We start from the raw sequence: 230,686 nt of genomic DNA, 5'->3' as shown, positions 1-230,686 counted from the left end.
AACAGACAAAATCACTGTCAAACGATGCAGCACAAGGTCAATCCCGCGCGCTTTCTGTTTTCCAAACAATTGCTCCGCACCGCCGGAAATCGCGCCAGAAAGCCCTGAGCTTTTCCCAGACTGCAGCAAAACAACCGCAATAAGCGCAATTGCTACAATCACGAGCAGTACAATAAGCACTGTATGTAACATATTTTTACCTCCATCAAAGACGAACCTATAGATGAGTGAATTATATCATACTTTCTGCACACGCGCAAAAAAGCCCGGCGGCCGCCGGGCTTTCGTTTGTTCTTATTTTTTCAAGTTGTAGAATGTGTCGTTGCCAAGGTATTGAGCAAGTTCACCCAGGTTGTCTTCAATGCGAAGAAGCTGGTTGTATTTTGCTACGCGATCCGTACGTGACGGTGCACCTGTTTTAATTTGGCCAGCGTTTGTTGCAACTGCGATATCAGCAATTGTTGCATCTTCTGTTTCACCAGAACGGTGAGAGATAACCGCTGTATAGCCAGCGCGTTTTGCCATTTCGATTGCATCAAACGTTTCAGTTAATGTACCGATTTGGTTTACTTTGATTAGAATAGAGTTACCTACGCCGTTTTTAATACCTTCAGAAAGCTTTTTCGTGTTTGTAACGAACAAGTCATCACCAACAAGCTGTACACGATCACCAAGGCGCTCAGTAAGCAATTTGTGGCCTTCCCAGTCGTTTTCATCCAAACCATCTTCGATTGAAACGATTGGGTATTTGTTTGCCATTTCTTCGTACCAGTCAACCATTTCTGCAGATGTTTTCACAACGCCTTCGCCAGAAAGGTGGTATTTGCCGTCTTCTTTGTTGTAGAACTCAGAAGAAGCAGCGTCCATTGCCAATTTAACTTCTTCGCCTGGTTTGTAGCCAGCACGTTCGATTGCTTCGATAATTGTTTGAAGAGCTTCTTCGTTTGAACCAAGGTTTGGCGCGAAACCACCTTCGTCACCAACTGCTGTGTTCAAGCCTTTTTCATGAAGAACCGCTTTTAGGTTATGGAAAATTTCTGCTCCCGTGCGAAGCGCTTCTTTAAATGTAGGCGCGCCAACAGGCATGATCATGAATTCCTGGATATCAACGTTGTTATCCGCATGCTCGCCGCCGTTTACGATATTCATCATTGGAACAGGAAGCTGCTTGCCGTTTACGCCGCCAAGGTATTCATAAAGGTATACACCATGGTAGTCAGCTGCTGCATGTGCAACGGCCATAGATACACCAAGGATTGCGTTTGCGCCTAGCTTGCCTTTGTTTTCTGTGCCATCAAGCTCGATCATCGCTTTGTCGATACCGATTTGATCTGTAACAACGTAGCTTCCTACGATTTCTGGAGCGATCACTTCGTTTACGTTTTTAACAGCCTGCTCAACACCTTTGCCAAGGTAGCGGCCTTTGTCGCCATCACGAAGTTCTACTGCTTCGTATTCACCTGTTGATGCACCAGATGGAACAAGTGCGCGGCCAAATGCGCCGGACTCTGTGTATACTTCTACTTCGATTGTTGGGTTTCCACGTGAATCAAGTACTTCGCGTGCATATACGTCTGTAATTACTGGCATTGTTTATTCTCTCCCTTAATGGTTAATTAATGTTTTTCCAGTCATTTCAACTGGCTGTTCTACATTTAATAGATCAAGCATCGTTGGCGCCAAATCGCCGAGGATTCCTTCATCGCGCAGTGTGATGCCTTCTTTTGTGACAATAACCGGAACCGGGTTCGTTGTGTGAGCCGTCATTGGATTGCCTTCTACGGTTACGACTTCATCAGCGTTACCGTGATCAGCGGTAATAATCGCTGTGCCGCCTTTTGCCAGGATCAAGTCTACAACCCGTCCCAGGCACTCATCTACTACTTCAACTGCTTTAATCGTCGGTTCTAAAAGTCCTGAGTGGCCAACCATGTCTGGATTTGCAAAGTTCAGGATGATCGCATCCTGTTTGTCGCCTTCGATTTCGGCTAGTAACGCGTCCGTTACTTCATATGCGCTCATCTCTGGCTGCAAATCGTATGTTGCCACTTTCGGTGAGTTTACCAAGATTCGTTTTTCACCAGGGAATTCCCCTTCACGGCCGCCGCTCATAAAGAACGTAACGTGCGGGTATTTTTCCGTTTCCGCAATGCGAAGCTGGCGAAGATTGTTGTTGGCTAATACTTCCCCGACAGTATTTGATAAATCTGTTTTGTTATACGCGATAACGCCTTTAACTGTTTCCGAATATGGTGTCATGCAGACGAAGAACAAGTCTTTAGGACGGAATTCGCCACGATCGAATCCCATAAAGTCTTCGTTTGTAAACACATTCGCTAACTGAATCGCCCGGTCAGGACGGAAGTTAAAGAAAATTACGGCGTCGTTATCTTGAACTTTCGCAATTGGCTTACCGTTTTTACCGGTGATGACAGCCGGTACAAAAAATTCATCGACAACGTCCGCTGCGTAAGAGGCTTCAAGTGCTTCAAGCGGATCATCAAACTTTGGTGCATCGTTTTGCGCAATTGCATCATATGCTTTTTGAACACGATCCCAGCGGTTATCGCGGTCCATTGCATAATAGCGTCCAGAAATTGTCGCAAACTGTCCAACACCAAGCTCATCCATTTTCGCTTGTACATCTTCAATGTAGCCTTTTGCTGTTTTAGGTCCAACATCGCGGCCGTCCAGAAAAGCGTGAACATACACTTTTTCAAGACCCTGCCGTTTTGCAAACTCAAGCAGCGCTTTTAAATGATCAATATGGCTATGTACGCCACCATCAGACAGAAGCCCAAACAAATGAAGAGCTGTTCCGTTTTTCTTCGCATGCTCAGCTGCTTTTACGAACTGCTCATTTTCAAAGAATTCCCCTTCACGAATCGCGATGTTAATTCTTGTTAAGCTTTGGTATACAATCCGCCCAGCACCAATATTCATATGACCTACTTCCGAGTTGCCCATTTGGCCCTCTGGAAGACCTACTGCTTCTCCGCTTGCTGTCAACTGTGCATGAGGGAATTGGTTCCAGTAGCGGTCAAAATTCGGCTTATTGGCCTGCGCGACCGCATTACCGCTCGTTTCAGCCCGGCAGGCGAACCCGTCGAGAATAATGAGCGCAACCGGTCCTTTAGCCATTGTTTACAGCCTCCAAAAGAGCAAGGTATGATGCCGCATCCAAGCTTGCGCCGCCGACAAGTGCGCCGTCGATATCCGGCTGTGCCATATATTCTGCAATGTTTTCAGGTTTTACACTGCCGCCGTATTGGATACGGACAGAATCAGCTGCTTTGTCTGAATAAAGGCTGCGAACTGTTTCACGGATTTCTGCACACACTTCGTTTGCATCGTTTGATGAAGACGATTTGCCTGTACCGATTGCCCAGATTGGCTCATAAGCAATAACAGAGCTGCTTACTTGCTCTTCTGATAAGCCTTCAAGTGCTGCTTTAATTTGACCTGAAACAAATGCATTTGTTTCGCCTGCTTCACGCTGTTCAAGCGTTTCACCGCAGCAAATGATTGGTGTCATGCCATGGTTAAAGATCGCTTTTGCTTTTTTATTTACAGACTCGTCTGTTTCGTTGAACATTTCACGGCGCTCTGAATGGCCGATGATCACATATTCAACTCCAAGGTCCGCAAGTGCTTTCGGGCTGATTTCACCTGTAAAGGCTCCGTTGTCTTCAAAATGAGCGTTTTGTGCACTGATTTTCACATCTGTTCCTTTTACCGCTTCAACAAGCTGTCCAAGGAACAAAGCAGGCGCACCAATTACGCTGTCCACTTGTTCTGATGATGGTACTTTTCCTTTTACATCGTTTGCGAACTCAATTGCTTCGCTAAGCGTTTTATTCATTTTCCAGTTTCCTGCAATGATCGGTCTACGCATGAATAAATCTCCCTTCTGCTGCTTCGAAATTACTTATCGTCAAGCGCTGTAACGCCTGGAAGTTCTTTACCTTCCATAAACTCAAGGCTCGCGCCGCCGCCTGTTGAAATGTGGCTCATTTTGTCCGCAAGGTCGAATTTTTCAACCGCTGCTGCTGAATCGCCGCCGCCAATAACAGAATACGCATCAGAATCAGCGAGTGCTTGTGCCACACCTCTTGTTCCTTTTGCAAACTTATCAAGTTCAAATACACCCATTGGGCCGTTCCAAATGACAAGTTTTGAGTTTTTAATGGTTTCTGCATACAATTCAATCGTTTTTGGTCCGATATCAAGTGCTTCCCAGTCAGCTGGAATTTGATCGATTGGTACAATTTTTGTGTTTGCATGCTCACCAAAATCATCTGCTACAGTAACATCAACCGGCATCAAGAATTTCACGCCTTTTTCTTCGGCTTTTTTCATAAATTCTTTTGCCAGATCCATTTTGTCTTCTTCTAAAAGAGATTTTCCGATTTCATGGCCAAGAGCTTTTACGAATGTATACGCAAGACCGCCGCCAATGATCAAGTTATCTACTCTATCAAGCAGGTGATCAATCACACCGATTTTGTCTCTTACTTTCGCTCCGCCGACGATCGCTGTAAACGGACGATCTGGCTCAGACAATGCTTTTCCAAGCACATCCAATTCTTTTTGCATCAAGAAGCCGGAAGCAGATGGAAGAAGATGAGCAATTCCCTCTGTAGAAGCATGAGCACGGTGAGCCGCACCAAACGCGTCATTTACATAGATGTCTGCAAGCGAAGCAAATTCTTTTGCCAGCTCTGGATCATTCTTTTCTTCGCCCGGATAGAAACGAACGTTTTCAAGAAGAAGAATGTCGCCTTCTTTCATGCCAGAAATCGCTTCTTTCACACTGTCGCCGTAAGCTTCATCCACTTTGGCGATTTGTTTGCCTGTAAGCTCAGCCAAGCGGCGTCCAGCTTCTGTCAGGCGCATCTCTTCGTTTACTTCTCCTTTTGGACGGCCAAGGTGGCTTGCCAGAAGGACGATGGCTCCCTGTTCAGACAAATACTCAATTGTCGGAATCGCGGCACGGATACGTGTATCATCCGTAATTTTGCCATCTTTCATCGGAACGTTGAAGTCAACGCGGCAAAAAACGCGTTTACCTTTCAAGTCCAAATCTTTAATTGTCTTTTTGTTCATCAAGAAGACCTCCCAGTGTAATTGAAAAGCGAAAGCTAAGCGTGCAGCATTCCGCCGACATCGTTCGACGCTGCTTTAGCAGCGGAACAGATAACGGCTTACACACAAAAAAAGGGAGCGGGGATTGTATCCCGCTCCCCGTTTCACCTTTTCATTATAGATGGTGAACTGTTGATTTCCAAGTTATAGCTTAAAAAATCAGTGTGTTTTAATTAAAGACCTTTTGCAGCGATGTATTGAGCAAGGTCAACAACGCGGTTTGAGTAGCCGTTCTCGTTATCGTACCAAGAAAGAACTTTTACCATGTTGCCTTCCATAACCATCGTTGAAAGAGCATCGATTGTTGAAGAAGCTGGTGAGCCATTGTAATCAGATGATACAAGTGGAAGCTCAGTGTAAGCAAGAATACCTTTAAGGTCGCCTTCAGCAGCTGCTTTTAGCGCTTCGTTTACTTCTTCAGCTGTTACATCCTGCTTCAATTCTGCTACAAGGTCAACTACAGAAACGTTTGGTGTTGGAACGCGCATAGCCATACCGTTTAGTTTGCCTTTCAATTCAGGAAGCACAAGAGAAACGGCTTTCGCTGCACCTGTAGAAGTTGGGATCATGTTTTCTGCTGCTGCACGCGCACGACGGTAGTCAGAGTGTGGCAGGTCAAGAATTTGCTGGTCATTTGTGTAAGAGTGAACTGTTGTCATCATACCGCGTACGATACCGAATTTTTCGTTCAATACTTTTGCAAATGGAGCCAAGCAGTTTGTTGTACAAGATGCATTTGAAATAACTTGGTGGTTCGCTGCATCGTATTTATCTTCGTTAACACCCATAACAATTGTGATATCTTCATCAGATGCCGGAGCAGAGATGATGACTTTTTTCGCGCCGCCTTCAAGGTGTTTCGCTGCGTCTGCACGTTTTGTGAAACGGCCAGTTGATTCAACAACTACTTCCGCACCGTTAGCTGCCCAAGGAATTTGTGCTGGATCGCGTTCAGCTGTTACTTTTACGCGCTCGCCGTTTACAACGATTGTATCGCCGTCAACTGTTACATCCGCGTCAAGTGTGCCGTGAACTGTATCGTATTTTAAAAGGTGTGCAAGCATATTTGCATCTGTAAGGTCGTTGATTGCTACAACATCAACTTCCGGATTTTTAAGTGCTGCGCGGAATACGTTACGTCCAATACGTCCAAAACCATTAATACCAATTTTTACTGCCATGAGTGATTTCCTCCTCGAAATTGTTTATCAAACCGCCAGTTCAAATGAGAACTGCCGGATGTTCGCGTTAAGATAGGTCTTCAAGCAATTCTCTTGCGGCTGCTTCGTCTGTCACTAAAATATCGAGCTTTGGTGATCCGTTTAAATATGAACGAATCGCTTTGCCTTTTGATGCGCCGCCTGCCGCCGCAATTACGACTTTGGCATGCTGCAGATCATCCAGTTTCAAACCGATTGTTGATAGCTTCTGAATCACTTCGCCTTCTTTGTTGAAATAGTAGCCAAATGCCTCTGCTACTGCTTCATTTTGTTCCAGCATCGCAAGTTCCGCTTCTGGTGTTTTGCGGCGCTTTGCCATCGAAATTGCATTCCCGACGCCATGGAGAACAATGTCTGCAGACTGGATCATGCTGACTGCTTCTTTGATCGCCGGCTCCTGAAGAAGAGATTCGCGCACGTCAGGGCTGATTCGCTCTGGCGCGTACAACACACGGTGTGACCCGTTTGTATTCTGTGCCATTAATGCAGCGATCGTGTTGGCTTCATTGCGGACATCATCCCCAATACCGCCCCGCGCCGGCACAAATAACACTTGTTTCCCTTCTGCAAAATCCGGTTTCATCGTTCTTGCTGCTTCCGCCATTGTCGAGCCGCCTGTTACAGCGATGATAGTTTTACCGCTGAGCCTGCTCTTTATGCGGCTTACGCACGCCTCACCGATTGCTTTTTTCACGAATGCCGATTCATCACAATTGCCAGGCACAATAACAGCTTCCGATAAATTGTAGCGGGCCTTCAGCTCTTCGGCCATTGAATCAATGCCTTTAAGCTCGAGCATCAGCTCTTCCAGCTCCCTCACCACATCCATACCCGTTTCTGTTAATTTCATGCCTGATGCACTGAAATCGAGCAGTCCGCGCTCTTTTAAAAACTCCGCTTCGCTTCTTACAACACGTTCCGTCATGCTTAGTGACTGGGCAAGCGTACGTCTGCCAGCTGTCCCGGCAATTCGAACCGCCTGCAAAAGACGATAGCGTTTTTGCATAATGTCAAGCAGGTCCGGTACGAGCTGCTGTTGAATATTTAAGATCGGTTTCATATCCCGCGCTCCTCTTCGGTCTTTGGGTTCTCTTTCGTCCCAGTTGAAACTTTTAATGTCCCACCCCGGCGAAAAAAATTTTTCCCTGCTTACAAATCCATTGTAGCAGGGCATTATTTAAAAATCAACGAAAAGAGCTCGTTATTTTTTTAAATTATTCGTTAACTCTTCCTTTCAGTTGTGTTAAGAGAGAGAGGCGTTCCACGTGGCCATAAGCCATAAGCTCTCCCCCCATTTCAACAACCGGAATCATTAATCCGTATTTTTCTGTCCATTCATCTTTTGTATCAATGTTTCGTTCAAGCATCTCTATATTCAATTCCTGCGCGATGGGGACGACGACTTTTTTAGCGTCGTCACACAAATGGCAGCCTGGTCTTGTATAAAAATAAATCGTCATATGATCACTCTTATTCATATCTTTTGCGCTTTGCTGAAGATGGTATATTTAATTGTTCTCTGTATTTGGCGACTGTTCTTCTTGAAACAGCCATCCCTTCTTTTAAAAGCGCAGAACAAATAGCCTGGTCAGACAGCGGCTTTCTCTTGTCTTCCGCTGAGACGAGCGCTTGAATACGTATTTTCACCTGGTTGGAAGAGGCTGTTTCGCCTTCTTCTGAGGAGGCAGCCATACCGGATGGGAAAAAGGTTTTTAATTCGTATGTGCCAAACGGAGTCTGCATGTACTTCCCCCGTACGGTCCGGCTTACGGTTGATTCATGAATGTTCAGCTCTTCAGCAATGTCTTTCATCGTAAGCGGCTGCAGAGAGCCCGGTCCGTCAAAGAAAAAACGGCGCTGCTTTTCTACAATTTTAAGTCCTACCCGCTGTATGGTCTGCTGTCTTTGCTCAAGGCTTCTCATAAGCCACTGATAGTCTTTTTCTTTTTCTTTTATAAACCGCTTCACTTCTTTGTCCGCGTGTGAAGCCAATTCATTAAAATATTCTTTTTCAAAAATAACTTTCGGTAAGTCGTCATCATAAAGATGGACTTCTATGGTCTCTCCGCTAACGGTTACCGCTACATCAGGCTGAACATAGCAGGAAGACCCGTTTCCGAAAGAAGCACCCGGCTTTGGATTTAACGTTCGAATAAAATCAGCCGCCTGCTGAATGTCCTTTAGTTCAACACCAAGCTTTTTGGCGAGCGGCTTCCATGTTTTATTGGCAAACTCGATAAAATGACTGCGAAGAATCGTCTCCGCTAAAAAAGGTGCATCCAGGCGCCGTTCCACCTGCAGAAGAAGACATTCCTGCAAACTGCCGGCTCCAATTCCTGCCGGCTCCATCCACTTGATCATATCGAGTACCAATTGGACTTCGTCTTTGTTCTCCCCCATCAAGACGGCTGCTTCCTTGCTATCAATTGTCATATAGCCGTTTTCGTCCATGTTATCTAATAAAAAACGAAGAATCCGTTTTTGTTTATCCGTTAATTCTTTCAACTGAAATTGAGCCTGCACATAATCCGTGATGGTATAAGAAGAATCCGCAATGTGCTCGATCCAGTTTTTATCATCTGCCGCTTTTGCTCCTGACTGGGCACGCTCTTTTTTATGAAGCGCTTTCAATGAAGGCGTTTCTAATTGAATAAACGGGTTCTCGACGGCCTTTGTTTCCAAAAACGCTGCCAGCTCCTGCGCTGAATATTGAAGCAATGTAATGGCCTGCGTTAATTCCTGCGTCATGGCCAGCTTCATCGTCTGCTGCTGCCAGAGTCCCGGCTTCATTTGCATGTTCATCCCATCTCCCCCTTACCGCTATTATACAGATTAGCGGCATGAAAAAAAAGACCCGCTGCAGCAGGTCTTTTGAAATTCCTTATTTTTCTTCTTTGTTTGTAACTTCATTACGTGTAACGATATGGTCTACAAGGCCATATTCTTTCGCACGATCCGCTGTCATAAAGTTATCCCGGTCTGTATCGCGTGCAATGACTTCAAGCGGCTGGCCAGTGCGCTCTGACAGGATGCCGTTTAATTTCTCACGAAGGAATAGAATACGCTTCGCTGCAATTTCAATTTCTGTTGCCTGGCCCTGTGCTCCGCCAAGCGGCTGGTGAATCATGACTTCACTGTTCGGAAGAGCGTAACGCTTGCCTGGTGTACCTGCAGCAAGAAGGAAAGCCCCCATGGAAGCAGCCATACCGATACAGATCGTCTGTACATTCGGTTTAATAAACTGCATTGTATCGTAGATCGCCATACCAGCTGTGATACTGCCGCCCGGGCTGTTGATGTAGATAGAAATATCTTTTTCTGGGTTTTCCGCTTCAAGGAACAAAAGCTGAGCTACGATTGAGTTTGCCACATTATCATCAATGCCGCTTCCAAGCATAATAATGCGGTCTTTCAACAAACGAGAATAAATGTCATACGCGCGTTCACCGCGGTTTGTTTGTTCAATAACTGTAGGAATTAAATTCATATTGTGGTTCCTCCTTTGGATAATAGCTTTATTGTTTAACCATCATACAATCCAAGGTCAGTGAAGGTCAAACATTATGCTTTTGTTTATGTACGTTTTCTTCTTTTCCCTTTCAAAATCCTGCTAAACGAAATTGTTTTTCTTTCCGCAAATATTTTTTCGAATTTCTATTGCATTTATTCAAACCTTACTCTATAATCTTAAATTGTACTGTAATTCACATGTCCTCGTGGTGCAACGGATAGCACGCAAGCCTCCGAAGCTTGAAATGCAGGTTCGATTCCTGCCGAGGACGTCCCAAAAACCAGCGGCTTATTCTTTAAGCTGCTGGTTTTTTATTTTTCTTTTTCACCTATGACAGAGTTAAGATGTGAGCAGCCTGACCCGTCATCCGCTCTTTTGGCATATCAATCACCCTTCTGTAATGCAGCTTCTGTCTATTGTGCAAAAAAAGCGCCCTGCCGAATTGGCAGGGCGCTTTCTTACATCCATTCTTCCCGTTCGATGAGTGAAGCCATTTTTTCAACCGCTTCCTCGCTGTCGCGGCCTTCTGCGCTGATTGTCACTTCTTCTCCGGTGTTCAAAGCAATGCTCATGATCCCCATAATGCTTTTCGCATTATATTTTCTTCCGTCTTTCTCAAGAAAAATTTCCGAATGAAAGCGAGCTGCTTCCTGTACAAAAAGAGCAGCCGGTCTTGCCTGTAAACCAGATTTTAATTGTACATGTACTGTTTTTTCTGCCATGTTGCCACATCCTTTTTATTTCTCGGCTGCCGCCATTTCACCGGCCCGGATCTTATCTGCTATTTCGTCAATTTTGCGCAGACGGTGGTTAATGCCTGATTTGCTGATTGCTGCGCCTGATACCATTTCTCCAAGCTCTTTTAATGTTACATCTTGATGAAGAACCCGCAGCTCTGCAATTTCACGCAGCCGGTCCGGCAAAATACCGAGACCGACCGTTTGATCAATAAACTTTATATTTTCGACCTGGCGCAAAGCCGCCCCGATCGTTTTGTTCAAATTCGCTGTTTCACAGTTTACAAGACGGTTGACGGAGTTTCTCATGTCACGGACAATCCGCACGTCTTCAAACCGCATGAGCGCGCTGTGCGCTCCTACAATACTAAAGAAATCAGAAATTTTTTCTGCTTCTTTTAAATACGTAATAAATCCTTTTTTTCGTTCGAGCGTTTTCGCATTCAAGCTAAATTCATTCATTAAAGTGCATAACGCTTCATTATGCTCCTGATATAAAGAAAAAATCTCCAAATGGTAAGACGAGGTTTCCGGATTGTTGACCGAGCCCCCCGCTAAAAAAGCGCCGCGCAGATACGCACGCTGGCAGCAATTTTTTTCCGTTATCCGTGAAGCAATATGATGAATAAACGAAAAGCCGTCTTCGATAATGCCCAAGTCGTCTAATATAACCTGTGCATCTTCCTTTAACCGCACAATATAGACATTATTTTTCTTTAACCGCATTTTTTTGCGGACCAGCAATTCAACCGCCGCGTCATAATTTCGTTTAATTAATACATAAATGCGCCGGGCAATGGCCGCATTTTCCGTTTGAATGTTTACAACAAGCTGCCGGTTTGAAAACGACAGGGAGCCATTCATCCGGATCAGGGCAGATAGCTCTGCTTTCGCGCAGCATCCGCTTGTTTCAATCGTCGTTAACTCTTTTTTTGTTTCTGATGCAAAAGACACCACCATCCACTCCTCTCTTGATACCCGCTTACCGTTTTGGGATGAGGCGCACAAGTATTTCAGCGACTTTGGCTGTATCATGGCGGATTGTAGAATTCTCGAATGTCAGAATGTCATCAAAAATGGCATCCAGCCCGAGCCCCCGCAGCCTTTCCACGTCATACACAACCGGTTTCGCCATTTCTTCTTTGTACAGTTCCTGTATGTCTGCCGGAACGGGTTCCTTATTTACTAAAATCGTGTCCATCGCCGAGCAGTTCAAGTGATCATAGATCGCTTGAACATGATCTGATGCTGTAAAATCAAGGGTTTCCCCTGCCTGTGTCATTAAATTGCAGATATACACTTTTTTTGCCTTTGAAGCACAAACTTCTTCCCCTATTCCAGGCACAAGCAAATTCGGCAGAATACTTGTATATAAACTGCCTGGACCGAGAATAATCATATCTGCTTCCCGAATAGAACGGATCGTTTCTGGAAGCGGCTCAATGTGCTCCGGTGTTAAAAACACCCGGCGGATTTTTTTGCCAGAATAGGGGATTTTAGATTCACCGGACACAACCGTCCCGTCTTCCATCTCCGCATGAAGTACAACGCTTTGATTGGCAGCCGGAAGCACTTTTCCCCGAACATTGAGCACCCGGCTCATTTCCTGAATCGCATGCCCGAAATCGCCTGTAATCGAAGAAAGTGCGGCAATCATTAAATTGCCAAGGGCGTGCCCTGACAATTCATTGTTTGTTGTAAACCGATGCTGAAACAAAGACTCTACGAGCGGCTCTACATCGGAAAGCGCCGCCAGCACATTGCGAATATCACCAGGCGGCGGAATGTTTAGTTCGGACCGGAGCCTTCCAGAACTGCCCCCGTCATCTGCTACAGTGACAATGGCGGTAAGGTCAATCGGATGGCGCTTAAGCCCCCGAAGCAGGACTGAAAGACCGGTCCCCCCGCCGACTATGACAACTTTCGGCTGCCGGGACGTCATGCTTTTGGGGCCTTTCGCTTGTCAATGTCACGGTGTGTCACGCGTGTTTTGTACCCGTCTGAAAAATGATTGGCCAAATACTCCGCCAAAGCGACAGACCGGTGCTGTCCGCCAGTACAGCCAATGGCAATCACCAGCTGTGATTTGCCTTCCATTTTATAATGCGGCAGCATAAAGGTCAGCAAATCGGTCACTTTTTCTAAAAACTTCTGTGTGTCATTCCATTTCATCACATATTCAGCCACGTCTGTTTCAAGTCCTGTTCGTGGACGCATGTGCTCAATATAGTGCGGATTCGGCAAAAAACGAACATCAAAAACAAGATCCGCGTCAATCGGAAGGCCATGCTTAAAGCCGAATGACATAACATTTACCGTAAAAGACGCCTGTTTATTTGGTGAAAACTCTCTCATAATATTTTCACGCAAATCCTTTGGCTTCATTTGAGATGTATTTAAAATCATATTTGCACGGCCGCGCAGGTCGTTTAACAGCTCACGCTCCTGATGAATGCCGTCAAGCGGGCGATCATCACGCGACAGAGGATGCGTACGGCGTGTTTCTTTATACCGGCGCACCAATACTTCATCTTCTGCATCTAAAAATAACACTCTTGGTGCCGTGTTTAATGTTTCTGCCGCTTCATCAAGAGCGGTTTGTAGGTGGTCAAAAAATTCACGACCGCGCATGTCCATAACGATGGCTACTTTTTTTAGCTTTTGCCCCGAATCTTTCATCAACGTTAAAAACGGCTGCAGGAGTGTTGGCGGCAAATTGTCCATACAATAAAAGCCAAGATCCTCAAAGCTTTGAACGGCCACCGTTTTACCAGCTCCAGACATTCCTGTAATAATTACAAGCTGTACATCATTCGCCATTGTTAGTCCCCTCTCTTCCATCAGCTTGGGTCCAGTCGATACGAGATCAACTCAAAATCAGGTGTATATGTAAAGGCTCCATAAAGCAGGCCGGTCCCATGCACCATATATTCAAGCAGATGGCGATCTCCTTCTGCCATCGGCAGTTCTTTTAATTCTTCAACCGGCTTCCAGTGCAAATCGCCTTCCCGCGTGTGAGTCAGCGGACTGCCATCGGCCTGGTCTGCAAAAAAAGTGAACATCATCCATTCATCCATCACTTTTTCGCCATCTTTAATAATAAATGTGAAAATTCCTTTTACATTCGGGTTTCGCAAATATAAACCTGTTTCCTCCCGATACTCTCGAATCACTGCATCCCGTACGGATTCACCAGGCTCCATTTTGCCTCCTGGCGCCACCCACCAATTACGGCGGGGCTTTTGCATTAATAAAACCTGCCCATCTCTCATCAATACACAATTTGTGACACGCTGCACAATAACACCCCCGTCAAACTGCCAACAGATATTTCCTTCATTATACGGTGACAGCCGAATAAGTGCAACGCTGCCGGGTGTTTTTCATAAGAAAAGCGAAAACGGCCGTTTAGCCCCGACAGGCATAAGACGACCTGTCGGAGTGGCGCTTTTTGCCACATAGACAGGTTGACTTATGACCCCGAGGGGCTGGCCGTTGCAGCTGGACAATGTTAGAGCATTATTTTATAAAGGATCAAAGGCTAAAAGCGCGACGTCCTGTCGCTACGCCTTTGTGATCCTGAATGCAATGGATCAAAAGCCAAAACCGCTGCGTCCTGTCGCAACGCCTTCGTGACCCTGAATGCAATGGATCAAAAGCTAAGGTCGTCGCGTCCTGCGACAACGCTTTTGTGACCCACTTCCTGTGGGCCTAAAAAAAGCGCCTGGTACTGAGTACCAGGCGCGTGTAAAAAAGCTGCAGGGGGCAGTTTGATTACATCTTTACTATACCACCCTTATATTTCAAAATGATGACGAGAACGTAAAGAAAAGGTTACGCTTTTACACCGAGTTCTTCTTTTAATTCTTCTACGAAATGCTGGGCTGCTTGGGCAGCGATACTTCCATCTCCTGTAGCTGTAACGATTTGACGAAGCATTTTTTCGCGTACGTCACCGGCTGCGTAAATGCCAGGAATTTTCGTTTCCATTTTCTCATTCGTTACAATGTAGCCTTCATCATTTGTGATGCCCAGGCTTTCAAATGGCTTTGTCAGCGGCACCATACCGATGTAAATAAATACACCATCTGCCGGGAATGGGCGCTCTTCACCCGTTTTAGTTGAAACAAGCGTTACGCTGCCGACTTTCCCATCTTTTTCGTTAATTTCTTTTACTGTGTGGCTCCAGACAAAGTCTACTTTTTCATTCGCAAAAGCGCGGTCCTGCAAAATCTTTTGTGCGCGCAGTTCATCGCGGCGGTGAACAATCGTTACTTTTTTCGCAAAGCGTGTTAAATAAACGCCTTCTTCAACGGCAGAGTCTCCGCCGCCCACAACAACAAGTTCTTTTTCTTTAAAGAACGCGCCGTCACATACTGCACAATATGACACACCGCGGCCGCCTAGTTCATTTTCACCCGGCACGCCGATTTTTTTATATTGTGCACCTGTTGTAATAATGATTGCACGTGCTTTATACTGCTTTGAACCTGCATTAACGGTTTTATATTCCTTGCCGTCTGTAATGGATTTAATATCGCCGTATGCGTATTCAGCACCGAATTTTTTCGCGTGATCAAACATTTTTGTTGAAAGCTCAGGCCCTAAAATATGGTCATAGCCTGGGTAGTTTTCTACTTCTTCCGTATTGGCCATTTGCCCGCCCGGTACACCGCGCTCGATCATGAGCGTAGAAAGGTTAGCCCGGGATGTATACACAGCTGCCGTCATCCCTGCAGGACCGGCACCGATAATAATGACATCATAAATTTTTTCTTCAGCTGTCATGGTTGATTCTCCTTTATGATCAAAATAAATACCCTTAAGTGTATAAGTAAGATGTTACTTTCATCGTACTGAAATTCCTTTATTCCGTCTATTATTCTGCTCAAAGCAGGTGTTCACGAATAAATTTAGCGTACTTTTGTACCGTTGAAACAGACACGCTATATTTTTCCCCCGCTTCCGATTGACTAAACGGTTCATTGCGCAGTTTGTGCCATACGTATTCTACTGCAGCGGCAAGACCGGCTGGCTTCGTCATCTTTGCTTTTTGATATTGCAGTTCCAGGAAAATAGAGAACCACATTAAGAACAATCCTGCTTCCTGTGAGCCAAGCGGCCGGAAATGACGGTATAAAACAAGAGCCGTTTCATGAGCAAGACGCGTATTCATTTCACTTAAAAGCATGTGATCGATCGGCATGCCAAGGATGTCCGCCAAATAAATTTTTTCGTATGGCTGCAGTGTTTCAATGTCACAAAACTTCGGATGCGTCATGATTTCCTTATGATCAGCCGCTAACGAAAGCAGGAAAATGCCGAATAATCGCTCTTCATCCCGTTTCCCATTTAAATAGCCGATAATCGCTTCCGGATCACGTTCTATTTCACTTTCTGCTCTTCCAGCTCCCCACGGCTCAAGTCCCTCTTTTTCCGGATTATCCTGCAATACTTTTTTCCAGGCCGAGCGTGCGGTTTGCGGATGGTCTGTGTGGTGGGCTGCATAGGAAAGCCAGTAGTAAAACCCGGCGTCTCCCTCAAACCCGCTTTTCTGGAGTTTTTTCAGCCAGCGGTAAGCCTCTTTATATCGTCCAATCAGGGCAAAGGTAGCACCGATTTTAAATTGCTGATCTGGGATAAGCGGCTGAATTTTCGCCAGCTGGTCTGCTAAATCGTTCAGTTGTTCCTGCTTTTTTTCGTAAAAGTAAAACACGATTTTATTACAGATGGCATGTAAGTTGCCCGGGTTGCGCTCAAGTACATCCTCAAGCACCCCGTATGCTTTTTCTGATTGTCCAAGATAAAAATAGGCCAGTGCAAGATTATTGTATGCTGCCCAGAAATCCGGGTACTTCTTAACTGTTTCTTCTAAGTGTTCCGCCGCTTTGGCAAAATGGCCGCTTTCAAGCAGGAACCGTGATTTTTCCTGCATTTCAATCATCTCATCCTGTTCGGATAAATCCTCGAACTCTTCTTCATGATCGAGCGTAATCAAATCGAGCAGGTCTTCCGCATCTTCTCGGTACTCCCCGTGCTCAGCTAAATCCAAATACATTTGTGCATGGCGAAAAGCTTCTTTAAACGAACCGAGGTGTGCATAATTGTTCGCAAGGAAATAATGACACTCCGTCATATGCGGATCCAAGTCATCCAGTACAAAATGAAGCAGGCCGTTTGATTGCTCATAATGCCCAAGCTCCGTTTCCACAATGGCGAGCTGACAAGCAATAATAGGTTCCAGCGGCTCAAGATCCATGGCACGCGAAAGGTATTTTTTTGCTTTCGGCAGCTCTCTTTTTTCAAGTGCCTTCATGCCTTTTATATAATAAAACTCTCCTGTCGGAAAAAATGAGACAACATTCTCTTTCTGTTTCCGACGCATTGAGTCATTTCCCATGAAAATCCTCCGTACGTTCTATATGATTAACTTATGTAGTATAGCATACGTACCAGCAGAAAAACAGATGAAAAGCCGGCCTAAAGGAGGCCGGCTTTTTTTATTCTTTGTCTTTCCCTTCGTGGCGGCGCGCTAGAACGGATAACACATCGTCCAAAGCTAAATCCTGCTCACGCAGCAGAACAAGCAGATGGTACAACAGATCGGCCGCTTCCCACTGAAGCTCTTCCTTGTCGCGATTTTTCGCGGCAATAATAACTTCTGCCGCTTCTTCGCCAACTTTTTTCAAAATCTTATCGACGCCTTTTTCAAACAAATACGTTGTATAAGCACCTTCCGGACGGTTTTGCTCACGGTCTGCAATAACCTGCTCCAGCTGCTGCAGAATTGAATATGGAAGTGACACATTGTCTTCTCCGTAAAAGGGTTCATCGAAGCAGCTTGTTGTGCCGCGGTGGCAGGCAGGACCAGCCGGCTCCACTTTTACAACGATCGCATCTTTATCGCAGTCAAACTGCATGGAAACGACTTTTTGTGTATGACCGCTTGTCGCTCCTTTATGCCAAAGCTCCTGGCGGGAACGGCTGTAAAACCACGTTTCGCCTGTTTCCATCGTTTTTTTTAGAGATTCCTCATTCATATAAGCAAGTGTTAATACTTCATACGTCGTCGCATCCTGTACAATAGCAGGCACGAGTCCTTTTTCATCAAACTTCACTTCGTCAATCATCTGACGTTCACCTCTGCATTTCGCAAAAATTGTTTGACCTCTCCAACGCCGGTTTCTTTATAGTGAAAAATAGAAGCGGCAAGCGCTGCATCAGCCTTCGCTTCTGTAAACACATCCAAAAAGTGCTCTGCGCCCCCAGCACCACCTGACGCAATCACCGGAACCGAGACTGCATCACCAACTGCTTTTGTCAGGGCAATATCAAAGCCTTGCTTGCTCCCGTCTTCGTCCATGCTTGTCAGCAAAATTTCCCCTGCACCGCGCTCGACCGCTTCTTTTGCCCAGTCAATGACGGTCCGCTCAGTTGGCGTACGTCCGCCGTGTGTATACACGCGCCACGTTCCAATTGATTCATCATATTTTGCATCAATGGCAATCACGATACATTGGGAGCCAAAAAACGCGGCTCCTTCATTGATCAAATCCGGATTGTTTACAGCCGCTGTATTCAATGATACTTTATCTGCGCCTGCACGTAAAATGCGTTTCATATCTTCCAGCGCGTTAATGCCGCCGCCGACCGTAAAGGGAATCGCAAGCTCTGACGCAACAGCCTGCACCACATCCACCATCGTTTTACGCCCTTCTACCGATGCGGATATATCTAAAAACACAAGCTCGTCCGCTCCCTGCTCATCATAAACACGCGCCAATTCCACCGGGTCTCCTGCGTCACGCAGCTCTACAAATTGAATCCCCTTTACGACGCGCCCTTCTTTTACATCCAGGCAGGGGATGATACGTTTTGTCATCATTCGGCCTCTACCTCCAGCGCTTCTTTTACGGTGAAGCGGCCTGTATAAATGGATTTCCCGCAGATTGCACCAGAGAGTCCGTCTTCTTTCCATTTTGCGAGTGCGCGCAAATCGTCCAGTGACGAAACGCCGCCGGAAGCAATGACGCTTTTTCCTGTTTCCCGTGCAAGCTCCGCCGTTGCTTCTACGTTTGGTCCAGACAGCATGCCGTCGTTGGCGATATCCGTAAAAATAAACGTTTCGGCACCCGCTTCAGCAAATTCTTTAGCAAGGTCCACCGCTTTTACAGATGACGTTTCAAGCCAGCCGTGCGTGGCCACAAAGCCATTTTTTGCATCAAGGCCGATCGCAATTTTTTCCCCGTATGTACGAAGCCACTGTTTGACAAGCTCCGGCTCTTTTACAGCCAGGCTGCCGATGATCACCCGGTCTACACCATTGTCCAGATAATGCTTTACGTCTTCTTCCGTCCGGATGCCGCCGCCGATTTGCACCTTCGCATTCAGCTTTTGGGCTGCTTCAATCACAAATGTATCATTTACACGCTGGCCGTCTTTTGCTCCATCAAGATCAACCATGTGAATCCATTCGGCTCCCTGCTCTACAAAGGACTTCGCCATATCAAATGGCGAGTCCCCGTAAACTGTCTCCTGGTTATAGTCCCCCTGTACAAGGCGGACGCATTTGCCGCCGCGCATATCAATAGCCGGATAAATAGTAAAGCTCATAGCATGTCCTCCGATCGTTCCATCGCTTTTGCAAAGTTCGTCAGCAGCTGCATTCCCGTTTTACTGCTTTTTTCCGGGTGAAACTGCATACCTGACACGTTCTTCTGCCCGACAACAGCCGGTACCTGCACACCATAATCCGCGCTTGCCAGAAGTGCGTTTTTATCTACTCCGTCTGCATAGTACGAGTGAACGAAGTACACATAACCATCCTCAATGCCTTCAAGCACCGGTGCATCCTGTTGAAAATGAAGCTTGTTCCAGCCCATATGCGGCACTTTCAAGCGCTCGCCGTTCGCATCGCGGTCTGGAATATGGACAATCCGTCCCTTGAGCAGACCGAGTCCTTCAAACTGCCCATTTTCTTCGCTTTCTTCAAATAAAAGCTGCATACCGAGACAAATGCCAAGAAGCGGACGGCCGCTGTCCACATACTGATGAATAAACTGATCAAGATTCGTTTCACGAAGACGGGCCATCGCATCTTTGTACGCACCAACTCCAGGCAAGATAACGCCTTTTGTGTTGTTTAGCTCTTCTGGTGATTCACTAATCACATATGGGATGCCAATTCGCTCAAGTGCTTTCGATACGCTGAACAAATTGCCCATGCCATAATCGATAATTCCGATCATTTATAACATTCCCTTCGTTGACGGCACACCTTTTACGCGCGGGTCAATCGTGACTGCTTCATCGATCGCACGGGCCATCGCTTTAAATACCGCTTCAATCATATGGTGTGTATTTGTTCCGTAATGAATAATCACATGCAGGTTCATACGAGCTTCAAGCGCGAATTTCCATAAAAATTCGTGTACAAGCTCTGTATCAAAGGTGCCGACTTTTTGCGATGGAAAGTCAGCGCCCCGGATTTCAAAATGAGGACGGTTGCTTAAATCTACCACGACTTGTGCGAGGGTATCATCCATCGGCACGAAAAAGTTTCCGTACCGCTTAATGCCTTTTTTATCGCCCAGCGCTTCCTTCAGCGCCATGCCAAGCACGATACCGATATCTTCCGTTGTATGGTGGTCATCTACTTCCACATCGCCATCTGCTTTAACCGTTAAATCAAAATGGCCATGGCGTGTAAACAGATCCAGCATATGATCCATAAATGGCACACCTGTTTGAATATTTGATTTTCCTTCTCCGTCTATTTGGAATGCCAGGTCAATTTTCGTTTCGCCTGTGTAACGCTGCAGCTCTGCACTTCGATTCCCCATTTGCTCTCTCTCCTTTATTGGTTGCGCGCTTCAATAGCGCGGGCATGTGCTTCTAATCCTTCCAGTCGCGCAAACGCGGCAATTTTGGCTCCGTGTTTGTCGAATGCTTTCTTGCTGTACATAATGATGCTTGATTTTTTCATAAAGTCGTCTACATTAAGCGGACTTGAAAAGCGAGCTGTGCCATTTGTCGGAAGAACGTGGTTCGGACCGGCAAAGTAGTCGCCAACTGGCTCAGATGAGTACCGGCCTACAAAGATGGCCCCAGCGTGCTTAATGTCTTTCGTCAGCTCCAGCGCATTTTCTGTCATGATTTCCAAATGCTCCGGCGCGATTGCATTAATCGTTTCAATCGCTTCTTTCAATGTTGAAGCAAGGTAAATCGCTCCGTGCTCTTCAATAGAAGGCCGTGCAATGTCCTGCCGCGGCAATGCCGCAAGCTGCTGTTCGATTTGGTCTGCCACTTCTTTGGCAAGCGCCTCTGACGTCGTGACTAAAACAGCCGATGCACGCGTATCATGTTCGGCCTGTGACAGCATATCCGCTGCCACTTCTTTAGCGGAAGCTGTATCATCCGCGAGTACGGCAATTTCACTTGGCCCGGCAATCATATCGATGTCAACATCACCGAACACTTCCCGCTTCGCAAGCGCGACAAAAATATTGCCCGGTCCGGTAATTTTATCAACGGCCTGGATCGATTCCGTTCCGTACGCCAGAGCGGCTACTGCCTGAGCGCCGCCGACTTTAAAGATATCCTTTACACCGGCAATATCGGCTGCTACAAGAACACCTGCCGGCAGACGGCCGTCTGCCGACGGCGGCGATACCATCACAATCCGCTCCACGCCAGCTGTTTTAGCCGGCATCACATTCATCAGAACAGACGATGGATAAGCAGCTGTGCCGCCTGGTACGTATACGCCCACTGAGTCAAGCGGCGTCATTTTCTGCCCTAAAATCGAGCCGTCTTCATTTGTGTACAGCCACGTTTCTCTTTTTTGCTTTGCATGAAAAGCCGCGATATTCTCTGCTGCTTCACGGATAATTTTAATGATCTCATCATCCAGCTCAGCATAAGCGTCGTTAATTTCATCCTGCGTGACCTTTAAGCTGTACAGCTTCGCTCCATCGAACTTTTCTGTATAAGCCAACAGCGCGCGGTCGCCGTTTTCGCGAACGTCTTGAATAATATCGCGCACGATGCGCTGCTGTTCTTCTGTTCCCGCATCCACCGACCGTTTGATTGAAAGCCCCGGTGTTACCTGTTTAATCTGGATCATGTTACCGTACCGCCTTTTCTTCAATTGTATCCGTTAAGCGGTTAACAAGGTTCGAGATCTCTTCGTTTTTCATTCGGTAGCTGACTGGATTTACAATTAAACGGGATGTAATGTCAACAATCGTTTCGTACTCAACAAGCCCGTTTTCCCGCAGCGTCCGTCCAGTTGATACAATATCAACAATTCGGTCAGACAACCCGATTAAAGGCGCCAGTTCGATCGAACCGTTCAGCTTAATAATCTCTACCTGCTCGCCTTTTTCACGGAAGTAAGCAGAAGCCACGGTTGGATATTTTGTCGCAATTTTTGGCGCTACTTCATTGAGTGTTGTATCTGGAAGTCCTGCCACCGCCAGGTAGCATGGACTGATTTTTAAATCAAGCAATTCGTATACATCCCGCTCTTCTTCAAGCAGCCCGTCTTTTCCGGCAATACCGACGTCTGCTACCCCGTGTTCAACGTAGGTCGCTACATCCATCGGCTTTGCCAGGAAAAAGCGCATATTTTCTTCCGGCACTTCAATGATGAGCTTGCGCGATTCATCCAAGTCCGGCGGAAGCTTATAGCCTGCTTCCTGCATCAGCGCCGCCGCTTCTTCGAAGATCCGCCCTTTTGGCATCGCAATTGTTAGCATGGACATTACACGTTCCCCCCTGATGATTTTCCGACAAAAAACGTTACACTTTTGCACGAATCTGTGAATGAATCTACATCTTTTACCCCGGCCACGTCCTGAAGCAGCACGCATTCTCCTGCTGCGCGGCGCTTTTGTGCTTCCTCAATCGCTTCTACACGCCGGTCGTTACTGAACAGCACACAATGAACACCTGCTTCGTCTTCAAGCTGGCCAATGGCTTCAAGCAAAAAGTCAACGCGCAGGCCAAAACCTGTCGCACCGGCTGGATGACCAAATTTGCCAAGCAAATCGTCATATCGTCCGCCATTTCCGATGGGTGCTCCCACTCCGTCCGCATACACTTCAAACACAAGACCTGTGTAATAGCTCATGTGGCTGACGAGCGGCAAATCAAACGTTACATGTTCATCTACGCCGTATTCCTGCAGGCGGCCAAACACCATTCTGAGTTCATCAAGCGCTTCGGCACCTGCACTTCCCTCGATCAGCTTTGCCGCTTCGTCAAGACAGTCCATACCGCCTGACAAGTTCAAGAATTGCAGCAAACGCTGCTTATCAATAGATGAAAGCGGGAGGTTTTTGACATGCTCGCGGTAGCCAACATAGTTTTTCTCATATAGGAAGCGTCGCAGCTGTTCAGCCCGTTCTTCCGTGCCAAGAATTTGGCGAAATAGCTCGTCCGTAAACCGAATGTGCCCAAGAGACAATTGAAACTTCTCAAGACCTGTCTCCTTCATAACAGATACAAGCAGAGCAATGACTTCCGCATCGGCACTCATCGTTTCGTCGCCGATCATTTCAACTCCAATTTGTTCAAATTCTGCAGCCCGTCCACCTTCACGCTGCTGGGCGCGGTATACACTTGCGGAATAAGCAAGGCGCAGCGGCACACGCTCTTTTAATAATTTCGATGCTGCCACACGCGCAATGGGTGCCGTCATGTCGGGACGAAGCACAAGTGTATTGCCCTGCTGGTCAAGCAGCTTAAACAGCTGGCGATCCAAAATGGCTGATGCGTCTCCGACTGTCTCATAATATTCAAGCGCCGGCGTCTCAATAAAACGGTAGCCCCAGCTTCTCATAGCACCCTCAGCCGCTTCTTTTACTTTTCGTTTCGTTTCATAAATGTGCGGCAGCGTATCCCGCATTCCAACTGGCTTTTCAAACATTAACAGCTTCGACATCTTTATCACCCGATCATAGATATTTTTACTTTAGTTCGCTAATGTACTAAAGATATGTTAGTAGTAGTTTAACGGTTCTGACAATTTACGTCAAGCCCAAAAAACGAAGAGCAAACGCTCGCCGGCGGAAAGGATAGGACAGCCCGGATTTATGTCGCTTTTTGCCATATAGCTGAGCCAGTTTATCAATGATTGTGCCAATCCCCGGATCGGGATGACAGGTTAAACCGGAAACCAGGAAGGAAAAGAACGATATCATTTTAAACCTGCCCTTTTTGAGCACAAATAAACCGGGGGCTGCCCGGTTTATTCACCTGATATAGAAGAAGCTGCTATTGCACCAGCGGTGGAAGCAGCGATGACCGCCTGCTGGGATTGAATCATTGCTTGAACAGCCGCCGTTAATCCGGCAGACGATTGGATCATTTCCTGAGAAACAAACACGGCGGCCAGTATAACAGCCATATCTTTATTCCATTTTAATGCAGGGGATTTTTTTAATTCATGCACAGCCGGCACACATGTTTCTGCCCTTCCCGACAGCGTCATCATGCCAAGTGCTGGATAATGCATGCTTTTTACTTTTATCCCGCTTTGCTCAAGCTTTCGTTTCATCTGTAAGATGGCATCAGCGGTACTTTCTTGAAACAATCCATTCGCCACAAGTATATTGGCCAGGAATTGAAGGTCGTTCCCCCTCCAAAAGCCATGTTTATGAAAGAAATGATAATACAGTTCAGAGGCACCTGCGAGTTCCTGAATGCTTTCCGGCCGGCTGGCCATCATCGCAGCTGCTGGATAATCTTCATTTGATGTAAGTAAAATGTGATGTTTTTTCATTGTATGGTACATTTCTTTTATCCGCTCAGGCTGAACAGACGGCCCCATTAAAAAAGCGGCAATATACGTGTACGGAGAAGAGCGGAAACCAGCTGAACGAAGAATGTAATACTTTCTGTGCAGCTCGGCAATCCGCTCCTCTTCACTGCCGTCTTGAAGCATCAAGAGCCCTGCCATCGGAAAATGGATTGTTCGAAGGGGAGAAAACATCGATCCTGATTTTTTTATATTGGCTGAAAGTGCCTTGAACGCTTCCATGTCAATTGGCTGCTGTCGGGCGGCAAATTGGGCAGCGGTTAGGAGAACAAGCCGTTTATCAATCCATTTCCCTTCTTTTTTTCGCAGAATCGCTGTGTTTTCTTCCAATAGCTTTATGTTCATCCCTGCCACTCTCCTTTTCTTTTTTATACGATTTGTCGCCAAAATCGTTCCAAGAAACGGTTTTTCTGCCCTCCGCGTTACTGCCAAAAGCGGCTCTGTCCTGCCCGCATCGGTCAATTAGAAACAGCTGGCTATTTTACAGGACTAACCTCTGCTTTTTGGTGTCCAAATTCGTGCTATCATGTTGATGAAGCAAGTCTGCTGGACCCATTTTCCTTTTAACTGTTACAGAATGAACAGCCAAATTGTTTTTGTTTGGATGATACAGATTGATTTTGCAGCAGTGAAATAACTGGATAAAAGCGTCATTCAGACCGACCGAAGGAATACGGCTGCAGCCATGTTCTCCCGGCCGGCTTTTTGCTTTATTCTGTGTGAAACTATGTGAAACTGCTTGTAATCATGCATAAAGAGAAGGAACTTTTCTAGAAAGCAGCTTTTGTTAAAAAAGCAGCCCTTTGTCACTTCGGAGGTATATAAAAAAATGAAGTACATAAAAAAAGCGGGAATGTCCGATTTTTTATTCTTGTCCATCCTCGCTTTACCTTTCATGGCTGATCAGGCGGAAGCAACCACCGTCAATATCATTTAATATGGTGTACAGGCCGACGATAACCGGCTCGATACCGCGGCTATCCAAAAAGCCATCGATATTGTTTCCAAAACTGGCGGAACTGTTGATATTCCAGCCGGCACGTTTGATATTGCTGTTCACTCTTCTGGCAATGGCATTGTCATGAAAAGCAATGTGCAGCCGCGCAGAGAACAACATCATCCGATCCAATAAAGAAGGAGGCGCTTTTTTTAACAGTGCCCACGGTCATACATTGTATGGAAACAAAATCAGCTGTAACGGCGGACATCTTTCAAAACCGTATTTGAGCAGCGAAGTATTAATTCGCGGTGGAGAAAATAGTGTGATCAGCGCTAACGATATCTCCCAAAATGCCGAGCGGGGTGTTTATGCGCTGGATCACGTAAATGGGAACGAAACAATCCATAATACTATAACCGATAACGGACATATCGCTATTGAAACAAATGACGGTAACGGCCTTGTTATCAAAAACACTCATGTGTCCGGCACTCATGACGCAGTGATCATCCATAATTCATCTTCTTCTGTTGTTTCCAACAACGGAAGCTCTGTTTCATCCGTACCCCCGGCTGAAGAGCCGGTCCGGCTGCCGATTCGGCTTCTCCGAAAAAGAAAGAAATCGAGGAAAAATAGATCCACCTGATTCTCTCAGCCGCTTGAAAGAAGCGCTTGGGGAAAAGTCTCTTCCAGCATCTTTAAAAAGGGCGATCTTCATGTATCGATTTTTTTAAGCATTGTGCGGGCAGCGCAATGCTTTTTTACATTCATAATAAAAAACCTGCTTCAGCCCTTTGCTGAAGCAGGTTTAATAATCATTGGGTTCCCGCCCGCGAATGCGCCCGGCGGTACATCCTTATTCACCAGTGTCATGGCGGACACAATCGCGCCATCGCCAATTTCAATACCGGGCAAAATGGTGCAGTTGGCTCCAATCATGACGTTATCACCGATCACAACGGGGCCAATACGGTATTCAGTGGTTAAATATTCATGTGCCAAAATGGTGGTGTTATAGCCGATAATCGTGTTACGTCCTACCGTAATCTGTTCCGGAAACATAATATCCGGTACTACCTTATAAGCAAAAGCGGTTCCTGCTCCAATTTTCATACCGAGCAGACGCCGGTACAGTGCATTTTTCACGCGAACGAACGGAACAAAACGGCTCACTTCAATAACGGCTGTGTTTTTAAATGTTTTCCAGAACGAAACGGTTTGATAAATGTGAAAAAGCGGGTTTGCACCGCCTTTTAACGTGTACCGTTTCGTCCGTCTCATTTCTGGCTGGCTCCGACCTGGAGAATATCAAGCAAATCTGCCATCGATTCTAGCATGTAATCCGGGTCATACGTATTAAGGAAATCGCGCCCTTTCAGTGACCAGGCTACACCTGCCGTTTGAACACCCGCGTTCTTCCCGCCTTCAATATCGTGATAGTTATCGCCGACCATAATGGCTTCCTCCGGCTTCGAACCAAGAGCAGCCAATGCTTTTTGGACAGGCTCTGGATGCGGCTTCGCATGTTCAACATCATCAAGCCCGATGACCACATCGAAAAACGAATCAAGCTTTGTCAACTTCAAGCCTTTAAGGACCGTTTCGTGAATCTTCGTTGAAACAATCGCCATTTTATACCCGTTTTCATGCAATGTGCGGATGGTTTCATACACACCTTCAAATTCTGTTACGAGCGCATCATGTTTTTCATGGTTAAATGCGCGGTAGTGAGCGACCATTTCCATCGTCCGTTCCTTATCCAGTGCTTCAAACGTATCAATAAGCGGCGGTCCCATGAACGGGTATACATCTTCACGCTCGTATTGGTTTGGAAAATAATGATTTAACGTATGAAGAAATGATTGCACAATCAGTTCATTTGTGTTGATTAACGTTCCATCTAAATCAAACAGCAGTGTTGTAATATTTTTCATATATGAACAGCTTCCTTTCTTGTTGCCCGTCCCGGCTGCTTCCAAAGACGTGCGACAGCAATCGTTAACACAACAGCTGTGGTTACACGAATAAGGAAAAGCGGCCAAACTGGAATACCGAGTGGAATAAATATAAGTGTATCTTCAATCACCGCGTGGCAGGCGACGAGAAAAATAAAAGCCAGCGTTACATCACGCTTACTGACCCCATCTTCTTCGACCGCCTGTATCATGACTGCTGACCCCATTGCCAGGCCGATAAGCAGGCCGGATGCCAGCGTCATTGATGTGTTTTCCCGCATGCCAAGAAACCGTGTGACAGGAGCGACAGCTTTAGAAAATGCGTCAAGCCATTTTAAATCTTTGGCAATTTGAATGATGACCATAAGCGGAATGACAATCACAGCCAGCTGCAAAACGCCAAAAACGGCCCTTTGCAGGCCCAGCAGCACAATAGCTCCCCATGTGTCCGGCTGAACAGCCGCCTCAGGAACCATGCCGTATTGAGCAATCTCTCCGCCGCCCTGCCAGACGAGGTTGATGACGATACCGGCTGTTATCGCAAGCCCGATACGAACCGCTAGGATGATCCACATTTTCACGCCAACTTTAACAGCAACGGTCGATTCGATAAATAAATTATGGGAGAATGACAGCATCATCGCAAGAATAAACACTTCTTTCACAGTCAATTCCAGCGATAAAATCGCGCCAATCCCCGCATACAAATTGAGCGCATTCCCAATCACGAGCGGAATCGCTGCATCTCCAGATAAACCAAAAATCCCCATCAGAGGGCTGATTAAATGGATGATCCATGGCAGCACAGGCGTAAATTGCAAAATGGTGACAATGAGCGTAATTGGAAAAATCACTTTTCCCAGCTTCCACGTTGTCATACAGCCTGTCTGCAGCCCTTTGACAACTGTTTGTCTCACGATGCCATCTTCCCTTCATTCGTTTGATCTGCATAACGCGGCAGCGTATATCTTACGCGGCGGTATACAAGAAGAGCCGCTGCGATCACGATCAAGGACAAGGACAGCACTTGGGCAATCCGTAAAAATTCACCCGGCAGCATTAAACTGTCTGTACGCATTCCTTCAATAAAGAAGCGGCCGACCGAATACCAAATTACATAAAATAGGAACAGCTCGCCGCGTTTCGGGTTTACTCTGCGCAAGACAAGCAAAAGTACAAATCCGAGGATATTCCAAACGGATTCGTATAAGAAAGTAGGATGGTAATAAGCACCGTCAATATACATTTGATTGACAATAAAGTCTGGCAAATGAAGATTCTCTAAAAATGAGCGTGTGACTTCTCCGCCGTGTGCTTCCTGGTTCATAAAGTTTCCCCAGCGGCCGATCGCCTGCCCCAAAATAATAGAAGGCGCCGCAATATCCGCCAGTTTCCAAAAAGAAAGGCGGCGCTTTCTTGTAAATACAATCGCGGTAATAACCGATCCAATCAATGCCCCGTGAATGGCGATACCGCCGTTCCAAATTTGAATAATGGCTTCGGGATGCTGTGAATAGTAAGACCATTCAAACAGAACATAGTAAGCGCGTGCTGAAATAAGCGCGATTGGAATAGCCCAAATCAGCAAATCAGAAAACGTATCCTCGGGCAGGCCAAGCCTGTTTGCTTCTTTTGAAGCTAAATAAAAACCGAGGGCGATACCGATTCCGATAATAATGCCATACCAGTGTACTTGAAAATTGCCCAGTTCCAAGGCAATTGGATTTAACGGATACTCCAAAATGTTTTCACTCCTTACTGCTTATCATCGATTCCAGCATCATTAATTGCACCGGCCAGTTTATCTGTGAATTCCTGGGCTGCGTTCACACCCATCCGTTTTAAGCGGAAGTTCATGGCTGCCACTTCAATGATAACAGCCAGGTTTCGTCCAGGGCGGACCGGCAGGGTAATCTTTGTAATCTCCGAATCCAAAATAGGAAGTTTATCTTCTTCAATGCCAAGACGATCATATTGTTTGTCCGGGTCCCACAGCTCAAGGTTTACGTTCAATGTAATAATTTTATGTGAACGAACGGCTCCTGCCCCGAAAAGTGTCATAACGTTAATAATGCCCAGCCCGCGAATTTCCAGCAAATGCTCAATCAATTCTGGTGAATTGCCCACCAGACGCCCGATGTCTTCCTGGCGGATCTCTACACAGTCATCTGCCACAAGTCGATGGCCGCGCTTTACAAGCTCAAGCGCTGTCTCACTTTTCCCGACGCCGCTTTGTCCGGTAATCAATACGCCGATTCCATAAATATCAACAAGAACGCCATGAATAGCTGTTGTTGGTGCAAGCATGGACTCCAGGTAATTGGTCAACTGGCTTGCAAATTTAGTCGTGGTCATTTTCGAACGCATAACCGGCACTGAATAAGCCTCTGATGCTTCAATGAGTTCAACAGGTACACTTAAATTGCGCGAAACGATAATAGCAGGTGTTTCATAGTCACAAAGTTTATCCATCCGGTCTTTTTTTTCTTCAGGGTTAAGCCGCTGAAAAAAAGACAGCTCGGTCATACCGATCAGCTGTACACGTTCTGCCGGATAATAATCAAAAAATCCTGCTATCTCAAGACCCGGACGTGATAAGTCACTTAATTTAATAGGGCGATGAAGTCCTTCTTCACCACTAACAAGCTCTAAATCGAATTTCTCCAAAAGATCAACTGCACGCACTTTTGGCATCCTATTCCCTCCTCTTCACCAAAACGAATTGCCTTCATTGTACCATGTTTCTGATTAAAACAGACGTTTCGGTATCGATTTTCCCTGTTCTCCTGTACATAAAGAACGAAAGGAGTGATTCATGTGAAAATCGCCATTGATGCAGGGCATGGCCCGGCAACCCGAGGCAAACGATCGCCTGACGGAATGAAAGAATTCGAGTTTAATAGGGCAACCGCCTTGTTTCTCCGTGATGAGCTGCCAGCGGACACGTTGTTGGTTCATGATGATCAGATCGATCTTTCTCTCAGAGAACGGGTGCAGCGGGCAAATCAGGCTGGTGCTGATTTATACGTATCGATTCACGCAAACGCTTTTGGCACGGGCTGGACAGAACCAAATGGCATTGAAACCTACGTTTGTACGTCCCGGCCGCCCGAGTCCATGGCTATAGCACAAGCCGTACAGCGGGAGCTTGTTTTGGCAACAGGGCGGCGTGACCGCGGAGTAAAGACGGCTGATTTTTATGTACTGCGAAAAACCATAATGCCCGCTATTTTAATTGAAGCCGGATTTATGACCCATAAAACGGAAGCGTCCCTGCTGCAGAGGACGGATTACCGAAAAACGTGCGCAAGAGCGATTGCGTCAGCGATTCGGCTGACCTGTATGTAGCCAAAAAAAGCAGGAAGCCGCCGCTTCCTGCTTTTTTTATTTTCTTCTTAAAATGGTCGATTGCAAAATCATATTGACCAAAGCCATAATGATGGCGATCACAAGCGCGAGCCCGAAACTTTCAATTTCAAATGCGTAGCCCATAATGCTGTCTGTCATCAGAAGCGTAATAGCGTTAATGACAAATAAAAACAACCCAAGTGAAATCATCGTGATCGGCAATGTTAAGATCACAAGCACTGGCCGGACAATAAGATTTAACACGGATAATACCAGGCTGGCAATAACTGCATAGAGGAAACTATCCACATGCAGCCCTGGAAAATAGCCTGCCAATGCAACAAACAAAATGGCATTAATAAGCACGCCTGCTATCCAGCCCATTCTGAAAACTCCCTTGCTTCTTTAGTAATTAAATGCCATCCCCAAACGAATCCTCGTCCGAGCCTGGCGACGGTGTCTGGCGCAATGAAGACATCCGCAGTGTAATCGAGCCTGTTTTCGTTTCCGCATCAATCATGAGCTGACGGTCACCCATCACGTTTTCACTTTCAAACTTCAATGATTTTTGGATGCGCTCATCTTTTTCTGAAACATGGCCCATTCCAGTTTCCGGCAGCGTCAGCCGGCCTGCAGTTGTGCGAATCTCTCCTTTTACAGCAAGATCCTGTGGTACATAAAGTTCAATATTTCCCGTCATGGATTCAGCGCGGACCGCCTCGGCCTGATCTCTTTTCGCATCGTATAGCAGATTGCCATTAAACGTCTGCAAATCGGCAAACCGATAGGTTCCGACCATATGAATCGCACCGTTAAACGTATTAAGCTCTGCCCGTTCCCCTTCACAGTCAATCAGGCGGATCGGACCGTTCCCTGTTTCTGCTTCGATCACCGCAATATGGCTGTTTTTCAATTCTATTTTCCCGTTTCCGGAACGGACCTCAAGCTTCTCTGCTTCTACATCCCTCATATCAAATGCACCGTTAAATAGTTTTACCGAAACATCATCCAGTTCCTTTGAAGGAATAAAAAGCGTAATATCTGTTTTCATCAGCTTTAAGCCGACTGAAAGAGACAGTTTATCTTCGCGGGCATAAAAAATGCTGTTTTTCAAAAAGGACTGTTTTGCTTCTTCTTCTGTAGAAACGCCAAATACTTTCACATGGCATTCCGCTTTTACACCTTCGCCATCCCATGGACGGACTGTAACGGATCCATTCGCTGTCTCAAGCTTTAAACGGCGCGGCGTTACATTTTGCTCATGAAAAACATGTGTAAATTCAGTTCCTTTTCCGACAAACGGCATTTCTACATCTTTCAACCGTTTAACAGCTGACTGCATAAACTCGAATAACTTGTCTTTTGACTGAGTAACGGTTTCGGTTGTCGGGCGCTGGCCGGCCATTTTTTGACCGAACTTCTCTAGTTCTTCAAAAAGGCCGCCCAGGTTGAAGCCTTTCGAGCTCTCTTCCTCTTTTTCTGCAGAAGAACGCGTTTCTTTCTCGCTTGAGATGGCGCTGCCCTTCTCTAAGGCTTCAATCAATTTGACTGCTTCATCCGCTGAAATCACTCCGGATTCAACCATTTTTAATATGCGCAGTTTTTCTTCGCTCATCAATGTAAACCTCCCGTTTTTCGTTTCTATTCGTATATACGAACGCTCCATCAAAAGGTTTCATTTTATTCTGCTTTGACAGCCATACGCTCACGATCACGCTCTAAAATTTTCTTCAAATAGTGACCTGTATGTGATTCTTTCGTCGCGGCGATGTCTTCAGGCGTGCCGGATGCTACGATCGTTCCGCCTTTATCGCCTCCTTCAGGGCCAAGGTCAACAAGATAATCGGCCGCCTTAATCACATCAAGGTTGTGCTCAATGACCAGCACCGTATCACCATTATCAACGAGGCGCTGCAGCACTTGAAGAAGCCGGGCAATATCATCGGTATGCAGGCCGGTGGTCGGCTCATCCAAAATATAAAACGAGCGGCCGGTCGAGCGGCGGTGCAGCTCGGATGCCAATTTAACACGCTGCGCTTCCCCGCCGGACAAGGTAGTGGCCGGCTGTCCAAGCGTAATATAGCCGAGGCCGACATCTGCAATGGTTTGAAGCTTCCGGCTGATTTTCGGAATGTTTTCAAAGAACTCAAGCGCATCTTCAACGGTCATTTCAAGCACATCTGAGATGCTTTGGCCTTTGTATTTTACTTCAAGCGTTTCTCGGTTATACCGTTTGCCATGACATACTTCACACGGTACGTATACGTCCGGCAGAAAATGCATTTCAATTTTAATGATGCCGTCTCCCCGGCACGCTTCACAGCGGCCGCCTTTTACGTTAAAGCTGAAACGGCCTTTTTTGTAACCGCGTACCTTCGCTTCGTTTGTCTGTGCGAACACATCCCGAATGTCATCAAAAACACCCGTATAAGTGGCCGGGTTGGAGCGCGGCGTGCGGCCGATCGGCGACTGGTCAATATCAATGACTTTATCGAGCTGATCGATTCCTTTCACTTCTTTGTGGGCGCCTGGACGAGCTTTTGCCCGGTTCAGCTTTTGCGCCAGTGCTTTATAAAGGATCTCGTTAATGAGCGTACTTTTTCCAGAACCCGATACACCTGTTACAGCTGTAAATACGCCGAGCGGGAATTTCGCTTTTACATTTTTTAAATTGTTTTCTTTCGCACCAATGACTTCAACCCAGCGGCCATCCGGCTTACGCCGCTCTTCCGGAAGAGGGATGTATTTGTCGCCCGACAAATACTGGCCGGTGAGTGATTTTTCATTTTTCATTACTTCTTCCGGTGTGCCCGCCGCAATAACCGAACCACCGTGAACACCTGCGCCCGGACCGATATCGATCAAATAGTCGGCTGCAATCATAGTGTCTTCGTCATGCTCAACGACAATAAGGGTGTTGCCAATATCACGCATATTCTGCATGGTGCGAATCAAGCGGTCATTATCACGCTGATGAAGACCGATAGAAGGTTCGTCTAAAATGTACAGTACACCGGTCAGGCGTGAGCCAATTTGAGTGGCGAGCCGAATCCGCTGCGCTTCTCCACCGGAAAGTGTGCCGGCTGCACGGCTTAATGTTAAATAATCAAGGCCGACATCAATTAAAAATCCAAGCCGTTCGCAAATTTCCCGCAGCACAAGGCGGGCGATTTGCATTTCCTTTTCAGTCAGCTCAATATTTTTGAAAAAGTCAGCTGCTTCCTGAATGGAAAAAGCAGTCGTATCAGAAATAGTTAAGTCGTTAATTTTAACGGCCAGGCTTTCTTTTTTCAGCCGCTGCCCTTTACAAGTCGGGCACTTCGATTCACCCATATACTTTTCCATTTGTTCCCGGATATAATCCGAGCTTGTTTCTTTATAGCGGCGCTCTACATTGCTGAGTACACCTTCAAACACGATATGATTGTCCCGGATTTGCCCGAAGTCATTTTCATACCGAAAACGGATGCGGTCCTTTCCAGAACCATTCAAAAGTTTATCCTTATGCTCGTCTGGAAGGTCTTTCCACGCTGTATCCATATCAATCTTATAATGCGTACAAACCGCTTTTAAAAGCTGCGGATAATATTGAGAGCTGATCGGTTCCCATGGAGCAATCGCATTCTCGTTTAAAGACAGGTCTTTATCAGGAACCACTAAATCTGCATCTACTTTTTTCTTCATGCCAAGACCGTCACAGGATGGGCAGGCGCCGAATGGGCTGTTAAATGAAAACATACGTGGTTCCAGTTCCCCAACCGAAAACCCGCAATGCGGGCAGGCATGGTGCTCACTAAACAGCATTTCTTCTTTACCGATCACATCGACGATGACATTTCCTTCACCAAGGCGGAGAGCCGTTTCCATCGAATCTGCCAGACGCGCTTCTACACCTTCTTTTACGACGATCCGGTCAATAATAACTTCAATGGAATGCTTTTTGTTTTTTTCCAGTTCAATCTCTTCTTCTAAATCACGCATGTCTCCATTTACACGCACGCGGACATACCCTTGTCGTTTTATGTCTTCAAATACTTTCGCATGCGTGCCTTTACGGCCGGAGACAATCGGGGCGAGCACTTGAATTTTAGTTCGTTCCTCCAGCTCCATAACCCGGTCGACCATCTGGCCGATCGTCTGGGAAGTAATTTCAATACCATGGATCGGACAGATAGGCCGCCCAACCCGTGCATATAAAAGACGCAGGTAATCATAAATTTCTGTTACGGTTCCTACGGTCGAACGCGGATTGCGGCTCGTTGTTTTCTGATCGATGGAAATCGCCGGTGATAATCCCTCGATAGAGTCGACATCCGGTTTATCCATCTGCCCTAAAAACTGGCGGGCGTAGGCAGACAGTGATTCTACATAACGCCGCTGTCCTTCCGCATAAATGGTATCAAAGGCAAGCGATGATTTTCCTGATCCGGACAAGCCGGTTAATACGACCAGCTGGTCACGTGGAATGGTTATATCAATATTTTTTAGATTATGGGCACGTGCCCCTTTTACAGATATATGATCAATGGCCATGAGGGCACCTCTATTCTGATTTTAATTCAAACAATGCGTCACGAAGCTCGGCAGCACGCTCGAAATCGAGTGCTTTCGCTGCTTCTTTCATTTCCGCTTCTAAGCTCGCAATAAGTTTTTGTCTTTCCTGCTTTGAAATTTTTCGGCCGGTATTCTTTGAAGCGTATGTTTCGGTTTCCTCCGCTGCTTGTGTGGCACGTATCACATCGCGGATATCTTTTTGAATGGTCATTGGCGTAATGCCGTGCTTCTCATTGTACGCTTCTTGAATTTCACGGCGGCGTTTTGTTTCTTCGATCGCTTTTGTCATGGAATCTGTCATTTTATCAGCATACATAATGACTCTTCCTTCGGCATTACGCGCAGCCCGGCCAATGGTTTGAATAAGCGACCGTTCGGAGCGAAGGAACCCTTCTTTATCTGCATCGAGAATAGCCACTAGCGATACTTCCGGGATATCTAGTCCTTCCCGAAGCAAGTTGATTCCGACGAGAACATCATACTTGCCGAGGCGCAAATCGCGGATAATTTCAATTCGCTCAAGTGTTTTAATTTCCGAATGCAAATACTGCACTTTAATGCCGATTTCTTTCAAGTAATCCGTTAAGTCTTCCGACATTTTCTTTGTTAATGTTGTGATCAGTACGCGCTCGTCTTTTTCGATCCGTTCATTGATTTCGCCGAGCAGATCGTCAATCTGCCCTTCGATCGGCCGGACGTCAATGGTTGGGTCAAGCAGGCCAGTCGGGCGAATAATCTGCTGTGTCATTTCTGGCGTTTGCTCAAGCTCATATGGGCCTGGTGTTGCCGATACGTACACAATCTGGTTAATGTGCTCTTCAAATTCCGAAAAAGTAAGAGGCCGGTTATCCTTCGCGGATGGAAGGCGGAACCCATGGTCAACAAGCACCTGCTTGCGCGCCTGGTCGCCATTGTACATGCCGCGCACCTGCGGCAGCGTAACATGGGACTCATCAATGACCATTAAAAAGTCATCTGGAAAATAATCCAATAATGTATAAGGAGTTGAACCCGGCGGACGAAGTGTTAAATGGCGCGAATAGTTTTCAATTCCTGAGCAAAAGCCCATTTCGCGCATCATTTCCAGATCATAGCGGGTCCGCTGTTCTAAACGCTGCGCTTCTAAAAGCTTTTCCTCTGCCCGAAGCTCTGCCAGGCGCTCTTCCAGCTCCTGCTCAATGTTCCCGATGGCAATGTTCATTTTTTCTTCCCGCGTAACGAAGTGGCTGGCCGGGAAAATAGCGGCATGCTCGCGGTCACCCATAATTTCTCCGGTCAAAGCATCCACTTCGCGAATGCGGTCAATTTCATCTCCAAAAAATTCAACACGAATACACCGCTCGTCTCTTGAAGCCGGGAAAATTTCTACTACATCTCCACGAACCCGGAACGTTCCGCGCTTAAAATCAATGTCATTTCGTTCATATTGAATGTCAACAAGGCGCCTAAGCAAATCATTTCTCGGCACCTCCATGCCTGTGCGGAGCGAGATCACCATTTCTTTGTATTCTTCCGGTGAACCGAGGCCGTAAATGCACGACACAGACGCGATAACAATGACATCATCGCGTTCAAATAGGGCCGACGTTGCCGAGTGGCGCAGCTTATCAATTTCATCGTTAATACTGGCATCTTTTTCAATAAATGTATCCGTTTGCGGGACGTACGCCTCCGGCTGATAATAATCGTAGTAACTGACGAAGTATTCCACTGCGTTGTTTGGGAAAAATTCTTTAAACTCACTGTAAAGCTGGCCAGCAAGCGTTTTGTTATGGGCGATGACAAGCGTGGGCTTTTTCACTTCCTGAATCACATTTGAGACAGTAAATGTTTTCCCTGTACCTGTCGCGCCAAGCAGCGTTTGGTGTTTTTTGCCGCTGCGAATGCCTTCGACAAGTTCTACAATGGCTGCCGGCTGGTCGCCCTCTGGTTTATATTTAGAAACTAATTTAAATTCATGCGCCAACGCATTGTCCCCCTGTCTATATCCGTTCTTCTTTCTTTTATACTTCCCATTTTATCATGATCGAAACAAAAAAAGCCAACAAAAAGCACACACCTGTTCGGAATGCGTGTTTTTGCGGCGATAAAAAAACACCGAATCCATTTCGGTGTCAATTCAGCTTTACCTTCAGCCCTTTCATCATTCGGTTGGACAGCCAAAGGCCGGCTGTAATAGAAAAAGCGTCCATTACGATCAATTCCCACGTATGGGTATATCCTTTATAGGCAGATGCGGCAATCAGTGCGACTGTCAAAATAACGCCAAGAAACTGGTTGTATGTTACGCGTGAAAACAGTAAAACAAGCAAAGCCGGCATAAACATTGCCAGAATCAGCTTATCCACCATCATGCCCTCCTAAGTTTTTTCTTTTATCATACTGGATTTTTCTTTTTTCGGAAAGATTGGATTTTATTATGACCGGTTAATAATGCGCTCTGTTAAATCCCGAAGCTCACTGTGCGGCATAAATTTCTCAGCCAGCATATCCGGCATGATATGGTCGATAAAATACTGCACACAATGAAGATCTTGAAATTTTAAAATCGTGTTGAGCGCTTCTTCGTAAATTTCAAAGAAAAGCGGGTCTGGATTTCGTTTTAAAATTTCTCCATACGCTTCATACAGCAAATCCACTTTATCGGCTACTGACAAAATGCGTCCTTCAAGCGTGCTGTCTTTCCCTTCTTTTAAACGCCTAAAATAGGCTTCGTGGAACTCCGGCGGAAATTCCGCTTCAATAAAGCGGCGTGCCATTTTTTCTTCTACCTGCGAAAACAGCTCTTTTAATTCTGTTGTCGCATACTTTACCGGCGTTTTAATATCTCCGGTAAACAACTCTGCATAATCATGGTTGAGTGCTTTTTCATATAAAGACCGCCAGTCCACTGTTGCGCCTTTCATTTCCTCGACTGTGCCTAAAAATTGAGCAATTTTTGTAACCTTGAATGAATGAGCCGCCACATTATGGGTTTGAAATTTAAACTTCCCCGGCAGGCGGTATAAATGCTCAAGATCTGACAGTGTTTTAAAGTATGTATGTACCCCCATGACATCCACTCCTTTTCTAATGAAGAAACCTGTTCATTTTCTGTAAGGTATGATGACTATTGTAACGGCAAATAAACAGAAAAAAAAGAAAAATCCACTCTGTTATGGAACAACAGATGGATTTTTGTATTGAATCCGATTACATTCTCCGAAAAAGTTACTCTTCTACTTTACTTAAACAGCGTTCACATTCCGTATGGTACGACTCATGCTGCTCTGTTATCTGTGCCCCGCACTGGCAGCACTCTTTCCCTGGGATATTACGGTAAAATTCTAACGGCATCATGTTTATGTCCCCCTTCTGATTTTTGGTTGATGTGTTGCTGTACGTTTATTGTATTATAACAGATATAATAAGTCAACATGTGTTATATAATAAATTCGTTTTTGAGATAAAAAAACCGCCCTTCGAAAAGGGCGTTTAATCAGAAAACACAGAGTCATCCAGATATTCTTTTTCTTCGGGCGCAAACAGCAGGCCAAGCTCATGGTGTTCATTTTCATAAATAGAGCCTTGCGTAAATCGAACCTGCCCGTTTGTGCCAATCACTTCAAGCTTGCAATAAGCAGCATTTTTCTGCAGCGCTTTATAAAATTCTGTTTCTGTCCCTACCGGTATCCCGTTGACTTTTGTGATAATTTCACCAATCATCAGTCCCATCTTTCGAGCAGGTGCTCCCGGCAGAACACCCACTACCATGATTCCTTTCGGCTGGGTTGTAAAAAAGTACGGACGGTGCTTTTCATAGCTGAAATGACGGCGGGTAATCGCTATACGTGCAATAGCCGCAAATAAAACAGCGCCCGCGGACAGCTGCCATACCCAATAAGACCCTGCCGCAATAAGCAATGCCAGAGCACCGGCCCGAATAACACTTTTACCCGTCGCCTGTACGGCCAGCGCTGGAAGTGTACTGCGCACAGTCATCGAAAAGCCGACTAGAAACGGAAATAAGATCAGGTAGTAATGCTCGGCGCCAATCGGGATCACCGGCCACCAATCCGCAAATGATTCAAGCGGGCGGACTCCTGGAACCGGGAGAAATACTGGAACAAGCCAAAGGCGCCGCGCCAGATGAACCGCCGTTTTCTGTCCGCGCTTACTCATCTCCAGGCGCGGCGACGTTCCCTGATAACCGCGCTTATGAATAAGCACCCCTTCGGCTATTACCAGAAGTGCCGTGATAAGGGCTAGAATAGATAAAATGCTTTCTATTTTCAAAGGTTCATAGGAAATAAATGAATATCCCGCGTAATCGGCCAGAACAAATACAGCATAAGCGGCTGTTAAGGTCCAGGCAGGCGACAGCAGAAAAAAGCCGCCAATACTGAAGATAATAAACAGCGCTGCCATAAAGCTGAGCAGGTCAGCCGGTAAAGCCAGGCCAAGACCAAGAGAAATAATAGACAGCACGAGACCTACTGCCAGGCTCGATGGCAAAATAAACCGGATTTCTTGATATATATCATATACGCGTGTGCCGAAGTCCTTGCGTTCACGCGTGACGCGAAACATGCCGACTACAAAAGCCAGAACAAATGAAAAATAAAAGACAGGGTGAAGCAATAATCTTCCTGCAGCCGTAATAAGCTGCATGAGCCAGTCCAAAGCCATAAAAGTCCCTCCAGAGCGTTGCACAAAAGTCTTTCTCTCTATTATTGTATCAGAAAGCTTCTGCAATCGTTAACAGACTTATGGCGCTTTTTCATCAAGCTTCGCTGAGCGCCTTTTTAAACTGACCGATAATGTCTTCTGCTTCTTCAATACCAATTGAAATACGAACGGTTTTCTCAGAAACACCGACGGCTGCTTTTTCTTCTGCATTAAGTGAACGGTGGGAAGTGCCAAATGGCCATGAAACGGACGTTTCTACACCGGCAAGCGACGGAACAATCCCGATCCAGCCAAGTGAGCGGAAGAAAGCAAATTCGTCTGTATCTTTCGCCAGGTCAATCGTAACGATCGCTCCATTCCCCTGCTCAGATACGCCTTTTGGATAAAAAACTTTTTCTACTTTTGCATGAGTACGGAGCCAGTCTGCCACTTTCTCTGCATTGGCAGACTGGCGCTCCATCCGCAGGCCAAGCGTTTTGGCTCCTCGGCATGCGAGCCATGATTCAAACGGGCTTAAGTTCATGCCAATGTTCACAACACGGCTTCTCGCTGCTTGTATGTATTCTTCCTTTCCAACTACAACACCTGCTGACACGTCACTGTGTCCACCGATATATTTTGTCGCTGAGTGAACAACGAGATCCGCACCTAACTCGTAAGGCTTGATTAAAAACGGAGTGGCAAACGTATTATCTACCATTAAAACAAGTTCTTTTTTCTTGGCAAGAGCCGATACTTCTGCTATATTCTCAACACGCAAAAATGGGTTTGTAATTGATTCTGTATACAGCATAACCGTTTCCGGGCGTATGGCCGCTTCCACAGCTGACAAGTCTTCAAAATCTACAAACGAAGTTCCAATGCCCATACGCGACAGCTCTTCTTTCATCGTATAAAACGTGCCGCCGTATACATCCTGTGCTGCAACGATATGATCGCCGCTTTTGGCTACAGCCAGAACTGCAGCTGTAATCGCCCCAAGGCCGGATGACGCTGCTACTCCCTCTGGTGCTCCTTCAAGACGTGCTGTAATATTGGCCAGTTCATCTGCATTGGGATTGCCGACACGTGTATACAGATAAGGGGATTCCCCATTATAATAGCCTTCCATTTCTTCCAAACTGTTAAATGCAAACACAGATGTCTGGTAAATCGGTGTCACTTTGCTTTGAATATTTTTCGGCAGCTTTTCGCCATGTAATGCTTTTGTGTTAAAAGAATCCATTGTTGTCCACTCCTTTTCATCTGTCCATTATATTCCGAAAATTGCACAAAAACAATCCGCCCTAACATGAGCGGATTAGCGGATTAACTCTTTCATCATCGGTTCATCCATCGGACCCACGATTTTTTGAGATACCGTGCCTTCTTCATCGAGCACGTATGTAGTAGGGATTGTATACACATCATACTCCTCTGTCACTGCACCGCTTTCGTCGAGCAGCACAGGAAACGTGATATCGTATTGATGGGCAAAATCCTTCGCTTTAGACGCACTTTCTTCTATATTAACCGCTAGAATCTCAACATTGTCCGCCTTTTCCTCATAAAAGGCCTGCATGTGAGGCATTTCGTCTTTGCACGGCGGGCACCATGTTGCCCAGAAATTCAAAAACACTTTCTTCCCTTTGTAATCTGACAGCTTCACCTTTTCCCCATCTATTGTTTCCAAATGGAAATCTGGTGCTTTCTCTCCGATCGCAATACCGTTTTTATCGTTTGTCACGGCCATACCTTTTTCACCGATATCCGTTACGTCTTTACGATCTTCATACAACTGAAAGCTGGCCAGCCCTATTAAAAGAATCAGCAGTACGATGCCTAGCCATTTCTTGCGCATATGCGTCTCCTCCAGCAGGTTATGATGATTCCTCACTCCTTCCATCATATCATATGACCGCTTTCCTCCACTTATCTGCAAACAGTAGAAAAACAAAAAAAGCCGCTATAAAGCGGCTTTCCTTCATTAAAATCCCCAGCCAACATATGCTGCGCCCACGATAATAAGTAGAATAAACAATACGACTACAAGCGCGAATCCGCTGCCGTACCCGTTTTCTTTGTATTCGCCCATGTTTCTCCACCTCCCTGTCCGTTACACTTACAGCGTATGCACAAAGGAAGAAGCCGGAAGGGCAAGCCGCCTAGATAAAGAAAAAAGTGCTCGCCCCCTCCTGCTTTTGGGCAGGGAAGACAAGCACTTTTTCTTACAGGTCAATATATTGAGCCGGGTCAACAGCGTTTTCTTTACCTAATGTCCAAGGACCTTTATGAATTTCAAAATGAAGATGCTGTCCGTAAGAACGGCCTGTGTTACCCATGTAGCCAATCACCTGGCCTTTTGATACGCTGCCGCCTTGTACAACACGCTCAGACATATGAGCATAAACGGTCGTATATACTTGTCCATTAATAGAATGCGAGATAAAAACCGCATTTCCATACGAATCTGAATAATAAGAACGGCTCACTACACCATCTGCAGCGGCTACGATCGGCACACTTTCGCTGTTCGCAATATCTATGCCTTTATGATCGCCAAGTGAACGAATACCGAACCCTGATGTAAAGGTTCCCTCGGCCGGGCGCATAAACATGCCGCCTGTATCAGCTGGAGTAGCGTTTGAACGAGCCTCCTGCTTTGGCTCAGCTGCTGAAGCTGACTGCTGTTCTTGAGCAGCCGGGGCTGATGAAGAAGCAGAGGCCGCTTTTGAAGCAGCTGCTTTTGCTGCCGCAGCGGCAGCGGCTTCCTGCTTAGCTTTCTTTTTCGCCGCTTCTTCTGCTAAACGTTTCTGCTCAGCAATACGGGCTTGTTCCGCTTTGATGGCTGCTTGAATCGAAGCTTCCTGCGCGCTTAGCAGGCTTTGTTCTTCTTCAAGGCTGAGCTTTTGCTCATGCGCTTCATGCTCATCCGCGACAAGGCCTTTCATCACTTCATTTTTCGCTGCACGCTGTTTTTCCAGCTTAGCTTTCATTGTTTGCAAGTCTGCCAGCATATCTTCCAAGCTTGCAAGCTCTTCTTTTACTTTTTGTTCATTGGCCTCAAGCTGTTTTTTGTCCCGTTCCTGCTCCTGCAAAATCTCTTTATCTGCATTTACAAGCGCCGTAACGGCTGTTGCACGGCTGACAAAATCACTGAAGCTTTCTGCTCCAAGCAGTACTTCTATGTAGCTGGCCGATCCGCCGCTTTGCTGAATCGAGCGGGCGCGGTCTTCTAATACTTTTGTACGCTCGGCAATACGAATCTTTAACTCTTCGATTTCCGCTCTTAAGCGTTCAATTTCTGCTTTTGTATCGGCAATTTCCTGCTCTTTCGCCCGGATCTTTGACTCGGAATCTGTAATCGCCCCATCCAGCTTACGGATTTCCGCATTTACACTGTCCTGCTCCTGCTGAAGATTGGAAATGGCTTCCTCTTTTTTATTGATATTTTGTTCAAGACCGGATTTTTGTGACTGAATTTGCTGCTGGCGCTTTTGCAAATCAGATAAGCTTTCTGCTGAAGCGCCTCCCGTAAAACTGAATCCAATGGACGCTGCCACCGCAAGCGCCACGTACGATTTTCTTTTCAACGAATTGACCCCTCTCATCCCTGTATGCTTGTTTTATATTTTCAAAAATCGTCTGACAGAAAGGAAGCTGCCCCATATTCCGATAAACACAGCCATCACCAGCATGAGTGCTGTGACCGGCAGTACAAGTGGAAGATAGTCGATAAATTCTACCAGCTGCGCTGCAAGTTTTGCAGAAAGGGCCTGCTCCACATAATAGTATCCAACTGCAATCGCTGCGATCGGAAGAATAGAGCCAAGCAGTCCGATCCACAGTCCTTCTAACAGAAACGGCCAGCGGATAAACCAGTTTGTCGCTCCAACGAGTTTCATAATCTCAATTTCTTTCCGACGGGCAAAAATAGTAATTTTAATTGTATTGGAGATTAAAAACATCGCAGTAAACAGAAGGCCTGCTACGAGGACAGCCCCGACATTGCGCGCTGTTTTCATAAAGCTGAACAGGTTTTTCACTTCTTCTTCTCCATACACCGCTTTTTCTGTTTGGGCGAACTGCTCAATTTTCCGTGCCACGTCCGGTGTATCCTGCGGACGCGCTGTTTTCACAATATAAACGTCATACAGCGGATTGCTTTGTTCAAAGAGCGCATAATCATTGCCCATATCTTTAATCAAGTTTTGCAGTTCCTGCTCCTTGGACGAATATGCAATACTTTCAACTTCTGGCAGACTGCTAATCTGTTTCTTTAATTGCTCTTTTTCAGCTTCTGTCGTATCAAGCTTTATATGAACACGAACTTCTACATCATTTTCAATATCCGTTCCCGCTTTGTTTAAATTCAGCATAATCACTAGAAAAATGCCGGTTAACAAAAGCGTCACTGTGACCGCTGAAACAGCGGCAAACGTCATCCAGCCGTTCCGCCGGAGATTCTTAAAGCTTTCCCTGAAATGGCGGCGCAAGGTTCTAGGCTTCATACCCATAATCACCCCGCTGTTCATCACGGACAATCCGTCCGTTTTCAATCGCAATAACCCGGCGCCGAAGCGTATTGACGATATCTTTATTGTGCGTCGCCATCACGATCGTCGTGCCGCGTTCGTTAATTCTGTCAAAAAGGCGCATAATGTCCCAGGATGTGTCCGGATCAAGATTCCCGGTTGGCTCATCCGCGATAACCACCTTCGGATTGTTGACGATCGAACGGGCAACGGCCACCCGCTGCTGTTCCCCGCCGGACAATTCGGTCGGCAGCATGCGCGCTTTATGCTTCAGCCCGACCAAATCCAATACTTCCAGCACTCTCTTTCGGATTACTGCGGGTTCTTCTTCAATGACTTCAAGTGCAAAGGCCACATTTTCGTATACAGTGAGAAGCGGCAAAAGCTTAAAATCCTGAAAGACAACGCCGACTTTGCGGCGCAGCGCAGGCACCGACCGCCTCTTTAGGGTGGCGGTGTTCATCCCGCCGACCGTTACGATTCCGCCGGTCGGCTTTTCTTCACGATAGATTAATTTAATAAACGTCGATTTTCCGGCACCGCTCGGACCGACAATGTAAACAAATTCACCTTGCTTAATTGTGACGTCAACGCTTGACAGCGCTGTGACCCCATTTGGGTATTTTTTCGTCACGCCTTTCATGTCAATCATTTCATCACCTGGTTTCGTTAATTCGGGCGGCTTATATACCCGCTCCGCCTGTCCACAAAACATTATAGCACTGTTTGTTTTGTCACAATGAAAAGAATATGTTACAGATTCTTTTCATTTTGTAACATTTTTCGACACAAAAGCGCACTAAAAAAAGCGCTTATTGAATAAGCGCATTTGGTGTCTGAAAGATAATGGGATGGAATTGTGTATATTAAAAGACGGCCCCGGTTCTTTCAATTTTTACTTTTGTTTCCACTTTTATATCCATATCGGGATATACTTCTCCCCAGTCGAGCTTTTTAAAGGCGTCTGGATCTTTCGCTATAATTCTTCGTCCAATACCTAATGTGTCCGAATTGGCCTCCTGCATTTTTTGGACCGTTTGCTGAAACAGCTTTTCCGCTTCTTCTGTCAGCTGCTGGTTTAAGCTTTTCACCACCTTTTCTTTTTCTAAGTGATCCGGAGGATACTCGATTACCTGTACCTCCATATCTACAGACACGGTTGCCGTTGGGTTTCCATTTTTCGGCACATTCACTTTCAGCTTTGCTTTTGAATCTATAACCATGACCGAGATATCTTCCCCTCCCTCTACACGGAATGTAAGAGGCAGCTCCTGCTGTGCCTGATTTACCATGATTAAAAATGATGAGGTTTCTTTCGCTGTCAGCTCTCCGCTCATCGATCGCCCGTTAAATAGCGCGCTTCCATTTATCTCAGCTGCCCTCTGCTCTTCATTATAGGAAATAAGAGGAATCAAACCATCGCTTCCCTCGTCTAAAAGAAGGTTACAGGCCAGCTGCATATTTGTGACGGGAATAGCTGATTCCTGTTCAGCTGTTTCAATTAACTTAAAAAAATAATCGCTGTAAAGCGTCTGTCCCTTGAAATCCTTCTGAAAAAATTCATCCGCCCGCCCATCTACCACTAAAAGTTTGGCGTTTAAGGGGCTCACAGGGTTACGGAAGTAGGCATCCAGAAGAGAATATAAATCATTTTGCGCACTTTCTTTGCCGACCATTAATACACTTAATTTGGAGATGTCGAGTGCACCGTCAATGCCGCGGTCCATCTTATACGCCACGTCCCGAACCGTCTGCCCTTTTTCTGACATGATTAAGCTTTGCGCAGCCTGCATGGTCTGGCCTTCGGTTCCGCCCCCTCCACTGGTGGTCCCTTGATTTTCCTGGGGAATTTCGACCGTCAGCGTCAGATTGTTTTCTTCTTCCCTGTCGATGCCTACGCCAAATATTAAATTCAGATCTTTAATTGATTTTTGATCCCAGCATCCCGCTAAAAGCAGAGAAAGAGGAATGATGGTCCACCATTTTCTCATCCTGTACCCTCCCGTTTTCTTCTGATAATAGCCACAAGGAGTAAAAACAACGGAATAACAAATAGAAAAACAGTGGTAGCTGTTCCAATGATTCTGCCGAGGGTTTTGATGGCCTCTGCATTACTCGTATAAACAGCCAGCGGTACAATTAATGCGCCTAAAACGTAAATAGACTTCTTATGGTGCTTTGCATTCACGACTTTAGCGGCACCCATTCCTGCTACATATAGGTAGCTCATAAAAGTAGTAATAGAAACAACAGCCCAAAGAGAAAGAAAAATAAGATCCAGCCGTTCTACAATGCCGAGCTCAATCGATTTAATCATATACAGAACCGGCTCGGGTACATGTGTTAACTTGGTGGTACTAAAGTAGGCAAATGCACAAAGCGCCAGCAATGTATAAATAACCGTAACAACCAGGCTTGCTCCTGCAGCAGCCTGCCATTTTTTCTTGTTTTCCGCTTGCGTAAATGGAAAAAGCCAAAGCAGAACCTCAATGCCGTTTAAGGCAAAAAGAGCTTGCTGGGAGCCTGATAAAATGGCTTTGAAACCGGAAGAACCAATCGGAAACAAATAGTACACGTTTAAGTAATTCCACATTAAAAGAAAGACCAGGAGCACACCGATAAGCAAAAAAGACATCAATACGTGAAACCGTGCAATCACGCGCACATCTTCCTGAACCAAATAAATGGTCAGGGCTGTGATAATGACCGCAAAAACAACGGACGGTGTACGAGGAAATGCCCAGTCTGCTGTAATGGAAAGAAAAACTGCTAAGACTTGGCTGGCGACCATGAAAAAAAAGAGCGTATAAAGGGTGACAATAATGATACTAAAAACGCGGCCAATAAGGAGCGGCGAAAAATCAGCCAATGTCTTTTCAGGGAAACGACAAGCCAATAGCCATATCACAAAAATACCTATTTGTATGAAAAGACCGGCCAGCAAAACCGACAGCCAGCCATCTTTTCCGGCAGCTTGGTGAACTTCATATGGAAGAGTTAAGATTCCTACTCCTACCTGGGTTTGCAGCAGGAAAAAAAAGAGCTGCCAGGTCGAAATGCTCGCTCCTCTTTTCACTTTTCCACCCACTGTCTTCCTTTTTTCTGTCTTTTCAGCGTCTGCGGTTTGCTGTCATATGGCCGCTTTCCTAATTTCCACCACGTTTTCCTTATAAAAACATCCTTTAAATCCTTTACTCGAAGTGGCGCAAGCGGTGAAAAATACGGCATACCGAGAGAGGTCATCTTGCACAAATGAATTAAGAGGATCATAAGCGCAAACACAATACCGAAGAATCCAAACAGGGAGGCCGACATCATAAAAGGAAACCTGAGAAGGCGAATGGCTGTGTTCATTTCGATTGAAGGAACCACATAAGAAGAAATGGCGGTCAAGGCTACAATAATGATTGTAAAGTTCGAGACGAGCCCTGCACTTACGACCGCATCCCCTATCACAAGACCACCGACAATCCCGATTGTCTGTCCAATCGGCGTCGGCAGCCGAATCCCCGCTTCCCGGATTAATTCAATGGTCAGCTCCATAAACAGAGCTTCTATTAAAGCTGGATACGGGACCTGTTCCACGGAGCCCTTTAGCTGCAAAACTAAGTCCCTCGGCACGATTTCCGAGTGAAAGCTGACGACTGAGATATAGAAAGCCGGCAGAAGAATCGCAAAGAAAAAGGAAAACAAGCGGATCATTCGATAAAAAGAACCGGCAAGCGACCGTGACGTATAATCATCCGGCGATTGGTAAAAGGAAAAAAAGGAAACGGGCCCAATCAAGCAGGTTGGACCGCCGTTTATGAAAACGGCAATACGGCCTTCCAGCAAATTGCCCGCGACCCGGTCCGGCCTTTCCGTATTCAGCAGCTGCGGAAAAGGGGACAGCGTGGAATCTTCAATCAATTCTTCGATTTGTCCTGAATTGTAAATGAGCTCTGCATCAATGGCTTCCAGCCTTTTCTTCATTCTCTGGACAAGTTCTGGATTGGCAATGTCTTTCTCATACATAATCGCCAGTAAATGATTGGCTCTGTTGCCTATTTCCAGATATTCAACCACCAGCCCTTTACTTTCAATCCGTTTGCGGACCAAGAAAATATTAACTGAAATATCTTCAACAAAGCCGTCATGAGGACCGCGCACCACTTTTTCATTCATTGGCTCCTCAATGGCGCGCCCTGCATCTCTTTCTGTTCTGCAAAGCAGACAAGCTGGATTACCTTCTATAAATAGCAGGGTCTTCCCTCTTAATAACCCTTTTAATGCATCATTATGATCTGCCGCTTCTTCATACTCGATCACCGTTAAGGCCGCTTCCGGCTTTTTTGAACCATTTTCTTTTAATGGCTGAAGAACATGATTTTCAACTTTGACCGCTTCAACCATCGTTTCCATATAGATAACGATTCCCTGTACCTTACCGTAAGAAAATGTTCTTTGTTTTATATCACTTGATTCAGTCAGTGCTGTGATTGCGGCTGCATTTTCGGATGCTGATTTTCCAAATACACCGCCTTTATCCTGCCGCCAAAATGGCATAATGCCACGCCCCTTTTTTCAGTAGGATGAGGCAAAACCAGTATTTTATGCATAAAAAAGAACCAGCATATGCCGGTTCCGCATTTTAGTGTTATTTTTTTTCAGCCAGCCAGGCAGCCACTGCTTCCGCCTCTTCGCCTTCTACTACATTTTTCGGCATCTGCCCCTGTCCGTTTTCAATCACGTTTAAAATTTCTTCTTTGCTCATCTTCGCTCCAATATTGCTCAGCTCCGGCCCAAATGCGCCTTCAAGATTTTCGCCGTGGCAGCTTAAGCAGCTTTGCGTATACACTTCTTCACCGGCCGAAGCTGTTGTTTCACCTGTTCCTTCATCTGTGGACGGTGTTTGTTCTTCTGTTTCTTCGACCGCTGCATCTTCTCCGCCGCCGCATGCAGCCAGTGCCAGAGATGAGCCAAGCATCAATGTCAGCAGTGACTTTTTCCATTTCATTTGCTGTTCCCCCTTCTCTCGATAAAAACTCACCGTAAGTATACCAAACTCGGCAGCCTATGACGAAAAAGCAGGTTGCATTCCCGGCTTTTCATCAAGGCAAGCGTGTATATATACCGGGGTTTTCTTACAGTTACGTCATTGGAGGAACTTGAAGGCGGTCGTCAAACAAATCAACGGTCAGCTGACCAGTTGAATCCACTTGCCCAAGAAAAACGTTATCAACGGTTACTCCCTGCTTCTGGAGCTCTTCATGAAGCCATCCTCTATTTAACCGGAGAGCGGCAAGCGACTCGTCAAGAATACGGCCATCCATGATAACAGTCTGCGGTTCTTTTTCCGGACGGACCGAAAGTCCCAGCATCGCAGGTGTTAACGGCTGGTTTTCTTTTTTTAGCAAGACACTTAAATCCCCTGATGCTTCTAATACCGCAAACTCTACATCTGCGGCTTGAAACACATTTTTTTGCCGCAGAAGTTCGGAAAGCTCATCAATGGTGTACCGTTCTTTTCTTAAATTTTCTTCCAGTATTTTTCCTTCTTTAATAAAAACGACACCTTTTCCCTCCACAAAACTGCGGAACTTCCGGCTCTTCAATGAAATATAACCCGTTAAAAATGGAATCACGGTAAACACAGCAAGACCAACCACTCCGTGGACCACATCCCGTTCCAGCCCCATAATGACTTCCCCGCCAATACTTCCGATGGTGATACCTGCTACATATTCAAAGAAAGACAGCTGGGCCAGCTGCTTTTTCCCCAAAATTTTTGTGATAAGAAACAACACTACTGTAAACAGTACGGCGCGAAAGGTAACATCTAACCAATCCGGCATGGCTGTACCTCCTTTTTCGCCATTCTTAATACGTCTCTAACCGTTTTTGTATATCGTCTGCTGCTTCCCTGACAGCCAGGATCGCATCATACAGCTCCTCTTTGGAATCTTCCCGCTTTGACAGCATGATAAGTGTTGAAAGGCTTGACTGGATGCTTCTTAAGCTGGCCAGGCATTGATCCATTTCACTTGTTACTTTCATTCCCCTTCAGCCTCAATCGATACGGCGTGGGCAATACATGGAATGGACTCACCCTGCTGGTACGTAAGCGGCGATAAAAGGGCGCCGGTTGCCACAACGAGCATTCGGTTGATTTTTCCTTTTCTCATCTCGTTCAATAAATGGCCGTACGCGACTACAGCTGAACAGCCCGGGCCGCTGCCGCCTGAATAAACCGGCTGGCTTTCATTGTAAATCATAATGCCGCAGTCTTTATACTGCTCTTCCTTAACAGGCGTGCCATTTTTCTTGAATAAGTCCATGGAAACAGAATGGCCGATTCGGCCCAAATCACCGGTTACAATTAAGTCGTAATACGAAGGATCAACGCCGCGGTCCTTTAAATGCGCTTCAATGGTATCGACTGCGGCCGGAGCCATCGCACCGCCCATATTAAACGGATCGGTCAGGCCCATATCGATCACTTTGCCGATCGTTGCAGAAGTCACCCTCGGGCCGCTTCCTTCATTTCCTAAAAGTGCCGCTCCCGCTCCCGTTATGGTCCATTGAGACGTCGGCGGCTTTTGACCGCCATATTCCGTTGGATAGCGGAACTGTTTTTCAACAGCCGCATTATGGCTTGAAGCACCGGCGATCACATAATTCGCACCGCCTGCATTGATAATCATTGCGCCCAGCGCCAGTCCTTCCATCGAAGTGGCACAGGCGCTGAACAAGCCAAGATACGGTGCGCCAATCGACCGGCTCGCCAGGCTTGTCGGCGTGATCTGGTTAATTAAGTCGCCGCCTAAAATATATTGCACCTGCTCTTTATGGCGTCTTCCTTTTGCCAGTGCGGTTTCACACGCCTGCTCAAACAGGAGCCGGTGGGCTTTTTCATAAGAATCTTCCCCAAGCCATAAATCCTCGTGCAGCATGTCAAAATCATCCGCCAGTGGGCCTTTTCCTTCAAACGGACCGCCTATGGTTCCTGTTGCTACAATCACCGGTTTTTGGTCAAACACCCACGTGCGCTGCCCCATCTGCATCACAAACCACCCCATTGAATCAATAAAATTTTAATAGTGGCGACGATAAAAGCTGAAAACACCCCAAATAAAATAACCGATCCTGCCAGCTTAAACATATTGCCGCCGACCCCAAGCACAAATCCTTCTGAACGGTGCTCGATGGCAGCTGAAATCACCGCGTTGCCAAATCCGGTCAGCGGTACAGCAGAGCCGGCTCCCGCAAATTGAGCGATCCTGTCATAAACGCCAAACCCGGTCAGGAGCATGGCGATAAAAATCATCGTGCCGGCTGTCGGGTTCCCGGCTGTCTGCTCCGTAAAGTTAAAAAAGAAAATATAAAAGTATTGAATGGCCTGGCCGACTACACAAATAAGACCGCCGACTAAAAAAGCACGCAGGCAGTTTTGCGCAACCGGACGTTTTGCTTCCCGCTTTTTCTGCAGCTTTTGATACGCTGTCTGTTCTTGTGTTAAATTTTTTTGTTTTGCCATGTTGTCACGTCCTTCTCTGTTGCTGTCACATTTTTTTGCTTGAACATAGATAGCGTGACAAAAAAAAGCCATATTTATTCATCCAAGAAGTAACAGGACAAACGGAGAGAAAGTTGGGGCACGATATAGCTGTAAAGAAACGGAGGGGTGTAAATGTCAAAGTGGAGCCGGCTGCCGATGGCATGCCTCATCCTTTATTTTTTAAGCGCCATGCCTGTTTCCGCGGAACAGCGCGTTACGGAGGAAAGAGCAGCATATTACGAAAAAATGGAGCGGCAGACGCTGCTGCCGTGGTATTATTTAGCCGCTGTTGACCAATTCGAGCGGAATATTCAAGTAGTCCGCGATGACCTGCCTGACCGAACCGGCACAATCAGCATTCATTTTCCGCGCAGCACCTGGGCTGGACGGCTGAACCCGCTGAAAAAAACAACGACACCCGCTGTGATTTCTTTTTTTAGCGGCCGCGGGCTTGATGGCGATCAGGACGGAAAAGCCGATCCAAATGATCCAGATGATGTGTTGTTTACAATGGCGACCCTGTTAACGAAAAACGGCTATCTGGAATCGGATATTAAAAAAGCATTGAAGGATTATTATAAAAAAGACGCATCAGTGAAACAGATCATGACGATTGCCGCTTTGTACCGCCACTTCGATACAATTGAGCTGGATGGCCATGCTTTCCCTCTTCCTTTAGGGTATAACTACAGCTACCGCAGCACGTGGGGGGACAAACGCGGCTGGGGCGGGCGCCGGATGCATGAAGGAACTGATTTGTTTGCTTCTTATGGTGTCCCTGTGCGGGCTACCACATACGGGATCATTGAAATAAAAGGATGGAATGAATACGGCGGCTGGCGGGTCGGCATCCGAGATGTCCATAATGTGTACCATTATTTTGCCCATCTGTCCGGCTTTGAAAAAGGAATAAAAGAAGGCATGATTGTTAAACCAGGCACGGTTGTCGGTTACGTCGGCAGCTCCGGCTATGGTAAGCCAGGCACAGCCGGCAAGTTTCCGCCTCATCTTCATTACGGGATGTACAAATATAACGGCCGGATGGAATGGGCATTTGACCCGTACCCGTCTCTTTCCCACTGGGAACAGGCGGAAAAAGCTGAGAAAAAGTCGAATTAACAAAAAAACCACCGAACCGAATGGGTTCTGGTGGTTTGTTTCTTTTTACAGGCGGGAGCGAAGGTACGCATTAATAAATGCGTCTAGATCGCCATCCATAACCGCTTGGATGTTTCCTGTTTCCTCACTTGTCCGGTGGTCTTTTACCATGGAATACGGATGGAATACATACGAGCGAATCTGGCTTCCCCAGCCGATTTCTTTTTGTTCACCGCGGATTTCAGCAAGCTCTGCTTCCTGCTCCTCTAAGCGGCGCTGATACAATTTCCCTTTGAGCATTTTCATCGCATGCTCACGGTTTTTAATTTGCGAACGCTCTGTCTGGCACGTGACCACAACGCCTGTCGGGATGTGGGTAATCCGGACAGCGGAATCGGTTGTATTGATGTGCTGACCGCCGGCGCCGCTTGCCCGGTACGTATCGATTTTCAAATCTTCTGTCCGGATTTCGATTTCGATTTCTTCATTAAATTCCGGCATGACTTCACACGACACAAAAGAGGTGTGGCGGCGGCCTGATGAATCAAATGGTGAAATCCGCACAAGGCGGTGAACGCCTTTTTCCGCTTTTAAATAGCCGTAGGCGTTATGGCCTTTAATAAGCAGCGTTACACTTTTAACGCCAGCTTCATCGCCCGGCAGGTAATCAATTGTTTCCACTTTAAAGCCGCGCTTTTCTGCCCAGCGTGTGTACATCCGCAGCAGAAGTGATGCCCAGTCCTGTGACTCAGTTCCGCCGGCACCCGGGTGAAGCTCTAAAATGGCATTGTTTTTATCATGCTGTTCGCTCAGCAAAAGCTGAAGCTCAAAATTTTCAAGACGCGTTTGAAATTCTTTCGTTTCATTCGCAAGCTCTTCATGCAAATCCGCGTCGTTTTCTTCTTTTAGCAGCTCGTGGGTCATTTCAAGATTTTCCTGTGTTTCTACTAAATCTTTATATTCGTTCACAAGCTCTTTGAGCGCATTTGATTCGTTAATAACCGTCTGCGCGCCCTGCTGGTCGTTCCAGAAATCAGGGTCAAGCATGCGGTCTTCAAGCTCTGCCATTCGTGCCTCTTTGTTTTCTAAGTCAAAGAGACCCCCTGAAGTCCGCCAATTTCTCGGCTGAATTGTCAAGCGTGTTGCGAATTTCAAATAGTTCCATCTAGTCCACCTCTAAATAAATTTGATAAAAGAGCCTGGGTGCGGCTAAACCGCACCTTTTACTCTTGAAGTCCGTGACAGTTTTTATACTTTTTGCCGCTGCCGCATGGGCATAGCTCATTGCGTCCGATTTCCGGCGCTTTACGGAGCGGTTTTTTCTTCTTCGGTGCTTCTTCTTCTTTCGGATTAACCGCCTGGCCTTTTGCTACTTCCTGGCGCTCAAGGTTGCTGCGGATTTCCGCTTTCATGACATACTTGGCGGCTTCTTCGTTGATGGCAGCAATCATCTGCTCAAACATGGCAAAGCCTTCGTTTTGATACTCGCGAAGCGGATCAATCTGTCCGTAAGCACGCAGGTGAATCCCCTGCCGAAGCTGATCCATCGCATCAATATGATTGATCCATTTTGAATCGACGGCACGAAGCAGTACAACTTTTTCAAATTCACGCATTTGCTCGGCGCCAAGCTGTGCTTCACGCTCATTGTAGCGTTCCGTGACTTTGTCGGAAATAATGCGGCTGATTGTATCCAGGTCCTGGCCGCGAAGTTCATCCGCTGATACCGCTCCCTCTTCAAGCAGGTTCGCGTTTACCGTGTCGGCAATGCCTTCTGCGTCATACGGCTCGGCCGCTTCTTCATCGTTCGCATGTGCCGCAATCGTCGCCGCGATTGTTTTGGTCACCATTTCTTCTAAAATGCTGCGCAGGTTTTCTGCTTCGAGCACTTCGTCACGCTGCTTGTAAATGATTTCACGCTGCTGGCGTAATACATCATCATATTCAAGAAGACGTTTCCGTGCGTCAAAGTTATTGCCTTCTACGCGTTTTTGCGCAGATTCAACCGCCCGGGATACCATCTTGCTTTGAATAGGCTGAGTGTCGTCCATGCCAAGCTTGGCCATCATCGACTTCATGTTATCCGATCCGAAGCGGCGCATCAATTCATCTTCCATTGACAGATAAAACTGGGTGACACCCGGGTCGCCCTGACGGCCGGAGCGTCCGCGAAGCTGATTGTCAATCCGGCGTGATTCATGGCGCTCCGTTCCAATAACAGCCAGTCCGCCAAGCTCTTTGACGCCTTCACCGAGTTTGATATCGGTTCCGCGTCCAGCCATGTTAGTTGCAATCGTCACAGCACCCGGCTGTCCGGCATCCTGAATGATTTCTGCTTCCCGCTCGTGGTTTTTCGCATTCAGTACGTTGTGCGGAACGCCTCTTTTCGTTAAGTGGGCTGAAATAAGCTCAGATGTTTCGATCGCCACTGTCCCGACTAGAACCGGCTGTTTTTTCTGGTAGCGCTCATGGATATCTTCCACAACAGCCATAAATTTTCCGTTCATCGTTGCATAAATTAAATCGGCGCGGTCATCACGGGCAATTGGACGGTTTGTCGGAATTGCCACTACACGCATATTATAAATGTTGCGGAATTCTTCTTCCTCCGTGCGGGCCGTACCGGTCATACCGGAAAGCTTTTCATACATCCGGAAGAAGTTCTGGAACGTAATCGTCGCCATTGTCATGCTTTCATTTTGAATTTGAACGCCTTCTTTTGCTTCAATTGCTTGATGAAGCCCGTCGGAATAACGGCGCCCTTTCATTAAGCGGCCGGTAAACTGGTCAACGATGACCACTTCCCCGTCCTGCACAACGTAATCTACGTCGCGATGCATCGTCACACGCGCTTTTAACGCCTGTGTAATATGATGGTTTAAGCCGACATGCTTCAAGTCAAACAAGTTTTCAATGCCGAATGCTTTTTCCGCTTTCGTCATTCCTTCTTCGGTTAACAGCACGCTTTTCGTTTTAATATCAACCGTGAAGTCTTCTTCTTCTTTCAGCGTGCGGACGAATGAAAACGCATGGATATACAGCTGCGTTGATTTGGCTGCCTGTCCGGAAATGATAAGCGGCGTCCGCGCTTCATCGATTAAGATAGAGTCCACTTCATCGATAACCGCATAGTGAAGCGGGCGCTGTACTTTATGCTCTTTGTACAGCACCATATTGTCGCGCAGGTAGTCAAAGCCAAATTCGTTATTTGTTCCGTACGTAATGTCACACTCGTACGCTTCTTTTTTCTGCTCTTTCGACAAGCTGTTTAAATTCAAGCCGACTGTTAAGCCAAGAAACTCGTAAAGACGGCCCATTTCTTCCGCATCACGGGATGCCAGGTATTCATTGACGGTAATAACATGAACACCTTTGCCGGAAACCGCATTTAAATAAACCGGCATTGTTGCCGTCAGCGTTTTCCCTTCACCGGTTTTCATTTCAGAGATATTCCCCTCATGAAGGGCGGCTCCCCCCATGAGCTGAACACGGTACGGGTAAAGGCCAAGCACACGCTTCGCGGCTTCCCGTACAACGGCAAACGCTTCTACAAGCAGGTCATCAAGCGATTCGCCTTTTTGATAACGCTGTTTGAATTCTTCTGTTTTATCTTTTAATGCTGCATCAGAAAGCGCCGCTGTTTCATCCGCCAGCGCTTCCACTTTTACAGCTGTTTTTTCAAGTTTTTTTATTTCTTTTTTATTCGCATCAAACACTTTATTTAATAAACCCATTTTAAACGCTCCTTTTCAGGTTCAACAGGGCAAAACCTTCGCATTTTTCCTAGTTAATAGTACCACTTCTGAAGGTGAGCGTACACTCATATGGTTTATTTTTGCCCGCTTCCCGCTGCCTGCAATTTCTCTTCCAGTACAGCTTCCATTTCCTTCTGCCGTTTTGAAAGTGTTGCAGCAGAAATACCGTAGCGGCTTGCGATCGCTGCCTTTGATTCTTTCACATCAAGCAGTTCGTGCGCTTGAAGAAGAGCAATCATGGCAGCAGTAAAGACTTCCTTCTTCCGGACTGCCGGATCTTCCTTCGAGCAGTAGTAATTCCAAAGAAGCACGGCCATTTGAGCTACAGGCTGCCCATACTGTTCCTGTTCAAACGAAGCTTCCATATGCGCGGCTGTTTCCTTTTGCGCTTCTTTTGCCCACATCAATGTCGTCAGATCAACAGCGGCATGTCCTTTTTCGTACACCGCAAACAATGTATCCATTACACCGACAAAGTCATGTGTGAAAAAGTCCTGCGTATCTTCAAAAGCAGACTCATTAAACATATTGCGGACAGCAGCTGCCATCGCTTCTGCATGTGCTGCTTCAAAGTGGAAATCTGTCATAAAAAACGTATAATCAGATTCATGCGGCAGCAGTGCTCCTGTCACAAACGCGCCGACAAGATCAACACTTCGGAGTGCCCGTACAGAATAAACTTCATCTGTTAAAATATCACGCACTCGATATACAGGGCCGTCGCATGATTCGATCACTCCGGCCATAAAGCGGTAATCTACCCACGAAGAGACAATTTCCGCTGTGCGCTGACGTGAAATAGACGGTACACGACGTTTCACAAATTTCGTTAAAATCGTCTCGTTTTCTTTAATCGTCCGGGTTAAAATCGCCCAAATTTCAAACGTTACAAGAAACACCTGTTCATTTTGACGCAGTGTTTCATTTGACCGAAGCAGCGGCTGAAACTCTTTTTTCAGCATCGCTGAATGATTTTCCATTGCATAATCGATCAATTCACGCTGAATCGCACTCGCTTCTTCTACCAAAACCGGTACAATCGCCGCTCCTTCTCTTTTTCCGCAGCATTTTTTATATTTTCTTCCGCTGCCGCATAGGCACGGATCATTTCGTCCAATTGACATCTTCTTTTTTCCTCCTCGTGCAAAGTCACGCTCTTTATCATATCATGAATCGCACATACAAAAAAGAAGCCCGCGTATTCTGCGGACTTCTTAGGGTGCTCATACATGCTCGGCTGCTGGTATCTGCCGGCTCCGATGCTCCTGATCCGGATGGTCACTCGCTTTGTGCCTTAAAAGACAAGCAGTTACCAGCCGGCTTTCTTAATACATAAGAAAAAGATTAGTTGGTTTCAATTAAGCCATATTTGCCGTCACTTCGTTTGTACACAATGTTTGTGCCATCTGTTTCAGCATCTGTGTAAATAAAGAAGTTATGGCCCAGCAGATTCATTTGCAGAACCGCTTCTTCTGAATCCATCGGCTTCAAGTCAATTTGTTTTGTCCGGACAACCTGCAGATCGTCCTGCTCTTCTTCTACAGCCACGCTGTCAGCCTGCACCGCGAAATAATCCTGCGGCTCACCTTTTTCACGGAACTTGCGGTTTACTTTCGTTTTATGTTTGCGAATCTGGCGCTCTAGTTTATCTGTAATTAAATCAACTGCTGCATATAGATCCGGATTACGTTCCTCTGCGCGAAGAACGAGATTTTTCATCGGGATCGTCACTTCTACTTTTGCGTTTGTGTTATTGTACGTTTTTAAGTTCACGTGTACATTCGCATTAGGAGTTTCGGTGAAATAGCGCTCAAGCTTACTGATCTTTTTCTCTACATACTCACGAATAGCCGGAGTCACTTCAATATTTTCACCGCGAATGTTATAGTTCATCATGCTAGAACTCCTCCTTCAACTAATTGCTATACTTCTATATTCTTTATGTACCCTTTAGAATCCTCCTTAATCCACGAAAAAATTTGTCGAATTTTCAAAAAACTTTTATCAAGAAAAAATCCGGGCTTGAGTGGCACCGGATTAATTGCGTTTATCGTAAAATACACCATCTGTCTGCAGCGCTTCATACGGATTTGCATACTTGCTCATCGTCTTCTTTTTCACTTTTACTTCCTGTAAATCTTCTTTAACAGCCCGGCTCAGCTTTTGCAGGTGCTGTTCAATTTCCTGGTTCATTAAATGAATCTCGCGCCCAAGCTTTTGCTCTTCCTCCGTAAAAGGCGGCTGAATGTTTGGAAGAATGTCACCGCGCTGGTCCAGCAGCTCTTCAACATCTTGAATTTGACTGTCACGATCCTCATTTGCTGCCTCAAGCAGATCAAGCAGCCTTTTCGTCATTTTATGACAGTCATGAACCGGCGTCATTACACCCGGCCGCCCGCACCAACTTGCTGCATGCGGCGGTTTTCCTGGATAACTTGCTTCCACGCATCACGGAATTCGACGACAAATCCTTCTACTTCTTTTAGGATAGCCGGGTCGTTTTTGATATTCGCTTGGACAAGGCGTTCATTCATAAACTCGTAAAGGGCGAGCATGTTTCTTGCGAGCTCTGTATTCGTTTTAAGCGTAATACTCAATTCACGGATAATCGCCTGTGCTTTTTGTACGTTTATATTTTTTTGTTCAATATTGTTTTCCTTTATTGCACGTTCAGCTAAATGAATAAATTTCAAGCATCCATTGTATAGCATTAATGTTAATTCACCAGGGGATGCTGTATTAACTGAGTTATTCGCATAAGCCTGATGCGGATTATTGATTGCCACTAGAGGGTCACTCCTTTTTTATTAATAACTGCTAAACTGCTGCATCAAATAAGAAGATTGCGTATTTGCATTTTGAATCGCTTTTTCCATAGCCGTGAACTGCTTCCAGTACCGGTCTTCTACCTGGGTCAACCGGCCTTCAAACCGAGTAATGCTATCATCAACTGTTGTTAATTGTCGTCCCAAAGTAAACTGTTGATTACTTGACAGTGAGTTGCCTGCTCGATCTTTTAATTTATCCATTGTTTCATTAACTGTACTGTACAGGCGATGGATAATGCCTTTTTCACCAATGGAAGTTGCTTCGCCTCCACCACGGAATAAAGCTTCGACTGCGTCTGGATTATTATTAATGGCCTCTTTTAATTTTGACTCTGAAATCTCTAACTTTCCGCCCTCAAGATAATTTTTAGTTGTTGTGATGCCAATAGACGCCAGCTGATTGAAAAGCGGGTCTGTATCACTGTTTGATACCGGCTGTGAAAAGTTGCTTCGCATTGAAGAAAGAACTCCGCTTAAAATAGTGTCCCGTCTAAGCAGCCCGCTTTTTGCTTTTTCTTCCCATTGCTCTTGTTGCTTTTCACTTAATGATTCTCTCTGCTCATCAGTAAGAGGCGTATAGGTACGGTAGCGCTCTTCAGATGTCTTTTTGCTTATTTTGCCAATAAGCTCATTGTATTTGTCTACGAATGATTTAATGTTTTCAAAAACTGCATTTCCATCATTACTAATGGAAAGGGAAGCTGCTCCTTCAGCGCTAGTAAATTCTTTTTTTAGCGTGATATTTACTCCATTCATGTCAAACGTATTGGAAGAACGTTCTGTGGCAAGGCCATTAATAACAAATTTAGCATTCTCGCCGCCTGTTTCTGTCCCGCCTAAAAGCAACATTTTTGTAGCAAAATCACCAGTAACACTTATTTCTTTTCCTGTCGAATTAAAATTACCAGTTTCTGTGCGTGTTAACGACATTCCTCCCGTAAATGAGTCATAAAACATCGATACGCCAGCTTTTGATTTATTCACCATCTCGATTACTTGATCTAACGTATCTGTCGATTGAATAAGAAATTTTTCTTTTAAAGAAGTGTTGTTCAAGGAAGCTGATTCAATAGAAAAATCTGCATATTTCTTGGTTGACTCATTGGTAATATAGTTTGCGCTGACAGTATCAGTAGCCGCAATATTATTTTTAAATGAAAGAATGCCTTCACTTGAGATAGCTACTTCATTGTCCAGGAGGTCTGCTTGAGCTTTGTCAACTAATGTATAAGCTTTGCCGTTTACTTTAACAGTCATAGCTTCTCTCTCGGCAGTATTAATATTTACTCCTGTTGCTAGTGTTAAGCTAACTGTATTTGTTCCAGTTCCGACTAATGATTGACTTCCTACTCCACCTGTTTTCCAGGCAAAAGCTGATTTTTTATACTCAGCTGTTACGGTTTTCCCGTCTAAATCCGTAGGTGTGTCAAATTTCACAACACCGCTGGCCAAATTGACAGTTCCGATTTGTGTCCCTAAGCTGTCTTTTAAACTGTAATCTCCGTTAGCATCAGCGGTTCCCGGCTCAAGTTGGTAGACAGTTCCATCAACAGTCAGTTTGAAATCAGTTTCGGTCAGGTTTGTCTTTCCAAGCTGCCAAGTGGATGGCGCAGTTGCAAAAGTTTCTGTTTGAGTAGTTAATGCAACATCTTGGGTGAAATTTGCTTCTTGGCTTTCAAGTGTTTTAGTAGACTCCACTTTCCCAATAGATGAAACAGTCTGCCGTGCTGCTGTCGCTAGCTTATCAACCTGTGTAACTGAGTAAGAAGCTTGAGAAGCGGCACTAGATGCCGTGGCTGTTACTTTAGTGTCATCAGAAGATGTAACCGTCCGAGCACGATACTTGGTTGTTAATCTCATATTCGTTAATTCGGAGCGAAAATCAAGAAGCAGGGTATTCATTGCCCGGTAATCGTCCCGCTGCCATTCTAAAGTTTGCTTTTTCTGTTTTAATTTATCAAGCGGTATCCGCTCTGCTTTCATTAAGTCTTTAATAATCGACTCAGTGTCCATGCCACTGGCCATTCCGCCTACGCGAAGCACCATAATCTTGTCCTCCCTACGCTTTTTTATCGACAAACAAGCCGATAAATTGGGTCATTGCCGCATACATGTCCAATATTTTTTTCGATGGAATTTCTTTAATGATTTCACCTGAGTTGTTATCCACGATCACCGCGTAATATTCCTGCAGTTCATCATGGTATTCAAATTGAACGTGCGTCTGGGTTGGCTGTAAAAATGTGTTGACCTGATCCGCAAATTTTTGCAGCTCCTCCTCCCTTACCGGAGTGCTCGGCTCAGCCGCTTCTGCTGCAGGCTTCTGCTCTGCTTCCACTGCTTTTGTTTCATTTGCTTCAATTGGTTTGGCTGTTGCTGGTATTGTACTTTCGCCTATACGGTCAACCATCGTTTTGCCTCCTTCATGCACATTTTCTTTTCTTTATATCGGCGCATTCTATTTTTTGTTAAGAAAAATTTGGACAATTCGTCTGATTTTACAAAACATTGACATCTGTTGTACGCAAAAAAGCCTTCCTTCCCGGCATGTAGGGGAAGAAAGGCTTTTCCATTATGAAAATGTAACTGGCAGCGGCTTTAAGCGTGCTTCAATCTCTTCACGCTGCGGCTCTAAAAATGGCGGCAGTGCGAGCGATTCACCGAGGTGCTCCAACTCTTCATCTGTATCAAAGCCAGGGCCGTCGGTAGCCACTTCAAACAGGATACGGTTCGGTTCGCGGAAATAAAGAGATTTAAAGTAAAAGCGGTCCACAAATCCAGAATTGCCGATTCGCGCTTCACGAACACGCGCGATCCATTGACGCAGTTCTTCTTCATCCTCCACCCGAAAAGCAACATGGTGAACACCGCCGCGTCCTGGCCGTTCGGGCGCAAGATCGTTTCTCTCCTCTACATGCACTTCTGCTCCTGTGCCGCCTTCACCTGTTTCAAATACAATGACGTCCGGCTGTCCTTCTACAGGCGATGGATATCGTTTCACTTCGCGGAAACCCATCAGTTCAGTTAACGCAGCAGCAGTTGGTTCTGCAGTAGGCACAGTTAAATGAACCGGTCCGAGCCCAATAATTCCAACCTCAGTCGGCACCGGGCTTTTCTCCCACGGTATGCCGCCGGCGACACCCTCGTTTCCTTCATCCGACACAAGGAAAAACCGCTGTCCTTCGAAATCCTGGAAAGGGAGTGCTTTCCGGCCGCCTTGATCAATGATAGCTTGATGCTTAACACCAAATTCGTCAAACCGGATTTGCCAATAATCGAATGCTGCATCGTTCGGCACGCGGAGAGAAAGACCCGAAATAGAATTGTTTCCGTTCCGGTTCGGGGCGGCCATTGGAATTTCAAAAAACGTCAGCTCCGTCCCCGGGTTTCCTCTTTCATCGCCGTAAAACAAGTGATACATCGACGTTTCATCTTGATTGACCGTTTTCTTAATTAAACGCATCCCCAGTATTTCCGTATAGAACGTCACATTTCGGGCTGCATTCGCTGTAATAGCTGATACGTGATGAATACCTTTAAACTCGATTTTCATTCTCTCCTTTTTATGACTGAATTTTCTTCAGCAGCTCAAGCAGCTGTTTCTTTTCTTCTATAGAAAGCTTTCCGAATTGGTCCGCTTGAAATTGTTCCTGTGCCGGCAGCACTTCATCCAAGAGTGATCTGCCGGCTTCGGTCAGCGTAATATATTTTGTTTTCCATTCGCGCTCTCTTATGACCCAGCCTAGCTTTTCCATTTTCGAGAGCATATGCGTAACATTGCCTTTTGTGACCAGAAGCTTTTCCGCCAGATCCTGCTGGCAGATACGGCCGCTCGTCCTAATTTGAGCCAGTGCATCAAACTGCGCAGCGGAGAGTCCCCATTTTTTTAAATGCTGATTAGACTTGCGGATGCTTTCATTGTAAAAGCGTGACAGCCGAAACCAGGCCAGAATGCTGATCATCCGCTCCCGTTTCTGCATCCGTCTCACTTCCTCTCATTTGGTATAATCAATTTAATACTAAACTGATAATCGATCAAGAAAAAAGCTCACCTGTTACGAGTGAACTTTATTTAACGACCAAATAGAATAATTCAGCCCAAGCGCAAATGCGACCCAGGCCGCGTACGGTATCATGAGCGTACCCGCTACAGCGTCAGCCTGGTAAAATTCATAGGTGGTCCATGTAATGGCGCCGAGCATAAGGGCAATCTCCACAAAAGCAGTGCCGCGCAATCCCCACCGAAAAAATAAAAATGACCATAAAAAGTTCAGCCCGAGCTGAATGTTGTAAGGAAGCGCTGTTGTCGGTTTCCGGACGGATGCCCGGTATTTCGCAATGCCCATGGCTGTGTAAAGTCCGGTCCATACAACCGGGAATACCCAGCCCGGCGGTGAAAAGGACGGCTTTTTCAACTGCTGGTAATCTTCTCTCGTATTTCGATTGGCGACTGCACCTATAGTCGATCCGCCGACAACGGGCAGCAGGACACTGGCGGCCAATTTTTTTCCGTTTAACACGTTCATTGGCAAAACTCCTTTACTCAGTATACTTTTATTTTGCCGCTGCCCCTCTTTTTAAAACAAAAAAAAACACCGTCTAAGACGACGGTGCAAGACAAACCTCTTTATAATTACACATCTGGCAGCGCTGCTCATAAGAAGTCCGTGGGAAATCATCGAGTTCAGCCGGCTCGTTTGACAAAATATCAAGCTGATAGCGGCGCATCATGTGGACACTCTGCTTCATTTTCTCCAGCATGAGCGTAATATCCCCTTCACTGAGCGTGTATGATTTTTGCACGCCGGTCAGCACGTATTCATTGCGGATTTGAATATCTTCCACCCGTGCATCGTATTTTTGCATCAAATAATACGCATAAAGTGCCAGCTGGCTCCGGTCATCTTCCGCTTCTTTACCGGTTTTCCAATCGACAATCACCCATTTATCCGTTTCTAAGTCGCGGTATAACAAATCCATCACGACAAAAATTTTCACACCGTCAACGGTCATAAAGCGGAATTCCTCCGCCTGCTGAAATTGCATCGTCTGCGGGCGGCCGGTAATATCGCCAAAGGATTTACTCGCCAGAAAGTTCTGGAATACAATGGGCAAGCGGCGTCGGTATTCTTCTGCTTCCATCCGGTTCAGTTCGCCTTCATAATACATGTCGTACAGCATATGAAAGCGGGCAGGCTTTTGCAGCCACTGCTGCTTTCGGTCGCGGGAATCGAGGTACGCCTGGTTCAGCATCTTTCTTGCTTCCCCCACAAGCTCTGCTTCGGTCATGACGTAGCCATGGTTAAGAAACATACGGAGTGCTCGTTCTGCCAGTTCATGCACAATTTGTCCAAATGCAATCGGCACGTTTTTCAGCTTCTTCAGCCGGTATACGTGCCTGGCTGCTTCATCTGCATCATACAGCCAGCCGTTATGGCCGGCGTAATACTCATACGCATATTTCCGTGCGCACGTCATCAGCGTTTTATGCCGTGAAAATGACCAGGAGAATTCAGGAAACGCTTTGACCTCAAACATGATTCCGCCTCCGCATCTCTAAAAACGCTTTGATCATGCCATAGGTTACTTCTTCCGGCACCTGCTCTTTAATCGGCTTCAGCCGGTCCGCTCCTGCTTCTTCAACAGCCCGCTTAAGCACTTCATGATGATGAACCGGCACAAGCAGACCGAGATTCACATCAAGTCCTTCTTCCATGCACTGAATCAAATGATTTTCGACCGTTCCGACTGTCAGGTTTCGTTCCGCTGCAATCGCTTCGGCAGCCATTCCTTTTTGATGCAGCTGGAGTGTATCTAAATAGGAGTTAACCGATTTTTTCTTTGGAGCGGCTGCGGCGGACTCAGTGATCAAGTCTCTTTGCCGATCCGGGTTTTCTTCTGTGTACGCTTTGATTGCAGTTAAAAATGCAGCTCCGTATTTCGCCATTTTGCTTTCTCCGACGCCGCTGACAGAAAGAAAATCTTCTTCATCCATTGGCAGCTTGGCACACATATCGTGAAGTGTGTTATCCGAAAAAATAACAAATGGCGGTACGCCCGCTTCCTCCGCAATATTCTTACGAAGCGCACGGAGTACATCGAACAGCGGGTCGTCTGCGGCAATTTTTTTCGTTTGTACCGCTTCCTTGCGCATCACGGTCTCCCTGCCCAGCAAAACCTCCCGTCCCTGCTCGGTCACAAAAATGGTCGGAAACTGTTTTTGTTCGACGCCGATCAGCTCCTGCGAAATTAAAAACTCAATAAAGTTAGTTACATCCTTCACGCTTTGCTGCTTTAAAATACCGTAAGTAGACAAGCTGTCAAAACCGAACTCGATCAGTTTTTTATTGCGTGACCCTGTGAGCACCTGTGCTGTCATCGCCTTACCAAACCGCTGTCCCATCCGGATTACGCAGGAAAGCACCATTTGCGCTTCTTTTGTTACATCGACACTGCTGCGTGAATCGGTGCAGTTGCCGCAGCGGCCGCACGGCTTGGCACCTGGATCACCAAAATACGCCACAATAAATTGCTGCAGGCATTTTTCTGTATGGCAGTAATCCACCATGCCCTGCAGTTTTTCAAGCTCCTGCGGAATGCGGTCGCGTTCAAGCGCCTGGTCAATTAAAAAGCGCTGTGTCTGTACATCCTGCGACGAATAAAGCACAATACACTCACTGTCAAGGCCATCACGCCCTGCACGGCCGGCCTCCTGATAATAGCTTTCCATATTTTTAGGCAGCTGGTAATGAATGACGTAGCGGATGTTAGACTTATCAATCCCCATCCCAAATGCATTGGTGGCGACCATTACGGTTGCTTCATCTGCTAAAAACCGGTCCTGCTCCCGTGCCCGCTCCACATCGCTCATTCCGCCGTGATAACGGGCAACGGAAATGCCCGCCCGCTGCAGGCGTTCATGTAGCCCGTCGACCGTTTTCCGGGTCGCGGCATAAATAATGCCTGATTCCTTTTCGTTTTTCTTTAAATAGTCTTTTAAAAAGCTGTTCCGGTCTTGTCCTTGAACGACAGAAAATGATAGGTTCTTCCGTTCAAATCCGGTAATAACCGTATTTTCCTCTTCAATAGAAAGAAGACGGCAAATATCCTCGCGCACATGCGGCGTAGCCGTCGCAGTCAGCGCAAGCACAACAGGATTGTTTGGAAACAGCTCGGTCATCCGCTGAATATGGCGGTAGCTTGGCCGGAAATCATGCCCCCACTGCGAAATACAGTGCGCCTCGTCCACAGCGATCAGCGGTACCGTCAGCTCCTTTAAATCTTCAATAAACGAATACGATTCAAGCCGTTCCGGCGCTATATAAAGCAGCTTGTATTCTCCGTTTCGCGCCGCTTTGATGGTTTCATATATATCTGCACCCGTCATCGTGCTGTTAATATATGCCGCCGGGATTCCTGCCGCAAGCAGCGTATCAACTTGATCCTTCATTAAGGAAATAAGCGGCGAGACCACAATCGTTGTTCCTTCCAGGACAAGCGCCGGGATCTGATAACAGAGCGACTTCCCTCCGCCTGTCGGCATCACACAAATCGTATTTTCACCGCTTAATACGTTGGTTATTGCCTGCTCCTGGCCCGTCCGGAATGAATCATAGCCGAAATGCGACTGCAAAAAGCTGCGTGCCTCTTCCAGCATGCAAACACCTCTTTGTTTTTCTTTCATTTTAGCACATATGATCGAGAAACGAAGAAGCCTGTCCACTTTATTGTCACTTACCGACAATGAAGCGTTTACATTTTTAGTTTCTGTGAACATTGTTCCTGAAATCAAATCCGCATACACTAGTAACAAGATAACATTCCTTTTAGGAGGTGCTTTTCATGGAAGCGGTTACGAGAGATTTCTTTCTTTTTCTTTCTAAAAATAAAACATTAAATCATTTGGCACAAAACCGCGGCAGTAACTTTGCAGCCGGCAAAATCATTGGCGGGACGGACTTTGCCAGCTCTATCGCCTATATTAAAGAGTTAAACGAGCAGGGATTGTCGGTAACGGTTGACCACCTTGGTGAATTTGTTGATTCTCCACAGGTAGCAGCTGAGCGGACAGAAGAATGCATCGAAACGATTCGCATGATTCATAGAGAAGGACTTGATTCTCAAGTTTCATTGAAAATGACCTCACTCGGCCTTGATATTGATCGGGAGCTGGTTGTTGCGAACATGACCCGCATTTTAGATGAAGCAGAAAAACTCGATATCATGGTTACCATTGACATGGAAGATGTTACCCGCTGCGGGGCAACGCTTGAACTGTTCAAGCAGTTTAAGAAGCAATACAAAAATGTCAGTACCGTGCTACAGGCTTATTTATATCGGACTGAGCAGGATTTAAAAGAGCTCAGCCGCCTAAATCCTTTCCTCCGCCTCGTAAAAGGTGCTTATAAGGAAAGCCCGGAACATGCTTATCCGGACAAAGCAGATGTGGACACAAACTATATGAGACTGATCGAACAAAGCCTGCTGGCTGGCAATTACACAGCCATCGCTTCACATGACGAAAACATGATCGAATTTACAAAAGCGATGCAGCGCAAACACAAGATTCCGCTTGAACAGTTTGAATTTCAAATGCTGTACGGCATGCGCACTTCTTTGCAGCAGGAACTAGTGAAACAGGGCTACCGCGTCCGTGTTTACGTGCCATACGGCATGGACTGGTACGGCTATTTTATGAGACGGCTGGCGGAACGGCCGGCAAATATCGCCTTTGCTTTTAAAGGCATGACGAAAAAATAAATAATAAGGAGCGAACCTCATGATTCCATACAAACACGAACCTTTTACTGATTTTTCAAAAGAAACGAACCAGGCTGCATATAAAAAAGCATTGGATGCAGTAGAAAGCAGCCTCGGCGGCCATTATCCGCTCATTATTGGCGGTGAACGCATTACGACAGAAAATAAAATCGTCTCTTATAATCCGGCTGACAAGAATCAGGTGATCGGCTCCGTATCGAAAGCAGACCAGGCTCTTGCTGAAAAAGCGATGCAGGCAGCATCTGAAGCGTTCCAAACGTGGAAGAAAACGGCCCCGGAAATTCGTGCAGATGTTCTGTTTAAAGCAGCAGCAATCGTCCGCAGACGCCGCCACGAGTTCTCTGCCCTTTTAACAAAAGAAGCCGGCAAGCCTTGGCGCGAAGCGGATATTGATACCGCTGAAGCCATTGACTTTATGGAATACTACGGCCGGCAAATGATTGAGCTAAAAAACGGCGCGCCAGTGCTGAGCCGTCCGGGTGAATTTAACCGGTACAGCTATATTCCGCTTGGTGTCGGGATCGTCATCTCACCGTGGAACTTCCCGTTTGCCATTATGGCCGGCACAGCCGTTGCTTCCATCGTAACGGGCAACACGATTCTTTTAAAACCGGCCTCTACAACGCCTGTTGTAGCAGCTCGTTTTGTGGAAGTGCTGGAAGAAGCGGGCCTCCCGCCGGGTGTCGTGAACTTTGTACCGGGCAGCGGCGCGGAAGTCGGCGACTATCTTGTGGATCATCCACAAACCCGCTTTATTACTTTTACAGGTTCACGTGACGTTGGCCTGCGTATTTTTGAACGGGCGTCCAAAGTCGGCGAAGGCCAAAAATGGATGAAGCGCCTGATCGCTGAAATGGGCGGTAAAGATACGATTGTCGTAGATAAAGAAGCAGATCTTGATCTTGCTGCCCAGTCCATCGTCCAATCTGCATTCGGCTTTGCCGGACAAAAATGTTCAGCCTGCTCCCGTGCAGTCATTGTAGAAGACGTATATGATGAAGTGCTCGAAAAAGCGATTGCGCTGACAAATGACCTGACTGTCGGCAACCCCGTCGATAACCATTTTGTCGGACCAGTTATTGATCAATCGGCATATGACAAAATAATGAGTTATGTTAAAATTGGTGAAGAAGAAGGACGCATTGTGGCGGGTGGAAGCGGCGACAATGAAACAGGCTACTTTATTCAGCCAACGATTGTTGCTGATGTAGCGCCAAATGCCCGTTTGATGCAGGAAGAAATCTTTGGACCGGTCGTGGCGTTTGCGAAAGCGAAGGATTTCGATGAAGCACTCGAAATTGCGAACAACACCGATTACGGCTTAACGGGTGCGGTTATTACGAAAAACCGCTTTAACATGGAAAAAGCACGCGAAGAATTTCATGTTGGCAACTTGTACTTTAACCGCGGCTGTACAGGCGCGATTGTCGGTTACCAGCCATTTGGCGGCTTTAACATGTCCGGTACGGACTCAAAAGCCGGCGGCCCGGATTATCTCCAGCTTCACATGCAGGCAAAAACAACATCCGAAATGCTTTAAAAAGGAGGCTGTCTCTTAAGCTGCCACGCCAGCTTAAGAGACGCCTCTTGTTTAATAAAGAATCGTTTTCGACCCTTTCAGCGTGACCCAACTGAAAGGGATCATGATTCCCACTGCACGATGCCTTACTTTTTCTTCATGACTTATTTTGCATAGAAAGAAGGGATTTACGTGGTCGACACTTCGTTAATTGTCTCCATCGTTGTATACATGACCGGTATGCTTTTAATCGGCTGGTACGCATACAAACGAACATCGAATTTATCTGATTATATGCTCGGCGGACGCGGACTCGGCCCTGCGGTTACAGCCCTTTCGGCCGGCGCCTCCGACATGAGCGGCTGGCTGATGATGGGCCTGCCCGGTGCCATGTACGCGAGCGGCATCAGCGCTTCATGGATTGCGATCGGCTTAACGCTGGGCGCCTGGGCAAACTGGCTGTACGTAGCACCCCGCCTGCGTATGTACACGGAAATTGCGGAAGACTCCATTACCATTCCAGCATATCTTGAAAACCGGTTTCAAGACCGTTCAAAAGTGATTCGTCTCGTTTCCAGTTTTGTCATTATCGTCTTTTTCACATTTTACATTTCATCGGGCATGGTGTCCGGAGGCGTATTGTTCGAGACGACGTTCGGCCTTGATTATCATATCGGCCTGTGGATTGTTGCCGGTGTCGTTATTGCTTACACTTTGTTTGGCGGATTTTTAGCGGTAAGCTGGACTGACTTTGTACAGGGCATCATTATGGTGCTGGCACTTGTACTCGTTCCAATTGTAACGGTTATGCATGTCGGCGGGATTGGCCCTTCGATTGATACGGTCCGTTCGGTAGACCCGGCTCTTTTAAATATTTTTACCGGGACAAGCTTTATTGGCATTGTTTCTCTTTTTGCCTGGGGACTTGGCTACTTCGGCCAGCCGCATATTATCGTCCGCTTTATGGCGATTACATCGGTAAAAGAAATTAAAAAAGCACGCCGCATCGGCATGAGCTGGATGATATTCTCTGTTGTCGGCGCTATGGTAACCGGTTTTGTCGGCCTTGCTTATTACACAAACAACAATATGAAAATCGCTGATCCAGAAACGATCTTTATCGAACTGGGGAATATTTTGTTCCATCCGATCATTACCGGCTTCCTGATTTCTGCTATTTTGGCTGCCATTATGAGTACAATTTCATCGCAGCTGCTTGTTACATCAAGCTCGCTGACGGAAGATTTATATAAAACATTTTTCCGCCGCGACGCTTCGGATCGGGAGCTTGTATTCCTAGGACGCCTGGCTGTTTTAATTGTCTCAATCGTTGCCTTGATCCTGTCATGGGAACAAAACGCCACAATTTTGGCGCTCGTCGGCTACGCATGGGCAGGCTTTGGTTCTTCGTTCGGCCCAGCGATCCTGCTGAGCTTGTATTGGAAACGGATGACCCATTGGGGAGCGCTCGCCGGCATGATCGTCGGTGCCGTTACGGTTATCGTTTGGACGAAAACACCTTGGGCGGCTGACGTTTATGAAATGATCCCTGGTTTTGCCGCAAGCTTACTGGCGATTGTTGTCGTCAGCTTGCTGACGAAGCCGTCTGAAGGAACGGCTCAGCGCTTTGATGAATTTGAACGCACGTTAAACGAATCAAAATAAGGAGGATCCGTCATGGATTTAACCCAGCCGCTTGAAAAAATTCTCTCATTAACCGATTTAAACGAAATGACCGATGTGATCAGCGGTGTGCTGAAAAAACCGGTCGTGATTGAAGACGATCGATTTTCTCTTTTAGCGTACAGTTCCTATTACATTGAGCAGTTTGACCAGGCTAATCAGCAGACGATTTTTTCAAAAAGCTGGACCACCTCTATTTTGAAGACGTTTATGGATGAAGGCATTGTCGATCAACTGAAGTCGATGTGGGAACCTTTTCGCGTAAAGGAAATACAGGAAATCGGGCTGAATCAGCGCGTTGTGGTCAGCGCCCGTTTTAAAGAGCACATCCTCGGCTACATTTGGGTGCAGGAAACAGAACCTTCTTTAACGGAACAGGAGCTCACCTTTCTGCACGATGTTTCCTTTCATATCGGCAAGGTCCTCCACAAAAAAAATCAGCTGGCACGGCGGCGTGATGAACGGAAAAATGATTTTTTCCGCAAGCTTATTCATCAGTCCTACCAGACCGACAGCGAAATGAAATGGGAAGCGGCGCAATTAAATATTGCGCTGCCTTCTTCGTTTATTGTCACGGTTTTTTTGCTTGATTCGATCGAAGAAGAAACGATCGATGACCTGTATGAAACGATTGCCCTTTTTGCCAATACGCTGGACCAGCCGGCTCATGTATTCACCGATCACCTGCAAGTCACCGTGCTGCTCGGCGGACCGTCGGAAGAACTGCCAGCCAGTGCCCGTGTGCTCGTACGGACGGTAAGAAGCCAGTTTCAAGAGCATGGGCTTTATTCTGGCATTGGCAATGCGTACTCTTCCATGGCTATGCTCAGAAAAAGCTATCTTGAAGCGCTTGAAGTATGCCGGACAGCTGCTTTTCTGCATGACAGCAGCGAGATGGAACCTGAATACAGCCGCCTCGGCATTCTTCGTTATTTAGAGACGATCGCACAATATCACTTGAGCACTCATTATGTGAATGAAGATTTACTCAAGCTCCGTCAAAAAGATGCCGACGCCCACTCCGACCTGGTTCGGACGGTTGAAGTGTTCCTGCTGAACAACTGCCGGATCAAGCCGACAGCAGAGGAGCTCTTTATTCATACAAACACACTTAAATACCGGCTGAGGCAAATTGATGAGCTGACATCAATCAACTTCGATGACTTTCATACACGCTGCCAGCTCTATATCGATTTGCAGCTGATGAAGCGGGATCTCCGTTAATGCTATAATGAAGAAAAAAGGAGTGAACGCTGTGATTCGCGTTTTATTTGTTTGTCTCGGCAACATCTGCCGGTCACCGATGGCCGAAGCAATGTTCCGTAACCTTGTTCAAAAGAAAGGATTGAACGGACGTATTGAAGTGGATTCCGCTGCAACAAGCTCATGGCATATCGGGTCTCCTCCTCATAAAGGGACACTGGCCAAGCTAAAAGAATATAACATCTCTTCAGAAGGCCTTAGCGGCCGCCAGCTTGATGCAGCTGATTTTGAGAAATTTGACTATATCATTGGCATGGATGAAAGCAACATCACGAATATTCGTGACATGCTTGGCCAGCCGGATCATCCAAAAATCCTTCGCTTTCTGGATTTAACGGAGCATCAAAAAGACGTACCCGATCCGTACTACACAGGTGACTTTCAAGAAACGTATGACCTTGTACTGGACGGCTGTGCGGCGCTGCTCGAAAAAATCCGTGCCGATCATGCGCTTGGGTAAAAACCAAAAGACTGCCCCTGCGGCAGTCTTTTTTTACTGTTATAAAAAGTTACGTTGCTTTTAATCCTGCACGTTATTTTGGAAATTAATTACTCTCCTTTTAAGTATTTCTTTTCTATTAAAAAAATTCAAAATTTGCTTTGTTAAATTCATAGTATTCAGGTATGATTAAATATAAATTATACATATAAAAAGAGACTGGGAGGAACAAGCAATGAGAAAATGGACGTCAAAAGGATTATTAGGTGTAGGGCTGGCAGCCGTTCTTGCCTTTACATCTGCATGCAGCCAGGAAGAAGAAAGTGGCGGCGGAAGCGGGACCGAAAAGAAAACATTGGTGGTCGGAACAGACGCAGCCTACGCCCCTTTTACATATATGGATAAAGGAGAAATCGTCGGCTTTGATATTGATGTCGTAGATGCTGTGATGGAAGAAGCCGGCTACGAATATGAAATTAAAAACATGGGCTGGGACGGCCTTTTTGAAAGCACGCGCCAGAAGCAGCTTGATCTTGCCGTCTGCGCGATTACAATCAGCGATGACCGGAAAGAAACATTCGATTTTTCATCCCCTTACTATCAATCTACTCATATGATTATGACCAAAGAAGAAACGAAAGTAAACAGCGCGAATGACTTGAAGAATATGACGGTTGGCGTCCTGAACGCGTCAACAGGCCAGATCGCCGCTGAGAAAGTGATGGGCCAAAACAGCCCGAACTTAAAAAAATATGAAAGCGACGCTGTTTCCATTATGTCAATGAAAAACGGCGCGGTACAGGCATCTGTTGCCGATAATACAGTTGTCACAGAATATATGAAAAACAATCCGAATGAGAAGTACAATACATTGACAGACCCGGAAACATTCGGCTCTGAGTTTTACGGTTTCATGTTCCCGAAAGGAAGCGAAGTCGCGGATGACCTGGATGCAGCGCTGAAGACGATTATCGAAAACGGCACTTATGCTGAAATCTATGAAAAATGGATTGGCACAAAGCCGGACACAGACGTTTTACAAAAAGCAGCCCAGCAGGTAGCGGCATCATGAACCCAATTCAATCGATTTTAACAGAGTTCCCGGTGATCGTGCTCGACGGTGCGATGGCAACAGAGCTTGAGCGCCATGGCTGCCAGTTAAACGACAGCCTTTGGTCTGCCCGCATGTTAATGGAAACACCGGAACTCATTAAACAAGTGCATCTTGATTATTTCCGCGCTGGAGCAGACTGTGCCATTACCGCAAGCTACCAGGCGACCATTGATGGGTTTGCTCAGTACGGCCTTACTGCCGAAGAAACGATTAATGTCATACAGGCGTCCGTTCGCATTGCTGCCCAGGCGCGGGACGAATTTTGGCAGTCGCTTGATGACAAAACGAGCCGGCCGAAGCCGCTCGTTGCGGCGTCTGTCGGTCCTTATGGCGCATTTCTTGCAGACGGTTCCGAGTACCGGGGTGACTACAAGCTGACGCAGGAAGAATTGATTGAGTTTCACCGGCCGCGCATTCAAGCGCTGATCGAAGCAGGCGCCGACCTGCTTGCCTGTGAAACCATTCCGAATCTCACGGAAGCAAGCGCACTTGCACGCCTTCTGCAGGAAGAATTTCCGGAGACGTATGCATGGATCAGCTTCAGCGCCAAAGACGGGCAGCATATTAGCAGCGGTGAGCGAATCGCGGATTGCGCCGGGGAACTCGAATCTGTTTCTCAAATTGCAGCGATTGGTGTAAACTGCACCGCTCCGGAATTTATGCCGGAACTTATTGGCGAAATCAAACGTGCGTCATCCAAGCCCGTTATCGTGTATCCAAACCTTGGCGAAGTGTATGACGCTGAAACAAAAACATGGTCTGGTGCACCGGACATGGAAGCATACAGCCAGCATACACGCCACTGGCATGAATGTGGTGCCCAGCTCATCGGCGGATGCTGCCGTACGAAGCCGTCAGATATCGAAACGATTGCTCACTGGGTGAGAGCTTAATAAAAAAGCGTTCAAAGAAAAATTCTTTGAACGCTTTTTACATAAAGCTGATTTTATACCCGTCTTTCTGCCCCCATCAGCTTACGTGATAATTATACCACTTATCCTTTTTATTTACATATTATTAGTTAAAATTACTTGTTTATCCTTCGAATGTATCCCTGACTTCTTTTAAGTGGGGCGTTTCATTGACCGATACAACCGACAGCTTTTTACCGTCCCAGGCAATTCTTGTGATGGAGGTGTTGTCGATTTTGCCTTGCCCGGTGCCGGCCTGCCCGTCTGTCAGCTTATGAACGAGGGCATTGATGGCTCCACCGTGTGTAACGACGAGAGCAGGCGCCCCATTCGTTTCTTTTGAAATCATCATGAGTACCTTTACCATCCGCTCCTGCATGCCTTCTATCGATTCCATGCCATGTGTCATTGGAATGCCGAAATTATCCGCATAGTTCGGCACTTGCTCCAGGATATCAGTAAGCAGCTGTCCCTGAAGCTCTCCGTAAAATCGCTCCCTGAGCAGCCGGCTTGCGGTGATCGATTCAACCGGCATCCAGGCCGTCGCAAGCTTCGCAGTTTGAAAGGCGCGGTCCAAATCACTTGAAAACACATAATCAAACGAAATACCTTCCCGTTCAAAATAACCGCCGAGCGCGGCTGCCTGTTTTCTTCCTTCTGCACTCAGTCCAATGTCCATCTGCCCCTGCAGGCGTCCGAGCGCATTCCATTCTGATTCTCCATGGCGTACAATATACAGCATGCTTTTCACCTCTTTATACAACTTAAAATTACTCGATAACTTTCTATCCACCATTTTCAAACCTACAACTTGGACAAATACCGATACGCACCGCTGTCCACCCAAAAATCAATATTTCGGCTGGCGTACACAACCGCCTCTGATTCAGTCCCTTTTTGATAAAAATCTGGCAGGGAAGGCAGCGGTTTTTCTCCTTTTAAATACGGTACTGCATCAGGAAGCTCTACCAACGCTTTTCTCCAAAGGTGCTTTGCTTTTTCTGTTATGCCGTTTTTTAGAAGTTCAACTAGCGTGCGGTGATACCCTTCGCCAATAAAACCTCCTATATATTCATTGAGCAGCTTTTCCGCTTTTGCCCATTTTTCCAGCCTGATGTACAGTTCAATCAGAATATCGCGGTTTCCTTGATTATCGTTTGGGTTGAGCCGGATTAAATCTTCTAACTGATATACTGCTTCTGAAAACCGCTGATGCGCTTCTAAAAACATCGCATAGTTTTGCTTTGCCCGCATAAATGGACGTGTAGAGACGATGCCCCAAAAATGTCCTTCATTCTCTTTAAAAAAATCATCGCCAAGCTTTCGCTTTCCCGCTTCGATCGCTTGTATCAAGTAGAACTCCCATTGTTCTGTTTCTCCTGCAAATTCCGTAAAAATAGTATATGCATCCGCTGCATCGGGATCAAGCTCTAGTGCACGCCGTGCCATCTCCCTCCGTATCGGTCCTTCCGCTTCATAGGCGTCATACAGCATCATCTGTGCCCGCTGTTCATCTGTCTGCGGCTTAAACGGTTTATGAGCCGCCCTATTCATCACTTGTTGAACTTCTTCTATACTCTCCGCTCCCTGGTCCTCGATCTTCATTGTCATTTCCCAAAGCGCCCGCTCAGAAGCAAGCATCGGGGATGAGGTTTCCGGCGGCATGGTTTGGGCTGTTTCGTAAAGAAAATCGGCCAGCTCCTCGGTACGTACGGAAATACTATTGGCAGACGCGCCAAAGACCGCCGCCAGCTTTTTCTGGCTCCAATAAGGCACCCGTTCCATCTCAGCGGCAAACAAATAGTAAACCGCTGCCGCAAAGATACCCGTGTTCCTCGGCTTCGGATGGTTTTCTTTGCAAAATGCCCACCAAAACGCCGTTGCCTCTTCGATCGTCTCGGCATCTACTCCCTGCTCCTTCATAAAAGCAGTAAAACGCTCATGTACTTCCTGGTGGCGCGGGTCTTCCCACTCAATCCATTCCTCTTCCTGATACAATTCATTTACCATTTCAACATATTTCTCTTTTAAAAATGCCTGCGGTGATGAGTAAGGTGAGTGTTTGAACGCATTCTTGATTTGTTTCTCCCACACTGGCGAAAGACCTGGTTCCTGCGTGAAGGGAATCATTAAAAAGATCGCCTGCTGTTCATATGGAAGAATGATACCGTGAAGATAACAGCCAACTTCCAGCGTTTCTTCCCTTTCGGCAATGCGAACGCTTTGACTAGTGAGCACATCACGAACGATGATGGCTTCCTCCTCAATTTCCTCAATCGCGCCTGATACAAACTGTGCCTGGCCTTGCCAGGAGCGGACAATATTTCTTGTCCGTTCTCTCGGAATTTCTGCGGAAAACTCTTCAATAAAGTAATCCATAAGTGTCTTGCCATCCTTGTCCCTCTCTACGCATATCACCCAGTAGCGGTAAAAAATTTCACCCATTGTTTCAAGCTTGTTAAGATTAGGATATTGCTTTAGAAGCTCCTGGTATTCGCGCTCCAGCCGCATACCCGCCACTTCTTCCGTATAGGTCAGCATGGCCTTCTGTACGTCCCGCAGTTCCTCTGCCAGCAGATGTCCAATAGAAGACACAACTCCGTTTCTTCCACAGCACTTTTTAAACTTTTTCCCGCTTCCGCATGAACACGGATCATTCCGGCCTGTCATATGTATCCGTCCTTCCCTTTCGCTTTCTTTCATTATATCGAAGAAGCCTTGCAGGCAATAGCCAATAAAAAAAGGAGCTATGAAAAGCTCCTTTTCTTAATCAAATTGCAGCTTGTAATCGTCTGCTTTGATCATTTTTAGTTTTCTTGCAAACACATAAATCAAGGCGAGGTTCAATATGACCGGCAGCACTAGGAACAAGCTGAGCATAACCGATATATTTTTTGCCGACCAGCCGCCCTCCGCTAAGTGAATGTAGTTCAGCGGACCAACCAGGCCAGACAACCCAAAACCAGCACTGTATGGGGTTCCCTGCACGTTCAACATACCCGCCAGCGCACCCAGAACTGCTGCCGTAATCAGCATCGGCAGTCCAATTTTCGGCTTCATAAAAAAGTTGCGCATTTGAATTTTCGGTGAACCAAGCACATGTGCCAGCGCCGTTCCTAACGAATTTGCCCGGTAGCTCGCTATGGCAAAGCCGACCCCTGCCGCTACAACGCCAAGGTTTGCTGCACCTGAGCCAACCCCTGACAGCATAATGACAGTCGCGACACCCACGGTTGAAATAGGAGATAAAATAATCAAACAAAAAATAACTGCAATAATCGCTCCCATTAAAACTGGCTGCCATGTGGTAACGTTATCCACTGCTACACCCACTACGCCAGCTGACGACTTCACATACGGAAGGGTCATTAAACCAATTATACCTGGCACCAAAATACAAAGCGTTGGCATCAATAAAATCGAATACTCCTTTAACCGCCCGCCGATCCACTGTACGAACAGTACCGCTAAAGCTGCCGTCAATCCCGTATTGATCACAACCCCAATGCCATTTAAAGCAAACAATCCTTCGGCCGTCTGCTGCACCGACCCGCCACCGACCATCGCCGCAATGCCGACGCTTGCTGTTTGAATCGGTGTTAACTTAAACATCATCCCGACCATGACGCCAATTAAAATCGGCAATAAACTCATCGCGATCACCGTCATGTTCAACACGGACTGCAGCGCTGGCGCATGCGGGATCATCAGCTTTAAAATTTCTCCCAGCAGCGCATTTGGAATCAACGCTACCACAATCCCCATACTCATGCCCGTTAACAGCTTACTGAAAAAATCTTTCATTCTGCCAGTCTCCTTACTCTCGATGTTGTAAAAATTGTATACAATATTCTGGCAAAAATCAACAAAAATTTTTAATGCTTTACCGCATATAAGCGTTAAAGCGAGATAGTTTGATTTTTGAAGGAAAGGTAAAACTAAAAAGAAAAAGGAGACTATATGGATACCTTTTTATTCAGCTGTTTTGCCGCTGCTTATCTTATTCTTTTCTCTCTCGCCCTGCATCTATTTAAGAAAAGGCGCATAATAAGCGCAGCCCTTCTTCTGCCTGTTATTGCCGGGCTTGTTTATGACAATGGCATTATTGCCACCGGGCGCTTCATCGGTGAAGGTGCTGCACTAGAAACACTGAATGCTGCCCGGTTCTGGCTGCGTGCTCTGTTTACCCCGCTGCTTGTTTTGTATGCGTGGATGTCGTTAAAGCAAGCAGGTGTCACCTGGGCACACAGGGGCTGGTTTCGCCTAGTAGCAATCGCTTTGACTGTGGCCCTTGTTTTGCTTGAGTTATTCACAGAAGTGCGTGGTCTTTTACTCCAGCCAAGATGGGAATACGGGACATTAAGCTATACAAATGCCGAATCGTCGGGCGGTCCACCGCTTATGGTCTTAGTCGTTTCAATCGTACTGCTGGCTGATTCCGTTTTGGTATGGCGAAAGCAAAGGTGGGTGTGGTTCTTCATTGGTTCGCTTGTAATGATTGTGGGGAGTGCCGTACAGCTGCCTGTGGCAAGCGGAGCTGTGACAAACTTGTTTGAGCTGGTGCTCATTGTGTCACTTTTGGCAACAGCCTGGTTTCAAGGAAATGATCGAAGGGCCGAACCGCAGGCCAAATAAAAAGGTCCTGGCTGAGCCAGGACCTCACATATACTTATTTAATTTCAACGTTTTTGCTTCCAACGACAAGGTAGCCATTCAGCATGCCGCGGAATTCTGCTTTGGCTGTTCCAGGCTTCCAGGTAAACTCTTCCCTGTTAAACTTGAACTGTCCTTTTTTCGCCTGCTGCTCCAGTCCGTTCGTTCCGTTATTAGCAGAAACGCCGTTTAGTTGAGCGCTGCTAAGATCGAACCCGACTGGGTTGAATTCTTTTGGTACTGTTACCTGAACAGTGATCACCCCAGTATTTTGCTTGATTACACCTGGGTTTACATCGATAGAAGCCGGAATGTATACAACAATCGTTTTTTCAACCGTTGTGGTCCAGCCCGCTTCGTCTGTAACCGTCACGGATGCTGTATAAGTACCCGGCTGGCCTAGTGTAACGTCATCGCCATTTTTATATGTCTGGCCATTAAATGTTAACGTTTCAACAGAGACGCCGGATGTTGTATCCTCTGCTTTATAAGCTAAATCCAACGAAGCGCCAAGCGCATATTCTTCCGATAGATTCATAGAAACAACTGGAGCCGTTTTATCGATTTTCACTTCGATTGTGTTCGCTTCCTCTGCATTCCCGGCTTGGTCTGTCGTATAGAAAGAAACAGTTGTGATACCTTCTTTACTGATCGTGAAGCTTGTTCCTTCTTTATACGCTGATCCATCGATTGAGTAATATGTTTTGGCCGCACCGCTTGCATGGTCTGTTGCAGTTAAATGAATCACTACGTCTTCTTTAAGCCATTGACCTGAAGCATCAGATTGTGTAAGAGGTGCCGTTTTATCGACTTTTACTTCAATCGTCTGCACGGCTTCTTTATTGCCCGCTTTGTCTACAGAATAGAAAGAAACCTTATTCACTCCTTCTTTCTCTACCGTGAAAGATGTGCCTTCTGTGTACTCAGCACCATTAATAGAATAGAACGTTTGCGCGATGTCACTCGCTTCATCAGATGCTTCGAGTTTCACTGTTACATCTTCCTTGCTCCATGCCTCTGTTGCATCTGCCCGTGTTACCGGTGCTGTTTGATCAATTTTTACTTCAATTGTCTGAACAGCTTCTTTATTACCCGCTTTGTCTACAGAATAGAAGGAAACCTTATTCACTCCTTCTTTTTCTACAGTGAAAGATGTGCCCTCTGTGTAGTCCGCGCCGTTGATCGAGTAGAAGGTCTGCGCTATGCCGCTCGCTTCATCAGATGCTTCGAGCTTCACCGTCACATTTTCCTTGCTCCATGTGTTCGTTGCGTCTGCTTTTGTTACAGGTGCTGTTTGATCAACCTTCACTTCAATCATTTTTGCTTCTTCTTTATTTCTTGCTTTATCGACAGAGAAGTAAGAAATGCTGTGGATGCCCTCTTTTTCAACGATAACCGTCGCACCCTCTGTATAATCAGATCCATTAATAGAATAGAACGTTTGTGCAACGCCGCTTGCTTCATCAGTGGCTGCCAGTTTGACAGCCGCATTTTCTTTGCTCCAGCCTGCTGGCCCTTCCGCTTTTGTCACAGGAGGCGTTTGGTCAATCTTCACTTCAATCGTTTGGGCGGTTTCTTTGTTGCCCACTTTATCAACCGAGTAGAAAGAAACGTTATGCACGCCTTCTTCTTCAATCGTGAAAGACGTACCAGCTTTGTATTCCCTGCCGTCTACTGAATAGTAAGTACCGACGACGCCTGTTTCATTGTCCGTTGCGGACAACGCAACAGAAGCTTTTTGATTCGTCCAGCCCGCTGGTGCTTCCGCTTTCGTAACCGGTGCTTCCGTATCAACAATCAACTTTGCCAGTACAACGTTTGAGCGGTCAGATTCGCCAAACGAATTGCTGTAAGAGGTAACAAAGTATTCATGATTCGCGTATGACAGATTATTAACTGTGTAAGACAGGTTATTTACTTTTTCCGCTACCAATACTGGCTTTCCATTTACAAGCTCATAAATGTTATAGCCATTCGCATACGTAACAAAATCCCAAACAATGCGGGCACTTGTATCGCTTGTTAACGTAAGAGTTGCTTCCGGAGCTTGCATAACCGGATAAACAATTTTCTCCGTCACTTGCTCAGAAGGCGCCGATTCACCGAAGCGCGTGCTGTAAGCCGTGACTTCAAAAGAATGTGTATCTTCTGTTAGGTTATACACATTGTGTTTCAATGCTGTTCCTTTATAAACCAGCTTTCTCTCACCATCTGTGATTTGATATACGCGGTATTCATTAGCCCACGGAACAGTTTTCCAGTTTAACGTAATATTATTAACGTTAGAAATAGTCCCTGTTAGAGCAGGCGGCGCTACAGTCGGCCAAGTTAAATTAAAGTTAATCTTCGTTCCTTCTGGAGATTCACCAAACCGGGTGCTGACAGAATGGATTACATACTCGTAATCTCCTTCTGGCATATCCGTAAGCTTGAACGATGTAACTGTAGTGGTTTTCAGGAGAAAAAGCTCATTGTTAATACGTTGATAAACCTTATAGCTGTTTCCATAAAGAACCGTGTTCCACGTAAGGGTAATATCATTTCCGTTTGTAATCGTGTAACTTCCATTACCTGGTGCCTGCATCACCGGGTGCACAAGATCAAAGGAAAGGGTGCGGCTTTCTACTGACTCACCGAAACGGGTGCTGACTGCATCTACTTCATACGTATGCTTGCCAGCAGATACATTCGTCAGCACAGTATTTAAAGCTCCTCCAGTGTATTTCATTACTTTTTGGCCATTTACCAATTCATATACTTTATAGCTGTCCGCGTATTCCGCTGCAATCCAGTTTAATACTATGTCATTTCCATTTTGCACCTTGTAAGTAAAACTCTCCGGAGCCTGCATATCCGGGTAAACAACGTTAAACGTCACCTGGCTTGATTCTTTTGAAGCTCCAAAGCGCGTACTGAACGATTCTACCATGTAAGTGTGCTCACCGGCCGCTACATTGGTAAAAGTCGCATTCAAAGTTGTTCTTGTTGCTTTCAATACTTTTTGACCGTCTACAACTTCGTACACTTTGTAGCTGTTTGCGTGTTCCACCGCACTCCAGCTTAGTACGATATCGTTGCCATTTTGTACTTTATAAGCCAGGCCTTCTGGTGCCTTTACTTCTGGATATACAACCTTAAAGGATACCTGGCTGCCTTCTTGAGATTCTCCAAACCGGTCACTGCTGGCCCTCACTTCATATATATTTTCTCCTTCTAGCATGTACGTAAAGACCGTGGAAGTACTTGTCACCGTTCTCTTTAATACCGGATCGCTGTCTGTTAATTGATAAATTTTATAGCTTGTTGCATTAGGAACCGGATCCCATTTTAAAGTGATATCACTAACGTTTGCCGCGCTGTAGGCAAGGTTTTCCGGTGCCTGCAAGTTATACTCATTCATTACAAATGTTAAGGAACTGCCTTTTGTTGATTCGCCGAAACGCGTACTGACAGAATGAACAACATATGTGTGTTCACCAGCCGGTACATTTGTAAAGGTCGCATTTAAAGTGGTTCTTGTCGCCTTTAATACTTTTTGACCGTCTATGACTTCATACACTTTATAGCTATTCGCATAGTCCGTTGCATTCCAACTTAATACGACATCATTGCCGTTTTGAATTTTGTAGGAAAGTGCTTCTGGTGCCTCGATTTCTGGATAAATGATTTTAAAAGAAATATGGCTCCCTTCCGGTGACTCTCCAAATCGGTCACTGTAAGCACGAATCTCATAGAGATAATCTCCTTCCGGCATAGAGGCAAAAGAAACAGAAGTGCCTGTTACTGTTTTTTTCAATACCGCCTTACCGTCTACAATTTGATAGATGTTATAACCATTCGCATTTAAAACGGCATTCCATTTTAATGTAACATCATTTACATTCGCCGCACTGTATGTGGCATTTTCCGGCGCCTGCAGGCTATACTCATTCATTGTAACAGTCACAGTACTGCTTTTTGCTGATTCTCCAAAGCGTGTGCTGACCGTGTCCACCGCATACGTATGTTCACCAGCCGACACATTTTTAAGCGTGAAAGTTAGAGCTGTACCTGTGTATTTTAAAACTTTCTCGCCATTCACCACTTCATATATCTTGTAGCTATTCGCATAGTCTGCTGCATCCCAGCTCAGCACTACATCATTCACGTTTTGAATTTTATACGTAAAATTACCTGGCGCTTCGATAACTGGATGATTAAGTGTAAAAGAGATTTCTGCCCCATCAGCTGATTCCCCAAAAAGAGTGGAAACAGAGTGGACGACATACTTGTAATCACCGGCTGACATATTTGTATACGTATAAGACGAGCCTGTTACCGTGTTTTTCAGTACTTTGACTCCGTCAACCACCTGATAAATTTTATACCCGGTCGCATATTCTGCAGCGGTCCAGCTCAGTTTAATATCATTACCATTTACCACAGTATAAGCTGCATTCGTTGGAGCTTTCATCGTTTGCCCAGTTAGTGTAAAGGTCACCTGTGATCCTTCTGCCGACTCGCCGAATCGTGATGAATAGGCGTGAATTACATACGCGTACTCTCCTGATGGCATACTATTATACGTGACAGCAGGCGATGTAACAGTGCTTTTTAACGTTTTCTTGCCGTCCACTATTTGATATACTTTATACCCCGTTGCATACTCTGCTGCATCCCAAGACAAAGAAAATGAGGTATCTGATTTAATTGTTTCCTTTACATTGGCCGGTGCCTTTAATTCTGGATGAACGAGGCTTAAAGACAGGGTACTGCCTTCCGCTGACTCCCCAAACCGGCTTGAATAAGAATGAACCTCATACTTATACTCACCCTCTGGCTGATTTGCGTATGTAACTGCTGCTGCAGTTACTGTACTTTTTAATGTTTTTTGCCCTGAATCGTTAATCTGGTACACTTTATAATTCGCTGCATACGGCACAGCTTCCCAGCTTAGCACAATATCATTGCCGTTTTGCACGTCTGATGCGAAGTTTGCTGGCGCTGCCATTACGAGCTGTTCTAATGTAAAAGCAGCTTTTCCGCCTTCTGCTGATTCCCCAAAACGGTCGCTGTACGAGTAAATCTCATATACATAATCGCCGGCAGGCATATTCGTGTAATTTACTGTTGTACCTGTGACCGTACTCTTCAGCACTTTTTGACCATCTACAATCTGGTACACTTTATAAGCCGTTGCATTAGCTGCGGTATTCCAGCTCAGCGAAATATCATTGCCATTTTGAATTTTATGGGCGACATTGGCTGGTGCTTCTATAGTTACACCTTCTACCGTCAATGAAACACGGCTTCCCTCTGCCGACTCGCCGAATCGGTCACTGACTGAATAGACTTCATACGTATAATTGCCACCCGGCAGCTTCGCATACGCTACACTGGTCCCCTGTACAGTACTTTTTAATACTTTTTTGCCATCAACTAACTGATATACTTTATAGCTGTTTGCGTATGGGACGCTTCCCCACGTTAAAGTAAGGTCATTGGTATTTTGAAGCTTGTATGAAAAGTTTGGCGGCGCTGACATGGTAATAGAACCTACTGTCACTGTTAACTTGCTTCCTTCTGCCGACTCCCCGAAACGGTCACTGTTCGTACGAAGCTCATATTCATAAGTGCCTGCTGCGGTATTTGAAATCGCAGCGGTTGTGCCGGTCACCGTGTTTTTTAACACCGGCTGACCATCCACCATTTGATAAAGTTTATAGCTTGTCGCATATGGCGCAGCGGTCCATTTCAGCGTAATGTCATTTCCATTTGCCACTGTATAAGAAAAATCAGCCGGCGGAGTCAAAACCGGATACAGAAGCTCTACTTTTAAAGGCTCTGACAGAGCAGATTCCCCGTACAAGGTATGCATACTCGTAACAGCATATTGATGAATTCCTTCTTCCACTCTGGTGAGTGTAAAAGTACGTGCCGTGCCTGTATACAACAGCTTTTTTTCACCTGTTGGAGAAAGCTCATACAAATTATATTTTTCCGCATTCGCAGCAGCCGTCCAGTTGATCACAAGATCATTTCCATTTCTTACTGTGTATGTGACGGTATCAGGGGCTCCCATCTTTGGATACACCACATCTACGGTAACAGGTGCACAAGGTCCTGACTCTCCTTCCGCACTCAACGTTGAAACAACATAACGGTACGAGCCTTCTGCCATATTGTTCAAATTATAGCTCGTCGTTGTTGTTTTTCCAAGAAGGGTAAGCTGTCCTTCCTTAATTTCATAGACATTATAGCCTGTGGCTCCATAAACAGCACTCCACGATAATTTCACATCATCGGGTGTTACCATCTGTGCTGTCAGATTGCTCGGAGGCAGAATGCTGCTATTTGTTTCTGCTTGAGCATTAAAAAATGGAGACACCAACTGCATCAGAAGCAGTACGACAGACAAAATAGACAACTTCTGGCTTATTGATTTTTTCATACAAAAGTCTCACCTTTCTTGAAAAAACCAAATAAAAAATGAGCCTAAACAAGGCTCATGCGTCTATAAGACTACGATACCTTGCGGCAACCGGCTGCCATCCACACTTACTAGTAAACATGGTACAGGCCCCTGGCTTTGCGTCCTATAGTTTCCCATAGTTTGCCTTTTTCACTTGGTTTTTTTGTGATTATAAGTCTATTATATTCGGTATTAACTTTATATAAATAGGTATATTTACCTGTAAATCAATCTTTTGAGTATGAATAATAAATTATTCTTATTTCCCTATATAAAGAACTTAATCATGAGATTAAAAGAGGAGAGACATGAAAGGAGACGATATTAAAAAAGCTTGTTTACCACATTACGAGCTATATAGGAACGACATACGAAACAAACAACCTAGTCTAGAAGATATATTTTAAGCTGCACGCTTGAACTACCTAAATAAACGGGCAGCTTATTTTTAATGAACAGCAGAGTGGAGGTGCTGTTCAAGAAGCAATACGTCGTTTTTCAAATTATTCAGCCGCTGATTCAATTCGTTCGCTTCCATTGAGGTCAATTTGGAGCAGCAAGCATACTGAGCCAGCTCTCTCATTTCATATAACTTAGACTCAATTTGCTCTAAGATCCTGTCCTGTTGCTTACACCATTCGACTTGTTCCTTAAGAAACTGTTTCTGCTCCTGCTGTTCTTTATATATCATGCAACTAGCTCCCTTACAATGTATTTTTCATCTTTGTTCAATAAAAAGAGACCCTGGAAAAATCCAGAGTCTCTCGCTTTTCAGCTAACCTAAGCCACGGGGCGAAGATTAACGAAGAAGCTGAAGAACACCTTGTGGCGCTTGGTTTGCTTGGGAAAGCATCGCTTGCGCAGCTTGAGAAAGGATAGAGTTCTTCGTTTGAGCCATCATTTCTTTCGCCATGTCTACGTCACGGATACGTGATTCCGCAGCTGTCAGGTTTTCAGAAGATGTACCCAAGTTGTTGATCGTGTGCTCAAGACGGTTTTGAACCGCACCCAGTTTAGAACGCTCTGCAGATACTGATTTGATTGCAGAATCAAGAGATTTTAATGCATTTTGTGCACCAGCAGCAGAAGAGATATCCACTCCAGAAATACCTAAAGCAGCAGAACGCATATCGTTTACACCGAAAGTGATTGTTTGGCCTTTATTAGCACCGATTTGGAAGGTCATGCCACCGTTACCTGCCGCATCTGTTTGTGCTTGTGTAAGACCTAAGTTTTCTACAACTGAAGAGCCCGTTTGGTCAGCAAGAGTAATTGGTCCATCCTCGCTAACTAGCTGTAACTTACCATCATCAGTTACATTAACTTTAACATTATTGATATAAGCTGCATCACTTGCACTAGCACCAGAAGCACCATTGTATGTTGTAATAGCAGCATTGATAGAATCTTGGAGAATCTTAGCTACATCTTCCATGTCTGATGTAGCATCGATAGGATCGCCAGCCGTAAAACCTGCCGCAGTTACATCCAAGGTAACTTCCAATTGTCTATCTCCAAAGTTCACTGTTAATGTACTTGCATCTGCAATGTCTGCTCCATTATATTTGCTTGTACCAGCAGCACCAGCGGCACCAGCAAGACCTAAAACTTTATCCATAACTCCAGTAGTGCCATCAGTTTTGATAGCTGAAGTAGTGCCGTCTTTCCCACTTTCAAGTACTAACTTACCTGAACCATCAAGATAACCGGAAACATGAGCAACGTTTGCACCTTGTGCGTCAATCGCTTCGTTGATTTTAGAAACAATTAGATCTTTCGCTTTATTTTGAGAGTCAGTGGACGCTCCTGCTGCTGTACCAGCCTTAATTGCTGTTTTTTCATCCGTAGTTAAGTTTTGGAAATTCAACTGGATTTCAGTACCATCAATAGTAATTTTCTCTGAAACAAAATCGTTATCTCCAACAGTAAGGCCAGCTAGAGCAGCTGTTGCTGTTAACGACGCATTTTCTAATTTAGCAATAGAAGAGCCTGTAGTAGTATCTTGACCCACAGACGCACCGCCTGATGATTTAAGATTACCGTTCAATAATTTCTGTGTATTGAACTCAGTTGTATTACCGATACGGTCAACTTCGTCTTTTAACTGTTTTACTTCATCCTGAAGTGCTTTACGGTCTTCAGCTGTGTTTGTACCGTTGGCAGATTGGTCTGCCAGCTCACGCATACGCTGTAGGATTGAATGTGTTTCGTTCAATGCACCTTCAGCTGTTTGGATCAAAGAGATACCATCTTGCGCGTTACGTGATGCTTGATCCAAACCACGGATCTGTGCACGCATTTTTTCAGAGATTGCTAGACCTGCAGCGTCATCGCCCGCTTTGTTGATGCGAAGACCTGAAGATAGTTTTTCCATTGATTTAGCTTGTGCACCAGAAGCAGCGCTCATCTGACGATGCGTGTTAAGTGCAGCAATATTATGATTGATAATCATTCGTTTTTCCTCCTTGAGTATGGCTGTTCACATCCGTGTGAACAGTTTTCCTTTTGTTCAGCAAGCCGTTCCAGGTCGGCCGCCCTGGTCTGTTTTGCTTACACTCTTATTATCGTCACCCCTCAAAAATGTTTAATAGGTTTTGATTATTTTTTTACCAAATTCGTGAAATAACTAAAATAACTTCTATTCATAAAAAGTAAAGGCAGAAGCCTATACGTTAACATCATAGTTTTGGAATTACGATTCAAATGCGTAGAAAGATTATGACTGTTCCAATCCACTAAAAAACTCCCATCCATTAGTTTAGCGGAGGGAGTTTAAGTAAGCCTGACAGATCAGTTACGCCGGCAGATGCAGATTTATTTTCGTTTCCAATTTGAACGTAAATTTCTTTTCGGTGAATATCAATATGCTTGGGCGCATTGATGCCGAGCTTAACCTGGTCGCCGGAAACGGAAACGACAGTAATCTCAACGTCGTCGCCAATCATAAGCGATTCACCTGGTTTTCTTGTTAAAACGAGCATGGATTACGCCTCCTTCGTCTGGAACAGATTATGGCGTGTCTCATACGGCTTGCCGGTTAAGATCAGCTGGCGGCCAGCCTGTGTTTTTTTGTTAATCACGACAGGCGCCTGCAGGTTGGCTGTTGTTTCTTGAAAAGGGTCACGCACTGTTAAGATACTTAACAGTATAACATCTTCTTCCCCTTCAATCGACAAAGCCTCAATAGTCGCATCATCAATCTTCACCTTGTAATCAATAAAAAAAGAAAACGGATCCGCAACGACAAAGCCTACGCTCGGAGTAGAGACTGATTGAAGGGCGTAAAAAGCTGGGTTATCAGGAAAAGACAGCAGAACAAATTCCTTTTCTGACTCAAAGCCGGGAATGCCGCTTGAAAAGGTAATGACATCACTTGGCGCAATTTCTATTTCTCCGTGGTACTTCGTTTGAATCTTCACTGATTATCATTCCTTTAAATCGTTTTATTGACCACTTCAATATGAACAGACGGCTTTTGAACAAGCTCAATATTCACATCACCCGGTTCGTAGCGGATAACGGGTTTATTCATCGTAGCTTTATATTCGACCGGGCGCGCATTCGCTTCTATTTGCACATCACCGGGCTGATAATCAATCTTGACACTGCCATGTGAAGGAATCCAGCCAATTCCCGTTTCAAAATTGCGTCTTGTGTGGCGGACCGCCTGCTCTGCGATTGGATTGCCGCCTTTGTGAATAGCAGCAAGCTCTCTTCCTTCCGAAGCACGGCGTCCAATGCCTTCCCACGCTTTTTGAACGGCCTCGGCGGCTGCTTCGCGGTTTCGCTGCAGAATGTTTTTTCTGTCCATATCTGCCCACGCCTGCGACTGGTCAATCGTCAGCTTGCCGGGCGTAGTTGTAATTTTCATCTCCGCTTTTAGCTGCTTCATTTCAACAGTCGCCGGCGGCTGCTGAATGGATTGCTTTCCTTTTGTAGTGGATATGCTTATTTGTGCATCAGTCGTTTGAATTCGAAGTGTCGGTATATTCATGCGTTCTCCCTCCTGTTAGCGAAGAAAGTCCATCAGGGTTGGCTGAATGATACGCGCTCCTACAGAAAGAGCCGCATTATGCACCGTTTCTTGAACCGTTAAATCTGTAACCACGCGTTCAAAGTCTACATCTTCATTCTCAGATAAAATACGGTTGGCGATAACTTCCTGCTCCCCAATACGCGCTTCCATCAGCTCGACTCTATTATACTTGGCGCCAAGCTTGGCCCGTTCGTCGGTAATCGTGGCCATATGTGTATCTAAATCTTTTAACAGGCCGCTTAACGCTTCACCAGAAGTAGAACTTGCATCCTTGTCTAATTCTTGTGCAATTTCATCAATTTTCGCAAACATATCCTCTGAAAAAAGCGTTTTTCCGCTTATATTTACCTGGATATATACGCCCTTGGACAATTCCAGCTCCACGGGATCATCGTTTACCGGATAAGCAGGAGGATCAGCCGATAAATCTACCGGCTTGGATACCGTATTTGTACCGTTAAATAAATATTTGTCGCCAAATTTCGTATTCGCAATTTCGACTAAATGCTCTTTGAGCTGATCAATTTCCTCTTTCGCAGCCTTTCTTTGTTCCGCATCATACGTGTCGCTTGATGTTTGCACAAGAAGTTCACGCATCCGCTGCAAAGCCTGGCTTGCTTTATCGAGAGATGTATCAGAGTTTTCCACCCAGTTATACGCTTCACCGAAGTTGCGCTGGTATTGCTCCACTTCCAGCAGTGTACGCCGGTACGTGATGCCTTTCATTGCCACAACTGGGTCGTCAGAAGGACGGTCTATCTTTTTCTGGGTGGATACTTGTGTATTTAATTTATCAAGACGATTTAAACTGCTCGTTAAGTTTTTCATCATATTAGATGAAAGCATCGATTGAGTGACCCGCATTTTTACTTGCTCCTTTCTTAACGGCCGCCAACGCCCATGCCATTAATAATTTTATCAAGCATTTCATCTACTACGGTAATCATTCGGGCTGCTCCGTTGTAGGCATGCTGGAATTTAATTAAGTTAGTCATTTCTTCATCCAGTGATACGGAAGAAACAGACTGGCGATTGGTTTCTACAGAATCTTTTAAAACCCCGGCATTTGTCACCATCCGTGCGGCCTGCTGCGCATCAACAGCCATGCCGCCAATGACCCCTTCATAAAATGAATTGAGTGAGCCGCTTTTAATCGGAAGCTCCGGCATGTCTGCCGGTGTATCGCTGCCGTTCAGCTGAAAGCTGGACCCATTTAATAGAATTGCCCCAATGTTGGACAAGTTTTGAGCGTTTTTTCCGTCACCTGCGTTCGCATGTTTTCCTGATGCATCTGTATAAGATGACATAGCTGCCGCAATATCCTTTGGAAGCATATTCTCATTTAATCCAATCGCACTGGCAATTCCTTTGTAATTCGTACTTGAATAAGCGTCTATATTAAAAAAGTTTTTATTTGTACTAGAAGCCGGGTTGTTTAAATCCACACCATACCCTTGCACAGTATTAAACATGGTCGCAAATGTGAAAGCCATCTGGTCAATTTGATCTAGCATATCTGAGTAAATGCCTTTAACAGTCTCTGATCCGGCAGCTCTAGTTTGATAGCCATATGCCTCAATTAAGCCTCTAAGCTCCCCTTGCGAAAAGGTAACCGCCCCTGCTTCAGTAGCAAAATCAATCTCAGCTGAGTTTATATTGTTTCCGTTTTTATCAACATATTTAAAATCGCCTGCAGCAGCTTTCGTCCACTCTCCCGGATTTATGGTATCTTCTTTAAATACCTGCAAGGATACTACTCCGGCACCTGAGTCCGGCACCCCGTCCAGTACGGTGTCGTCCGATGCTGCAAACCCTACATGGAATCGTTCTGAAGCGCTAACCAACTGGACCTTGCTTCCATCTGCGTTTACAATGCTGACTTCTAATACCCCTTCCGCAATATCAAGCGCGTTACCGCCGCTTTTAATTGAATTGGTTTCAATAGAAAAATATTGTGATAATTCATCCAGGAGCCGATCCCGCTCATCATATAAATCATTTGGCAAATATCCGTTTGGTTCGATCGATTTAATCTGCTGATTTACATCATGTAATTTATCAATAGCCGAGTTAGTCGCTTTAAGCGTTACATTCACTTGATTGCCAAAGTCCTTTTGAATTGAAGTTAAGGAATCGGACATATAATTAAATGTGTCTGTTACCGACTGCATCCGTTCAAGAACGACGCCCCGCGTTCCTTCATTTTCGGGATTACCGGCGAGATCCTGGAGCGACTGCCAAAGCTCGCCCATAACAGCCGACAAGCCATCATCTGTAGGCTCGTTAATAATATCCTCCACTTTACTCAGCGCATCAGAGCGGGAACTCCAATAACCAAGCTTTGTGCTTTCCGAGCGGTACTGTGTATCAAGAAAAGAATCTCGAATTCTTTGAACAGAACCTGCTTCTACCCCCGTACCCATTTGTCCTGGAATATTAGGTCTGTTTAAGCCGACTGCAGGATAAGGAGTAGTCGTTTGAAAATTAACACGCTGGCGTGTATAGCCAGGAGTGTTGGCATTCGAAATATTGTGACCTGTTGTGTACAAGGCGCTTTGCTGGGTAAACATGCCGCGCTTTGCGGTTTCAAGTCCCATAAAAGTTGATCTCATTCGGTTTCTCTCCTATGCTTTCGAATCAAAAATAGGTCCGGCTGATGGCGTTTGATCTGAGTCACCATCCGGCGCGTAGTTTCCTGCTTCAGGAGGAGCAAGAAGGTCGAGCTGCAGATGAACGAATTGAAGCGACTGGTCCAGTAGCTCTTCGTTGAGCCTATTTGTGCGCTGCAATTCCTGAAGGACTGTGATCAATTGTCCGCGGATTTCCTCAGCGCCCTGACGCTCTTCTGCCGAAAGAGATGGCAGGAGCTCGGTTAACGTTTGACCAGAGTGCTCCGTTCGTTTCTTCTCAAGTATCATAATGGCGCTTACGTGCTTTTGTTCGTCCCGGACAATCCGGTTCAATTCGTCCATCTTATTTTGTTTGATGGCCTCTGTTTTTGCCTGCGCTAACGCCAGCAGGCTTTTATGAAGCGCCAGCTGTTTTTCAAGCGTTTCGATGAGCATGACGCTCCCCCTTTTTTATGTGTAAATATTAACTAACAGTCCTTGAATTTCGCCGACCTTGCTTAAAATATCAAGCTGTGATTTCTCTTTATTGATCACGTCATTGGCAAGCTGAGTCAGACGGCTGTCTACTTCTTTGACAATTTTGTAGACCTTCGTCCGGCCGCGGCGGTTAAAGCCCCGCTGCTCTTCCAGCTGCAGACCGCTGTCTACCGCTTCCTGCATAAATTCTTTGACCATTTTTTTGTACTTGCGCAAATCATCGATGGTCCGATGCTCGGCGAGTTTTTCTCCCTGCACCTCAATGTCTTTCACCATGCGATTCATTTTTTCAAGCGCAGCATTTTGACGCTTGTTTGCGATCACATCCGTGAACGTCACGGATGCTTTCGCGGTTTCTTCTTTTCGTTCGGTCCGGGACGCGGAAACTTTATTTACGCGCTGGATTTCCATCATCATTCACTCCGTTTTGATTATTGAAGAAGCTGCAGGATACCCTGTGGAAGCTGATTTGCCTGTGCAAGCATCGCCTGTCCTGCCTGGTTCAAAATGTTATTTCTCGTAAACTGGGTCATTTCTTTTGCCATATCCAAATCGCGGATACGAGACTCGGAAGCTGTTAAATTCTCATTGGCGGTTTGTAAATTTGTAATCGTATGGTCAAGGCGGTTTTGTACCGCGCCAAGACGGCTTCTCTCTAGTGAAATGTCGCCAATTGCTTTATCGAATATGGAAACGGCTGCTTGAGCATTAGCCGCTGTAGAAATATCAATACCTGCAATCGCATTTCCTTTTGAATCCAGGCCAACTGCGAGACCTAAGGCTTGCGCATCCATCCGCTTCAATTGGATTTCTAGGCTTTCACCTTCATTCGCACCAATTTGGAAAGTGAGCTTTAAAGACTGAAGCTCTTCGTAATTATTGTCTGTTAGCGATACTGCATATCCATCAGATGGGGCAGTAATGGTCAGGGCACGTCCAGAAACAGCCACCCCAGAGCCGACTGCTGTTGCTAAAGCAGCTGCGACCTCTTCTGCTGTTTTTCCCTCAATATTGATATTTGGCGATACTGCTGTGGAATCTTTTACAAATGTATATTCCTGATCGCCAATTGTAGTGGTATCATTTTCATTTGGTACTTCGTTAAATGTTAATTTAAAAGTGTCTCCAGTGCTAAGCGTTTTAGAAAGACTACCTTCTCCAAAGTCCCCTTGTGCAAATGCTTCTTTTTTGCCGCTGAATAATACTTTTCGGTTGAATTGAGTAGTATCGGCAATCCGGTCAATTTCTTCAGTAAGGGCATTAATCTCATTTTGGATAGCTTCACGGTCGGAATCTTCCAGTGTTCCGTTCGAAGCCTGTACCGCCAATTCCCGCATCCGCTGTACAATGTCATGGGAAGAAGCAAGTGCACCTTCTGCTGTTTGAATCAAAGAAATCGCATCGAGTGAGTTGCGCTCCGCCATGTCAAGTCCGCGGATTTGCGAACGCATTTTTTCCGAAATCGCCAGGCCTGCCGCATCGTCCGCTGCCCGGTTAATGCGAAGGCCGGATGACAGCTTTTCAAGGCTTTTCGATGTAGCATTGTTTGTATTCCCCAGGTTACGGTACGCATTCAATGCTTGAATGTTATGGTTAATTCTCATTGATCAGTTCCCCGTTTCAAAAGTATTGGCCGGTCTGGCTTCGACAAAAATATTTTGTTCGTATGCATTTTTTTTGCGTGCAGCCGGCCTGGCCGGTGCCGCTTTTAACGCTTCGTTCCATGCCTCCGCAATCGTTTCGAAAAGCTGGCGTGCCTGCTGGAGCCTTTTGGCGTCTTTGTACAAATTGGCTTGAACGACGGTGTCGGCAATAAAGTTATATACATGATCGAGCTGGTCGGCGATAATGCCCGCTTCATAGTTCAAGCCGGCGCCGAGCCGCTCCGTAATATCGTTAATTTTCTGCATCGCCTTGTTGGCTTCTGCATATTGTTTTTCTGCTAAAAAAGCGATCGCATGGTCAAATTGCGTCAGTCCTGCTTCATATAAAAGAGCTGTAATTTCCTGTGGTGTTTTTCGATAAATCATTTCTTTTGTGATCACATTTGTCACCTCATGTGAGTGTATCGGCAAAATTTGCCGAATTTTAATACGCAGATTCCATTTCTTCGATTAAAATCAGCATTTCAGCAATAACCGAATACAATTGAGGCGGGATGGAATTACCAAGGTCAATATCGATCAGCTCTGACAGAAGTGACGAGTCCTGCTCCATCGGAATGCCATGCTGGCTGGCGAGTTCCAAAATTTTTGAAGCGAGCGCGCCTTTTCCCTGTGCGACGACCATTGGCGCACTTCCCTCTTCATAGCGGATAACGGCGGCAGACGGACCATTTACTTTCCGGCGCTTTATTTGATTGTAATAACTCATATCGTCAAATCAAACCCTTTCGTGGAAGCAGCGGCGGCTGCCTGCTTCACGGCTGTCCCGCTCTTTTCTTCGTGAGCAAACGGACCGAACTGAACCGCTCCAACCCGGTAGCCGATATCGGAAAGCCGGTTTTTGAGCACGGCAGCAAGCGGCGCCATTTTTTGTTCAAAGCCTTCCTGGTCGTTTTGTACTTTTAAAGAAAGGTTGCGGTCAGCAGCTGTGATGGTCATGCCGACCGGTCCCAGTTTTTTTGTTTCAAACAAGAAGTGAAGCGAGCAGTTTTCCCAGTCTACCTGCTGGCCGCCATTTTTTGAGCGGATAAAAACATTCACGTTATCCGCCTGGCCGCCCAGTAAAAACGGCAGAGACATCATCATGGACTGCAGGCCGGTTTCCGGTTTGCTTAACAGCTGCTGGCCCGTTAGATTGGCGGCCGCCTGTTCACCAGAACTCCCTCCTGACTGCTGCTGCCCCATTGAAGCCAGCAGGGCTTGCTTGACCCCATTCGGCACCTCCGCTTTTCCTTTTAAAAGAGAAGCGGCTTGCTCGTGTTCAAAGTTGAGCCCGGCTGCCCTCACAAGCTCAAATGCATTACGGGCGCTTGGTGTATCATAAAGACCCGCCATGGCGCCGGCTAAATGGCGCTGCGGTGTATCGGCCAGCTCCTGCGTGGCCATATGAATCACACGGGCATCGGATGGTTTAAACGTTACTTTATCGATCAGCGTCTTCACGTCTGATACAATCCGGGAGGCAGCCTGCGTATCACCTTTAGCAAGCAGCTTGCGTGCATCTGCCAGCTGCTGGGATGCCTGCATCAGCTCTTTTTCTGTTTTCATATCAGTAAAAAGCATAAAATTGCCCTTTAAAATGGCGTTATCCAATGTTTTAATGGCAGTCTCCACGACCGGCTTCGCTTGCTGCGGTGTTTTGACCAGAAGTTCGGCGGTCTGCAAATTGCGTACGATGTCCCGCTTGAATTGTTTAAAATCAATCGCTGACTGTGACATTTTTTCGGTAATCGTCGTCATCACGACTGTTTTGGAAGCGGGCGGCACGTGAGCAAATAAATCATCCGGCAGACTGACCCTCTCGCTTGCAGTAGAAGGCGGGATGAGCGGTTCAACGGCTTTCATCAATTCACCGCGTGCGGCGAGCTCTTTTCCTGATCCAGCCAGTGTCTCTGCCCGCTCGACTGCCTCATGTAATTCCGGCAGGGTGTCTCTTACAAAAACAGCGACCCGCTCAAAAGATGGTTCTTTTTGGATCATAGCCGCTGCTCTTTGCGTCAGGGATGGCTCCGTTTCATCTGTTTCTGGCAGGATAATGCCTGACGGCTGTAAAGTTCCCGCTACTCGTTCCTTTGCCAGGTCAGCCAGCTGCAAGGCTTCTGCGACGGATTTCAAAACAGCAGTACGGTTTCCCGTAAAAGAGGTGCGCAGTGCCTGGACAATTTCCTCCAGGGAACCATTTTGATCAAGCTTTTGGGCGAGCGCTTGAAGGAGGGTATCGGCAGGCTGCTGCTTTAACAGTGCGTTTAGTGCTTCTCCTAGCTTTTCCTTAGCCGTGTTTTGAATGGTTTCTGCTTGAATAGCGCCTGCCCGCTCAATAAGCTGGGCAGCCGGGAGATTCTGCTCGGCCGCCAGGTTTTTTAATGCCTGAACCAGCTGGACAGGTGAGCTTGTTTGTTTCACCAATACTTCAATTTGCTTCACAACCTGCTCGGGAAGAGGTGAAGATTTTATCGCAGTAATAGCTTCCTGTGTCCGCCCAAGCTGCAGTGCTTTATCGATTGCCGCGCGAATATTTTCCGGAAATTCGATGTCCGACTGCGCCAGCCACTCGGCTGCCTGTCTGCCAAACGGCGTACCTGTCAGTGCAGCATGCACCGCTTTGAGCGATGCCTCAGACGGCATGATTCCTTTGTCCGCTAGAGCTTTGACTGTCGCAAGCTTATCCGCTTTCGTTCCCGGTGCTGTTTCCATAAACGTTTGAACAGCCTGTGCGGCTTCTTTTGTAAGGGTAACTCCTTTTTGGGTAAATACCGCGAGTTCCGCAGGCTGCTTGTCCGTACTCGGTGCGGATGCGGTGGGGGCTATGTTTGACGCTGGCGCTGCTTTCGTTTCTCCTTGAACGGCTGCGGGCGCTGTTTGACTTGGTGAGGGTGCCAGTTGTGGCTGAATCTTCATCAGTCGGTCTCCTTTCCTTGGTCTATACATAAAGAAAGATCGCCCAACAATAGTTTGTGGGCGATCCGGTGACAGTTACAGCTTTCCGTAAAAGTCGAGCATGGCTTTGGCGGTTGCATCTGCATCCGGCTTGTATGTGCCATCCGCGATCTTTTCCTTCAGAAGCGCGATTTTTTCGCGGCGTTCAGCTAGTATTCTGGATGAGTCTTGCATCTCTTTGGCGGCGCTTGAAATTTCAAGTTTATCGCCGGCTGCCGGGCTGGCTGATTTAGCCGCATCTACTTTTTTCAGCTGCTTCTGATACGGATTGATTCCATTTACTCCAGGGGTATGGTTAATTTTCATCTCCGTATCCTCGCTTTCTTTTTGTACTTGTGCTTATTATATCGTCAAGACGGTGGAAATGTTTAGTGAGGAATTTGGCGTGATTTTCAAATCAAAAAAACCCGCCAAAAGGCGGGTTCGAGAGTGCAGACAAAGTAAGAAAGCGGGCATTTGCCAACAGCCTGAAGACGGGTTTAATTAAATCGTTTGCCCAAATAGGTTTTCTGGCGGTCATCCTGACGCTCACTCGCAAATTGCTGCTCACGGTCATGCTGCTTCAGGTCAGACTCAATTTCATCAACGCATTTATTGCACAGCTTGCCGCGCTGAATAATCGCGCCGCAGCGGTCGCATGGATAACCGAGGTTTGGAAACTGCGCCGCTTGAAGGCGTCCTTTCTTTACCCATTTATAAATCATTTCTTCAGTCGCACCGGTTACCTCGACAATGCGTTCCATTGTTGCGGCGCGGTTTTCTCTTTTTCTTAAAAATGTATAAGCAGCTTGATAAAGCTCTTCTTCTGATCGGGAACATGCTGGACATACATCACGAAAGGCATTTTTAGCATATAATGCACCGCAGCGCGGGCAGTTTACGATTTCGTTCATCCCATTCACCTCATGTTGTCATTCGTTGGTTCTATTTTCATGGCGGAATGGTCAATTGTCAAGAGCCGCTGCGGGCAACCGTGATACTTTTTACGGAGATGGCACCGGCTTTTTGTAGTGCTTTAGCTACAAGTTGCATAGTTGCGCCGGTTGTATAAATATCATCAATTACAAGAATGGTTTTCCCTGCTGCATCCCCAATTGGGTAAAACGTCTGCTTGGCGTTTATCCGCTCGGCACGTGTTTTTTTAGACTGCTTGTCGGATTCACGCCGCCCAAGAAGCGCAGTTTGCGGCAGTCCTGCCCGCTCAATAAGCGCTTCTGACTGGTTAAAGCGCCGCTCTGCAAGACGCGAAAGAGACAGCGGGACCGGACAGATGATGTCATACTCCAACCGCCTGGCCATCCTCCTGATATCTTGTGCAAAAATATCTGCTAGTGCATAATCTCCCCGGTACTTAAAGCAGGCGATCAGTTCCTTCATGGCATCATTATACTGATAGAAAGAATGGTTGGAATGAAAGATGCCCCCTTCCCATGCAGCGCAATCCGGACAGATTCCAGCCTCCTTCATTTCCCGGCAGCAGATTTTGCAAAAAGGCCCTGTCAGTTTTTTGAGTGGTGCGGAACAGTTTTCGCACAGCAGCGGACCCTTTGCCCCGAAAAAAGCAGCCCATGACTGAATGGCTGTTTCACTTTCACAAAGCAGGCACCGGCTCATACATCCAGCAGCCCCCTTTCTTCTCCAAGCTTGTTCATCCTGGTAATCTGGCTGATGGCCCGCACCATGGCATTTGTTTTTCCGTAATGAAAAAAAGTCACAATGCCGGTTGGACAGTCGGCACTTCGTCCGGCGCGCCCGGCTATTTGCACAAGGGCGCTTTCTGTAAAAATCCGGTCTTCTGCACCGACTACTGCCACATCCACACCGGGGAATGTCACACCTCGCTCCAAAATCGTTGTGGTGAGCAAAACCGGAATTTCTCCTCTGCGCATCGCTTCGACTTTTTCTTTGCGGAGAGGGTCCTCGGCATGCACACTTTGGATACGTGCATCCACTTGTTTTAATGTCAAAAGGGCTTTGTCCATTGTTTCAATATGAGGATAAAAAAGAAGGGCTTTCTCCTTTCCTTTCAGCCAATCCAAAACAGATACGGGGACAATCGATTTTTTCCAATTTCCACACCACTTCATCTCCGGTACAGGCAGCGGATGGCGGTGATAGCGGGCCGGAATCAGTGTCGCTTCCCGCCTGCCGGAGTGGATGTCTTCCTGCCAGGAGAGTTCAGGCGTAGCTGTTAAATAAATAAGAGAGGATTTCTGTTTGCGTGCTTTTTGAACGGCGAATTGAAGCGAAGCATCAAACGTGTACGGAAAAGCGTCGACTTCATCGACGATCATAACGTCAAACGCTTCAAAAAAGCGGAGCAACTGGTGGGTAGTAGCGATCACAAGCGGACTGTACGTATGCCGGTCTGGACTGCCTCCATACAGTACAGCAGGCGGCGTATCAGGAAACACACTTTGAAGGCGCGGAGCCAGCTCCCGGACTACGTCTGCTCTTGGTGCGGCAATGCAGACACGTTTTCCATTTTGAAGAGCTTCAGCGATACCTCCAAATAGCACTTCTGTTTTCCCAGCCCCGGCAACGGCCCAGACGGTATGTTCAAGATTGTTTTCTACCGCATGCTGAACATGCTGGGAAGCTTTCTTTTGGCCGGCTGACAGTGTGCCGGACCAGTGCATCTCTCCGGCTCGCTTCGGATGCGCCGGCTCGGGGCCGATCCAGCGGTAAAGGGTTGTACAGGAAGAGATTTTGCCCATTTGAATGCAGTTTCGGCAGTACGCGCAGTCAGTGCCGCACCGGGCACATGGATGAGATGAGAAGTTAGAAGTGTTTCCACAGCGGTGGCAAAGAAGCGGACGGGACAAGCCGGGGCGGACAGCGAGAGAATGAACATCGGAGAGAATCGGAATTTCTTCATCTGTTAATTCACGGCCTGAAAAAAAGAGAGCTTGTTTCATAGGTCACATCCTTTCAGCTTCAGTATACTTCCTCTGGATAAATATTACAATCGTTATCAGAATGTCATGATAATTTAACATTGGGTCATTTTTCCGGTATGTTATACTTTTCTTTGTAACATTGAAACAAAAAAGAAAGGGGATTTTATGCGAAAAATTGGAGGAAGCCTGACGGCACTTTTACTCGTGATCCTATTCGCGGTTAACGTGTCCGCACAGAGCTTCAGCGATATTTCAGGCCACTGGGCAAAAAAAGAGATCGAGGATCTTGTGGCAGATGGCGTCATTGCGGGTTATGAGGATGGAACCTTTCGTCCTTACGCAAGTGTAACAAGAGGCCAGTTTTTGGCGTACCTTGCCCGGGCACTCGATTTGCCTGCCGGCGATTCCGCTTTTGTGGATGTCGGTCCTGGCAGCACACTTTACCCTGAAATTGCCGCTGCGAAAAAAGCTGGTATCATCCAGGGAACAACCGAAGGAAAAGCACTCCCGAACGAAGCCATTACCCGCTCTGATGTAGCGGTTATGCTGGACCGGGCGATGCAGTATAAAGGCGATTACATGGAGCGTACACCATTAACCTTCACAGATGCGAAAGAAATTGGCGCTTATGCGTATGCATCGGTTGAACGAATGACGCATTACGGACTGATTTACGGAACAGCAGATAATACGTTCCTGCCGAAGAAAATAGCAACACGCGGCGAATCAGCGGTTTTTATTCACCGGATGATGACAAAGCTTGGACTTCTTGGCACGATTAAAGAGCCGATTGAAGTGCCAAAACCGGCTGATAATCAGGAAGTGATTATTCCGATTAACGACTATCAATATGTAAAGGTACGCATGAATTCAAGCGGCGTGCCGCTGGAATATGACCGTCAGGAAACGGACAAGCATATTGAATCAACAGACTATCACTACTATTATCATATGGGTTATGCTTCTAAACCACTCGGATCTCTTCGTGTAACCCTTCGCAAGCTGACAAACGGCGATACATTCGTCTTCACGAAATTTACTCACAATGCGGACAATACATATTCCGCTACTGTTTCCCTGCCGTTTTCACAGTCTGATAACTATTCACTTGCTAAATACAGCGATCAGGGGACCGTTGTTCGTGAACACCATGACGTATTTGGCATTGATGAAACGAGCCACCCAATTGGCGTGCTTTCTGCCAAAAAAGGGTCAGCGGTTACAGGCGAAGTGATGATGGGCAAAAACTATGTGGCCGTTCCGAAAGAGCAGAAATATGCAGACGGTACCGTTTCCCGCATTCGTGTGCTTGATCAAGAGTATGCAGGCTATGACGTTCAGCAGGCTGACAATACCGTTACGGCAAATATGAACATAACGGTAAAAGGCAACGCCATTTCAGATTCATGGGCGCTTGTATCGGACAAGTCCTTGTTCCAGAGCTCATCTACACGCGATGAATGGTTTAAACGCACAATTGCTGAGTATATCTCGATCAATAACTGGCTCACAGCAGACGGTGCCTACACAAAGCTTCCTTGGTCGATTGAACCAGGCTACCAAATGGGCTATGGCCGCAGTATCAACCGGATGCAGGCTGGTATTTATTTGACAGCTTATCAAGAACATAATGACCGTTATTTATATGACCTTGTGTTAAACGGAGTCGCGGACCTTGACGTGTTCTCCGGTGGTGAAGTAACGAAAGGAACACAGCCGCTTTTTTATACGGAATACACAAGTACGTGGCTGAAGAAATCATACGGCACGACAGCGCCATATGTAGATACACGTTTAAATGAAAATGCCGCAATGTTTTTGAAAAATACAGGCGAAGCACTCGGCATTGAAGCGTTAAAAGATGACAACTTATCGTATGCGAACTTCCTTGTAAACCAAAAATCATTTGGCAATATCATTCCGGTAACCGCATCGAGCTATATGATTTCAGATTACTATAAACCTGGTTCCAAGCAGACACATTCGTCGCTTAACCATGCACTAGGCGGCATGCGTTTCCTGATCGTCGCTTATGAGCAGACCCGTGATGAAAAGTATTTGAAACCGATGCGCGAATTCAAAGCCGGTATTGAGAATTTATATCCAAAATGGATTCGTACCGACAGCGGCCGAAAAGGCGACTTCTGGTATCAGGTCAATCCTGATTTAACCTTTGCCGGCAATGACTACGAGCTTTTAACGCTTTTGGATCTTTTGTTGAACCAGGAAGCGTTAGAGCGAATCGGTCTGCCGCGCAGCGCTGTGTTTGATCAAATGATCCGGTCAAAAACAACGTATCTTGTTGAAAACAATCGTCCATTTATCGATGAAGTGGTGAAGAAGCTGAATGAGCAGGGCTTCGGCGACTTGATCAGCGGTACACGTGCGGCAAGCACAGAACGGATCGACAGAGAAGAAATGCAAATGATCACAGATGTACTGAATTCCGTTCCAAAATAAAAAAAGCGTTCCAGCTTCAAGCTGGAGCGCTTTTTCTTTTTATTTGATGACCACTTATCACTCGGACGTTCTTTTTTTCGTCCAACCGAGCGCCAAGGCACCTTCTCCTAAGTGTGTGGCAATGACCGGGCCAAAGCTTGAAATGCTGATTTCAGCGTTCGGGAACCGCTGCTTTAATTCCGCTGTCCATTTCCGGGCTTCGTCCTCCCGGTTCGCATGAATCACAGATGCCTGCAGCGTGTCTCCGCCCTCATAATCTTCTCCGAACAAATCGCCAATGCGTTTGAGCGCTTTTTTGCTTGTTCGAATTTTTTCAAATGGCGCAAGCCGCTTGTCTTCCACATGGAGAATCGGTTTTACTTGAAGCAGGCCGCCAATCAGCGCCTGTGCCCCGCTTAAGCGTCCGCCCCGCTTTAAATGATTTAAATCATCTACCATAAAGTACGCTTTCGTCCATTTTTTCATTTCGGTCAGCTCAGCCAAAATATCATCCGGCATTTTTCCTTCTTTGACCAATTCTGCCGCCCGTAGCACGTAAAAAGCCTGCGGTGCACAGCTGATTTCCGAATCAAATGAATACACATCCAATTCTTCTACCATGTCTGCAGCTGTAATGGATGACTGGTAGGTGCCGCTCAGTTCACTTGATAAATAAATGCCAATGACTGCATCGTATTCCTTGGCAATTTGTTCATACAGCTCAACAAAGTGGCCGATCACCGGCTGAGACGTGGTAGGCAGCCTGCCTCCTTCATTCACTTTTCCGTAAAACTCTTCCATCGTGATATCAAGCTCTTCACGATATGCATCCTCACCAAAAATAACGCTGAGCGGAATCATAAAAATATTAAGCTCCTCGCGCAGCGCTTTTGGAAGATAAGCGGTGCTGTCGGTCAAAATGGCCGTCTTCATCTGCTTATACCTGCCTTTTTCATTTTTTCATATCCCTTACATTTTAGCCCAATAGAGGTTGTTTTGCACCCCTTTTCCGGTAAGATAAAGAGGAGGAGGAATGATCATGAAATCTGCATGGCTTGTTTTGACGGGTGCCACACTATGGGGCACGATTGGTTTGTTTGTGCAAGGACTTTATACATACGGTTTCTCGCCTATCGATGTGGTGGCGCTGCGGGTGCTGGGCTCTGCTTTGGTGCTCTTTCTTTTTCTGCTCCTTTTTAAGCGTAATCTGCTTCGCATTCAGCCGCGTGATTTATTTTTTTTCGCCGGCTGCGGCATTGTCAGCATCGTCTTTTTTAATTTATGCTTTTTTACCGTAATGGAACGCTCTTCCAACTCTCTGGCTGTCGTGCTCTTGTATACCGGACCGGTTTTTGTTGTACTGCTGTCGCGCCTTTTTTTCAAAGAGCCGATGACAGGCGGCAAAGCGATTGCGCTTTTGTTAACCGTGCTCGGCTGTATGCTTGCGGTAGGGCTTGTGCCGTCCGGCGATGCGGACATGTCTGCCGGCACCATTTTCATCGGGCTTTTATCCGGCTTTTTTTATGCCTTGTATTCGATTTTCGGCAAATTTGTCGCCCATCGCTATCATTCTGTTACCATCACGGCTTACGCGATGCTGACGGCCTCCCTTTGCGTCGTACCGATGTCGGGGCTTGCGGCAAAACAAGCGCAGCTGTTAGAGCCGGCGGTTCTTTGGAATACGTTTGGTCTGGTCGTGTTATCAACGGTTTTTGCTTATAGCTTCTACACAGCGGGTCTTTCCCAAATGGAATCCGGACGCGCAGCTATTTTAGCAGTCGCCGAACCCGTGGTAGCCATTTGGATCGGTATTCTTCTTTTTGGAGACAAGCTGACGATCTGGCAGGCGGGCGGCATTCTTTGTATTCTAGCAGCTGTCCTGTTCACGATTGAGCGGCGCCCAGCCGGAAAAGCGAAGTCCCAACGCCTGTTTTTCAGCTCGGCAAATCGGAATGAAGGCCGAAAAACATTGTAGAATGGCCGGATTCTCTTTTTTCCGGTTGTTCATCTTGAAAGTCTAGCTGCACAAAAAGGGTGTCTCATAAGTCGATTTTTCGTCTTAGAGACACCCTTTCTGTATTCTAACTTATCCATCCAACAGCGCTTCTTGTTGAAAAGTACCGATGGGATTGTTTGATTCGACTATCATGTTCTTTTTTCGGCTGTTTCGGATTATTCCGCCAGCATGCGATACGGCTGTTCAAGCATCCCTTTTAGCGTCTGCAGGAAAGCTGCCGCCGGGGAGCCGTCAATCGCACGGTGGTCGAATGTCAGGCTGAGCGGCTGAATGTGCCGCTTTTGCAGTTCGTCTCCCACAAAGACCGCTTCCGGCATCGCGCGGCCAAGGCCGAGAATACCGATCTCCGGCGGATTCAAAACAGGTGTAAAAAACTCCACCTCGTAGTTTCCAAGATTGGTAATCGTAAACGTTGAGCCTTTTAACGTTTCTGCCTGAATACTGCCGCCTCTAACGTCGTCTGCGTTGGAACGGATCCGGCTGGATAAGTCTCTCAGCGACAGGCGGCACGCATCATTGATCACCGGCACCATCAGACCTCCATCCAGCGCCACTGCGATTCCGAGATGGACGCGGTCATGCAGGGCAAGCTGGCCGTTCTCAAGGGTCGCATTCATCTCCGGGTGCTTTTTCAGCGAAGCAATGACCGCTTTAGCGACAAAGTCAGTCAGCGTAAGCTTCACGCCGCTTTCTGCCAGCGACTCATTCATCTGCTTGCGAATCGTCATTAAATCCGTTACATCTGCTCTCATCGTAATGGTCAGCTGCGCGGTTGTCTGCAGGCTGTCAAACATGCGCTCCGCAATCACCTTGCGCATACCGGCAAGCGGTTTGCCTGATGCAGAAGAGCGGGAAGACATCGGTTCTACGTCTGCTTCCGGCGCAGGCTGAACGGCTGCGGCTGCTGGCTGTGTATTGTGGTTTAAATGGCGCTCCACGTCAGACCGGGTAATCCGCCCATTCGGCCCCGTTCCCGGAATGCCGGTTACGTCCAGATCATGTTTCCTGGCAAGCTTGCGGGCGGCCGGTGAAATGCGGGTTCTGCCGCCATTTCTTTGTACTTTTGTGGCGGCCGGCTCGGGTGTTCGTTCAATTGAAACCGGTATCTCCTCAGGCATATTCGGTGCTTCCTGATGAAGCTCCGCTTGAGGCGCATTTGTTGCTTCCGCTTCTTCCCCTGCTGCACCGACAAAACCGATTGCTTCGCCGACTTTTACCACTTCATCTGAAGACGCCTCGATTTTCAGCAAAATCCCGTCTGCCGGCGCTTCTATATCTTTCTCAATTTTATCTGAGCTGATCACGGCAACTGAATCCCCTTTTTTTACTTCATCGCCCTCCTGCTTCAGCCATTCAACGATCGTTCCTTCTTCCATCCCCATACCGAGCTTCGGCATAATTAACTTTACAGCCATCGCTAATCCCCCTTTATATCACCAATTCGCTGCCGGTCATTTCCTGAACGGCTTTGATGATTTTATCTGGTGTTGGCAAATAAATGTCTTCCAAAGATGGAGCAAATGGAACCGGTGTATGCGGTGCGGTGACCATTTTGATTGGCGCATCCAGATAGTCAAACCCTTTATCAGCGACAAGAGCAGCGATGTCGGTTGCGGCACTGCAGCGCGGGTTGGCTTCGTCCACCACAATAAGCCGCCCTGTTTTTTCAACCGACGATAGGATCGTATCCTCATCAAGCGGCGACAGAGTGCGCGGATCGATAATTTCGGCCTCGACTCCATTTTTGGACAGCTCAGCCGCTGCTTTGATGGCGGTATGCACCATCTTGCCGATCGCCACAATCGTCACATCTTCCCCTTTTCGTTTAATATCGGCTTTTCCAAAAGGAATGCGGTATGACCCTTCCGGTACTTCTCCTTTCATCGTATACAGCGTTTTGTCTTCAAAAAAGACGACCAAATCATCATCAAAAATAGATTCGAGAAGGAGCCCTTTCGCATCATACGGAGTGGATGGAATGACGACTTTAAGACCCGGAATATGCGTAAAAAAGGAATACAAGCTTTGAGAGTGCTGGGCTGCGGCACGGAAGCCTGCGCCATGCATCGTCCGAATGGTGAGCGGCACCTTCGCTTTTCCGCCAAACATGTAGCGCAATTTAGCTCCCTGGTTCATCACTTCATCCAGACAGCTGCCGATAAAGTCATTAAACATCAGCTCGGCAATCGGGCGCATTCCGGTAGCAGCTGCGGTCACCGCTGCACCGACGTAGCCCGCTTCCGCTATCGGAGTATCAATAACCCGCTCCCGGCCAAATTCCTGTACAAGTCCTTTTGTAACCCCCATTACGCCACCCCAGGCTTCTTCATCCTGCAGGTGGTCTACCGCTGCGCCGCCCGCTACATCTTCACCGAGCAGAATTACATCCTGATCTTCTCTCATTGAAAGAGCCATCGCTTCGTTTACGGCCTGTGAAAAAGTGATTTGACGTGTCATCGTGCAGCACCCCCATCTGTTTTATACGATACATACACGTCTTCCATCAGCTGCTCTGGAAGCGGATATGGGCTTCCTTCCGCAAACTCGACGGCACGATCCACGTCCCTCCGCACATCGTCATCCATTTGGTCGAGCTCCGCTTCGGTCATAATCCCCTGCTCGGTTAAGTATGTGTAAAACTTTTTAATGGCATCGAGGTCATCCAGATGCTTGACTTTCTCTTCGCCTTTATATGTCTGGGCATCCCCTTCAAAATGGCCGTAGTTCCGATACGTGATACATTCGATTAATGTCGGTCCTTCACCGTTACGGGCCCGCTCTACTGCCCGCTGCGCTGCTTCCCGCACCGCCATCACATCTTTTCCATCTACCGTTTCGCCTGGAATGCCATATCCGATGGCCCGGTCAGCAATCGACTTGCAGCTGGAAGCGTAGTGGAAAGGCGTCGCTTCTGCAAATCCGTTGTTTTCCGCGACAAAAATAACCGGTAAGTTCCAGATCGCTGCCATGTTAATGCCTTCATGGAAAGTTCCGTGGTTATTGGCGCCATCCCCGAAAAAGCAAACCGCCACGCCGCCTGTTTTTTTCAATTTATGCGTCAAGCCGGCCCCGACAGCCAGCGGAAATCCTCCGCCAACAATTCCATTCGCTCCGAGCATTCCTTTTTCCACGTCAGCAATATGCATCGAGCCGCCTTTGCCTTTGCAGAGCCCGGTCGCTCTTCCGTAAATCTCTGCCATCATGCCATCTAAATCACAGCCTTTGGCAATACAGTGGCCATGGCCGCGATGGGTGCTTGTAATATAGTCCTTATCGTCAAGATGAGCGCAAAGGCCGACTGCAATCGCTTCTTCCCCTGCATACAAATGAACAAAGCCAGGCAGAATTCCCGTTCCGAAAATATCGTGAACCCGGTCTTCAAAGTGGCGTATTTCGAGCATTTTTTGAAACATCCATGTGGCTTCTTCTTTCGAAATAGTCGGCTGGTTTGTTTGCGTTTGTGACACTGGTACCCTCTCCCTTTCATTGATAAATGAAATAGAAAACGCTTTCAGTATCCTTAATGCAAACATCGTGCCAATTCGAGAAAGCACCCGAATAAAGGAATATCCCAGCCCAAAATATCATTTTTCCCGCCGCTGTCCCACCATGTCTCAATTCATCTCATATTGTTTCAGCTTCCGGTAAAAAGTGCTGCGGGGCATTCCAAGCTGTTTTGCTGCAGTGGGAGCATGGCCTTTTGCTTCTTTCAATACCCGCATAAATTCTTTCCGTTCGATTTCCTGGCGGCTCGTCCATTGTTGTTTCTCATCCTCTGTCTCAAATGAGATCATGCAGTCCGTCGGCGATAAATCCGCTGGTACATCATCTCCATACAAAATACGAATACGATCCAAAATATTAAACAGCTCGCGGAAGTTTCCCGGGAATGAGTGCTGCTTCAGAACATGCAGGAGAGGCGCTGGAACCGTTCCTTTCCAATGTGTCCGTTTCTGGTAGTCCTGGATAAATCGCTCAAGATCACAAAGCCGGTGGCGAAGCGGCGGCAGGCTCAATGGAAACACATAAATCCGGTAAAAAAGATCCTCACGCAGCTGTCCTTTCTTTACAAGGTCAATTAAGTTCCGGTGGGTAGCGGTAATAATCCGGATATTAACCGGGATGGGCTTGGAGGCACCGATCGGCATGACCTCCTGCTCCTGCAAAACACGCAGCAGTGAAATCTGCATTTGCTCTGATATATCACCGATTTCATCTAGAAACAGCGTGCCTCCATCTGCATCACGGATTTTCCCCCGGCGGCCGTTTCTGCTTGCGCCTGTAAAAGAGCCTCCTTCGTAGCCGAATAACTCGCTTTCCATCAATGAAGGCGGGATGGCACCACAGTTTACGGCAATAAACGGCCCATTTTGGCGGCTGCTGTTTTCATGAATAGCCCGCGCTAAAATTTCTTTTCCTGTGCCGGTTTCACCGTGGATGTGCACGGCTGCGTCTGTTTTGGCCACGCGTTCTGCCTGCCAGAGCACATGCTGGAATGGTTCTGCTGTACCAATGACCCCATTGTAATGAAAGGTATTGATCCAGCCGGGCGCAGCCGGTGCTTTTTTTGCAGCTGAAAACTGAACGAGACGTCCGATTTGATAGGAGCGCGGTTCATCGAATACATCCCGCATTACATCCTGTATCCATGCCCTGTCTGGCAGATCCTCAAGCGGAAACGGCACGGTCATTTGACACTTCTCTTTCATCGTGTCGTTCATCCATACAACCAAACCAGATGCAGAAACCGCCGCAATCGGAGCGGGGTGCTGGCGATAAAAAGAGGCCGTCATAATGAGCGACTGCTCGTCCATTTTCTCCATCGCTGCCCACTGCTGCTCGACCGCAAAAGAGGCGGCACACACAGCTGCCAGCATATGTTCATGACGGGAATCCTCCACGGGGCTTGTGATGTCCAATACACCTAAAAGCGTACCGTCCGGCGCGTGGATGGGAGCCGCTGAGCAGGAAAAATGCTGGGAGGCGACCGAATAATGCTCTGTACCGACCACTGTAATGGCTTCTCCTGTTCTGAGAGCGGTTCCAACTGCGTTCGTGCCAACAACGTCTTCTGTCCATCTGGAGCCTTCTATAAAATTGATCTTAGAGGCCTGCTTTAAAGCCGGGTCCGGACCGCGCGCTGCTAAAATGTAGCCGTCCTTATCAATAAGCAGGATGATCGTGTTTGCCTGGCGGATCGAAGTGATCATTTTCTCCATAATGGGAGCTGCAATCGAAGCAAGCCGGTCATTTTTCTCCAGCCGCATGCGAAGCTGATCCGGTGTTAAAATGTCGCTTCCTTTGCCGTCGTATGGATTGACTCCGCTTTTCTGGCATAGATACCAGGACTCTTCAATCCGTTTTTGCAGACGTGCCGTATCGAGCACTCCTTCTCTCACGAAGCGCTGCCATACATTCCGATTTACTGTTTCATTGGTCATTGAAAAACCTCCCCATTTTGAAAATGAAACATGCCTGCCTCCGCCCAAAAGCCTTTCCTTCCGGTTCTTCATACGCTCCCCCATTGCAAAACAAAAAAGCGGATAAAAGGCGATTCCTTTTATCCGCTTGTCAGCACACGGCTTACCCGGCAAATACTTCTGTCCATTCTTGACGTTTAGCAAGCATATTGCGCGCGACTTCTTTTGCGCCTTCCAGGCTGTGGCTTGCCGCCCAGCCGCACTGCACTTCGTTGCAGGCAGGCACTTCTGTCGCTTCCAGCACGTCTTGTAATGTTTTTTCAAGGATGTTTAAAATATCCTCGTAATCTTCATGATTGATCACAGCGATATAGTAGCCTGTCTGGCATCCCATTGGGCTGATGTCGACAATTTTATCCGAATGGTTACGGCTGAATTCCGCCATCATGTGCTCCAATGAATGAAGAGCCGGCATTTCCATGTGCTCTTTGTTCGGCTGGCAGAAACGAATATCATATTTTAAAATTTTGTCCCCGTTTCGGCCTTCTTTTACGCCGGCCAGGCGGACATAAGGCGCTTTTACTTTTGTATGGTCTAAATTAAAGCTTTCTACGTTCATTTCTTTTGTCATGTTTAAAAAACCTCTTTTCTTTTTACTATATCATTCCATCGCAAAAAGGGAAACTTGCTTCCAGCTGCCCTCTTCTTTTTGAAATACCATCATCTGCCGGGTGGTCTGGCTGACTTCTTTGCCTGTTTTGATATCCTTCGACGTCGATTTCATATTCATGAAAACGTTGGCGGTTTGGGCCGTTTGATCGTACTGGATAATCGTTATATTTGCCGGCTCCATTACAGCATCAAATGTTTGAAATACCTTTTGTACATACGCTTTTTCTTCATCATAATCAAATGACTTCGGATTTTCGGAAATAGTCGCCATATAGCCATCAAGATCTTTCTTATTGAATGACTGGATTTGCTGGTTCAGCGCAGCCAAAATAGCGGTCCTTTCCTCGGGGGGGATGTTTTTTGCTTCTTCAATAGGCGCCCGTGCTGTGTTACTTTCTCCTGTTTCGGCCGTTCCGTGTGTTTCCTGCTCGGCGCGACTTGATTCACCGTCCTCTGCTGAGTGAGCGGCCTGGTCGTTTTTCTCGCCGCATCCTGCGAGCAGTACACCGGTTAAAAAAAGAGCAGCTGTCCATTTATGGTTCACCGTCCGTGCACATCCTTCCAAGGCCTGTCCGAAAGAAGTACGGCAAGGCACCGCACCTCCCGCCTTTGATCCTTATTTCTCTTTTATTGTAAAAGAAAAAAGGCCCGCGCTCAACCAGCGCAGGCCGTTTTTTCAATAATAACGTCTGAAGGGCGGACGGCCGTAGAAAAACGGCGTTAATAAGCTTCCTGTTAAGCCACCGAAAAATCCACCTAAAAATGGATTCTGATAGCCGCCATAGTAATAAGGAGGCTGATAATACGGCGGGTATGGCGGATACGGATAATAATAAGGCGGGCGTACGTTGAACGGACTCATCTTCATCGCTCCTTTCGCTTGTAGTGTATGCAGCAAAAGAAAGGGTGGTGAGTGCCCGGTTATCGTGGTGAATAGGTGCCGACCCTTGTTTATCCGCCGTTCTTCTACCGAAAATCTAACCATAAAAAATGCACCTCCAATTGTTAGATGGTGTCTAACAATTGGGGTGCACTTCATAAAGGGACTTTTTTAGCGAACTTCTACCCAGCCTTTTTTGATGGCTGTTACAACAGCTTGTGTGCGGTCATTTACGTTCATTTTTTGCAAGATGTTACTCACATGGTTTTTAACTGTTTTTTCACTGATATAAAGAGCTTCCCCGATACCACGGTTGCTTTTCCCGTCAGCCAGCAGCTGAAGTACTTCGCACTCGCGGCGTGTCAGCAGGTGAAGCGGACGGACAACCTCCGTTTGTTGGAAGCCTTTTCCTTTTCCGTCATCTGTTGAAAGACGGCGGTAATCCGCAATCAGGTTGTGCGTCACACGCGGGTGAAGATACGATCCGCCATCTGCCACCACTTTAACTGCTTCTACTAGCTCTTCTGCGTCCATTTCTTTCAGCAGGTAACCGAGTGCGCCGGACTGAAGGGCATGGGTTACATAGTTTTCATCATCGTGAATCGACAAAATAATAACTTTTGTATCCGGGTGTTTATCCACGAGCTTGCGTGTTGCTTCCACGCCATTCACTTCCGGCATGTTAATATCCATGATGACAACATCCGGGTTGTACTCTTCAACGAGCGAAAGTGCTTCCGTTCCGTCATCTCCCTCTGCAAGCACTTCAAACGATTCTTCAAAATCAAGAATGCGTTTTACCCCTTCACGGAATAATTGATGGTCATCAATAATAACAATTTTCGTTGTCATCGTCTTTCCTCCTCTAAGTCAATGGCTGCTCAATTATTGGGACGCTGATTAAAACGACTGTTCCTTCATCTGGTTTCGACCGAATCGTAATGTCTCCATCCAGCAGGTCAATTCGCTCTTTCATTCCCATTATGCCAAAAGAGCCTGATTTTTTCTTGTTTACGTCAAAGCCTTTGCCGTTGTCTTTCACAACAGCTAATACTTGCTCTTTTTTTATTTCTAGTTTTACTTGAATCTCAGTTGCATTTGCATGTTTTAATGCATTTTGGACGGACTCCTGAATCAGCCGGAACAGCGCTACTTCCATATTAGACGGAAGCCGTTTTTCAAGACCGATGTTGGAAAACGTGATGTTCGGCACAGCATTTTGGGAACGGCTGTATTCGCTGACAGTAGCTAAATACTTTTTAAGCGTCGGAATCAAGCCAAGGTCATCGAGCGCCATCGGACGCAGATCGTAAATAATCCGGCGCACTTCATACAATGCGGAGCGAACCATTTTTTTCAGATCGCGAATTTCCTTGAAGGCCGCTTCCACGCCCCGTTCGCGGTACAGCTTCTCGATTATATCGGAACGCATTAAGACGTTCGCCATCATCTGAGCCGGCCCGTCATGAATCTCGCGGGATAAACGCTTTCGTTCTTCTTCCTGTGCTTCCATCACCTGCAGGCCAAAGGCCTGCTTGGACTGGGCATCTTCAAGCGCCCGGCCGAATGCCTTCATATCCTGGGTTAAATAGTTCAGGACAACAGCGGTTTGTGAAATAAGCTGCTCCGCCCGCTCGATCGTTGTATGTACGGATAAAAGCCGACGGTCCAGTTCATTGCGGCGGTCTATGAGCTGCTTTTCGTTTTGCCGCATAACGAGCAGCTTCACTTGTAAATCATGGGCCTGTTCATAGGCCTTGCGCACAACTTCCTCTGAATGTACAGAAAAGTCACGGCTTACTTCTGAAAGCCGCTTTCGTGCCATTTTCACTTTTCGTTCCAGTTCTTCCTGTTCTACAATAGAGGAATGAATTTGGCTTTTGATCTGCTGGAGCTCTTTCAATAGGGCTTCATAATCGACCCTGCTTTGTTCAGCAATTGAAAAAATTTGGCCTTTGCTTTGATCAACGGTTTCCACCATTTTATCCAAAATTGTATCAAGAAGTTTGGTATCCGAGTTTCGCATTAACATAAGCGGTTTCCTTCCAAATAAAATGAATGGGACCTGTCCGAAAGATACAGCACCTATTTCACACAGCTATATCTTTTGATGGTGGAAATAATGCATAGTTTACCTTAAATCACTCAAAAAAGACCCGGTGAAAACCTCACACGGAAAGGACATTCTCATTATATCATTACAGCAGGAAACGAACATTAAAGTTTATTTACGATTCGTTTAAAAGTATTTCGAAGCATGTCTCTTTTCATCCGGACTTTTTTCCTTTACGATAAACTATCAATACCGAGTACCCTTATTTCTCATTTTTAAACCTAATAAGGAGGAATTTTTTTTGTTATCTTACTACAAAACGGTGAAAACAGCCGGCACTCATGAAATTGTCATTCAAAAATCGCGTTTTATCGCCCATACAGCGAGAGTAGAATCTGCTGAGGAAGCGATCGCATTTATTGACCAAATTAAAAAACAGCACTGGAATGCCACGCATAACTGCTCTGCTTATATGATTGGCGAGCACGACCACATTCAAAAAGCAAACGATGATGGCGAACCGTCCGGCACTGCTGGCCTGCCTATTTTGGAAGTCATTAAAAAAAGAGAACTGAAAGATACCGCGATCGTAGTAACACGTTACTTTGGCGGCATTAAACTCGGCGCAGGCGGCCTGATCCGCGCATACGGCAAAGCCGCATCCGAAGGCTTGAATGCAGCCGGCATTGTCGAACGCCGTCTTATGAAGGTTATGACAGCCTCGATTGATTATACATGGCTTGGCAAAATTGAAAACGAACTGCGTGCCTCCATTTATGAATTAAAAGAAATCCGTTATGCAGAAGGCGTAGAGGTGGATGTGTTTGTGGAAGAAGGACAAGCCGACACTTTTTGCGGATGGATAACGGAACTGACAAACGGGCAAGCCGCTTTCAAAGAAGGCGACGTTTTATACATGGAAAAAGACGTCGAATTTTAAAAAAATTTGAACGAACTTATCCTTTCATAGTAAAATAACAGATGGTTCTAAATTTGATTATTACATCTAAAAGGAGATAAATACATGAGTTCACCCAATCAACGCATGGGTCGGCGCCGAAAGAAAACGCAAAAACGTCGAATTTTGTTTTTCACGCTTTTTCTTCCGCTGCTGCTCGTTGTTTTTACTGGTGCAGGCTACGGTGCCTTTCTTTATAAGAAAGCCGAGACGATTGTATCAGATTCTTATATGACGGACGGACGCGAAAAATCGGCCCTGCGTGATGCGGACGTTCATCCGCTTGAGGATAACATTTCAATTTTGTTTATGGGGATTGATGATAACAACAAACGGAAATATGGAGATAATTCCCGAACGGATGCCCTTGTTTTAGCTACATTAAATGTAAAAGACAAAACGATTAAAATGCTCAGTATTCCACGTGACACGTATGCGTATATCCCAGAAGAAGATGATTACAATAAAATTAACCATGCACACGTTGTCGGCGGCCCGACGGCTACGATTGAAACGGTTGAGGAACTGCTTGATGTACCAGTCGACTACTACGTGCGCTTAAACTTCTACGCTTTCGTTGATGTCGTCAACGCATTGGACGGCATTAAATTTAATGTGCCGTACGACATTAGAGAAAAAGATTCAAGCGACGTCCACTATACGTACGTTAAAGAAGGACTTCAAACATTAAACGGAGAAGAAGCATTAGCGGTGGCCCGCACACGTCATGCTGACAGCGATATTGAGCGCGGCAAGCGCCAGCAGCAGATCCTTCAGGCCATTGCAAAAAAAGCGACTTCATTTAACTCCATTACGAAATATGATGAATTACTAGAAGCAGTTGGTTCCAACATGCGGACAAACCTGACGTTCAGTGAAATGAAATCGCTCATTACGTACGCAGAAACTGACAAAGGCTTAAATTATGAGTCCCTTGCTCTTAAAGGAACAGATGACTTCTTACCTTCAGGTGCTTATATTTACCGGCCGGATGAAACAGAACTTGAAGTGATTAAAGGCAAATTACAGCGTCACCTTGATATCGAGCCATCCGATGATTCAGATGAAGACAGCGAATCCGAAGATGAATCATACAGCACGGAATAAAAGAAAACCCGCTATCCTAATTGATAGCGGGTTTTCAGTGTGTAGACAAAGTCTTTCGCTTTTAAAAAAGAGCCGGTAAGTGAAGTCCGGCAGGCTTCACTAAGCGGTATTGAAGATCAATAAGCAGAGACCGAATAGACATTTTCTCTTTTTTAAACAGAAAGATACGATCTTACGGGCTTTATACAATCTTGTCGCAAGCCACTTGGCGGTGGGAGGGCAGCGCAGACTCCTATGGGACTAGCGGGCTCAGCGCCTGCCCCATGGAAAGCGGAGCTGCCCGGACGCCGCCGACCTATTCCGTTCATGTGCACGGTCATTCAGATCATTTGTCTACAGTCTGAAACCCCCTATCCTAATTGATAGCGGATTTTTCGGACTGCGACAGCTCTCTGTTGTTTTGCTATGTTCACGTAAAAAACCGCTATCTTTATGGACAGCGGTTTTTTTACTCATTACATATTCTTTTTCGTTCCGCCTCTGACAAAGTTCAAAAGCGGCTTATAGTCGTTGCCGATAAGACCGATGCTTTCAACGAAAATTTCAATGGCAATGGTAATCACAGCCATCATAATAATGGCACCCCATAGCGTGGCCATCGAGAAAATAATCGCCGCAAGACCAAACATCATCGCGATCATATAAATAATCAAAACGGTTTGTTTATGTGTATAGCCTGTCCGAAGCAGGCAGTGATGAAGATGCGATTTATCTGGTGCAGAAATAGGCTGCTTGTTCAGCTTCCGGCGGATAATCGCAAAAATAGTATCCGAGATCGGCACACCCAGAATGATAATCGGAATGATTAATGAAACGACGGTGATATTTTTAAAGCCAAGCAGGGATACGACGGAAATAATAAAGCCGAGAAACAGCGCGCCCGTATCTCCCATAAAGATTTTTGCAGGATGGAAATTGTACTTTAAAAAGCCGATTGTGCTGGCCGCCACAATAAGCGCGATGCTCATAACGTACACATCGCCTTTTAAAAAGGCCATAAAACTGATGGTAAACAAAGCAATCGTTGAAACACCGGCTGCCAGTCCATCAAGACCATCAATTAAATTAATGGCATTTGTAATCGCCACGATCCAGATAATCGTCAATGGAATACTTAAAAAGCTGTTGAATTCAATGGTCCCGCCAAACGGCAGGTTAAAGAAATCAAGGCGGACATCCCCATAGACAACGACCACAAGAGCAGCTGCAATTTGGCCGGCAAGCTTTACTTTTGCGGAAAGCTCAAAGCGGTCATCAAACACGCCCGTCAGGATGATAATAAAACTTCCAATGATAATAGCGGGGTTCATCAGCGGCAGATCGTACGGTGCATCCGGACGCAAAACAAGCATGCCAATCAAGAAGCTGATAAAGATGGCCAGCCCGCCCATACGCGGCATAATACGCTGATGCACTTTCCGGTAGTTTGGTTTGTCAACAGCTCCAATGGCGATAGCGAATTTTTTCACAAGTGGTGTAATGGCTAGAGAAGCCAGTACACAGATAATAAAAGCAACAACCATAAGATCCTCCCTCTGTTGGCCAGAAGCATAGTGTATATGATGAACGTCATTATTTTTATTTGCCCTCAATTTCAACATTATAAGCCCAAACCATCATTATATCCACCATAAACATGAAAAAGACCTGATATTTTCTTTCATGCAGTCTTCTGTTAAGATAAGGATGGGCAGCTGCATGCGCGGCATCCAGCTATCATGCCTTTGTGAACCGCATAAGACGGGCCCATGGACGTATTCTGGGGAGTGAAATAAATTGGTTTCATTATTTCGAAAAAAAGATGCTGCCGATCGGCAGTTAAAAACATACCGAAAACTTGTAACAGCCATCAATGAGCAGGAAGCAGCCATTGAGGGCTTAACAGACGAAGAGCTGCGCGGCAAAACAGCGGAATTTAAAGAGCGTCTTGCCGGCGGTGCTTCCATTGAAGATATTAAAACAGAGGCGTTTGCCGTTGTACGCGAAGCGGCGAAACGTGTTCTTGGCATGCGCCATTACGATGTTCAGCTCATTGGCGGCTTGATTTTATCCGACGCCAACATTGCGGAAATGGCAACTGGCGAAGGAAAAACGCTCGTCGCTTCCCTGCCAAGCTACCTGCGCGCTCTTGAGGGCAAGGGCGTTCACGTGATTACCGTAAATGAATATTTGGCGAAACGCGACCGTGACACCATTGGACCGCTTCATGAATTTCTCGGTCTGAGCGTTGGCTTAAATGTGCCGCTTATGGACGGTAAAGAAAAGCAGGAAGCTTACAATGCAGACATTACATATGGAGTCGGAACAGAATTTGGATTTGATTACCTGCGTGACAATATGGTCTGGCACCCTTCTCAGCGTGTTCAGCGTCCGTACCATTTCGCTATTATTGACGAAGTAGACAGCGTTTTAATCGACGAAGCCAAAACACCGCTTATTATTGCCGGCAAAATGCCGCCTGCCGCTGACCTTCATTACATCGGCTCACGTGTAGCCAAGCGTTTTGTCCGGGATGAGGATTATCATTTAGATGATGAAACAAAAGCGGTCAGCTTAACTGACGGCGGGATTGAAAAAGTCGAAAAAGCATTTGGCATTGACAATTTATACGAACTGGAACACCAAACGCTTTATCACTATATGATTCAGGCCGTCCGGGCACATGTGATGTTCGAAAAAGACGTGGACTATATCGTGAAAGACGGGAAAATTCTCCTTGTCGATATGTTTACCGGCCGGACGATGGAAGGCAGAACGCTGTCAGATGGCCTTCATCAGGCGATTGAAGCAAAAGAAGGCCTGGAAATAACGGATGAAAACAAAACACAGGCTTCTATCACAATTCAAAACTATTTCCGTATGTATCCGTTCTTATCGGGCATGACCGGTACGGCGAAAACGGAAGAAAAAGAACTGCTCGATGTTTATAACATGCAGGTCATCCCGGTTCCAACCAACCGGCCGGTACAGCGTGTGGACATGCCTGACCGCATTTACCAGACAATCGAGGAAAAATACGCCGCTGTCACAGCAGAAACAGCTGAGCGCCACGCAAGCGGACAGCCTGTATTAGTCGGAACCACTTCTATTTTGCAGTCCGAAAAAATCGCCCAGCACTTTGAAGATGCCGGCTTGTCTTTTGAGCTGTTAAACGCAAAAAGCGTAGAACAGGAAGTAGAGCTTATTTCCCGTTCTGGCCAGCGCGGCCACATTACCATTGCGACAAACATGGCCGGACGCGGTACCGATATCCTGCTTGGGGAAGGCGTACCGGAACTCGGCGGTCTTCACGTGATCGGCACTGAACGCCATGAAAGCCGCCGCGTGGACAACCAGCTTAAAGGCCGGGCCGGGCGCCAGGGTGATCCGGGATCAAGTGAATTCATTATTTCACTGGAAGATGCGATGTTCCGCCGCTTTGCCAAGGATGATTTAGCAAAGCTCGAGAAAAAAGTGCAGACAAACAGTGAAGGTCTTGTTACAAACAAAAAAATACACGAATTTGTGGACCGCGTTCAGCGGATTGTGGAAGGCTCCAATTATTCGATTCGCGAGTATAACTTAAAACTCGATGACGTTATTAATGAGCAGCGCGGTGTTATTTTCGGACTGCGCAACGCCATTATCGATGACGAGTCTCAAAAGGATCGTCTTGCAGATATGATTACGCGTTCGGTCCGGGAAGAAATCAACCACCATTGCCATGAGGAAGCAGAACCCGAAGAATGGGCGCTCGACATTCTTTCCGGCCATCTTCAAGCGATGTTTGGCGGACGTGAGGTTCCCCTTCCGGAAGAAGTCTCCAGCAAAAAAGAAGTGGAGCGTACAGTTGAACCTGTTTTAGCCGACTATCTCGCCTGGGTAAACAATGAATATGATCCTTCCTGGGATGAAGGCATTAAACGGATCATGACAGCCGATCTGGATGCCGCCTGGGTTCATCACCTGGAACAAATGACCCGCTTAAAAGAAGGCATTGGCCTGCGCCATTATCAGCAGGAGGATCCGATGCGCATTTATGCACGTGAAGGACTGCAGCTTTTCCAAACGTCTTACCGCGACCTGCTTCGTTCTATTTCTGCCAAAACGGCCGCTTTAATGACGGAATTAACGAAAAAGGAGAATTAACCGATGTTTTCTTTCTTTAAACGAAAAGGGAAAAATGACGATACACTAAAAAATGATGGGCGTGAAGCTTCTGTTTCTGCCGCCGATGTCACTGGCGGAGAAACAGAAGCCGGCACTGAGGAAGTAACAACAGACTTGTCGCTTCATCCGTCCCAGACGGTTTCTCAGGAGCAAATGTATGTACTGCGATTTTTAAATAACGAACTGCCGCCGCTTAAACGAAACCAGCTGTCTCTTTCCGGCATTGAGTGGAGCGAACAGCCGAATGGCATTGCGGTTTCCGCTTTTGTCCGCAATACCGTTGAGCGGGAGATGACACTCGGCGAGGTCCCGCTTCTTTTGCTGAATGAAAAAAATGAACTCAAAGCGCGGGATACGTTTAACTTAAAAGATCTCGGCTCACTGCCGGCTGACTCAAGCCGTCCGTGGACGTTTCTTTTTCCTGCTGCGTCCCTTGACCCACGGGTTGAGCTGGGCAAAGAAAACTGGTCGGTTGCGTTTGATTTAACATCGCGCAAGCATAAGCTTGATCTTGATGAAAAATGGGACAAGACCCTGCCTGAAGAGCAAAAAGAAAACCTGAAGCGTATTGTAGAGAAGCTCGGAAATCCCGCTAAAAATGAACTGAATTTTACGGGATTAAGCGCCGCTACACTCGATAATGGAGATTTAACGATTTCTCTGCTAATCCGAAATGGATATGAACGGAATGTAAATATTGAAAAACTGCCGCTGCAGCTTTTTGATGCAGCCGGCGATCTTGTTGCCCAGGGTCAATTCAACGTCGGTGATTTTGAAGTAAAAGCGAATACAACAAAGCCATGGTCATTTGTTTTTCCGGCCTCGCTCGTTCAAAAAGAAAATGCCGATTTCTCCAAATGGAGTGTTCGGGTAAGCAAATAAAAAAGTGCGCTTATCGTCAGCTAGACTGATGATAAGCGCACTTTTTTTAGTGGGATACAATAAAATAAGCACCTGCCATACCGGACAGATGCTCACAGCTTGTACCAACCACGTTCTAACAAAACGAGTTATTTACATACAAAACGGAAACTATATGTCCATTCTATCACATCTTTTTGCACTTACAACTGTTATTTTCATAATTGAAGCGGCCTCACGGCTTATTGTCGAAAAATAAGAGCTGTAGTATGATTAAGGCTGTCGTTAACCGTTATGTTAACGACAGCATCCATTTTAATAGACAAACAGAAATTTTCTTTTCTTAGACTCTGCCTGTAAGGAAGTAGTATGCAAGTTTTTTATTTTAACATTAAGGTGTGATATGCGTGAAGCAGTCCAGACGATTTCTGGCAATCTTTTTTTCTCTTTTCTTTTTGGCGCTTGTGCCGCTTGCTGCATTCAACTATCTGATTGACCCTCTTTGGACATTCAGTCCGAAGCATGCCTGGAATGACCGCCAGGATGTGATTAATGAACGGCAGCAAAAAACAAACCGGATTTACTTTCAGCCTTTTTCATATGATACGATCCTGCTCGGTTCCAGCCGGTCTACTTATGTTGATCAGCATGAGTTTAAAAGCATGAAGGTATACAATTATTCCGTCAGCAATATGTCGATTCGCGAGTATGACACCTTCCTGGCTTTCGCGGAAAAACATAGTGAGCAGCCGATCCAGCGTGTGATTTTAGGACTCGATTTCTTTAAATCGTCTGTTCAGGAAAGCAGCCAGCCCTATTCACTGACCAACTATGAAAAACAGTTTGAAGATCCGCTTTACCGGTTTAAAAATTTACTATCGCTCGATACACTCAAGTATTCACTGAAAGACGCCCGTATGTCTATCACAAATGAGGTATCGCTTGAACGTGTATATAATCGGGAAAATGTAGCGGACGCCAAAGAAATTTCTCAAAAAGAGCGTGAAGAACAAACAGCACAAAAAATCAATCGCTTTAAACAGGAATTCTATGGAAGCCACTATGTGTATAACCCGAGATACAAGGAATATTTAACGATATTCAACAAACGACATCCGAATGTAGAAAAAATCGTTTATACGACACCGATTTCAATGGAGCTGTTTGATGCACTTGTTGAAACGGGCCACCTTAAAGACTATGAACAATGGCTGCGTGACCTAGTAGGTGTGTACGGCGGTGTTTATAACTTTATGTATCCGAATGAAGTGACCAACGATTTAAACAACTATTTTGACGGCCACCACTTTTATCCGGAAACCGGCACAAAAATCGCCAAGCGGATCGATGCGGGCCCTGATGCTGAAAGCCCATTTGGTGTTTATGTAACCAAAGAAAATATCGACCAGCATCTGCAGGATGTGCGAAACGCTCTTTCAAAACGAAAATAAAAAACGGTCCCTATATGGGACCGTTTTTTAGTAGAATCGTTTAAAAGCAGTGAATCTTGGTTGAAAGTACGAATTGCTTAAATTTGAAATGGTAATACCGGACGAAGAGCTGGCGTGGATAAACTGCCCGCCGCCAATATAAATCCCCATATGGGAAATGCCTTTTTTATACGTATTGCTAAAAAACACAAGATCCCCTACAGCCGGACTGGAAACTTCGTAGGAACGGCTATAATAGCCCTCTGTATTTGTCCGGGCAATACTTTTGCCCGCTTCTTTGTACACATAATAAATAAAGCCGCTGCAATCAAAGCCAGAAGTGGACGCACCGCCCCATACGTAAGGAATGCCCATCAAGGACTTTGCCGTACTGATCAGCGTGTTGACGCTGTAACCGCCGGAAGAAGCGGGATTGCTTACCTGTGTCGGCGTCTTGCCAGCACCTGCACTGCCGGCTACCTTTAATTTCTGTCCAACGAAAATAACGTCTGATTTCAAGCCGTTCATTTGTTTCAGCGCCGCCACAGTCATTCCATACCTTGAAGCAATGATACCCAATGAATCTCCGCTTTGCACGATGTATAGACCATTAGACATGGAAGACGATGGTTGATTATGTGAAGACGGACTTTGAGTAACAGGGGCACTGCCGCTTACTTTCAGTTTTTGTCCAACGTAAATCACATCGGTTGTTAAACCATTTAATTGCTTCAGTGACGAGACCGTTGTTTTGAAGCGGGAAGCAATGAGTCCGAGAGAATCTCCGCTTTGTACAGTGTATGTGCCGGTTGAAGTTGATGGCTTCGATGTGCCCGTATTAGCGGCCGGCGTTGAAGAAGAGGCACTGCCGCTCACCTTCAGCTTCTGACCTGCATAAATCACATCCGTTGAAAGAGCATTTAATTGCTTCAGCGCTGAAACGCTTGTTTTGAAGCGGGAAGCAATGAGACCAAGAGAATCCCCTCTCTGTACAGTATATGTACTCGTTGAAGTTGAAGTCGATGGCCTGGACGTACTGGCCGGCGTTGAAGAAGCACTTCCACTCACCTTCAGCTTCTGCCCTGCATAAATCACATCGCTTGAAAGACCGTTTAATTGTTTTAGTGCTGAAACGCTTGTTTTATAGCGGGAAGCAATCAAACCAAGAGAGTCCCCACTTTGAACGGTGTAAGAAGAAGCCGCAGCTGTATACACAACTGCTGCCGGTTCCGCTGTTTCTGCTTCGACCTCATTCGGCTCTTCCTGAACGTTTTCTTCCGTTTGGGAAACGATAAGCTGGTCATTAATGGACAACGCATCCGACGTAAGATCGTTTAGTTCCATTAACTGAACGACTGATAGTTTGTACTGGTTGGCGATGCTGAACAGCGTGTCACCCTTTTTCACTGTGTACAGTTCTGAAGCATGCGCAGCCGACGCGGCACCGGTTGCGATAAATGCTGCAGCTGTTAAAGAAATAACCGTTTTATTCATTGGATCGCTCCTCTACTCTTCGTATCTACTCTCTAGTTCTATCGTCTAGTTTTCTTGGCTTTTTATCACTTCTAGTAAACTTTTATTCTTTCGGTCTAATGATCTAGAGAAAAACCTATATTTTCTTATTTACGATACGACTTCCATTTTACATAAAAAGCACGCGCTTTGTCGACCGCTTCTTTGCTTCCACCCGCTTCTGCCGCATCTTCCACAAGCAGCGCAAGGATAAAAGACGGATTGTTTGCATCATAGGAAACAAATAAGCCGTTTTCTTTTCCAGTCGTTCCTTGTTTCTCTTTGATTTCAGCTGTGCCGGTTTTGCCGGAGATGGCCATGCCTTCAACATTCGCAGCGCGGGCGGTTCCACGTTCTACTACGCCGCGCAGTCCTTTTCGAATGATAGACGCTTGTTCTTCTGTCACAAGTTCTTTCTGCCAGACAGACGGCTCATCATCAAGAAGCAGGAGCGGCTTCATCATCGTCCCTTTATTTAAAAAAGCTCCATAGGCATTGGCCAGATGCGTCATCGATGTAAGTACTTCTCCCTGGCCGTACCCGGTATCAGCCAGTAAAATGTCTGAATCAAATGTGCCAGTATTTGAGATCTGCGACTCACGCACCGGATAAGCAAACGGATACTCTACGCCAAATCCAAATGATTGGAGTCCCGCTTTCATTCCATCTGCTCCCGTATCAAGCGCCGCCATCGCAAAATAAATATTATCAGATGCCACGATAGCGGATTCCAAATTTACAGGACCCGCCGACTCACTGACACGGGTTACCCGGTAATTGCCCCACGACGCATCTTTTTGCCATTGAAGCCCTTCAATCGTTTTACCGGCCGCTGGATCCAGTTTCCCCGCATTCATCGCAACGGACGCTGTAATCGGCTTCATGGTGGAGCCTGGTGAGTAAGCCGCCGCAAAGCGATTCAAGAGCGGCTGCTTTGGATCATCTTGAAGCTCGGTATACCGGTTTGCGGGTATGCCCCGGGCAAATTCGTTTGGATCAAAAGAAGGAGAGGAAACAAGCGCCAGCACATCTCCTGAAGCCGGTTCTACAGCTGAAGCGGTTCCGGCTGCTCCTTCCATTTGTTCAAACAGTGTTTTTTGCATTTCTGCATTGATGGTTACCTTTACATCCTGGCCATTTTTCGGCTCCTTCTTCGCGATAACTACCGGCTCTTCTTCCTTCTTTTCAATAAAAATCTGCACACCGTCGGTTTCTTTCAATCGCTCTTCAAACAGCTGCTCTAGGCCGCGTTTCCCAATTTGATCACCTTGTGTGTATCCTTTGTTTTCTTTCAGCTCTTCCGCGCTGATTTCACCTGTATAACCGGTTAAGTGCCCGGCAGCAGCGCCGTATGGGTAAACACGGACTGCTCTGGAAGCTGTAGCTGCTCCTTTCACAGTTGACACTTTTTTGATCAATTCCTTGTTGGATGAAGCGACGGTTTGAAGTGGAACAAAGTACCCTTCCTGCACCCAGCTTTGGCCGAGCTGCTTGTTTATATCTTCTGTTGTTAAGCCAAGTAGTTTGGCCAGCTGCGCTTTCCCTGCTTCATCAATGGCACCGGCATTTACACCAATCGACAACGCTGTTCCGTTGACGGCAAGCGAGCTGCCGTTCCGGTCAAAAATACGCCCCCGCTGGGCTTCAAGCGTTTGAATGCGTACTTTGTCCCCCTCGCCGTAATCAGGCAGCAAAAAAGAAGGATCCCAGTCAATCAGCCATTCTTCACCCTCATCTGTTTCTTCCAGCTTCATCACTGCTTCTTTTTCAAATGAGACCGGTCCGGCGATGGTCTCCATTTGGATTTGAAGCGGCAGCCGTGCCGTTTGATCATTGTCCATCTTCACGTCTTCTTCTGTTGGCAGCTCTACTTGAAGCTTATCCATTTCAATATCCGACATGATATTTTTATATCGTTCTGTAAACTCTTTTTTCGTCATAGACGATTTGGTTTCCTGCGTAAAGTGTTCATACATCCCGCCATAATCGTTGTCCTGCCACTCAGTCACATACGCTTCCAGCTCACTTTCCGGTGCTTCCGGTCCGCTGCAGCCGCTGATGAGCGCAGCTGAACCCGCTGCCAAAAACATTGCAAAACGCTTCATCATTCCGCTCCCCCCTGTTTTTCTACTAGTATAGCAGAAAAAAACGGCTCTTTTGAAAAGAGCCGTTTTTTAAAGAACCGGAATATCAATCAGGAGACAGCGTTCAGGCTGTGCCTCTGTATGATGGAGGAGGGCACGGGCTGATAAGAATTGAACAGCTTCCCCCCGGCGAATATAAAAACGCCTGGCGATTGACATCATCACGGATTTTGATAAAAAGGATGCTGTCACAGCTGTAATATATAAATAGCCTTCTGATAAGTTATAATCAATGATGACCTCCTGCCACACTCCCTTATGGGCCACAATCATTTTAATGGCCCCTTTTTCGCCAAGATGCCACTCTTTTTCAGCCGGCTGGGCGAACGGGGTAAATTCGGCATCGAGTATGAGTCCTTCCTGATAAACCGTCATAAAGCGAATCATGCAGTCGTCTTTCCGTCCATTGACAAAAATAAGCGAGCTTTCCACTGCTTCATTTGGTTTCTCCATCCGATTCTCCTTTTTTACGTCTTAGTCGTCCCTTTTTCCTATTTCGACACCACTTTTCAATATCCTTCAAAAACCCTCAGAAAAACCCAATTGTTAAAAAGAAACAGGACATAAGAAAGATTCTTTTCTTTTCGCGCAAAAAAAATCATATTTTCGCTATAATGGATAAATACTGACAAAATAAAGGAAGATTCGATGATTTTCACTTCACAGTTTTGGCTATCTTTAATGTTTTTTGCTTTTTACTTTTCATGGGGGATTTTTATGCCCTACTGGAACGTGTGGCTTGTTTCAGAAAAGCAGCTGCCTGTTGAAACCGCTTCTACGCTTATTGCGATTGGACTGTTTATCCGTGCAGCTTCTACCTTTTTTCTTTATCCGGCTTTGAGCGCCAAGTTTCCAGCCGGCACGCTTCTCAAATGGTTTTCCATACTTGCGGCCCTTCTTTCCCTTCTTTTTGTCCCGGCTTCCAGTTACATGACGCTGCTGATGGTAATGATCGTATTCAGCTTGATTTACCCGATTATTATGCCAATGGCTGACAGTGCGGGCGCCCTGTTAATGAAAACAGAACACATTCATTATGGAAAAAGCCGTTCCTGGGGTTCAATCGGCTACACCGTATCTGTTTTTTTGATCGGCATCGCTACTGCTATGTTTACCAATACAGCGATTTTGTATATGTTAATCGGAAGCCTTGTTTTCACAGCGGCTGTGGCTTCTTTCCGCACACCATCTGTTCTCCAGCAAAGCGGAGACCTGCGGCATGTGCCGCTTCGCCAGCTGTTTCGATCACGCCGTTTTGTGACTGCGCTCATCATCTGCGTGCTCATTCAAGGCGCTCATGCCGCTTATTATAATTATGGTGTGCTGTATTTAGAGTATCTTGGGGTAAACAATATTTGGACCGGGGTTATTTTAAACATTGCGGTTGCGGCCGAAATTCTTTTTTTTATCGTAGCCGACCGGTTCCTTGGCCGCGTCTCTGTCCGTTCCATGTTTATGTGGGCAGCACTGGCAGCGGTTTTACGATGGGCTCTCATGTTTATCTTCCCTTCGGTTCCTGTTTATATTTTTGCTCAAGTCTTTCACGCTTTTACATTCGGGCTGGCACATTATGCGTTTATCCGGCTGCTGAATGAGGAATTCGACTCTTCGGAAATTCCAGCCGCCCAAGGCGTTTATTCTTCACTTGGAATGGGACTGAGTACGGCTGTTTTAACATTTGGGGCAGGCTTCTTATACGACATAGAGCCCCGCCTTGCTTTTTTAAGCATGGCAATCGTGGCACTTCCTGCTGTTTTTATCAGCTTTTTGATGAGAAAAGGAAAAAGATAAGAATTTTCAGTTATTTGCCAAGCCAAAAGGTTTATTTTCGCTTATACTAATAGAAAGAATGACTGGGGGAGGGCTTGCGATGGCTCAAACGGAATTAACATTTGAAAATAGACTTCTTGAGATTTTCGAACATTTGCATGCGCATCCAGAAATCAGCTGGAAAGAAACAGAAACAACCGCATATATATCACAGCTTTTGACAAAAGAAGGCGTTCGTTCTTATACATTTGACGATTGTACGGGATTAATTGCGGAAATTGGCAGCGGTTCGCCGGTTGTGGCGGTTCGTGCCGATATTGATGCTCTGTGGCAGCAGGTAGACGGAAAGTTTCGCGCTAATCATTCATGCGGGCATGATGCCCATATGTCGATCGTGATAGGCACGATTTTAACATTAAAGGATCAGGTGGCAGAAGGCGGCGGCACCGTTCGGTTTATTTTTCAGCCCGCTGAAGAAACGGGCACAGGGGCACTGAAAATGGTTAAAAAAGGCGTGGTTGATGACGTTGATTACTTGTTCGGTATTCACCTCCGCCCTATTGAAGAGGTGCCTTTCGGAAAAATCACACCGTCTGTTCACCACGGAGCTGTTGCTTTTTTACACGGAAAAGTGATTGGTGATGACGCACACGGCGCACGGCCGCACCAGGGAGTGAATGCCATTGAAGTGATGTCTTCTTTGAGCCGTCAGCTCAACACCATCAATTTCTCACCTTTTGAGCCGTATTCTGCTAAAATGACGCATATTGAAGCCGGCGGACAAAGCTTAAATATCATTCCCGGTTCAGGGAAGTTCGGGCTCGATGTCCGTGCACAGCGTAATAAAGTGCTGCTCGATCTTCAAAAAGCCGTCGAGCATAAAATTGAACAAATTAGTATGCTGTATGAAGTACAGATTGACTATGAATGGATGGATTTTACTCCGGCTGCTGAAGTCTCTGAAGAAGCAGAAGCGTTTTTACGGAAAGGAATCATCGAAGTGTGCGGCGAACAAGCACTGGCTGAGCCACTCATCACATCCGGCAGCGATGACTTTCACTTTTATACCATTAAACGTCCCCATATAAAAGCGTGTATGATGGGGCTTGGCGCAGGACTTACACCCGGTCTTCATCATCCGCATATGACGTTTGACAGGCGGATTATCAAAATTGGTGCTGAAGCGCTGGCTGCAAGCGTCAGACATGCATTAAAGGGCGAATCATAAGCAAAATCCGCAGTAGACCGAAGTCACTGCGGATTTTTTGCGTGAGCTGTCCGGGAAACCGGCAGCAGCCGCTTTTTATACAAAATACCAATCATATTAAGCAGCGGTTTCGGCCACCGCTTCGGGAAAAAGGGCTTCATATAAAAAGCTGAATGAGCCGTTTTAATATCTTCCCAGTTCATACAATCCTTCGTCTGGCGGAAACGAGCTACGTCAATAATCATCGTACTGCCTTCTGCTGTAATCATAATATTTCTTAAATGAACATCTGACGGATTTAATCCGCGCTTTCGTGCAGTTTGAAGCGCCTGGTCCGCTTCACGGATGTGGCGGGCAGAAATTTCCACCCCTTCTTCGAGGCACTGAAAAAAGGTTTTACCCTCTACCCAGTCGATCACAATATAGGTGCCGCCGGCTTCGTGCAAATGAGGGAAATGGGGAACACCTGACAGAAGGCGGTAAATATCCGCTTCTTCTTTTGCAATGTGCACTTTATCCGGATAAAACACCTTAAGTGCCCGATCTGTTCCTTCAATACGAAATACAACCGCACTTCTGCCTTCTCCTGCAAATATTAATTCTCCGTGACTGGCGATGACCGGCCGCCAATGACCGCCATGCCGATTAAACCGGACACTTTCTGCCAAATGCTTATACCGTTTCATGCTCACTCCTCATTTCTTCTTTCTTCTATTATATACGGGCAGACCCCCAAAAACGATTCATTTGCATAAAAGAAAAGCGAAAGTCGGCCGCTCAGGCTCGGCAGACATAAGACAAACCGGCTTAGTGGCGCTTTTTGCCACAAAGACGGGATGGCTTATGGCCGAGGGACTGGCCGACTGGAGCTGGACACCTACTACTGATCAAAGGCTAAAAGCGCAGCGTCCTGCTGCAACACCTTTGTGACCTGCATCCTGCGCGCCCAAAAGCGCAGCGTCCTGCCGCCACGCTTCAAATAATCGAACAAAAGAAAAAAAACCGGCCGTAATATAGGCCGGTTTTAAGAAAACGGGGTATATAATGATTAATCAAGAATTGTTACGTTAACTGTACGTACGCCCCAGCTGTATGCTGCATCGTTGTTTGGTACGTGAAGATCGATTTTGTTTCCTTTAATTGCGCCGCCAGTATCACCGGCAACGGCTTCACCGTAGCCTTCAACGTATACGCGTGAGCCAAGCGGAATCACGTTCGGGTCAACGGCGATGACTTTTTTGTTTGGGTTGCTGTTAAGGTCGATACCTGTTGCTGTTACACCAGAGCATCCTTCACATTGTGCTGTGTATGCTGTTGCCGTTACAGTGATTGTTTTGCCTTGTGGCGCTGATGCTTGAGCCGGCTCAGCAGCTGCTTGCGTTGAAGCCTGCTGTACAGGCGCTGCTTGAGCAGGTGCAGCAGAACCGTTTGTTGACAACTGATCACCCGGGTAGATCATATTTGATGAAAGACCGTTGATTGCTTTCAACGAACTTACTGAAATACCGTGTGCTGTAGCAATTTTATATAATGTGTCGCCTGCTTTAACAGTGTATGTACCGTTTGAAGAAGCTTGAGCTGTTCCACCTGCTGAACCAGATGTTTGAATAGTCGATCCAGCGTAAATTAGATCAGAAGAAAGACCATTTGCTGCTTTTAATTGTTCAACAGTTGTACCTGTTTTTTGAGAAATGCTCCATAGTGTATCGCCTTGTTGTATTGTATATGAGCTAGCTGATGCTGCGGTGCCGAATGCGCCTCCGCCAATTACTGTTGTTGCTGCTAGTGCCATGATGTGCTTTTTCATAATAAAAAAACCTCCTGGAATGTTCCTGCCGGTGTGACGAAGCACACGTACGCAAGAGTTTTTAAAGCTGTTCTTCTCCGTGACTGTAGGGACAGCGACTAATTTATATAAAAAGCGCGATAAACGCTTGATTGAGGATTCGGTTCCTCTTGACCAGCCGGCTCTCTCCGACCTAACGAGATTCATTGTAACACGCCAAACAATGTAATGTTTTTAAAAGGACATTACGCTTCGATGTACAAATGTGACGCGAATGTTACAAGGAGACCATTATCTTGAATTCGTAATAAACCTGACATAAAGTCTCCCTAAAAAAAACAAAAAAGGAAGCTGATTCCCATCAGCTTCCTTTTGGATTATTTTAAAATCTGAACTTTTACTGTACGTACGCCCCAGTTTTTTGCTTTCTGGTTTGTAGCCACATGAACATCGATTTTATTTCCTTTGATCGCGCCGCCTGTATCGCCGGCAACAGCTTGTCCGTATCCTTCAACATATACTTTCGTGCCAAGTGGAATCACTTTTGGATCCACGGCAATCACTTTTGCATTCGGGTTTTTCTTTAAGTTAATGCCTGTTGCGGTGATGCCGGAGCATCCACTGCAAGAAGCTGTATAAGCAGTTGACTTAACAGTAATCTCTTTTTTAACATTGCTTGTTTTTGATGCTGGCGCCGGTGCCGATGAAGAACTTGCGGCTGCCGTGCTGCCGATTGAAAGCTTTTGTCCCACTTTAATAACATTAGAGGAAAGGTTGTTCCACTTCTTCACTTGATCCACTGACGTACTGTAACGTTTTGAAATACCGTAAAGCGTGTCCCCTTTTTGAACTGTGTGAGTTGCGGCGGCTGCTTGTGCCGCAGAAGCTGAGAAAATCATCATTGCAGCAAGAAAAGACATGGCCATTTTTTTCACGTATCATTACCCCCTAGTTTTGTAACACAAGATTGATTGTAACATGGTTCTATTTCAACACTATTACACTAGGATGTTCGTTATATTACATTCACATTTCATTTTTTTAATAATTCTGACAAAATAAAAATAGACCAATAATATTAGATTATTATTGGTTCATATAACAATAGTTGTATATAATGAAAATTGATCTTTATTTATTATTCTATTTGATGGGAGATTTGAAAATGGCTTATCGGCTTCAGCTTTTAAAAGGGCTGTTTCGCACTTCCCATGAACTCGCGCAGCTGTCACAGGCCGAAAAAATTCGCGGTTTATGGACAAAGTTTTCAATATTATTACTGATCAGTGTGCTTCTGTCTTTGCTTGCCGGCGCATTAGGCATACAAAGCGAGGGCATATCTGCTTATATGGCCGAATCCGATATGTATACATATGAATGGCTGAAACTGCTGTTTACCGGAGGCGCTGGTCTGGCCGGACTGCTGCTTCCTCTTTTCTACATCTTTATTCCGGCTCTTCTTTTTTGGACATTTTTAGAATTAGAGTTTAAAAAGCTTGTCGCCTTGCAATGTATTACTTTCTCAATCTACTTAATTGAGTTTGCCCTGCTTATGGTCTGGAATGTGTTTTTCTCTATTCCGCGTGACTCTTCGCCTTTCTCGCTAGGGGTTGTCGCACAATATGCCACAGAAAATGCAATGGCCATTCGCTTTTTCAGCTTTATTACAATTTTTCAAATTTGGATTTTAGCGATTCAATACCGCTTCCTGCGGGCGTCAGAAGCTAGAAAACCCCTTTTCGTTTTCTTGATGGTTTTTCTGACAGGCCTGGCATTTTGGATTTTAGCGACCTTGTTTACATCAATCCAAGTGGAAAACTTGTTTTAACGAAAAGAGGTGAAGACAGTGAAAAAAATAAAAAAGCAAGTATGGCTTGCAGCCAGCGCAGCTGTGATCGCCGGCAACTTATATTTAATTTTCAAGGAAGACAGCAAAGCCGTCCGAAGCGAATGGCTGACCGACTGGGACCGCTCTGAGACGGGAGATGTGGTAGAGTCATTTTCAGCAGAAGGTGTTGTCGTTCCTTCTGACGAGTACCCGATTTATTTTGATCAAAGTAAAGGGTCGCTTGAAGAGGTTTTTGTTAAAGAAGGCGAAGCCATTCAGCCCGGCACTCCATTATTTCAATATTCACCGGACGTTATAGAGGATGAAATCGCCCGCTTAACAGCCGAAAAAGACCAGACTCAGCAGCAAATCTCGTTGATTGACAATCAATTAAGCCAGCTGCGCCTGCTCCTGTCCGAAGCGGAGAACGAGGAAAACGAAACGGCCAGCACAGACGATTCCTCGGATACGGATGGCGATACAACGATTGTCCAAAGCGGTGATGCGAGCACGGGAGTAGAAGAAAGTATTTTGCAGCAGGAAACCGAAAAGCAAAAGCTGCAGGAAGAAGTGAAAAAATACGATACGCTTATTGCTGCCCAGGAAGCGAAAAAAGATAATTTAACCGTAAAAAGCACGAACGAAGGCTATGTGAAAAAAATTGATACAAGCTTAAACAACCCGGTGATGATCATTAATTCATCGGTACCGGCTGTAAAAGGCGTGTTTGACGAAAAACAGATGGCAAAGTCCGCACCAGACCAGCGGGTTGAAGTCACTGTTGATACGACGCTTGAGCAATTCGGTGGATCTATCAGCTCTGTCAGCACGTATCCCGAAGAAGAGCCGTCTGTGAAACGAAAAAGTTTATATCCATACTCTGCTCAGCTGAGCGGCGCTGCATCAAGTGACTTGTATCCCGGCTTAAAAGCGAATGTGAAAGTCATAACGCAGGAACAGCCGGACGTGGTTACGATTCCGAACACGGCTATTTTAAGAAAAAATCAAAAATCATATGCCATCGTTCTGAATCAGGAAGGACTTCTTGAACGCCGGCGTATTGAAACCGGCCTTCATGTGGATGGTGTATATCAAGTAACCAAAGGCGTAGAAGACGGTGAAGCGATCGTGATTGATCCGTACCGCCTCGTGATGAAACACGGTCCTTTTATTACGCCGATTGACACCGATCATATAAAAAAGAAACCGTGGAATGAGCTGTCTCGTACTGAAAAAATAAAATACGCGCTTATGGGCTTTTTATCTTAAAAAAGACGCTTTCAAAAGCGTCTTTTTTATTTGCAAATCAGCATTCTTTCATTCTCCAAACCTGTTAAAATAGAGGTAAATATTCTATAAATTGGAGGATACAATGAAAAAATGGCTGTCTTTTTCTCTCATCGTTCTTCTTCTAAGCGCCCTGTTGCCATCCACTGCTGCACAGGCTGCTTCGTATTTACTGACAAAAGTAGATACAGTGATTTACACCCCGCCTTCCTCTGCTGAACAGGAGGCCGTGCTGACACCGATTCCTGCCCGCACAAATGTAAAAGTAATAGAGGAGCAGGAAACGAGAATTCGTGTTTCCTGGCAGGGGATCAACGGCTTTATTGCGAAAGAAGATTTAATAATAGAAGAGAATGGACAAGCAGAAGCATCCAGCTCTTACATTCGCCTTGAAGGCGATGCAGAATTGTTTCAAAAGAAAAACGGGGCTTATGTGAAAACAGGGCGCCTTTTAGCAGGAGAAATATTTAAAAAAACAGGCACGGAAAATGGGTACGTTTCATTCGTATTGGGTAATACAACCGCTTATGTTTCCGAAACAGCTGTTACATATTTGCCGGAAGCGTCTCTCGCTGGCGGCGTACAGCCCGGCTATGTGTTTCAAAACCGTGCGATTACCCGGAAAACAGTCGACCTGCTTTATTCAAAAAACGGCCGGTTAACATCACTTGGCCGCCTGCAGGCAGGCACCCTGCTTCAAACACGCGCCGCTTACCGTGATTATTACATTGTCGACATTGGCGGCCGGACAGCTTATATTCTTAAAGCAGATATGACCTTGTATACCGGCAACTATGTAAACCCGTTTAAAACGATGACGTACGAGCAAATGGTGCAGGACTTAAAAGAGCTTGTGCTTTGGCATTCGGACATCGCTTCCTTAGAGGTGATCGGCAAATCGGTGGACGGCCGTAGTTTATACGCTCTTCGGCTGGGCACCGGCAAAGAAGAAGTGCTCCTTAACGGCTCGCATCATGCGCGCGAGCATATTACGACGAACGTAGTAATGGAAATGGCTGATCAATACGCCCATCTGTTTCAAACGAATGGCTCTATGAACGGCTATCCAGCCCGGTCCATTTTAAAGAAAACTTCTATTTATATTGTACCGATGGTGAACCCGGACGGCGTTTCTCTCGTACAGCTCGGGGCGGGCAGTGCGAAAAACAAAGACGCCATTTTGAAGTTAAACGGCGGCAGTACGAATTTTTCCGCTTGGAAAGCAAATATACGCGGTGTTGATTTGAACCGTCAATACCCGGCAGACTGGCGTAACATTTGCTGTAATCCTGGCAAGCCTTCTTCCCAAAACTATAAAGGGACAAGTCCGCTCAGTGAACCCGAATCAAAAGCGATGTATAACTTCACGCTCAAGCATTCTTTTAAAGTGAGCGCAGCTTATCACAGTTCTGGCCAAATTATTTACTGGCATTATTACCAGTCAGGTGCCCGCAAATCACGTGACCTGGCTGTAGCAAAGCGGGTAAGCCAAAAAACGGGCTACAGCTTAGTCGCACCAGAGTCTAACCCAAGCGGCGGTGGCTACACGGACTGGTTTATTCAAAACGAGCAGAAGCCGGGTTTGACAATTGAAGTGTCGCCATACGTTGGCAGCCGCCCTGTTCCGATTGTTTATTTCTCAAGCATCTGGCAGCAAAACAACTCGGTTGGCCTGATGCTGGCAAATGAAACAATCCAGTAACATGAAACAAATTCAGATTCATAAAAAAGCAGAGGGCTCAGCCCTCTGCTTTTTATTTTTTCACAATTAATTGGTACGGTGCCGTTGAAGCAGTGCCGCTCGCTTCACTCAGTTCAATAAAATATTTTCCTTTTGGCAAATTCAGTGATGCCAGTTCTTCATCATTTTTACCGTACTGGTCAAAGGACGCAACAAGCGCTCCTTTAGCATTGTATACGGCCACCACGCCATCCAGGTTTTGACCAGCTGAGAACGCAAGGGAAACCGTGCCCTGCTTCGTAAGATTTAAAACGAAGTGATCCACATCTCCAAACGATACACCGCTATTAAAATAGCCGCGTGCTCCGTATTTCCCGCCTGTCGTTTTAAGCGGCAGCGGCTTTGTTGGAACATGGTTGACCACTTTCGCGTCGCCGTCCGCAAACTCATTGTACGTTGCTCCTACCTTTACTGCATACGGCTGAAGGTTCGGACCAGTGGATAGAAACGGAGCTGCTTCAATAAAGTAGCCGGTATCTTCCTTTGCTGCAAAGGATGTGTGTACATCCGTTTCTGTAATCATCATTGAAAATAGATCCGGCCCAAACGGTGTAACCCGGCCCAATTCGTCTTCATCAAGCACTTTGTCTCCATTTACATCTTCATACAACGCACCGCTAAAAATATGTCCGGGGCGCAGCTGAAGTGGAATGCTTGCTTTTTGTGCAGCAGTTAGAGCGCTCGCTGTAATATCAAGCGTATAAACACGTGGTTTTCCTTCATTCATAAAATAATAGTAATCAACATCTCCCGATTGAACAAAGTAGTTTTGAACCGCTTTGCCGGCTTTTAAGTTCTGCCCTTCTTCAGGTAGATTATAATCGGTATCTTTTTCTGGCGGTGCATCCGCAATCCGCTTTGATGTGAGTGTATATGGATCGGCTGACGCGTTTTCCCCATTGCTCAAGACCATCATGACGTACGTTTTGTTTTTTGTAAGGGCGACATTGACATTTCCTGACCCCATTGAGCCGCCAAGAAGGGCCGCAATCAAATCCATTTCCCCGTCGCTGCCTGAAACAGGGATCAGCTCATCCGTCTCCGAATCTACTTCTAACAGTGTTGTAGAAGCATTTCGTTCATTTTCCTGGCTGGCACTAAATGAGTAAATACCATCTGCTGTTGGTGTAAAACGATAATAGTCTTCGTCATATCCCGTCTGGAAAAAGCCTTTCTTGCTGCTGCCAAGCGTATACGGAATGGCTTTTTCGAGAATTTTCCCGCTTGCCACTCCTTCCTCGCCGCCGTCAATCAACTCATCTTCTTTCATTTCACCGTATTCAGCCGGTGTGACACTTCCATCCATTAACTCTTCTTCAAGCGTGCTTTCTTCCGGAAGTCCATCTTCATCCGCCGGAATGGTTTGTTCCTCTACTTTAAACGTATACGGTTGAGCGGATTCACCAGCTGTTTGTTCCTCAAGCATGGACATATCCAAAGATAAAAGGTTTGAAAGGGAATCCAGTAAAATATCTTCGCTAAATGCACCATTTGTCACTTCAATCCGGTAGTTCATTCCTGGAACAGCCTGGAACGAAATGGTTTCGCCCTTATTGATCGGCTGGCTGTTTCCGTCTACAATGCTGTATTCTTCTCCTTCTTCCTCAACATAAACATTGATGGCTGAATTCACCCCAGGGAGAGCGGAGACGGAAAGTGAAACTAACTTTTCTTCTTCTACTGAGAAAGTAAAAAAGTCCGAATCCGGCACGCCTTCTTCACCGCTATAAAGTGTAAAATTGTTTTTTGTATATGGAAGAGATGTAATCGCAATTGGTTTTTCATATGTTGCCTGATCCGGCTCAATCGGCTCCCGCTTTTCAGCTTGAAGCGTAAAAGCAGATTTGCCGGTTGCACTGTAATTGCCGTTTGTGTCCTTCACGCCAATGACAAGTGTGCCCGCTTCGCTGGCCGTGTATAAATAACCTTCCTGCCCGCTTGCTGTTGTTTGGTCGACATCGCGAAGATACTGAGGATCTCCATCCTCCGGTACAAAATAAAGCTCCATTGCATAATCGTATCCCTTACTACCGTTCAGCACTGTCTGTACGTGCTGGCCTTCTGTCACGTTTGCTTTAAACCAGTGAATCGTCTCTGGTGACTTGAAAGCGCCGGTAAAAGACTGCCCTCCTGACTTGATTTCTCTGGCTGTTTTCAAGATCGTTTCACCGGATACGTCCGGGCGCTTCGGAAGCTTTTTCGTATCAAATTTCAGCGCATTAAGCGGATTAATCAATCCGTTTCCATACGTTAAATCGTAGCCTTTTTCACCAAGATCGGTAGCCGTCTGCTCCAAAATATATTCAATGTCGAAAGCTGTTAAATTTGGATATTTAGACTTTAACAGTCCCGCTGCAGCTGCTACCATAGGCGATGCCATTGAAGTACCAGTCAGCCGTTCAAATTTAGATCCTGCCTCTGCATCGTAGGATGTGCTATAAATGTTTTCACCCGGTGCTACCACATCAACAGAGGAACCGTAGTTAGAGCTGTCAGATAACGTTTTTGCTCCATTGATATTCCCTACACTGATAACCCCCGGATAAGCAGCCGGATAAGAATACTGATCCGTTGCTGCATTGCCTGCCGCTGCAACGACAACAACCCCGGAATCAATTGCATATTGGATCGCTTCTTCTACAACAGGAGAAGGCATAAAGCCGCCAAGGCTAAGGTTGATTACATCTGCTCCCTGGTCGACAGAGTAGGTAATGCCTTCTGCAATGGTAAAGTCATTGGCTCCCATAGAGCCGTTAAACACATCGACCGGCAAAATGTCTGCATTCGGAAACACGCCATATCCGCCAAGACCGTTATCCTTTGTAGAGGCGATAATGCCTGCCACGTGTGTTCCATGCAGGTCGCGAACCGGATTTCGCGCCGGATTAGCCACATTATAAGGCTTTAATAAATTTGCTTTTAAATCAGGATGCTTATAGTCCACCCCGCCGTCTACTACCGCAATGGTGACTTTGTTTTTTCCCGCATACGAAAGAGTTTTTCCTATATTGAGCATGGCTAAGTGATCCATATTCGCTGCTTTTGGATCTGGTTTAGCGGCAAATGCTTTGTATTGAATGCTCGGCGTAATCGCTGTTACTTCTGAACGATTTTTATAAACACTGATTACGTCGCTCAGCTTTTTAGACGCCGGCACCCGCACCACGTCATATTTCAAGCCGGACAGACGCTTTACAAGAGACACACCTGCTTTTTTATGTACACTTTGCGGCAGCGCTTTTGAATATTTAATGACTAGTGTCCGAGAATCTGTTACCTGCTTGTCCGATTGAGCTGCTTTATACTGCGCTTCTTTGTCAGCTGACGGCACCTCTGCCAAAGCGGCTCCCGGCATAAGAAGTGAGACGCTCACAGCTGCAGCCATCATTTGTTGCCATTTTTTCAAAGTATATCCCCCATTCACATTTTCTTTCTCTTCATCATACAGGAAAAAGTACCAATTGGTTTCAAATTTTTTCAAGTTTTGAAATTTATTTTTCTCCAACAAAAAAAGAGATTCTGGGTAAAAACCCAGAATCTCTTTTTCTCGTTTTAAATAATACGGGCTGTAATTACGCCAGAAATACTAAGCAGCTTTTCTGTTAAACCAGGAATAACATCCCCGTTTACTTGATTGTCAATATCAATCAATGTGTACGCGTAGTCACCTTTACTGCGGTTTACCATGTCCGCAATATTCAAGTCATAGTCAGACAGAGCACCCGTGATCTGGCCGACCATGTTTGGCACGTTTTTATGTGCTACAGTCACACGGCGTTTGCCGGTAAACGGAATTTCTACGTTACCGAAATTCACGGAGTTTTTAATGTTTCCTGTTTCCAAATACTCTTTCATTTGGCGTGCTGCCATAACGGCGCAGTTTTCTTCTGATTCTGTTGTAGATGCGCCAAGGTGAGGAATCGGAACAACATTTTTCATGCCAATAACGTTTTCGTTCGGGAAGTCTGTTACGTATTTACCGACTTTGCCGCTTTCAAGTGCTGCCCGCATATCTTCTTCGTTTACAAGCTCGCCACGTGAGAAGTTCAAGATAGTGGTACCGTTTTTCATAACAGAAAACGCTTCTTTGTTGAACATGCCGCGTGTGTTATCGGTTAATGGAACGTGGACTGTAATGTAGTCACTCGCCGCAAACAATTGTTCAATTGTCAAAGCGCGCTGCACGTTACGAGACAGGTTCCAAGCGGTGTCAACCGAAATAAACGGGTCAAAGCCGATTACATCCATATCCAGGTCAAGCGCATTATTCGCAACCAAGGCCCCAATGTGGCCAAGACCGATAACGCCAAGCGTTTTGCCTTTTACTTCACGGCCGACAAATTGCTTTTTGCCTGCTTCAACAAGCTTTGGAATCGCGTCTCCCTGGCCTTGCAGCTCTTTTGTCCAGCTGACGCCGTCAAACAAGTTGCGGGAAACAGCCATAATCGTTGTCAGGATCAATTCTTTCACGGCATTGGCATTGGCACCCGGCGTGTTGAAAACCACAATGCCGCGTTCTGTGCATTCTTGTACAGGAATGTTATTTACACCGGCACCAGCACGGGCAATCGCTTTAAGACTGCCGCTGAACTCTGTATCATGCAGGTTGGCACTGCGCAAAATAATACCATCTGGTGTGTTTGTGTCGTCGTTTACTTGAAAACTATCTGCATTGTGGAATACGTTCATGCCGATATCGGCAATATTATTCATGGATTTAATAGTATACACGTCTCGTTACTTCCCTTCCGCTGAATGAGTCTGTTCGAATTCTTGCATAAAAGCGACAAGTGCTTTGACGCCTTCAACCGGCATAGCGTTATAAATACTTGCGCGCATGCCGCCAACTGAACGGTGTCCTTTTAATGTTTCAAGTCCTTTTGCTTTTGCTTCTTTCACAAACAGTGCGTCTAGTTCTTCGCTTGGTGATACGAATGGAATGTTCATCAGAGAACGAGCTTCCTTCGCAATCGGTGAGCTGAACATAGCCGATTGATCAAGATAGTCGTACAAAATAGCCGCTTTTTCCCGGTTGATGCTTTCCATTGCTTTGATACCGCCTAAGCTTTCTAACCATTCAAATACAAGCTTCGCCATGTAAATCGCAAACGTTGGCGGTGTGTTATAAAGCGACTCGCTGTCTGCATGCGTTTTATAATCCAGCATGGTTGGAACGGAGTCATCCGCTTTTCCAATTAAATCTTCACGGATAATCACAAGCGTCAAGCCGGCCGGGCCGACATTTTTCTGCGCCCCTGCGTAAATAATGCCAAATTTTGACACATCGATTTCCGTTGATAAGATATTGGAAGACATATCTGCCACAAGCGGCACATTGCCTGTATCCGGAATCTGTTCGAAAACCGTTCCTTCTATTGTATTGTTTGTTGTGATATGAACGAAATCCGCTTCTGGGTCGATCATATCCGCTGTTACGGTTGGGATGTAGCTGAAGTTTTTATCTTCAGAAGATGCAATAACACGTACTTCCCCGTATTTTTTCGCTTCTTTAATTGCTTTTTTCGACCAAGAGCCTGTATTCACAAAATCCGCTTTTTTGCTGCCGGAAAACAAGTTCATCGGCACCATAGCGAACTGCTGGGAAGCGCCCCCTTGAAGGAATAACACTTTGTAGTTGTCCGGAATGTTCATCAGCTTGCGAAGAACGGATTCCGCTGTTTCAATGATTTCTGTAAACCATTTTGAGCGATGGCTCAGCTCCATCACCGCCATGCCGGAACCTGCGTAATTTGTCAGTTCGGCTTGTGCTTTTTCGAGTACCTCAAGAGGCAACATGGAAGGACCTGCCGAGAAATTATAAACTCGTGTCATCATACTACTCCTTCATTCGTGTTATTTTCGATAATCTGAAAATTTACTACTTTATCAATACCCGAATTATAAAATAACATCCTGTACTTATCAAGGGCTCCTTCCTTTCATTTTCAAGGAAATATTAGATTGTTATCGCTTACAACCCTACGTATGAACACACTTTTCATTTCCGAACATTTTGTTAAATTTTCTTACATTCATTCGCTTTTAAAGATAAGCTGCTCTGCTTACTGACAGCCAGAAACAGAGAGGACCCTGCCGGTGATTCAAACTATGAATAGACAATAGGCGAGAAGATTCGCTAAAAAATGAAAGATTTGTCATAAAACGAAGCATTTGTTCATCAAATAGCCCCTTGCAATATTTATCGTCAAAAGCCCTTTTTTAACCTGGCAAAACTGGTATATAATGAAAATTAACTACTACTTTTGGAGGTGCTGGGTTTGTTTTGTGTGAAATGCGGAACGGAGATGGGCAGTCATGCTCGTTATTGTCCAGGCTGCGGTAGAAAGCGCCGTAAATCGTTTTCCTTGATCAAATTTCTCGGTTTTTTATGTCTTTTTTCTGCACTTGGATTTGGCGGCTTTATTTATTATCTGGTACAAGGGAACCAGGAATCGCAAAAAGCAGCACAGCCGGTGAAACAGCCGGCTCAAACGCAGCAGGCCGTAGTGCGTGAAACGGTGGCTCCCCCAAAAGAAATAACAGCCCATGAACAAACCTCGATGAGTGATCTGATCGCAGATACTCAGCAGAGTGTATTCACTGTTTTTACAGATTACGGCCAGGGGTCCGGTTTTCTAATCAATGATCAAGGTGATGTCGCCACAAACGCACACGTTGTGGAGAGCACGGTTTATACGATTGTTAAAGACATCAATGGAGAAGAACATGAAGGCACCGTGATCGGTTATTCCAATGAAACCGATGTGGCACTTATCCGTGTACCAGATTTGGCTGGACATTCCCCGCTTAAGCTTGAAACCGGCCAAAAAGCGCAGGTTGGAGATGAAGTGATTGCTCTTGGAAGTCCGCTGGCGCTGGAGAATACAGCGACTTTCGGCTACATTACCGGTGTGGACCGCAGCTTTGTGATTGAACCCCATTCCTATGATCACATTTATCAAACATCCGCTGCCATCGCTCCTGGAAGCAGCGGCGGTCCGCTTGTGTCCAAAAGCACCGGCCGTGTCGTTGCGATCAATTCAGCGAAACTAACCGGCGAAGAAGCAATTGGTTTCAGCATTCCATATAAAGATGTGGCAGGCATGCTGAATGGCTGGAGTGCCGACCCTCTTTCTGAAGATGAGGTTACAAGCTTGTTTTATACGGAAGACGGAGCCCTGTTTTTTGATGAATACTGGAACGAGGACGCCTATTTTGATGGCGGCGAATACAGTGAAGATGAGATGTATGATTATTATGATGTTCCGGATGCCTGGCTGGAGGAAGAAGTGCCAGCCCAGGAGCCGGTTGAAGAAGATGTCATTGTAGAAGACTATGTAGAAGAAGTACCGGAAGAAGAAATTCCTTATTTAGAGCCGGAGCCTTCGGAGGAAGAAATCGTCGAGGAAGTGCCAATAGAAGAAGAACTTGTAGAAGAAGATGTTGTAGAAGATGTGCCAGCTGCGGAGGAAGAACTGCTCATAGAAGAGACGGAAGAAGAAATTCCTGTTGAGGATTTCATCGATATAAATGGGGATGGCATCATGGATGAGCTGGACGATTTAAATGGAGACGGCAAGGTTAACGAGCTGGACTTGGAAGAACTCCCTGCTGCTTCATAACATATTTCAAAGAACCTGATATTTAAGTTCTTTCAATGTGTAGACAAAGTCTTTCGCTTTTAAAAAGAGCCGATAAGGGAAGCCTGCCGGACTTCGCGTTCCACGGGCAGTGCGGGAGCCTCCTCGGCTGCGCCTGCGGGGTCTCCCGACTCACTGTACTTCCCGCAGGAGTCTTCGTCCGGCAGGCTTCCCTAAGTGGTGTTGAAGATCCGTAAGCAAAGATCGAATAGAAATTTTCTCTTTTTTAAACAGAAAGATACGACTTTATTCGCTCTATACCATCTTGTCGCAAGCCACTTGGCGGCGTCCGGGCAGCGGGACCGTTGGAGCTGCCCGGACGCCGCCGATCCATCCCATTTATATGCCCGGTCATTCATATCATTTGTCTCCAGTCTGAAAGAACCTGATGTTCAGGTTCTTTTTTTGTAGTCAGATGACGATTTTTGAAGTATAATGACTACAATTTGTGTATTTAGGAGGAAGATCACTTGCGTACTTATCAAGTTGACGAGCGGCCGCCGATTCCGGCTCTGATTCCGCTTAGCTTGCAGCATTTATTCGCCATGTTTGGGTCAACGGTCCTTGTTCCGGTTTTGTTTGGTGTGAACCCAGCGACGATTTTATTAATGAATGGTATCGGTACATTATTGTACATTTTTCTTTGTAAAGGCCAGATTCCGGCTTACCTCGGATCCAGTTTTGCTTTTTTATCGCCTGTTTTTTTAGTACTTGAAGGCGGCAGTTACGAGCAGGCATTAGGCGGTTTTATTGTCGTCGGTCTTATTTTCATGCTCGTTTCAGGAATTATTAAAGTGGCCGGCACCGGCTGGATCGATGTGGTCTTTCCACCGGCAGCAATGGGCGCCATTGTAGCCGTAATCGGGCTTGAGCTTGTGCCGACAGCTGCACAGATGGCGGGCATTATCTCGGACGGTTCAGCGGATTGGTCACCAGACCGTAATACGATTATCGTTTCCATGCTGACGCTTCTTATCACAGTTATTGGCAACGTGATGTTCCGCGGCTTTTTAAAAATCATTCCGATTCTGGTTGGGATTGTTGCTGGGTATATGATCGCGGCAATGTTTGGAATGGTGGATTTTACACCGGTTCGCGAAGCTAAAATGTTCGCTCTCCCGCAATTTTATTCGCCGGAGTTTCATTGGTCGAGCATTGCCATTATTGCTCCTGCCGCGCTTGTTGTCATTGCGGAACACATCGGACACCTTGTTGTTACACAAAATATCATAGATCGTGATTTAATGAAAAAACCAGGTCTCGGTGTTTCTTTATTCGGAAACGGAATTTCAACGGTCATTTCTGGTTTTGTCGGCTCAACGCCAAACACCACATATGGTGAAAATATCGGTGTTTTAGCTCTGTCAAAAGTGTATTCGGTCTGGGTCATTGGCGGTGCGGCTGTTATGGCGATCCTGCTATCGTTTTTCGGCAAGCTCGCTGCGCTTATTTCAACGATTCCAGGTCCGGTTATGGGCGGCATCTCCCTGCTTCTATTCGGTATTATCGCAGCGAGCGGCCTGCGCATGCTTGTCGATTCACGGGTGGATTATTCTAAAACAACGAACATGATTTTAACAACGATCGTGCTTGTGATCGGTTTATCAGGCGCTACGTTCACATGGGGCTACCTGCAATTAAAAGGAATGGCACTGGCAACGGTTATCGCGATTATTTTAAGCTTGTTCTTTGCCTTGATTAAAAAATTAAATTTATCAAACGACCATGATTAATGAAAAAGACGCTGCCAAGTGAGGCAGCGTCTTTTTTATTCGCTTTTTTGTTTTGTGCCGGCGTAGGTCCAGCCGCTTTCCTGATAGGCTCTGCCTTCTTTCATCAGCTTGCCGAGCGCCCGTTTAAACGCTCCTTTACTGATGCCGAACCGTTTTTCGATTTCCTCCGGCAGGCTTTTATCCCAGTATGGCATTTTGCCGCCACGGCTCATTAAATAGTCATATATATTGTCTGCGTCGTCTTTTTGCCGCTCTGTCCGCCTGCCAAGAAGCGAGACATTTACCGAGCCGTCATCATGTACAGCAATAATCCGGCCTTTAACTTCCTGTCCGACGCGCGGCTCGTCCTCCCGTTCGGTTGGATGCAAAAACGCGCGGTGCATATCATCTGTGATGATCCATGTTCCTGCTTTTCCTGTCCGGTAAACCACGCCCGTAAAATCTTTATTCATATCCGTTTTATTGGCACGCTTAGCGATATCCCAAATTTTTTCTTCTGTAGCTGGCTTTGCAAAAAGCCGGTCGTTTTTATCCAGCTTCAATGTACAGTACAATTTATCGCCTTCAATCGGACGCACTTCAAATTTATACGGCAGGTCATCTTCTGACACGAGCGCATCCTTGGAAATACCAATATCGACAAATATGCCAAGCTTGTTAATTTCTTCTCCAACGACTTCTACCCATCCATATTCTCCTAGCGTAATAAGCGGGCGCTTCATTGTGGAAGCGAGCCGTCCGCTGTGATCCTGGTATAGGAACACTTCCACTGGCCCGTTCGGGTCAAAGCCGTCCGTTATTTCACTATTATGAAGCAGTACTGCTTCTTCTTCTTCATTTTCAAGAAACCAGCCATATTCTTGTTTGTTTTTTACACGTAGTGTTACGATTGTTCCAGCTTCGAGAGCCATTCACGCACGTCCTTTCCAAAATTCTCATTGCTTCTCATTATATCAGCTTTCCCGCTTGAATGTTTAATAATCCAAGGTTCGGGTACACTTGTAGTACTAAATCGAAACGGGAAGGTGAAATTATTATGGCTCGTTCATCAGGCGGTATGACAAACTTAATCAAAATGGGCATGAAATACGGTCCGATCATTTACCCGATTGTAAAAAAATATTTGGACAAGCGCAGAGCGGCAAAAGTATACCGCCCACGCTAAACAAAACGCCGGAGCAAAAGCTCCGGCGTTTTGTTTATTTTCCCTTTTTGGCTTTCATCACATTGTCAGACAAAACGGTAAAAGTGGAGAGCTGGGAAGCTGGCAGAATCCAATATCCATTTTCCTCATGCCCGCCGGCGGGCTCCCATTGTTTCACTGCTTCATTGTAAAAAGCACCATTTGTTTTACCCACTTTGACAGCTTTTTTTAATTTCAATTTTATTTCGACTAGAGCGTCCAATGATACAACTGCATGCTCCCCTGCCTTGATCGCTATGTCGAGCACACTGCTTTGTACCTGCCCAGGCGGGAGTGAAACATCTTTTGCCTGAAGCGTATTTAATGAAACAGAGACCGTTTCCTGTCCAGCTGCCTGCAGTTGAAGAAGAACTTTCTCCGGAATAAGCACACCGTTGCCTTCAGCTGTCTGCATAAAAATCGGCTTCGCTGATTGAACAGCGGAATTGATAATGGACAACGGCAGTCTCCATTCAACACTTTCTTGATCTGCAGTTAACGTCCAGTGCTGCTGCCCTTTTTCGATCATCGAATCGGTCACCTCTACAACCGGCAGATCTGATGCCGGCGGCGCTGGCGTGCCACCTTCTTCATTTCCGCTGCCTTGTGAGCCAGTTGTAAACGACCAAATATCCGACTGGGCTTCTCCGCCAAATGAATCTTTTACTTTCACATACCAGCCATGCTCGGTTGAACGTTGCAGGTCTTTCCAGGAGGTTGTTGCTGTTTCACCATCTTTTATGCCGGATTGCGAGCCGATTTTTTGGTCTGTGTACACTTCCGCTTTAAAGGAATCTGTTGCGACCACTTTTTCTTTTGGTGTTAAATCTACGTCAATCGCAAATTCGTCCTTGCCCGGATAGTCGACCGGACTGTAATAGTTGAACTGATCGAGGTAAGGTGAATACGTCTGTAAATAGATTTTGTTTTGGATCGGATTTACTTTCATTAAACGAAGGAAGCCTTGTCCGCCTTCCGGCCCGCCCTGATAGTCGGCCAGCATTTGGTATACACTTCTGTCCGGTGTGCCATCGCCGTTATCATCAATTTGATCTACCAGTGTCTCACTGTCGTGATAATGGCCGGATAGAACTGCTACAACATTTTTATTCGGCTTTACCACTTCCTCAAACACTTTGTCGCCAATCGGGCTGCGGTTGCCTGACACAAGCAAATACTCATGGAAGCTTACAATTGCTTTTCGATCCGGATGCTCGGCCAGCACTTTGTTCATCCAGGCAATATCTTCCTCGTTCACACCCCAGCCCATATAAAGCATAATAAAATCATTGCCGTTCGAGCTGATTAAGTCGTAATGGCCCCGGTTATCTTTATAGGACTCACCGTAATAATCCTTCCCGGCAAACCTTGCTTCCCCGAAATACTTGCTGTACTCGTTGTAATCGCCTGTTTTATGGCCGACATCGTGATTGCCGGCGAGAACACCATATGGAACTTTTGCGTTATCAAGTGTTTTCATATACGTATCCGCACGCTCCCATTGATACGGCTGATTCGCTTCATCGACAAGATCACCTGTATGGAACACATACTTTAAGTTCAGCGCTTCTTTTTGTTCTGCAACCCACTTGGTCATGCGGTCAAAAATATGCGGATAGCTTTCCGAATAATACTGGGTGTCTGACATCCAAACAAATGAATAATCAAATTCCGGCGTAGAAGCAATCTCGTCCTGCACCATTACCTGCACCTTGCCGCCTTTTACGTACTCAAGCCCTTTTACATGTCCGGTCAGGGTGAAGTTTTGGTCATCTTCCGCCACTTTCCATTCTTCAAGCTCCCATTTGGAAGCAGTATAGTTCCATACATACATGGACACTTTCCGGCCGATTAATGATTTTCCTTCCCAATGAAGCGCAATTTCGTCTGTTTCATCTACTTCTTCATCCACGGCGACTTCAAAGCGGTGATAAGGAAATTTCTCAACAGACTTTGTTTCTACATACTGGCCGTCCGCCTTTGCCATTTTATCGGTATCCAAAACAGCCGATTCACCCGCTGGCGCCAGTTCTTTCGGCGGCTCCTGATCCGCATTGTTTTGGAATACACGCACGCCGGCATCATTTGCTGCGTACTCATAGCCGCGATAAAATTCCACGTCGAGTGTATCCTTCGTCGGATCGGTGACTTTTACCTCAAGGCTCGCGTTATTCGCATTTACATTTGTCTGTCCGTCTGCAGGTGTTACCGCTTCCGGCGCATATGGCTGCTCTTCCACTACCGTAAAAGCAACTGATTTTTCGGCTTCGTTGCCGGCCCGGTCCACTGCTTTAAATTGAACAGTATGCGCTCCCGGAGACAGCTTTGCTGATGACGTTTCGAGTGGAAGAGAAATTTCTTCGCCATCCAGATGGGCTGTTAATGTTTCCACATCGGAAGCATCCTCTGCTTCTGCATTAATCGTAAATTCTCCTTTATATTCCCGATTTTCTTCAACTGAAGGAATAATAACAGGAGCGCTGTTATCTACTTGAACTTCTGCACGAGCAGAAGAAGATTCGATGAGATGAGGGCCGTCTTCCACTGCTGTTGTATCCCACTGGTAAGCTTTCGCGGTAAATGCTTCATCCGGCACATCAAAGGTAAAATCCACAACCGGCTTGGCACTTGCTCCGTCACCGACTGAAATTTCTTTAGCTGCGTCGCTGTAAGCCGGATCATACAGTGTCGTACCGTCTTCAAGCACGAGACGCACATTTTTCACATAAAAATCATCCCGGTTTTCTTCGGAATTCATATCAAATGGAGATACCTTTGTGCCCGCACGGATAGACATCGTCGTTCCTTCTCCCTGCTTAAACTGGGAAGGGTCAACCGGCAAGGTAATTGTTTCATACGTATTGATCGTATCATCAAAAATATGCAGTGTTTCGTCGCCGATCGTTACACCGTTTTTAAAATACAAATTCACTTTTTTAGCATCAAACGCAAAGTAAGCGTGTGCCGGCAGAGAAGGTTCTGTTTCACCTGTCACATCCCGTCCGTCAACAGAAAGCGTGGACTCCTTGCCAAATGATTTGATCACAGCCGTTTTGCTGAGCAGCGAACCATCTTCTACATTCAAGCCTGTTTCTGCGCTTATATCATTTTCAATTTGGATCGTTTTCACATCTGTCTCGATTTCGTTCGTTCCATCGGATGCTTTCACATAGTACTGCAGGCTTTCTTTGCCGAGCAGATCAGGTGAATACACGGTTTGGGAAAACAAACCGGTATCAAAGTTCTCGGTTAAATCGACCGACTTATATTCATCCGTTTCGCTTGTTTTGTAAAACAAGCGCATCGTTTTAACGGATTGATCATCTGTAGCATCAAATGACAGCGTTACATTTTGCCGGGCTGAAATCGGCGCTGTTTCTGTTAAGTCTGTTACCACAGGTTCCGTTTCGTCTAACGCCGTTTTCTTTTTTAGCGCAGGAACCTGGGCCGCTTCGACAGTTCCGGGTGCAGCCGCTTCTTTCCCGGCACTGTATTTATACATTTCCCTGCTTCCCGCCTCACGCGGGAACGAGTACAAAATACCTTTGTCCGCTACCGTGTCATCCACATTCGGCTGATCTAAATAAGCCGCCGTTGAAACGTCGAACCCCGTGTTTGTTGCGATGGAGATGACCCGGGCACTTCCGTTTGCCATGCCGTCTGCTTGAACCTGGACAATGTTTTTGTTTTCTTCCAGGTTTGTTCCATAATGAGCATTAAAGTCGGCAACGGTTTTGGATTGATTTGTACTGTTTTTAATCCAGTACGTCATCGTTTCCCCAGACGACAGCACCAGGTCTTCTTTGTCTGCTCTCCAGATCAAGTCTCCTTCCGACCCGTCAGCCGGATACCGGTAGCGGATGGTATAGTCTTTTAAATTAATAGGTTTATCCGTATTGTTATATACTTCAATAAATTCATAGCCATCAAGGCCGTCTATGTTCGCTGAATCCGGCACAATCTCGGTTACAAGCAGATCCGGGACAGCCTGCGGATCGTAATCCAGTCCCGCTGCTTGAATAGTAATGTCTTCTGTCTGTGCCCTGTTTTGGCCGTCAAACGCTTCAATCCGATACGTGAAGCGGTCTGATAAAAGCTGAGACGCTTCAATAACCGTTTCATATGATCCGTCTTCTCCCGCTGTCATATCCGTTTCAAGCCAGTCACCGCCTGCTAACGGCTGATACAATACCTTCACACTGTCCAGTTTTGTTTCATCTGTGACAGAAGCGCGGATCACGATATCTTGACCGGCTTCAACCGATTCCACCGGCGTATGGGTAATAACCGGCTTTACCGTATCTACTTCGATTGGAGCTTCCGGCCTTTGCCCTTCTATAAGCATACCCGGCGTTGCGGGTTCTGAAGAAGTCAAGACGTCCATCGTTCTGCCGTCCGCATTTGGCTTAAATTGAATTCCTTTGTTTAATTCCACTTCATTTGGTGTATAAGCAGCGGTTGTTAACAAGTTGCCTGCCATGTCTGCAACTGACAGGCTTCGCTCAGAGCCATTTGCCATTCCGGCAGATTCTATGTATGTAAACTGTGCATCTGTTAAAGAAGTGCCGAATTCGGCATTAAAGTCCGCTAATGTAAGAGACTCGTTTGCTTTGTTTTCAAGCTTTACCCAAACGACTATCGTTTCGCCAGGCGCAATCTCTTTGTCTTCTTTAAATACCCAATCGGCTGTTGTTCCGTCTGGATAGCCGTAAACCAGTTTATAATTCTTTAAGCTAAACGGCTGGGTACTGTTATTGTACAGCTCAATAAATTCATAGGCGTCTGATCCGTTCAGGTTGTCACTGTTCGGCAGCAGCTCTGTAATGAGGACAGGTGATACTGTAACCGCTTGCGCAAAAGGCGTTTCTTCTGCATAAGCAGCAAGTGGCGGCGTCACAAGAGATGAAACGGATAAACTGCTGGCGAGCACAAGTGAATAAAAAGACTTTCTTTTCATGAATGCTTGATCCTCCTCTAAATAAACATCTCTTGTCAGTGTAGCGAAAGAATATATGGAGGATATAAATAAAGTGTAAAAATCATGTAAAGAAGTCAATAAAAAAGCTTCCGCCCGATTTTGAACTGCCCCGTAAATGTTAGACACCAAACTAACATTTACGGGGTGTTTTTATGGCCAAATTTACAATGGAAGAAAAGATTCAAATTGTATTAAGGTATTTAAAAAGAAATGAAAGTATTTATACAATTGCTGAAGAAGCCGGAGTCAGTTCTCCAATCTTAAGTGGATGGATTCGTCTTTATGAACAATTCGGTGCAGAAGGGTTTTTAAAATCCTATACAAGCTATTCTGTGGAGTTTAAACTTAATGTACTCAAGTATATGAAAGACACGGGTACATCCTCTTATGACGCAGCTGCCATTTTCAATATTTCTTCACCAGGCTTGATCCGAAACTGGCGAAAGTTATTTGAGACTGGAGGAATGGATGCCCTGTATCCAAAGAAAAAGGGGCGATCATTCATGAAAAAAGAAACAAAATCTACTGTTAAAAAACAATTACCAGTTGAAGGATCAATGGAGGCTCTTCAGGCTGAAAATGAGCGTTTACGCATGGAGAACGCCTACTTAAAAAAGTTGAACGCTTTAGTTCAAGGACAGGAAAAATTACAAACAAAGTCAAAGCGCAAGTAATTTTTGAGCTAAAGAATGAATTTGATATCGTGGAATTAGTTAAAGTCGCTGACATTCCACGCAGTACATATTATTACTGGGAAAAACAATTAAATCGAGAAGATAAATATGTGAGTGTAAAAGAGGTCATTGAGGCCGTTTATCATGAACATAAAGGTCGTTATGGCTACCGCCGTATTCACAAAGAATTAACGAAAAGGCACATTCACCATGACCCAAAGACCATTCATCGCTTAATGAATGAGATGGGCTTAAAATGTGAAGTGCGTATGAAAAAATACCGTTCATATCGTGGAAAAGTAGGTAAAATCGCCCCCAACATACTGAATCGCGATTTCAGCACAGAAAACATGAATGAAAAATGGGTAACCGATGTAACGGAATTTCACTTGTTTGGAGAAAAACGATTTTTATCTCCTGTTCTAGACTTATGTAATGGGGAAATTATTGCGTATAAAGTGATGAAACGTCCTGTTTATTCACTGGTTGAAGAGATGTTAGAAGAAGCAGTGAAGCGAATACAGCCTGAAGATAAGGTCATCCTTCATTCAGATCAAGGCTGGCATTATCAGATGGCCAAATACCAAAAAAAATTAAAAGAATATGGTATTCGTCAAAGCATGTCCCGTAAGGGAAATTGTTTAGACAACGCAGTCATGGAAAATTTCTTTGGCTTATTAAAATCAGAACTTCTTTACTTACAAGAGTTTGAGAGTATGGAACATTTTGAACGAGAATTAGAAGAGTATATTTATTATTACAATCACAAACGAATGAAGGCAAAATTAAATGACCTAAGTCCAATAGAATACCGGACTCAGGTCTTGGAAGCTGCCTAAACTTTTTGTCTAACTTTATTGGGTCAGATCATTTCTCAGGCAGAAGCTTTTTATTCATCTATTATAGTTCGTCGAACCCGTTATCCTGCACGTTTACTTTTACGTATTGGCGCGAACGCTGTTCAAAGAAATCCGTTTTACCCAAATCCACATCTTCGTATGCTTTAATCCATTTAAGTGGATTTTTGCGGTAATCCGGATATGGCTTTTCATAGCCAAGCTGTGCGCAGCGCACATTAGCGTAAAAGTAGATGTACGCTTCTACATCTTCTACATCAAGCCCGTCAATTTTATCTCCAATGACTTCACGTGCCCATTCCACTTCGAGCTCAGCCGCTTCTTTGAAAATCGCCTGTACTTTTTCTGCGCGGTCCGGTGTATCCAACTCCGGATATTCATTTAAAAGTTCCTGGTAGATTTTCACGAACAAGTCGACGTGAAGCTGTTCGTCACGATTAATATAGTTAATCATTGTGCTTGAAGCGACCATTTTCTGGTGGCGCGCCAGGTGATAAAAGAATGCAAAGCCTGAATAGAAAAACAAGCCTTCCAAAATGACATCGTGTACGATTGACTCCAGCATATTTTCCACGGTTGGGTTTTCCGCAAAGGACTGATAACCTTTTACGATAAAGTCATTGCGTTTTTCAAGAACCGGCTCACTGCGCCAGTAATCGAATACTTCGTCCTGCTTTGATTTCTGAACAAGGCTGGACAGTACGTAAGAGTAAGAATGGTTATGAATAACCTCCTGCTGCGCCAAAATAATCATCAGCGCCTGCAGGCTTGAATCCGTTAAGTAGTCCGCTACTTTCCCGGCATAGTCTGTTTGAATGCTGTCTAAGAGAGCAAGCAGGCCGATAATTTTCAAAAACGCTTCCCGCTCGCTGTCTTGGAGATTTGGAAATTGTTTTACGTCATTGCTCATGTTAATTTCAAACGGTGTCCAGAAATTCCCAAGCATCCGCTTGTACTTTGGATACGCCCAGTCAAACTTAACGTCATCCCAGTTTAAAACGTTGGATGAACGGCCATTTACAATGGCCGTTGAACGGTTTGGCGCTTCTTTATCCATTAATTTTCGTTTTTCAATAAGTGTCATGGTGTTCTCTCCTTAGCTTGAGCAAGATTCGCACTCAAGTAGTTCCACAGATGTTGAACGAACATAATATGTTGTTTTTAATCCTTGTTTCCAGCCAGCTAGGTGCAGATCAAGCAATTCTTTCGCTTTAATAGTGTTTTGCACGTATAGGTTCAGCGAAACACCCTGGTCAATGTGGCGCTGGCGCGCAGCGTTTTGGCGCAGTGTCCAGTGCTGGTCGATAAAGTAAGCGGATTTGTAGAACCATGTTGTTTCCGCGTTTAAATCTGGTACTGTTACAGGAATTTTATAATCTTTCTTTTCCTCAGAGTAACTCTTTTGGAAAATCGGATCGATACTCGCTGTGCTTCCGGCAATGATCGATGTAGACGAGTTTGGTGCGACGGCCATTAAGTAGCCGTTACGCATACCGTTTTCCCGTACCTCTTTACGAAGTGCTTCCCACTCGTCTCCTTCATAGCCGCGTGCATCAAAATAAGCACCTGTCTGCCAGTCAGATCCTTCAAATAATGGGTAAGCCCCTTTTTCTTTTGCCAGTTCCATAGACGCTTGAATCGTCAAACGGGCAATGGTTCCGTACAGCTCATCTGCATACTGAACAGCTTCGTCTGATTCCCAGCGGATGTTTTTCAGCGCCAGCAGGTGATGCCAGCCGAATGTACCAAGACCGATGCCGCGGTAACGGCTGTTTGTCCGTTCTGCCTGCGGTACTGGAATCATGTTTAAATCAATAACGTTATCCAGCATGCGCACCTGTACGCGAATCAAGCGCTCCAATACATCTGCCGGCACTGCTTTACCAAGGTTGATAGAAGACAAGTTACATACAACAAAGTCACCTGGCTTTTTGCGCGTTACAATCACATCGTCTTCAAGCTGAATAGATTGGAATTCTGTTGCACTCATATTTTGGAAGATTTCTGTACACAGGTTACTAGAATAAACCATACCTTCATGCTTGTTCGGGTTGCGGCGGTTTACTTCATCACGATAGAACATAAACGGTACGCCTGTTTCAAGCTGCGAGCGCATAATGCGTTTCATAATGTCGATCGCCTGTACCGTTTCACGGGAAAGCTGCTCGTTTTGTACGCACTGCTCATATTTTTCACGGAATGAGCCTTTGCCGCGCGACTCATCATAGAAGTCTTCAAGCGAGAAGCCCATAACTGTGCGAACTTCATGCGGATCAAACAAGTGCCACTCTTCACGCGCATCTACTTTTTCCATAAACAAGTCTGGAAGACATACGCCTGTGAAAATATCATGCGCACGAAGACGCTCGTCACCGTTGTTTAATTTCAAATCAAGGAAAGCAAAAACGTCTTTGTGCCAAACGTCCAAGTAGACCGCTATCGCACCCTGGCGCTGGCCAAGCTGGTCAACGCTGACCGCTGTGTTGTTCAACTGCTTAATCCATGGAAGAACACCGCTTGATGCGCCTTTGAATCCACGGATAGAAGAACCGCGGCTGCGTACTTTACCCATGTAAACGCCGATGCCGCCGCCGTATTTAGATAACGTCGCAACATCTGTGTTGCTGTCGTAAATGCCCTGCAGGCTGTCGTCCACTGTATCAATAAAGCAGCTTGAAAGCTGGCCGTACGGTTTACCCGCATTTGACAACGTTGGTGTTGCTACGGTCATGTATAAGTTGCTCATTGCCCAGTAAGATTCAGCAATTTTCGCCAGACGGTTCTCTGTTTCGTTTTTCATAAGCGTCATGGCAATCGTCAGCCAGCGTTCCTGTGGAAGCTCAACTGGTGTTTTATCAAAATCACGAACCACATAGCGGTCCATCAGCATCTTAAGTCCAATGTATGTAAACAGCTGGTCGCGTTCTGGTTGAATAAGCTTGCCGATTTCCTCAAGCTCTTCTTTTGTATAAGCTTCGATCAGATGGTTATCATAAAGTCCTTTTTCCGTTTCGCGGTGAAGATAGTCAGCAAAAGCCGTATAAACGTCTTTGGCTTCTACGCCTCTTTTTGCTGCAATCGCACGGTATGTTTGGTGCAGATAAATACGTGCCGCTACAAACGTCCAATATGGCTCTTCTTCATCCATAAAGCTGAGCGCTTCAAGCGTCATAGCTTTCGACCAGGCATCCATATCCGCATCCGGGCGCTTTGCCGTCCAGCGCTCGCTTGCGCGGAGAAGCGGTCCGATTTTTTCTTCGCCGAATTCAGTTGTCAGCGTATGTAAAAGTTGATCAATGCCTGAAGCAGTAGTTATGGTCATGAAGTATGTCCTCCTTTTAATATGAGCAAAATAAAAAGAGCGATCGCTCAAGTTTTTTCGACTGAGTCCGCGCTCTAGGTGGGTAAACGTGAAAAATGGCAGAGTTTTGCCATCTTCACCTCTCAGCCCCCGAAGAAAGTGGTGCTTACAGAAAAACAGGCAGGTTTCCTGGCTCGTGCGTCCTCCTCCTGCCGCCTTCCCGCTTTCGCAGTGGCCCGGCATTCGTCTGCACTTACAGTTGCGGGGACAGCTCCGGCATCCAACCGGATTCCCTTTACACCATTACTGGTACCTATTTTCCATCGCATACTATATATTGTGTTTGTTCACGTTGTAAATACTAGCATATTGTATCCTAGATGTACAGTTAAAAAAACGGCTCGAAATCTTCTGTATTCTTTATCTATTCGTGCAAAAGAAAAGAACTGCCGCCGCCTGGCAGTTCTTTGGGCTGTTATGGCTGCTTGCTGCTCCACACATTAAAAATAGTCATCGCAAATTGTTCACGGGTAATGCCTGCTTCTGGAAGAAATCTAGCAGAGGTACCGCCGGTCATCAGGCCGTTTGCGTAAACAGCATCAATTTCATTCTTTGCCCAGTGGGAAGCCGGAACGTCTGTGAAAGCGGCAGGCACACCTGCTTTCAGATTCAATGCTTTTGTTAATATACGTGCTAACTGGGCCCGTGTAAGCGGCTGATTCGGATTGAATTTCGGCGCTTTCGCAAAAACGCCTGCTTCAGTAAGCTGTGCAATCGCGCTGTAAGATTTCATATGCGTAGAAACATCTGAAAACCCTGGATTCGGCGCCGCTTCCGTTTTGCCAAGAATACGCGCTAAAATAATCGCGGCTTCCGCCCTGGTAATCTGGCTTTTAGGTGCAAACGTACCATCCGCATTTCCTTTAATAATACCATTCTCGGCCAGTTTCATAATCGCCAGGCGTGCTTGAGAACCGACAGCGACAATATCAGAAAACGGGTCCGAGTCCGCTGCTCCTTTCCAAACCGCAAAAAATTGATTGGCAATCAGCTGATAACCTGCTGTATTCGGATGAATATCGCTCGGGTTTGGCAAATACTCTTCACCGAACTGGGCAGAGGCATCAACAAACGTTGCGGATTGTTTTTGAGCGGTCGTTTTTAATTGCGTATTAAAAAGTGTAAAAAATTCTTTTAAGTGATCTTTTTGCTGTCCTTCTTCCATACGTGGAAACGGAAAATAATAGCCTGTCACATACACATCGACCGTTGGATTCAATGCTTTAATTTGCCCAATACCGGCTGTGAGATTTCGGTCCACTTGCGCGACTGCTTCTAACAGCTTAATGGGATCTGTATTTCCGGCAAGCGCTAATTGAAGCAGATCATTGGCACCTGTTGAGATCGTAATCAGTTCTGCCTGCCGAATCGCCTCCTGTACATCCGTTAAAGAGAGCTTCGCTAAAAACTGGGCGCTCGTTTCACCGGAAACGGCAAATTCTTTCGTAAAAGAAGAGAGTACGCCTTCTTCCTTCAGCTCCGCCGCAATTAAATCGGTGTAACTCGTTCCAACCGGCACTTTATAAGGCGTTTGGCCGGCCGCAATAGAATCACCGAAAGCGACATAGTCTATTTTCGAAGCAGCTGCGTCTGCTGGCGGCACAAGAAAAATGCCCATGCCCAATACACCGGCTGAAAGGGCTGATATGTATTTTTTCACTTTTTTTCCTCCCGCACTCGTTTTATCCATTTTACCATGTGAAGAAGCAATACGTGCGAACTTCTTAGAAAAAATAAGGAAATGTGGTATAATGAAAACGTTGTTTCAACATGCTTTAAATGGGTATAGTAATGTAATGAACATTTGAGAACGGAGATGACAGAAATGAATTTAAAAAAGCTGATCAAGTACGGTGCTATTATCGCTCCAATCGTTTACCCGAAAGTAAAAAACCGCCTAGGAACAAACAATTTGCGTAAATCATACAGTGATTCCCATAGAACACGTATGTCTGGCAAAAGCATTCTTGATAAACTTTAATCCGTCATAAAAAAGATCCTGCATAGGGTCTTTTTTTCATGTAGACAAGCTAAAAAACCCGCCAGCAGCTGGCGGGTTTTTAAATATTTCTTTTATTGAAGAACTGCACTCTTGCTGAAAAACTCTTTGTACAGCTCACGCAATACATTGTTTGTATCTTTTTCTTGAATACCAAACACAAGGCTGACTTCCGAAGAACCCTGGTTGATCATTTCAATGTTTGCGCCAACGCGGGAAATGGCCGATGTGGCACGTGCAGAAAGTCCAAGTGTATTATGCATACCTTCTCCGACAAGCACAATCATCGCGAACCCATGCTCCACATTTGCTTTATCTACATCCAGTTCATTGCGGAAACGAGCTAAAATGCGCTCTTCTTTTTCTGGTGTAAGCTGGTGGCTTCTTACAATAACCGACAAATCATCAATGCCAGATGGCGTATGCTCATATGATACACCTTCTTCTTCTAAAATTTGAAGGAGACGGCGGCCAAATCCGATTTCACGGTTCATCAAATACTTGCTTACGTACAAAGTAGAAAATCCAGTGTCTGCTGCAATCCCAATAACCGGATTTTTCGTGTATTCACGCTCTGCTACAATCATTGTCCCCGGTGCGGATGGGTTGTTTGTATTTTTAATGCAAACAGGCACCGAATGCTGGAATGCAGGCATAAGGGCTTCATCATGGAAAACAGAGAAGCCGGCATATGACAACTCGCGCATTTCACGGTATGTCATCCGTTTGATTTCAGCCGGATTGTCCACAACATTCGGGTTCGCTGCAAAAACGGAATCAACATCTGTAAAGTTTTCATACAGCTCCGCTTTTAAGGCAGCGGCTAAAATTGAACCGGTAATATCCGAACCACCGCGGGCGAATGTCATCATCACGCCTTCTTTTGTATAACCGAAAAAGCCTGGGAATACGACAATCTTTCCGTTTTCGCGAAGCTTTTCTAAGTTTTCATAAGCTTCTGGAAGCGCACGTGCGCGGCCCGGCTCATCACTTACAATTAAGCCCGCTTCTTTCGGATTTACATACTCCGCATCTAATCCGATGCTTGTAAAATACGCAGCAATTAATTTTGCATTATTATCTTCTCCGCTTGCTTTCAGCTGATCCATGAAAAGCGGCGGGTTATCGCGGTTTTCTGTTAAACGGCCGCGCAAATCTTCTTCAATAATATAAACAATCGTATCATCAAGACCGAGCCCTTGAGCGATGTCTGCATAACGGTCAACAACGGCTTTAAGTTCCGCTTCCGCATCTTGCTTTTGCAAAGAGGCATTCGCGAGCGCAATCAGCAGGTCCGTTACTTTCGTATCTTCGCTGAAACGTTTACCGGGTGCCGATACAACAACCGCCTTTCGCTTCGGTTCATCTTTTACGATAGATGCTACTTTTTTAATTTGTTCTGCACTGGCAACGGATGTGCCGCCAAATTTACATACGATCATGTCTGCCACTCCTTGCTGGTTTGCATTCCTTGACGAAAATGCGCTTTATCCAAAGAATTATACCACCGTTCATACGAAAAAAGAAGAAATAATCAGAATTTCGTTGCGAAAACGGGAAAAATGCCCGAGCTCACAAGCGGCCCGGACATGTTCTTTCCTTATTGAGCTGAATTTGTATCGGTAATACGTCCTTCAACCGCTGCGTTAACCGACGGATTCGCTTTTAAATAATCGGTAAAGGTTTCCCAGTCAACGTTGCCTGGCTCACTCACGCGGCCTTCGTCGTACGCTGTTTTAAACATTGAAAAGTTATCGCCGCCTTTTGCGGTAAAGGTGTTTGTTGCTACAGCATATGTTTTCGCTTCATCCAGCGGAACAAATGTGCCGCCTTCGTTCACTTCTACCGATGTTACACGGGAACCTGCCGCTTTGGAGGAGTCATACGTAAACTTCAAGCCGGCCGCCTGCAGGAACGCGCCGTTTTGTTCTGGCGCCAGGCTGACGCTGTGTTCAAGCGCGGCTTTGATTTCTGCTCCTGTTAAGTCCATGATAGCAAGCGCGTTGCCAAACGGCATTACGGTAAGCACTTCTTCCATTGTAATGTCTCCGGCATCGATCGATGCACGGATTCCTCCGCCGTTTTGAAGCGCAATGACGGTATCTGGATCAATTGTCTTGGCTTTTGCGAGCATGGCATCCGTCATGAGGTTGCCAAGATTGGTTTCCTTCGTGCGCACATTTGCCCGCTCGCCATCTAAAGCAACTACAGCTGAACCTACTACCTGGGCTTTTACTTTCTCAATTTCCAGTGTATAAGCGGATGCCAGCCGGTTTTTCACTTCTTCGTTTTCTTCAAACACATAGGTGCCGTCTTCATTTTTCTGATCGACTTCAATCAGTTCGCCGGCGTACTCCGTGATAGCTCCTTCTTCATCAAAGATCACATCAAGTGTACCGACAAACTTGTTATACTCATTGGCCTGTACAATAACGGTCGGCTCTGCTCCTGTTTCATCAATATACGGCTCGCTCAGCTTGTCATGCGTATGGCCGCCGACAATCACATCAATGCCTTCCACTTCTTTTGCGAGCGTGACATCATTATCACCGCCGCCATCCCGGAAGCCAATATGGGACAGGGCTACAACTTTGTCCACCCCTTCTGCTTCAAAGGACGCTACCGCTTTTTTCGCTTCTTGAATATAGTTTTCAAACTCCACATCGTCGCCAGGAGATGAAATCGTTTTTGTTTCTGCTGTTGTCAATCCGAAAATGCCGACTTTCTCGCCGTCTACTTCTTTAATAATGCCATTGTATACCCGTCCGTCCATGGGTTCATCCGTCACCGTTTCGTTCATTAAAGAAGAAAGATTCGCATCCGCCGACGCATTTACGTTCGCCGATACAAATGGGAATTTCGCATTTTTGATAAAATCAGCCAGCGGCCCTGTGCCAAGATCGAATTCGTGGTTTCCAAAGGTCATGGCATCATAGCCGAGCATGTTCATAAAATCAAGATCAGCCTGCCCTTTGAATTGGTTGAAATAAAGGGTGCCGGAAAACACGTCGCCGGCATCAACGAGTAGAGAAGACGGGTTTTCTTCCCGCAGCGCTTCTACAATCGTTGCTTTGCGCGCAACATTGTCAATATGTGCATGTGTATCGTTCGTGTGGATAAGGGAAAGCAGGAATGCTTCCGGCAGCTGAGATCCGCGGTGGAGGAATAACGCCCATTCACCCCGAAGCAGCCTGTCCGCTGCGCCAAAAGTGGTATCCGTTTTGCCGAGAGAAAGACCAGATTCTACAAGGGCGTTTACATAAGGGCCAAAGCGTTCATTCACATCCGTAAACGGCGTCTCCGTTACCGTTTCATTTACTTCAAGCCCGTACGCATTCGCGAGCCAGTAGGAAGCTTCGCCTCGCGTGATGGGTTCAAACGCACCGAATTTACCTTTTGCTTTTCCTGCTGTAACCCCGGCTTCTGCCAGCGCATTTACAGCCCATTGACCCCGCTCTGGTACATCGGTAAATCCTGCATCTTTATATGTATCATCTTCTGTAAAGCCAAGCGCCTTTGCCAATTGAATGGCCGCATCTACGCGTGTGATGGACATAGACGTGCCAAACTTACCTGCAGAATAGCCGGCTGTAATATCGTTTTCTGTTAAAAATTGAACCGCTTCCTCATAATGCGGCGGTACATCTGTAAAAGCAGATGCAGCCGAAACCGAAACCGCAGATACACCAATAGAAGCCACAGACGCTGCTGCAATAAACTTATGTTTGTTTTTCAATGAACCTGCCCCCTTATAAAATAAACACCTTTAATTCAAAGGATAGGTGATCTTTAACCTAAAAACAAGAATATTACAAAAACTTTAACAAATCGTTACATTACGTTCATAATTTGAAAAAACCGCCCCGACATCAGCCGGGGCGGTTTTCTTGCTCTTTTATTCTTTTATAATGCCTTCTTGCACCATAAGAAGTGCCATAACGGCTGCTACATAGATAGAGACGGCAGGAGCCGTTAACACATGCCCTGCCGTTGCGCTGATCCCGATTCCAAGGATAAAGGCAACTCCATACATAATGTTAACCGGCGTGAAGGTTTGTTTAATGTTTCGGACAAAGTGAATCACAAAACGGATCGCATAGTAAAGCGGCAATGACATCATTGTCAGGAAGCCGACGATGCCGAGTGAGAAAAAGAGATCAAAAAAGTCCATCTCGATCATCCTCGGTGTTTTGCCTGGTTCCGGTTCTTCATAGTTTCCGGCAAACCCCATACCGAAAAGCTTTTGTGAAACCGGCGCTTCGGCAAACTGGTCTTTCATCTCAGCTAAATATTTTTCCCGGCTGCTGAATACAAGATTCTGCACTTGTTCATTTGTAATCTCAGGCTCTTCTTCCTCCTGCTCATCTTCCGGCAGTTCTTCGCCTGTATCTGGATCAATCTCTTTTTCTTTTTCTTTGCTAAAGTCGATGTTTAATAAACTTAAGTGTGCAAACATGTTATGAAACACAGGCGTAACCGGTGTTGTCACAGCGAGCACAGCAATGAGCACTAGCGAAATGAGCATATTGGAACGCGTTTTTTCTGAACGCTCTTTGGTGAAATACAAAATGAGCATAGAGAAAAAAGCAGCCAGCAGCACAACGACAATACCGCCGTACCCAACTTTCGTTCCAAGAAACTGCATCGAAACAGCCAGCAGCACAAATGGAATCCAATAACGCCACTCTTTTACACGATTTGTTTTCTCAATTGCGTAAAGGGCCGTCACCGGAAGAATGATCGCCATGATGGCACCAATTTCATTTCCGGCATAAAACCAGCCGCTAAAGCCGATTTTCGTATGGGAGTAATTGGACAGGCTTGTTCCTGTTACAAAGGAAACAAGAAACACGGCACTGATGATCAGCGAGGCGTACAAGAAATAAGAAGTGGTTTTTTCTTTAAACGGCACTTGCTCCCGCTTTAAATAAAGGTACAGAACGCTAAAGCCCGTAAACAGGATTGGAAAGTACACAATCTTATTGAAAAACTTTAATTCGCTCCCAAGGTAGTAAGGATCTTTTACGTTCATATTCAGCACAATGTTAATAGCAATGACGGCCGCAACGGCTAGTAAATAAAGAATGTACTTCCTTGCCAGCCCGCTTTGCCGTGCTTTCCATAACAGCATCAATACGATAGCGGCCATAAACAGCACGCGGACAATTACACCGACAGTTAAACTAATGTTAAGCAGCAGCAGCGATGCGCTTGTGAGCACATCAATAACCGGCTGCCAAATAATAAAAGCCAGGGCCAGCAGCCAAAATGTCTTCTCATTCTTCATGTTGAAAAGTCCTCTTTCCTTCCAATTTCGTAGATTTTTATACTATCATATTTTATAGTAAAAGAATTGTGTAAACCTGAAAATGCATCTTTTCTATTATATCGGAAAAGCGTTGAGAATCCAGCGGAAAATGAATCGTTCCTTCAAATGAAAAAGAAGTTCCCTGTTTGTTATACTCATTGTAACTACATTCATGATAGGGTGGCGGATTTTTCATGCGCATGTTTGTGTTTGGCGGAATACTCCTGGCCTTCATTCTGCTTTTTTGGGGAGGGTGCGAATTGTCGAAAAAAGAAAGAGCCACATGGATATGGGATGCCCATACGCTCAAAGATTCAACAGAAATGCTGTCCTTCTTTGAGAAACAAAGTGTGAAAGATGTATATGTCCAAATCGACGCTTCTGTTTCAGATTCTGTCTATCAATCCTTTATTGAGAAAGCGCACGAGCAGGGTATGCGGGTTCACGCGCTCGATGGATCACCCGAATATACGGAGAAAGATCTGGACACCTTTTTGGATCGGATACGTCCGCTGGATTGGGACGGTATTCACCTTGATATTGAACCATATTTGTCCAGCGAATGGAAAACTGATCAGAAAAAGGCGGTTTATCGGTACGAAAGGCTGATCAAGCGGGCAGCAGACAGCGGCTGGACACTCGGAGCTGATATTCCTTTTTGGTACGATGAAGTGTCCGCTTCTACCGGAGGAACGTTAGCAGAGTTTGTGATTCAGCATACGGATTATACGGTGATTATGGCGTACCGCGACAGTGCCGAGAAAGTTATGGATGTTTCGGCCAAAGAGCGTGCGCTTGGCCGTTCACTCGAAAGAAACGTGTCGATTGCTGTGGAGACGATTGCAAATCCGGAAGCAGGAGGCATTTCGTTTTTCGGAAAAAGCGCCGCCTACTTCGAGAAAGAGCTGGAAACACTCGAAAATGAATGTGGCTGCCAGGTTGCTGTGCATCACGCTGAATCCTGGAAAACTCTATTAAACCAATAAAGGAAAGCAGCCGCACCATGCGCGGCTGCTTTTATCGTTCTTATTTTAAAGCGGCTGCTGAAATGTTCGCGTGATCAGTTCCGCTCCTCCATTTAATCACCAATAGTTGGTCTCCATCTCTATTCAAAGAAGCCGGGTTCATTAGCTGTTGGATTTCCGCCTTGCTTGTTACCTGTTTGTAATTCAGCGGCATTTTGCTCCAATCCGGCTCCTGGCCTTCATTGTTCCAAATAAATTGATTCAGTTTTTCTTTTTCTTCGTCGCTTGGTGCGTTCACAACAAATGCTTTATCGACGTTTGAAACAGAAGCAAACGCCTCACCATTTGGCACATATTTTCGGATGGCCGCAATCGTGTGCTCATCATCCAAATGAACGGTGCTGTTTAAGCTTATGCCATTGTTTTTCCCTGCCCAAAAATCAATCGATCCAGCAATTGAATTGCTGTTCGCGCTGAACATATCTGCTTCTCCCGACAATGCGTCCCTTTGAATGGCCGTTCGAATCGCTTCAATGGCTTTTTTTTCCGCAACGTTTGCCATTTGAGATTCAGCAGCATTGTTATAAACGGTCAAGTAATTGATCGCAGTTTCTGGAGCGAGGGCAAAAAGAGACGTCGATGCTTTAATAAATTCGACATTTTTTCGCAGTTCCTTTGTCGCTTTGGCTGCTTCGGCAGTTGATACCAGGTATTCGCGCTGTACGCGGCTTCCGTCTTTCATCTTATACGTAATGTTAACAGCATAGCCGTCTAAAACCGGGCGGTCACTTCGAACACCAATCAGCTTTTGATGCACCTGGCGCACCTGCTCGATCGAATCTGTACCTGTCATAAATCCAGCGTCCGTTTTTTTCAGCTTGTTCTGCTCTTCCTCATAAAACGTGCCTGAAAACGGCTCTGTTTCATCACCAATATATACTTTTTCTATCTCATTCATATCTGGAATGGCTTTTTCGTAGGACCGAGCAAACAGTGCTCCCGGCAGCAGCAAAATCAAAACGAGCAGGGCATAGAAAACAAACCCTTTCCATGGCCACGTAAGCCGCAGCGACTTTTGCACAATCATCTGCAGCAGTGTATAGCCAGCCGCTGCCCCGATCACATAACCAGCGATCATCCACCCGGATGTGGCACCAAGAAGCTCCGCAAAATACATACCGCCAATCAGCATTGCTGCAAACGTTAAAACGAAGATAAATGCCCATCTAAAAAACGGAAATACGATCGTTTCATCTACCGCTTCAGCAGGCCGTACTTTATATACATAGTAGGAAACAGCCATCATGACTGCCCCAATCACCAGGTAGACCGCCCACTCCGTGCCAGTGAACGGGCGAGTTTCATAGCTCGCTGCCCGAATTAAGAAAATACCGTCCTCCATAATTTTAGACGCATAAGCATCTACAGCCAGTCCGTTGATAAAATAACGGGCATTGGTCAGCGTCATGAAAACAAGCGCAGCCGGCAATACAAATATGCCGTAAGCCATGATTCCCTGCAAAATTGCCGGACCAATAAACAAGCCAATTAAAACAGTAGTAACAAACATAAACAAAACGACAAACAGGGAAACACCAGCCCATTCCGCAATATTTCCCACTGTATAGTCAATTGGCTTTACCATCGGCCGTATCACCAGCAAGATCAAAGCATTGACTAAAATAGGCATGCCAAGAGCGGCAGCCCCTGCTGTATATACGTGTGTCAGCAGTGTTTCACGCTTAAACGGCAGGCTGTGCATAAAATCGGACGAGCTTTTTTTGGTCATGTAGCTCGTTAACACAATACCAGCTAAAACCGGGAACACCATATACGTTATATATTGAACCGAAAAAGAAATCATAAGCAGTACATTGCCGGTGTTTGTTTCTAAAAACGATTTGACGCTCCATTCATCCCGAAGAATGACAAAGATACCAAGCGGCAGCAGGACAACCTGTGACAAAAGAAAAAACAGGCCGATCCATAACACAGAGCGCACATGCTGCAGAAACAGCCCTTTATTAAACGATAAGATTCCGGATTTCATAGCCGACACTCCCCATTTCGTACGTAAAAATTTCTTCAAGTGTTAACGGCAGCACGTCGTAAATGGCTGGTTCATAAGAGCGTACGTGCCGATCAATGTCTCCCTCATTTCCGCGAACAATACAAGTCAGCACCCGGCCCCGTTTCTCATAATGCATCACATCCATGCCGTTAATGAACGACTCGTCCGGCATCTTTTTAAATGCCACCTGCAGCTTGCTCACATCGGTTTTCAGCTCTTCTAAATCACGCTCATACAAAAGGCTTCCTTTATGCATAACACCGACGGCATCACAAAAGTCTTCCATTTCCCGCAGGTTGTGTGAGGAAACAAGAACCGTCATAGAACGGCTGCTGACATCTTGAATAAGAAGATTTTTAACCTGCTGGCGCACAACAGGGTCCAGCCCGTCAAAAGGCTCGTCCAAAATAAGCGCATCTGGCATTGCCGAGAGCGTTAAAATAAAAGCGGCCTGGCGCTGCATCCCTTTCGACATACGTGAAAGCTTTGCTTTTGGGTTGAGGTTAAAATGATGATACAGCTGTTGAAATCGTTCTTCATTCCACCGGTCATAAACCGCTGCATAAAAGTGAGCCATTTGAAGCAGAGAAGTTTGATGAAAGAAGTATGGCTGGTCCGGGATAAACAAAATCCGTTTTTTTACTTCCGGCTGTTCAAAAATCGATTTTTCTTCGATTACAGCGCTGCCCTGATCGGCTCTCATGATCCCGGACAGCATTTTGAGCAGTGTCGTTTTTCCGGCACCATTGGAACCGAGCAGCCCATAAATCGATCCTTTTTTCACATGCATTTGTATATCCTTTACGGCTTCAAAACGGCCAAATCGCTTTGACAGATGATCCGCTTTAATCATTTTTGTCTGCTCCCCTTTCCGGCTCCTGCATCGTTTCAATCAGCTTGATCACTTCATCCTTCGGCACGCCAAGGTACAAAATCTCCCCGACGATTCGTTCAAGTTCGTGTTTCAGCATCTCCACCCGCTCCTTATTGATTTCGTTTTTAACCGGCGACACGAAGCTTCCTTTGCCCGGAATAGAGTAAATAAATCCTTCCCGCTCAAGCTCTCGATACGCTTTTTGGATTGTATTTGGATTGATGGTTAATTCCTGCGCCAGCGTACGGACTGATGGCAGCTGCTCATCTGCCTTCATGACCTCACGAATGATTAATTCCTTTATTTTTTCTGTCAGCTGCTCATATATCGGCACACGACTTCTCGTGTCAATCGTAAACATCGCCGTCCTCCTTTTCCCCGAAACCGTATTAACTGTACTAACATATATAATACAGATCTACTGGAAAAATGCAACATACGTTCATAAAATTTACTATTTACTTCTTTTTTGCTCAAAAAAATAAAGGTACCTATAAAAGGCACCTTCAGTGTGTAGACAAAATCTTTCGCTTTAAAAAAAGAACCGATAAGTAAAGCCTGCCAGACTTCGCGCATCCTAAGGCAGTGCGGGAGCCTCCTCGGCTGCGCCTGCGGGGTCTCCCGACTCACTGTACTTCCCGCAGGAGTCTTCGTCCGGCAGGCTTCACTAAATAGTCTTGAAGACTAATAAGCAAGGACCGAATAGAAACTTCTCTTTTTTTAAACAGAAAAACACGACCTTGTTAGCTCTATACAATCTTGTTGCAAGCCACTTGGCGGCGGGAGGGCGGCGCAGACTCCTATGGGACTAGCGGGCTCTGAGCCTGCCCCATGGAAAGCGGAGCTGCCTGGACGCCGCCGATCCATCCCATTCATGTGCACGGTTATCCATATCATTTGTTTACAATCTAAAGGCGCCTATAAAAGGCGCCTTTATTTTTTATATTCATGGGTTTCCTTTAATTCTCCGGTTACAATAAACCGCTTTGTACGATCGTCAGAATTATAGCAAGTGACCAGTGTGATGTTCGGTTCAATTGTATTCTCTATCAGATCTGTCCGGTTTTCATGTACCACTTCTGTTTTGGTGACGCTGTACGTATATTCATACGTTAAATCCGTTACATAAATGAGATCGCCTTTTTTCACCTTCAAAACAGGGCTAAACAGGAGATCTTCCCGATTCATATGATGCCCGGCAAGCGGATAATTGCCAACGCCCATCCATTGATTTTCCCGCATCGTGGTGGCGCCGGCCATTAGATTTTCGTTCGTCGTCCCTTTTAAAATGGGCAGATCCAAATTTACCGAGGGAATCCGGATTTGGCCGACAACCGATTCTTCGTCTGCTTTGGCTTCCTTTACGACTGTATCCATAACAGAGGGCGGTTCAATGGATTCCATATCAAACTCTGCAGGCTTCTTGTTATTCTGCTCGATTTTTTCCGGCGTCAGTGATTGAGCCGTTACATGGCTCGATTTGGCTTCAAGCAGTTCATACTTTAAAAAAGGAGCCCCGATCAGCACAATCGCTGTCAGAATACAAAGCACACCGATAACCTGTCTTATCTTCACGCACTTTTTCCTTTTCTCATCAGCAGCCAGGCACCGGCTGCAAGCAGCACACCAGCAAACAGATACAGAGCACCTGATTCATCTCCGGTTTGTGGAAGCGTCCCGGTTCCAGCTGCTTTTGTTTTCACAGAGGTTGTTGTGGAAGAAGCCTCCGCGATTTTTGTATTCTCCATTTCTACATCCACTGTTTCACCGCTTTTGATCGTGACATCTGTTTGGCCAGTTGAGCGAGTGTAGCCATCTGGCGCATCGGTTTCTTCCAGTTTGTAGCTTCCAGCCTTTAAACTTGTAAAAGAAGCAACTCCGTTGTCATCTGTTACAACCTTGGAAACGAGCTCCTTTTCTTCATCATAAAGAGAAAATTCCGCTCCCTTAAGCTCCGCCTCGGATGAAGCATCTGTCAGCGTAACCTTTAAGGCACCATAAGCATTCACAAGGCTGTTTTCCACTTTTTGTTCCACCGGCGTCTGACGGCCGATCGTCACTGTCCAAGACTCCGTCGGCAGCACATAGTCACTGTCTGTTTTTGTTTGAGTCAGCTCGTAGGTGCCATAGGAAAGACCGGTTAGCGAAGCTTTTCCTTTCGCATCCGTCACTACTTTTTTTGAATAAAGACCATTTTCTGTTTTGAGCTCAAATTCAGCTCCGGCAATCGGTACAGCCGCTCCTTTCTCAACAGCTGTAATGTTTAAAGCTCCCGTTAATCCTGTAGACTTTTCATGCATAATTTCTTTTGTCACAAGAACGGTATTCAAATCCAGCTTCCAGGGCTCCAGCGGAACCGCGTAGCCATCAGGCGCTGCTGTTTGAGTGACCGTGTATGTACCGAACGGCAGGTTAGGCACCGATGCTTCTCCCGCTGCATTCGTCTTGAGCGAAGCGACTACTTTTCCTCCCTCGTTTACGATCGTGAACGAAGCACCAGCCAGCTTTTCTTTTGACTTGGCATCCAGCGCCACCATTTTGATGGCTCCCTCTGCTTCCTCTGTAATCGTAAAGGAAAGCTGTTCGCCAGTCGGAAAAGCTACGCCGTAGGCGCCTATTTTCGTCAGCTTGTCTTCCTTGAATACAACTGGAACTTTAGCGGTTCCTTTTGCACCTGACTGTATATCTTCCTCCAGCACAGCGATAGCGGTATTGTCCGCAGCGTTCATCTTCAATGTTCCAACCGTTTCTCCAGACGATGTTTTCAGCGGCTCTTCTCCGTCCTTACTAATGTAAAAAGGAGTCGGCACTTTGTACAGAGCAGGCTCTTCCCCACTGTACACCCAGTCAATTTGAAGGGTCATCGGTTCATTCAATGCATAAACCGGTGTAGTGGTCCCATCTGTGTGTGCAACCGCGGATTTTGTATAAAAAGCCGTTTCTGCCGCGGCCTGGGCAGGCTGCATGATACCAATGACTACAAACAACGCCGTGAGCAGCATTAACCATTTTTTCATTTTTTCTTTCCTCCAGCTCTCTTCACTTGTTTCTACTAGACAATTTTACCATAAAAGAAAACAAAAACCATGAACGATTTTTCAAAAAAAAGGGTCTTACTGTAAACAGTAAGACCCTTTTGGCTTATGGCTGGCTGGAGGCTGCTTCGTCCAGCGGGATGGAAATTAACTGGTTTGATCCGGTTGCTTTCGGCATCACACCGTCCCATTTTTCAATCCATTTGTTTTGAATGACTTCCTGTGAAATGGACTCTTTAATAATCTGGTTGTACTCGGCAATACCCTGCGCTTCAATTTTCTTTTTCTGCGCTTCCGCTTCCGCTATCTTTAGCTCGATTTGTTTTCTTTCAAGCTCCTGGGCGGCTTCTACCCGTTTGTCAATCGCTGCCTGGGTGGATTTATCCGGCTTTGGTACACCCAATGTCATATTATCAACAACAAACCCTAAATCTTTAATATCCTCCGCAAACAGCGTTTGTACATCTACCGCCGCTTCCGATGACTTTTCTCCATATGTGTCAATAACCGAGTATTTGGCAATGCCTTTTCGGCCTGCATCCCATAAGCGCGTACGCAAATACGAATCTTCAATCTGTTCTACTTCAATCGGGCCGAACTGGTTAAACACATCTACTACTTTATCCGGCTGAATGCTGTAGTTGTAGGCGAAATCAACGGTTACGCTTTTACCGTCAGATGTGGCCACTTGTATATCTTTATAGTTCACGGTCTGCATGCGGACCGGATAAATCGTCACTTTATCAAATAAGCCGACAACATGCCATCCCTGCCCCAGTGTATCCTCCTGCACACCGCCGTTCGGGCTGTACACAACTCCCACATAGCCATTTGGAATTTTTTCAATAAACATTGATAAAAGAGCTAAACCGAGAATAAGTGCTAAAGCAACAAGCGCACCGCCCAATACCTTCCTATTTGGACCCTTACTTCTCTTGTTCGGTGTCAGTTTCTCCATGTTCTTCCTCCTTCAACCTGTTCTTTACTTTGCTCGCTGTTTCACCCACTTTGTTAAACATAGGCGACAACATAAGCCAAATGCCTGCCCCAATCAGAAGAAGCACTATAACAGATCCAATAAATACTTTCATTTATTGATCACCTCTTTGCTTTTTTCTACGAAACAAAAAAGGAAATAGTTTCAAATTTCTTTACAAACTTAATAATCCTTTACATAATTCACACAAATTTTCTAAATTCCCTTCATACTTTTTTACTACCATAGCTCTGGGGAACAAAAATACATAAAGGTGGGTTCAGTAATGTCGCAAGACTTAAACAGACGAAAATTTTTAACATATGTCGGTACAGGAGTTACCGCTTTAACCGTTGCATCTGCCGGGCTGGGTGCATTCGCGCCGAAAACGCAGGCAGAAGGAACAAAAGCAGCTTCTCATTTGTTCGGACGCAAGAAAAAAGTTTCGGGCGTAAAGTTCACACCAATTGAAGCATCCGGAAAAGACGAGCTTGTTCTGCCACGCGGCTATAAATACGATGTAATTGCATCTTACGGAGACGTTATTAATAAATCTGGCGACACATTCGGTTACAACAATGACTTTACCGTGTTTTTCCCAATCAACAACTCAAATCAGCATGGGCTTTTATGGGTTAACCATGAATACACAAGCGATCTGTGGGTAACAGGCGCTCCGGTAAACGGCAAATATTCTGCTTCACAAATTCAAAAGCTTCTATATAACCAAGGCGGATCCATTATTGAAATTCGCCAGGATGAAGACGGCGTCTGGAAAATGGATACGTCATCAAAATATGCCCGCCGGATTTCAGGATTGACACCGTTCCGCTTAACAGGTCCTGCCCGCGGATCAAAAGCAGTCGGCGGTGTAGATATTGTCCAGGGTACATTTGCAAACTGCTCCGGCGGAAAAACACTTTGGAACACAGTTTTGTCTGCAGAAGAAAACTATGAATCCACATCAGAGGCCGCTTCTTTAAATGAAACGCATTACGGCTGGATCCTTGAGGTAGACCCATTTGATCCGAACTTTGCACCGCGCAAGCATACTGCACTTGGCCGTTTCCATCATGAAAACGCGGCAATGGGCTTAACAAATGATGGACGTATCGTTGTTTATATGGGTGACGACAAACAAGATGCGTGTGTATACAAATTCATTAGTAAAAACAAATATGTTGAATCTCGCAAGCAAGCGAATTCCGACTTGCTTGAAGAAGGTACGCTGTATGCAGCAAACTTGGGCAAAGGAACTTGGGTTGCTTTAACCATTGAAGCAGTCCAGGCGGCTGCAAAAGGAAATGCAGATATTCTTGCTAAATTCCAGACGCAGGCTGACGTCCTTGTTCACGCTCATGATGCAGCTATCCTTTTAGGAGCAACACCTACAGACCGTCCAGAAGACGTGGAAATCAGTCCGTTTGACAAGTCTGTATTTATTGCACACACAAACAATGCAAAACACGGCAATATTCACGGTCACATTACCCGTTTTCTTGAAACAAACGATGACCTTGGTTCATTAACATTCGACTTTGAAATTTTCGCCTGCGGCGGACGCCAAAGCGGATTCAGCGCACCGGATAACTTAACATTCGACAGCGAAGGCAACCTTTGGACTGTAACAGATATGTCTTCAGGTTCAATGAACAAAGGTGTTTTTGAAACATTTAAAAATAACGGCGTCTTCGTTATTCCAACAAGCGGGGCAGCAATGGGTGAAGCCTACCAGTTTGCATCTGCGCCAATTGACGCGGAATTAACAGGACCTTGCTTTACAGACGATGAAACAACGTTGTTCCTTGCTGTTCAGCACCCAGGCGAAGAAACAGAAGATATCAACAATCCAACGAGCATGTGGCCGCACCGTAAAGGCGACAACCAGCCTCGCCCTTCTGTTGTGGCGATTACTGGATTTAAATATTAAGGAGGATGTTTTATGCTGCAAAATATCGGAGTACCCGGATTAGTTTTAATCCTTGTCATCGCATTAATTATTTTCGGACCGTCTAAGCTGCCAGAAATCGGCCGTGCATTCGGCTCGACGCTGAAAGAATTTAAAAAATCCACCCGTGAACTTGTCTCGGATGACGAAGAAAAAACAGAAAAGAAAAAAGAAAAAACATTGGTTTAACTATTTCGGCTGTCCCCGCCTGCTGCGGGGCGGCTTTTTTTGGAGGTCCTATCGTGGAAGATCAAAATATGAAGGCACTTGAGCATTTTGAAGAAATGCGTAAACGGCTTATTATTACCGTTGTCGCATTTCTCGCTTTTTTCATTGTATCCTTTACATTCGTGCAGGACATTTATGCGTACATCGTAAAAGATCTCCCGTTTAAGCTTGCGCTGCTCGGTCCAAGCGACATCATTATGGTGTATGTGATGATCGCGGCAGTTATAGCCGGTGCGGCAACCATACCGGTCGCAGCCCACCAAACATGGCTGTTCGTTCGGCCAGCCCTGTCACCAATCGAGAGAAAAGTGACTGTTACCTATGTTCCGGCGCTGTTTTTCTTGTTTATAGCCGGCCTTTCCTTCGGTTATTTCGTTTTATTTCCTATTGTCCTATCGTTTTTAATGTCACTGTCAGGCGACTTGTTTGCTACTTTTTTTACAACCGAAAAATATTTTAAATTTCTTCTTCATATGACATTGCCATTTGGTGTTTTATTTGAAATGCCAGTCGTCATGATGTTTTTAACAAGTCTGGGCATTTTAAATCCATACAACCTGCAAAAAACACGCAAGTTTGCGTACTTTGCCCTGATTGTCGTCTCGATTTTAATTACGCCGCCTGACTTTTTATCAGACGTCCTGGTCATTATTCCGCTTATCCTGCTGTATGAAGTAAGCGTGTCCCTGTCCAAAATGGTCTATAAGCGAAAATTAGCCGCAGCCGCAAACTAAACCGGCGCGGCTCTTTTTGTGACTATTCTCCGCTTCTGGTGAGCAGCACTCCCCTTCCCATTTACTAAATTTTGTGCTTTTTTTTGTTCATCTGTATAATTGAAGCGAATTCTTTGATACTATTTAAAAATAAAGAGGAAAACACGAATAAGGGTGATAGGATGTCGATTGGAGAACGTATCCGAAAGTTGCGTATGGAAAAAAAGCTTTCCCTGACCGAACTGGCCTTGCGGGCAGCCGTAGCAAAATCATATCTTTCTTCGGTAGAGCGGGGCTTGCAAATGAATCCTTCCATTCAATTTTTGTCAAAAATTGCGGCGGTTCTGGACGTATCAGTGGAGTCTCTGATCACTGAGCCGCACCAGTCCTCAGGATCGATCGATGAGGAATGGGTTCACCTGGCGAAAGAAGCAATGGAATCGGGTATCAGCAAAGAGCAATTCCGGGAATTTTTAGCTTTTCAAAAGTGGAAAAAACAAGCGGATGAATAAATAAAAGCAGCGGTTCAGAGGCCCGCTGCTTTTTATTTATTCATAATACGATGGAGAAGAACGGCTAGTCCGTTCGAAAAGCGTTCATTGTCTTTTTCCTGTCTTTTCGAAGGACCTTTTAACCGTCCGCCCGCCTGACGGATTTTTTTCGCTGTATGGCGGCTGAGCAAAAGCTGATCGATGTTCTCCGGCGTATATTCACGGCCGTTCTGGTCGATCGCGTATCCTTGGCGGGCCAGCACCATGGCAGCCAGGCCATAATCCTGTGTGACAACCACATCTCCCTTTTGAACCCGGTTCACAAGCACAAAATCAACGGCGTCTGCTCCCTTTGAAACGATGATCGTTTCTGCGCCAGGCCGGGTCATTTCGTGAGAGGTGTCGCAAATCAGCACAACCGGCAGGCCATATTCATTTGCTGCCTGGCAGGCCCGGTCTACAACTGGACAGCCGTCTGCATCAATTAACAAGGCTGGCATCCGGCTTCTCCTCGTCAAAGATTGTTAAAAAGACGTCGTCCCCATCACTTTCCGCTACTTCCCGCACTGTGTCTCCATACATGTCTTCCTGGTTCGGATCTGCTCCATATCGGATCAGCAGGCGGGCCATGTCCGGATTCCCCATTTCATAGGCATTCCAAAGCGGTGTATAGGCTGCATCATCTTCTAGGTTCGGGTCTGCTCCTGCTTTTAAAAGCATTTCAGCCGTCTCAAGCTGTCCGTTGCCAGTTGCATAATGAAGCGCTGTTTCGCCGTTACTGTTTAACGCATGAATGTCCGCTCCTTCGTCGATCAGGCGCTCGAGAGAAGAGGTATCCCCTGACAGAGCTGCAAGCATCACATCCGTCTCGCCCGTCACTTCTTCTTCCGCTGCTAGGTCTTCTTCCATAAGGGCTTCTTCTGCCAGGTCGGAAAACCAGCTGGATGTATCGATTTTCTCAACCGCATACGCTCCTCCAGCCGCTAAAGCAATACTGGCAGCTGTAAGCACACCAGCACCCACAATAATTTTTCCTTTTGGGGTACGGTAATCGGTTGCTGTCGGCAGGCGCAAAAACTGGCCGACCTGCTGGATTCGCTTCGGCAGTGCCGGGTGCGTGGAAAGCTTCTCGGCCAGCCAGACGAATGGATTTGTTTCCTGTTTGATTTGTTTCACGTACGCTTCTTCATTTACTTCAGTGTACAGTATTTTTCCAACGCCTAAAATCGTTAAAGCGCGCTTGGCAGCTTCACCGTCTTCAATAAAATGAGCAGCGTAGCGGTCACACGTATATTCCGCTGCACGCGAGTAGGCATTGCTTAAAAAGGGAACCCACGCAGCCGGCAGGGTCAGCCAGCTTTTCCACAAATGGCGCCGTTTAATATGAGCCAGCTCATGTGCAATGATAAAGTCCAGCTCTTTTTCTCCCTGCTGGCGGGCCAATTCAAACACTTCTGAATAAAGAACAACGACATCCCGGCCGAAAAAGCGTGTGGCAAAGGCATTTAACGCTCCTTCCGACTGGATAATATACACATCCGGAGTTCTTGGCAGCCGCATCTCAAGCGACAGTGCATCAATTTGCTCGTATACGTCGGGAAATTGCTCTTTGCTTACTTTTACGCCATTCCCACGAATAGAACCGATCATCACAGCATGAAAAAATAAAGACAGCAAAAACAAGCCGGCCGCAATCGGGATGAGGATGAGTGAAAAAAATAATGCCACATAAAATCCTATACTCACCAGGCAGCATATAATAAAGTAAAGAGTTTCTTTCGGATACACTAAATTTCGATTTTCCAATCCACATTCTCCTTTTGATTTTTCTTTCATGCTTTCCAACATACGACACATTTTTACAAGGGTCAAGATGAAAAAATGGCTTATTTTTCAAACAACGTGAAACTTTTTGCATGGTTGTACGTAGGAAAAGAAGAAAGGTGGAATCTCAATGTATTACAGTAAATTAAGGGCAAAAGCACGTGACTCTCTTCGCGGGAACTGGCTGATAGCGATAGGTCTTTTTGTAGTAGCTACTCTTTTGTTCAGTGCGCCTGATCTGGTCTTAAATCCTGACGAGTATGAGTTTACATGGAAAGATCCGTTAATCCTTTTGCTTTCTGTTCTTCTCCTTCCTGTTTCCATTGGCCTGGTATGGGCATGGGTGGATGTATCACGGGGCAAAAAAATCGGCTTCGGGCATTTAATTGAGCCATACAAAACGATGTTTGGCAAAAGCATTCTCGTTGCGATTCTTCAAGGTCTGTTCCTATTTTTATGGACTCTTCTATTCATTGTGCCTGGCATTATTAAATCTTTTTCTTACCTGCTGACCTATTATATTTTGCGTGATGAACCGGGATTGTCTCCTCTTCAGGCAATCACAAAATCACGCCGGATGATGGATGGCCATAAAGCCGAAGCATTGGTCCTTGGCCTTTCCTTTATCGGCTGGATTTTACTCGGAGTTGTCACACTTTTTATCGGCTTTTTGTGGATTGCCCCTTACATGAGCGTCACATATGCTCACTTTTACAATACGCTCCGTGCAGAGTATGAGGAAAAAAGTTCATTTTAAAAAACCGGCTCCGTTAAGGGAGCCGGTTTTTTTCTTTTTGTTTTCGGATTTTATAAAAAAATGCTGATAAAACAAGCGCAAAGAACGCGCCGACCATATCAAGCCCTACATCTTTTAACATCGGCGTCCGTCCTCCTGTTAACAGCTGATGATACTCATCGAGCAGCGCGTACAAAGCAGTTCCGACAAGAGACAGGCAGAACACGGGCCAAATTCGTCTTGGACGGGCCAGCGCCAGTACATGAAACAGCGCCGCGGCTAAGCAGCCAAACAAGAAAAGGTGTGCAAATTTCCGAATAAAAAATTCAAGAAAGTAATAATACCCTTTCGTTTCAATAGAAATAGGAGTTCCCCAGTATGATACTTCGATAGGCGCAAGAATCCCGGCAAACGGCTCTCCCGGAAGCAGCCGTTCAAGCAATGGTACGAGCGACTGCTCCTCATAGGTCTGGGATGAAAAATTAAAAATAATAGCGCCAATCACAATTAAAATGGCAACACGCATTACTTTTTTCACTAAACCACCTCGTTGTGAACATGTCCAGCTGTGGAAACCATTGATAAATGAATAGAATACATGAGTAGGAAAGAAATGTCTAACTATAACCTGACTGATTATACAATTATATCCATATATGGTAAAATGAATTTAGCAACTGATTCTGTATTCATTTTCTATACAGATCAAACTTAAAAACATGAAAGAAGGCAGGAGATACACATGTCGATTGGCGAGAGCATTCGCTTCTTTCGTTTAAAAAAAGAATTATCTTTAACTGAACTGGCCAGCCGCTGTGGCATCACAACATCTTATATTTCATCTGTTGAACGGGGGATCCAAACAAACCCGTCGATTGGGATTTTGCAAAAAATAGCCAAAGAGCTTGACGTGTCAGTTCACCAGCTAATCAACCATCACAGCCTGCCAATTGAAGAAGAACTAAACGAAGAATGGAGAGCGCTGGCCCAAGAAGCCATGCAATCCGGTGTTAGCAAGGAGCAGTTCAAAGAGTTTCTTGCGTTTCGAAAATGGCAGAAAATCAACTAATATGCGTTTGCTTGTCCGATAAAAAAAAGCAGCTGACTCTTTATAGAGCAGCTGCTTTTATCATATGTGCGGGTCTGGGTTTGTATGTGTTAACTTTCTCTAGTATCCTGTTGCTGTGCCGCTTGTAGAAATTCACGAATTTCTTGAATTGATAAGCCCAATTGTTTTGCCTCCCACATTAGACCAATCCATTCATCTTCTACATTGGTACGAATATCAAGCCTTTCCATGAAAGCTTCTCCTCCCGCATCCGGCAGCACAGCCATCCGAGCAAAATTGCTTTAGGATCTGTAACTTTGCGTCCTTACCTCTCGATAAGTTTGCCTTTGTCTCCTATGATTATTCGTGTACATCGATTGTAACATTTTATCTGAATTTTTAAAATATTTTTCTGATACAAATCTTTTTACCCACAACTTAAACCCCGTCTTTTCTTTTTTCCTCTTTTTAGTATGTCTAAACCTGCTGCCCTATAAATCTTTTTGAAAAACAAGAATGAATAAACACTTTATAACAACATTACAGCATGAAAGTACTTTTATACGCAGAGCAGAAAAATCCTATTCACCTCACTCTGTTCACTAAAAAGAACAATTCCAGTAAAAATATAACATGAATATAAGCTGAATGAGTAGCTGGAAGTTATTTAATTCTTAATAAAGAACATAATGATTCTTTAGTCTGATTAATAATCTTTTTTTGTTCTTTATAATGAACATAATATCATTTTAGGGAGGAAGCAAAAATGATTGGTGTTCGTATAAAAGAACTAAGACTTAGAAAAAAGCTGACCCTTGACGAGCTGGCTCAAAAGGCCTTCGTTTCCAAAGCATATTTGTCTGTACTTGAAACACAAAAAGAGAGCGATCCCCCTATTTCCGTTATAAACAAGCTGGCTCAAGCACTGGATATAAAAATGGAAGAATTGCTGGAGGAATCCAAACAACCAGAAATGGGTGCCGAGGAATTTCTACGTATCCGGCGGCTGCTTCAGCAGCGCAAAGGAGGGCGTTTATGAAAAAACTTCTTCTTTCTTTTTTTGTTCTTCTCGCTTCCTTTCTGCTCATAGGTGTATTTACTGCCCGGCAAACACTACAGTCTGTTCCGCTCCCCCCATCAGAAAAGCGGGCAGAAGCCGTTTCATTAAAAAAGAAAGAGAGCTTTACCATCCTTCTTCTTGGAACTGACGAACGGGAGGGAGATCGCGGGCGAACCGATACAATCGTTTTAGCTTCTGTATCCGAGAAATCGATTCAGCTGCTCAGCATTCCACGTGACACCCGTACAGCGATCCCCGGACACTCCGGCCAAACAAAAATCAATCATGCCTACAGCTACGGAGGCACAGCCCTAACGGTCAAAACCGTTGAAGAATTTTTAAATGTACCCGTTGATTATTTTATTAAGGTAAACATGCAGGGCTTCACAGAACTCATTGACCAAATTGGCGGTGTCACAATCTACAACGAGTTTGCTTTCGAATCAGACGGAAAAGCTTTTCCTAAAGGAAGCGTGGTGTTACACGGAGACGACGCGCTGAAATACGTGCGCATGCGCTATGAAGATCCAAATGGGGATTTCGGCCGGCAAAAAAGGCAGCAGGCGGTCATGCGGGCGTTGCTTGATAAAGCGGTGGAGCTTGAGCACTTCGATGATATTCTATCCGCCGTACGAAATCACGTACAAACCAATTTAATGGCTTCGAGCCTTATCTACTTGCAAAAAAATTATAAAGAAGCTCGCGCGGATATAAAGGTTCTTTCAATAGAGGGTACAGGTAAAAATATCGATGGCACCTATTTTTATTCTATAAGCAAGGAAGAACAGCAGCGTCTGTCTGCTCTATTTCACCAGCATTTAGGTATGACAGATGAAACACCTTTAAAAAAGGGAAATCTCCATTAAACAGAGATTTCCCTTTCTTCCTGCCCCTGATACAATAAAAACCACCTTACCTCTTCAAGCTCCAAACCAAGCTCTCTTGCCTGCTGCATTAGTTCAATCCATTCTGGATCAATGTCCGTTTTCCATGCCATCCTTCTGCCCCCTCCCTTGCACCCTTTCTTCTATTTCTTTCAAAAATAATCTTTTTGTTTAGGTACATGTTCTTTTCAGAGAAGCGTATGATCTCCCTTTAACAAAGCAATCATTCTTCCTGCCGTAGAAATCTATAAAGTAGTATATGAGGGCGTTTCCTTTCTTATTCCGACCATTTGACCATTTACTAGAAAAATAATGTGCACAGGTAATAGCCTGACAGGCTGAAAGATTTTGCGGTGATGCAGAAAGGGCTGCCTCCAGGAGGCAGCCCTTTTCTTTATTCCCTTCTTGTTAAACGGTCTTTTTCCATATGCATTAAAATCGATTCTACTTCTCTTTCATCACGGCCCATAACAAGGCCAATAACTTTAGAGGACCCGACAGCTCCTTCTACATAAGCGGCATCAAGCAGGCTGAGCGGCACAAATTGTTCAAGATCCATGTATTTTTCCACGACAGCAAGCCCTTCATTAAATGGTCCATCCCATTCCAGAGAAGACAAACGAATCGTCGGTTTCCCATACACATTCAACACCTCTTCATGCAGCATAAGGGCGCAAGAAGAAGCGTTGAAACGGACATTTAAATCAATAAAATAAAAATCATCGCCGCGCATCAACACATCAAAGCCGGCAACTCCGACGTAGCCTGTTGCCGCAATGTTTTCCATTACCCGAAGACCTGCTTCCACCACACGCTCGAACGGCTCAGCGTTTGTGCTGACCCAGCTGCCACGGAAGCAGTTATCCTCATTGACCACCTGCTCAGATTTGCCTAAAAAACGCACACGTCCGTCCTGGTCGGCCACGTAATGAAAACCGAAATTACGGTCATAATCAATGAATTCTTCCAAGATAATCGTAGATAAATCCCCAAAGTCTTCACTAATCTCGTAAAGCTGCTGCTTTTCTTCAATTAAAAGCACACCGCAGCCGCCGGAAGTTGGGCGTCCATCTCCTGTTTTCAAGACAAATGGCATAGGAGGGGTATCCTCTAGCAGCTCTTCTAAGCTGACCATCCGTCTTGGCGGAACATGCTCGGCTGGTACAAGTGCCGGAATACTTCGTTTATCGCTTAAGTATGCAATAATAGATGGATCTACCCAGTAAAGAGAAGCAGGGGCGTCCTCTGGAGGATGTGGATATTGGAAAATGACTTTTTTTCCTTGTAAAGATAGTTTATTTAAAATAGATACATATTCTTGATCATTACGATACGTATAACGAACAGATGGCAGCCTCAGTCCTGCTTTTTCAAGCAGACGGACGGCTCCAGGGGTTACAGCACCTTCATGGCAAATGACGGGCATTTCTCCAGCCACGCTCAATTCTCTTCCAGTTAACGCTTCTAAACTAAGCAAATCACCGCCAAAGTGCTCATAATCATGCGAAAACAGTTTCGGCGAATAGACATATTCTTTTCCGTAAATATCTTCTGAACTTTGCTTCGGTTGAATAACGCTTGTAAATGAATGAAACGGCCATGCTCTTTCCCCCATTAAAGCCACCTTCTTTCATAAGGATGTTAACTACATATATATATCCATTGGAAAGCGTTTTCAATCTCAAAAAATAAAAAAGAGGAAGATAGACCTACAAACAACCGGGCATCCGCAGCAAGACTAGCAATCTGACATTCTGTAATTGGTATAAAAAAAGAGATGGCCTGTGCCATCTCTGCAGGCTGTAGACAAATTATATGGATGACCGTGCACATGAATGGGGTAGATCGGCGGCGTCCGACAAGATGGTACAGAACGAATAAGGTCGTATCTTTCTGTATAAAAAAGAGAAAATGTCTATTCAGTTCTTGCTTATGGATCTGCAACACCACTTAGTGAAGCCTGCCGGACGAAGACTCCTGCGGGAAGTACAGTGAGTCGGGAGACCCCGCAGGCGCCGCCGAGGAGGCTCCCGCACTGCCTTAGGATGCGCGAAGTCCGGCAGGCTTCACTTATCGGCTCTTTTTTAAAAGCGAAAGATTTTGTCTACACATTGAAAGATGGCTTATACCATCTCTTATGTTGTACAGCTTGAATCAAATCTATCTCCAAAAATAAATCCGTCCGTCTCGCTGTAATCTACTAAAGTCTGTTCTTCTAAATATCTTTCTGTAAAGCGGTCCAGATGTAGAAACAAATCATCGCCAAGCGGGACAATCGTATCCCCGCGCCGCGGTTCCTCCCAGACAAGAGAAAAGCGGACGGAGACGCCGCATCCGCCAGACATCTCCGCATCAATTCTTGGCACATGTCCTTCAGCCGGTGAAGAAGCGAGCAGCTGCCGGCGGGCGGCATCCGTCAGCACAATGTTCATGACTGAACTGCTTCCCGTTCGTAGCGGACGACCGGTTTCCGGGCTGCTTTTACTTCATCAAGCCGGCCGATAACCGTTGTATGCGGCGCATTCAGTACCGTTTCCGGATCTTCTTCTACCTCACGGGCAATGCGGATCATCACGTCCGCAAAAGCATCCAGCGTTTCTTTTGATTCTGTTTCAGTCGGTTCAATCATCAAGCATTCCTCTACATTAAGCGGGAAATAAATGGTCGGCGGATGATAGCCGAAATCAAGCAGCCGTTTCGCTATATCGAGTGTCCGGACACCGAGCTTTTTCTGCTTGGAACCCGATAGGACAAACTCGTGCTTGCTGACCTGCTCGTACGGCGACACAAAGTATGGTTCCAGCTTTTTGCGCAAGTAGTTTGCATGCAGCACCGCACTTTCCGATACCTGGCGCAGCCCATCAGGCCCCATCGTCCGAATATACGCATAAGCACGCACTAGGATGCCGAAGTTGCCATAATAACCTTTCACCCGCCCAATGGACAGCGGCTCCTTCCTATTCAACAGGAAGCGGCCATTTCTTTTCTCCAGACGCGGTACCGGGAGGAAAGGAATAAGCTTTTTCTTTACGCCGACCGGGCCTGCACCCGGGCCTCCTCCGCCGTGCGGTGTCGTAAAGGTTTTATGAAGATTTAAGTGTACGATATCGAATCCCATTTTCCCGGGCGTCGTCTTGCCTAAAATCGCATTTGCATTGGCTCCGTCATAATAAAGCAGGCCGCCCGCTTCGTGAATCACACGGGCAATTTCGACAATGTCCTTTTCAAACAAGCCAAGTGTGTTCGGGTTCGTGAGCATCAGAGCTGCCGTGTCATCATCCACATACTTTTTCAGCTCTTCCACATCGACAAGGCCATGTTCGTTAGACGGAATGGTCACCGTACGGAAGCCGGCAACCGTTGCGCTGGCCGGGTTCGTGCCGTGAGCAGAATCCGGTACAAGCACCTTCGTCCGCTTTTCTCCTCTTTGCTTATGGTACGCTTTTACCATCATCAGTCCGGCCCATTCGCCCTGGGCACCGGCAGACGGCTGGAGCGTGACAGCATCCATGCCGGTGATCACTGACAGATCCTCCTGCAGCTCATACAAAAGCTCAAGAGCTCCCTGCACAGTTGCTTCCGGCTGGTATGGATGAATGCGGCTGAACCCGTCAAGCTTTGCTACATCTTCGTTGATTTTCGGATTGTATTTCATCGTACAGGAGCCCAGCGGATAAAATCCGTTGTCCACACCATGGTTCTTATTCGACAGGGCCGTGTAATGGCGAACCAGCTGCAGTTCTGATACTTCCGGCAGTTCCGGTGCTTCCCCGCGGATAAGATGTGCGGGCAGCTTCTCCGATAGGTTTACCGCATCAACATCGCGTTCCGGCAGGCTGCAGCCGATGCGTCCTGGTCGGCTGATTTCAAAAATAAGATCTGTGTAGGTGGTCATTGTACAATCCCCTCCAGCGCATGCATAAATGCCTCAATCTCTTCCTTTGTCCGCTGCTCGGTCACTGCGACCAGCATCCCATTCGGTTCTCCATAGTCTGGCCCTAAATCAAAGCCGCCGATAAATCCTGCGTCAATCAGCGCGTCTTGAACGTCCGCAACGGGCTTCGGCAGCTGGACGACAAATTCATTGAAAAAGGGTGACTGATTAAGTATGGAAAAGCCTTTTTGCCGAAGCAGCTTACAGGCATAATCGGCCTTTTCCAGATTCAAGACGGCCATCTCCCGCAGGCCGTTTTTGCCAAGGGCTGCCATACAAACAGCCGAGGCCAGCGCGTTCAGCGCCTGGTTCGAGCAAATGTTAGACATCGCTTTTTCACGGCGGATATGCTGCTCGCGAGCCTGAAGTGTCAGGACAAAGCCCCGGTTTCCGTCTTCATCGGTTGTCTGGCCGACGATCCGGCCCGGCACTTTGCGCATCAATGGCTTTGTAACGGCAAAGTAGCCGCAATGCGGTCCACCGAACGCCATTGGAATGCCAAGCGGCTGCATATCACCGACGACAATATCGGCCCCAAGCCGGCCCGGCGACTGGAGCAGGCCAAGTGCCAGCGGGTTGGCACTTACAATCAGAAGGGCACCGTGCGCTTTTGCGATTCTTTTTACTTCCTGTAAATCTTCAATAGATCCGAAAAAGTTTGGATATTGTACAATGACCGCAGCTGTGTCACTATCCACTTGTTTGCCCAGCGCATCAAGATCCGTTATATCTTTGGAGAGGGCGGCTTCCTCCACCACATAACCCGGACCGGCTGCCACCGTTTGCAAAATAGCACGTGATTCCGGATGAACAGCGCGGGACACAACCACTTTCCCTCTTTTCGTATGCCCGACTGCGAGCGATGCGGCTTCTGCAAGAGCGGTAAAGCCGTCATACAATGATGAATTGGCTACATCCATTCCTGTCAGCTCACACACCATTGTTTGAAATTCAAAAATAGCCTGCAGCTCACCCTGGGAAATTTCCGGCTGGTAGGGCGTGTATGCAGTGTAAAATTCCGAACGGGAGATCATATGGCCGACCACACTCGGAATGTAATGATCATAGGTGCCAGCTCCCAGAAACAAAGGCAGCTCTATATTTTGGCGCGCCATGTTTTTCATTTTTTTCCATAGAGCCGGCTCCGGCAGTGCATCCGGAATGGCAAGCTCCCCGTCAAGGCTGATGGACGCTGGCATATCAGAAAACAGTTCGTCTATAGATGAAACATTTAAAAACGACAGCATCTCTTTTCGGTCCTGGTCTGTATCAGGCAAGTAGCGGAATGTGGACGTCATACGTTTCTCTCCCTTTTATAAAATGGCGTTTGGACAACGATGGCTTCTGCTTTTTTCCCGCGGATCTCTACGAAAAATTTCGTGCCAACACCTGAGAAATCTGTTTGAACAAGTGCGAGGCCAATCGGCTTTTGGAGCGTTGGCGAATGGGTCCCGGATGTAACAACCCCTATTGGCTCGCCCATTTCAGATAAAATGCGATACCCGGTTCTCGGGATGCCCCGGTCGATCATTTCAATCCCGACAGTTTTGCGCGAAAGTCCCGTTTCTTTTTGTTTTTTCAACGCTTCCTGTCCGATGAATGCCGCTTCTTTCGCTGTTTTAACAGCAAAGCCGATGCCTGCTTCAAGCGGGCTGATTTCTTTTGTCAGCTCCTGGCCATAAAGCGGAAGCCGTGCTTCTAAGCGCAGCGTATCCCGCGCACCAAGGCCGCATAAAGGAATCCCTTCCCCGGCCAGCCGCTGCCAGAGGGAAACGGCTCCTTCCGCCGGCACGTACAATTCAAACCCGTCTTCCCCTGTGTAGCCGGTGCGGGAGATAAGCACGCCTTCCACACCGCCTACAGAAGCGGAGTCTACAAAACGAAACGGGCGGATAGCGGAAAGATCCGTGTCCGCAAGCGGCTGAAGCATTTGGGCTGCAGCAGGCCCCTGCAAAGCCAAAAGCGCCGTTTTATCTGATAGATTGGTGATGGTCACTTCTTCTGCGAGATGCTGCTTCATCCACTGGATGTCTTTCTCGATATTGGCGGCGTTTATTACAAGCATAAAAGCTTCATCTGACTTTTTATACACAAGCAAATCATCGACTGTGCCGCCGTCTTCATAGCACATGGCGGTATATTGGGCGCCTCCTGCCTGAAGCAGTGTCACATCATTGGTGAGAAGGCGGTTTAAGTACTTTTCCGCTCCTCGGCCTTCTACAAGCACTTCTCCCATGTGCGATACATCGAACAGCCCGGCATGGTTTCTTACCGCCTTATGCTCGGCCAATATACCTGAAAACTGCACTGGCAGTGCCCAGCCGCCGAAATCAATGACTTTGGCGCCGTACTTTTCGTATTCAGCAAAAAGCGGTGTTTTCTTCCATTCCATCCTGCAAGCACCCCCGTTGATCGTTTTGGTCCAAAAAAAAGACAGAGAAAAGGTGTGATCCTTTTCTCTGTCCGTTTACCTGAGAGCTTAATCCAATCTGGATTTTCCCCTTTGGTGGCATGACTATGCGCCATGCTCTCTCCAGAGCTGCGTCCGATTGAGGTCCTTGTACCTGAGAGATTCGTTTCAAGGCTTTTGAAACTTGCTCCGTCGGCGGCATGTATGCACTCTCCCTCAGCCGTCATCCGCGTATATTCATTTGACACTTCCATCTTAATGAATCAAAACACCTTTTACAAGTATTTTCTGAAAAATCAATATCGTCAGATTTGATCAGCATTTAGTTGACAACCTTGAATAAAGAAGCTGCTTCTCCCATTTGAAAGAACTTTACTTTTCCCCTTCATCATAGTAAAATTCTCTATAACGAACAATTTGTTCTCCAACAAGAATGAGCGAATTATATAGGAGGGATGACTGTGAAACAAAACCGAACGCTTGTAAACGAAATGTTTTTGCTGCGGAGCATAGCCTGCCTCAGCATTCTTTTGCTGCACGTATTAGACCGGGTGTATCTTGACAGCAGCGAAGCTGTAAATGGCTTTAGTGTCCTGCTCACTTTTGGTACGCCCGCTTTTGTGTTTATTTCGGAATTTATTATCGCGTACTCCTACCGCAGCCGTCCGATGACCTCGTTCTGGCGCAGCCGGATTCTCTACATCTTTTTGCCTTACATCTTCTTCGGTATTTTTTACGCGGCCTCTAAAGCATTCCAGCAGACGGGAACGGGTTCCGGCTTCGGGGAAGCGTTTTTCACTTATACGTGGCGCCATCTGCTGCTCGGTGATTTCCATGGCTATTTTATTTTAATTATCTTTCAATTTTATGCACTTCACCTATTATTCCATTCATACTTAAAAAAAGCGTCTCCTAAAAAAATGCTCATCGGTTCGTTTCTCGTAAACGCCGCCTACTTATCGTTTTTCAATTTTGTGCCGCCGCTTAACATTCCATTCGCCGACTATATATGGTGGCAATACTACTGGGTTCCGTTTTTAGGCTGGGTCTTTTACTTTACGCTCGCTTTTTACAGCGGCTGCTATATCGAATCGTTCACCGCTTTGCTCGCCCGCTTCCGCCACTGGACAACCGCAGCCGTTATCGCAAGCGGCACGCTGTCTATTTCGCTTTACCACGCCGGCATTATGCCGATTGTATCGTCTAAGCGGGTGGACATGCTGCTTTTCACCGTCAGCATGATTCTCTTTCTTTATTCTCACGCTATGCTGCTCAAGCGGATTCCCAGCTTTTTTACCTGGGTAAGCCAATATTCGTTTGGCATTTATTTGTTTCATCCGTTTTACCTGGCTGTTTTTGCGGCTCTATCCTTTGCATGGGAAGAACTTCCGCCAGCTGTCACTGTTCCGGGACTGTTTTTCACCTGCATCGGCCTGTGTGCCGGCACGATTTACTTGTTTAACAAACTGCCATTTGGCGCTTATATGGTTGGAAAAGTCGGCATCCGCCAAAAGCAGCCGGCATCGGCGTCTGCAAAAAAACTCGATGCACCATCGGTGAAAGTGAACTGATATGTGGCAGATGTCCTCTCTCAGATATACCAAAAATGGACTGCTGCCGCTGGTTCTTTTTTTCGGAAGTGTGACTGCTCTCCTGTTTTTTCTGATCGGCGTCATTCTTCAAATCGAGGAAAATCCGCCGGATTCGTCTTTGCCTGACATTCATGTGACGGATTTCGGCGCCATACCGGATGATGGAAAAGATGACACAGAAGCTATTCAAGCTGCAATTGATGAGGCAGGCGATGGAAAAGGAATTGTCCGAATCCCGGCGGGTACTTTTCACATTAATACAGACCCTGAAACCGGCTCTTTAGTTATACCAAGCGGGTCGGACATCCGGCTCGATAAGCGGGCTGCCCTGCAAAGCATTCCAAACAGCTCTCCGATTTACCGTGTTTTCACCATTTACAATCAGCATGACATTACCATTAAAGGCGGCACGCTGATTGGCGACCGGTATGAACACGAAGACACTGAAGGGGAATTTGGCCACGGTGTATTTATTGCAGGAAGTTCCTATAATGTGCGTATCTCTAACGTAACAGCGAAAGATTTCTGGGGCGACGGATTTATTATCGAAGGAGACGCCAGCCGGGGCACTTATCCCGTCCGCATTACAATCGACCGGGTAACGGGCCATAACAATCGGCGGCAGGGCTTGTCGATTACAGCCGGAAAAGATATTACTGTTAAGAACAGTACGTTTTCCAAAACAAATGGCACCGAACCGGCAGCAGGCATTGACTTAGAGCGTGATCCGCCATTTGACCTGCCGCTCGAAGATGTTCTTTTAACAGGCAATACCCTGTCAAACAATGATGGATACGGTCTTGCATTCGTTTATGCGAGCGGCAATAGGGCCGAAAAAAATAAAATTACGCATAACAAAGAAGGCGGCGTTTATATCGGCGGCAGCCAGGATGTCGGCAAGGCGCATGATAACGAGGTAGTCAACAACACGATTACTGAAAACAAAGTCGGTATTTTTATCAACTTTTCTACCGCCAATCGGATTAGCGGCAATACCATTCAGAAAAACAAAACAGAGGGCATTTCTTTAATGAACCATGTTGGACAAAACGAGCTTGTTAAAAATGTGGTCCGCTATAACAAGAAAACGGGCATTTCGATTTGGGGCGGCCTGAATGACCAAAGCGGCATCACTGTTGAATCGAACAAAGTGAAGCAAAACGGCGAGTACGGTGTGTCAGTGGCAGACGTCACGGACGCGTCCATCAAAGATAACGAGATTACAAACAACAAAAGTACCGGCCTTGACTTAAAAGCCGTTGGTTCTTCAGACGTAAGCGGCAATACCGTAAAAAGAAATGGGGACGATTAAAGGAGGAATTTCTAGTGAAAGGAATGGTTCAAAAAAGATGGCTTTGGGCCGGCTTCTTACTCTTTGGAGCCGGCCTTCTTGCCGCTTTTTTATGGAAAGCCGGCTCTTTTTTAACGGTAGAAGAAAAACCGAAGCGTTCCGATGCCATTGTCGTTCTCAGCCCGGGAACGGAACGGATCGCAGCAGGCGTCCGGCTGTGGAAAGACGGCTACGGAGATGATATTGTTCTATCACGGGCCAATACTGGCACATTTACTGTACAAGAAGCAGCGGCACTTGGTGTCCCAGAAGAACATGTGATTGCCGAGGAACAGGCTCACAGCACCTATACAAACGCTACTTATACGAAAGAACTTCTCCAGCACCGCGGCAGCACTTCCGCTATTATTGTCACAAGTGATTACCATATGCGCCGGACCAAATTTATTTTTGAAAAGGTTTTTCGAGACAGCGATATCTCTCTTTCTTACGCTCCTACCCCTTCTCGTTATACTCTGTCAGACTGGTGGAATGATGAGGAAAGCAAGCGGATGGTTTGGAAAGAATATGCCAAACTTGCCGGCTACTATATCCTTTACTGAAAAAACGGCGCCCATAAGGTGCCGTTTGAGACTGTCGACAAAGTCGTCAGTCTTTTTTTATGAAAGTTTTCACCGCCAAAAACGGACAGGAGACTTTTCGAGAAACATCGCTTCTTAAAAGAGCCGATAAGGGAAGCCGGCCGGACTTCGCTTTCCGCGGGCAGTGCGGGAGCCTCCTCAGCGCACGCGCCTGCGGGGTCTCCCGATTCACTGTGCATCCCGCAGGAGTCTTCGTCCGGCCGGCTTCCCCATTTGTTTCGAAAAATCAGCAAAGAGGGCATTTCTACATACGCTTCTACCGCTTTGGTGATAGGGCAAGTGTATCCATTAAACTGTGCAGCCTTGTTCAACCGCACAGGCGGCGGGTGTGCGGCGAAGACTCCTATGGGACTAGCGGGCCGGCTGAGACCGGCTGGGCCGCACGGCGGCAAAGACGGGCTCAGCGCCTGCCCCATGGAAAGCGAAGCCGCGTATCCGCCGCCTTATCGGCTCTCATCCCATCCGCCTGCACGCCTTGCATAAAAAAGAAACAAAAGAAATCCTTTAGCAATAAACTTTATTTGTCTACACACTGAAACGGCGCCCAGAAGGCGCCGTTTTTTATACGCTTATTTTCTGAACGGCAGGATGGCGGTACAGCGGGAAAAAGTCTCCGGCTATGTCTATTCCTTTTGTCAGCCGCTCATATTGCTCGGGAATATGAATTTTCTTTCCAATATAAAAGTCAAGCAGCGGATTTTTTGTAAAGTTGCGCTTAAAGCGAAGCAGATCATCATCATCCCGGTATCCTCCGCCAAGGTGAAGCGACTTATAGCCGAGCTTGCCGAACCAGGCGGCTGCGTGCCAGACAAGCAGATTTGACGGTGCCAGGTGCAGATATTCCTGCTTCGAACCTGTTAAATGATAAGAAACGTAATCGTTATAATGCATAAACATGCACGAGGCAATCACTTCACCTTCATAACGGACGGCAAACGTGGTGATATTGCCTTCAAGCAGCTCTATCGTATCGCGGAAAAATGACTCATTAAAGTAATAATAGCTGTCAGCCTGATTTTTCTCCATCGTTTTCGCATAGTTTTCAGCAAACCATCCGAGGTGATCCAGCCCTTCCTGCGTTACTTGTAACCCTTGCTTCATCGCATACTTTACCCGGTTGCGCCCTTTGTTTCGCAGGCTGTCCATCAGTGCTGCTTCATCTTCCTGCAGCGTCAGGCTGACAGTGTTCCGGTTTAAAATAGGAGAAACACTTTGATAATCCCGTTCGTTATGGATCAGAGGATGAAACCGGACAAATTCCGCAACAATATTGTGCGATTTGCAGTATTCACCAAACAACTGCTGAAAAATTTCATAATGTATTTTCCGTTCCTGTTCATCTTGAATATTGGACAGCGGCCCTCCGTACCCATAAGGCGTCGTAATATCATAAAGCGTGCCTTGCTCATCCGGGCCAAGCATCCAGCTGTCAATTTCCCGAAGCAAATACGGATAACAAATGCATGCATCCCCGTCTTCATACACAAACAGCTGCGCCTTTCCTTCTCCATTATTCTCGTAAATTTGACAGTACTCCGCTGTAAAATAAATATCCGCCCGCGGAAGTTTTGCCATATATGCCTGCCACTCATCTTTTTCCGAAATGCCCAATACTTTGAATACCATTCCTTCACCTCATTTAATGATTTTAGCCGATCTTTTTTTCGAACCTTACACTTTCACTGGCTTTGTTCCATCCCTTTTCTGCCGCTTCTTCTGAACCAATTAAAAAGAGTGTACGGCTCTGGTCCAGCTGTGAAAGAATGTTGAAGTATTCTGGATTTTTTTCATGAATCGATAAACGAAAATAGCTGTCTTTTAAACGGTTTACAGCCATGACCCCTTTTTCTGTCTGCACATGAAGCCTCGAAAAACCGAAGGCATGCTGATGGGCATCCGCTTCCTGCCCGTTCTTTATCTCAAACTCTACCGGCGTCTGGCTTCCCCACTCGTTTTGTCTTGTGTACCAGTGCACGCGGCTCGTTTCGCGGAATCCAGATTCAGCGTATTTATCGAGCGCCCGCCCGTTCCATACAAAACAGTCCAAACCAACCGTTGAAGCGCCGACGCTCTTTGCAAGCTGTTCTGTGTACTGAAGCAGCCGCTCACCGATTTGCCGGCCGCGCGCTTCTTTTTTCACACAAAAATTATTAATAAAAAGCTGGTCCGGTGCCTGCCTCAGTTCAATAAAGCCGAGCATCTGACCCCCGTCATAAGCGCCGATCAGATGCGTAGAGCCTGCCGTCTTCTGCTCGCTCTTCAGCTGGTTCTGTAGAAAGTCCGTGTAGCCGGGACTTGAAAAAATCGTTAATGAATAGGCCAGCGGATGAGCAGTGCCAAGCCATTCCTCTGTCCATTTAGCCACCAGGGGCACATCCTCGCTTCGCACAGGCATAAGCATTACATCGCGCTCCTTCATTGCCTTCGCCTCCTTTTAACGAAACATGCTCTTAACCTTCCAAAGAATATAATTTTGATGATTGAACCGATGGCCGTCTACGGCAGCCAGCCATCCTCCCCCGGCAAGCTTGAGATGATCAATATGGTGCATGCCGTCCTGCCGCCAGTCTCCTTCAATGCCGCTTCCTTTTAGAAGAACACCAATCTCTTTTTCCTCGTAGCCTGCTTCAGAAAGGTGTGTAACCTCAAAGCCTTTAATCGAATGTCCATAATACGGGCCGTCGTCCTGCGCATACCGGTATATGCGGCCGTCTTCGATCACCACACGCCCCGCTGGTCTTGAATTGCTTTTGTCATTTTTGATAAGCGGGCTTTTCGGGTGCGGCCTCCATTCTCCCTCAAGCTCATCCGCCCAAAACAAATAAAGCGTTTTATTGTCAAGCCCGGCGGCATACATCCACCATTTGTGGTTGTACTGGAAAAGAGAAGCATCTGTATAGTCACCACTGACCAGCTTTTTCACCTGCTGCCATTCATGCGGAAAAGAAGCAGCTTTATAAAGATAGATTCCTTCTGCCTCCACCGACTCCGGAATCATATAATAGTCGTCTCCCTGCTTAATCACGTGCGGATAAGAAAGATGAACATCTTCTTTCAAAACAATTCGGTCATACACCCATGTTTCTCCGTCCTCGCTTGTCGCCAGCCCGATTTCTCCCCGTTCCGTTTCGCCGTTCATCACTTCAAAAAATAAGCAATAGCCGTTTTCGTCCTGCATTAAAAACGGATCTGCAACAAAAACCGCTGGTACATCCGTTACGTCTTCCGGCGTCAAAGCCGGCGTCTGGAAGTCAGCCGCCTGATCCAGCCGGGTGATGGGAACGTCCGTCTTCGATACATGAATCGACCAAATCGCCGGTGAATATTTTTTGTTATAAGCGAAACCCGCCATTACACTTGAGGCAATCAAAAGGCTTCCCGCTGTCAGCATTGGTTTTTTCTTCACTAAAAACATAGATCATTCCCCTTTCCGTACAGTGAATGTTGTGGGTCCTTTCAGCTCCGTTACTTTTTCTTAGCTCGCCCCCTAATGTAAGGCGGCTTTACGATACTCCGGAAAAAAGTCTGCCCTCTCCCTTTCAAGTCGGCCGGGCAGCCGGCTGGCCAGTGATTCGTATATATCTGTTAAATGAATTTTTTTACCTGTTTTGTACGTAAGCAGATTCTTTGAAAATTGCCTTTTATAAGCAAATAGGGAATCCCCTTTTTCTTTTCCTCCTCCGTGGTCCAGCACCGTAAATCCATTTTCTTTCGCCCAAAGAATGCATGCATAGCGCAGGCGGCAGTTCGGGCAAAGCGGCAGATGCTCTTTTACAGACGCACTCAAATGGATGGTTGCAAATTCCCCCGTCTTCAAAATAAGATTCGCAGCAACGGGCTGACCGTCATGGATGGACCATGCCAGAGTAATATAGGGCGCGAGCGCTTGAAAATAATTGTTTAAAAAGGGAAGTGGAAAGTAATAAAAAGGTGATGCATGTTTTTTATCCATCGTTTCTGTATACATCGTGTGAAACATTTCGATATCTGCTGCTGTAACGTCTGTTCCCTCTGTAAACTGGACGGCGACCCCATTTTTTTTACTTTTCTTAATACGCCTTTTTTTGCTTGGAGCGGTATCGGCCCAAATGTCTTCTTCGGGCAAAAGCAGGTTATTGTAGACAATGTCCCCCACGTCTGACACAACCATGTGGTCCTGAATTGCCTGCTCATTGTCCTGATAGGGATGAAATCGGATAAATTCGCTCACGATGCCTTCCAACCGGCAATAGCGGCTGAATGTTTCCCGGAAGCGCCTGTTAAAGGCCAAATCGTTTTTGGCAGCCCGGCCGGAATAAAGAGGCCCCCCGTATCCGTAAGGGGTGATAATATCAAAATATGTTTCCCCGCCTACTCGCTCCGGAATATCCCGGAGCAGAAACGGGTACAGCACGTAGCGATTGCTGCTTTCCTCGTAAACAAACAGCCGTGCACTTCCTTCGCCGCGCTGTTCATAAAGCGCCAGGTAATCTGCCAGAGAAAATACATCATATGATTCGCATGACTCTACAAGTCTGTTCCACCTGTCCCCTTCCCTGCTGCTCAGCAGCTCGTAGGCGGTTGTTTCCTCGATCATAAAGATGCCTCCTTTTTTCTGCTGTTACACTTTTTCGTCGGCCTGTTTTAAATCTGACGTCTCCGGATGATGCACATGCTCTTGTTGGACGATTTTATAAATCGTTAAAATGAATATTTTCAAATCCAGTCCAAGGCTGTAATTGTCCACGTAATCTACGTCGTAGTGGATTTTTTCCTCCCATCTTAATGAATTCCGCCCCATCACCTGGGCGTATCCTGTCATGCCAGGCAAAAAGCGGAAGCGGATTTTCTGTTCATCCGAATAGCCGTCAGCCGGATACGGGTAGTACGTCAGCGGCGGCCGCGGACCGATAAAGCTCATTTCGCCTTTTAAAATATTAAACAGCTGCGGCAACTCATCAAGGCTCGTTTTTCGCAGCAGCCGGCCTACCTTGGTGATACGATCATCGTTTTCACTTTGAAAGATCCCTCTTCCTTTGCTTTCCGCTCCTACAATCATGGTTCTAAACTTGTAAATCAAAAAAACGCGCCCGTCTTTGCCCAGCCGTTCCTGCTTAAATAAAACCGGCCCTTTTGAATCTAATTTGATCGCAAGACTGATTAAACACAGGACACCAGACAGCATGATTAAAGCCGTTAGAGCAACCAGCGTGTCCAGGCCTCTTTTTACTGCAAGCTGAATCATCCGATCTCCTCCTGTCCAACCCCATACGCCACACGCTGCGTCGCTTTTTCGTAAAGGTGTGACATTTCTTTTAAAATAAACGCCTCATCATATTGGCAGGACAGCTCACGGCTTTTCATCCCCATCTTTTTCCGCTCATCCGGCCGGCTGATCAGCTGCTCCAGCGCCCATACCGTTTCCTTTACATTGCCAAGCTCGACCACATACCCGTTTTCCCCGTGGATCACTAAATCACGGTTCCCCCTTACATTGGTCGTGATGATCGGTTTTCCAGCCGCAAGTCCTTCCATTAGGGCACGCGGCAGGCCTTCCTGCTTTGATAAAAGCGTAATGGCATCGGCTGCTTCAATCAGTTCCGGTATATCCTTCCGGAAGCCCAGAAACTGTACTCTCTCCGAAAGACCGTCTCGTTTAACGATGGCTTTCAGGTCTTCCTCCGCCTCTCCATTCCCGACAAGCAGGCATGTAACGGGTACACTCGTGTTCAGCTGATGAAGTGCTTCAAGAAGCTGCACCTGGTTTTTTCGCGCGCTCAGTTCTGCCACGCAGGCAATGACAAAGCCGTCATCACTAATGCCGAGCTTCCCTCTTGTTTCCTGCCGGCGCTGTTCACTTTGGCTGCTGAATCCGCTTCGATCCACACCGACTCCTTTTACAAACAGCACTTCCTGTTTAACAGGAAAACGCTTGGCCCGGGTGAAATCCTCGTCGTTCATTGTAATCAGGTAATCGGTGTATTTCGCCATGATCCGTTCCACCGGGTAAAAGGTCAGCCAGTTTTTCAGCGGAGCGCCTTTAAAAAAGTGGAAGCCGTGGGCTGTATACAAAACCGTCGGAACGCTGCTTCGCTTTGCGGCGATGCGCCCCAATACGCTCGCTACCGGCGTATGAACGTGCACCACTTGAAAGCTTTCTTCTTGAAAGCTGTCCGTCAGCTGTTTCAATGCCCGGAGGTTATCCGCTTGAAATGGAGACCGCTGAAAAGGAATATCGTGACAAACAACCCCGATCCGTTCCACTTCTTCTTTCCCGTGATCCGGAAGAGCATAGGCATGTACATCAAATCCATTCAGCTGGAACCATTTCATGTATGGAATATGAAATGCAGCCAAGTGCCGGTAAACAGAGGCAACGAATGCTGCCTTTGGCCGAACTGATTGCTCCCTCATACGCTGTCCCCCTTATACAATCTGTATTTGCGGCTCAAGCACCTGTTTATACAGGGCATGCCATTTTTCAGCAACCCGGTCCATTTCAAAAGTAGACTGCATATAGTCTTTTCCTGCCTCCCCCATTTGTGTCCGGCTTTCCGGGTCCATCCGAAGAAGACGGAGCATGCCTTCTGCCAGAGCAAAAGAACTTTTAGGCTGAACGATAAAACCGGTTTCCCCTTCAATGACAACTTCTTTGTTTCCGCCGACATCCGTGCAGACAATCGGCAGTCCGACTGATGATGCTTCCTGAAGCACAAGCGGCATCCCTTCCCAATCTGACGACATCACGTACGCGTCTGCGGCACTCATCATATCGGGGATATCTGTCCGGTAGCCGAGAAAGCGCACCCGGCTTGAGAGTCCGAGATCAGCAGCCAGCTTCTTCGTTTGATCTAAAAGCGGGCCCACACCGGCAATCAGCAGCACAGTATCCGGCTCCTTTTGTACAACACGCTGAAATGCTTGAAGAAGATTGGGATAGTTTTTCTGCTCATCAAACCGCCCGACCGCAAGCCAGGTAAACGCTGTGTCCGGCAGCTGCAGCTCCCGTTTGATCGCTTCTCCTGCACCCGGCTTCTCCTGATAAAGCTTCGTATTGACTCCGTTAGGCAAAAACAAAAGCTTCTCAGGACGGACTGTTCCTGACTCAACAAAATATGTTCTCGCTGTTTCGCTGATAATCGTCACGGAATCAGCCAGACGGTTGGTCAGCCGCAGCATCCGCTCCCGATTTCGGCCGCCAATATGGATGTTATGAATCGTATTCACAAGCTTGATGTCAGGATGAAGAAATTTGATCAGCCGCCCGAGCAGATTGGCATGGTACATATGTGAATGAATAAGCTGAATGTTTTCTTTTTTGATAATCTGATTGAGCCTTACAATTGCCATCATGCTTGGGCGTCCCCGTTCCATTTCAAGCGAATAGACCGGTATGTTTTCCTGCTCAAGCTTTTGGCCTACCTGGCCCGGCGGCAGAAGAGAAACGACAATCGGCCGGTAAATGGGCTTTTGAGCACGGAGCGTTTTAATCACTTGGTATACCTGCATTTCAGCACCACCGGTGTTTAACCCGGTAATTAAAAACAGAATCGGCACCACTAGAGGTCACTCCCTTACAAATTGAATGCGTTTTGCGAATAAAAGGGCGGGACGCACCTGCCATTTGGCTGATTCAAGAGCGATAAGCCCAAACAGCAGCCAGGTCGGCTTGCGCATTTCCCACGTTAAAAACATGGTCGAGAGTCCCCAGACAGCGAGCAGGCTTAAAAACAGCACCGCCTCCAGATAAGATGTTTTCGAAGCCGTGTAAACAAAGGAAACAATGATACTGAGAAACAGAAGCAGCCCGATGATCCCCGTTTCCGCAAGAACGGCAAGCGGTGTATTATGGCTCAAATCATGTTTATCGATCAGAATCTCCATCTCTCTTGGATAAGCACCCGCACCGATACCAATCAACGGCTGCTCCTCAACCATCGTAAAACCAGCGGCCCAGAAAGCTCCCCGGCCGTTTAAATCACCCTGTCCGACATCTTCTCCAATCGTTTCAATACGCTTTAAGGACTCGGCTGGTACCGACTGAATACCATATGTAACACCTACTGCCAAAAACAAAACGAGCAGTATTTTCATCCTCTTTGTCAAATGGCTGAAGGTAAACCCCACATAGAGAAGGCCGATTAACCCCACGACAAAAGCAGTCCGTGAAGCGGTTAAACTGATCGTCCACATCGCCATAGCCAGGTAAGCGGCATTCGATAAACGGAAAAACCAGTTTTTCTGTTTCATAAACAAGTACCAGGCAATGGGAATGCCGAGTGCGAGCATCACGCCGAGATCATTTGGATCAAATCCGTTCGCCGAATACCGGCCATACATCACCTGGTCGGCTGTTAAAAAATTAAAAACCGTGCTTGCAACGGCTACCCAGGCGCCCAGCACATATGCCTGTAGGACAATGTTCATTTGGGCTTCAGTGCGGACAAGCTCCCAAATCAGCCATATCATAATAAACAGCTGCGCATATGTCTTGATGCGGGTGAGCGTTAACTCCGGATCAACCGACCAGATAATGCTCAGCCCGCTCCAGAGAATAAAGATGAGCAACGCATAATGAATGGGGGCGAGCTTTCGATATGTGCCATTTTTCACAACGAGCAGCGCTGTCAGCAGAAAAGCAAGAATGCCAATTGGCCGGACAATCGTGCCAAGACCGGGCAGCACCACAGCGTTTTCCCACGGAATCGCAAAGATTGTCAGCAGCAGGAAAAGAAACGGAATGTGCCTCACCGCACCCACCAGCCCTTCATAGGATTTCTAAATACTGGCGGGACACGTTCGTTTTCCAAAACGGCTCATAGGCTTCCCTGTTTGCTTCCGCCTTTGGCGTGTCCAGCTGTTCAAGGATCGCTTGAAACAGCGCATCACTGTTGTCGATTTCGACAAGTGATCCGTACCGGCCGCCTTTTAAAATTTCCTTCGGTCCGCTTGGGCAGTCAGTAGACACCACTTCCGTTCCGCATGCCAGTGCCTCGATTAAGACTGTCGGCAGCCCTTCGCAGTAAGAAGATAAAACGAACAGCCGGGCATTTTTCATGTATGCGTATGGATTGTCTACAAATCCAGGCATCTGTACGTCTTCTGCTACCCCAAGCTCGGCGATCAACTCTTCAAGCTCTGCCCGTTTGCCGCCTTCACCGAGAATGATAAGACGCGCTTCTTTTTGCTGGCGCAGCTTCGCAAACGCCCGCAGCAAATTCGGGAAGTCTTTTTCGGGTGTCAGCCGGCCGACTGCCAGCAGAACCGGCGGCTCTCCTTTTTGAAACCACGGATGAAAAAGAGGTTCATTTGCTTTTTGAATGAGCGCATCATCTACAACCGGGTTGTAAATCACCTGCACTTTCTCCTCAGGAAGTTGCAGCTGCTCAATCACGTCATCCGCTACTCCCTGGGAGACTGCGATTACCTTGTGTGCCCGCTTAAAGCTCCACTTCATCAATGAAGGGATCAGCCGCATAATCATGCTTTTTTTCCTTACCTTTGCGAATTGGGTTAAATTATTGTGAATGCTGACAACTGTTTTGGCATTGATGTTTGCCAGTGACACAGCACAAATGGCGACAACGTTTGTATGATCTAGTGCGGAGAGAACGGACTGCGGCTTATGCTCCTTTAAGTACCGGATCAGCGGAAATAAGCTGTACAAAACCCTTGGTGTATCCAGATCAACAATATGCACATTGGCCGGTACCTGGTGCATATAATCACCCGTTGCCTTTGCTAAAACGAGATCAACATGGTGCCCCTGGTCGGCAAACTCAGATGCCAGGCTCAGCATTACTCTTTCCGCTCCCCCGCCTACTAAAGATGGAAGAAATAACGCCACTTTTTTTGTTTCCATCGTGTTCACCCCTTTACTTTCAGTTTGAACCATCCAATGTTCACTGCCGAACGAACGTCCAGCACGTTAAACAGCCAGATGCAGGATCCGTATACAAGAAGGCCGAGCAGCACCTGAAGCATAAGCGCAACAGGCCCTATAACCGTGTGAACCGGATACAAAGCAGCCAGCATAATCCCCGTAGACGCTCCCACTTTCAATACTTCTCTTTTCGGAAAAGGAAGAGAAAAATGAGCTTTTCCCAGCTGCCAGCTCATAAGAGAAGAAACCGCATAAGCGGCGGCTGTTGCAGCAAGGGCGCCTTTAATTCCATAAATCGGAATCCACCATACATTCAGTACGATATTTAACAGTGATCCCGATAAAACAGACACAATTTGCTTGCTCGTTTGCTTGCTTAATTGAAACGCCAGATCCAGATAAAACACTTTAAAGCCCTGCACAAGCGAAACAATCGCAATCCACGGGATGACCAGGCTGGCAGCCTCGCGATACGCTTCACCAAAAAATATCCCGGACAAGTTCCCGCTAAGTATCGCCATTCCTCCAGCTGCTGGAAGGGCGATCGCCAGCAAGTAGACAATATTTTGTTCCATCCGGTTCTTTACTTCAGCCATGCGCCCTTTTTCCATTGCATGAATAATCAATGGATAGGCCGCCAAATTTACGATCGTCATCATCAAGATAATTGTCTGCTGGGCGAAATCGTACGTGACGGCGTAAAGCCCCGCGGCTGCAGTACCGCTCAGCCAGCCGAGCAGAAGACGGTCAGAGCTGTCGATAATAAACGCCATGGTCTGTGTCAGTGTCAACGGCAGTCCATACACGAGCAGCTGACGGAGAATGGTCCAGTCAAACAGCCGAATATCCAGGCCTCTCCATACTTTTGGCATCACAACCGCAAGCGGAATGAGTGATGCTGCAATGGAACCAGCCACTAACGCTCCGGCCCCAAGATGAAAAAACCAGATAATCGCCAGCGAAACTGTTAAGGTAAGAACCGCTTTGCTTGCATAGAACAAGCCGTAGCTTTTCGGTGATAAATCCGCTCGAAAGATTTCCAGATTGATCTCAAAAAAGCCGCTTACCCATAAAAGGCAAAGACCGAGCAGCCAAATGGTTGAATAGCCGCTGTCAAACACACCGAACAGCGAAGCGGCAAAAACAAGCAGCCCTGATACGGCTGAATACGCCCCAAAAGCGACCAGAACGGTACTTAAAAAACGCTTTCGATCATGTTCGTTATAGGATGGGTAATAGCGAAGCACCCCCAGCCGGAGCCAGCTTAATAAGAAGGCGTTGATCAAAGCGGCAGCCGCGAGAATGATCGCGTATTTTCCGTATTGCTCCGGCGCGAGCAGCCGGCTGTAAAGAAAAATCGCCAGAAAATTGATAATACCCGGCAGGCCTCTGGCGATAAAATAGGTCAAAAAATGACCGATCATAGCGCATCACCTGTTTTCTCAGAGATGGACAGCTTTATGCAAACCGCTTCTCGTATTGTTCTTTTTCGTCTCTGCAGTCACAAGCGCTGACAAGTAATGAAGCAGCGGCTCCCGGAGTTCCGGTTTTTGCAGGGCAAATTCGATCGTTGTCTGCACGAACCCCATTTTTTCCCCGACGTCGTAGCGGCTGCCATTAAATTCGTACGCAAATACCTGCTCTGTCTGTTGCAGCCGTGCGATCGCGTCCGTCAGCTGAATCTCACCGCCGACACCGCTCTCCTGCCCCTCCAACAGGGCAAAAATACTCGGAGTTAAAATGTAGCGGCCCATAATGGCCAGGTCGGACGGTGCTGTTTCAGCAGTGGGCTTTTCCACAAGCTCCATGACTTCATGAAGGCGCGGTCCGCATGATTTTACGGCAGCAATGCCGTACCGGCTTACCTCTTCCTGCGGCACTTTTTTCACGCCGAGAACCGAGGACTGGGTTTTTTCATAGACATCGATCATCTGCTTCATACAGGGAACTTCTGATTGAACGATGTCGTCACCGAGAAGGACTGCGAACGGTTCATCCCCGATAAAATTACGCGCGCACCAGACCGCATGCCCCAGTCCTTTCGGTTCTTTTTGACGGATATAATGAATATCGACCATCGTAGATACATTGCGGATTTCCTCAAGCAGCGCAAATTTTTCTTTTTCAAGCAGGTGGCCTTCAAGCTCGAAGTGGTGATCAAAATGGTCTTCAATCGCCCGCTTTCCTTTACCGGTAACGATAATGATTTCATGAATACCGGAGGCAATCGCTTCTTCGACAATATATTGAATCGTTGGTTTATCCACGATCGGCAGCATTTCTTTTGGCATCGCTTTTGTAGCTGGCAAAAAACGTGTGCCGAGACCGGCAGCAGGAATGATGGCTTTTCTGACTTGAGACAATTCAATCCCTCTTTTCTTTATTTAGTAGAAATCTTGCTGCTGTACATGGCATTGTTTTCTGAATGCGCTTCAACCGATACAAGCTTCGGTTTTTTTACCCATTCAAGCAGGGCAGCGATAAGAACCGAAAGAACCAATCCGGCCAAAAACGCAACGACCATATTAAGGAATGGTTTTGGACTAACAGGGCTCATTGCATCGCTCTCATTGCCTGTTTGTAAAACAGAGATTTGATTTTCCCCGTAAATTTTGCTGATTTCCTGGTTTAACACCTTTGAAATTTCATTCACAATGCTGATCGCCTGATCAGGATTTTCATCGTTTGCCCTAATTTCGAAAACAAGCGACTCCCCAACGCGGCTGATTGTAACTTTCTCACTCAGCTGGCTGTAGGACTCACTGAGCTGCAGGTTGTGGATCACCTGGTCGAGTACTTGAGGGCTTTGGCCAATGACCATAAACGTTTCAAACAATTTAAAAGACGTTTCCATTTTGTAATAAGAAGTGGCTGGATCTCCTGCTGCTTCTCCTGCCGCGGCTTTCGGATTCGTTTCATTGACCAGCACCTTTGACGTTGCTTCATATTCGGAAGGTAAAACAAAAAAACTGACCAGCCCTGCACCGATGGTGAAAAGGAGTGTAATGACCACAACCACCGGCCATCTTCTTCCTATTACGCGAAGAAAATCATTCACTTTGCTTTCCTGTACATCCACTCAAACCCCGCCTTTCACCTGCTTGTTTTCTATTAACCGTTTGACTGTACATACTGCTTTTTCCGGTACCCGTTCGGGTTGCAGACCTGCCAATGCCAGGCATCCCTGCACATATCCTCTAAGGTTTTCACCGCTTCCCATCCGAGCTCTGCTTTCGCTTTTGCGGCATCCGCGTAGCAGACAGCTGTATCCCCTGCCCTTCTGCTCTGCATCTGGTACGGAACAGGCTGCCCATTTACTTTTTCAAATGTCCGCACCACATCCAAAACGCTATAACCACGGCCCGTTCCGAGATTGTATGTATGGAAGCCGGTGCTGGCGGTTTTCTTGAGTGCTTGAATATGGCCGCGCGCAAGGTCTACCACATGGATATAATCTCTGACGCCCGTCCCGTCGTGCGTCGGATAATCAGCGCCGAACACGTTCAATTCCGGCAGCCTGCCAGCAGCCACCTGCGTGACATAGGGCATTAAGTTGTTTGGGCGCCCGGCCGGTTCTTCTCCGATCAGTCCGCTTGGATGAGCGCCGATCGGATTAAAATAACGAAGAATGACAAACCGCCAGTTCGGATGGGCGCGGTAATGATCATCCAGCATTTCTTCAATCATGAGCTTTGTACGCCCGTACGGATTGGCAGCCTGCAGGCGCGCATTTTCCTTTAGCGGCATCTTATTTCCATCCCCATAGACGGTAGCGGATGAGCTGAATACGAGCCTTTGCACGTCATACTTGCCCATTACCTGCAGCAAATGGAGGGTGCTGACCAGGTTTGTGTAGTAATACGAGGTCGGCTTCTCCACCGATTCCCCAACAGCTTTTAATCCAGCAAAGTGAACGACCGCCTCGATTGAATGGCGGCTGAACACTTTATCCAAAAAAGCGGAGTCCAATAAATCTCCTTTATAAAACGTTACGGTTTTCCCCGTTATCATGCTGATCCGCTCAATGACGTCCGGACTGCTGTTGGCAAAACTATCGATCAGTACGATATCGTAACCGGCCTTGATCAGCTCCACACATGTATGACTGCCAATATACCCTGCTCCCCCTGTAATAAGAACCGTCATCGAAATCCCCCCCTATTTATTGAATCGAAGCTTGAACTGCGTTTGAATAACTCCAATCACCCGGTCCTGCTCTGCTTCGGTCAAACCCGAGCCGGACGGAAGGCATAGGCCCTGTTCAAACAGCCGGTCGGATACACTTTCCTCCTCGCTGTGCGGAAAATAAGCGCAGCCTTTAAAGAGCGGCTGTGTGTGAAGCGGCTTCCAGACGTGCCGTGCTTCAATATTTTCTTTTTCTAATGCGATAATAAGGGAGCTCGCCCGCAGGCCGGTCACTGATTCATCAATGGTCAGTGCCGTCAGCCACCGGTTTGATTTACTTCCTTCTATTTCTTCAGCGAAATGAATTCCTTCTAACGAACCTAAATATTCTTTATAACGAACAAACAGCGCGCGTTTAGCCGCCACCCGTTCATCTAATACCCCGAGCTGTGCAATGCCGACCCCTGCGAGGATGTTGCTCATTCTGTAGTTGTACCCGGTCTGCTGATGCTGGTAATACGGGACTGGATCTCTTGCCTGAGCGGCAAGGCTGCGGGCACGGTCAAGGCTTTCCGTGTCATTCGATACGAGCATGCCGCCGCCGGACGTTGTGATAATTTTGTTGCCGTTAAATGAATAAATGCCGAAGTCGCCCATACTGCCGCTTTTTCTTTCCTTGTACTCTGTTCCAAGGGATTCGGCGGCGTCTTCCACAACGGCTACACCGTAATAGCGGCAGATCGATAAAAGCTCCTCCATTTTGGCACTCTGTCCATATAAATGAACGATCAGCACCGCTTTCGGAAGCTTGTTTTGCCGTTTGGCTTCGTGCAGTGCCCGCTCCAATGCCTGTGGTGACATGTTCCACGAGTCTGCCTCTGAATCAATAAAAACCGGTTCAGCTCCAAGGTAGACAATTGGATTTGCGCTGGCCACAAAGGTAAGCGTCGAGCAAAAAACAGTATCTCCTTTTGTTACACCGAGCAGAAGCAATGCCAGGTGAATCGCCGCCGTTCCTGAATTGACCGCCGCGCCCCCTTTTGTTCCGGCGTAAGCGGCCATTCTTTTTTCAAATTCATCCACATGCGGTCCGAGCGGCGCAATCCAGTTGGTGTCAAAGGCTTCTTTCACGTATTTCTGCTCGAGACCGCTCATATGCGGCGGCGACAAATAAATCCGCTTTTCATTCGGTGACATCAGTGCCATGCTCTTCACCCTCCATCCTGATTTTCCCTTACTGACTTGCGGCAATTAAGTTTGGCTGACTGTTCACACGGTTATGAGCAATATCAAGCAGCAGAGCGGCCAATGCCCGTTCTTCTAAAACTGTAAATTTCACAAGAAGGTACTCCACCCATTTCATATCCTGGACGGTGGATTTGCCGATGTAAATTTTCGGATAAATTTGTTTCTCATGAATTTCACTTGCATCAAGCAGTTCCTCATACATTTTTTCTCCCGGGCGCATTCCTGTGTAGCGAATGCCAATTTCATCAAGCGTGTAGCCTGACAGCTGAATGAGGTTTTTCGCCAGGTCTGTGATTTTCACCGGCTCTCCCATATCCAGCACAAAGATTTCGCCGCCTTTGGCAAGTGCCCCCGCCTGTATAACAAGCCTCGACGCTTCCGGAATGGTCATAAAGTAACGTTCCATATCCGGATGTGTAATGGTCACCGGTCCTCCCCGCTCAATCTGGCTTTTAAACAGCGGAATGACACTGCCCCGGCTGCCGAGAACATTTCCAAACCGCACTGCTACAAAACGGGTCTGGCTGGCGCGGTCCATCTGCTGAATAAGGAGCTCGGCAACGCGCTTTGTGGCACCCATTACACTCGTTGGCTTCACAGCTTTGTCTGACGACACCATCACAAAAGTTTGTACGCCGTGTTTGGCCGCTGCCTCTGCCACATTTTTTGTGCCGATTACGTTGTTTTTCACTGCTTCATGCGGGTTAGCCTCCATCAGCGGCACATGCTTGTGGGCAGCTGCATGGTACACAACGGCCGGCCGGTATTGATCCATAATACGGAAAATACGGGCTCGGTCTTGAATATCCGCAATAATCGGCACCACTTTCATATCATCGCCTGCAGCTTCGCGCAGCTCCATTTCAATAGAATAAATACTGTTTTCACCGTGCCCGAGCAGGAGCAGCTGTGAAGGCTTAAAGACGCTGAGCTGCCGGCAGATTTCGGATCCGATTGATCCGCCCGCACCGGTGACAAGCACGACCTTGCCTGTAATGGAACCGGCGATTTCCTCTGTATTCAATGTGACCGGCTCGCGTGCAAGCAGCGCTTCGGGCTGGATATCCTGCAGCTTCGGCATTGTCCCCTTGTCTAAAATAAGCTGCTCAATTCTTGGCAAAATTTGTGTTCGGACATTTGTTTTTGCACAAAGTGCACGCACACGATCCAGTTCTTCTTTGCCCAGCGACGGGATGGCAATCACAATATGATCAATTTTGTAGGCTGTGACTGCTTTCTCAATTTCCCCAATCGACCCGGCAACCGGAACGCCTAAAAGCTGCAGCTGGTGCTTGCGGGGATCATCATCAACGAAAGCAGCCGGTACAAGGTTTGTTTGACGGTCCCGAAGTAGCTGCCGTACTACCAGTGTTCCGGCAGAACCGGCACCGACAATGAGCGTCCGCTTTTTCCTTTTGCTTTTCACCAGTTCTACATCCCGCAGCATTCGTTCCGATAATCGGATCGTTCCCATCATGATCAGCAAAAGCTGCCAGGCCACAATGGTATGGCGGACGTTTTCTGGATTTAGGAACAGCCATTGAACCGCGCCTGTAATGACAGCAGACAGCGTAATGGTTTTAATGAGTGCCAGCATGTCCCCAATACTCGCATATGACCAGGCCTTCTTATATAATCCATAATAGAAAGCAAATACATAATAGCCCGCCATTAAAAGCAGAGCAGATACAAATACTTGATCAGCGGGTGCACCTATAATCATTTTTCCTGTAAACACAGCGGCACAGACCAGGAACATATCCACCAGCAGCATCATTGTCATTTTTCTTCGATAACCCATAGCTGTCCTCCCCTACCCCCGTAATAAAAATGTTTTCTTCGAACAGCCATTTGTTCTTTATAAAAAACACCGCCGTTCTTTATAGAGAATATTATAGTGAGGAGACCTTGATTTGTAAACCATTATCTCCAATTTTTCCTATTGTCGTTTTTAGTATTTCTTGTTCTATATAATGAACGACGTTTTTTTCAGCATACCATATACTTCCTGGAACGATAATAGTTCTTTTGGTCTATTTGTTCTTTATCAAGAACAATATATGCTTATTAAAGAGTGTTTAAGATCTTTTTTAATAGCCATTTCATGTTTTTGTGCGTTATAGTGAATCAAACAGACGAGCAAAGGAGTGGGATAACATGATCGGGGTTAAATTGAAATATTTGCGTACAGAAAGAGGGTATTCCATTACCCAGCTGGCCAAAAAAGCGCAAATATCCAAATCCTATTTGTCGTATTTAGAAAAAAATCCAGGAACGAACCCGTCTCTTCAAGTATTAACAAAAATTGCAGAAGCACTGGATACGTCCCCGAACTATTTTATGGAAGATACGGGACAAAAAGCAGATAAGCCGTGCAGCCAGGAATGGATCAATTTGCTGAGAGATGGGTTAGAGGAAGACATTACGAAAGAAGATTTGGAAGAAGTCCAGCGATACATGGCGTTTATCAAATTTAAAAAATCCCACTAAAAAAGCCCGGCATCCGATGCCCGGGCTTTTGCTCATTTTATTCAAAGGGAATGAAAGCTTATTTTTTGCTTTCAATTAAAATATTCACGGATTTCCCCATAAAAACGGGAGCGGCATACGTTCTGCCATATTGCGAAATGGAAATCATGCTGCCTGATACGCTCGCTACCTGCTGGTTCAGCACCTTCCATGTCACAAGCGGCGTGACATCAACGCGCTGCCCGCTGGACAGAAGAGCTGTAACGGCTACTTGCTGCACTGTTCCAGGTTTTCCGGCTACGCGCTTTGTGCTGACACTTAAGCTGCGTACGCTGGCGTCTACTGTGATATTCACCGTTTTACCGCCGTATGATCCGGAAACCGTCGTTTTACCATAGTTTTGAATCGTTACGGCGCCAGAAGCAGCAGTGGCTACTTTGCTATCTGCTGTTTTCCATTGAGCGGCTTCGCTTACATCCATCTTCGTTCCATTTGAACGTACAGCCGTCAGGCGGACTGTTTTTGTGTCCTGCGGTTTTCCTGCAATACGCACCGTGCTGGCTGTAAGAGACCGCACCGTCGCGTCAACAGATACCTTTGCCGTTTTACCGCCGTCTGCTGCACTGATGACCGCTTTGCCAAACTGGTGGATCGCAATGATGCCGCCTTCAACGGTTGCAACAGCTGGATTGCTCGATGTCCATGCGGCTTCTTTTGTTCGGTCTGCTTTTGTTCTATCTTTATAAGAAGCTGTAAGTGTGATCGCTTTTGTTTCACCCGGCAGCGCCGAAACCGAAGTGGTGCTGGCTGTCAGGCTGGAAACCGCCGGGCTTACAGCCGGAGCCGTTTGAGCTGTCTGCGGTGCGGCACTCGCCGGCGCCTGCATTAATCCATAGCCAAACCACGGATCTCTTCCCGCTGTGCCCAAATCCTTGCTTGTATCTTTTAAGATCGTCCGGAGCCGGACAGCATCGGCTGTCGGATTCGCCTGCTTTAACAGCGCAAGCTCACCGGATACGTACGGCGCAGCCATCGATGTACCGCTCATACGCGCATATCCATTGTTCAAATAAGTGGAAACAATGCTTTGTCCCGGCGCAGCAATTTCAACCGTGCTTCCGGTAGAAGAAAAAGACGCGCGTTTCAAAGAAGAATCTACAGCGCCAACGGCAATCGCCGAGTCATAACGTGCCGGATAATCTACAGTGTCATCTGTTCCAGAAAGCGATCCGTCATTTCCTGCCGCTGCTACGACCAAGATGCCGCTCGCGTATGCTTTATCGACCAGTGCCTGAAAAGCGGCCGAGTTCGTTTGCGTGCCAAGACTTAAATTGATAATATCCATTTTATTTGTAATCGCCCAGTCAATGCCGGCTAAAATGCTCGACAAACTGCCTGAACCGCTTTTTTCTAATGATTTAACCGCATACACATCTGCATCCGGTGCAACCCCTTTTGTGCCAAAGCCGTTGTTCTCGGCTCCAATAATGCCGGCTACGTGCGTGCCGTGCCCGTTATCATCCTGGTAAGACGTTGTATAGGAAACAAAAGAAGCACCGCCAGCAACCGCTAAATCCGAATGCGCGGCCACTCCTGTATCTACAACGGCAATTTTCACACCTTTGCCCGTAAATCCTGCATTCCAGGAAACCGGCACATTTGTCGCTCCAATTCCCCAGTCGAGTGTGTCGGCCGATGCGTGAACCGTAATATCTTTTTCTACACGGACCACATCTTTATCCTGCTTCAGCTCTTTCACTTCATCTGCCGGAAGTGTTACAGAAGCGATCGGCAGCTGCTTAAACGTCTGGTCAATTTCCCCTTCCGCCTCTGCAATCGCCTTTTTATCTACTTTCTCATCAAAAATGACAATGACATTTTCTTCCTCTTCCTGCGCCGCAAACGCAGCATTTGGACCAAAAGAAGCAACAAGCAAACCAGTGGCTAACAAACTAGCTGCAGCTTTCTTCATGATGCATTTCCTCCCTGGTAGCTGGCTGGCATACCAAAACGGCTTAGCCCCTATAGCTTTGCGTCTCTGCATTTCCACAGATTTGCCTTTTCATATTAAAGCAGTCTAACTGCCTATTTTTATATCGGAAGATTTTCACCGAACTTAAGCTCATTTTCTATCTTTTTTTGCATTCACATGAAAATATAACTATAAGTTAAGGCTTAGTTCTTTTTGGGCCAAAAAATAAGAATCAGGGCCGGAAAGTGCTACGGCCGGGCCGGATTCTCTTTTTTTCGGCCATAATCAGCTTTTTCCGGCCATTCCGTATAAAAATCCGGCCGTTGCGTGCTGTTTTCCGGTCATAAAAAGAAGGACTGTCTCATCAGCCAGTTTCCCGGCTTAGAGACACTCCCTTTTTTAACGGCTTAACACCCGATTGACAGACTGATAAATCATGTCAGCGCCTCTTGGCGTTAAATGCGTGCCCGAAGAGTCGATTAATCCCGATAGGATCAACTTCTGATCGGTCGCGCCGCCGGCTGCCAGATTCATATTTTGATAGTTGTCGATCAACGTTACCCTTTCTTCCCTGGCCACCTTACGGATGATCGCATTGTAAGAATCATTCCACAGCCGGGCGCCACTGTACTTTTTGTACAGTTTTTCGTCATAACGGCTATAAAACAGCCCTTGAATAACAGGCGGTGTGGTCATCAGTACAACCCTAATTTTTTTCGCTTTGAGCGTGTCGGTAAAGTAGCGGATATTCTGCTCAAACTTTGCTTTAGAAACACGCGCCTGCCCATTAGACCGGATCACGGCATCATTTGTCCCGAACATAATGGTAACCACATCCGGTTGCTTGTTTAACACATCCTGCTGAAAACGGTCGCGTCCCATGACGGATGTATCGCCTCCAATACCGGAATTCACAACGGTATATGTCTGTCCGAGCTTTACGGCCCATTTTGCCGCCTGCGGATAAGATGGATTCTGCTTCCAGTTCGTTCCCTGCGTATTACTGTCGCCAAACGTAACCACGATCGTCGATTTTGCCGTTTTCAGCTGGCTGGACGGGACGTATGCCCTGCGGTTTTGAAACCGGATCTCCGACCATCCGCCCGGCGCCTGCCCGTAAACAGATAGCGCAGTATACCTGGCCAGTGACCCGATCACTTTCGCACGCGGACTTGCATTTTCCCGTACCGATAAAGAAGGAGCGACGACTTTTGCCGGCATCGGCTCGGCTGCTTTGGCTGTATTGCTGAACACTGCTGCAAGTGTGAAAAACAACAGCACAGCAGCCAGTACATGATATTTCTTCAAAACAACTTCCCCCACTTACTAGTATAATAGTCTCCAACAAACGATTATACCATATTTTATGAATTAGTATGGATAGGACTGGGAAATTTATAGCACGTATGCTAGCATGCTAGCATGACAGAATCTATGGGAGGTTATAAGATGATTACGCTTCGCCGTGTTCAAAAAGCGTTTCAGACCGGCAGCAGCAAGCAAGACATTTTACGCAGTGTGGATTTGCAGATCAATCCGGGAGAATATGTCGCAATCATGGGAAAATCCGGCTCTGGGAAAAGCACACTGCTGAACATACTCGGCGCGCTCGACTCCGCTGATTCAGGTGAATACATACTAGCCGGCAAGCCCGTCCATAAAATGCGGCAGTCGAAACGGACCGCTCTTCGAAACACCGAAATCGGCTTTGTTTTTCAGCAATTCCAGCTTATTCCGAATTTATCTGTTTATCAAAATGTGCTTCTCCCCCTTACATATGGACGAAAAAAACTGGGAAGAAAAAAAGCGCGGGTTCTGCAGCTGTTAGAAGAAGTAGGACTGGCCGATAAAAAAAAGCAAAAGCCTTCCCGGCTGTCCGGAGGAGAAAAGCAGCGGGCTGCGATTGCACGGGCGCTCGTGAATGAACCGTCGATTCTGCTGGCAGATGAGCCGACGGGAAGCCTGGATGAAGCAACAACTGAAACGATTTTGCAGCTGTTTGACCGCGTTCATCAGCAGGGTACGACCATTGTGGTTATTACCCATGACCAGGAAGTGGCAGACCGTGCACAGCGGGTTATTCATTTAAAGGATGGTGTGCTCGCATGAGGCTCGGGAATGCATTAAAGCTCGCCTGTCTCGGTCTCTGGGCGAACAAATTTCGTGTCCTGTCTGCCATGATGGGCATTGTGATTGGCCTTTTCGCGGTCATTGTCCTTATTGCCATTGCGGTAGGCGTAAAAGATACGTTGCTGAAGCAGATGGGAAGCCTCGGTGCCGAGCAAATTCTCGTGATGCCAGGCCGCGTCCTCGATTCCGCGAATGGGCAGAAAGACTTTTTAAGCGGTATTACAAGCGTGCCCAGCACGTTAACGTACGAAGATGCCAAAGCCGTTGAAGCGGTGCCGAATGTTAAGTCGGTGACACCTCAGCTTGAAACGGTTTCGAATGCAGCATATGGAGAGCAAAACGTCCAGGCTGTTCTGGTCGGCAGCACCCATCAATACAACCGTGTTCAGCATGCTGCCCTGGCAGAAGGACGCTTTTTTACAGAGGAAGAACAGCAGTCGAAAGAAAACGTGATTGTGCTTGGCAGCAATATTCACGACGCGCTGCTCGGAAAAACAGCAGAGCCCCGGTCAGGAAGCATAGGCACCCCGGCTCCTGAAGAAAAAACATGGTGGCAGCGCGCCCTCGATTCATTCATGGCAGGTACAGTTGTGTCTGCCGAAGGAACCACGCTGGTTGGCCAAAAGCTCACCATTGGCGAAAAGGAATACACCGTCATTGGTGTACTCAAACCGAATGCCACACTTGGATCGAGCACGGATAACAACGTCATTATGCCGATTGAAACAGCACTCGCCAACACAGATATGAAGTTCTTAAACAAAATGATCGTCGAAGCAAACAGCACCGATGTAATCGATGAAGTAGATGGGGCTGTGTTCTCCGCGATCAAACAAAATCATAAAGAGATCGATTTTAGTGTCGTCAAGCAGGACCAAATGCTCGGAGCTATCGATAATGTAACCGTAATTTTACAAGTCATGCTGCTCGGTATTACCGCTGTTGCACTGTTTATTAGCGGTACAGGTATTATGAATGTGATGGTTATGTCCGTGAGGGAACGTACCCGGGAGATTGGCATCCGCAAAGCGATCGGCGCCACCACCTTTGAAATTATGGCCCAGTTTTTCTTTGAAACCCTCCTTCTTTGTATGATCGGCGGATTGTTCGGCATTGGCCTCGGCTATGCATTTATTGAACTATGGAATCATTATATTGAGGCGTTTACGCTGGCTCTTCCCCTCTGGGCTATCCAGCTCGCTCTCGGCTCTACAATTGTCATTGGCGGCTTGTTCGGCATCTATCCAGCGCTTAAAGCTGCACGAATGAGGCCAAGCCATGCGCTTCGGTTTGAATAACGAAAAAACGGGCTTATCCAGTTGGATAAGCCCGTTTTTTTAATGATAAGCCGCTTCCTGGGCCGGAATTGTTACATTTGGGCCGGAATCTGCTTCGCCTGGGCCGGAAAAAGTATTTTCCGGCCTAAACGCCCGATATACCGGCCCAAAATAAAAGATTCCGGCCCAGCACAACGTTAATTTGTTTTTTCTAATCCCCGGTTCAAAAAGATACTAAAATCAGCGCGCTTGATCGGTTCACCCGGCCGGAACGTGCCATCCGGGAATCCCTGCGTAATGCCGGATGCAGCCAGTGCATTTACGGAGTTGTACGCAAACGTGCCGGCATTATTGTCCGGGAAATAATTCCGGTCTGCTTCTGAAAGCTTAAGCGCCCGCGCTAAAACCGCAGCCATTTCGGCCCGTGTCAGCTTTGCCTGTGCGTCAAACGTGCCGTCTGTCCGGCCAAACATAATGCCGGCCTGTGTGACAGCAGCAATACTTCCATAAAACGCATACGTCTTTGGCACATCAGAAAAGCCTGGATCTTTCACACTATCTGTCGGCAGCTTCATCGCACGCTGCAGCATAATCGCCGCCTGTACGCGCGTTAAGGTTTCCTGCGGTTCAAACGTGCCGTTCGGAAAGCCGCTGATCACGGCCCGGTCTACAAGTGACGCAATATCACTTTCAGCCCGGAAGTCCACCGGCACATCGCGGAATAATTCTTCTTTGTACGAAGTGCCATAGACTGCTTTTAGTGCATCTACGTAAACGCCCGGCTTTGAGGAGGAAAGAGCGGACATCTTCGTCCAGCCTGCCTGCACCGGTACGCGCACATTCTTCCAGCCGTTCCATGTTACGCTTCCGAAAGACGCTTGATGAGCGGTTCCTTTTGCATCAAGGAACGTGCCGGTCACTTCCGCCCCGTCCGCCTGTCCGTATACACGCAGGCTGACAAACGACGGGCTGCCGGACAGTGCGATCGGCTGAACCGGCCGAACAGTGCCATCTACTTTCAGAGAGCGGCTGCCGTCATAATAAAACGTACTGACAGATGGAACCGACCAGCTGGCGCCTTCAAATGAATCTAACAAACTCGCTTTACTTTCCGGCGCCGCTTTAACGGTGACCGGCAGCTTCACTTCGGCCGTTCCTTTTTTGACTGATATAAAGCCTGAACCTGATTTAACAGCGGTAAAGGTTGTGCCAGATACCGTTCCAAGATCAGATGTAACCGCGACATTCTCTATCTTAACTGGATTGCCGTATTCATCCATGATCGACTCAATCTTCACATCAACCGATTCTCCAATGGCCAGCGGTGCGCCCGATGACAGGCTGGCGTTGATGGTTGTTGGTACACCCTTTGGCGCAGTCGTAATCGCCATTAAAAAGGTGGATACCGGCCGCTCTCCCCACGGGTCAGACGGCTTATTTTGAATCGTTGCTGTAAAATCACCCGGCTCGCGCGCCAGCATCGTGGTAGAGCCGCCGCCGTCCATATTAAGCGCCCGATCATAGCCGAGTGACTGAATGTACGACGCAAATTCTGATAAACTCATACCGGTGCTGTAGCCCGGCTGGCGTCCATCGACGGTAATAAACGCTACTTTTTCGCCTGTTTGGTCAATCGCTACAGCCGTACGCGGCGCCCTTTCGCGTGCTTTCGGGCTGTTTGGGTTCATCGTCAGCGCCACTTTCCCGTCTTTCACGAGTAACGGCCCGCTGCCGATCATAAAATCGGCTCCCTGCCATTTTTCATCTACATCGACCGATACAGATACGGTATCACCGATTTTCATGCTGCGGAGTGCTTCTGTTTCGGTTCCATGCGCGGACAGGACAAAGCCGTCCTTCGGAATCACCGCTCCTGCCGTTTGACCATATGGACGAAAGCCCGTCACTTTCCCCGTTAACGTGCCGCCAAACTGAAGCGACGGGTCACCGGCCCCGGATACAATCACTTCATAGCCGTACGGGTTCGTCGTCGTTACACCGGATGAAAAGTTAGGTGTATACACCATCGTCGTATTTGGATAGCGCTGGCCGTTATGGCCTGCCATCGTTCCGGTGCTGCCATTGTGCGTGTATGTAAAGGTTGTTGAATACTCGTCAATCTCGCCTTTTCCTTCTTTGTTGATGCCAAAAGCGATTTTCTCGCTGACAAACTCATCCTTGCTCGTTTCGATCATGCCGCTGTTCACCAGGTAATTGTCGATTGCGACAAAGTAAAGCGGCATCGGCTCCCGGTTAAAAAACGAACCGTTAATCGCCCCGATCACTTCATGCCCTTCCCCGCTTGCTGCCAGCGCCTGCTTAGACGTCTGCACCAGCTTATTAAGCGGATTTGGCACCCCCGCCTGAACTTTTGTGTACGGGTCTGTCGTATCGATTTCCATTACGCGGACCGACTGGGGGGCGGTTCCTTCCTCTACGATTTCGGTATACGTTACCCCATTCGAAACATCAAATTCATCTGTAACTGCCGCCTGCGCCCACGTCGGAAACAGCAGCATCAGTGCGAGCAGCCCTGCCCTTACCCTTTTCATGGAAAACCTCCCTGCTTTTTGAAACTAGTATAGCATAAGCAGATTGAGAGAATAGCAGTCTTCCAGAAGAGAATTAAAAAAGGAGAAAAAAGAAAGAAAGTATTGCTTAAGCAGGAAAATTAAACTATTCTTTTAAAGGCATGTCTCAATTTCAAGGTAAAATACAGGTCATTTTACCTATATATATACATTTTCAGAAAGAAGGTTATCTGCTTGTCTGTACAAAGAAAGATGATTAGTTTGCTTGTTGTGCTGATTGTTTTACTTCTCACATGCTCCAGTTTTCTGCAATGGATCGAGTCCCGGTCCTTGAAAAGGGAAATGGATGCCGCTTCTGCACACATGAATGAGAACTCCCAAAAAAGTGTCCAGGAAGAACTGACCGAATTAACGGCCAATATGTCAAATCACCTCGTTTCGCTTGAAGAACAGGTGGATAAAACGATGTTAAATGCGGCCTATACCCTTCAGCAGATGGATACTGCACGCCAGCTGACAAACGCGGATCTTGAAGCAATAGCCAAACAAACCGGCATGACGGATCTTTACCTGACGAACCGGCAGGGCGTGTTTACGCAATCTACGGAGGAAGCTTCACTCGGGCTGAATTTATTTTCGTTTAACGAAGCGTACCGCTCGGTTCTCGACGGAAAAACGCCGGTTATTGCGGAGCCGCTTATTTTAAAGCAAGAAACAATGGAAATCTTTAAGTTTATGATTGTTCCAAGAGCGGATGGACGCGGCGTACTCGAAGCCGCGATGAATGCCGATATTTTTGATTCATCCTTAAAAACCTATATTCACAAGGGAAATGGAATAAAAGGCATTTACCTGCTCAGTCCGGACGGGCTTGTTTTAACAGGAAATACGGCAGAGGGTGAAAAACCGCTTTGGAAACAAGGAGACATCATCCAAAACGACAATATTGGAGCCGTGCTGAAAAGTGGAAAGCCGCAGATGCATGTGAACCAGCAAAGGGCGGATATTTTTTATCCTGTGATGAAAAATGGAAAAGCCGTTTACGTGCTGTCTGCACAAATCGATACCGTTCCTTATTTCGCCAATGCTTCTATAGCCCAAAAAACGCTCAGTGAAGTAGAGCAGTCGCTGAGGGATAATATTGTTCAATCGATCGTCAGCACTCTTTTAGTTGCTTCACTGTTTTCTGCCGTTTTCATCTGGATCGTGAGATGGACATTAAAGCCGCTCCGCGATATGGCGGATCAATCTGAAAGAATGGCCGCAGGAGATTTACGGATAGAAGGCACGGTTCTTCACAGTGAGGATGAAATCGGGCGCCTGTCCGCTTCATTCAGCAAAATGACCGGGCAGCTGCGCCATGTGATTACCCAGATCTCTACGCATACCGAGCAAGTAGCCGCTTCCTCCGAGGAGCTGACGGCCAATGCCGAGGAAATGAGCAGCGCATCTGAACAAATTTTCTCCACGGTTGCGAGTGTCGCAGCAGCTGCCGATGAACAGCGGCAAAGCGTTGAGGATATGGCGCGGATGGTTGAAGGCATGTCAGCCGGCGTCGGGCAAATCGCCGAGCGCTCTGAGCAGATGATGCTCAGTGCCGGCGAGTCCCTTTCAAAGTCACAGGAAGGAAGCACGTCGATTCAAACAGCTGTGACCCAGATGCATACGATCCAGGAAACCGTGCATGAAACAGCTTCGGTGATTGAAGAGCTCGGCAGGCGTTCCCAGGAAATCGGTACATTCACAGAAGTTATTACGACGATTGCCGGCCAGACGAACATGCTGGCACTGAATGCGGCGATTGAAGCAGCCCGGGCCGGCGAGCACGGCAAAGGCTTCGCGGTCGTCGCCGAAGAAGTGCGGACGTTAGCCGAGCAGTCATCCGAATCGGCTGCCCGGATCAATGGGCTGATTGCCGCTGTCCAGTCTGAGATCACCCGCTCGGTTCAATCGATGAAACGAGTGATCGGCGAAGTCGCGGCAGGAATCGAATCGGTTCATCATTCCGGTGAGTCGTTCCAAAGCATTCACGGAGCGGCCCGGGAAGTATCGGACCATATCGAAGCGGTCTCTGCCTCTGTGAAACAGCTTCAGTCGGGCACCGAGCAGGTCCAGGAGGTAATCCGCCTCGTAACCTCTCATTCACATGAAACGGCCGCCAGCACCCAGCAGGTCTCCTCTTCAACCGAAGACCAAATGGCTGCGATGCAGGAGATTTCATCGTCTTCCGCATCGCTTGCTTCCATGGCCGAAGAGCTGCAGGCTTTAACAAGTACCTTTAAAATATAAAAAAACCGCCCTGCATGCCGGGGCGGTTTTCTTGTTTTTGTGACCATTTTACGTTTTCGAGGCTAACTGCCATGAACGCCTGCTGGTCAGCTGATTCTCTTTCTTGGACGGCTTCCGACTTTCACATAGTAGCTTCCATCATCCAGCGTTTTAAAGAATTTGATGCCTACCCATTTTAGCGGCGTCCAGATCTCCTTCATACTGTATAACGGCATAATAGATGCCCTCCCTTATATGAGTGTTTGAGATCGTATTCGACAACTGGCTGGCATAGATCCCCTTTAGCCCCTATAGTTTTGCGTCATCGCTTTTCAACGATTTTGCCTTTTCGCACAATGTTCGTAGTGTCTTTATTATAAAGAAAAAACCGCTAGAAATATAGGCATATTCGCTCGACAAATTCCTACAAAACGCGTCGTTAAAGGTTTTTTCGTGTCCTCCTCAAAAGTACACTTTCGACCTATATCGCTAAAAAATGTTTATATTTTGAATGATATTTATTTAATATAATGTAGTTTTCTGCCACTCTAAAATCAATACACTACATACACAGTACATACAGGATTTCACAGGAAAAGAACTTCCAGTGCCCGTTCCCAGGATAAAAGAAAAAATATACATAACAAAGATCCATATCCAAAAAGGAAATAATAAACAGTTCTTTTTTTGGAAAAGAAGGGTTTATTGGTAGGTATTTTGCCTTACAAATGAATGGTTCTGTCCGTTTATAAAAAACAATCCCGCACTATTTATATAGAACTGATTCATTCACAGTGCTTATATGGCAGTTTCCATTCCACCTGATCCCCGACACGAAAAAGCCGCTCTTTTTAAAGGCGGCTTTTTCTTACTTTACTCCATATTCATAAATATACAAGCCTCGTCCCAGCCTCACAACGCGGTCATACTCGGGCTCTAATGCTTTCATAAAGGAGCTCATGTTTGAAATGCGCTTGCTGGTAGCCAGCTCGACAAACTCCTGAATTTCCACTGCACGAACCGGTTCCTTCCGTTCTTTTAAATAAGCAACGGCCACCTCTCGCAGCTCGTGTACATTTTCTCTCGGGCGGCGGCTTACTGCATGCTCCTTCTCTCTGCCTTCACTGTTTTCCAGCTCTTGCAGCCTTTTTAAAAGTGCGTCCCGCTCTTCCTGCAGTGCATCCAGCATCTGTGCTTCCGCTTGATCAATTTGGCTTAGTCTTGTTTTAATTGCTTGTTGTTCCGTAAATCTTCCGCTCAAAATGGATCCCGTTCCCTCCTAGGAAATAATAGATGATCTTTTTGAATATTTCATATCATTCCATATTATACTATAAAAGGGTGACTTTTGGTCTGATTAAGTTACTAAAAAATAATAAATTTCTTTTTGTTGTTCCACAACGATAAAGACCCATTTTGCGCGCTTTTTCTTCATTGAAAAACATTACTTGACTTGGCCCTGCACGCGCGACAGCACTGTTTCCTCGTATACATACATTCCGCGTCCAAGCTTGCGGACCTCTTGGTGTTTTGGCATCAGCGTATTCATAAAGGCGCTCATATTGCCAATATGGTGGCCGGTCTGGTCTTCCACAAACTGCTGAATCGCAAAGCCGCGGACAGGCCGCTTCTCCTCTTTTAAATACGCCACAATCACTTCCTGCAAATAGTCTACATACGCTGACCGCCGCCGTTCCTTTACACTGCCGGCTCTCTTTTTGGCATTCGGCAGCCCAATCATCGCCAGTCTGAGTTCCAATTGCTTTCGTTCCTGATCGAAATGCCGTTTAATTTCTCTTTCTGTCTGGTCAATTTGCTGAAGCCGACTTTGAATCGCTTCCCGTTCTCCAAACGCTGCTTTCACCATTGCATCTACCCTTCTCTCGAATCAAAAATATATTTCTATTAGACGTTTAAAAGTATACAAACCTATGATTCTTTTTACCCAAATACGCATTTCAAATATGCCAAAAATAGTTACACTCCGCACTGCGATAAGCACAATGGTTTAACACCTGATTTCTTCCCTTTTATCTGCCGGCACACCCACCTTTCCGCTTTTTGTTCTGTCACTTACCTTTATTATATGACATTGTTCTTTATAAAGAACGAGTTAAGCAGAAAAATGAAACAGATTGCTTTTTAAAGAGAAGGAGCCCTAAAGTTAAGTTACCAAAACCACTTTTATAAATCCAAAACCTGTCTATAGCTTCTAATAATATGTGCAGGCATGCTAGATTCATTAGTTTGATACTGAGATATCTTATAAGTCTATTATCCTATAAAAACCAGAAAATGCCACCTTTTTCTATCGACAAATTGTGACAGTTTTGCCGTACAAGAAGGCTACGAGGAAAACCAGGCATAGTCAAGCTCCCTCCTTTTATCTTTACACAAACTTAGAAATCAACAAACAGCGTCCAAGGAACCACAATCAACGATTCCTTGGGGTTCTTGAACGCTTTGATTTAAGTGTACCCAGCTGCTTTCTCCATTCACTCAAATGGGGAAGCTATTGAGCCATATACTCTACCAGCTTTTCCGCCCATAGTAAGTACCCCTCATCATTGGGGTAGGTACCCTCTATTAAGATTGTAGGCAGCTTTGTATTCTCAGCAGCAAGACGAGCCTCCATGTCATTATGAATATTGGCGTACACCCAGCTCTTTTCTTTAGTGAGTTGAGTTATTGCTCGAATGTAGTCGTTGTACGTATAGCCAATGTTATTTTGGGTTCTTTCTTCCGACACCAGTGAAACGGGATTAGACGAGGTTAAAAGGATTTTCGCTTCAGGTACATGTTGTTGTATAGACTGAACAATCGCCTCTATGTCCTTTTTTGTTTCGTCCATCGGTACGTGCTGGTCATAATTATGAAACAGGGCGGTTTCAAAAATAACCAGGTCGGGCTTATCACGTATGACACTTTTTACTTTAGCCTCTTTCACTAATCTGGCTGTAGAGTATTCGGGAAATCCGTGAATATGTACGTGTACGTGTTGAAAGTCGTTCCCTAAAGCCTGAATCTCGGCTTCGAGCCGGCTTCCCAGCGCATAATTCGGGCCGCTCGCTCCAATTCCAGCGGTTCCACTGCTGCCAAACAGGGAGATCCTTACTTGCTCTTGTGTGAGGGACTTATAATACAGGTAATCAACAAGAGATTGATCAGGATTCCGTTCGGGGTTCAAAGAGTCCAGCAGCGCTTGCCGATCTTCTTTCTGTTTGAAGGTCTCATAAGCTGTCTGTCCCTGCGCTTTGATCTTCTCATCGTAATGCAGCTTCCCTGCAAACAAAATGGAAATGGTTGAAACGATAGCTAGGATAAACAGAAAGTTTTTCGGCATTTTCTTCTCCTTTACCAATAATGGTTTACAATTCCATTATAAAACTTCCCTTTCGGGTGCGTAAGCTTATTCGTTCGACAAATTCCATTTATTTTCCTAATCCACTTACTTCAATGCAGCTTCAATCGCTGCAATCTCTTCAGCACTAAAGCGGGAGTAGGCGATTTGCAGAGCCATTTGCTGCTGCTCTGCCGTCAGCCCATTTGCCGATACCTTATTGTAAAGGACGATTTCTTCTTTGGAAAAACGGCTCAATACAAACTGCATCGCTTCTTCTCTTGAGCTAAAGCGCAGGCCGCCTGTTCCAGAATCGGTTGAACCTGTTTCCGCTTTTGGAGCTGGTGCTTGTTCCGAATATGCTTCCTTTTCCGCCTCTTTTAATAGCTCATTTGCTTCAGCGGGAATTTCGGTTACTTGAGAGGTTGGTTGTTCTGCTGGTTCTATCGCTGTTTCTTTAGGTGTTTCTTTAGGTGTTTCTTCAGTTGTCGCTTCTTTGCTTTCAGCTTCTTTTTCGGCCACATGCTCTTTGACAGAGTCAATTTGTTCAACAACTGGCTTGTTTTTTTCAACAGCTGGCTCCGCTTGCTCTTGTTCTTGTTTACCTGGCGACCAGATAGCTGCCACAGCCATTATGACAATGGCGCTGCTTACGGCGATCATCCACTTTTTCTTCATCTCCGCCCCTCCTATAGATCAATAAATTTGTAAAGGCCAAGTATGTATGCAAGCAGTTTAATATACTCCTTAGCTGTAAACAGAATATTTGTTTTATCAAGATACCATGATTTATCACTGCGCAATGATGCAACATAGGTCAGTTCAATGTCAGTGTCCCGGTATGTCCGTTCATAAATAAGCTTAACTCTTCCCATATGATAATCAGATGAGACAACTACAGCAGAATCAAATCCTTGTTCTTCCATAAGTTTTTTTGTATAAACTGCATTTGTGTATGTACTGGTTGCCTCTTCCTCCAGAATAATATCTGGTTCTGGTACTCCGAGCGCTGTCGCTTCCTCTAAGGTTGTTCCTGCTTCAATAGAATTTGACAGCATTACCTTCTCTGCATAACCTTTGTGGTATAAGTCTGCTGCTTTTTCAAGGCGGCCTGCATCTCCGCTCAATGCCATAATGACATCCGCTTGTTTCGGCTCTTCATCCACAATAAGCAGCCATCTGGCGAATAAAAAGACGATTAAAAATCCAATCACCACAAGAAGTCCATATTTTTCTTTTTTCCTCATCATACCGCCCTTCCTTTTATGTATTCACTGTATTAAAGAGAAAAAATTCCAAATAAAATAACCTAGCCTTTTTAAGACTAGGTCCGGTATCTGTTCTTACTTAAATCATTTATTTATCTTATAAAACCATGCTAAAGATCTTGAGCCAGCCAAAAATCGAAATCCAAAGCGGTAGACTCAGCACACATGCCCAGGCTATTCCAACACGAATATCTCCTTCATGAGAAATATCATTCATAGGGATCACCTCTTCAAGCAAATTCCCTCAAAGGAAGGTTGACCTATTATAACACACAATATTCTTTATAACGAACAAAAAGGCATAACAAAAAGCAATCGACGCTTCTTTTAAGAAGATCCGATTTCTATTCGTTCATTTTGCACCACAACTGTCCCTGATTTCAAATAAGCTTCTGTTCCAATGTACGCATCGCCCCCGACCACACAGCCACTAGAAAAATAGGTATAATCGTCAACGGTACGCTCAATAAATAATCAAACCCGTATTGACAATTGCGTGCCTGCCGACAACCATATTTCAACAACGATTTACTTTTGGCTCTCCCGCTACTTTGGTGAAGTGATATATATGAAGTTGTAAAGCAATTTTCATTTTTTAAAATTTAAGAGAAGGAGAAAAGAACTTTCTGACGGATCAAATCGAAATTTGTACAGCCATATATTTGCCGCTTGATCAGCTTAATCCGTGTGACCTATACTTCTACGGATCCGTTGCTCCGTTTTGAAAGATAGGCGTTCTGCACAGCCGTCCAATCTGATATTAAATAAGTATTGGACTGTTGAAATTCTAGAATTGAATTATTCGATGCCTCTTTCATCCATCCCTCAAGGGATTACAGGGATTACAGGTATTTCCAACCTTTCATCACCTGCTGGAAGTCAAGCAGAAGCGACCCAATTTTCTTTGGAAACCGATAGAAGTGTGAAGTCTGTCTAGAATAAAGCTGACACTGTTCAGGATGGCGCTCTTTAAAGATTTTTTGTTTACAGGAAGGCTGGTCACAAAAGAACTTCCGGCTTCTTAAAACACGCCTACTGTTTTTGAAAACAAAAGTTGGTCCAGTATTTTGCGCCAGTATCAGCTGTGACAACAATTTGATGGAGTGCCTGCTAGAAACAGTCGATTCAAGATATAAATGAACAGAATCAGGTAATTGCAGAAAACCAAGTAAGTACCAGTTAGGGTAGAAGGAATGAATATTCACCGTATTTACATCCAATCACAGGTTTTACTCTTTCTATTCCCTAAATTTCTTTTCACCAAAATAGCAGGAGAGCCGAAAATAAACCGGCATTGACATACAGGAAGGAATAGTCTAAAAGGATTATGTCAAGAAATGCATACTCCTTTTTATAGTGGATGTTTATTTACTAAAATTGATTGAATAAAGACAAATAAACCCGCCAAGCCACTTAATCAGATTCAGCTAAATCCTTATAATTCTTTTCGAACCTCCAAGCATCACGGCACATGGCTATAATATCACGTTTAGCTGTCCAACCTAGTTCTCTTTTAGCTTTTGAAGCATCCGCATAGCATGAAGCAATATCTCCAGGTCTTCGCTCTACTATTTCATAAGGGACTTCAATACCATTAGCTTCTTCAAATGCTTTTACTAACTCTAGCACGCTGGTACCTTGACCCGTTCCTAAATTATAAATATGAGCACCTTCTTTAAGATTATCTAATGCTGCAACATGTCCTTCTGCTAGATCTAAGATATGTATATAATCTCTTACACCAGTGCCATCTATCATTGGATAATAATTCCTAAATATACTAAGTTTATCCAGTTTTCCTTTGGCAACCTGAGTAACATAAGGCATTAGGTTATTGGGAATGCCATTAGGTACTTCACCAATTAGTCCACTTTCATGGGCACCTACTGGATTAAAATATCGAAGAAGGGCAACTGAAAACTCTTGATTTTCTTTAGCTGTATCCGTTAGAATCCTCTCACTCATAGCTTTTGTTTCACCGTAAGGATTTGTAGTAGGTAAAAGGTCCATTGTTTCTACAAAAGGTCCATTTATGTCTCCATATACTGTTGCAGATGAACTAAAGACAAATCGTTTCACACCATGTTCTTGGCAGGCCTTAGCAAGGACAATAGTGCTGACAATATTGTTATAATAATACTCTAATGGTATTTCTACTGATTCTCCAACAGCCTTAAGACCCGCCAAATGAATCACACCATCAACTTTAAAATTGTTAAAAATAACATTATTATATAATATATTAAAAATAAGATCTAATTTTCTTAAGTGGTAACCGCAAGAAATCACTAAATACTACGTCACATTGTTCCATAGAAGTCTTACTCCACTTCCAAAAATTATAGGAAAGTTGGATGATAACATTACATAGTAATACATAAGTTATATTAGGAATAAAATTTAGTATTGCTATTTGTAGAGATATTATGATTGTACTTGATATAATAAGGGCTTTTACATAACTTTGATCATTTGATAAAGAAATTACATTAGTACTCTTTTGAATTGACTGCAATATAAATCCTTGTAAAAGCATAATTATTAGAGGAATACTCGGTAAAACATTTGTATTTGAGTTGAAAACTTTTAATATTTCTTCCCCAAATAATATTAAAATTAATGCTCCGATAGCAAACAACATTGTAAAAATAGAAGTAGATATAGAGAAAGTTTCTTTTAATTTTTCTCTACTATTCCTTACCATAAGGTTACCCATTTTCATTAAGTATGTGTTAAATGTTACACTTGACAAAGCACCTATTACACTAACAAGTTGCCACGATAAACCATATGTTCCAACAACTTTAAGCGATAAATATATAGGAGCTATCAATAAGATTAATTGATTCTGAATAAAGTTACTTATTAATACTCCACCAATACCTCTACTTTTCCTAGAAATTACCTCAAAAGTCTTTTTAAATTGATTATCAAAAGTACTTTTTGCTTTTTCATAATCAACTTCTTTAACTTTTCTAATAATATTTGTAACTTTTAAATATTGAACTGCTAATAGGATTGCCGTAGCTAAATAGGCTATTGAAAGTCCAATTAGTTTAAACCCGAGTTGCAGTAAGGCAATTTTAATAATAATACCAAGAGTAGTATTAATAATTGTTATTAACTGTAATTCTTTAATCTTCCCTAGTCCCTTAATTATGGCTGCTTCAGATAAAACAAGCATGTTAATGTAAACACTTATTGAAAAAATAACCCAAGCAATAAATACTTCACTCATGTTTATACTACTTTTGGTTATATATAAAATGTAGAATGTCATAGCTATTAGGACAATTACAACATACTTACCAATCTTTGAATATATTTTTTTAGAGGCTATCATTATTTGATATAGAAAGAAATAATTAGGCTCATTTGAGCCCTTAGTACGTAGTTTCTTCTCAATATCAGTTTCTTTAGCTCCAGAATAAGCGTACATAGTATATCTTGATATTACTACACCATATCCCATATCAAATAATATTACAAAAGCATTCAATGCTAAAAATATATTCCAAATTGCGTATTCACTAGTTGTTAATGATGAGAGTATAAAGGGTAATACAATTATTGACGAGAAAAACTTTAAAAAATATCCTACATAACTTATTAATACATCTCTTCTTCCTATGGTAAATATATTATTCACCTACTTTCTACTTTATCTTTCTTAACAAACTCTTTACCACCGTATCTTTTCCAATCTATGGATCTGTAGAATTTTTTTTGACTTAATAATTCATTGAAAACGTATTCATCTCTATATTTAAGCACTTTAGCTGGATTGCCGGCAACAATAGCATACTCCGGAATGTCTTTTGTTACAACACTCCCCCCACCGATAACTGCACCTTTTCCTATCCTTACTCCGGGTAATACTAACACAGAATCTCCAATCCATACTCCTTCCTCAATTACAATATCCTGAACAAGGTTGAGATTGTCGAAAGGAATAGATTTCATGTTTTTAGAGTCATAATTATGATTAGATGTTATTAATTTACATCTAGGTGCTATAATGCTACCATCACCTATAATTATTCTTGAATTACTTGTTGCATACATTACAAGATCAGAGCCTAATGAGACATAATCACCTAAATAAATATTTTCAGGTCTAGAAATGTTCTTCATTGTTGTTTGTAATATCACATTTTTACCAACTGACCCATACTTTTTTTTATTTTTTTCCATTTTTTTATGTTGGAGATATCCCTTTATAGTTTTTAGTAACATAATCATTGATTAACTCTCCTTCCTCTTATGGGAATAATTCTCTATTTAAAACCATATGTCACAAAATTTTAATAAAACCTGGCAGTATGGAATGTATAAAAAATATGATATAATCATAAAAATTTTAAATAGAAAATACCTGGGATTAGACAATATTCTTAAATTTTAAAAATTCTATAATATCCTAATACTAGCACATTTATTTTACTTTAATTAAAATGTTATTTTTTGTAAAAAATAAAGGTAATCCGAGTATCCACCATGTATCGAACGCATTTATATTATTATGAGTAGAAATAAAAATAATTACGGTAAAAATTAGAGCTAAACACATTTTCCTTACATTAACTTGATTTATTCGTATGGTAATTTTGATTAACTCTTTAACATAAAACATAAATAATAGAAAGCCTATCCCCCCAGTTTCTGTGAGAATCCTAATAAAATCATTATGGGTTACTAAGTAGTCATATTGAAAAAAAGCACTTAAAAATGAGTAATCCACATAATTATATTTATTATCCATAAAGTAATTAGGAAAATTGTTATAACCTACTCCTATAAATGGATTATCTAAAAATCCATCTATAGCTATTGACCAAATACCTATTCTCTGTGCATTACTATCACTTAAATATTCCGCAACTTGATGTAATAAATAACCTTTTGTCAAGAAAAAGAAAATTATAACACCTATTACTCCAATAGGTATTAATTTAAATAATTTCTTTATATCTATTTTTAATCCTATTAAAATTGCAGTAATAAAAGCAATAATTACAGAATCAGAGCCAGTCGCTAAGATTCCTAATGTGAATATGACTAATACAAAAAGGGTCTTATAATTATATAAAGTACTTTTAAATAAATATAAGTAAACAATTGAAGAAAAAACCAAGTAAAACCCTAAATAGTTTGAGTTAGAAAATACAACCTCAGTTCTTTCATTCAAAATTATAAATTCTAAACAGGATAAAACAGATAATAATATTCCATTAATTATAATCGAAGCAAAGCAGCTTTTTATATTTTCCGAGTTAACATTGCTTCTTACTAAAACTAGAACTATTAATATATATATATAATTAATAATTCCACTAAAAAATGAATTATTATAACTTGCATTAATTCCTGAGATAATAATAACAATCAAAAAGATAAATTCGTATTTATTGATTAATAGATGCTTTTTTTTATTAAGAAAAATAATAATAAGTTTAATAAAACCTATAATTGCAATAACTTGTAATAAAGGTCTGTAAAAAGGCAATGAGAAGTTAGAAGACATGTATGGGGCTACAGCAATAAACACAAATGTGAAAAATTCCAAGTTTTTAGTATAAACTTTGTTTTTCATATAGTAAATTATGAAAAAAATCACCATTACTATAGGTAATATCATCTTTATTAGTATCAACATTTCACACCTGCCAATTTCTTTTTAAATTAATGCTACTCTACTTTCAGCCAGGTTAAATAACTATTATTCCCCATAAGTTTTTTATTAACTTTTGGATTTGAGTCAATAATTTGGACACAGAAAAGTTAAGTCTTAAGCGGTTCTTCTAATCTGATCCTCTATGGCTTGAGGTGTCTGATAGCCGATGCTGTTATGGATTCTTTTTCGGTTATACCAGCCTTCTATAAACTGAAACATGGCCAGCTTCGCTGCCCGATAGTCTGTATACTGTGTATGATAAACTTCTTCTTTCTTTAATATGGCGTGAAACGACTCTATACAGGCATTGTCATAAGGATACCCTTTCTGGCTGAAAGATTACTTGATTCCGTATTTTTGAACATGCCGAGTAAACTCACTGCTGGTGTATTGTGAGGCAAGATCAGTATGAAGAATTAAGCCCCTTTGGGGCTTTTGAGAAAAACAGGCGTTTTGAAGCGCTTCGATTACCAATTCCGATGTCATAAAACGAGAAAAAGAATAGCCAATGATTTTTTTCGAATGCAGATCCAATACCGAGGCCAGATAGCACCAGCCGTCTCTTACCGTAGGAATATACGTAATATCCGCCACCCATTTCTCATTGATCGTGCAGGTAGAAAAGTCTTGTTTTAAAAGATTATCCAGCTGCACGACCTTTTCTATTGAGAGAGAAGGACGGTATTTTTTCTGGTAATCAAACGGATGCCAGCCTTTCTCATTAAGCGCTGGACACGCTTTAGACTTAGACAAAACCCCCTGTTTAATAAGGTTTTATGAATTTTCGGAGCGCTATAACGTGCCTTGCTTTCTAGATAATCCGTTGGATTTCCTTTGTCAGTTCCTGGTTTTCCAGTTCACGCTTTGACGTTGTTTTTTCAAGGGAATCATAGTAGCTGCTTCTTGGCACGGCCAGCACTTTGCACATTTTCTGGACGGGGTATTGATCTTTGTGTTCCTCTATAAAATCATTACTTCTGATACGCCATATTCGCTGCTTAATTCTTTAACTGGGCTGCCGGAATGATACAAATCCACAATCGTTTTCTTAAAGTCTTCGTTATATTTTTTGCCTGCAGGTTTACGTTCCAATTCGGACACATCCTCTCAAAAATAATTGTAAGAACTTAATTAAACTGTATCCATGAAACTATACTAACTCCACGTTTACCAATTAGCACATTGAATTATTTAAAATAAGAAGTATTTTCTTGCTATTAGTAGAGTAAATTTACCTTAAAGGTGCACCTAATTCTGACCGTACTGTTGGAATTTTTTCAAAATTTATAAATGATTATTATCCGTTACTTTAAGAAAGAGATTCATAATATAGCGTCTCCACCCTTTTAACTTCTTCTGTTACAGAAAATCCAGCATTTTTTACAATTTGACTGTCAAAAATCCTATCTTCGACTTTATTAAAATTATTGATTATTTGGTTTGCCCAATAATCTGGAGAATGGGTTAAGGACAATTGAACACAACTATTTGTAAGAACTACCTCATCTGTAATTGTATCTGAAATCACAGATGGCAATCCTGATGTTTGTGCCTCTAAAACAGCATTTGGAAAGCCCTCATAAAAAGAAGGAAATAAAAAGCAATCCATCGCCGAGAGCAAATCATGAACATCAGTTCTTCTTCCTAGAAAAAGTACTTTTTCTTGCAATCCCATTTGGTTCACCATTTCTTGAATCTTTTCTTTTAAGAAACCTGT

The 230,686-nt window shown here is 45.8% G+C and carries 205 protein-coding genes, 1 tRNA gene, 3 pseudogenes and 6 riboswitches (2 of these 215 running past the window's edge); of the genes and pseudogenes, 46 read left to right on the top strand and 163 right to left on the bottom strand.

Translation table 11 applies throughout. From position 1 onward, the window contains the following. The 10 genes from secG to clpP all read right to left on the bottom strand — a co-directional run. Positions 1-192 carry the 5' portion of a preprotein translocase subunit SecG gene (secG, locus tag RRU94_RS11295; protein WP_251270011.1) on the bottom strand. Its footprint begins 45 nt before the window's first position, so the window shows 192 of its 237 coding nt (coding positions 1-192); the start codon lies at positions 190-192; the stop codon falls past the left edge of the window. A 102-nt stretch (positions 193-294) separates the two neighbouring features. Next, complete coding sequence (eno, locus tag RRU94_RS11290; RefSeq protein ID WP_242231831.1) at positions 295-1,590, bottom strand: phosphopyruvate hydratase; 1,296 nt, start codon at positions 1,588-1,590, stop codon at positions 295-297. Between the two features lie 15 nt (positions 1,591-1,605). Next, positions 1,606-3,141 carry a 2,3-bisphosphoglycerate-independent phosphoglycerate mutase gene (gene gpmI, locus RRU94_RS11285; protein ID WP_315694367.1) on the bottom strand — a complete coding sequence of 512 codons (1,536 nt, stop codon included), beginning with the start codon at positions 3,139-3,141 and terminating at the stop codon, positions 1,606-1,608. After that, the gene (tpiA, locus tag RRU94_RS11280; RefSeq protein ID WP_251270013.1) at positions 3,134-3,895 is read right to left on the bottom strand and encodes a triose-phosphate isomerase; all 762 of its coding nucleotides are present in this window, start codon (positions 3,893-3,895) and stop codon (positions 3,134-3,136) included. The genes gpmI and tpiA overlap by 8 nt, the downstream gene beginning before the upstream one ends. Positions 3,896-3,924: 29 nt before the next feature. Then, on the bottom strand, positions 3,925-5,106 hold the full coding sequence (locus RRU94_RS11275; RefSeq protein ID WP_315694365.1) for a phosphoglycerate kinase: 1,182 nt from the start codon (positions 5,104-5,106) through the stop codon (positions 3,925-3,927). Between the two features lie 212 nt (positions 5,107-5,318). Next, a complete protein-coding gene (gene gap / locus RRU94_RS11270) occupies positions 5,319-6,326 on the bottom strand; it encodes a type I glyceraldehyde-3-phosphate dehydrogenase (RefSeq protein ID WP_315694364.1) in 1,008 nt (335 codons plus the stop codon). A gap of 67 nt (positions 6,327-6,393) precedes the next feature. Then, the gene (locus RRU94_RS11265; RefSeq protein ID WP_251270016.1) at positions 6,394-7,425 is read right to left on the bottom strand and encodes a sugar-binding transcriptional regulator; all 1,032 of its coding nucleotides are present in this window, start codon (positions 7,423-7,425) and stop codon (positions 6,394-6,396) included. A 154-nt stretch (positions 7,426-7,579) separates the two neighbouring features. Beyond that, positions 7,580-7,825, bottom strand: a complete 246-nt coding sequence (locus RRU94_RS11260; protein WP_315694362.1) for a glutaredoxin family protein — start codon at positions 7,823-7,825, stop codon at positions 7,580-7,582. A 10-nt stretch (positions 7,826-7,835) separates the two neighbouring features. Then, the gene (gene rpoN, locus RRU94_RS11255) at positions 7,836-9,167 is read right to left on the bottom strand and encodes an RNA polymerase factor sigma-54 (RefSeq protein ID WP_315694361.1); all 1,332 of its coding nucleotides are present in this window, start codon (positions 9,165-9,167) and stop codon (positions 7,836-7,838) included. Between the two features lie 79 nt (positions 9,168-9,246). After that, positions 9,247-9,852, bottom strand: a complete 606-nt coding sequence (gene clpP, locus RRU94_RS11250) for an ATP-dependent Clp endopeptidase proteolytic subunit ClpP (RefSeq protein WP_242231838.1) — start codon at positions 9,850-9,852, stop codon at positions 9,247-9,249. Positions 9,853-10,075: 223 nt separating this feature from the next. Here clpP and RRU94_RS11245 point away from each other — a divergent pair. Then, positions 10,076-10,147, top strand: a tRNA-Arg gene (locus RRU94_RS11245). Between the two features lie 187 nt (positions 10,148-10,334). Here the strand turns inward: RRU94_RS11245 and RRU94_RS11240 are convergent. The 17 genes from RRU94_RS11240 to RRU94_RS11160 form a co-directional block, all read right to left on the bottom strand. After that, the gene (locus RRU94_RS11240; RefSeq protein ID WP_315694359.1) at positions 10,335-10,598 is read right to left on the bottom strand and encodes an HPr family phosphocarrier protein; all 264 of its coding nucleotides are present in this window, start codon (positions 10,596-10,598) and stop codon (positions 10,335-10,337) included. Between the two features lie 15 nt (positions 10,599-10,613). After that, complete coding sequence (gene whiA / locus RRU94_RS11235; RefSeq protein WP_315694358.1) at positions 10,614-11,567, bottom strand: DNA-binding protein WhiA; 954 nt, start codon at positions 11,565-11,567, stop codon at positions 10,614-10,616. A gap of 28 nt (positions 11,568-11,595) precedes the next feature. After that, on the bottom strand, positions 11,596-12,555 hold the full coding sequence (locus RRU94_RS11230) for a gluconeogenesis factor YvcK family protein (protein WP_315694357.1): 960 nt from the start codon (positions 12,553-12,555) through the stop codon (positions 11,596-11,598). Continuing rightward, the gene (rapZ, locus tag RRU94_RS11225; RefSeq protein ID WP_315694355.1) at positions 12,552-13,433 is read right to left on the bottom strand and encodes an RNase adapter RapZ; all 882 of its coding nucleotides are present in this window, start codon (positions 13,431-13,433) and stop codon (positions 12,552-12,554) included. Before rapZ ends, RRU94_RS11230 begins: the two co-directional genes overlap by 4 nt. 20 nt (positions 13,434-13,453) lie before the next feature. Continuing rightward, positions 13,454-13,912, bottom strand: a complete 459-nt coding sequence (locus RRU94_RS11220; protein WP_309091106.1) for an NUDIX hydrolase — start codon at positions 13,910-13,912, stop codon at positions 13,454-13,456. Positions 13,913-14,447: 535 nt separating this feature from the next. Beyond that, positions 14,448-15,401, bottom strand: a complete 954-nt coding sequence (gene trxB / locus RRU94_RS11215) for a thioredoxin-disulfide reductase (protein ID WP_251270024.1) — start codon at positions 15,399-15,401, stop codon at positions 14,448-14,450. A 100-nt stretch (positions 15,402-15,501) separates the two neighbouring features. Then, positions 15,502-16,998: a tetratricopeptide repeat protein gene (locus RRU94_RS11210; protein WP_315694354.1), complete on the bottom strand. Its 1,497-nt coding sequence runs from the start codon at positions 16,996-16,998 to the stop codon at positions 15,502-15,504. A gap of 115 nt (positions 16,999-17,113) precedes the next feature. Next, on the bottom strand, positions 17,114-17,743 hold the full coding sequence (gene hisIE / locus RRU94_RS11205) for a bifunctional phosphoribosyl-AMP cyclohydrolase/phosphoribosyl-ATP diphosphatase HisIE (RefSeq protein ID WP_251270026.1): 630 nt from the start codon (positions 17,741-17,743) through the stop codon (positions 17,114-17,116). Further along, a complete protein-coding gene (gene hisF / locus RRU94_RS11200) occupies positions 17,740-18,498 on the bottom strand; it encodes an imidazole glycerol phosphate synthase subunit HisF (protein ID WP_242231847.1) in 759 nt (252 codons plus the stop codon). Before hisF ends, hisIE begins: the two co-directional genes overlap by 4 nt. Next, the gene (gene hisA / locus RRU94_RS11195; RefSeq protein WP_315694352.1) at positions 18,495-19,226 is read right to left on the bottom strand and encodes a 1-(5-phosphoribosyl)-5-[(5-phosphoribosylamino)methylideneamino]imidazole-4-carboxamide isomerase; all 732 of its coding nucleotides are present in this window, start codon (positions 19,224-19,226) and stop codon (positions 18,495-18,497) included. The genes hisF and hisA overlap by 4 nt, the downstream gene beginning before the upstream one ends. Then, a complete protein-coding gene (gene hisH / locus RRU94_RS11190; protein ID WP_315694350.1) occupies positions 19,223-19,861 on the bottom strand; it encodes an imidazole glycerol phosphate synthase subunit HisH in 639 nt (212 codons plus the stop codon). Before hisH ends, hisA begins: the two co-directional genes overlap by 4 nt. Continuing rightward, positions 19,862-20,455, bottom strand: a complete 594-nt coding sequence (hisB, locus tag RRU94_RS11185; protein WP_242231850.1) for an imidazoleglycerol-phosphate dehydratase HisB — start codon at positions 20,453-20,455, stop codon at positions 19,862-19,864. 14 nt (positions 20,456-20,469) lie between these two features. After that, a complete protein-coding gene (gene hisD, locus RRU94_RS11180; RefSeq protein ID WP_410493015.1) occupies positions 20,470-21,738 on the bottom strand; it encodes a histidinol dehydrogenase in 1,269 nt (422 codons plus the stop codon). A gap of 1 nt (position 21,739) precedes the next feature. Then, positions 21,740-22,378, bottom strand: coding sequence for an ATP phosphoribosyltransferase (gene hisG / locus RRU94_RS11175; RefSeq protein WP_315694348.1), 639 nt, complete (start codon positions 22,376-22,378; stop codon positions 21,740-21,742). Beyond that, entirely contained in the window at positions 22,378-23,559 is a 1,182-nt protein-coding gene (locus RRU94_RS11170) for an ATP phosphoribosyltransferase regulatory subunit (protein ID WP_315694347.1), read from the bottom strand. Before RRU94_RS11170 ends, hisG begins: the two co-directional genes overlap by 1 nt. Before the next feature lie 306 nt (positions 23,560-23,865). Beyond that, positions 23,866-24,780: a DUF4003 family protein gene (locus RRU94_RS11165; RefSeq protein WP_315694346.1), complete on the bottom strand. Its 915-nt coding sequence runs from the start codon at positions 24,778-24,780 to the stop codon at positions 23,866-23,868. Positions 24,781-25,321: 541 nt separating this feature from the next. Further along, the gene (locus tag RRU94_RS11160; protein WP_315696148.1) at positions 25,322-25,564 is read right to left on the bottom strand and encodes a hypothetical protein; all 243 of its coding nucleotides are present in this window, start codon (positions 25,562-25,564) and stop codon (positions 25,322-25,324) included. Between RRU94_RS11160 and RRU94_RS11155 the strand changes: the two genes are divergently transcribed. After that, positions 25,527-26,021, top strand: a complete 495-nt coding sequence (locus RRU94_RS11155; protein ID WP_315694345.1) for a right-handed parallel beta-helix repeat-containing protein — start codon at positions 25,527-25,529, stop codon at positions 26,019-26,021. The genes RRU94_RS11160 and RRU94_RS11155 overlap by 38 nt on opposite strands. 140 nt (positions 26,022-26,161) lie before the next feature. Here RRU94_RS11155 and RRU94_RS11150 read toward each other — a convergent pair whose 3' ends face one another. Genes RRU94_RS11150 through hprK form a run of 5 tightly spaced genes read right to left on the bottom strand, consistent with a single transcriptional unit; the run spans position 26,162 to position 30,024 of the window. Then, the gene (locus RRU94_RS11150; RefSeq protein WP_315694343.1) at positions 26,162-26,656 is read right to left on the bottom strand and encodes an acyltransferase; all 495 of its coding nucleotides are present in this window, start codon (positions 26,654-26,656) and stop codon (positions 26,162-26,164) included. Further along, positions 26,653-27,309, bottom strand: a complete 657-nt coding sequence (gene ppaX / locus RRU94_RS11145) for a pyrophosphatase PpaX (RefSeq protein ID WP_315694342.1) — start codon at positions 27,307-27,309, stop codon at positions 26,653-26,655. Before ppaX ends, RRU94_RS11150 begins: the two co-directional genes overlap by 4 nt. Then, the gene (locus RRU94_RS11140; protein ID WP_315695922.1) at positions 27,306-28,208 is read right to left on the bottom strand and encodes a nucleoside recognition domain-containing protein; all 903 of its coding nucleotides are present in this window, start codon (positions 28,206-28,208) and stop codon (positions 27,306-27,308) included. The genes ppaX and RRU94_RS11140 overlap by 4 nt, the downstream gene beginning before the upstream one ends. 35 nt (positions 28,209-28,243) lie before the next feature. Beyond that, positions 28,244-29,071: a prolipoprotein diacylglyceryl transferase gene (gene lgt, locus RRU94_RS11135; protein ID WP_410493014.1), complete on the bottom strand. Its 828-nt coding sequence runs from the start codon at positions 29,069-29,071 to the stop codon at positions 28,244-28,246. A gap of 14 nt (positions 29,072-29,085) precedes the next feature. After that, the gene (gene hprK, locus RRU94_RS11130) at positions 29,086-30,024 is read right to left on the bottom strand and encodes an HPr(Ser) kinase/phosphatase (protein WP_309091135.1); all 939 of its coding nucleotides are present in this window, start codon (positions 30,022-30,024) and stop codon (positions 29,086-29,088) included. Positions 30,025-30,147: 123 nt separating this feature from the next. Between hprK and RRU94_RS11125 the strand changes: the two genes are divergently transcribed. Further along, the gene (locus RRU94_RS11125; protein WP_315694341.1) at positions 30,148-30,678 is read left to right on the top strand and encodes an N-acetylmuramoyl-L-alanine amidase; all 531 of its coding nucleotides are present in this window, start codon (positions 30,148-30,150) and stop codon (positions 30,676-30,678) included. Positions 30,679-30,714: 36 nt separating this feature from the next. Here RRU94_RS11125 and RRU94_RS11120 read toward each other — a convergent pair whose 3' ends face one another. The 22 genes and pseudogenes from RRU94_RS11120 to spoVAC form a co-directional block, all read right to left on the bottom strand. Next, entirely contained in the window at positions 30,715-31,062 is a 348-nt protein-coding gene (locus RRU94_RS11120; protein WP_251270038.1) for a phage holin family protein, read from the bottom strand. Between the two features lie 28 nt (positions 31,063-31,090). Beyond that, positions 31,091-32,293 (bottom strand): DUF4097 family beta strand repeat-containing protein, encoded by a 1,203-nt coding sequence (locus tag RRU94_RS11115; RefSeq protein WP_315694339.1) that lies wholly within the window; start codon positions 32,291-32,293, stop codon positions 31,091-31,093. Between the two features lie 65 nt (positions 32,294-32,358). Then, on the bottom strand, positions 32,359-35,211 hold the full coding sequence (gene uvrA, locus RRU94_RS11110) for an excinuclease ABC subunit UvrA (protein ID WP_315694337.1): 2,853 nt from the start codon (positions 35,209-35,211) through the stop codon (positions 32,359-32,361). Between the two features lie 10 nt (positions 35,212-35,221). Further along, complete coding sequence (gene uvrB / locus RRU94_RS11105) at positions 35,222-37,198, bottom strand: excinuclease ABC subunit UvrB (RefSeq protein ID WP_315694336.1); 1,977 nt, start codon at positions 37,196-37,198, stop codon at positions 35,222-35,224. 148 nt (positions 37,199-37,346) lie between these two features. Next, positions 37,347-37,583, bottom strand: coding sequence for a CsbA family protein (locus RRU94_RS11100; RefSeq protein WP_315694334.1), 237 nt, complete (start codon positions 37,581-37,583; stop codon positions 37,347-37,349). Positions 37,584-37,649: 66 nt separating this feature from the next. Then, the gene (locus RRU94_RS11095) at positions 37,650-38,285 is read right to left on the bottom strand and encodes a YfbR-like 5'-deoxynucleotidase (RefSeq protein WP_315694332.1); all 636 of its coding nucleotides are present in this window, start codon (positions 38,283-38,285) and stop codon (positions 37,650-37,652) included. Positions 38,286-38,442: 157 nt separating this feature from the next. Continuing rightward, positions 38,443-38,571, bottom strand: coding sequence for a protein YhfH (yhfH, locus tag RRU94_RS11090; protein WP_242231866.1), 129 nt, complete (start codon positions 38,569-38,571; stop codon positions 38,443-38,445). Positions 38,572-38,706: 135 nt separating this feature from the next. Further along, positions 38,707-39,900: a PDZ domain-containing protein gene (locus RRU94_RS11085; RefSeq protein ID WP_315694331.1), complete on the bottom strand. Its 1,194-nt coding sequence runs from the start codon at positions 39,898-39,900 to the stop codon at positions 38,707-38,709. Between the two features lie 94 nt (positions 39,901-39,994). Then, positions 39,995-41,125, bottom strand: coding sequence for a trans-sulfuration enzyme family protein (locus tag RRU94_RS11080; RefSeq protein ID WP_315694330.1), 1,131 nt, complete (start codon positions 41,123-41,125; stop codon positions 39,995-39,997). Between the two features lie 75 nt (positions 41,126-41,200). Then, on the bottom strand, positions 41,201-41,740 hold the full coding sequence (locus RRU94_RS11075) for a redoxin domain-containing protein (RefSeq protein ID WP_315694329.1): 540 nt from the start codon (positions 41,738-41,740) through the stop codon (positions 41,201-41,203). Between the two features lie 126 nt (positions 41,741-41,866). After that, positions 41,867-41,974: a YjcZ family sporulation protein gene (locus RRU94_RS11070; protein WP_242231870.1), complete on the bottom strand. Its 108-nt coding sequence runs from the start codon at positions 41,972-41,974 to the stop codon at positions 41,867-41,869. A gap of 133 nt (positions 41,975-42,107) precedes the next feature. After that, the gene (locus tag RRU94_RS11065; protein ID WP_315694328.1) at positions 42,108-43,472 is read right to left on the bottom strand and encodes a murein hydrolase activator EnvC family protein; all 1,365 of its coding nucleotides are present in this window, start codon (positions 43,470-43,472) and stop codon (positions 42,108-42,110) included. A gap of 33 nt (positions 43,473-43,505) precedes the next feature. Then, positions 43,506-44,390: a permease-like cell division protein FtsX gene (gene ftsX, locus RRU94_RS11060; RefSeq protein WP_315694327.1), complete on the bottom strand. Its 885-nt coding sequence runs from the start codon at positions 44,388-44,390 to the stop codon at positions 43,506-43,508. Further along, entirely contained in the window at positions 44,380-45,066 is a 687-nt protein-coding gene (ftsE, locus tag RRU94_RS11055) for a cell division ATP-binding protein FtsE (protein ID WP_315694326.1), read from the bottom strand. The genes ftsX and ftsE overlap by 11 nt, the downstream gene beginning before the upstream one ends. A gap of 214 nt (positions 45,067-45,280) precedes the next feature. After that, positions 45,281-46,405: a Ger(x)C family spore germination protein gene (locus RRU94_RS11050; RefSeq protein WP_315694324.1), complete on the bottom strand. Its 1,125-nt coding sequence runs from the start codon at positions 46,403-46,405 to the stop codon at positions 45,281-45,283. Beyond that, positions 46,402-47,502, bottom strand: a complete 1,101-nt coding sequence (locus RRU94_RS11045; RefSeq protein WP_315694322.1) for a GerAB/ArcD/ProY family transporter — start codon at positions 47,500-47,502, stop codon at positions 46,402-46,404. The genes RRU94_RS11050 and RRU94_RS11045 overlap by 4 nt, the downstream gene beginning before the upstream one ends. Then, a complete protein-coding gene (locus tag RRU94_RS11040) occupies positions 47,487-48,959 on the bottom strand; it encodes a spore germination protein (RefSeq protein WP_315694321.1) in 1,473 nt (490 codons plus the stop codon). Before RRU94_RS11040 ends, RRU94_RS11045 begins: the two co-directional genes overlap by 16 nt. Positions 48,960-49,050: 91 nt before the next feature. Then, positions 49,051-49,410, bottom strand: a complete 360-nt coding sequence (gene cccB / locus RRU94_RS11035; RefSeq protein ID WP_315694320.1) for a cytochrome c551 — start codon at positions 49,408-49,410, stop codon at positions 49,051-49,053. Positions 49,411-49,552: 142 nt separating this feature from the next. Next, positions 49,553-50,248: pseudogene (locus RRU94_RS11030) on the bottom strand (DUF421 domain-containing protein); the annotation flags it as partial. Between the two features lie 25 nt (positions 50,249-50,273). After that, on the bottom strand, positions 50,274-50,450 hold the full coding sequence (locus tag RRU94_RS11025; RefSeq protein ID WP_315694319.1) for a hypothetical protein: 177 nt from the start codon (positions 50,448-50,450) through the stop codon (positions 50,274-50,276). After that, positions 50,447-51,457, bottom strand: coding sequence for a stage V sporulation protein AD (gene spoVAD, locus RRU94_RS11020; RefSeq protein ID WP_315694318.1), 1,011 nt, complete (start codon positions 51,455-51,457; stop codon positions 50,447-50,449). Before spoVAD ends, RRU94_RS11025 begins: the two co-directional genes overlap by 4 nt. Continuing rightward, the gene (gene spoVAC, locus RRU94_RS11015; protein ID WP_315694316.1) at positions 51,457-51,930 is read right to left on the bottom strand and encodes a stage V sporulation protein AC; all 474 of its coding nucleotides are present in this window, start codon (positions 51,928-51,930) and stop codon (positions 51,457-51,459) included. The genes spoVAD and spoVAC overlap by 1 nt, the downstream gene beginning before the upstream one ends. A 153-nt stretch (positions 51,931-52,083) precedes the next feature. Between spoVAC and RRU94_RS11010 the strand changes: the two genes are divergently transcribed. Further along, positions 52,084-53,070 carry a M23 family metallopeptidase gene (locus RRU94_RS11010; protein WP_315694314.1) on the top strand — a complete coding sequence of 329 codons (987 nt, stop codon included), beginning with the start codon at positions 52,084-52,086 and terminating at the stop codon, positions 53,068-53,070. A gap of 45 nt (positions 53,071-53,115) precedes the next feature. Here the strand turns inward: RRU94_RS11010 and prfB are convergent. The 13 genes from prfB to recQ all read right to left on the bottom strand — a co-directional run bounded on the left by prfB (position 53,116) and on the right by recQ (position 67,289). Beyond that, a protein-coding gene (prfB, locus tag RRU94_RS11005; RefSeq protein ID WP_315694313.1) for a peptide chain release factor 2 occupies positions 53,116-54,214 on the bottom strand; the annotation gives its coding sequence in 2 pieces (ribosomal slippage) (positions 53,116-54,141 and positions 54,143-54,214; 1,098 coding nt in all). Positions 54,215-54,272: 58 nt separating this feature from the next. Next, entirely contained in the window at positions 54,273-56,783 is a 2,511-nt protein-coding gene (gene secA / locus RRU94_RS11000) for a preprotein translocase subunit SecA (protein ID WP_315694312.1), read from the bottom strand. 95 nt (positions 56,784-56,878) lie between these two features. Next, on the bottom strand, positions 56,879-57,928 hold the full coding sequence (locus tag RRU94_RS10995; RefSeq protein ID WP_315694311.1) for an SEC-C metal-binding domain-containing protein: 1,050 nt from the start codon (positions 57,926-57,928) through the stop codon (positions 56,879-56,881). A gap of 220 nt (positions 57,929-58,148) precedes the next feature. Beyond that, complete coding sequence (gene hpf, locus RRU94_RS10990) at positions 58,149-58,700, bottom strand: ribosome hibernation-promoting factor, HPF/YfiA family (RefSeq protein WP_309091183.1); 552 nt, start codon at positions 58,698-58,700, stop codon at positions 58,149-58,151. Positions 58,701-58,841: 141 nt separating this feature from the next. Beyond that, positions 58,842-59,186, bottom strand: coding sequence for a flagellar protein FliT (locus RRU94_RS10985; RefSeq protein ID WP_315694310.1), 345 nt, complete (start codon positions 59,184-59,186; stop codon positions 58,842-58,844). Next, entirely contained in the window at positions 59,186-59,590 is a 405-nt protein-coding gene (gene fliS / locus RRU94_RS10980; RefSeq protein ID WP_315694309.1) for a flagellar export chaperone FliS, read from the bottom strand. Before fliS (RRU94_RS10980) ends, RRU94_RS10985 begins: the two co-directional genes overlap by 1 nt. Before the next feature lie 21 nt (positions 59,591-59,611). Beyond that, complete coding sequence (gene fliD, locus RRU94_RS10975; RefSeq protein WP_315694308.1) at positions 59,612-61,678, bottom strand: flagellar filament capping protein FliD; 2,067 nt, start codon at positions 61,676-61,678, stop codon at positions 59,612-59,614. 13 nt (positions 61,679-61,691) lie between these two features. Continuing rightward, a complete protein-coding gene (flaG, locus tag RRU94_RS10970; protein ID WP_315694307.1) occupies positions 61,692-62,042 on the bottom strand; it encodes a flagellar protein FlaG in 351 nt (116 codons plus the stop codon). 162 nt (positions 62,043-62,204) lie between these two features. Further along, complete coding sequence (locus tag RRU94_RS10965) at positions 62,205-63,185, bottom strand: ring-cleaving dioxygenase (protein WP_410493012.1); 981 nt, start codon at positions 63,183-63,185, stop codon at positions 62,205-62,207. Positions 63,186-63,195: 10 nt separating this feature from the next. Further along, on the bottom strand, positions 63,196-63,612 hold the full coding sequence (locus RRU94_RS10960; RefSeq protein WP_315694306.1) for a MarR family winged helix-turn-helix transcriptional regulator: 417 nt from the start codon (positions 63,610-63,612) through the stop codon (positions 63,196-63,198). 75 nt (positions 63,613-63,687) lie between these two features. Beyond that, the gene (locus tag RRU94_RS10955) at positions 63,688-64,158 is read right to left on the bottom strand and encodes a TspO/MBR family protein (RefSeq protein WP_315694304.1); all 471 of its coding nucleotides are present in this window, start codon (positions 64,156-64,158) and stop codon (positions 63,688-63,690) included. A gap of 73 nt (positions 64,159-64,231) precedes the next feature. Next, entirely contained in the window at positions 64,232-65,170 is a 939-nt protein-coding gene (locus tag RRU94_RS10950; protein ID WP_315694302.1) for a RecB family exonuclease, read from the bottom strand. Then, on the bottom strand, positions 65,163-67,289 hold the full coding sequence (recQ, locus tag RRU94_RS10945) for a DNA helicase RecQ (protein WP_315694300.1): 2,127 nt from the start codon (positions 67,287-67,289) through the stop codon (positions 65,163-65,165). Before recQ ends, RRU94_RS10950 begins: the two co-directional genes overlap by 8 nt. A 185-nt stretch (positions 67,290-67,474) precedes the next feature. On the opposite strand from recQ, the gene RRU94_RS10940 reads away from it, so the two are divergent. From RRU94_RS10940 to mmuM, 7 genes are all read left to right on the top strand, one after another. Beyond that, the gene (locus RRU94_RS10940) at positions 67,475-68,392 is read left to right on the top strand and encodes a proline dehydrogenase (RefSeq protein ID WP_315694298.1); all 918 of its coding nucleotides are present in this window, start codon (positions 67,475-67,477) and stop codon (positions 68,390-68,392) included. A gap of 19 nt (positions 68,393-68,411) precedes the next feature. Further along, entirely contained in the window at positions 68,412-69,953 is a 1,542-nt protein-coding gene (gene pruA / locus RRU94_RS10935) for an L-glutamate gamma-semialdehyde dehydrogenase (protein WP_315694296.1), read from the top strand. 171 nt (positions 69,954-70,124) lie between these two features. Beyond that, positions 70,125-71,597 (top strand): sodium/proline symporter PutP, encoded by a 1,473-nt coding sequence (gene putP / locus RRU94_RS10930; protein ID WP_315694293.1) that lies wholly within the window; start codon positions 70,125-70,127, stop codon positions 71,595-71,597. Positions 71,598-71,609: 12 nt separating this feature from the next. Beyond that, on the top strand, positions 71,610-72,839 hold the full coding sequence (locus RRU94_RS10925; RefSeq protein ID WP_315694291.1) for a PucR family transcriptional regulator: 1,230 nt from the start codon (positions 71,610-71,612) through the stop codon (positions 72,837-72,839). A gap of 31 nt (positions 72,840-72,870) precedes the next feature. Then, positions 72,871-73,338: a low molecular weight protein-tyrosine-phosphatase gene (locus RRU94_RS10920; protein WP_315694289.1), complete on the top strand. Its 468-nt coding sequence runs from the start codon at positions 72,871-72,873 to the stop codon at positions 73,336-73,338. Between the two features lie 214 nt (positions 73,339-73,552). After that, a complete protein-coding gene (locus tag RRU94_RS10915; RefSeq protein ID WP_315694287.1) occupies positions 73,553-74,389 on the top strand; it encodes a basic amino acid ABC transporter substrate-binding protein in 837 nt (278 codons plus the stop codon). Further along, a complete protein-coding gene (gene mmuM / locus RRU94_RS10910; RefSeq protein WP_315694285.1) occupies positions 74,386-75,324 on the top strand; it encodes a homocysteine S-methyltransferase in 939 nt (312 codons plus the stop codon). Before RRU94_RS10915 ends, mmuM begins: the two co-directional genes overlap by 4 nt. 142 nt (positions 75,325-75,466) lie before the next feature. Here the strand turns inward: mmuM and RRU94_RS10905 are convergent, their stop codons facing one another. The 3 genes from RRU94_RS10905 to RRU94_RS10895 all read right to left on the bottom strand — a co-directional run bounded on the left by RRU94_RS10905 (position 75,467) and on the right by RRU94_RS10895 (position 79,146). Further along, entirely contained in the window at positions 75,467-76,084 is a 618-nt protein-coding gene (locus RRU94_RS10905) for a histidine phosphatase family protein (RefSeq protein WP_315694284.1), read from the bottom strand. Between the two features lie 62 nt (positions 76,085-76,146). Beyond that, entirely contained in the window at positions 76,147-78,012 is a 1,866-nt protein-coding gene (locus RRU94_RS10900) for an SEC-C metal-binding domain-containing protein (protein WP_315694281.1), read from the bottom strand. A gap of 96 nt (positions 78,013-78,108) precedes the next feature. Then, the gene (locus RRU94_RS10895; protein ID WP_315694280.1) at positions 78,109-79,146 is read right to left on the bottom strand and encodes a PTS sugar transporter subunit IIC; all 1,038 of its coding nucleotides are present in this window, start codon (positions 79,144-79,146) and stop codon (positions 78,109-78,111) included. Positions 79,147-79,302: 156 nt separating this feature from the next. Between RRU94_RS10895 and RRU94_RS10890 the strand changes: the two genes are divergently transcribed. Next, on the top strand, positions 79,303-79,977 hold the full coding sequence (locus RRU94_RS10890; RefSeq protein WP_315694279.1) for a hypothetical protein: 675 nt from the start codon (positions 79,303-79,305) through the stop codon (positions 79,975-79,977). Between the two features lie 34 nt (positions 79,978-80,011). Here RRU94_RS10890 and RRU94_RS10885 read toward each other — a convergent pair whose 3' ends face one another. From RRU94_RS10885 to RRU94_RS10800, 18 genes are all read right to left on the bottom strand, one after another. Beyond that, the gene (locus RRU94_RS10885; RefSeq protein WP_315694277.1) at positions 80,012-86,425 is read right to left on the bottom strand and encodes an OmpL47-type beta-barrel domain-containing protein; all 6,414 of its coding nucleotides are present in this window, start codon (positions 86,423-86,425) and stop codon (positions 80,012-80,014) included. A gap of 82 nt (positions 86,426-86,507) precedes the next feature. After that, positions 86,508-86,602, bottom strand: a riboswitch (cyclic di-GMP riboswitch). Between the two features lie 292 nt (positions 86,603-86,894). Then, positions 86,895-87,137: a hypothetical protein gene (locus RRU94_RS10880; RefSeq protein ID WP_315694274.1), complete on the bottom strand. Its 243-nt coding sequence runs from the start codon at positions 87,135-87,137 to the stop codon at positions 86,895-86,897. 108 nt (positions 87,138-87,245) lie between these two features. Continuing rightward, complete coding sequence (locus tag RRU94_RS10875) at positions 87,246-88,898, bottom strand: flagellin N-terminal helical domain-containing protein (protein WP_315694272.1); 1,653 nt, start codon at positions 88,896-88,898, stop codon at positions 87,246-87,248. A gap of 301 nt (positions 88,899-89,199) precedes the next feature. Next, positions 89,200-89,427 carry a carbon storage regulator CsrA gene (gene csrA, locus RRU94_RS10870; protein WP_315694271.1) on the bottom strand — a complete coding sequence of 76 codons (228 nt, stop codon included), beginning with the start codon at positions 89,425-89,427 and terminating at the stop codon, positions 89,200-89,202. Positions 89,428-89,430: 3 nt separating this feature from the next. After that, positions 89,431-89,865, bottom strand: coding sequence for a flagellar assembly protein FliW (gene fliW, locus RRU94_RS10865; RefSeq protein ID WP_315694269.1), 435 nt, complete (start codon positions 89,863-89,865; stop codon positions 89,431-89,433). Positions 89,866-89,879: 14 nt separating this feature from the next. Further along, positions 89,880-90,440, bottom strand: coding sequence for a DUF6470 family protein (locus tag RRU94_RS10860; protein WP_315694267.1), 561 nt, complete (start codon positions 90,438-90,440; stop codon positions 89,880-89,882). A 15-nt stretch (positions 90,441-90,455) separates the two neighbouring features. Then, positions 90,456-91,346, bottom strand: coding sequence for a flagellar hook-associated protein FlgL (gene flgL / locus RRU94_RS10855; protein ID WP_315694265.1), 891 nt, complete (start codon positions 91,344-91,346; stop codon positions 90,456-90,458). 17 nt (positions 91,347-91,363) lie between these two features. After that, complete coding sequence (gene flgK / locus RRU94_RS10850) at positions 91,364-93,094, bottom strand: flagellar hook-associated protein FlgK (protein ID WP_315694263.1); 1,731 nt, start codon at positions 93,092-93,094, stop codon at positions 91,364-91,366. Between the two features lie 12 nt (positions 93,095-93,106). Next, complete coding sequence (locus RRU94_RS10845; protein ID WP_315694261.1) at positions 93,107-93,547, bottom strand: flagellar protein FlgN; 441 nt, start codon at positions 93,545-93,547, stop codon at positions 93,107-93,109. Between the two features lie 15 nt (positions 93,548-93,562). Then, positions 93,563-94,000: a YaaR family protein gene (locus RRU94_RS10840; RefSeq protein ID WP_315694260.1), complete on the bottom strand. Its 438-nt coding sequence runs from the start codon at positions 93,998-94,000 to the stop codon at positions 93,563-93,565. 20 nt (positions 94,001-94,020) lie between these two features. Further along, complete coding sequence (locus RRU94_RS10835; protein WP_315694259.1) at positions 94,021-95,193, bottom strand: flagellin N-terminal helical domain-containing protein; 1,173 nt, start codon at positions 95,191-95,193, stop codon at positions 94,021-94,023. Between the two features lie 3 nt (positions 95,194-95,196). Beyond that, positions 95,197-95,634, bottom strand: coding sequence for a flagellar export chaperone FliS (gene fliS, locus RRU94_RS10830; protein WP_315694258.1), 438 nt, complete (start codon positions 95,632-95,634; stop codon positions 95,197-95,199). A gap of 43 nt (positions 95,635-95,677) precedes the next feature. Continuing rightward, the gene (locus RRU94_RS10825; RefSeq protein ID WP_315694257.1) at positions 95,678-95,962 is read right to left on the bottom strand and encodes an EscU/YscU/HrcU family type III secretion system export apparatus switch protein; all 285 of its coding nucleotides are present in this window, start codon (positions 95,960-95,962) and stop codon (positions 95,678-95,680) included. Beyond that, the gene (locus RRU94_RS10820) at positions 95,959-98,151 is read right to left on the bottom strand and encodes a hypothetical protein (protein WP_315694255.1); all 2,193 of its coding nucleotides are present in this window, start codon (positions 98,149-98,151) and stop codon (positions 95,959-95,961) included. Before RRU94_RS10820 ends, RRU94_RS10825 begins: the two co-directional genes overlap by 4 nt. Positions 98,152-98,226: 75 nt before the next feature. Then, a complete protein-coding gene (gene flgM, locus RRU94_RS10815) occupies positions 98,227-98,496 on the bottom strand; it encodes a flagellar biosynthesis anti-sigma factor FlgM (protein ID WP_251274674.1) in 270 nt (89 codons plus the stop codon). A 173-nt stretch (positions 98,497-98,669) separates the two neighbouring features. Next, positions 98,670-99,083, bottom strand: a complete 414-nt coding sequence (locus tag RRU94_RS10810; protein ID WP_315694252.1) for a TIGR03826 family flagellar region protein — start codon at positions 99,081-99,083, stop codon at positions 98,670-98,672. A 58-nt stretch (positions 99,084-99,141) separates the two neighbouring features. After that, positions 99,142-99,804 carry a ComFC family protein gene (locus tag RRU94_RS10805; RefSeq protein ID WP_315694250.1) on the bottom strand — a complete coding sequence of 221 codons (663 nt, stop codon included), beginning with the start codon at positions 99,802-99,804 and terminating at the stop codon, positions 99,142-99,144. Continuing rightward, the gene (locus RRU94_RS10800; protein ID WP_315694248.1) at positions 99,801-101,108 is read right to left on the bottom strand and encodes an ATP-dependent helicase ComFA; all 1,308 of its coding nucleotides are present in this window, start codon (positions 101,106-101,108) and stop codon (positions 99,801-99,803) included. Before RRU94_RS10800 ends, RRU94_RS10805 begins: the two co-directional genes overlap by 4 nt. Before the next feature lie 147 nt (positions 101,109-101,255). On the opposite strand from RRU94_RS10800, the gene RRU94_RS10795 reads away from it, so the two are divergent. Further along, the gene (locus RRU94_RS10795; protein WP_315694246.1) at positions 101,256-103,550 is read left to right on the top strand and encodes an S-layer homology domain-containing protein; all 2,295 of its coding nucleotides are present in this window, start codon (positions 101,256-101,258) and stop codon (positions 103,548-103,550) included. A gap of 57 nt (positions 103,551-103,607) precedes the next feature. On the opposite strand, the gene RRU94_RS10790 is transcribed toward RRU94_RS10795, so the two are convergent. Further along, on the bottom strand, positions 103,608-104,462 hold the full coding sequence (locus RRU94_RS10790) for a DegV family protein (RefSeq protein ID WP_315694244.1): 855 nt from the start codon (positions 104,460-104,462) through the stop codon (positions 103,608-103,610). A gap of 106 nt (positions 104,463-104,568) precedes the next feature. Between RRU94_RS10790 and RRU94_RS10785 the strand changes: the two genes are divergently transcribed. Continuing rightward, the gene (locus RRU94_RS10785; RefSeq protein ID WP_315694243.1) at positions 104,569-105,504 is read left to right on the top strand and encodes an EamA family transporter; all 936 of its coding nucleotides are present in this window, start codon (positions 104,569-104,571) and stop codon (positions 105,502-105,504) included. Between the two features lie 197 nt (positions 105,505-105,701). Here the strand turns inward: RRU94_RS10785 and RRU94_RS10780 are convergent, their stop codons facing one another. The 9 genes from RRU94_RS10780 to RRU94_RS10740 all read right to left on the bottom strand — a co-directional run bounded on the left by RRU94_RS10780 (position 105,702) and on the right by RRU94_RS10740 (position 114,550). Next, on the bottom strand, positions 105,702-106,961 hold the full coding sequence (locus RRU94_RS10780) for a dihydrolipoamide acetyltransferase family protein (RefSeq protein ID WP_315694242.1): 1,260 nt from the start codon (positions 106,959-106,961) through the stop codon (positions 105,702-105,704). 13 nt (positions 106,962-106,974) lie between these two features. After that, positions 106,975-108,003, bottom strand: coding sequence for an alpha-ketoacid dehydrogenase subunit beta (locus tag RRU94_RS10775; RefSeq protein WP_309088994.1), 1,029 nt, complete (start codon positions 108,001-108,003; stop codon positions 106,975-106,977). After that, a complete protein-coding gene (locus tag RRU94_RS10770; RefSeq protein WP_315695916.1) occupies positions 108,000-108,959 on the bottom strand; it encodes a thiamine pyrophosphate-dependent dehydrogenase E1 component subunit alpha in 960 nt (319 codons plus the stop codon). Before RRU94_RS10770 ends, RRU94_RS10775 begins: the two co-directional genes overlap by 4 nt. Before the next feature lie 201 nt (positions 108,960-109,160). Then, positions 109,161-110,987, bottom strand: a complete 1,827-nt coding sequence (locus RRU94_RS10765) for a sigma-54-dependent Fis family transcriptional regulator (RefSeq protein ID WP_315694238.1) — start codon at positions 110,985-110,987, stop codon at positions 109,161-109,163. Positions 110,988-111,129: 142 nt separating this feature from the next. Further along, positions 111,130-111,597, bottom strand: a complete 468-nt coding sequence (locus RRU94_RS10760; protein WP_315694236.1) for an S-ribosylhomocysteine lyase — start codon at positions 111,595-111,597, stop codon at positions 111,130-111,132. Positions 111,598-111,627: 30 nt separating this feature from the next. Beyond that, positions 111,628-112,182 (bottom strand): YybH family protein, encoded by a 555-nt coding sequence (locus RRU94_RS10755; protein ID WP_315694234.1) that lies wholly within the window; start codon positions 112,180-112,182, stop codon positions 111,628-111,630. Between the two features lie 132 nt (positions 112,183-112,314). Next, positions 112,315-112,500 (bottom strand): hypothetical protein, encoded by a 186-nt coding sequence (locus tag RRU94_RS10750; protein WP_251274686.1) that lies wholly within the window; start codon positions 112,498-112,500, stop codon positions 112,315-112,317. Positions 112,501-112,689: 189 nt separating this feature from the next. Then, positions 112,690-113,370, bottom strand: coding sequence for a response regulator (locus tag RRU94_RS10745; protein ID WP_242231933.1), 681 nt, complete (start codon positions 113,368-113,370; stop codon positions 112,690-112,692). A gap of 13 nt (positions 113,371-113,383) precedes the next feature. Continuing rightward, positions 113,384-114,550 carry a sensor histidine kinase gene (locus RRU94_RS10740; RefSeq protein ID WP_315694232.1) on the bottom strand — a complete coding sequence of 389 codons (1,167 nt, stop codon included), beginning with the start codon at positions 114,548-114,550 and terminating at the stop codon, positions 113,384-113,386. Between the two features lie 322 nt (positions 114,551-114,872). Here RRU94_RS10740 and RRU94_RS10735 point away from each other — a divergent pair, with 322 nt between their 5' ends. Together RRU94_RS10735 and RRU94_RS10730 are read left to right on the top strand one after the other, a co-directional pair. Then, a complete protein-coding gene (locus RRU94_RS10735) occupies positions 114,873-115,511 on the top strand; it encodes a YigZ family protein (RefSeq protein ID WP_315694231.1) in 639 nt (212 codons plus the stop codon). A gap of 84 nt (positions 115,512-115,595) precedes the next feature. After that, entirely contained in the window at positions 115,596-116,636 is a 1,041-nt protein-coding gene (locus RRU94_RS10730) for an LCP family protein (RefSeq protein WP_315694230.1), read from the top strand. A gap of 455 nt (positions 116,637-117,091) precedes the next feature. On the opposite strand, the gene RRU94_RS10725 is transcribed toward RRU94_RS10730, so the two are convergent. After that, positions 117,092-118,159 (bottom strand): glycosyltransferase family 4 protein, encoded by a 1,068-nt coding sequence (locus RRU94_RS10725; protein ID WP_251274764.1) that lies wholly within the window; start codon positions 118,157-118,159, stop codon positions 117,092-117,094. A gap of 253 nt (positions 118,160-118,412) precedes the next feature. Here RRU94_RS10725 and secA2 point away from each other — a divergent pair, with 253 nt between their 5' ends. The 3 genes from secA2 to RRU94_RS10710 all read left to right on the top strand — a co-directional run bounded on the left by secA2 (position 118,413) and on the right by RRU94_RS10710 (position 123,097). Continuing rightward, a complete protein-coding gene (secA2, locus tag RRU94_RS10720) occupies positions 118,413-120,764 on the top strand; it encodes an accessory Sec system translocase SecA2 (protein WP_315694227.1) in 2,352 nt (783 codons plus the stop codon). 3 nt (positions 120,765-120,767) lie between these two features. Next, the gene (locus RRU94_RS10715) at positions 120,768-121,667 is read left to right on the top strand and encodes an accessory Sec system S-layer assembly protein (protein WP_315694226.1); all 900 of its coding nucleotides are present in this window, start codon (positions 120,768-120,770) and stop codon (positions 121,665-121,667) included. A gap of 386 nt (positions 121,668-122,053) precedes the next feature. Next, on the top strand, positions 122,054-123,097 hold the full coding sequence (locus RRU94_RS10710) for a hypothetical protein (RefSeq protein WP_315694225.1): 1,044 nt from the start codon (positions 122,054-122,056) through the stop codon (positions 123,095-123,097). A gap of 27 nt (positions 123,098-123,124) precedes the next feature. On the opposite strand, the gene RRU94_RS10705 is transcribed toward RRU94_RS10710, so the two are convergent. The 3 genes from RRU94_RS10705 to RRU94_RS10695 all read right to left on the bottom strand — a co-directional run bounded on the left by RRU94_RS10705 (position 123,125) and on the right by RRU94_RS10695 (position 127,185). Continuing rightward, on the bottom strand, positions 123,125-124,570 hold the full coding sequence (locus RRU94_RS10705; RefSeq protein WP_315694224.1) for a peptidoglycan endopeptidase: 1,446 nt from the start codon (positions 124,568-124,570) through the stop codon (positions 123,125-123,127). 125 nt (positions 124,571-124,695) lie between these two features. Further along, positions 124,696-126,696: a penicillin-binding transpeptidase domain-containing protein gene (locus tag RRU94_RS10700; RefSeq protein ID WP_315694223.1), complete on the bottom strand. Its 2,001-nt coding sequence runs from the start codon at positions 126,694-126,696 to the stop codon at positions 124,696-124,698. Positions 126,697-126,762: 66 nt separating this feature from the next. Further along, the gene (locus RRU94_RS10695) at positions 126,763-127,185 is read right to left on the bottom strand and encodes a hypothetical protein (protein ID WP_315694222.1); all 423 of its coding nucleotides are present in this window, start codon (positions 127,183-127,185) and stop codon (positions 126,763-126,765) included. A 195-nt stretch (positions 127,186-127,380) separates the two neighbouring features. Between RRU94_RS10695 and RRU94_RS10690 the strand changes: the two genes are divergently transcribed. Both RRU94_RS10690 and RRU94_RS10685 read left to right on the top strand, forming a co-directional pair. Then, positions 127,381-128,523, top strand: coding sequence for an MFS transporter (locus RRU94_RS10690; RefSeq protein ID WP_315694221.1), 1,143 nt, complete (start codon positions 127,381-127,383; stop codon positions 128,521-128,523). A gap of 79 nt (positions 128,524-128,602) precedes the next feature. Beyond that, positions 128,603-129,730, top strand: coding sequence for an amidohydrolase (locus RRU94_RS10685; RefSeq protein WP_315694220.1), 1,128 nt, complete (start codon positions 128,603-128,605; stop codon positions 129,728-129,730). 23 nt (positions 129,731-129,753) lie between these two features. Here the strand turns inward: RRU94_RS10685 and RRU94_RS10680 are convergent, their stop codons facing one another. The 3 genes from RRU94_RS10680 to RRU94_RS10670 form a co-directional block, all read right to left on the bottom strand. Next, on the bottom strand, positions 129,754-130,395 hold the full coding sequence (locus tag RRU94_RS10680; RefSeq protein ID WP_251274572.1) for a protein kinase family protein: 642 nt from the start codon (positions 130,393-130,395) through the stop codon (positions 129,754-129,756). A 362-nt stretch (positions 130,396-130,757) separates the two neighbouring features. Then, complete coding sequence (locus RRU94_RS10675; RefSeq protein WP_315694216.1) at positions 130,758-131,516, bottom strand: LysM peptidoglycan-binding domain-containing protein; 759 nt, start codon at positions 131,514-131,516, stop codon at positions 130,758-130,760. A 356-nt stretch (positions 131,517-131,872) separates the two neighbouring features. Beyond that, positions 131,873-132,430, bottom strand: coding sequence for a 3D domain-containing protein (locus tag RRU94_RS10670; RefSeq protein ID WP_251274570.1), 558 nt, complete (start codon positions 132,428-132,430; stop codon positions 131,873-131,875). A gap of 230 nt (positions 132,431-132,660) precedes the next feature. Between RRU94_RS10670 and RRU94_RS10665 the strand changes: the two genes are divergently transcribed. From RRU94_RS10665 to RRU94_RS10655, 3 genes are all read left to right on the top strand, one after another. Beyond that, positions 132,661-133,323, top strand: a complete 663-nt coding sequence (locus RRU94_RS10665; protein WP_315694213.1) for a hypothetical protein — start codon at positions 132,661-132,663, stop codon at positions 133,321-133,323. An 18-nt stretch (positions 133,324-133,341) separates the two neighbouring features. After that, entirely contained in the window at positions 133,342-134,592 is a 1,251-nt protein-coding gene (locus RRU94_RS10660) for an efflux RND transporter periplasmic adaptor subunit (RefSeq protein ID WP_315694211.1), read from the top strand. A 103-nt stretch (positions 134,593-134,695) separates the two neighbouring features. Continuing rightward, positions 134,696-136,312 carry a M14 family metallopeptidase gene (locus tag RRU94_RS10655; RefSeq protein WP_315694210.1) on the top strand — a complete coding sequence of 539 codons (1,617 nt, stop codon included), beginning with the start codon at positions 134,696-134,698 and terminating at the stop codon, positions 136,310-136,312. Between the two features lie 52 nt (positions 136,313-136,364). Here the strand turns inward: RRU94_RS10655 and RRU94_RS10650 are convergent, their stop codons facing one another. The 3 genes from RRU94_RS10650 to serC all read right to left on the bottom strand — a co-directional run bounded on the left by RRU94_RS10650 (position 136,365) and on the right by serC (position 142,183). Beyond that, entirely contained in the window at positions 136,365-139,757 is a 3,393-nt protein-coding gene (locus RRU94_RS10650) for a S8 family peptidase (RefSeq protein ID WP_315694208.1), read from the bottom strand. A 146-nt stretch (positions 139,758-139,903) separates the two neighbouring features. Beyond that, on the bottom strand, positions 139,904-141,064 hold the full coding sequence (locus RRU94_RS10645) for a phosphoglycerate dehydrogenase (RefSeq protein WP_315695914.1): 1,161 nt from the start codon (positions 141,062-141,064) through the stop codon (positions 139,904-139,906). A 24-nt stretch (positions 141,065-141,088) separates the two neighbouring features. Further along, on the bottom strand, positions 141,089-142,183 hold the full coding sequence (serC, locus tag RRU94_RS10640; RefSeq protein WP_315694206.1) for a 3-phosphoserine/phosphohydroxythreonine transaminase: 1,095 nt from the start codon (positions 142,181-142,183) through the stop codon (positions 141,089-141,091). Between the two features lie 455 nt (positions 142,184-142,638). On the opposite strand from serC, the gene RRU94_RS10635 reads away from it, so the two are divergent. Together RRU94_RS10635 and uraA are read left to right on the top strand one after the other, a co-directional pair. Continuing rightward, a complete protein-coding gene (locus RRU94_RS10635; protein WP_315695912.1) occupies positions 142,639-143,973 on the top strand; it encodes a trypsin-like peptidase domain-containing protein in 1,335 nt (444 codons plus the stop codon). A gap of 488 nt (positions 143,974-144,461) precedes the next feature. Further along, positions 144,462-145,724 carry a uracil permease gene (uraA, locus tag RRU94_RS10630; protein WP_315694204.1) on the top strand — a complete coding sequence of 421 codons (1,263 nt, stop codon included), beginning with the start codon at positions 144,462-144,464 and terminating at the stop codon, positions 145,722-145,724. A 35-nt stretch (positions 145,725-145,759) separates the two neighbouring features. Here the strand turns inward: uraA and RRU94_RS10625 are convergent, their stop codons facing one another. After that, a complete protein-coding gene (locus RRU94_RS10625; RefSeq protein ID WP_315694202.1) occupies positions 145,760-146,635 on the bottom strand; it encodes a CvfB family protein in 876 nt (291 codons plus the stop codon). A 125-nt stretch (positions 146,636-146,760) separates the two neighbouring features. Here RRU94_RS10625 and RRU94_RS10620 point away from each other — a divergent pair, with 125 nt between their 5' ends. Continuing rightward, positions 146,761-146,889, top strand: a complete 129-nt coding sequence (locus RRU94_RS10620; RefSeq protein WP_315694200.1) for a hypothetical protein — start codon at positions 146,761-146,763, stop codon at positions 146,887-146,889. 34 nt (positions 146,890-146,923) lie between these two features. Here the strand turns inward: RRU94_RS10620 and RRU94_RS10615 are convergent, their stop codons facing one another. Next, on the bottom strand, positions 146,924-151,864 hold the full coding sequence (locus tag RRU94_RS10615) for a lamin tail domain-containing protein (protein ID WP_315694198.1): 4,941 nt from the start codon (positions 151,862-151,864) through the stop codon (positions 146,924-146,926). Between the two features lie 173 nt (positions 151,865-152,037). On the opposite strand from RRU94_RS10615, the gene RRU94_RS10610 reads away from it, so the two are divergent. After that, positions 152,038-153,398, top strand: a protein-coding gene (locus RRU94_RS10610) for an IS3 family transposase (protein WP_315690933.1) whose coding sequence is annotated in 2 segments (ribosomal slippage) — positions 152,038-152,494 and positions 152,494-153,398 — 1,362 coding nt in all. Because the reading frame shifts where the segments join, the coding sequence is not laid out codon by codon here. Positions 153,399-153,459: 61 nt separating this feature from the next. Here the strand turns inward: RRU94_RS10610 and RRU94_RS10605 are convergent. The 3 genes from RRU94_RS10605 to RRU94_RS10595 all read right to left on the bottom strand — a co-directional run bounded on the left by RRU94_RS10605 (position 153,460) and on the right by RRU94_RS10595 (position 158,437). Further along, the gene (locus RRU94_RS10605) at positions 153,460-154,500 is read right to left on the bottom strand and encodes a ribonucleotide-diphosphate reductase subunit beta (RefSeq protein WP_315694196.1); all 1,041 of its coding nucleotides are present in this window, start codon (positions 154,498-154,500) and stop codon (positions 153,460-153,462) included. A 12-nt stretch (positions 154,501-154,512) separates the two neighbouring features. After that, complete coding sequence (locus RRU94_RS10600) at positions 154,513-156,738, bottom strand: ribonucleoside-diphosphate reductase subunit alpha (protein ID WP_315694195.1); 2,226 nt, start codon at positions 156,736-156,738, stop codon at positions 154,513-154,515. A 140-nt stretch (positions 156,739-156,878) separates the two neighbouring features. Next, positions 156,879-157,049, bottom strand: a riboswitch (cobalamin riboswitch). A gap of 143 nt (positions 157,050-157,192) precedes the next feature. Continuing rightward, positions 157,193-158,437, bottom strand: a complete 1,245-nt coding sequence (locus tag RRU94_RS10595) for an S-layer homology domain-containing protein (protein WP_315694193.1) — start codon at positions 158,435-158,437, stop codon at positions 157,193-157,195. Positions 158,438-158,593: 156 nt separating this feature from the next. Here RRU94_RS10595 and RRU94_RS10590 point away from each other — a divergent pair, with 156 nt between their 5' ends. Continuing rightward, on the top strand, positions 158,594-158,758 hold the full coding sequence (locus RRU94_RS10590; RefSeq protein WP_315694192.1) for a hypothetical protein: 165 nt from the start codon (positions 158,594-158,596) through the stop codon (positions 158,756-158,758). A gap of 92 nt (positions 158,759-158,850) precedes the next feature. Here RRU94_RS10590 and RRU94_RS10585 read toward each other — a convergent pair whose 3' ends face one another. From RRU94_RS10585 to RRU94_RS10575, 3 genes are all read right to left on the bottom strand, one after another. Then, positions 158,851-160,218 carry an aspartate kinase gene (locus RRU94_RS10585; RefSeq protein WP_315694191.1) on the bottom strand — a complete coding sequence of 456 codons (1,368 nt, stop codon included), beginning with the start codon at positions 160,216-160,218 and terminating at the stop codon, positions 158,851-158,853. Between the two features lie 158 nt (positions 160,219-160,376). Further along, positions 160,377-162,512, bottom strand: a complete 2,136-nt coding sequence (locus tag RRU94_RS10580) for a 5'-nucleotidase C-terminal domain-containing protein (RefSeq protein ID WP_315694190.1) — start codon at positions 162,510-162,512, stop codon at positions 160,377-160,379. A gap of 159 nt (positions 162,513-162,671) precedes the next feature. Then, the gene (locus RRU94_RS10575) at positions 162,672-164,063 is read right to left on the bottom strand and encodes an O-antigen ligase family protein (protein WP_315694189.1); all 1,392 of its coding nucleotides are present in this window, start codon (positions 164,061-164,063) and stop codon (positions 162,672-162,674) included. A 281-nt stretch (positions 164,064-164,344) separates the two neighbouring features. Between RRU94_RS10575 and RRU94_RS10570 the strand changes: the two genes are divergently transcribed. Further along, the gene (locus RRU94_RS10570) at positions 164,345-165,070 is read left to right on the top strand and encodes a hypothetical protein (RefSeq protein ID WP_315694188.1); all 726 of its coding nucleotides are present in this window, start codon (positions 164,345-164,347) and stop codon (positions 165,068-165,070) included. 40 nt (positions 165,071-165,110) lie between these two features. On the opposite strand, the gene RRU94_RS10565 is transcribed toward RRU94_RS10570, so the two are convergent. The 7 genes from RRU94_RS10565 to RRU94_RS10535 form a co-directional block, all read right to left on the bottom strand. Then, complete coding sequence (locus tag RRU94_RS10565; protein WP_315694187.1) at positions 165,111-167,099, bottom strand: ABC-2 transporter permease; 1,989 nt, start codon at positions 167,097-167,099, stop codon at positions 165,111-165,113. Then, positions 167,074-167,973: an ABC transporter ATP-binding protein gene (locus tag RRU94_RS10560; protein WP_315694186.1), complete on the bottom strand. Its 900-nt coding sequence runs from the start codon at positions 167,971-167,973 to the stop codon at positions 167,074-167,076. Before RRU94_RS10560 ends, RRU94_RS10565 begins: the two co-directional genes overlap by 26 nt. Beyond that, positions 167,966-168,355, bottom strand: coding sequence for a GntR family transcriptional regulator (locus tag RRU94_RS10555; RefSeq protein WP_315694185.1), 390 nt, complete (start codon positions 168,353-168,355; stop codon positions 167,966-167,968). Before RRU94_RS10555 ends, RRU94_RS10560 begins: the two co-directional genes overlap by 8 nt. A gap of 572 nt (positions 168,356-168,927) precedes the next feature. Continuing rightward, positions 168,928-169,569 carry a class A sortase gene (locus RRU94_RS10550; protein WP_315694184.1) on the bottom strand — a complete coding sequence of 214 codons (642 nt, stop codon included), beginning with the start codon at positions 169,567-169,569 and terminating at the stop codon, positions 168,928-168,930. After that, positions 169,566-171,011: a SpaA isopeptide-forming pilin-related protein gene (locus RRU94_RS10545; RefSeq protein ID WP_315694182.1), complete on the bottom strand. Its 1,446-nt coding sequence runs from the start codon at positions 171,009-171,011 to the stop codon at positions 169,566-169,568. Before RRU94_RS10545 ends, RRU94_RS10550 begins: the two co-directional genes overlap by 4 nt. A gap of 124 nt (positions 171,012-171,135) precedes the next feature. Next, positions 171,136-171,987, bottom strand: coding sequence for a prohibitin family protein (locus tag RRU94_RS10540; RefSeq protein WP_410493008.1), 852 nt, complete (start codon positions 171,985-171,987; stop codon positions 171,136-171,138). Beyond that, a complete protein-coding gene (locus tag RRU94_RS10535) occupies positions 171,956-172,120 on the bottom strand; it encodes a hypothetical protein (RefSeq protein WP_315694180.1) in 165 nt (54 codons plus the stop codon). The genes RRU94_RS10540 and RRU94_RS10535 overlap by 32 nt, the downstream gene beginning before the upstream one ends. Before the next feature lie 171 nt (positions 172,121-172,291). On the opposite strand from RRU94_RS10535, the gene RRU94_RS10530 reads away from it, so the two are divergent. The 4 genes from RRU94_RS10530 to RRU94_RS10515 all read left to right on the top strand — a co-directional run bounded on the left by RRU94_RS10530 (position 172,292) and on the right by RRU94_RS10515 (position 175,406). Next, positions 172,292-173,935: a PhoX family protein gene (locus RRU94_RS10530; RefSeq protein ID WP_315694179.1), complete on the top strand. Its 1,644-nt coding sequence runs from the start codon at positions 172,292-172,294 to the stop codon at positions 173,933-173,935. Positions 173,936-173,947: 12 nt separating this feature from the next. Further along, a complete protein-coding gene (locus tag RRU94_RS10525) occupies positions 173,948-174,142 on the top strand; it encodes a twin-arginine translocase TatA/TatE family subunit (protein WP_251274307.1) in 195 nt (64 codons plus the stop codon). 68 nt (positions 174,143-174,210) lie between these two features. Next, entirely contained in the window at positions 174,211-174,915 is a 705-nt protein-coding gene (gene tatC, locus RRU94_RS10520) for a twin-arginine translocase subunit TatC (RefSeq protein ID WP_410493041.1), read from the top strand. Between the two features lie 161 nt (positions 174,916-175,076). After that, positions 175,077-175,406, top strand: coding sequence for a helix-turn-helix domain-containing protein (locus RRU94_RS10515; RefSeq protein WP_309089083.1), 330 nt, complete (start codon positions 175,077-175,079; stop codon positions 175,404-175,406). A gap of 32 nt (positions 175,407-175,438) precedes the next feature. Here the strand turns inward: RRU94_RS10515 and RRU94_RS10510 are convergent, their stop codons facing one another. Both RRU94_RS10510 and RRU94_RS10505 read right to left on the bottom strand, forming a co-directional pair. Then, positions 175,439-175,885, bottom strand: a complete 447-nt coding sequence (locus tag RRU94_RS10510) for a YaiI/YqxD family protein (protein WP_315694177.1) — start codon at positions 175,883-175,885, stop codon at positions 175,439-175,441. Next, positions 175,866-177,191 (bottom strand): M48 family metallopeptidase, encoded by a 1,326-nt coding sequence (locus tag RRU94_RS10505; RefSeq protein ID WP_315694175.1) that lies wholly within the window; start codon positions 177,189-177,191, stop codon positions 175,866-175,868. The genes RRU94_RS10510 and RRU94_RS10505 overlap by 20 nt, the downstream gene beginning before the upstream one ends. Positions 177,192-177,339: 148 nt before the next feature. On the opposite strand from RRU94_RS10505, the gene RRU94_RS10500 reads away from it, so the two are divergent. Continuing rightward, the gene (locus tag RRU94_RS10500) at positions 177,340-177,966 is read left to right on the top strand and encodes a DUF975 family protein (RefSeq protein WP_315694173.1); all 627 of its coding nucleotides are present in this window, start codon (positions 177,340-177,342) and stop codon (positions 177,964-177,966) included. A gap of 13 nt (positions 177,967-177,979) precedes the next feature. Here RRU94_RS10500 and RRU94_RS10495 read toward each other — a convergent pair whose 3' ends face one another. Beyond that, positions 177,980-178,483, bottom strand: coding sequence for a VanZ family protein (locus tag RRU94_RS10495; RefSeq protein ID WP_315694171.1), 504 nt, complete (start codon positions 178,481-178,483; stop codon positions 177,980-177,982). A 204-nt stretch (positions 178,484-178,687) separates the two neighbouring features. Between RRU94_RS10495 and RRU94_RS10490 the strand changes: the two genes are divergently transcribed. Then, on the top strand, positions 178,688-179,014 hold the full coding sequence (locus RRU94_RS10490; RefSeq protein WP_315694170.1) for a helix-turn-helix domain-containing protein: 327 nt from the start codon (positions 178,688-178,690) through the stop codon (positions 179,012-179,014). 89 nt (positions 179,015-179,103) lie between these two features. Here the strand turns inward: RRU94_RS10490 and RRU94_RS10485 are convergent, their stop codons facing one another. Then, a complete protein-coding gene (locus RRU94_RS10485) occupies positions 179,104-179,244 on the bottom strand; it encodes an anti-repressor SinI family protein (protein WP_315694169.1) in 141 nt (46 codons plus the stop codon). A 19-nt stretch (positions 179,245-179,263) separates the two neighbouring features. Continuing rightward, a riboswitch (cyclic di-GMP riboswitch) is annotated at positions 179,264-179,349 on the bottom strand. A gap of 410 nt (positions 179,350-179,759) precedes the next feature. Between RRU94_RS10485 and RRU94_RS10480 the strand changes: the two genes are divergently transcribed. Both RRU94_RS10480 and RRU94_RS10475 read left to right on the top strand, forming a co-directional pair. Next, entirely contained in the window at positions 179,760-180,032 is a 273-nt protein-coding gene (locus RRU94_RS10480) for a helix-turn-helix domain-containing protein (RefSeq protein WP_315694168.1), read from the top strand. Beyond that, entirely contained in the window at positions 180,029-180,919 is an 891-nt protein-coding gene (locus RRU94_RS10475; protein ID WP_315694167.1) for an LCP family glycopolymer transferase, read from the top strand. Before RRU94_RS10480 ends, RRU94_RS10475 begins: the two co-directional genes overlap by 4 nt. Here RRU94_RS10475 and RRU94_RS10470 read toward each other — a convergent pair. The 6 genes from RRU94_RS10470 to gcvT form a co-directional block, all read right to left on the bottom strand. Further along, the gene (locus RRU94_RS10470) at positions 180,916-181,050 is read right to left on the bottom strand and encodes an anti-repressor SinI family protein (protein WP_315694166.1); all 135 of its coding nucleotides are present in this window, start codon (positions 181,048-181,050) and stop codon (positions 180,916-180,918) included. The two genes, RRU94_RS10475 and RRU94_RS10470, sit on opposite strands and share 4 nt — an antisense overlap. Positions 181,051-181,331: 281 nt before the next feature. Beyond that, the gene (locus RRU94_RS10465) at positions 181,332-182,552 is read right to left on the bottom strand and encodes an ATP-grasp domain-containing protein (RefSeq protein WP_315694165.1); all 1,221 of its coding nucleotides are present in this window, start codon (positions 182,550-182,552) and stop codon (positions 181,332-181,334) included. Positions 182,553-183,072: 520 nt separating this feature from the next. Continuing rightward, complete coding sequence (locus tag RRU94_RS10460) at positions 183,073-183,369, bottom strand: iron-sulfur cluster assembly accessory protein (protein WP_315694163.1); 297 nt, start codon at positions 183,367-183,369, stop codon at positions 183,073-183,075. Beyond that, entirely contained in the window at positions 183,366-184,832 is a 1,467-nt protein-coding gene (gcvPB, locus tag RRU94_RS10455; protein ID WP_315694162.1) for an aminomethyl-transferring glycine dehydrogenase subunit GcvPB, read from the bottom strand. Before gcvPB ends, RRU94_RS10460 begins: the two co-directional genes overlap by 4 nt. Continuing rightward, a complete protein-coding gene (gene gcvPA / locus RRU94_RS10450) occupies positions 184,829-186,169 on the bottom strand; it encodes an aminomethyl-transferring glycine dehydrogenase subunit GcvPA (RefSeq protein WP_315694161.1) in 1,341 nt (446 codons plus the stop codon). The genes gcvPB and gcvPA overlap by 4 nt, the downstream gene beginning before the upstream one ends. Further along, complete coding sequence (gcvT, locus tag RRU94_RS10445; protein WP_315694159.1) at positions 186,166-187,263, bottom strand: glycine cleavage system aminomethyltransferase GcvT; 1,098 nt, start codon at positions 187,261-187,263, stop codon at positions 186,166-186,168. The genes gcvPA and gcvT overlap by 4 nt, the downstream gene beginning before the upstream one ends. A gap of 150 nt (positions 187,264-187,413) precedes the next feature. After that, a riboswitch (glycine riboswitch) is annotated at positions 187,414-187,508 on the bottom strand. Between the two features lie 234 nt (positions 187,509-187,742). Here gcvT and RRU94_RS10440 point away from each other — a divergent pair. The 4 genes from RRU94_RS10440 (at position 187,743) to RRU94_RS10425 (ending at position 191,288) form a co-directional block, all read left to right on the top strand. Then, entirely contained in the window at positions 187,743-188,852 is a 1,110-nt protein-coding gene (locus RRU94_RS10440) for an acyltransferase family protein (protein WP_315694158.1), read from the top strand. A 1-nt stretch (position 188,853) separates the two neighbouring features. Then, entirely contained in the window at positions 188,854-190,185 is a 1,332-nt protein-coding gene (locus tag RRU94_RS10435; protein WP_315694157.1) for a right-handed parallel beta-helix repeat-containing protein, read from the top strand. A gap of 23 nt (positions 190,186-190,208) precedes the next feature. Further along, entirely contained in the window at positions 190,209-190,766 is a 558-nt protein-coding gene (locus RRU94_RS10430) for a YdcF family protein (RefSeq protein ID WP_315695908.1), read from the top strand. Between the two features lie 318 nt (positions 190,767-191,084). Then, positions 191,085-191,288, top strand: coding sequence for a hypothetical protein (locus tag RRU94_RS10425; protein ID WP_315694156.1), 204 nt, complete (start codon positions 191,085-191,087; stop codon positions 191,286-191,288). Between the two features lie 78 nt (positions 191,289-191,366). Here the strand turns inward: RRU94_RS10425 and RRU94_RS10420 are convergent, their stop codons facing one another. From RRU94_RS10420 to RRU94_RS10350, 15 genes are all read right to left on the bottom strand, one after another. Then, complete coding sequence (locus RRU94_RS10420) at positions 191,367-192,431, bottom strand: lipid II:glycine glycyltransferase FemX (protein WP_315694155.1); 1,065 nt, start codon at positions 192,429-192,431, stop codon at positions 191,367-191,369. Between the two features lie 22 nt (positions 192,432-192,453). Then, positions 192,454-193,224 carry a GNAT family N-acetyltransferase gene (locus tag RRU94_RS10415; RefSeq protein ID WP_315694154.1) on the bottom strand — a complete coding sequence of 257 codons (771 nt, stop codon included), beginning with the start codon at positions 193,222-193,224 and terminating at the stop codon, positions 192,454-192,456. 15 nt (positions 193,225-193,239) lie between these two features. Further along, complete coding sequence (locus RRU94_RS10410; RefSeq protein ID WP_315694152.1) at positions 193,240-194,220, bottom strand: glucosamine inositolphosphorylceramide transferase family protein; 981 nt, start codon at positions 194,218-194,220, stop codon at positions 193,240-193,242. A 72-nt stretch (positions 194,221-194,292) separates the two neighbouring features. Next, the gene (locus tag RRU94_RS10405; RefSeq protein WP_315694150.1) at positions 194,293-195,381 is read right to left on the bottom strand and encodes a GNAT family N-acetyltransferase; all 1,089 of its coding nucleotides are present in this window, start codon (positions 195,379-195,381) and stop codon (positions 194,293-194,295) included. 24 nt (positions 195,382-195,405) lie between these two features. After that, the gene (locus RRU94_RS10400) at positions 195,406-196,029 is read right to left on the bottom strand and encodes a sugar transferase (RefSeq protein WP_315694149.1); all 624 of its coding nucleotides are present in this window, start codon (positions 196,027-196,029) and stop codon (positions 195,406-195,408) included. Beyond that, complete coding sequence (locus RRU94_RS10395) at positions 196,026-197,198, bottom strand: glycosyltransferase family 4 protein (protein WP_315694148.1); 1,173 nt, start codon at positions 197,196-197,198, stop codon at positions 196,026-196,028. Before RRU94_RS10395 ends, RRU94_RS10400 begins: the two co-directional genes overlap by 4 nt. A 12-nt stretch (positions 197,199-197,210) precedes the next feature. Beyond that, entirely contained in the window at positions 197,211-198,344 is a 1,134-nt protein-coding gene (locus RRU94_RS10390; RefSeq protein WP_315694146.1) for a glycosyltransferase, read from the bottom strand. 6 nt (positions 198,345-198,350) lie between these two features. Then, positions 198,351-199,535 carry an O-antigen ligase family protein gene (locus RRU94_RS10385; RefSeq protein ID WP_315694144.1) on the bottom strand — a complete coding sequence of 395 codons (1,185 nt, stop codon included), beginning with the start codon at positions 199,533-199,535 and terminating at the stop codon, positions 198,351-198,353. 16 nt (positions 199,536-199,551) lie between these two features. After that, the gene (locus tag RRU94_RS10380; protein ID WP_315694143.1) at positions 199,552-200,646 is read right to left on the bottom strand and encodes a glycosyltransferase; all 1,095 of its coding nucleotides are present in this window, start codon (positions 200,644-200,646) and stop codon (positions 199,552-199,554) included. Positions 200,647-200,651: 5 nt separating this feature from the next. Continuing rightward, positions 200,652-202,091, bottom strand: a complete 1,440-nt coding sequence (locus RRU94_RS10375; protein ID WP_315694142.1) for a lipopolysaccharide biosynthesis protein — start codon at positions 202,089-202,091, stop codon at positions 200,652-200,654. A gap of 18 nt (positions 202,092-202,109) precedes the next feature. Then, entirely contained in the window at positions 202,110-203,030 is a 921-nt protein-coding gene (galU, locus tag RRU94_RS10370) for a UTP--glucose-1-phosphate uridylyltransferase GalU (protein WP_315694140.1), read from the bottom strand. A gap of 17 nt (positions 203,031-203,047) precedes the next feature. Further along, on the bottom strand, positions 203,048-203,746 hold the full coding sequence (locus RRU94_RS10365; protein ID WP_315694139.1) for a YveK family protein: 699 nt from the start codon (positions 203,744-203,746) through the stop codon (positions 203,048-203,050). A 32-nt stretch (positions 203,747-203,778) separates the two neighbouring features. Next, positions 203,779-204,813 carry a UDP-glucose 4-epimerase GalE gene (gene galE, locus RRU94_RS10360; RefSeq protein ID WP_315694138.1) on the bottom strand — a complete coding sequence of 345 codons (1,035 nt, stop codon included), beginning with the start codon at positions 204,811-204,813 and terminating at the stop codon, positions 203,779-203,781. Between the two features lie 12 nt (positions 204,814-204,825). Next, positions 204,826-205,989 (bottom strand): aminotransferase class I/II-fold pyridoxal phosphate-dependent enzyme, encoded by a 1,164-nt coding sequence (locus tag RRU94_RS10355; protein ID WP_315695906.1) that lies wholly within the window; start codon positions 205,987-205,989, stop codon positions 204,826-204,828. 37 nt (positions 205,990-206,026) lie between these two features. Continuing rightward, the gene (locus tag RRU94_RS10350) at positions 206,027-207,841 is read right to left on the bottom strand and encodes a polysaccharide biosynthesis protein (protein ID WP_315694137.1); all 1,815 of its coding nucleotides are present in this window, start codon (positions 207,839-207,841) and stop codon (positions 206,027-206,029) included. A gap of 356 nt (positions 207,842-208,197) precedes the next feature. On the opposite strand from RRU94_RS10350, the gene RRU94_RS10345 reads away from it, so the two are divergent. Continuing rightward, positions 208,198-208,530, top strand: coding sequence for a helix-turn-helix domain-containing protein (locus tag RRU94_RS10345; protein WP_315694135.1), 333 nt, complete (start codon positions 208,198-208,200; stop codon positions 208,528-208,530). A 58-nt stretch (positions 208,531-208,588) separates the two neighbouring features. Here RRU94_RS10345 and RRU94_RS10340 read toward each other — a convergent pair whose 3' ends face one another. Together RRU94_RS10340 and RRU94_RS10335 are read right to left on the bottom strand one after the other, a co-directional pair. Then, entirely contained in the window at positions 208,589-210,481 is a 1,893-nt protein-coding gene (locus tag RRU94_RS10340) for a S8 family peptidase (RefSeq protein WP_315694134.1), read from the bottom strand. A gap of 13 nt (positions 210,482-210,494) precedes the next feature. Continuing rightward, positions 210,495-210,578, bottom strand: a riboswitch (cyclic di-GMP riboswitch). A 302-nt stretch (positions 210,579-210,880) separates the two neighbouring features. Further along, positions 210,881-211,789: an SGNH/GDSL hydrolase family protein gene (locus RRU94_RS10335; protein WP_315694133.1), complete on the bottom strand. Its 909-nt coding sequence runs from the start codon at positions 211,787-211,789 to the stop codon at positions 210,881-210,883. Positions 211,790-211,930: 141 nt separating this feature from the next. On the opposite strand from RRU94_RS10335, the gene RRU94_RS10330 reads away from it, so the two are divergent. Together RRU94_RS10330 and RRU94_RS10325 are read left to right on the top strand one after the other, a co-directional pair. Next, a complete protein-coding gene (locus tag RRU94_RS10330) occupies positions 211,931-212,590 on the top strand; it encodes an ABC transporter ATP-binding protein (RefSeq protein ID WP_315694132.1) in 660 nt (219 codons plus the stop codon). After that, a complete protein-coding gene (locus RRU94_RS10325; RefSeq protein WP_315694131.1) occupies positions 212,587-213,909 on the top strand; it encodes an ABC transporter permease in 1,323 nt (440 codons plus the stop codon). The genes RRU94_RS10330 and RRU94_RS10325 overlap by 4 nt, the downstream gene beginning before the upstream one ends. A gap of 176 nt (positions 213,910-214,085) precedes the next feature. Here RRU94_RS10325 and RRU94_RS10320 read toward each other — a convergent pair whose 3' ends face one another. Beyond that, a complete protein-coding gene (locus tag RRU94_RS10320) occupies positions 214,086-216,440 on the bottom strand; it encodes a phosphodiester glycosidase family protein (protein WP_315694130.1) in 2,355 nt (784 codons plus the stop codon). Between the two features lie 213 nt (positions 216,441-216,653). Between RRU94_RS10320 and RRU94_RS10315 the strand changes: the two genes are divergently transcribed. Beyond that, positions 216,654-218,708 carry a methyl-accepting chemotaxis protein gene (locus RRU94_RS10315; RefSeq protein WP_315694129.1) on the top strand — a complete coding sequence of 685 codons (2,055 nt, stop codon included), beginning with the start codon at positions 216,654-216,656 and terminating at the stop codon, positions 218,706-218,708. An 86-nt stretch (positions 218,709-218,794) separates the two neighbouring features. Here RRU94_RS10315 and RRU94_RS10310 read toward each other — a convergent pair whose 3' ends face one another. The 12 genes and pseudogenes from RRU94_RS10310 to RRU94_RS10255 form a co-directional block, all read right to left on the bottom strand. Next, the gene (locus tag RRU94_RS10310; RefSeq protein WP_315694128.1) at positions 218,795-218,923 is read right to left on the bottom strand and encodes a hypothetical protein; all 129 of its coding nucleotides are present in this window, start codon (positions 218,921-218,923) and stop codon (positions 218,795-218,797) included. A 38-nt stretch (positions 218,924-218,961) separates the two neighbouring features. Further along, a riboswitch (cyclic di-GMP riboswitch) is annotated at positions 218,962-219,043 on the bottom strand. Positions 219,044-219,555: 512 nt separating this feature from the next. Next, a complete protein-coding gene (locus RRU94_RS10305) occupies positions 219,556-219,948 on the bottom strand; it encodes a Rok-like winged helix domain-containing protein (RefSeq protein WP_315694127.1) in 393 nt (130 codons plus the stop codon). A gap of 183 nt (positions 219,949-220,131) precedes the next feature. Continuing rightward, positions 220,132-220,554, bottom strand: a complete 423-nt coding sequence (locus RRU94_RS10300) for a Rok-like winged helix domain-containing protein (protein ID WP_315694126.1) — start codon at positions 220,552-220,554, stop codon at positions 220,132-220,134. 645 nt (positions 220,555-221,199) lie between these two features. Further along, on the bottom strand, positions 221,200-222,030 hold the full coding sequence (locus RRU94_RS10295) for an SGNH/GDSL hydrolase family protein (protein WP_315694124.1): 831 nt from the start codon (positions 222,028-222,030) through the stop codon (positions 221,200-221,202). Between the two features lie 105 nt (positions 222,031-222,135). Beyond that, complete coding sequence (locus tag RRU94_RS10290; RefSeq protein WP_315694123.1) at positions 222,136-222,705, bottom strand: hypothetical protein; 570 nt, start codon at positions 222,703-222,705, stop codon at positions 222,136-222,138. A gap of 11 nt (positions 222,706-222,716) precedes the next feature. Further along, positions 222,717-223,277 (bottom strand): YdcF family protein, encoded by a 561-nt coding sequence (locus RRU94_RS10285; RefSeq protein WP_315694122.1) that lies wholly within the window; start codon positions 223,275-223,277, stop codon positions 222,717-222,719. A 1,431-nt stretch (positions 223,278-224,708) separates the two neighbouring features. Continuing rightward, a pseudogene (gene galE / locus RRU94_RS10280) lies at positions 224,709-225,518 on the bottom strand (UDP-glucose 4-epimerase GalE); the annotation flags it as partial. Between the two features lie 19 nt (positions 225,519-225,537). After that, a complete protein-coding gene (locus tag RRU94_RS10275) occupies positions 225,538-226,944 on the bottom strand; it encodes a hypothetical protein (protein ID WP_315694121.1) in 1,407 nt (468 codons plus the stop codon). Then, positions 226,941-227,537: an acyltransferase gene (locus RRU94_RS10270; protein WP_315694120.1), complete on the bottom strand. Its 597-nt coding sequence runs from the start codon at positions 227,535-227,537 to the stop codon at positions 226,941-226,943. Before RRU94_RS10270 ends, RRU94_RS10275 begins: the two co-directional genes overlap by 4 nt. 193 nt (positions 227,538-227,730) lie before the next feature. Then, positions 227,731-228,951: an O-antigen ligase family protein gene (locus tag RRU94_RS10265; RefSeq protein ID WP_315694119.1), complete on the bottom strand. Its 1,221-nt coding sequence runs from the start codon at positions 228,949-228,951 to the stop codon at positions 227,731-227,733. A gap of 132 nt (positions 228,952-229,083) precedes the next feature. Then, a pseudogene (locus RRU94_RS10260) lies at positions 229,084-230,061 on the bottom strand (IS3 family transposase). 217 nt (positions 230,062-230,278) lie between these two features. Further along, positions 230,279-230,686 carry the 3' end of a glycosyltransferase family 1 protein gene (locus RRU94_RS10255; RefSeq protein ID WP_315694117.1) on the bottom strand. It continues 687 nt past the right edge of the window, so 408 of the gene's 1,095 nt are visible here — the last part of the coding sequence; its start codon lies beyond the right edge, outside the window; its stop codon occupies positions 230,279-230,281.

This window comes from Domibacillus sp. DTU_2020_1001157_1_SI_ALB_TIR_016, assembly GCF_032341995.1.
Classification (GTDB): domain Bacteria; phylum Bacillota; class Bacilli; order Bacillales; family Domibacillaceae; genus Domibacillus; species Domibacillus indicus_A.
This window is presented reverse-complemented; position numbering and strand designations above follow the sequence as displayed.

Bases quoted from the DNA above. Each gene is read 5' to 3' on its own strand.
- eno (WP_242231831.1), bottom strand. From the start codon at position 1,590: ATGCCAGTAATTACAGACGTATATGCACGCGAAGTACTTGATTCACGT.
- gpmI (WP_315694367.1), bottom strand. From the start codon at position 3,141: ATGGCTAAAGGACCGGTTGCGCTCATTATTCTCGACGGGTTCGCCTGC.
- tpiA (WP_251270013.1), bottom strand. From the start codon at position 3,895: ATGCGTAGACCGATCATTGCAGGAAACTGGAAAATGAATAAAACGCTT.
- RRU94_RS11275 (WP_315694365.1), bottom strand. From the start codon at position 5,106: ATGAACAAAAAGACAATTAAAGATTTGGACTTGAAAGGTAAACGCGTT.
- gap (WP_315694364.1), bottom strand. From the start codon at position 6,326: ATGGCAGTAAAAATTGGTATTAATGGTTTTGGACGTATTGGACGTAAC.
- RRU94_RS11265 (WP_251270016.1), bottom strand. From the start codon at position 7,425: ATGAAACCGATCTTAAATATTCAACAGCAGCTCGTACCGGACCTGCTT.
- RRU94_RS11260 (WP_315694362.1), bottom strand. From the start codon at position 7,825: ATGACGATTTATTTTTATACAAGACCAGGCTGCCATTTGTGTGACGAC.
- rpoN (WP_315694361.1), bottom strand. From the start codon at position 9,167: ATGAACATGCAAATGAAGCCGGGACTCTGGCAGCAGCAGACGATGAAG.
- clpP (WP_242231838.1), bottom strand. From the start codon at position 9,852: ATGAATTTAATTCCTACAGTTATTGAACAAACAAACCGCGGTGAACGC.
- RRU94_RS11240 (WP_315694359.1), bottom strand. From the start codon at position 10,598: ATGGCAGAAAAAACAGTACATGTACAATTAAAATCTGGTTTACAGGCA.
- RRU94_RS11230 (WP_315694357.1), bottom strand. From the start codon at position 12,555: ATGACGTCCCGGCAGCCGAAAGTTGTCATAGTCGGCGGGGGGACCGGT.
- rapZ (WP_315694355.1), bottom strand. From the start codon at position 13,433: ATGGCGAATGATGTACAGCTTGTAATTATTACAGGAATGTCTGGAGCT.
- trxB (WP_251270024.1), bottom strand. From the start codon at position 15,401: ATGACAGCTGAAGAAAAAATTTATGATGTCATTATTATCGGTGCCGGT.
- RRU94_RS11210 (WP_315694354.1), bottom strand. From the start codon at position 16,998: ATGCGTCGGAAACAGAAAGAGAATGTTGTCTCATTTTTTCCGACAGGA.
- hisIE (WP_251270026.1), bottom strand. From the start codon at position 17,743: ATGATTGACGAAGTGAAGTTTGATGAAAAAGGACTCGTGCCTGCTATT.
- hisF (WP_242231847.1), bottom strand. From the start codon at position 18,498: ATGATGACAAAACGTATCATCCCCTGCCTGGATGTAAAAGAAGGGCGC.
- hisA (WP_315694352.1), bottom strand. From the start codon at position 19,226: ATGAGCTTTACTATTTATCCGGCTATTGATATGCGCGGCGGCAAATGC.
- hisH (WP_315694350.1), bottom strand. From the start codon at position 19,861: ATGATCGGAATTATCGATTATGGCATGGGCAATTTGTTCAGCGTATCG.
- hisB (WP_242231850.1), bottom strand. From the start codon at position 20,455: ATGGGGAATCGAAGTGCAGAGCTGCAGCGTTACACAGGCGAAACGAAA.
- hisD (WP_410493015.1), bottom strand. From the start codon at position 21,738: ATGATCCAGATTAAACAGGTAACACCGGGGCTTTCAATCAAACGGTCG.
- hisG (WP_315694348.1), bottom strand. From the start codon at position 22,378: ATGTCCATGCTAACAATTGCGATGCCAAAAGGGCGGATCTTCGAAGAA.
- RRU94_RS11170 (WP_315694347.1), bottom strand. From the start codon at position 23,559: ATGTCGAAGCTGTTAATGTTTGAAAAGCCAGTTGGAATGCGGGATACG.
- RRU94_RS11165 (WP_315694346.1), bottom strand. From the start codon at position 24,780: ATGAACATAAAGCTATTGGAAGAAAACACAGCGATTCTGCGAAAAAAA.
- RRU94_RS11155 (WP_315694345.1), top strand. From the start codon at position 25,527: ATGTGCAGCCGCGCAGAGAACAACATCATCCGATCCAATAAAGAAGGA.
- RRU94_RS11150 (WP_315694343.1), bottom strand. From the start codon at position 26,656: ATGAGACGGACGAAACGGTACACGTTAAAAGGCGGTGCAAACCCGCTT.
- ppaX (WP_315694342.1), bottom strand. From the start codon at position 27,309: ATGAAAAATATTACAACACTGCTGTTTGATTTAGATGGAACGTTAATC.
- RRU94_RS11140 (WP_315695922.1), bottom strand. From the start codon at position 28,208: ATGACAACGTGGAAGCTGGGAAAAGTGATTTTTCCAATTACGCTCATT.
- hprK (WP_309091135.1), bottom strand. From the start codon at position 30,024: ATGCCAAAAGTGCGTGCAGTTGATCTTTTGGAGAAATTCGATTTAGAG.
- RRU94_RS11120 (WP_251270038.1), bottom strand. From the start codon at position 31,062: ATGGGCTGGATAGCAGGCGTGCTTATTAATGCCATTTTGTTTGTTGCA.
- RRU94_RS11115 (WP_315694339.1), bottom strand. From the start codon at position 32,293: ATGAGCGAAGAAAAACTGCGCATATTAAAAATGGTTGAATCCGGAGTG.
- uvrA (WP_315694337.1), bottom strand. From the start codon at position 35,211: ATGGCCATTGATCATATATCTGTAAAAGGGGCACGTGCCCATAATCTA.
- RRU94_RS11100 (WP_315694334.1), bottom strand. From the start codon at position 37,583: ATGGTGGATAAGCTGATTCTGGCAATGTTTATGCCGGCTTTGCTTGTT.
- RRU94_RS11095 (WP_315694332.1), bottom strand. From the start codon at position 38,285: ATGGGGGTACATACATACTTTAAAACACTGTCAGATCTTGAGCATTTA.
- yhfH (WP_242231866.1), bottom strand. From the start codon at position 38,571: ATGATGCCGTTAGAATTTTACCGTAATATCCCAGGGAAAGAGTGCTGC.
- RRU94_RS11085 (WP_315694331.1), bottom strand. From the start codon at position 39,900: ATGGCTTTGGACTGGCTCATGCAGCTTATTACGGCTGCAGGAAGATTA.
- RRU94_RS11080 (WP_315694330.1), bottom strand. From the start codon at position 41,125: ATGGATTCTTTTAACACAAAAGCATTACATGGCGAAAAGCTGCCGAAA.
- RRU94_RS11075 (WP_315694329.1), bottom strand. From the start codon at position 41,740: ATGCGCAAGAAATGGCTAGGCATCGTACTGCTGATTCTTTTAATAGGG.
- RRU94_RS11070 (WP_242231870.1), bottom strand. From the start codon at position 41,974: ATGGGCGAATACAAAGAAAACGGGTACGGCAGCGGATTCGCGCTTGTA.
- ftsX (WP_315694327.1), bottom strand. From the start codon at position 44,390: ATGAAGCCTAGAACCTTGCGCCGCCATTTCAGGGAAAGCTTTAAGAAT.
- ftsE (WP_315694326.1), bottom strand. From the start codon at position 45,066: ATGATTGACATGAAAGGCGTGACGAAAAAATACCCAAATGGGGTCACA.
- RRU94_RS11050 (WP_315694324.1), bottom strand. From the start codon at position 46,405: ATGAGAAAATGGTGGACCATCATTCCTCTTTCTCTGCTTTTAGCGGGA.
- RRU94_RS11040 (WP_315694321.1), bottom strand. From the start codon at position 48,959: ATGCCATTTTGGCGGCAGGATAAAGGCGGTGTATTTGGAAAATCAGCA.
- cccB (WP_315694320.1), bottom strand. From the start codon at position 49,410: ATGAAATGGAAAAAGTCACTGCTGACATTGATGCTTGGCTCATCTCTG.
- RRU94_RS11025 (WP_315694319.1), bottom strand. From the start codon at position 50,450: ATGAAAGTAACAAGTGAAATGGATCAATGCCTGGCCAGCTTAAGAAGC.
- spoVAD (WP_315694318.1), bottom strand. From the start codon at position 51,457: ATGCAGATGGGGCAGCGCACGTGGGTGTTTGACCAAAAACCGGTGATT.
- spoVAC (WP_315694316.1), bottom strand. From the start codon at position 51,930: ATGGCAAAACAAAAAAATTTAACACAAGAACAGACAGCGTATCAAAAG.
- RRU94_RS11010 (WP_315694314.1), top strand. From the start codon at position 52,084: ATGTCAAAGTGGAGCCGGCTGCCGATGGCATGCCTCATCCTTTATTTT.
- secA (WP_315694312.1), bottom strand. From the start codon at position 56,783: ATGGGTTTATTAAATAAAGTGTTTGATGCGAATAAAAAAGAAATAAAA.
- RRU94_RS10995 (WP_315694311.1), bottom strand. From the start codon at position 57,928: ATGTCAATTGGACGAAATGATCCGTGCCTATGCGGCAGCGGAAGAAAA.
- hpf (WP_309091183.1), bottom strand. From the start codon at position 58,700: ATGATGAACTATAACATTCGCGGTGAAAATATTGAAGTGACTCCGGCT.
- RRU94_RS10985 (WP_315694310.1), bottom strand. From the start codon at position 59,186: ATGACGCCGGTTCATGACTGTCATAAAATGACGAAAAGGCTGCTTGAT.
- fliD (WP_315694308.1), bottom strand. From the start codon at position 61,678: ATGGTGCTTCGCGTAGGCGGAATGGCCAGTGGCATGGACACTGAGTCG.
- flaG (WP_315694307.1), bottom strand. From the start codon at position 62,042: ATGGTTGACCGTATAGGCGAAAGTACAATACCAGCAACAGCCAAACCA.
- RRU94_RS10965 (WP_410493012.1), bottom strand. From the start codon at position 63,185: ATGAAAATCGAGTTTAAAGGTATTCATCACGTATCAGCTATTACAGCG.
- RRU94_RS10960 (WP_315694306.1), bottom strand. From the start codon at position 63,612: ATGCAGAAACGGGAGCGGATGATCAGCATTCTGGCCTGGTTTCGGCTG.
- RRU94_RS10955 (WP_315694304.1), bottom strand. From the start codon at position 64,158: ATGAACGTGTTAAACGGAAAAAAATTGGCCGCCAGTGTCCTGCTGCCC.
- RRU94_RS10950 (WP_315694302.1), bottom strand. From the start codon at position 65,170: ATGTTTGAGGTCAAAGCGTTTCCTGAATTCTCCTGGTCATTTTCACGG.
- recQ (WP_315694300.1), bottom strand. From the start codon at position 67,289: ATGCTGGAAGAGGCACGCAGCTTTTTGCAGTCGCATTTCGGCTATGAT.
- RRU94_RS10940 (WP_315694298.1), top strand. From the start codon at position 67,475: ATGGAAGCGGTTACGAGAGATTTCTTTCTTTTTCTTTCTAAAAATAAA.
- pruA (WP_315694296.1), top strand. From the start codon at position 68,412: ATGATTCCATACAAACACGAACCTTTTACTGATTTTTCAAAAGAAACG.
- RRU94_RS10925 (WP_315694291.1), top strand. From the start codon at position 71,610: ATGGATTTAACCCAGCCGCTTGAAAAAATTCTCTCATTAACCGATTTA.
- RRU94_RS10915 (WP_315694287.1), top strand. From the start codon at position 73,553: ATGAGAAAATGGACGTCAAAAGGATTATTAGGTGTAGGGCTGGCAGCC.
- mmuM (WP_315694285.1), top strand. From the start codon at position 74,386: ATGAACCCAATTCAATCGATTTTAACAGAGTTCCCGGTGATCGTGCTC.
- RRU94_RS10905 (WP_315694284.1), bottom strand. From the start codon at position 76,084: ATGCTGTATATTGTACGCCATGGAGAATCAGAATGGAATGCGCTCGGA.
- RRU94_RS10900 (WP_315694281.1), bottom strand. From the start codon at position 78,012: ATGACAGGCCGGAATGATCCGTGTTCATGCGGAAGCGGGAAAAAGTTT.
- RRU94_RS10895 (WP_315694280.1), bottom strand. From the start codon at position 79,146: ATGAAAGATTTTTTCAGTAAGCTGTTAACGGGCATGAGTATGGGGATT.
- RRU94_RS10890 (WP_315694279.1), top strand. From the start codon at position 79,303: ATGGATACCTTTTTATTCAGCTGTTTTGCCGCTGCTTATCTTATTCTT.
- RRU94_RS10885 (WP_315694277.1), bottom strand. From the start codon at position 86,425: ATGAAAAAATCAATAAGCCAGAAGTTGTCTATTTTGTCTGTCGTACTG.
- RRU94_RS10880 (WP_315694274.1), bottom strand. From the start codon at position 87,137: ATGATATATAAAGAACAGCAGGAGCAGAAACAGTTTCTTAAGGAACAA.
- RRU94_RS10875 (WP_315694272.1), bottom strand. From the start codon at position 88,898: ATGATTATCAATCATAATATTGCTGCACTTAACACGCATCGTCAGATG.
- csrA (WP_315694271.1), bottom strand. From the start codon at position 89,427: ATGCTCGTTTTAACAAGAAAACCAGGTGAATCGCTTATGATTGGCGAC.
- RRU94_RS10860 (WP_315694267.1), bottom strand. From the start codon at position 90,440: ATGAATATACCGACACTTCGAATTCAAACGACTGATGCACAAATAAGC.
- flgL (WP_315694265.1), bottom strand. From the start codon at position 91,346: ATGCGGGTCACTCAATCGATGCTTTCATCTAATATGATGAAAAACTTA.
- flgK (WP_315694263.1), bottom strand. From the start codon at position 93,094: ATGAGATCAACTTTTATGGGACTTGAAACCGCAAAGCGCGGCATGTTT.
- RRU94_RS10845 (WP_315694261.1), bottom strand. From the start codon at position 93,547: ATGCTCATCGAAACGCTTGAAAAACAGCTGGCGCTTCATAAAAGCCTG.
- RRU94_RS10840 (WP_315694260.1), bottom strand. From the start codon at position 94,000: ATGGAAATCCAGCGCGTAAATAAAGTTTCCGCGTCCCGGACCGAACGA.
- RRU94_RS10835 (WP_315694259.1), bottom strand. From the start codon at position 95,193: ATGAGAATTAACCATAACATTCAAGCATTGAATGCGTACCGTAACCTG.
- RRU94_RS10825 (WP_315694257.1), bottom strand. From the start codon at position 95,962: ATGAGTTATTACAATCAAATAAAGCGCCGGAAAGTAAATGGTCCGTCT.
- RRU94_RS10820 (WP_315694255.1), bottom strand. From the start codon at position 98,151: ATGAAGATTCAGCCACAACTGGCACCCTCACCAAGTCAAACAGCGCCC.
- flgM (WP_251274674.1), bottom strand. From the start codon at position 98,496: ATGAAAATTAACCATACCCCTGGAGTAAATGGAATCAATCCGTATCAG.
- RRU94_RS10810 (WP_315694252.1), bottom strand. From the start codon at position 99,083: ATGAACGAAATCGTAAACTGCCCGCGCTGCGGTGCATTATATGCTAAA.
- RRU94_RS10805 (WP_315694250.1), bottom strand. From the start codon at position 99,804: ATGAGCCGGTGCCTGCTTTGTGAAAGTGAAACAGCCATTCAGTCATGG.
- RRU94_RS10800 (WP_315694248.1), bottom strand. From the start codon at position 101,108: ATGAAACAAGCTCTCTTTTTTTCAGGCCGTGAATTAACAGATGAAGAA.
- RRU94_RS10795 (WP_315694246.1), top strand. From the start codon at position 101,256: ATGCGAAAAATTGGAGGAAGCCTGACGGCACTTTTACTCGTGATCCTA.
- RRU94_RS10790 (WP_315694244.1), bottom strand. From the start codon at position 104,462: ATGAAGACGGCCATTTTGACCGACAGCACCGCTTATCTTCCAAAAGCG.
- RRU94_RS10785 (WP_315694243.1), top strand. From the start codon at position 104,569: ATGAAATCTGCATGGCTTGTTTTGACGGGTGCCACACTATGGGGCACG.
- RRU94_RS10780 (WP_315694242.1), bottom strand. From the start codon at position 106,961: ATGGCTGTAAAGTTAATTATGCCGAAGCTCGGTATGGGGATGGAAGAA.
- RRU94_RS10775 (WP_309088994.1), bottom strand. From the start codon at position 108,003: ATGACACGTCAAATCACTTTTTCACAGGCCGTAAACGAAGCGATGGCT.
- RRU94_RS10770 (WP_315695916.1), bottom strand. From the start codon at position 108,959: ATGTTTCAAAAAATGCTCGAAATACGCCACTTTGAAGACCGGGTTCAC.
- RRU94_RS10765 (WP_315694238.1), bottom strand. From the start codon at position 110,987: ATGACCAATGAAACAGTAAATCGGAATGTATGGCAGCGCTTCGTGAGA.
- RRU94_RS10760 (WP_315694236.1), bottom strand. From the start codon at position 111,597: ATGACAAAAGAAATGAACGTAGAAAGCTTTAATTTAGACCATACAAAA.
- RRU94_RS10750 (WP_251274686.1), bottom strand. From the start codon at position 112,500: ATGAGTCCGTTCAACGTACGCCCGCCTTATTATTATCCGTATCCGCCA.
- RRU94_RS10745 (WP_242231933.1), bottom strand. From the start codon at position 113,370: ATGACAACGAAAATTGTTATTATTGATGACCATCAATTATTCCGTGAA.
- RRU94_RS10740 (WP_315694232.1), bottom strand. From the start codon at position 114,550: ATGTTAATGCGAAACTCGGATACCAAACTTCTTGATACAATTTTGGAT.
- RRU94_RS10730 (WP_315694230.1), top strand. From the start codon at position 115,596: ATGAGTTCACCCAATCAACGCATGGGTCGGCGCCGAAAGAAAACGCAA.
- RRU94_RS10725 (WP_251274764.1), bottom strand. From the start codon at position 118,159: ATGGTTGTTGCTTTTATTATCTGTGTACTGGCTTCTCTAGCCATTACA.
- RRU94_RS10715 (WP_315694226.1), top strand. From the start codon at position 120,768: ATGTTTTCTTTCTTTAAACGAAAAGGGAAAAATGACGATACACTAAAA.
- RRU94_RS10705 (WP_315694224.1), bottom strand. From the start codon at position 124,570: ATGAATAAAACGGTTATTTCTTTAACAGCTGCAGCATTTATCGCAACC.
- RRU94_RS10700 (WP_315694223.1), bottom strand. From the start codon at position 126,696: ATGATGAAGCGTTTTGCAATGTTTTTGGCAGCGGGTTCAGCTGCGCTC.
- RRU94_RS10695 (WP_315694222.1), bottom strand. From the start codon at position 127,185: ATGGAGAAACCAAATGAAGCAGTGGAAAGCTCGCTTATTTTTGTCAAT.
- RRU94_RS10690 (WP_315694221.1), top strand. From the start codon at position 127,381: ATGATTTTCACTTCACAGTTTTGGCTATCTTTAATGTTTTTTGCTTTT.
- RRU94_RS10685 (WP_315694220.1), top strand. From the start codon at position 128,603: ATGGCTCAAACGGAATTAACATTTGAAAATAGACTTCTTGAGATTTTC.
- RRU94_RS10680 (WP_251274572.1), bottom strand. From the start codon at position 130,395: ATGAAACGGTATAAGCATTTGGCAGAAAGTGTCCGGTTTAATCGGCAT.
- RRU94_RS10675 (WP_315694216.1), bottom strand. From the start codon at position 131,516: ATGAAAAAGCACATCATGGCACTAGCAGCAACAACAGTAATTGGCGGA.
- RRU94_RS10665 (WP_315694213.1), top strand. From the start codon at position 132,661: ATGGCTTATCGGCTTCAGCTTTTAAAAGGGCTGTTTCGCACTTCCCAT.
- RRU94_RS10655 (WP_315694210.1), top strand. From the start codon at position 134,696: ATGAAAAAATGGCTGTCTTTTTCTCTCATCGTTCTTCTTCTAAGCGCC.
- RRU94_RS10645 (WP_315695914.1), bottom strand. From the start codon at position 141,064: ATGAATAATATTGCCGATATCGGCATGAACGTATTCCACAATGCAGAT.
- serC (WP_315694206.1), bottom strand. From the start codon at position 142,183: ATGACACGAGTTTATAATTTCTCGGCAGGTCCTTCCATGTTGCCTCTT.
- RRU94_RS10625 (WP_315694202.1), bottom strand. From the start codon at position 146,635: ATGGCTCTCGAAGCTGGAACAATCGTAACACTACGTGTAAAAAACAAA.
- RRU94_RS10620 (WP_315694200.1), top strand. From the start codon at position 146,761: ATGGCTCGTTCATCAGGCGGTATGACAAACTTAATCAAAATGGGCATG.
- RRU94_RS10615 (WP_315694198.1), bottom strand. From the start codon at position 151,864: ATGAAAAGAAAGTCTTTTTATTCACTTGTGCTCGCCAGCAGTTTATCC.
- RRU94_RS10605 (WP_315694196.1), bottom strand. From the start codon at position 154,500: ATGACACTTATTGAAAAACGAAAATTAATGGATAAAGAAGCGCCAAAC.
- RRU94_RS10600 (WP_315694195.1), bottom strand. From the start codon at position 156,738: ATGACCATAACTACTGCTTCAGGCATTGATCAACTTTTACATACGCTG.
- RRU94_RS10590 (WP_315694192.1), top strand. From the start codon at position 158,594: ATGACAGAAATGAATTTAAAAAAGCTGATCAAGTACGGTGCTATTATC.
- RRU94_RS10585 (WP_315694191.1), bottom strand. From the start codon at position 160,218: ATGATCGTATGTAAATTTGGCGGCACATCCGTTGCCAGTGCAGAACAA.
- RRU94_RS10575 (WP_315694189.1), bottom strand. From the start codon at position 164,063: ATGAAGAATGAGAAGACATTTTGGCTGCTGGCCCTGGCTTTTATTATT.
- RRU94_RS10565 (WP_315694187.1), bottom strand. From the start codon at position 167,099: ATGAAATCCGGAATCTTATCGTTTAATAAAGGGCTGTTTCTGCAGCAT.
- RRU94_RS10560 (WP_315694186.1), bottom strand. From the start codon at position 167,973: ATGATTAAAGCGGATCATCTGTCAAAGCGATTTGGCCGTTTTGAAGCC.
- RRU94_RS10555 (WP_315694185.1), bottom strand. From the start codon at position 168,355: ATGTTTACGATTGACACGAGAAGTCGTGTGCCGATATATGAGCAGCTG.
- RRU94_RS10545 (WP_315694182.1), bottom strand. From the start codon at position 171,011: ATGAAAAAATGGTTAATGCTGCTCACGGCGTTGTTTGTAGTCATTGGT.
- RRU94_RS10540 (WP_410493008.1), bottom strand. From the start codon at position 171,987: ATGGAGAAACTGACACCGAACAAGAGAAGTAAGGGTCCAAATAGGAAG.
- RRU94_RS10535 (WP_315694180.1), bottom strand. From the start codon at position 172,120: ATGAAAGTATTTATTGGATCTGTTATAGTGCTTCTTCTGATTGGGGCA.
- RRU94_RS10530 (WP_315694179.1), top strand. From the start codon at position 172,292: ATGTCGCAAGACTTAAACAGACGAAAATTTTTAACATATGTCGGTACA.
- RRU94_RS10525 (WP_251274307.1), top strand. From the start codon at position 173,948: ATGCTGCAAAATATCGGAGTACCCGGATTAGTTTTAATCCTTGTCATC.
- tatC (WP_410493041.1), top strand. From the start codon at position 174,211: ATGAAGGCACTTGAGCATTTTGAAGAAATGCGTAAACGGCTTATTATT.
- RRU94_RS10515 (WP_309089083.1), top strand. From the start codon at position 175,077: ATGTCGATTGGAGAACGTATCCGAAAGTTGCGTATGGAAAAAAAGCTT.
- RRU94_RS10510 (WP_315694177.1), bottom strand. From the start codon at position 175,885: ATGCCAGCCTTGTTAATTGATGCAGACGGCTGTCCAGTTGTAGACCGG.
- RRU94_RS10500 (WP_315694173.1), top strand. From the start codon at position 177,340: ATGTATTACAGTAAATTAAGGGCAAAAGCACGTGACTCTCTTCGCGGG.
- RRU94_RS10490 (WP_315694170.1), top strand. From the start codon at position 178,688: ATGTCGATTGGCGAGAGCATTCGCTTCTTTCGTTTAAAAAAAGAATTA.
- RRU94_RS10485 (WP_315694169.1), bottom strand. From the start codon at position 179,244: ATGGAAAGGCTTGATATTCGTACCAATGTAGAAGATGAATGGATTGGT.
- RRU94_RS10480 (WP_315694168.1), top strand. From the start codon at position 179,760: ATGATTGGTGTTCGTATAAAAGAACTAAGACTTAGAAAAAAGCTGACC.
- RRU94_RS10475 (WP_315694167.1), top strand. From the start codon at position 180,029: ATGAAAAAACTTCTTCTTTCTTTTTTTGTTCTTCTCGCTTCCTTTCTG.
- RRU94_RS10470 (WP_315694166.1), bottom strand. From the start codon at position 181,050: ATGGCATGGAAAACGGACATTGATCCAGAATGGATTGAACTAATGCAG.
- RRU94_RS10465 (WP_315694165.1), bottom strand. From the start codon at position 182,552: ATGGGGGAAAGAGCATGGCCGTTTCATTCATTTACAAGCGTTATTCAA.
- RRU94_RS10460 (WP_315694163.1), bottom strand. From the start codon at position 183,369: ATGAACATTGTGCTGACGGATGCCGCCCGCCGGCAGCTGCTCGCTTCT.
- gcvPB (WP_315694162.1), bottom strand. From the start codon at position 184,832: ATGACCACCTACACAGATCTTATTTTTGAAATCAGCCGACCAGGACGC.
- gcvPA (WP_315694161.1), bottom strand. From the start codon at position 186,169: ATGACGTCCACATTCCGCTACTTGCCTGATACAGACCAGGACCGAAAA.
- gcvT (WP_315694159.1), bottom strand. From the start codon at position 187,263: ATGGAATGGAAGAAAACACCGCTTTTTGCTGAATACGAAAAGTACGGC.
- RRU94_RS10435 (WP_315694157.1), top strand. From the start codon at position 188,854: ATGTGGCAGATGTCCTCTCTCAGATATACCAAAAATGGACTGCTGCCG.
- RRU94_RS10430 (WP_315695908.1), top strand. From the start codon at position 190,209: ATGGTTCAAAAAAGATGGCTTTGGGCCGGCTTCTTACTCTTTGGAGCC.
- RRU94_RS10420 (WP_315694155.1), bottom strand. From the start codon at position 192,431: ATGGTATTCAAAGTATTGGGCATTTCGGAAAAAGATGAGTGGCAGGCA.
- RRU94_RS10415 (WP_315694154.1), bottom strand. From the start codon at position 193,224: ATGAAGGAGCGCGATGTAATGCTTATGCCTGTGCGAAGCGAGGATGTG.
- RRU94_RS10410 (WP_315694152.1), bottom strand. From the start codon at position 194,220: ATGTTTTTAGTGAAGAAAAAACCAATGCTGACAGCGGGAAGCCTTTTG.
- RRU94_RS10405 (WP_315694150.1), bottom strand. From the start codon at position 195,381: ATGATCGAGGAAACAACCGCCTACGAGCTGCTGAGCAGCAGGGAAGGG.
- RRU94_RS10400 (WP_315694149.1), bottom strand. From the start codon at position 196,029: ATGATTCAGCTTGCAGTAAAAAGAGGCCTGGACACGCTGGTTGCTCTA.
- RRU94_RS10395 (WP_315694148.1), bottom strand. From the start codon at position 197,198: ATGAGGGAGCAATCAGTTCGGCCAAAGGCAGCATTCGTTGCCTCTGTT.
- RRU94_RS10380 (WP_315694143.1), bottom strand. From the start codon at position 200,646: ATGGAAACAAAAAAAGTGGCGTTATTTCTTCCATCTTTAGTAGGCGGG.
- RRU94_RS10375 (WP_315694142.1), bottom strand. From the start codon at position 202,091: ATGATCGGTCATTTTTTGACCTATTTTATCGCCAGAGGCCTGCCGGGT.
- galE (WP_315694138.1), bottom strand. From the start codon at position 204,813: ATGACGGTTCTTATTACAGGGGGAGCAGGGTATATTGGCAGTCATACA.
- RRU94_RS10355 (WP_315695906.1), bottom strand. From the start codon at position 205,989: ATGTCACCGAATGAAAAGCGGATTTATTTGTCGCCGCCGCATATGAGC.
- RRU94_RS10350 (WP_315694137.1), bottom strand. From the start codon at position 207,841: ATGGGTTATCGAAGAAAAATGACAATGATGCTGCTGGTGGATATGTTC.
- RRU94_RS10345 (WP_315694135.1), top strand. From the start codon at position 208,198: ATGATCGGGGTTAAATTGAAATATTTGCGTACAGAAAGAGGGTATTCC.
- RRU94_RS10340 (WP_315694134.1), bottom strand. From the start codon at position 210,481: ATGAAGAAAGCTGCAGCTAGTTTGTTAGCCACTGGTTTGCTTGTTGCT.
- RRU94_RS10330 (WP_315694132.1), top strand. From the start codon at position 211,931: ATGATTACGCTTCGCCGTGTTCAAAAAGCGTTTCAGACCGGCAGCAGC.
- RRU94_RS10325 (WP_315694131.1), top strand. From the start codon at position 212,587: ATGAGGCTCGGGAATGCATTAAAGCTCGCCTGTCTCGGTCTCTGGGCG.
- RRU94_RS10320 (WP_315694130.1), bottom strand. From the start codon at position 216,440: ATGAAAAGGGTAAGGGCAGGGCTGCTCGCACTGATGCTGCTGTTTCCG.
- RRU94_RS10310 (WP_315694128.1), bottom strand. From the start codon at position 218,923: ATGCCGTTATACAGTATGAAGGAGATCTGGACGCCGCTAAAATGGGTA.
- RRU94_RS10300 (WP_315694126.1), bottom strand. From the start codon at position 220,554: ATGGTGAAAGCAGCGTTTGGAGAACGGGAAGCGATTCAAAGTCGGCTT.
- RRU94_RS10295 (WP_315694124.1), bottom strand. From the start codon at position 222,030: ATGCCGAAAAACTTTCTGTTTATCCTAGCTATCGTTTCAACCATTTCC.
- RRU94_RS10290 (WP_315694123.1), bottom strand. From the start codon at position 222,705: ATGAAGAAAAAGTGGATGATCGCCGTAAGCAGCGCCATTGTCATAATG.
- RRU94_RS10285 (WP_315694122.1), bottom strand. From the start codon at position 223,277: ATGATGAGGAAAAAAGAAAAATATGGACTTCTTGTGGTGATTGGATTT.
- RRU94_RS10270 (WP_315694120.1), bottom strand. From the start codon at position 227,537: ATGATTATGTTACTAAAAACTATAAAGGGATATCTCCAACATAAAAAA.
- RRU94_RS10265 (WP_315694119.1), bottom strand. From the start codon at position 228,951: ATGTTGATACTAATAAAGATGATATTACCTATAGTAATGGTGATTTTT.